Origin of the sequence: Mesorhizobium sp. B4-1-4 (assembly GCF_006439395.2) — a bacterium.
In the GTDB taxonomy this organism is placed as follows: domain Bacteria; phylum Pseudomonadota; class Alphaproteobacteria; order Rhizobiales; family Rhizobiaceae; genus Mesorhizobium.
Genome location: NZ_CP083950.1, coordinates 3512605 through 3735880, shown reverse-complemented (window position 1 = coordinate 3735880; position 223276 = coordinate 3512605). Strand labels below are relative to the sequence as shown.

The window sequence follows — 223276 nt, the reverse complement described above, 5'->3', positions numbered from 1 at the left end:
ATGCTGCCCCTTAGGAAAAGCTTAACGCTTCCGGTCGAGCTGTCACGGCAATATTTCGCGGCTGAAATACTTTGCGCTCCCGTCAAACCGGCCGGGTACTCAGGCTACCGAAAGCACGATTTCTTCCGCCGTCGCATGGATCGATATCGTCATGCCGGCCTCACGAGCCAGAAGCAGCGTGTAATAGGGCTGCACCGAATGCGCATCGATCGGCTCTTCCGGCTTGTGCCCGGAATGCAATTCGAGGAATTTGGGCGGCACGCGCAGCATCGGCCCGCTTGCCGAAAGGGAAAAGCGCGGCTCGGTTTCGAGATTCTCGAGGGTCACGACCAGCTTGCCGCCGCGCGGAATGGCGGCATTGGCAACCAGAATCAGGTTGAGCAGAAGCTTGACCTTGTTCTTGGGCAGCAGCGCGCGGGTCCCTTTCCAGGTCAGCTCCGGCTTTTCATTCTTGAGGAAAGCAATGGCAACCGCTTCGGCGTCGCCGGTGTCGATCAGCATTCCAGCAGAACCGGCCGCGCCGAAGGCGATGCGGGCGAACTGCAGGCGGGCCGAGGCATTCCTGGCGCTCTGGCGGATGAGCCGCATGGCGTCTTCGTCGGCGCCGCCTTCGTCGAGCAGTTCAAGCCCGTTGTTGATCGCGCCGACCGGCGAGATGATGTCGTGGCAGACGCGGCTGCACAGAAGCGCCGCCAGGTCAGGGGCGGAAAGGGTGAACAGATCGGCCATCGGTGAAAATCCCTGCAAAATTCCACAATTCGTGGCCGAGCGATCGATTGTCGCGCCTGCCCACACGAATCACGCTCCAACCCGAGGCTTTCTGAATACACAGCACTCGTATGTACAGCAACAAATCCAAAATTGTCGTCGGGCCAAATGGCGTGTTCGCGCCGGCTGCCAGCGCCGGGCGCGCCTCAAAGTCAGCCTTCGAACCGCCATCTTCCTGTGGGAGTTAATGGTTGAAAAAGAATTACGGCATAGTTTGCTCCTAACAGTCATCCTTAACGGCCGCCTAAAGAGCCGGACCGGGTGCGAGGCGTCGGCGAAAGTGCTCCATGACGGAGATTGGAAGCATGTTTTCCCGATTCTATGACCGGAGTTTCCTCCGCGTCCTTACAATGGCGGTCACGCTCATGGGCGTTCTCGTCTTCTCGACTTCAGCCCTGCGAGCCCAGGAATACACCGCTCAGGAGATTATCGATTCCGGCCACAAGTTCTTCGGCGCGACATCGGGCGGGCTCGCCACGGTCATCGAGAAAATCTTCGCTTCTTACGGGCTGCCCAATGGCTATCTGCTTGGTGAGGAAGGGTCGGGCGCTCTGATCGGCGGCCTGACCTATGGCGAAGGCACGCTCTACACCAAGAATGCCGGCGATCACAAAGTGTTCTGGCAGGGCCCGTCGTTGGGCTGGGATTTCGGCGGCGAGGGGTCCCGGGTGATGATGCTGGTCTACAATCTCGACGATGTCGGCAACCTCTACAACCGCTATGGCGGTGTGGCCGGTTCGGCCTATGTGGTGGCGGGTATCGGCTTCAACGTGCTGAAAAACAACAATGTGCTTCTGGTGCCGATCCGCACCGGTGTCGGCGCCAGGCTCGGCGTCAATCTCGGCTACCTGAAGCTGACCGAGCGGGCGACCTGGAACCCCTTCTGATCCCAACTCGTCGTGATCGCAAAGCCGGCTTTTCGATGGGATTTGTAGGCCCGTGCCCAATGCGCTGTGGCAAGACCTTGCCGCAGCGCCGGATTTCCGCCATGCCAGTATGATGCGGTCCAGTTCAGGCGGTTGCCGCCAATAGCGGGTGATCCTTTGGTTCAGTCAGTCCTGTTCTTCGCCCTCGGCTTTCTCTGTGCCGGCTTTCTGGCGCTGATCGTGGCTCCGGCCGTCTGGCGGCGCGCCGTCACGCTGACCCGCAGGCGCATCGAAGCCTCGATCCCGTTGACGAAATCCGAGATCCAGGCCGACAAGGACCGGATCCGCGCCGAGTATGCCATGACCACGCGCCGCCTCGAAATGAACGTCAAGGCGCTACGCGAGAAGGCGGCCGAACAACTCGTCGAGATCAATCGCGGCCGCGAGGCGTTGAAGGGGCTGGCGGTCGAGCGCACGAACAAGAATCAGGCGCTCGCCGAACTCGGCGCCAAGAACGAGGCGCTGCGCCAGCGCGAGGAGGAATTGCATCAGCTTTCGGAGCGGCTCAAGGAGACCGAACGCAAGCTGGAGAAGCGGGCGCTCGAGTTCGAAAAGCTGGAGCTCATGTATGATGACGCCAGCTTCTCCTCCAGCAGCCGCCAGATCGAACTCGTGGCGCGCGAATCCGAGTTGCAGAAGCTCGCCAGCGACATTGCGCTGCTGCGCGGCCAGCGCAAGGAAGCAGACCGGCGCCATCAGGAGATCGCGGCTGAAAGCAAGGCTGTGCGCGATGCCCTGAAGGCCGAGAAGAAGAGGGCGGCGGAACTCGACAAGAAGGTTGAACGGCTGCTCGCGACACTCGCCGATCGCGAAGACAAGCTCGATCGCCGCGAAAAGGAATTGGCCCGGCTGCGTGAAAAAACGAAGACCGAGGACGGCGCGCCGGCCTTGCGGCTGGTCGGCAAGCCGGATGAAGCGGACCGGCATGACGAGGCCAGCAGGCGCGACGACGTGGACCGGGCGATCGCCAAGCTCGACAGTGATCGCGAACGGCTGGAGGCCAGGCTGACGGCGCTGGCGCGTGAGAACAAGCGGCTGAAGGCGGATCTCGCTGCCACGGCATCGTCAGGGTCGACGAATGGCAGCGCCGCGCTGCGCGAGCAGATGAACGAGCTGGCGGCCGAAGTCGTCCACCTGACGGCGAAGCTCGAAGGACCTGACTCGCCGATCGCCAAGGCGCTGGCAGCGCCGACGGACAGCCGGTCCGATAGCGGCGACCGCAGCCTCGCCGACCGTGTGCGGGCCTTGCAGAAAGCGGCCGCGAACTGAGGCGGTAGTGCGGCTATCGGCGTTGTGGCCTGCCTAACGACGCGAGAAATGATGCAGCGCAATAGCTGAGGCCGCCGCGACATTCAGGCTGTCGAAGCCTTCCGACATGGTGATCCGCACGGTCCGCAGGCGCTCAAGCAGGCTTTCGGGCAGGCCTTCGCCCTCGGTGCCGAGATAAAGCGCCAGGCGTGCGGCTGGCCTTGCATCGCGTATATCGGTCTTTCCGCGGGGCGAGAGCGCGAATTGTTCAAAGCCCCGTTCGGCGAGCGTCGCCGTGAACCCCGCCGTGTCGGTGAAGGAGGCGAATGGGATCTTGAGCGCGGCGCCGACCGAAACGCGGATCGCCTTGCGATAAAGCGGATCGCAGCATGTCGCATCCATCAATACCGCATCGGCGCCGAAAGCGGCGGCGTTGCGGAAGATCGAGCCCATATTGTCGTGATTGGCAATGCCGACGAGCACCACGACCAGGGCTTGAGCCGGCAAGGCGTCCAGCAATATCCCGGCCGGCTGCGGCGTTCCCTTGCGGCCGATGGCCAGGATGCCGCGATGCATGTGAAAGCCGGCGATCACGTCCATGACCGCGCCGGCGACGACGTAGACCGGCAGGTCCGAAGGCGCCTTGTGCAATATGTCCTTCAGGCCGCCGAACCGGTTTTCCAGAACCAGCACGGATTCCGCCCCGAAGCGACCGGACGACAAAAGCAGGTCGAGCACCACCTTGCCTTCGGCGACGAAACGGCCTTGCCGGCCCGCGAGATCGCGTTCGCGGATATCGAGATAGGCTGTGACGCGTGGATCCCGTGGATCGTCGATGCGGATTGGGTCCAAAGATGTCCTCTGCTCAAAGATCGAGAGCGCGGTTGGTGCGTCGGGAAAGACGCACCAACCGCGCTCCGGAAATCGTCAGCGAGGTAAAAGGCCGCGGCAGCGTCCGGTCAAGTGCCGGCGCGGCGCAATCTCTGCGCCATCTGGGACAAGTCCTCCTTGCCGCTGCCGAAAATACCGTCCAGCATGACAAGCAGTTCGCGCACCGCATCGGATTTGCAGGAATAGTAGATCATCTGACGGTCGCGGCGGGTGTCCACGAGGTCGAGAGCCCGCAACTTGGCCAGATGCTGCGAGAGCGCGGATTGGCTGAGCATCACCTTTTCGGCGATAGCGCCGACCGACATCTCACCGTCGATCAGATAGCTCATGATCAACAGCCGTTTTTCGTTGCCCATCAGCATAAGAAATTCGGCCGCCGATTCGGCGTTGGCGATTAGCTTTGTCGAGACCATGAATGCCCCATGCTGTTTGCTCATCGAGGCACCATGGGGGCAATGGTGCCTGAATCCATAAATTCACTCGCGAAAGGCCGCCGACGAGTCAGCGCCATAGCTAAAGCCTAGAACATTTCTTTCAAATCTCAAGCGTTGCTTTCGATCAAATGCAATTTAAATCTCGCTCTGTGGCCGTGCTGCCGCCCTGCCGCTCCTGGCCATATCGACCAGAACGGGCCGCAATTCCCGTGCCGCCGCCAAAGGTTGCGGGAAGAATACCCGGCAAACATTGTCCCCGGACACCAGATCCATGCCATCGGCGTCCAAACCGGCGATGGTCCAGCCGTCACCGGTTGCCCCGGCAAAATGATGTGCATAAACGGCGACCGCGTCGAGATGATCGGCATTCATGTGCTCGACGGCGGGTTGTTCACTCGCCGCAAGCTCTTCGACGATCGATCCGCCGGTGACAAGATCGGGCCGATCGAGCAGATAGGCCTTGCCGAAGCCGCCGTTGAGGCTGGCGCGTTGCGGCTCAAGGCGAAAGATAGAGAAGTCGCCAAGTCCGGCATAGAGCCTCGCCTTGGGATTGCGGTTGAGATAGCGGCGCTCGGCTCGAGCGTGCGCGTCCGACCCACGCTCGAGCCGTGACGCCTGGCAGATCAGCGCCAGGCGCGGATGTGCCAGCGGGTCGCCCTTGCCAGGCTCGCCGAGCAGCAGGGAACAGCGCGGATCGGCAAGCAAAGCAGGCGTATGCGCCGACAGCATCGACACCAGGATCAGCGGCGCGCCGTCAATGTCGGTGGCCACGCCGACCCGGCTCGCCAGCGGCGATCCGGTTTGCGGCTCCAGCACGGCCAATGCGCCGAAGCGGGCAGTGCGCAGAAGTGTCTTCGCCAACCGGATCGCCTCGGCGTCGGTCTCGCGGATCACGTCCTTCTTTTTGTCGTCCACGTCCTCCCCCTGCTACCACTTATCAGATTACTTCGGCGCCATGCGGATGGCGCCATCGAGGCGGATGGTCTCGCCGTTGAGCATCTGGTTCTCGATGATGTGCAGGGCAAGGGCGGCATATTCGGATGGTTCGCCGAGGCGGGGCGGGAAGGGTACGGCGGCACCGAGCGAATCCTGCACGTCCTGCGGCATGCCAGCCATCATCGGTGTCTTGAAGATGCCTGGTGCGATGGTACAGACCCGAATGCCCGAACGGGCAAGGTCGCGTGCGACTGGCAGCGTCATGCCGACCACGCCGCCCTTGGAGGCGGAATAGGCCGCCTGGCCGATCTGGCCATCATAGGCGGCGACCGAGGCGGTGTTGACGATGACGCCGCGCTCGCCGCCTTGCAGCGGCTCGAGCCTGGCGGCGCGGTCGGCGACAAGGCGGATCATGTTGAAGGTGCCGATCAGATTGACCTCGATCACCTTGCGGTACTGGTCGAGCGGATGAGGCCCATCCTTGCCGATCGTCTTCACACCAATGGCGATGCCGGCGCAGTTGACCAGGATGCGCGGCTCGCCAAGCTTGCCGGTCACCTCGGCGAGGGCGGCGGCGCCACTGTCGGCGCTGCTGACGTCGCATTGGACGGCAATACCGCCGATCTCGGCCGCCACTTTTGCGGCGCGGTCGATGCCGACATCGAAAATGGCGACGCGGGCACCCTTCGCGGCAAGCGCACGCGCCGTGGCTTCACCAAGGCCGGAGCCGCCGCCGGTCACGATCGCGATCTGGCCGTTCGGGTTCATGGCGTTATCCTTTCCTGGAGCGGTTCATCGTTTCACGGAAGCGCCGAACGCTCGATTTGTTGCCGCAATTCCGGTCGAAAAACCGTTTCACATTTTTCCTGGAATTGCTCCAAGAGAACAGGGATGGATCAGGCGCGGATCAACGGGCAAGGTCAAGCCATCGCCGACATATGCTCGGCGACCCTGGCCTGACTGGCATGACAGACCTCGCCCGTAAGCCTGGCAACCGCGCCCGGCGTGATCTCGTGTGACAGCAGGCGGTCGAGATCGACAGGACGGGGCATCGAAATCTGGCCGCGCGGAATGCGCTTGAAGCCGAGCGGCCCGTAATAGGGCTCGTCGCCGACCAGCATGACGGCCGGGGCGCCGGCTTTGGCGGCGGCTTCCAGCGCGATCGCCACGAGGCGGCGGCCAATGCCGAGATTCTTGAAGGCAGGCCGCACCGCGAGCGGTCCGAGCATCAGGGCGCGGCCGGCACCGGCCGCGATGCGGGTCATGCGCACCGAAGCGACGACAAGATCGCCATCGACGGCGACAAAGGACAGCGCGCGCTCGTGGCCGCCGGCCTCGCGGATCTTGTAGGCGGCCAGCACGAAGCGGCCGGGCCCGAAGGCCTCGTCATTGATGGCTTCGATTTCAGGGTCGTGCGCCGGAGTTTCCGGCAGGTATTTAACGTCGGCAAGGCTCATGGTCTTTGCGGTCCGGTCAGGAGGAAAAGTTGCTGCAAACGGCAGCATTCGCCAGTCAGCGCTTCATCAAGCGCGGGCGCCCTTTCGTCGTCGGTCGAACCGGATCAAAGCAAAGTCGAACATGCGGAGTGTCCGCTAGCATCAATTTCCGGCCGCCGCAATCGACCCTTTGCGTGGCCCTTGACGATCTGTTCAGCCTGGATGATTTCCACCTGGGCCTGTGACGCTCTACATGAGGCGAAAGGCGAAAGGACACCCCATGGGATTGCTGGTCGAAGGCAAATGGCAGGACCGCTGGTACGACACCAAGAGCAGCGGCGGCAAGTTCGTGCGGATGCAATCGCAATGGCGCGACTGGATCACCCGCGACGGTAAGCCCGCCGGAGGCCGCAGCCGCGGTTTCAAGGCGGAGCCCGGGCGCTATCACCTCTATGTTTCGCTCGCTTGCCCTTGGGCGCACCGGACGCTGATCTTCCGCGCACTGAAGAGACTCGACAGCATAATATCGATGTCGGTCGTGCATCATTTCATGGGCGCCAATGGCTGGACATTTTTGGCCGAGGACGGCGCGACCGGCGACACGCTCTACGGCCTCGATTTCCTGCACCAGATCTACACCAAGGCCGATCCCATCTATTCGGGGCGGGTGACGGTGCCGGTGCTGTGGGACAAAAAGGATGAGACCATCGTCTCCAACGAATCCTCCGAAATCATCCGGATGCTGAATTCAGTCTTCGATGAGTGGGGCGATGCCAGCCTTGATTTCTATCCGCATGCGCTTCGCGGCGAGATCGGCGCGATCAACGCGCTGGTCTATCCCGCCGTCAACAACGGTGTCTACCGCGCCGGCTTCGCCACCACGCAAGACGCCTATGAGGAAGCGTTCGGCGAGCTGTTCGCGGCGCTCGACACGCTGGAGGATCGGCTATCGACGCAACGCTATCTCGTCGGCGGCCGCATCACCGAGGCCGACTGGCGGCTGTTCACCACGCTGGTGCGTTTCGACCCGGTCTATGTCGGCCATTTCAAGTGCAATTTGCGCCGCATCGCCGACTATCCAAACCTGTCGAACTATCTGCGCGACCTCTATCAGGTGCCCGGTGTCGCCGACACGGTGAACCTACATCACATCAAGGCGCATTATTATGGTAGCCACGAAACGATAAACCCGACGCGGATCGTGCCGCTGGGGCCGGAACTGGACTATGGTGCGCCGCATGACCGGGCGCGGTTTAACGAAGCGTCCTGATTTACCAGTAGACCGATACGACTTCACCTCCAAAAACCTCGGCGATCCGCCGCAAAGTCGCCGGCGTCGTGTCTTGCGGCAGGCGGTCGAGTGGGAAAAAGCCAGCCTCGGCGATCTCGTGATCCGGCAGCTTCGGCGTCGTTTGGCTGAACTGCTCGATCAGATAGAAGCCGACATGGTCGCGGCGGCTGGCGCGGCGGTTGAAATGCATCGATTTGAAAACCGGCGGCGTGGTCAGCGCGATGTTGCCTTCCTCGGCCAGTTCGCGGGCCAGTGCCTCGGCCATCGTCTCGCCGACCTCGACGCCGCCGCCGGGAAGCTGCCAGCCGGGCACATAGGTGTGGCGTATGAGAAAGACGGAGTTGGAGGCCGTGTCGAAAACGAGACCGCGCACACCGAGCGTCATCGGCCGCCGCAGCACGAAATAGAGATGGAACAGCCTTGCCCTGAACCCCGCCCAACCTGTCTGGCGGAAGGCGTCTTCCGGGTCCGCCATCAGGTGCGAAACCGCGGGTGGAAAGACAAGCTTTTGTGGAAAGGGGGGCGCCGGTCGCCTATGAAGGGTGCATGTTCAGGCTCGCGCATATTTCCGATGTCCATCTGGGGCCACTCCCCGATGTATCCTATCGCGATCTCGCCTCCAAGCGCGTGTTGGGCTACGTCAACTGGCAACGCAATCGCCGCCGCCATATGCATGATGCCGTCATCGACAGCATCGTCGCCGACATCAAGGCGCAAAATCCGGACCATCTCGCCGTCACCGGCGACCTCGTCAATCTGGCGCTCGATGGCGAGATTGAGATGGCCAAGCATTGGCTGGAGACGCTGGGACCGCCGCACGACGTTTCGGTGGTTCCAGGAAACCACGATGCCTACGTGCCCGGCGCCTTCGACAAGATCTGCCGGTCGTGGGCCGCCTGGATGAGCGGCGACGGCGTCAACACACCGGTCGATCGCAATGCATTCCCCTATCTGCGCGTGCGGGACAATGTCGCGCTGATCGGGGTCTCGACGGCACGCGCCACGGCCCCCTTCATGGCCAACGGCTTCTTCATGGAACGGCAGGCGGAGCGGCTCGGCAAGATCCTTCGCGACACCGGCGGGCAAGGCTTGTTTCGCGCCATCATGATCCACCATCCGCCGGTGCGCGGCGCCGTCTCCCAGCACAAGCGGCTGTTCGGCATCGCGCGCTTCCACAAGATCATCCGCCGGCAGGGCGCCGAACTCGTCCTGCACGGCCATTCGCATCTGCCGTCGCTGTTCCAGATCGGGGCCCGCAGTGCCAAGGTTCCGGTGGTCGGTGTCGCCGCGGCCGGCCAGGCGCCGGGCGGCAAGCATCCGGCAGCGCAATACAATCTGTTCGATATCGATGGCGAAAAAGGCGATTGGCGCATCCGCCTGACGCGGCGCGGGCTGACCGGACCCGCAATACCGCCCGCCGACTTGCAGACGCTGGAGATTGGCGTCGAGGCCGCGGCGGCTACCGCCGCAGGCTGAGCCCCATCGCCACGAGGCGGTCCCAGAACAGGGCGATCGACACAGCCAGGCCGACCAGGGCGCCGGCGGCGATCAGGCCAACGCCAGACAGGAAGGCCGACCAGCCCTTGCCGTGTTGCGGCGATCGCAGCGGCGGCTCGGCTTCCGCCACCTCGGCCCGCCTGATGCCGGCCACGGCCGGTTCGACCCCGCCTTCCATCATCCTCTGGCGCTCGACGATGCGCTCGGCGACGTAGCGTGTAACGGAATCGGCAACCGGCTTCATCTCGGTCGATTCAGCCAGCACCACGCGGCCGATCCGGGTGTCCTTGAGGAAGCGGTAGGTTCGGCGGTCGCGCCCCATGGCGACATGGCTGACGGCGTCGATCCACAGGCGCGGCTGCAGTCCGGAGGAAACGACGAAGTCGAAATTGTCCATGTCGGCCGGAACATCGGCGAAGACGGGCGCGAGTTCGGCGGCCAGCAGATCGAGGCGCATGCGATGCGCCTCGCGCATGTCGACGACGACATCGTCGCGATCGGCGAAGGCATTCTTCACATCACGGATGGCATCGGAGAGTTTCCCTGACGGATCGATCTTTTCGCCTGCGTCCTTCATCGGCGTCTGCCTCGCGGGTTTGGTTAAGAGCGAGTTAACACAGACGCCGGCAAAATGCACTGGCGAGATCACAGGATCGGGGGCGCCCGGCGGATGCCGGATGCGAAAAAGTCAGCCGGTCGCGGCGATGAGTTTCGGGCGCGGCGGCCTGGCGCGGCGGCTCGTATTGCGCCGAATGATGCTTGCAACCAGATCAGGCGCTTCCTCGATCAGCATATGGCCGGCCTCCAGCACGTGATGCACATGAAAGTGCGCCGGCAGGTCATCCGACTGGGCAATGGGCAGCACCGCGTCGTCACTTCCCCACGCCACCATGACCGGCATGGTCAGCCTGTCCAACTGGTCGCGCGGGATGACACCCTGCCGGTCGTCCCTGGTCATGGCGGCAGCGATCTCGACGAGTTTCCGCAACTGGCCGGGTCGCCCGCGCATGTCGCGGAGGACGTCGATGGTGTGATCGAATGGCCGGGTCAGTGGACCCGACATGGCGGCGAGGCACGCCCGGATCTCGGACAGGTCCTTTGCGGCGGCAAAGCGGCGCAACAGCGGGCCGTTGATCTCGGGGCCGAAGCCGCCGGGCGCCAGAAGTGTCAGCGAGGCGACTCTTTCAGGCTCTGCCAGCGCCATCAGCGCCGCCACCGCGCCGCCCATCGAGTGGCCGACCAGATGAACGCGCTTCAGTGCCCGTGCGGACAGATCGGCGAGAATGGCCCTTGCCGCCACTCTGGCCGGGCCGGCACCCGGGAAATCGAGCGAGAGCCCGTGGCCCGGCAAATCATAGGCAAGCGTGCGCGCGGGAGGCGCAAGCAACGAGATCACGTCGCGCCAGACATCGTGACAGCCGCCGAAACCATGCAGCAGGACGATGGCCTTCGAGCCAACACCCTGTTCGGCGGCATGAAGCGATGCGACCATGAAATCTGAAAGCTTTATTGCGGGACTGCGCGTTGGGAATGCAGCTGGATTGCTCCTTGTCCAGCGCGATGGCCAGTAAAATTTTCGCGATTGGCGGGAGCTGCCGACAGTAAGCCGGCTTTTTTGCTAGAGCCTGTTGCGCCTGGGCAAGTATATGCGGCGCGGCTTAAGTTCTTGTCCCCGCATGTCGCTATCCCACCCGTCGGCCCCTCGACGCGACATGCTAACTCGCGTTGCCGAGCCCGGCCGCGCGCAAGGCGCCAACCAGCCGTTCGATCAGATCGGCCGGGTATTTTCGGTCGATGAAGGTCGCGCGTGGATTGGCGGCGAATTTCGGGAATTTGACGGTCAGCTCATCGAGCAGCTTGTGCGCCAGTTTGTCCTGACCGGTGATGCTGGCGCCGATCAGCCGGGCGGCGAGATAATGTGATTTCGTTGCGGTTGTTCTCAGCGAGGAACTGGCGATCGCGGCCTTGTTCGTGTCGCCAAGCATGAGTTCGCCGGCGAAAAGTCCGAAATCCCACCATGTCGGATGACCGCTTGAGGCATCGACCGCATGGGCCAGGATCGGCGTGCCCTCGGCGTATCGCCCGGCGAAAACCAGCCCGTAGCCATAAGCGGCGGCCATGGCGAGATCGTAGGGGTTGAGGTCATAGGCCTTGCGCGTCCAGCGCAGCGCTTCGTCGGCATTGCCAAGACGCGAATTGATGTAGCCGTAGGAGCGATGCGCATAGGGGCTGGTCGGTCCCATCTGCACGGCGCGATGAGCGAATGTCATCGCCTTCTCGACAGTCGCATCCGGCGGATAGGCGTAGTGGTCGTTCACTGCTTCCAGGTGCAGCGAGGCCAGCTCCGAATAGACCAGCGGTGATTTGGCGCCATTATCGGCAAGGGTTTCGAGGCAGCGATAGGCAGCCTCGTGGGTCTTGGCGTTCTGGTCGAGGTAATATTTGTCGTTGAGCAGCAGGCATTGCGTCAGCGCGGTCTGAATGCCGCTCTGCTCGATATAGCTGTAGATCGTGCCAGACGCGGGCAGCGCCGAACTCAGGATGCCGGCGATACGGTCCTCGATGACGGATGGCGCGCTGTCGGTGGCCGCCAGGTTGCGCGACATAAGCACCCGTCCGGTCGCCACGCTCTGTAGTTCGATGGTGATATCGCCCGCGTCCGGTCCAGGCAGGATGTCGAAGATGAAGCTCGTCGCGCTGGCGACCGGATCAGTCTCGTCGACGGTGTCGCGACCGATGAAGTCGATCGTGTCGAAGCCGCTCAGGCCGGCGCGCAGCGAAGTGGCGACACGGCTGGCGTCAGGGCCATCGGCCTTGACGGCGATGTAGACGAGCGGCAAGGCCTCACGCGTGGAGGACGGCGCGATGCTGCTGGTCAGGCCGGTGGCCTCGAACGTAGCGGGGATCTCGCCGCCTGCCAGCAGGGCGCCGCTGCCCTGACGCAGGATCAGAACACCGAGCATGGCGATGACCAGGGCGATCGCCATCCAGAAGAACCTGAGGTGGCGCGCCACCGAGGGCGCCGGTGCCAGCAATGCAGCGGCCGCAATGGCGTCGTCGGCAGCGCCGGAGTGCTCGGCCGGTGCCGTTGCCGCGTCTGACCGCCCGGCGGGTTTCGCCGTTTCCGGCAGACGGATCGCGTTGAGCTCATAAGCGGGGACGTAGCCGCCGCGCGGGATGGCGATGCGGACGGGCTCGGCGATGCCTTCATTGGCGAAATACTGCTGCAGCAACTCGCGCAGCCTGCCAGCCTGCACCCGCACGACGGCGTCGGTCGACGGATCGAAATCGCCGTCCTTGCCGAAGACATCCATGGCAATGGAAAAGCCCTTGAGCCTGTCGGCCTCGCCGGCCTGTTCGCGTTCGACAAGATAACGGAGCAGTTTGCGCGCACGCTCGGACCTTCCGAACGTTTCGCTGGCAAGCAGTCGCTCTAGTGTCTCGCGCACTGCGGGGGCGGCAGGCGTGGCATGCTGCAAGTGTCGATCCTTTCGAAGTCGGCACAGGTTAAGGCACGATCATATAGTGCCCGCATCGCCGCACAAGTATGCACCCATTATGCGATCGCGTACCTAACCGGATAATTTTCCGGTGGTTAATGGCCGGGGCCGCCGCTGGCTCCAAAACAACAACCAAAGGGGCAGCCAAAGCCTTGTTCGGGCTTGGAAAACAGCGGCGCGAGAGGCCGGTTCGGCCTCTCGCTCCGATCATCGGCGGACGCTATCCTGCCTTGCGGCTCACGATACGGTTGGCGGCCGACATCACCGCTTCCAGCGAGGCTGCGACGATGTTGGTGTTGATGCCTGCGCCGAACAATTTGCCCCCGGGATATTCCATCTCGACATAGGAGATGGCCGAGGCATTGGAGCCGCGCTGCATCGAGTGTTCGGAATAGTCGAGCACCGACATTTCGACGCCGACATGGCGCGACAGCGCGTCGACGAAGCCATCGATCGGGCCGGTGCCGGTGCCGGTGATGGTCACCTCCTTGCCGTTGTCGAGGATGACCGCCTCGATCACCCGCCGGCCCTTCACCTCGGTGTCGGGATAGGTGTGGTGGTCGAGGAATTTCAGGCGCGCGCCCGGCTGGTCGACATAGGTCTCGAGGAAGCGCTCATAAATGCGCTTGGCCGGAACCTCCTTGCCCTCGGCATCGGTGATCGCCTGGACCGCCTGGCTGAACTCGATCTGCAGGTTGCGCGGCAGGTTGAGGCCGTAATCGGCCTGCAGCACATAGGCGATGCCGCCCTTGCCGGACTGCGAGTTGATGCGAATGATGGCCTCGTAGCTGCGGCCGACATCGGCCGGGTCGATCGGCAGGTAAGGCACTTCCCACAGGCTGGTGTTGGCCTTCTTTAGGGCCTTCATGCCCTTGTTGATGGCGTCCTGGTGCGAGCCGGAAAACGCCGTGTAGACGAGTTCGCCGACGTAGGGATGGCGCTCGGGGATCTTCAGCTGGTTCGAATATTCATAGACGTCCTTCATCCGGTTGATGTCGGAACAGTCGATGCCCGGATCGACGCCTTGCGTGTACATGTTGAGCGCCAGCGTGACGATGTCGACATTGCCGGTGCGCTCGCCATTGCCGAACAGCGTGCCTTCGACGCGGTCGGCGCCGGCCATCAGGCCGAGTTCGGTGGTGGCGATGCCGGTGCCGCGATCATTGTGCGGATGCAGCGAGATGATCAGGTTTTCGCGGTTGTCGAGATTGCGGCACATCCATTCGATGCGGTCGGCATAGACATTGGGCGTCGACATCTCGACCGTCGACGGCAGGTTGACGATCAGCTTGTTGTCTGGTGTCGGCCTGACGATCTCGGTGACAGCGTTGCAGATCTCCAGCGCGACTTCGAGTTCGGTGCCGGTGAAGCTCTCCGGCGAATATTCGAAGCGATAGCCGCCGCCGGCCTTGGCCGCCATGTCGGTGATCATCTTGGCCGCATCGGTGGCGATGCGCTTGATGCCGCCGACGTCCTTCCCGAAGACTACGCGGCGCTGCAATTCGCTGGTCGAATTGTAGAAATGCACGATCGGGTTGGTCGCGCCCTTGAGCGCTTCGAAAGTACGGGTGATCAGCTCGGGCCGGCATTGCACCAGCACCTGCAGCGACACGTCGGCGGGGACGTTGCCTTCCTCGATGCACCAGCGCGCGAAGTCGAAATCGGTCTGCGAGGCCGAGGGGAAGCCGATCTCGATCTCCTTGAAACCCATGTCGAGCAGCAGCGCGAACATGCGCGCCTTGCGCTCATGACCCATCGGGTCGATCAGCGCCTGGTTGCCGTCGCGCAGGTCGACCGAACACCAGATAGGCGCCTTGTCGATGACCTTCGAAGGCCAAGTCCGGTCGGTGAGGCCGACAGTCGGATAGGGTTGGTATTTGCGGGCCGCGTCCGACATGCCCCGGGCTGATTCGGTCATGCCCCGGGCTGACTCGTTGCCGGCTACCGCGGCATCGGAGCGGATCTCTTCTCGTGCGTTCATCGTCTTGTTCTCCCGGCGGCCCTCGGATCCGCCTTGGGCGGATTGATGGCGAGTGGCGCCTTTACCAGATTTTCGTTCGCTTGATGTGACTGCCAATTTTAAGACTGGCTAAGGAGCATGCGCTTGCGCGGCGGTTCGACCGCCGGGCGCTCCTTCAGCGAACCCGGCGATCGCCGATAAGGCCGAGAAGAAGCAGCGTCGAGGCCAGCGCGCGCATGGTCTCGCCGGCAAAGCCGGTCTGACGGGAAGCGGTGGTGGCGCGCGTGTTCATGGCGGTTCTCATACAGGAGCGATCTGTGGGAGGCAAGCGGGCCGGCATCCGTCGCATATTATCCCTAATGCGGATGCTCTTCCCCGCGCGCCGCAAATGCGCCAGACTTGAGCGCCGGCGGGGCTGCGATGCTCTGCCGTCGAGAGGGGGGTGTCCATGATTTTCGTGTTCTTCTCGCCGCATTTTCCCGCCAACGGCGCCGATTTCTGCGACCGGCTGAAGAAGGCCGGCGCCACGGTGCTCGGCATCGGCGACGCGCCCTACGAGGCGCTGGACAGCAAGCTCAAAGCGGCGCTTTCGGAATATTATCGCCTCCCCGACATGGAGGACTACGATCCGGTGTTCCGGGCGATGGGGCATTTCATCCACAAATGGGGCCGCATCGACCGGTTCGAATCGCTCAACGAGCATTGGCTGGAGCTGGAAGCCAACATCCGCACCGACTTCAACATCTATGGCACCAAGCTCGATTTCGTGAAGAATTTGAAGCGCAAGAGCCGCATGCGCGCCTTCTTCCGCAAGAGCGGCGTCGAGACCATAGCGCAGCGCAAATGCTCCGATCGTGCCGGCGCCATGACCTTCATCCGCCGCGTCGGCTACCCCGTTGTGGTGAAGCCCGATTCGGGTTCCGGCGCCTCGAACACTTTCAAGATCTCCAATGCCAGGGAGCTCGACCAGTTCTTCCGGGACAAGCCCGAGGACGTCACCTTCGTCATGGAGCAGTTCATCGAGGGGCTGGTGGTGACCTATGACGGGCTGGTCAACCGCGACGGCGAAGTGGTGCTGGCGGCCAGCCACCGCTACGACCAGAGCGTCATGGAGGTGGTCAACAAGGACCGGCACATGAGCTACACCTGCTTTCCCCACATCAGGCCCGTGGTCGAGGAAGCCGGCCGCAAGATCCTGAAGGCGTTCGATGTGCGCGAGCGCTTTTTCCATATAGAGCTGTTCGAGACCCGGGATGATCGGATCATCGCGCTGGAGGTCAACATGCGGCCGCCCGGCGCCTGGATGACGGACGCGATCAACTATACGTTCGATATCGATGTCTATGCGGCATGGGCCGACATGGTGGTCAAGGACGCCGCTGGCGGGCCCTATGAGGGCAAGTATTTCACCGCCTATGCCAGCCGCAAGCGGCATCTCCACTATTTGCACAGCCATGAGGACGTGTTAGCCGCCCACAAGGACAAGATCGTCCATCATCAACCGATAGAAGAGGTTTTCAGCCGCGCCATGGGAAATTACGCCTACCAGATGCGCTCGAAGGATCAGGTGGCGCTGCGCGAGGCGGTTGCCTTCATCCACGCGGAAAAGGCTTGAAGCCAATGGACATCTCCTATCACAAGGCTTTCGCCCGCAATCTCGGCCGCGACATGGAATACAAGCGCTACGGCCATGCCGGCCGGCCGGTGGTGGTGTTTCCGACCTCGCAGGGGCGGTTCTACCAATTCGAGGATTCCGGCGGGGTGGGCGCGCTGGCCGAGTTCATCGACACCGGTCGCATCCAGCTGTTTACAGTCGACGGCATCGATTCGGAATCCTTCTTCGACAGGCATGCCGATAAGGCGCATCGCATCGGCCGCCATGAGGCCTATTTCCGCTATGTGCGCGAGGAGGCACTGCCGGAGTTCCTCGCCACGGCGGCGCAGGCCAATGGTGGGCGCAAGCTGAAGCCACTGTTTTCAGGCTGTTCGATGGGCGGCTATCATTCCTCGAACTTCGTCTTCCGCTTTCCGGAACTGGCCAGCGGCGTCATCGCGCTGTCGGGCGTCTATTCGGCCCGCGATTTCTTCGGCAAGGCGCTGGAGGGCGACATCTTCTACAACTCGCCGCTCGACTACCTGCCCGGGATCGTCGACCCGAAGCTGCTGGCCCGGCTGAAGGCGCTCAGGCTGATCTTCTGCTGCGGGCAGGGCGCCTGGGAAGAGCGCATGCTGGTGGAGACGCGCCAGCTCGAACAGATCCTGCGCCACAAATCCATTCCCGCCTGGGTCGACTATTGGGGCGGCGACGTCAGTCATGACTGGCCGTGGTGGCACAAGCAGCTGGTCTATTTCTTCGGCCGCTGGCTGGATGAGGATCTGATGCACAGGCTGGATTGAACTCCAGGCCGGCTCGAAGGTACCTATTCCCGGATGCTTCTGGCCACCAGCCGCGCGACGCTCGGGCCGACGAGCAGCACGATCAGGAAGCGCGCCGACTGCAGCGCCATGACGAAGGAGATGTCGACATGCTGTGCCGCGGCGGCGATGATGGCCACGCTGTCCATGCCGCCGGGGCTGGTCGCCAGATAGGCTGTGAGCGGATCGATCCCGAGCAGATGGCTGATGATGAAGGCGAGCCCGCCGCAAAAGGCGATCAGCGCCACGATCGAGGCGATGATCTGTGGCAGCGCGCGTGTCGCATGGCGCAGGATCGGCCTGGTGAAGTTCAGCCCGATCGACCAGCCGACCATGGCGTAGCTGATTGCCAGCAGCCAGGGCGGCAACTGCATCCCGACGCCGAGGCCGAGATGGATGACGGCCCCGAAGATGAAGGTGCCGAGGAAAAACGGCGAGGGCAGCCGGCACAGCTTTCCCGCCAGTCCGCCGACCAGCGCGATGCCGATGGTGGCGGCGAAAGCCTGCCCATCGATCGGCGGAAACCAGGTGACGGGCGGGATTTCGATGCCCGACGTGTCGACCCACATCCTGGCGACGATAGCCGCCGTCATCGACACGAAGATGACGCGCAGATACTGCATGAAGGCGACGAGCCGCTGGTCGGCACCGAAGGCCCCGGCCATCAGCACCATGGCGGTGGCGGCACCCGGCGAGGAGCCCCAGACGGCGGTGGTTCCGGGCAGAATGCGCCAGCGGCTGATCAGCCAGCCAAGCAGGCTGGAGGCCGCGACCGTGGCGATCACCACGCCGAGAAACAGCGGCCACTCGGCGTAGAAGACGGGAAAGATGTCGGCCGAGATCGAGGCGGCCACGAGGCAGCCGACAACTGCCTGGGCGGAGCCGAACAAAAGGCGCGGCACGCGCACCGTGGCACCATTGGTGCCGGCGACGATGGCCGCCAGCATTGGCCCGATCAGCAGCGCCGCCGGCAAGGCGGCGAGTTCGAGCGCGCCGGCGAGCAGGGTCGATATGACGAGGAGGAGCAGCCATTGCCAAGGCTTGCGCCAACGCGCCATGTGCTCGATGACGGGCGGATCCGGGATGTGCTGCTCGGGCGAGGAATCCATCTTCTGGTCTTAGATCCGGTTGCGAGAAATGCGAACCCCGGTCCAGCTGAAAGAATATGTTTCCGCGCTTCAGCCTTGCTGCCTAGGGGCTCCGGGTCAGAGCTTTCGAATAGGGCCTGGGTAGCGGGCTACGATATTGTCCGTCGTCAACAAGGTAATGCCTTCTATATTAGCCTGAGCTACAAGGATTCGATCGAAGGGGTCTCTGTGGATCGGCGGAAGTCCATCGACGGCAACGGCGTGCTCGCTGTTGACGGGCAACTCATGATAGCCGTTGTCGAAAAGGCCTCGCCTCAGTAAGCGCGGGTCCACAGTGAAGTCGTCTCGCCCAAGCCCTCGTTTGATCGCCACTTCCCACAGGCTGGCAGCGCTGAACAGCAATTCGTTCGACGGGTCTTCAATCTCGGCGAGGGCAGCAAGGGGCAGTCGGTCTGGTTCGCTGGCCGCCCACAACAGCAAATGGGTGTCGAGCAGCAGCTTCACGTCTTGATGCCGAATAGTTGCTCGATCTGCTCGCTGCCCATGCGGTCGAAGTTGTCGGGGACAGAAAACCGGCCGGCCATGAAGCCGACCCGCCGTATCTGCGCCGAAGCCGGCTGATCGATGGGCACGACTTTGACCAACGGCTTGCCAGCCTTGGCGATAATAAACGGCTCACCTTTGGCGGCCTGGTCAACGAGACGCGACAGATTGGTCTTTGCATTGTGGATGTTCACGGTCTGCATCACAGTTTGCTCCCAACAGACTTAGTCCACAGAACTTAGTCTTTTGTGTGGGTACTGCAAGTAGGTTCCCGACAGGATCAGCCCGTCTTACCGTCGGCCAACCCGAAGCCGCCAACAGGGTGGGTCTCCACCTGGAATTCGAAGCCGGCGATGAAGGGCCGGGCCTTGGCGATGGCCGCCTGGACTTCCGGAAGTTGCAGCGAGGCCTTGTGGCTCGTCTGATCCGTCCACACTTCGGTGACCCAGATCGCATCGGCATCGGCCGGGTCGGTGGCGATGATATAACTCAGGCAACCGGGCAGGGCGCCGGTGCTGGCACGCAGGACTTCCATGACCGCGTCGCGCTGGCCGCGCGACGCCCGCATCTTGCCGATCAGTCCGTACATTCTGTTGCCTCCCTTTGAAGTCTCCGACAAAAGTATGCGGGTCGCCAGTATGCAGATAGCCGGTCACGGCATCAACTGGCCGCCATTCACCTCGATCACCTGGCCGGTGATGTAGCCGCTCAGGAGATCGGACGAGAGGAACAGATAGGCGCCGACGCAGTCCTCCGCGGTGCCGGCGCGTCCTTGCGGAATGGTGGCCACCATGCCCTTCATCTGCTCGTCGGTCGAATAGCGCTCGTGGAAGGGTGTGAGGATCGTGCCCGGCGCCACCGCGTTGACCCGGATGCCGAAGCCGATCAGTTCCTTGGCCATGCCGCGCGTCACATTGGAGACGAAGGCCTTGGCCGAGCCGTAGAGGCCGACCCCGCCGCCCGCTCCATTGCGCGCCGCGATCGACGAAGTGTTGACGATGAAGCCGCCCTGCTTCTTCAGCCACGGCATCGCCTTGCGCGAGGCGGTCAGCACCGAACGCGCGTTGAGGTCCATCACCGCGTCGTAATGCGCCTCGGTCTGCTCGGCGTAGGGCACGCGGCCGAGCATGCCACCGGCATTGTTGACCAGCCCGTCAAGGCGCCCGAAGTGCCGCGCGCTGTCCTCGACGACGCGCTCGACGTCGGCGGCAACGGAGAAATCGCCCTGGACGAGGAAGGCATCGCCGCCATTCCCGGTGATCGTCTTGGCTAGCCTTTCGGCCGCCTCGCGGCTTGAATTGTAATGCAGCGCTACCCGGCATTTCTGTGCCGCGTAAGCCAGCACCAACGCCGCGCCTATGCCGGTCGAGGCACCGGTGACCAGCACCGTCTTGCCGGCGAGATCGGGGATGGTGAGCGCGGTCGTGGCGGGCAATGCCGGTCCTCCGGAGGTTCAACGGGACCAGTCGTTCCCGGCCCATGGTCAAGACTGTGCACTATGGCCTGAGATAGGCATAGCCCTGGCTTTGCAATTCCGCGAGCTTGACGACGCCACCCTTGTCGGCGGCATGGAAGCCTTCGAGGAGGTCGGTCAGAGAAATATCCATCCCATGCATGGTGTTGGCGCAGGCCTGCGGCTCCAGCCCCTGCTGCACGAGACCGGCGAAGCGGCCGGAGACCGCGGCCGATATGCCTTTCGACTTGAAGGCGGCAAGAGCTGGGCCATGCACGACCAGCACGATGTCGACCTTGCCGCCCGTGCCCTCATAGTGGTTCTTGATGTTGCCGAGCACGAAATTGACCTTGTCGAGGTCGCTCAGGTGATAGGCGACCTTGAGCCTTGTGGGCTCGGTCGCCGCCGCCCGCACCACGCGCAGGCCAAGGAACGTTCCGGTTCCGGCAAGAACCGCGCGGAACATGTCGCGCCGGCGCATGGCATCCTCCTCCGCTTGGCGGCCCACCGCAAAATCCGTGGCTCCCGCGGCGATACTAGCATAAAATGACGCAGCGTCTTGTCGAGGCGAGGGGGATCACATGGCGTTCAAGGGGCTGGATTGGAGGGCCGTCTTCACCGCCGGATTGAGCGCAGCGCTGCTTGGCGCGCTTTTCGGTCCGGCTTGCGCCGATGATGCCCTCAAGCTCACCGAACTCAGCCCGAACGGGGCGGATGCCTGCTTCGGCCATGTCTATGACGCGGCACACCTGAAGGCGCACCCGAAGCAGAAGGTGGCGCGGATCTTCTTCTACTACGGGCACGATCCGGTCAGCCGTACGAACGAGGAACCGGCGCACTCCGACACCTCCTACAATGGCTTCGTCACCACCACCGTGCGCGGCGCCGAGGCGCCTCAATGGGCGGGTGGTTGGTGCAACCACCAGTCCGAGGACGGCAAATCAGGCGCCATCCATTGCGGCATGGACTGCGACCGCACGCTGGCGTCGCTGAAGGTCGACGACAAAGGCCGGCTGATCCTCTCGGACCTGCAACCCGACATCTATCTCGACGCCGATTCGGAGGAGGAACTCGGCACGGCGGAATATACCAGGCAGGCGCTCGGCTCGGAGGACGACAATTTCCGCCTCGACCCGATGCCGGCCGCGACCTGCAAGGCCGAGTTCGCGCGCATAGATCCGATCGATCCGGCGCTCGGGTCGCCGTTGCGCGAGCGGCTGAAGCCCGATCAGGCCTTCTGCTACGGGCACGACTACGATGCGGCGCACCTAGCCTCGCATCCCAACCAGCTGACGCAATCGATCCGGGTGTTTCGCGGGCCGGTGGAACTGGCATCCTTCGCTTCGGGCGGGGACGCGGCCAACTGGCCGGATGGCGCCGACATCGCGGTTTCTGTCACGACAAGGGAGAAGTCGGGCAAGGTCACACAGACCTATTCCTGCCAGGGCGAGGCCAACCAGTGGCGTTGTGCCGCGAGCTCGAAGATGAGTAATTTCTCCTGCGACATCGCGCAAAAGGAAATCTTCCTCAAGCGCGGCGCCAACGGCACGATGATGCTGGCCAATCCCAATAGCAGCCTGGCGGTCGTCGATCTTTGCTCGAAGGCCGCCGACGGCAAGACGAAATCGGACGACAAGGTCTACCGGCTGGAGGCAATGCCGCAATCGGCCTGCGCGCCGTGATTTGGCGCTTCGTCATCCTATGGCGAAGCAAGGAGCGAAGCGACGCGGCGCAGACCATAGGATCCATGCCGTGACTCGGCGGCGGCGCCACAGTGCAAAATTTGCTCAGCTGCACTCCACGGCTAAGGTCGCGGCATGGATCCTTGGGTCTGCGCGACGGAGCTGCGCTCCTGCTTCGCCCAAGGATGACGAAGTCGGGAGGGCTCGGCTAATTTCCGAGGTCGTGACGGGAAATCACTTCAGGCGAAAGGCACGGCCGTCGTGCCTTTGGGCAGCTTCGCCTCGTCATCGGGCTCGACATGGATGGTCACCCGCACGGAGGGGATCTCGGCCTTCAGCGCATCCTCGATGCGGTCGCAGATGACATGGCTGGCGCCGACCGACATGTCGGCGTCGACAACCAGATGGAATTCGATGAAGGTGGCACGGCCGGCGATGCGGGTCTTGAGATCATGCACCTCCAGCGCGCCCTTGCAATTGGACGAGATGATGTCGCGGATGCGCATGTTTTCCGTTGTGTCGACGGCGCGGTCCATCAGGCCGTTCATCGACGAGCCGATGACATGCCAGCCCTGCCACAGGATGTTGAGCGCGACGATGACGGCCAGCGCCGGATCGAGGATCCGCCAACCGGTCAGGATCGCCCCGACCAGGCCGCCGAAGACGCCGATCGAGGTCACCACGTCGGTCATGATGTGATTGCCGTCGGCGACCAGCGCTGGCGACTTCTCGGTCCTGCCGGCACGGATCAGCGTCCAGGCCCAGAAGGCATTGATGACAGTGGCGACGCCGTTGACGGCAAGACCTTCCCAGGGCTGTTCGAGCGGCGCAGGTGCCTGCCAGGAGCGCCAGACTTCGTTGAGGATCAGAAGCGCGGCCAGCACGATCAGCACGCCTTCCAGCACGGCCGAGAAATATTCGGCCTTGTGATGGCCGAACGGATGGTCCTGGTCGGCCGGCTTGTAGCTGACCTGGATCGCCCAGAAGGCGGCGACCGAAGCAATGACGTTGACGATGGATTCCAGCGCGTCGGAATAGAGCGCGACGGAGCCGGTGATGTACCAGGCGGCTGCTTTCAGCGCGAGCACGACAAAGGCGACCACGATCGACCAGAAGGCAAGGTTTGCGACCTTGCGCTTCGCGGCCTCCCTGGCAGCGATCGCCACCGAGTTCTCGGCTTCGGCCATCGAGGTCAGGCTGCCTTTTCCTTGGCTTTGCGCGGCAGGTGGGCGACGATGTTCTCGATGATGCGCATGCCGGCATTGTGGCCGAGCGTCATGATCGATTCCGGGTGGAACTGCACCGCGGCGATCGGCTCCTTGCGGTGCTCGAAGGCCATGATGACGCCATCCTCCGTTTCGGCCGTGACCATGAAGTCATCGGGCAGGCGCACCGGATCGGCGAAGATCGAGTGATAGCGGCCGACGGTGACTTCCTTGGGCAGGCCGGAGAAGATGATGCCCGGCTTGGAGACGCGGATGCGCGACGGCTTGCCGTGCATGGGAATATGCAACTGCCGCAGTTCGCCGCCATAGGCTTCGGCCAACGCCTGCAGGCCAAGGCAGACGCCGAAGATCGGCAGGTCGCGGGCTCTGGCCTTCTTGATGGTCGCGGCGCAATCGAAGTCCTTCGGCGTGCCGGGACCGGGCGACAGCACCACAAGGTCGGGCTTCAGCCGCTCGAACACTTCCTCTGGCACCGGCGAGCGGACGGTCGAGACGTTGGCGCCGGTCTGGCGGAAGTAGTTGGCCAGCGTGTGGACGAAGCTATCCTCGTGGTCGACGAGCAGGATGTTGACGCCGTCGCCGACGCGCGCGGTGGTGCGCTCGGTGCTGGTCGAATTGCCCGATTTGGCGTCGCGGATGGCGGAGAGCATGGCGGATGCCTTCAGTTCGGTTTCGGCTTCTTCTTCCTCGGGAATGCTGTCGAAAAGCAGCGTGGCGCCGGCACGCACCTCGGCGATGCCGTCCTTGATGCGGATGGTGCGCAGCGTGAGCCCCGTGTTCATGTCGCCGTTGAAGTTGACCATGCCGATCGCACCGCCATACCAGGCGCGCGGGCTCTTCTCGTTCTGCTCAATGAAGCGCATGGCCCACAATTTCGGCGCGCCGGTGACAGTGACCGCCCAGGCGTGCGAGAGAAACGCGTCAAAGGCGTCCATGCCTTCGCGCAGGCGCCCTTCGATATGATCCACGGTATGGATCAGGCGCGAATACATCTCGATCTGGCGCCGGCCGATGACGCGCACCGAGCCTGGGTCGCAGACGCGCGACTTGTCGTTGCGGTCGACATCCGAGCACATTGTCAGCTCGGATTCGTCCTTCTTGGAATTGAGCAGCTTGATGATCTGCTCGGAGTCCGAGATGGCGTCGTCGCCGCGCTTGATGGTGCCGGAGATCGGGCAGGTCTCGACGCGGCGGCCGTTGACGCGCACGAACATCTCCGGCGAGGCGCCGATCAGATATTCGCCTTCGCCCAGATTGATGAAGAAGGAATAGGGCGAGGGGTTGATCGACTTCAGCTTGCGCGAAATCTCGGACGGCTGCGTCTCACAGCGCTCGTAGAACATCTGGCCGGGCACCACCTCGAACAGGTCGCCGCGCTTGAAGCTCTCCATCGCGCGGCGGACCAGATTGGCGTATTCGCCCGGCTCATGATCGCCACGCGGCGGGATGCGGTCGGCGGTCTTGAACGGCTCGGCCACCGTATCGCGCGGCAGGCCTTCGGTCGAAAAGCCTTCGCCCGAATAATCGTAGCGGTCGGTCCAGGCCTTGGCCGAATAATGGTCGACGACCAGGATCTCGTCAGGCAGGAACAGCACCAGGTCGCGCTGGCTTTCCTTGCGGACGAGGGTGTGGTCGACCGGGTCGAACTGGAAGGCGAGGTCGTAGCCGAAGGCACCGTAGAGGCCGAGATTGGCGTCCTCGGCGGTCTTGAACAAGGCCGTGATGGCGCGCAGCACGGTGAAGACGGAGGGAACGCGGCTGCGCTCTTCCTCGGTGAAGACGCGGCCGGGCTTGGCAACGTCGAGGCGGACCAGCTTTTTCGAAGTCTCGGCAATCGTGACCTCGGAGAGAGCGCCGAGCGTCTTGCCGATGACCGGCAGCAGTGCCTCGCCACGGCTGTTCAGCGCCTCGATGCGCATGGCGCGGCCGCGGGCGGAGATCACCAAAGGCGGATCGATGATGGCGGTGTCCCAGCGCGTGTAACGGCCGGGATATTCGTAATTGGAGGAGAACACCGCGCCGCGGCGCGCATTCAGCCCGTCGACATAGGCGTCGATCGCACCTTCATAAGGTCGGTCGTGGCGTTCGCGGGTAATTGTGACGCCACCCGCGGTTACGAAGCGTTCAGCGCCGTTTTCCAGAACCTGCATCGTCATTGCCGTCTCCATCAGCTACTTGGGGCAACGGACCCGGGAATGGCTTTAAAAAACAAATGGCCGCCCGGACATTCCGTTGCGGCCACCCTCTCTTTTCACGCGCACGCGTTCGAACAGGCCGCTGTCAGCAGGCCCACCACCAAATGGTCTTAGTCGAACGCATGTTCATGGGGATTCCCATAGCGGCGATTGAGTGGCCACGCAACTGGATTCGGTGCGAAGGCGCCCGGCCTTAATCCTCCAGAGTGCCCGACCTTGCGTCGGCGCTCTTTCTGTCGCCAACAAGTTTCAGCAGGTCCTCGCCGGCGCGGATGATGCGGCGCGAGCGGCGGGTCAGGATGATGCCGTCCTGCGGCGCGAAGACTTCCGTGCGGCCATCGGCTTCGCCCGGGGCATGGATGATGGTGGCGAGACGTGCTCCCCTGGTCACGCGGTCGCCGGGCTTGACGTCGTAGAGGACGGCACCGGAGCGGGGCGCCGGCATCATGTCGATGTTTTCAAGCGGAGCGACGGCACCTTTGAAGGAAGCTGGAGCGGGCAGGGCCTTGTCGGCGACCACGCCGCGCGCGACGAGCAGGCGGTAGAGCCCTTCGGCGTCGGCTGCGGCGAGCGCGCCGTCGACATCGAGGATGCCGCGATATTCGACCGTGGTGGCGACGCGGCGGTCGAATTTCGCCACGCCGGCGGGCGCGTTCTGGTAAGGCATGATGGAGGCGCCCTCGAAGGTGCCGTCAGTGTCCTCGCTCCACAGCACCACCGCGTCGATGCCCATGGCGGCGGCGCAATCGGCCATGGCCGGCCATAGGCTGGTGTGGATGTAGAGATAGGCAAGACCCTCGTCGTCGCAATGCAGGTCGAGCACGATGTCGTGGCCGAGCGATAGCTGCACCAGGCGTGACTTCAGCCGCTGGTCGGCGCCGCCAAGGATGGTGTTGGGCAAGAGGGCGGCATCCGGTGCCGGGAGCAGCGGAAAGCCGCGGTTGAAGTTGGTGCGGGTGCCCAGGTGAAAGCGGCCCTGGTGCTCGCCGAAATGATATTGCGCGCGGCCGATCGGGTTGGCCCAGGGGACGATGGTGATGTTGCCCCTGATGCGGCCTTCGGCCTCGGCCTTGTTCAGCGCCGGCATCAAGGCGTCGATGGCGACGACGCCCGGCAGTTCGCCGGCATGGAGGGCTGCCTGCAGATAGGCGGAAGGTGCGGCCCTGTCGGATCCGGCGAAGCGGAACACCGGGAATTCGTAGGAAACGCCCTCGCTGTCGCCGGCGATGCGTTCGATCGATCTCTGCATGACGTCCTCCATCAGAGTGAGAAGACATGCCCATTGAAGGTGCCGATGTCGATTGGTCCAGCCCCCCGCGCTATGGGCGCAAGTGGTTACTCGGCGGCAGGCTGAAGGGCGGCGACCGGCGCGCGCCGGTCCAGTGCCTGCGAAAGCACCGCCACGGTGACCGCCAGCAGAGCGAGCACCGCGCCGACCAGCGGCAGATTGGCATAGGACACGCCGGCGGAAAGAGCCACGCCGCCGATCCAGGCGCCGCCGGCATTGCCGACATTGAAGGCGCCCTGGTTCAGCGTGGCGGCAAGGTTCGGTCCTTCGGAAGCGGCCTCGACGACGCGGATCTGCAGCGGCGGCACGACGACGAAGATGAGCAGGCCCCACAGGAAGACGATGCCGATGGCAACAGAGGCGATCGCGCCGAACTGCATGAAGCAGACGAAGAGCAGCGCCATCAAAAGCAGCGTGCCGATCACTGTCGGCATCAGCTTCCAGTCGGCCAGCCTGCCGCCGATAATGTTGCCGATGGTCATGCCTGCTCCGAACAGCAGCAGTACCCAGGTGACCGCCGAGGTCGACAGGCCCGACACGTCGGTGAGGTAGGGTTTGATGTAGGTGAAGACGGCAAAAAGGCTGGCTGAGGTCAACGCCGCGATCAGCATCGCCAGCCACACCTGCAGCTTGCCGAGCACACGGACTTCGGCACGCAGGCCGCCGCCGCTCGGCTCAGTGACGTCTGACGCCACCAGCAAGGCGATGGCAGCGACCGAGATCAGGCCGATGCCGACCACGGCCAGGAAGGTGGCGCGCCAGCCGAAGGCTTCGCCCAACGCGGTGCCGGCTGGAACGCCGAGGATGTTGGCCAGTGTCAGTCCCGCGAACATCAGCGCAATGGCGCTGGCTCGCTTGTTGCGCGGCACCAGGCTTGCGGCGACGACAGAGCCGATGCCGAAGAAGGCACCATGGCCGAAGGCGGTGAAGACGCGTGCCGCCATCAACAGCCAGTAATTGGGCGCTATGGCGCAGAACAGATTGCCGACGACGAACAATGCGGCCAGCCCGACCAGCACCGGCTTGCGCGGCAGGTGCGCGGTGGCCATCGCCACGATGGGCGCACCGAAGACGACGCCCAGCGCATAGCCGGTGACCAGCAGGCCGGCGGCGGGGATCGTCACGCCGAGGTCGGCGGCGACCTCCGGCAGCAGGCCCATGATGACGAATTCGGTGGTGCCGATGCAGAAGGACGCAATGGCAAGCGCAAGGATCGGCAACGGCATGGGGCGTCCAGTCTGAATCGGTTCAATTTTCAGACTGCGCGAGGATCGCTGGGGGACGCAACAGACATTGCCGCAATGCAGCAATGCAGAAAGCCGACAGCTCGCCGCATTTTCGGCCGGAGTCGTACCGTCAGGCTATTCCTCAGCACGTTGCAAAAAATCAACGGAACTCTTGGTTGCTCCCTCTCCAGATGAAAAGCATATCTACAAAAAATGAATAGCTAATCAGACATAAAGAAACCATAATAAATCCACACGTCATATTAACGTAGGTTTTCATGGAAATGTATATTAACGCCGCAAACGAACATATAAAAGAAAATGAAATTAAAAACATCATTTTGTTTGGCATTTTTAAAGGCATGTATTGTCTAGAATTGTAGTGTTTCGAACTAACATACGCAAGGTAATACCCAACTAGCGCATACACGACTATGATTCTGCGAAATAAATTTTTATTATCGATCGTTCCTCCTAGCAATACTAAAAAAATTAACGATATCAAGCCGAATATCGCTATAAAAACCCCGTAAGTTCGTTCTGCATTTAAATTGGATTTCCTTAAAATGAAGAACATACATAAAGCCCTTTATAGAAAATCTACCGTGTAAATCACATTAACAACATCGGGGGTGCCAATTTGATATATGGAGCCCCTTACGAAGAGCATGGGTCGTGACCGTTGCGACTCTTCAGCTTACCGCACTTGGTCCAATGATGCTCAACTAGATAGAATTGATGCCTGTAGAGGATTGTCAGACCAGCGGTTTCAGCTCCTGCGCTATCGTCGGCAGCAGTTCCGAGACATTGGGATGGATGTGCACGGCGCGCGCCAAGGTGTCGACGGGCGCCTTGGCGTACATCAGGTCGAGCACGCAATGCACCGCTTCGTCGCCGCCGGGGCCAAGCACCGAACAGCCGAGAATCTGCCTGGTGTCGGCATCGACCAGGATCTTCATGAACCCTTGCGTCTCGCCCTTTTCGACGGCGCGGCCGACGCGGGTCATCGGCCGCTGGCCGACCAGCGCGCGGCGTCCGGATTTCTTCACGGCTGCTTCGGTCATGCCGCAGCGGCCGAGCGGCGGGTCGATGTAGAGCGCATAGGCCTCGATGCGGTCGCTGACCTTACGTGGGTCGTTGTCCAATAGGTTGGCGGCGACGATCTCATAGTCGTTGTAGGAGGTGTGGGTGAAGGCGCCCTTGCCGTTGCAGTCGCCCATCGCCCAGATGCCGGGCACGCTGGTGCGCAACTGGTCGTCGACGGTGACGAAGCCACGCTTGTCGACCGCGACGCCGGCTCTGTCGAGGCCGAGATCGTCGGTGTTGGGCACGCGTCCGATCGCCAGCAGCACATGCGAGCCGACAGCAGCTGGCTTGCCTGCCGAGAAGGTCACGGCGATATCCTTGCCTTGCTTGGCAAAGGCGATTTCGTCGGCGCCGAGATGAACCTCGATCTCCTCGTTTTCGAGGATCGACAGGATGGCGGCCGAGACGTCCTCGTCCTCGCGGCCGGTCAACCGGGAGGCCTTTTCGATCACCGTCACTTCGGAGCCAAAGCGGCGGAACATCTGCGCGAATTCGAGCGAGATGTAGCTGCCGCCGACGACGATGAGATGGCGCGGGAGCACATCGAGGTCCATCATCGACGAATTGGTCAGATAGTCGATGTCATGGACACCGGGCAGGTCGGGCACCGCGGCGCGGCCGCCGGTGTTGAGGAAGATCTTTTCGGCGGTCAGAAGGTCGTCGCCGACGCGCACCGTGTTGGCGGATTCGAAACGCGCATGGCCACGATAGAGCGTACAGCCCTTCATGCCGGCGATCCACGTCTCCAGATTGGTGCGGGCGTCGATCGTCACCTTGTCCTTGCGCGCCTTGATCCTGCTGTAGTCGACCCCGACGGGGCCGGAGAGCGTCACGCCGTAATCGGCGGCGCGCCGCGCCAGACGCGCGGCATAGGCGCTGGCGACCATGGTCTTGGTCGGCATGCAGCCGGTGTTCACGCAGGTGCCGCCGATCAGCTTGCGCTCGATCAGCGCCACGCTCATGCCCGCCGCGTTCAGCCGGCCGGCTAGCGAAGGGCCTGCCTGTCCTGCGCCGATGACAATGGCGTCGAAGGTTTTCGCCGTCATGCCACCGCCGCCACGATCAGAAGGCCGCCGATGATCGCCACCGCATCCTCGATGAAGGCGGCGGGCGGATCCTTGCCGAAGGCGGCGGCCAGCCGGCCCCGCGCTTCGGCACCGCCCACCGTCCCGATGACGGCGCCAATGATGCCGGCGATCAGGCAGACAAGGGTGGCGCCGCCGGTCGCGCCGATCACCGCGCCGCTGAAGGCGCCAAGCAAAATACGGGCGCCGAACTGCTGCGGCACCTTGCGGCTCGGCGTCGACGGCAGCTGGTCGGTGATGAGCTCGACAATGGCCAGGATGGTGAAGATACCCACGGCGGCCCAATGACTCATGAAGCTGGCCCAGGTGCCGGCGACCGGCAGCCAGCCGAGATACGCGCCCCAAGCAACAGTGGCCGGCGCGGTCATGGCGCGAAGACCGGCAATGACGCCGATCAGAAGTGCAAGTATGTACAGCATGATTCCCCCTCAAATGCCGGACGGGCTGCAGGCAAAGACACGCCACCATAGCCGGGTATTTGACCAGCTGCGATATAGACCTTGGTGTTTTCCCGCCGGAACCAACTGTGCTTTGGCTGCAATTCGAAGAGGAGATATCGCCATGTCTGAAAGTGAGCGCGGCGAGATGGCCGATGGCGAATGGTACACCTTCCTGGATAGCGAACTGGAGAGTCTGCGCGGCATCGTGCGCGACGCATTGTTCGAGCACAAGACGCTGCCGCCGCGACAGCGCGGCAACTCGGCGCCGATGCCTGGATCGGTGGCAGCGCCGTCATCCTCGGCGGCGTCAGCATCGGCGAAGGCGCCATCGTCGGGGCGGGCGCTGTGGTGACGCGCGACGTGCCGGCCAATGCGACCGTCGTTGGCAATCCGGCGCGACCGGTCAAGCGTGGCTGAGTCTCTTCAACCGATCAGGCATGCGCTATCTGTCCGTCAGCCCGCCTTGAGAATTCCCGCCGGTATTGCGCCGGCGACGTCCTGAGCCTTGCGGCAAAGTGCTGGCGCAGCGATGTGGCGCTGCCGAAGCCGGCCTCGAAGGCCACCATGTCCATCGATTTTTCCGTGGCTTCCAGCAACCGCTGCGCCAGTTCGATGCGCTGACCGGTCAGCCAGTCGCCGAAGCTGGTGCCGATCGATTTCTGGAAGCGGCGGGTGAAGGTACGCCGGGTCAGGCCGGCGGCCTCGGCGACGCTGTCGAGACTGTGCGCCTCGCCAAGCGTGGCGCGCACCGCGTCGAGGGCCCCGGTGAAGCGGTCGGCGTTCGCACTTTTCGCGACGGGGCGTTCGATGAACTGCGCCTGCCCGCCCTGCCGGTGCGGCGACAGCACGACGTGCCGGGCGAGCCGCAGCGCCGCCTCGGCGCCGTAACGGGCGCGCACGATATGCAGACAGCAGTCCAGGCCGGCGGCGACGCCGGCGGAGGTGACGATGTCGCCTTCATCGACATAGAGCACATCCGCATCGACTGAAATGTCGGGGTGCAGGTCCCGCAGCTGGTCCGTATAGGCCCAGTGCGTGGTTGCTTTCCGTCCCGAAAGAAGGCCGGCGGCGGCGATGGCAAAGGTGCCGAGACAGAGGCCGACAATCAGCGCCCCGCGCCGGTGCGCGCGGCCGAGCGCTTCGTGGAGCGGCCTGGCCAGCGGGGCTTCCAGATCCTTCCAGCTTGGAATGATGATGATATCGGCATCGTCGAGCGCGGACAGCCCGTGCCGGACAACAATGCTCAGCCCGGCATCGGTCTGGATCAACCCGTCCTCGACCCCGCAGACGCGGAAGTCGAAGCGCGGCAGGCCGAGCCTGGTGCGGTCGGCGCCGAACACCAGGCAGGGCACGGAGAGATGGAACGGGCTGATACCATCGAAGGCAAGCACGGCAATGATCGGGGCGGTCATGGGCATTTCCGACAGTTGAATGCGGATTGTCCCAATTCTTTCGGATGATGTCAATTGGGTCACTTTTGGCAGCTCGGCGACCTGCCTATTTTCGGTCATCGCATTCAAGCCGGAAAGGAAAACACCATGTCTGACCCTGCCACCGCAACGCCGCGCCGCGCGCTCGTCGTCATCGACGTCCAGAACGACTATGATGGTGGCAATCTCGCCATCCAGCATCCGCCATTCCCTGACAGCGTCGTCAATGTGGCGCGTGCGATGGACGCGGCGGCAGCGGCCGGTATCAAGGTGGTCGTCGTCAAGCAGATGGCGCCCGAGACGTCACCGGTCTTCGCCAAGGGCAGCCATGGCGGCGAACTGCATCCCGAAATCGCACGGCGCGGCCGTGACCATTATGTCGAGAAGATGCTGCCATCGGCCTTCACCGGCACCGACCTTGAGGAATGGCTAAGGGCCAATGTCATCGATACGATCACGGTCGTCGGCTACATGACGCACAATTGCGACCTGTCGACCATCATCCATGCCGTGCATATGGGCTTTGCGGTCGAGTTCCTGTCCGATGCGGCCGGTTCGGTGCCCTACGCCAACGGCGCCGGCTATGCCTCGGCCGAGGAGATCCACCGCGTGATCACGATCATCCTGCAGTCGCGCTTCGCGGCGGTGCTGAAGACCGCCGAATGGATCGAATGCCTGAAGACGGGCGCTTTGCCGGAGCGTGATACGATCTATGCATCGAACCAGCGGGCGCTGGCGCGCAACGCCGCGTAGACGGGTCGTCCCGAATGAAAAAGGGCGCCACCCGGCGCCCTTTTGTCCGTCGATACCACGAGGCTTAGAACAGGCCTTCGATCTGGCCGGCCTCGTTGAGGAAGATCTTTTCCGAGGACGGCGCCTTGGGCAGGCCCGGCATGGTCATGACCTCGCCGCAGATGATGACGACGAAGCCGGCACCCGCCGAAAGCCTGACCTCGCGCACCGGCACGGTGTGGCCGGTCGGCGCGCCGCGCAGGTTCGGGTCGGTCGAGAATGAATACTGGGTCTTGGCCATGCAGACCGGGAGGTTGCCGTAGCCAGCCTGTTCCCAGGCATGCAACTGGTCGCGCACCGACTTGTCGGCGATCGCTTCCGAGCCGCGATAGATGCGCTGGACGATGGTGTTGATCTTCTCGAACAGCGGCATGGCGTCGGGATAGAGCGGCGCGAACTGCGAGGCGCCGGATTCGGCCAGCGCCACCACCTTGTTGGCGAGGTCCTCGATGCCGGCCGAGCCGTTGGCCCAGTGCTTGCACAGGATCGCCTCTTCGCCCATCGAGGCGACATAGTCCTTCATCGCCTGAATTTCGGCGTCGGTGTCGGAATAGAAGTGGTTGATGGCAACCACCGCCGGCACGCCGAACTGCCTGATATTCTCGATGTGGCGACCAAGGTTGGCGCAGCCCTTCTTCACCGCCTCGATGTTTTCCTTGCCAAGGTCTTCCTTCTTGACGCCACCATTCATCTTCATGGCGCGCACGGTGGCGACGATGACGGCAGCTGCCGGCTTGAGGCCCGCCTTGCGGCACTTGATGTCGAAGAATTTTTCAGCACCAAGGTCGGCGCCGAAGCCGGCTTCGGTGACGACATAGTCGGCGAGCTTCAGCGCCGTCGTGGTGGCGACGACCGAGTTGCAGCCATGCGCGATGTTGGCGAACGGGCCGCCATGGACGAAGGCGGGGTTATTTTCCAGCGTCTGCACCAGGTTGGGCTGCATGGCGTCCTTGAGCAGGACGGCCATGGCGCCGTCGGCCTTGAGGTCGCGGGCATAGACCGGCGACTTGTCGCGGCGGTAGGCGACGATGATGTCGCCGAGGCGCTTTTCCAGATCCTTCAGGTCGGTGGCAAGGCACAGGATGGCCATGACTTCCGAGGCGACGGTGATGTCGAAACCGGCTTCGCGCGGGAAACCGTTGGCGACGCCGCCGAGCGAGCAGATGATCTCGCGCAGCGCCCGGTCGTTCATGTCCATGACGCGGCGCCACACGACGCGGCGCGTGTCGATGCCGAGCTCGTTGCCCCAGTAGATGTGGTTGTCGATCAGCGCCGACAGAAGATTGTGCGCGGTGGTGATGGCGTGGAAGTCGCCGGTGAAGTGGAGGTTCATGTCCTCCATCGGCACGACTTGCGCGTAGCCGCCGCCGGCGGCACCGCCCTTGACGCCGAAATTCGGGCCGAGCGAGGCCTCGCGGATGCAGATGATGGCCTTCTTGCCGATGCGGTTCAGGCCGTCACCAAGGCCGACGGTGGTGGTCGTCTTGCCTTCGCCGGCCGGGGTCGGGTTGATGGCGGTGACCAGGATCAGCTTGCCGTCCTTGTTGCCCTTCACCGACTTGATGAATTCGGCTGATATCTTGGCCTTGTCGTGGCCGTAGGGCAGCAGATGTTCGGTCGGGATGCCGATCTTCTGGCCTATCTCCTGGATCTGCTTTTTCTTAGCGCCACGCGCGATCTCGATGTCGGACTTCACTTCGGCCATGACGGCTTTCCTCTGGATTGGACGGTGGAGGGGACGGGGTTGATGTCGCTCGCAAGAAGGCTGGAACCGGACGCGCGGGCATCTAACCCTGTCGCAGCCGTGGCGTCAACTTTCATGCAACTATGTTTCCTATGAAGAAAATTCATCCGCGGCCGGCCGACCTCTCCTCGGTTCTTTCTGGCTCCGCTTGCCGCGCCGTATAGAAGCCAGAGCAGGGGCGTCTCCGCCGTCTCAAAACAGCCGCACAATGCACGGAATGCGACAGAAGCGACGGCGCAAATTCGCCATCACCGGAGGTTGTAGCCGAACAGCGTTACTGCGTCAGCACGTTGCTGATTTCAACCATGTTGGAACGCACCCGAAGCACGTAGAAGCCCATGGTCGTCAGATGTGTCGGCAGCAGCCAGCCATCCTCCCGGCCGTTGGCGATGATGAAAGGCTGGATGCGCAGCGCCGAGACGAACTGCGCGTCCATCGTGTCCCACAGGCTCTGCAGGTGCTTTTCCTTGATGACGCCCTCGAAATCGGCCTGGGCGCCCTTCATCAGGCCATAATAGGCATAGAGCTGGCCATAGGCGAACCAGTAGCGGTCGTCGGCACGGAAGTCGAACCAGCCATTGTTGTGGTTTTCGGCGCGCTCCTTGAGGATGGCCGAGGTCGAGCCGATGTCGCTGGCGATGCGATCGATATATTGCTTCAGATTATCCGCGCGGGCATCGAAAGTCGCCTGGCAGGTGGCGAGGCGGGCGTTGAAAGAGCGCAGATTGCCCATCGCGCGCCGATACATGCTAGGCGTGGTAGCGGTCATGCCGTTGCGGCTGATATACCAGATGGACTCGTCATACTGCAGCTGGCCGCGGGCATCCTGGAGATTGGTGTCGATCTGCGAGGTGGTACGCACACGGCCGAGGTTGTCGGCAAGCTCGGTGGCTGTGCGCCGCACCGCCTGATTGATGCCGCGCTGGAACGAAGCCTTGTTGTCCATCCATGGCGTGTCGTCCCAGTCGATGCCGAACAGGCCGAGTTTGTAGAGGACCATCGACGAGACCCAGGCGTTCTGATTGACGTTGAAGTCGATCAGGTCGGCGGCAATCTGAGCGATGCCGGAGTTGCCGCAGGTCTTTGCCGTGTCGGTGCCGGCGCCGGCGGCAACCTGTTCGCCGGCGGAAACATTGCGTTTCTCGAAGCTGTAGGTGTCGGGATAGTTCGGGTTGAAATTGCGCCACCATTGGGTGGCGTAGAAGAAGTTGGCGTAGAGGCCGACAAGCACCAGCAGCGCGAGGGCGACCAAGGCCTTGAGGATCCAGCCGCGCTGCGTGTACCAGCGCCCGGCCCACATGAACGGCCACAGGATGACTCCGATGACGAGGCCGATGCCGCGGCCGATCCATTGGAAAATCCGGGTGAAAAAGTTCACGATCGGATCGAGCATGGCTGTGTCACCCCTCAGTCAGTCAGGCCGTAGAGGCGCGTGCGAAACGCCACTTTGTCCTTCAAATATGTGGTTTTCAGAACGTCGACAACATGCGATCGCCAGGCGTCGCTGAAGCCGTCATAGTCCTTGTAGAACCGGTCCTTGTTGAAGATGTAGCGCGAGACGAAGTCCGCCGGCACGAAATCCGAAATCAGCCTGTTGGTCAGCCAGGCGTCGGGATAGTCAGGCTTGGCGCGGATCACCAGGAAACGCTGCCGCGGCAGGACGTCCTCGATCTTGAGATGGCCGAGCTGGGCGATCTCGCGCTTGGCGGCGTTGAGGAAGGGGAAATTGCCGTCCCTGGTGATCAGGTCGGCATGGCTCTGGATCCAGGTCTGCAGCCAGATCTTGTCGACATCGGTAAGGTTGCGGTTCGGCTCGGCGTCATGGATCAGCGTGCGCACCACCATCTCGGCGCGGTGTTCGAGATAGCCGGACGCCTCGATCCAGGAAGCGCGGGGCAGCTCGATGCGGCCGGTGGCGGCCAGGAACTTGAACACCTTGTCGGCATCGTTGATCGAGAGATAGCTCACCTGCCATGGCCGCGAGCGGCGAAAGCCGGGGGCGGCCGGGTCGCTGATCACGGTCGTCATGTCGGGATCGACGAAGACATAGAGTCCGCCGAAATGGCTGGTCCAGTAGGCGCTATGGCGGAAGATCACCTGGTCGGGCACCAGCGCGTTCTCGCGGATGTCGCCGCAGACCTTGGCCAGGTCCACCATGCGGGTCAGCATCGCATTGTCGCGCCAGGCGTCGGGTTCCTGTTTCAGCCGGTCGACGAGCTTGCCGAGTTCGGCGGCCTTGCCCAGCACATTCTCGGCCGACAGCACCTTGAACTCGACCTGGTTGATCGACAGTAGATCCTCGATTTCGTTGACCTTGGGAACGGAGTCCTCGATCTCGCCGTAGATGACGTCCTTGATGGTCAGCGCGTCGATGGCGCGCTGGTTCCTGGTCATGAACTCGAACATCAGCTGCGAGGTGTTGGAGAAGGCGGTGTGCACCACCGGCAGGTCGATCTGCGAGGGCGTCAGGATGATGAAGCGGCGATTGACCTCGTTGGGGTCGAGATAGTCATAGTCGCCGCACTCCTCGGCCACTTCCGGCGAGAAGCCGGTGCGGTCGATCTGGAAGCTCTCCAGCTTGGTGGGCTCGAGGCCGAAGGCGGCAAGCGCCTTGTTGTAGCGCTGGATGAGATGCGGCTCGTCGACTGTAAGCAGCCGGCCGTAGATCAGCTCATTGTCGCGGAGGAGGTCAGGTTTTTTGCTGATCATGTTGAAGGGTCCGAGGGGCTTTGCCTGATAAGGCGAAGCGCCAACGCTGACGCCTCCCTCTCCCCGTCCTTCACGGGGAGAGGGTAAGGGTGAGGGGCAGCGCAGACGGTCAAAGACATGTCTCCCCATAGCCCTCGGCGGCAATAAATCGAAGGTCGTGCGTGTCGATATTGCGCTCCAAGCGCTGCTCAATAGCAGCCAATAGCGTTTCGAGCACGGCTCCGATCTTTCAAAACATCGATGTTCCAAAAACGTAGGATAGACCAGCCATTTGAGACGATGAAGCGATCCCTCGCCTGATCGTATTTGTTGCCCGCATGCTGGCTTCCATCGACCTCCACAATCAGCTGGCATTCTCTACATGCGAAGTCAGCAAAGAAGGTTCCTATCGGAAACTGCCGCACGAATTTATGGCCGTTTAGTCTGCGGTCGCGCAATTCCGTCCAAAGTGCGCCTTCGGCATCGTTGTCCGACTGGCGCAGACGTCTTGCCCGTTTTGTTGTCGCGATTTTCGGTCCACGCATGCGCCGCCCCTCACCCTTACCCTCTCCCCGTGAAGGACGGGGAGAGGGGGCGTCAACGTCGGCCTCTCGTCCTTCGACGTTGTGATTGCAGCCTGTCCATCGATGGTTCACGGGAGAAGGAAGCTCACGCATTCCAAAGCCCCTTCTTCTTCATCTCCTCCATCTCGCGGGCCGCGCGTTCGCGCAGGCGGGTGTCGCGCAGCAGTTTTTCCACCGCGGCATCGTCGGACTTGTCGGAATAGCGGAACTCGCTGTCCGCGTAGCGGTTGATCTCCTGCATCACCATGTCCATCGAAAACGGCCCGCGCAGGTCCTCGATCATCGCCTTCTTGTCGTCGTAGCTCTTGTGCATGAAGGCTTCGGGCTTCTCGAACCAGTCGTCGGGAAGTTCGATGTCCATGGCGCGCATCTTGATGGCGTCGGTGATGTTCTTGATGGCGCGGCCGGTGAAGCGTGGCTCGGCATCCTTGATCAGGCGCAGATAGGTGCCGATATCGGCCATGGTCCTGGGCGCGCCGTTCTCCTTCATGTAGCGTTCATAGACCCGCATCAGCCCGTCCTCCCGCGGCTTCTCGTGCTGCTCATAGGCTTCCGCGACGGCGCGCTGGATTTCCTGTGCTGCGTAGAGTTTGTGGTCGCCCAGCGGAATCTTGTGGTTCTTGCCGGCGAGAAGGACAAAAATGTCGATGTAGTCGTCGCGCGTCTGCGGTCCGTCGACCAGCCAGCGGGCGCCGGCGCGCTGGCGCAGCGCGTCGTCGACATTTTCGGGATAGTTGGAAAACATGCCGAACGAGCAGTTGCCACGCACGACCGTGGACGCTCCTCCGAAGGCGTCCATCAGGACGCCGGTGATTTCCTGCTGGCCGGCCGAGGCGCGGTCGTCGGAGCGGCGCGCCGCCACCTGGTCGATGTCGTCGATAGTGCCGAAGCCGATGACGCGCGGATTGAGCACATTGTTGATGAACTGGCGGCAGTTCTGGCCCGACTTGCCTTGATAGGACGAGATCTGGTCGACACCGAAATTCTCATAGGCGAAGGGGTAGCCTGCGACCTGGCAGTAGCCGTTGACAAGGCCGGCGATCATCTGGATCAGCGTCGTCTTGCCGGTGCCGGGCGCACCGTCACCGATGAAGGTGAAGAGGAAGCCGCCGAGTTCGACGAAGGGGTTCAGTTCGCGCTCGAAGTCATAGGCCATCAGCATCTTGGCGAGCTTGACCGACTGGTATTTGGCGATGTGGTTGCCGACGACCTCTTCGGGCTTCTTGAAGGTCATCACCAGCGGCTTGGAGCGCTTGCCGGGCGCAACATCGAAACCGTCGAGGGTGAAATCGTCGACGTCGATGCGGATATGGGCGCTCTCGAACGGGCCGATGCCGTCGAAGCGGCCCTTGCGCGCCAGCAGCCCGTCCATGGCGACGCGGGCGAAGGCACGGGCGCGAGTCATCAGGTCGGCATCGTCGGATGAGCCTGCTATCGCCTTGTCCAGGCCGGCGATGATCGACTTCACCGCATCCTGGGGTGTGTCGAAGAGAAAATCCGGCTCGGGGATGTCATTCGGCGCCTCGCCGTTGCTGTCGATCAGCTGGAACAGGTAGGAGGCGAGGCTGAAGGCCGAAATGTAGGCCGAGGCCGACAGCAGCTTCTTGAAGATGGCGGCATCGTTGCCTTCGAGGGGCGCGCGGGCATTTTTCGCCTGCAGGCTTTCGAGATCCGAGCCCTCGGCAAAAACATCCGATACCGCCAGCGCGATCGCCGTGCCGCGCCGGGCGCGAAACAACAGCGTGTGTTGCGGGATGGTGAACAACTGGTCGTCGGGATGGACGGCGCCGACGGTCTTCGACAGCTCGACCTCACGCGTGCGGCGCACCGAGCCGACCGACACCGTCGAGACGAAGCGGCGGTTGGTGCCGGCCAATGCCGTGCCGGATTCGCGCGACGGGTCCTCCAGCGCGACGATGCGGGTGATGAAGCTTTGCGCGATGGCGCGATGCTTCTCGATCGCCGCTTCCGGGATGGTGGTCAGGCCGGTGTCCATGAAGGATGCTCCCTGGTGTGGCGGTCAGACGTCCGAGATCACCTGCCCGTTGGACAGGATGTGAACCTTGTAGCCGGCAAAAATCTTCTGCGCCTCGCCGGCGGCGTAGAGTGCCTGGTAGGCTTCGTGCGGAATCAGCGCATGGTTCTCATAGCTCGACACGCCCTGGCGCGCGGCTTCCAAATCGTCGGTGTTGATGAAGAATTCCTCGGACGACGGCTCGCTCGACCAAAGGCCCCTGCGGCCGGGCTTTTCGCTCTTCGAATAGACTTCCTGGATGGTCCAGGTCAGCAGCCAGGCATTGTCGGGCTTGCGAACCTTGGCCAGCACTTCGGCGACGACGGAATTGTTCTCGGTGATGCCGGCCGAATAAAAGGGACCGAGCACCACGCGGCGCAGCTGCTTGGGATGCAGCTCGGGGAAATCCTTGTCGAGGTTGACCGCGATGGTGGCCGGCGACAGCGTGTAGGCGGAGTTCTTCTCGGTGAAATCGTCGAAACGGTGGGCAAGCTCGGGATTGAGCAGGCCGTCGACGGGGAGCGGAATGTCGACCTTGTCGTTGAGCTTGCCGTTCCTGTCGACGAGCTGGCGGATCATGTTCTCGGAGGAGTCCTCCACCGTCGCCATGTAGACCAGCGGCAGGTTGGCGCTGCCGTCGAAGGTCGCCCAATGGACGAGATAATAGGGCCGCGCTGTCTTCGGGTTGACCGAAACATTTGCGGTTTGCGCCAGCATGAACGGGCCGAAGGTTTGCTCGCTCTTGACGTCCTCGAGGTAGAGCCGCTCAGCCATCGACCGCTGCAGCGCCTCGGGGAATTCCTTGTGGCGCAGGATGAAGTCCGCCATCTCCTCGCGCAGTTCGCTGGCCAGTGGGATGTTGGCGAGCCGCGCGTCGGCGTGGCGGCGGTCGTTTTCCAGTTCGAGCAGGTTCTGGAACACCGGGAAGCCGCTTTCGGCGCGCGAAATGCGAAACGTGTCCATGAAGCCCAGCCGGTTGCGCCAGCAGGAGAAGGACTTGTCGAGCCGGGCGATATATTCGGCGACGACCCTGGCGACGATGCCGTGCCGGTAGAGCGGCGAACGGTCGTCGCGCATGAACACTTCAAGGCCGCTGAGCGCTGCCGTGATCGCCGAGAAATACCGCGCCGCCGCGTCGTTTTCGGAGGTCATGCTATCGGCCCTGGATTGTCGCACCGGTGCGCGCGGCAATTATGACTGCACGTAATTGGCCGAATTGTGCTTCTTCAGCACCTCGTCGAAGCGGCGGGCAAAGGCGTCGTCCGCGAGCTTCTTGCGGCGCTGGATGTCGGCGGTGGCGACCATGTTCTTCTCGTGCATCTCAAGCAGATCGCCGATGTGCTTCTGCGAGGCGGCGCCAATGCCGGCCATGGTTTCCTCGGCCGTGTTGTCGACCTGGCTGCCCAGCGTGTTGATCTTGTGGGCAACGTCCTGCTGGGCTGCGGTCTTCAGCGAATCCTCCAGCGCCTTGTAGAGCACGATGCGCTGCTCGGTATCGATGGTCAGCTTGTTGATCAGCGTCGACTGCGCGGCGATCTGGTTGTTGAGCGAATCGACGAAGGTCTGGAACATCGAGGTGTAGCGCTCCAGCGTCTGGCTCTCAGCCAGCAGTTCCTGCTCCTTGGCCTGCTTCTCATTGTATTCGGTGGCCAGTTTCGACCGCTCGCCTTCGAGCTGGGTGCGATCCTTCTGGCTGGTCGAGGCTGCGATCTTGTTCTCGATGTCGAGCAGCATCGGGTTGAGCTCCTCGATGCGTTTCTGCACGGCTTCGAGGTTCGTCATGGTGGTCTTGCGGCGCTCGATCACTTGCGACAGGCTGGCCTCGGAGGTCTTGTAGCGTTGGTCGAGAATCTCTTTCTGCGCCTTGAGGATGCCGACGATGGTGTCGGACTTGGCCAGCAATTCCTGCAGATTGCCGGCCAGCGACATGTTGCGGACGCGGTCGGTGCGCATGCGCTGCTTGCGCTGCGCCGAAAAGACGCCGACGAAGTTCTCCCAGCCGGTATAGTTCTTCATGCTCTCGAATTCGGCGCCGAAGACATTGGTCGCGTCCTCGAGCCCGATGATCAGGTCGGCGATGTTGCCTTCCATCACCTTCTGCTGTTTCAGCACGTCCTCGATGCGGGCGTTCTCGATGTCGAAATTGGCGTCGCCGATCTTCTTGTCCGATGTGGCGAGCGTGTCGAGCATGGTGCCGGACTGCTCGATCCTGGCCCGCATGTCCTGGACGACCTGCTTGGTCTTGGCAATTTCGGCGTCGAAATCCTGCAATGTCGCCATAAGGGCCTCCCACTTCGGCATCAGGTCGCTGGTCGCGAACAGCGGCGAATATAAGTGGGGCATCCGGGGATTGAAAGGCGCGACGACAAGGGCGGAGCGAAAACAAAATATCCGGCCGCGCCCTTGAAAACCAATGGAGCCGTGGTCATAGCGTGATCAACTGGCCAGCCAGTCGTAGTTCAGCTGATTTTGAACTTTCATGCCGGCAAAGCAATCAGTCTCCGCCGAGGCGGATGCCCTCCGAATTCGACAAATAACTGACCAGTTGCAGCCGGCTCAGGGTTTTGGGTCGGCCTTCAGATAGGCAATGACGTTGGCGATGTCGTCATCGCTGCTGAGGCCACCAAAAGCCATCCTGTTGCCGGGCACCTTCAGCCTGGGCGCCTTGAGGTATTCGGCAAGATTCGCCTCATCCCAGACAAGACCGGCGGCGCCAGCGCTTTTCATGGCCTCCGAATAGTGGCCGAGGAAGCTTTCGGCGGTTCCGGCCGTGCGGCCGACGACACCCATCAGATGCGGGCCGACCTTGTCGCGGTCGGTAGCCGCTTCATGGCAGGCAACGCACCGGTTGAAGACGTGCTTGCCCAGCACCGGGTCACTGCCAGCATGAGCGGCAAGCGAGGTGACAAGCAGAAGGGTGCTGGCTGACAAAACGGCTCGAAGCATGGCTGACCCGGGGAGCTCTGGCTGACGGCCTTGTAGGACGGAGGCCTTAACAAACGCTGCATCGGCAGATCGGGGGCGATGCGTGGTCCGCGCGCCAGGTCAGGCCCTGGTGAAGCCGATAAAATCGTCGGGCGCGGCGCGGCCCATTTCCTCTTCCCAGTGGCGGCGGCAGAGCGAGACATAGACGTCCTTGCCGATCGCCACCTGTTCGCCCTGGCGGGCAACCTTGCCGTCCGGGCCGAGGCGCACGACCATCGTCGCCTTGCGGCCGCAGCGGCAGATGGTGCGGACCTCGCGCAGCTCGTCGGCGATCGCCAGCAAGGCGCGCGAGCCGGGAAACAGCTTGCCCTGGAAATCGGTGCGCAGGCCGTAGCACATGACTGGGATGTCGAGCCGGTCGGCGATGCGGGCGAGCTGCCAGACCTGCTCCTCCTCGAGAAACTGCGCCTCGTCGACGAAGACGCAATGGACGGCGCTGCGCCCGTGATGTTCGGCGACGCGGGCGAACAGATCGTCGCCGTCACGGAACATCTCGGCCTCGGTCTCCAACCCGATGCGCGACGAGATCAGGCCACTGTCGCCCTTGCTATAGTGGCCGGCGACGAACAGCATGGTCGTCATGCCGCGCTCGCGATAATTGTACGATGCCTGCAAGAGCATGGTCGTCTTGCCGGCATTCATCGTCGCGTAGTGGAAATAGAGCTTGGCCATGCCGCTCTTTTAAGCCGACTTGCCGCGGTGCGGGGAGGGCCTGCCGCCGCATTCCCCTGAAAAAGCCGTCACGGGCCGGCGCCGACAAGGTCAGGCCGGGTCGGCATAGCGTCGGCCGTGTCGCTGATTGGCCAGCCCGCGCCGTTGATCGTGATTGCCTTGATGCTTGAAACCGCACGAGAATGGTGTTTGGCTGACGAAACAAGGCGGGCAGAAAAACCGTAACTTCGCCTCGCCAAAGAATCGCAATGGGAGAAAGTACATGTCGCGTATGAATTCTTTCGTCGCCGGCCTCGGCCTGGCGGCTTTCCTGTCCACGAGTGCCGCCTTTGCCGGCGATCCGGCGAGTTGCAAGACTGTTCGTCTCTCCGATGTCGGCTGGACCGACATCCAGGCCACCACCGGCCTCGCCTCGGTGCTGCTTACCGCGCTCGGCTATGAGCCGAAGGTCATCCAGCTGTCGGTGCCGGTGACGATGGCGTCGCTCAAGAACAAGGACCTCGACGTCTTCCTCGGCAACTGGATGCCGTCGATGACCAACGACATCAAGGATTACACCGCCGACGGTTCGGTCGAGACCATCAGCACGAACCTGACCGGCGCCGGTTATGGCATCGTCGTGCCGACCTATGTCGCGGATGCCGGCGTCAAGTCGCTGACCGACCTCGGCAAGTTCAAGGACAAGTTCGACGGCAAGATCTACGGCATCGAAGCCGGCAATGACGGCAACCGCATCATCCTCGACATGATCAAGAACCCGAAGGACAACCTCGCCGGGTTCGAGCTGGTCGAGTCCTCGGAGGCCGGCATGCTGACGCAGGCCGAGCAGTCGATGAAGAACAATGAGTGGATCGCCTTCCTCGGCTGGACGCCGCATCCGGTGATGGGCGCCATGAAGATCACCTATCTCGACGGCATGGGCGACAGCGGCTTCGGTGCGGCCACCGTCTATACCAATGTGCGCAAGGGCTACACAACCGAGTGCCCGAATGCCGGCAAGTTCATCGCCAACCTGAAGTTCAACCTCGACATGGAAGGCCAGATGATGGACGCCATCCTGAAGGGCGGCGACGCCCAGACGGTCGCGACCGACTGGCTGAAGAAAAATCCGGACGCGGTCAAGCCATGGATTGCCGGCGTCACCACCTTCGACGGCGGCGATGCGGCGGCGGCGGTCAAGACCGCGCTTGGAGGTTGAGCCGGCTTTGATTTCGGCATGACCGAAAGAAAAGGGCAGCCATCTGGAAAAGGCTGCCCTTTTTCATATGCTGTGACAAGATGACGTCGCGACAGTACGGAGCCAAAGACAGAGCTCCGGCGGAAGAGGGGTGAGATGGATCCGATTTCCAAATTCATGGTCGATCACAAGATCCCGATCGGCGCCTGGGGAAAGTCGTTTTTCGGTTTCCTCACCGACAATTTCGACACCGTCTTCAGAGCTTTCTCCAACGGGCTCAATTTCATCCTCGACGGGCTGGTCAACCTTTTGCTGATGGTCCCGCCGGTGCTGCTGGCGCTCGTCATCGCCGTCATTGCCTGGCTGCTGCAGCGTTCGCGGCCGCTCGCCATTGCCGTCTTCCTCGGCCTGATCTTCATCATCAACCAGAACCTCTGGAAGCAGACGGTGCAGACGCTGGTGCTGGTCGTCGCCGCCGCCGCGATGGCGATGGCGATCGGCGTGCCGCTCGGCATCTGGGCGGCGCACAAGCCGAAGGTCTATCGCGTCATGCTGCCGGTGCTCGACCTGATGCAGACGCTGCCGACCTTCGTCTACCTGATCCCGGTGCTCACCCTGTTCGGTCTCGGCAACGCGCCCGGCCTCATCGTCACCATCATCTTCGTCATCCCGACCGCTGTCCGGCTTACTCATCTCGGCGTCGTTTCCGTGCCAAAGTCGATCATCGAGGCAGGCGAGGCGTTCGGCGCCACCAAGCGCCAGCTCCTGTGGAAGGTGGAATTGCCCTCGGCCCTGCCCACCATCATGGCGGGGCTGACCCAGTCGATCATGCTGTCGCTGTCGATGGTGGTGTTCGCCGCCCTGATCGGCGCCGGCGGCCTCGGCACCGAGATCAACCGCGCGCTCGGCTCACGCCGCATCGATCTCGGGCTTGAAGCAGGCTTGGCCATCGTCGTGCTCGCCATCGTGCTCGACCGGATGACCCGCATTGGCGTTGGAGGCAAGAAATGACCGTCGCCGTTGATTTCAGGAACGTCGACATCGTCTTCGGCGCCGATCAGGCGGGCTCGCTGGCGATGATCGACAAGGGCGCGACGCGCGCCGAGATACTCGAGAAGACCGGCAATGTGCTGGGCTGCGCCGGCGCCAGCCTGACCGTGCACGAGGGCGAGATTTCCGTGCTCATGGGTCTGTCCGGTTCGGGCAAGTCGACATTGCTGCGGGCCGTCAACCGCCTGAATGTCGTCTCGCGTGGACAGGTCCTGGTCAAGGACGGCGACCGCACGGTCGATGTCGTCACCTGCGACGAGGCGACCTTGCGGCGGCTGCGGCAGAAGCAGGTGGCGATGGTGTTTCAGCAGTTCGGGCTGCTGCCCTGGCGCACGGTGGAGGAAAATGTCGGCCTCGGTCTCGAACTCGCCGGCGTGCCGGACGCCGAACGCAAGGAACGCGTGCACAAGCAGCTCAAGCTGGTCAATCTCGACCAGTGGTCGAAGAAATACGCCCATGAGCTGTCGGGCGGCATGCAGCAGCGCGTGGGGCTGGCGCGCGCCTTCGCCACCGAGGCGCCGATCCTGTTGATGGACGAGCCGTTCTCGGCGCTCGACCCGCTGATCCGCACCAAGCTGCAGGACGAATTGCTGCAGCTGCAGGCGGAATTGAAGAAAACCATCATCTTCGTCAGCCACGACCTCGAGGAGGCGCTGAAGATCGGCAGCCATATCACCATCATGGAGGGCGGCCGCATCGTCCAGACCGGCGCGCCGGAGGACATCGTGCTCAGGCCCGCCAACGACTATGTCCGCGATTTCATCGCCAATGTGAACCCGCTATCGGTGCTGACCGCCTGGAACGTGATGCGCGACCGCCGCGACCTCGAACACGGCACGGACGGCTGGGTGTGGCTCGACCGGCGCAAGACGACGCGCTTCAAGATCGACGAGCATGGGCTGGTGGCGGCGGCCGAACGCGACGGCAAGCCGGCGGTGTGGGTGTCCTGCGCCGATGTCGAGAGACAGCCGGAGGAGAGCGCCCAGGTGTTCTGGGCCAATCCCGGCACGTCGCTGAAGACAGTGATGCTGGCCATGCACCGTTCGCAGACGGCACCGGTGGCGCTGTTCGACGACCAGTCGCGTTTTGTCGGCGCGATCGGCATCCGCGACGTGCTGAGCGCGGTGCTGCGGCGATAGAGCAATTTCAGGAAAAGTGTGAAACGGCTTTCCGTCTGGAATTGGTCGCCGGAAGATAGCTTAATTCAGGTCGCCAGCGGCAGGCGCAACTCCGTCAGCAGTCCACCATCCGGATGATTGGACAGGCGGATCTCGCCGCCGGCGGCGCGCGCGATGTTGCGCGCGATGGTGAGGCCGAGACCAAGACCGCCGGTCTGGCGGTTGCGGGACTGTTCCAGCCGGACGAAGGAGCCGAACACGGCATCGATCTGGGCCTGCGGTATGCCAGGCCCTTCGTCGCGAATGGCGAGGGTGATCGTGCCGTCCGAGCGATGGAGGCTCAGATGTGCCTTCTTGCCGTAGGTGACGGCGTTCTGCACCAGATTGGTGACGCAGCGCCTGAGCGCCACCGGCCGCGCCATGCAAATCAGACCGCGCGAGCGGGTATCGTCATTGTCGAAGGAGACATCCGGATAGGCGTCGGCGATCGATTCCACCAGCGACCAGAAGTCGATGCGTTCGTTCTTCTCCTCGGTCACCTCGAAGGTGGCGAAGTCGATCACGGAACTGGCGATGCTCTCGACATCGGCGAGATCATGCGCCAGCGCCTCGCGAACCGCCGATTTGCGCAACAGTTCCAGGCGCAGCCGCATGCGCGTCATCGGCGTGCGCAGGTCATGCGCGAGTGCGGCGGCAAGATGTTCGCGATCCTCGACATATTCGCGCAGCCTGGCCTGCATGGCGTTGATTGTCCTAGCGGCTGCTTGGACCTCCCGGCTGCCCGACTCGGCGATCGGCGGGCTCTTCAGGTCCTTGCCGATCCGGTTCACGGCGGTTTCCATCATCCGGTAGGGCGCCGTCAGCCGGCGCAGCGACCAGATCGACATGATCACCACCAGGCCGGCGATCAGCGAGTAGAGCGGCAGGCTGTCGACGCTCAGGATCGGGCCGACGGGCGTGATCGGCTCGGTGAAGTTCAGCCACTGGCCGTCCGCGAAGCGCAGCGAGGCAGTCAGCTTGTCGCTCTGGGCAAAGTCGGCGGCCAGGACCAGCAGGTCGCGTTCCACCTGACCGATATCGGGGCCCGACACCATGCCGCCGGCGTCGTCTGCCTCGCGCGTCGCCGGGTCGCGCCGCACGCGCGCGTCGGTGACGCCGAACTTCGACAGCCGGCCGACGAGGATGTCTTCCAGTTCGGCCAGTTCGTCGTCGCCGGCGATCGAGGAGGTGACGGCGGGGGTGTCCGACACGGTGAGCGCATAGGTCGAGTTGAACAGGCCCGCGGCGGTCGCCTTGCGCTCCTCGGGCGTGGCGCCGCTCATCAGCTGCACCAGCGAATAGGCGCGGTCGTTGAGGCGGTAGAGATCGACCACGTCGTTGGCGGCGGCGCGGTCGTGCGCCACGATATAGAGCGTCGCCACCTGGCTGATCAAAAGGCCGGCAATGACGATCAGCAGCACCCAGACAGGCAAGGTCTGCGGCAGGAAACGTCTCATTCGGAGGTCGTCTCGGGCAGGAACTGGTAGCCGCCGCTGCGCACGGTGAGGATCAGTTTGGGCGTCTTGGGATCATCTTCCATCTTGCGCCGCAACCGGCTGACCAGGATGTCGACGCTGCGGTCGAAGGAATAGTCGCTATCGCCGCCGGAGAGCTCGATGAGCTGGTCGCGGGTCAGCACGCGCTGCGCGCTCCTGACGAAAGTCTGCAGCAGGTTGAACTCGGCCATGGTCAGCTCGACCCTGACATCGTCGGGCGCGGTCAGCCGGCGCCGCGAACAGTCCATCGTCCAGCCGGCGAAGCGGTAGATCTGCTTGGGGGTGGCGCGCTTCGGCTCGGCGGCGCCATTGCGCCGCAGCACGGCGCGGATGCGCGCCAGCAGCTCGCGCGGGTCGAAGGGTTTGGGCACATAGTCGTCGGCGCCCATCTCCAGCCCGACAACCCGGTCGGTCGTCTCGGTGACGGCGGTCAGCATGATGATGGGTGTCGAATACTGGGCGCGCAGTTCGCGGCACAATTCCAGCCCGCTCTTGCCGGGCAACATGACGTCGAGCACGATGAGATCCACCTGCGCACGGCGCAGGATGGCTTCCATTTCGGTGCCATCGGCGGCAACCGAAGTGTGCAAGCCCCGCTTCTGGAAGAACTCCTGCAGCAGGTCGCGGATGCCCTTGTCGTCGTCGACGATCAGTATGTGTGCGTCGGATTTCACAGGTGCCCCGTCTCGGTTGCCGGCAAAGCGATTCTTGGTGGCTGAGCCACACGATAGAATTCGGGCCATATGTTGGCCAGTGCCTTGCATTTTAAGGTGGAAGGAATTCCGCTTTCCCGCATAGAGAGCATTTGGCGGCTTTCCGCCGGCGAGCCAGAAACAATCCAGAAACAAAATTCTACAATCCGGAAAAACTCCTGAAAAGGTAGGGCGGCATAACGGTGCCGTGGCGGTCAGGTCATTGGCTGCGACGATAGTCTCCGGGTTCGCGGATAAACCGATGCCAAGGTTGTCGATCAGTCTGTTGGGTGCGTTGCTGGGTCTTGGCCTGGTCACCACCGCTGTTGGACAATCCGATGCAAAGGCGCCGCTCACCCGGACTGAACGGTGCGCCAATCTCAGCCACCAATTTGATGAAGCACTCGAAACCCATGCCACGGCAACGCAGGTCACCGCGGCAAAGGCACTTCAGAGAAAGGGCAACCGGTACTGCGCCGCCAAGAAACAGGCGCAGGGCATCCGGATGCTCGCCAACGCTTTGAAGCTGCTTGGAGTGACACCGAACGACCCAGTTCAGTGACGCTCAAACTCGACCCGCAAGAAAAAGGAACGTAGCCATGAAAAAGTCCCTCCTGTCCGCCCTCGGTCTCGCCGTTGCTCTCGCCTTCTCGATGCCGGCTCTCGGCAACGCCGCCGCCACCACGACCACGACCACTGCTCCGGCTGCCACCACGACCACCACTGCGCCTGCCGCCACCGCTCCGGCCGCGAAGGCTGCTCCGATGAAGAAGGCCGCGAAGGCCTGCAAGGTGACCAAGAAGCATAAGTGCCCGGTCAAGAAATCCGCCAAGAAGGCTGCTCCGAAGAAGGCTGCTCCGAAGAAGGCCTAATCAGGTCCCAGGACACCTCTCCATCAAGGCCGCCCTAGCCGCAAACCGGCTGGGGCGGCCTTCTGCCATGCGCTTGATCGGAAACTGAGCACCGGTGGCTTCCGGTCACGCGCTTCGACCTGCCTTAACCCGTTTGCAACGCCGGCCCTGTAGGACTGCCCGCATGAAGAAGCGGCTTTCGTCCATTTTGCGTTCGATAGTGTTCGGCGGCCTGGTTGCCACCGGCATTGCCAGGGTGCTGATCCTGCTCACCGCCAGCCCGGTGCCGGATCCGGCGAGCGGGCGCACAGAGCCTTCGCTGTTTGCGCCAGCCATTTCCAGCAAGTGGGACTACATCACGCCGGCACAGACCTGGCTGCTGATCCTGCTCACCAGCGTGACGCTGATCTGCGTCGTCGCGTGGCCGATCGCGGCATGGATGGAACACCGGGCGGATGCCGACGCAAATCGCCGCATCTTCGGCCGTCAGGGCCGTTGAACCGCGACCGACAATTTCCCACATGAACGTGAATGACCGGGCCGGCCCGCCGACGGTCTGCATGCCAATCCAAAATGGACGATCGCTGCCGCGCGTGGCAAAATGCGAGGCGAAGCCCGATCGGGAAACTGCCGGTTCCGATGCCAGAAATCACCACAAAACCGCGAACCAAGGTCAAGCCGCAGACCGAGCGGCCGAAGCTCTACAAGGTCATCCTGATCAATGACGATTTCACCCCGCGCGAATTCGTGGTGACGGTGCTGAAGGGCGAGTTCAAGCTCAGCGAAGACCAGGCGCACCGGATCATGATCACCGCGCACCGGCGCGGCGTCTGCGTCGTCGCGGTCTTTACCAAGGATGTCGCCGAAACCAAGGCGACGCGGGCCACCGACGCCGGCAAGGCCAAGGGCTACCCGCTGCTGTTCACGACGGAGCCGGAGGAGTAGAGCCGCCGGTTCGCCGTGGGTGAATTCATGTGAGGGCGAGCGAACGCTGTTGCCGGAGGCAACGGGGCCCCGACAGACGCCCCATGCCGTGAAGGGCCGGGAGCCATGGCGCAATGGCGGCCCTTCGCAGGCTCAGGGCGTTCGAAGCTCGAAAAGCCAAGCAATTGGCTTTTCGTCCGCCATGCGGACCGCTTCTCACCCCCTCATCCGCCTGCCGGCACCTTCTCCCCGTATAGAGACGGGGAGAAGGGAAGCTCATCTTCCCTCGCGATACCACATCGAGCCCATCGCCAGAAGCAACAGGCCGAGACCGAGGAAGCCACCGAACAGCGGCACGCGCGAGACGGCCTTCAGGACGCTGTCGTCGGTGGTGCGCAGGCCGATCCAGTCGCTGCCGGAGGCTGCGCCGGCCGAGCGCACCGGCACGATGGAAGGCAGGCTCACCTCGCTGCCAGTGGCGGCGGACGGGGTCAGCCGGCGCACGCTGCCGCCGGTGGCTTCCGCAGGCGCCTTCAGCCGGTCCTCGGTGGAGACGACATCGGCGAATTCCGGCGCGTTGACCGGTCCGACATGGGCCAGCGCGGTGAGATCGCCATTGGCGACCTGGAAGAGGCCGATCTCACTGGTCTGGACGCTGCCGAGGAAGACGCCGGGCTCGGACTTCTCGAGCTTGACCGTCAAAGTCTTGCCGGAGGGGGTGATGATCTGTGCCGGGCCGGGTTGGTCGGCCATCGTCTGGCGGCGGATCTCCAGCACCATGCCGCGTCCCTCGGCGGTCAACCGCTCTTCCTCGAGCTCAGGCTCCTTCATCAGCCAGTGGGCGATGCGCCGGTAGAGCTGGACATGCGGACCGCCGCCCTCGAAGCCGCGCGCCCACAGCCAGCCCTGATCGGACAGGAGCATGCCGACACGGCCTTCGCCCTTGCGGTCGAGCAGGAGCAGCGGCCGGTTGTCGGCCCCCTTCATCACCACTTCGCCTTGCGGGTTCTGCACCCCGATGGTGCGGAACCAGCGGCTCCAGTGCGGCGGTTCTGTGGCCGAACCGTCGAGGCCGCGCGTCACCGGGTGACGTTGGCCGAGATCGGTCAGGCGTGGATAGAAGGCCTTTTCGACCACCTCGCCGGTCGGCATGGCGGGCAGGGCCGACATCAGCGGTGTACGCGCGATCGAACTTTCTCCGGCATATTCGGGGCCGGCGGCGATCAGCAGCGCGCCGCCCTTTTCGACATATTCCGAGATGTAGTCGTAATAGAGGATCGGCAGCACGTCGCGGTGCTGGTAGCGGTCGAAGATGATGAGGTCGAAATCCTTGATCTTCTCGACGAACAGCTCGCGGGTCGGGAAGGCGATCAGCGACAATTCGTTGATCGGCGTGCCATCCTGCTTCTCGGGGGGCCTCAGAATGGTGAAATGGACGAGATCGACCGAGGCGTCGGATTTCAACAGGTTGCGCCAGGTGCGCTCGCCGGCATGCGGCTCGCCGGAGACGAGCAGCACGCGCAAATTCTCGCGGATGCCGTCGACCAGCGCGATGGCGCGGTTGTTGGTATCGGTCAATTCGCCCGGTTCGCGGTCGATGGCGAGTTCGATGATGTTGCGGCCGGCGCCCGGAATGGTCACCTGCAGCGGCATCGCCTGGCCAACGGTGGCGTGCTCGACCGCAACCTGTTCGCCATTGACCGAGACACGCACATCGACAGGGCCGCTCTCGTTCTCCGTCGAGATGACGCGGTAGGTCATGTCGAGCGGCTTGCCGACGAGGCCGAAGCGCGGCGCGTTCTCGAAGCGGATGCGGCGGTCTTTCTCGTGCTCGTTGCCGGTGATCAGCGCATGCAGCGGAGCGTTGAAGTCGGGCGCGCCCGGAGGCGCGTCGTGCACCTCGCCATCGGTGATCATGATGGCGCCGCCGACACGCGAGGGCGGCACGTCGCGGAAGGCGCCTTCCAGCGCGCTGAACAGCCGGGTTTCGGTGCGCTCCTCGGCGGCGTCGGACTTGCCGGCCTCGACGACGCGGACGTCGAACTGCTTGAAGCGGCCAAGACGCTGTTGCAGCCCGGCGAGCGCCTCGTCGGTCTGCTTGGTGCGGTCGCCAATATCCTGGCTCTGGCTGCGGTCGACGATCAGGGCAACCACGCTCTTCAGCGGATCACGCTCCTCATTGAGGAACACCGGATTGAAGAGGGCGGCGGCGAGCGCCAGCAGGGCGACGAAGCGCAGGATCGCGCCGCGCTGGCGAAACCACAGGCCGACAAGCGCAAGCAGCGCCAGCGGCACAAGCACCAGGGCCCAAAGCGGCCAGGAGATCAGCGGTTCGAAGGAGATCGACCAGTTCATGCCTTATCCTCCCTTTGTGGGGAGGGGCCGATCCGCGTGGGGAGCGTAACAAAGAACCTCATCCTACTGCCCCAGCCGTTCGAGCAGTATCGGCACATGCACCTGGTCGGATTTGTAGTTTCCGGTCAGCATGTACATCATGATGTTGACCCCGGCGCGCAGCGCATACATGCGCTGCATCGGGTCGGCCGGCACGGTCGGCAGCAGAGGGTCGCCATTCTCGTCGACCGCCCAGGCGCCGGCGAAATCATTGGCGGTGATCATGATCGGCGAAACGCCGTCGCCAGTCCGCACCGGCCGGTTGTCGGCGTTGCTGGCGTCGAGCGATGCCTCGACCCAGAGCGGGCTGCCGGCGAAACGGCCGGGAAATTCGGGCAGGATGAAGAAGGATTTTGTCAGCACATGGTCCGACGGCACCGGCTCCAGCGGCGGCACGTTGAGGTTGCCGAGGATGTCGCGTAGCCGTTCCGTCGCAGGGCTGGTGGAATTGGCGCCGATGCCGTTGGCGAACTGGTCGCGCGTGTCGAACAGCACCGTGCCGCCCTGCTGCATATAGGCGTCGATGCGAGCGATCGCGGCCTGGCTCGGCATGGGCGCCGCCGGATTGATCGGCCAGTAAATCAGGGGATAAAAGGACAGTTCGTCCCTCGATATGTCGACGCCGGCTGGCGCGCCCGGTTCCAGGGCGGTCTTCTCGATCAGGAAACGGGTCAGGCCCTCGAGCCCGGCGCGGCTGATCGAATCGTCGCCCGGCACGCCGGTCAGCACATAGGCGATGCGGGTCTTCGAGATCGCCGCGATCGCGGCCTCGTCGCCCGGCTTGGCGTCATCGGCGCGGGCCAGATCGGCATGGCCAAACAGCGCGCCAAGCGCAATCAGGATCGCGGCGGTGGTTGCCACCGCGCCGGCACGGCGCGGCCGGCGCGAAAACAGGCCGCCCATCCACAACACCGCCAGCGTGTCGAGCAGCATCAGCACCAGGGCTGCCGCGACCAGCCCACCCTTCAGGTTGCGCGATTCATCGAAGGCATACTGGATCGTGGTAACCGGCACGGTGATTTGCGGGCGCGCCAGCGGCGCGAAGGTGCTCGCGGCATCAAGCAGGTTGTGAGCGAAGACACCGGTCTCCGAGCCATAGAGGCCGGGCGGATTCTCGATAGTCACCGGCAGCGCGCCGGCGCCTGGCACCAGTGGACGTGCATCCGGTGTCGGCGGCACCAGCGAGCCGTCGGCCGCGATCATGCGATAGGGCGCCAGCGACGTGGCGGCGGCTTCGGCATTCGCGATCGCCGCGCCCTGGTTGCGTGACAGCTGCACGATGCGGCGCAGCATCTCGACGAAGCTGCCCGATATCGGCAGGTTCGACCAGGTCGCCTCGGGCGTGACGTGGAACAGCACCAGCGTGCCCTTGCCCTTCTTCAAGCCGGTGACCAGCGGCGTGCCATCGGCAAGGGCGGCCCAGGTGCGCTCGACGATGTCGGGTGTCGGCTCGGCCAGTACCTGCCTGCTCACCGTGACCTCGGTGGGCGGCGCCAGGTCGGCGAAGGGGCCGGCCTTCGGAAATTCGGTCACCGGCTGTGGCGAGGTCCATGACAATGCGCCGCCGAGCGAGCGCTCGCCTGTGCGCAGGCGGACCGGCAGAAGGTCGTCGTCATTGCCGGCGGCCGCCAGCCGCGAGCCGGCGAAACGCACCAGCGTGCCGCCATTGTCGACCCAGTCGACCAGCCTTTGGCGCACCTGCGCCGGAATGGTGCCGATATCGGCCATGATGATCATCGCCGGCTTCTGGTCGAGGATCTGCGGGATGGCGTCGGCTAGGTCGGCGCTGGAGGGTTCGACCAGATCGGCGAAGGGCTGCAGCGCGCGCCTGATGTAGTAGAGAGGCGACAGGAGCGGCTGCGCCTGGTCGGCTTCGGCCTGCGACAGCAGCCCGACGCGGCGGCGCTTGGAGCTTTCATCCAGCACGCGCACCGCACCGGCGTGGTGCTCGCCGTCGAGCGCGATCGAGGCGAAGTCGTTGCGCAACTCGAACGGCACCGTCATGGTGCCCGTGGCCGTGGCTTCGCCGGGCGCGAAGGTCAGCGTCGCATCGGCGATGCGACGCCCCTTGTCGTCGAAAGCACCCGCGGTGACCTGCGCGGGAGCAGGATCGCCCGGCGCGCGGATGGCGGTCAGGGCAAAGCCATCAACCTGGTTGTCGGCCGCGATCAGGCCGGTCAGGGAAAGCCGGTCCGCGGTTGCCCACACGATGCGGGAGGCATTTTTCGACAAGAGCGTGTTGAAGGCGGCCTCGTCGCCCTTGGCGGCCAGGCCGTCGGCCAGCACGGCGACGCTGGCGCCGGGCAAGGTCTCCAGCGCGCCGGCGACGCGGGCATAGACAGCGGGCCGGTCGGTCGGGATCGGCCGCGGCTTGGCGGCACGCAGCCGGTTCAGCGCGGCGGCGGCATCGAAGGGGCCGATCTCGGCATTGGGCTTTTCGGCGGTAAAGGCAAGGATGACCGGCACGCCGTTGGAGCCGGCATCGGCGATCAGCCGTTCGGCGGTGGCGACACGTTTATTCCAGTCGGCGGCACTGGCCCAGTCATTGTCGACGACCAGCGCAAGTGCCGCACCCTCGGCCGGCAATTTCTCGCGCGGATTGAAGACCGGTTCGGCCAATGCCGCGACGATGAGCGCCGCCATTAGCAGCCTGAGCAGCGTCAGCCACCAGGGGCTCTGCTGCGGCGTCTCCTCGCGCTTCAGCACGCGCGCCAGGATCTTCAGCGGCGGAAAGATCTCGGTCTGCGGCTTGGGCGGCGTCAGCCTGAGCAGCCACCAGATCACCGGCAGCGCCAGCAGGCCCCACAGCACCATGGGAGCGCCAAAGGAGAGCGGCAGCCAGCTCATGCCACGGCCTTTCCAGGCTGACCGGAGGTCGGCCCGGCAAGAGCAGAGGTCAGCCCGGCACGACCAGAGGTCGGCCGGGCATAAGAGCCATCGGCGGTCATTGCCATGTGCAGGCGCACCAGGGCGTCGGAAGCCAGCCGGTCTGTGTGGTTGACGGTGAAGCTCCAGCCGAGCCGCTTGCACCAGCCGGCCAGTTCCTGGCGGCGGGCGGTATAGAGCAGGCGGTATTCATCGCCCAGCATCTCGGCACGTCCTGCGGTCAGCTTGTCGCCGGTCTCCGGATCGGTGAACTCCGTGCGGCCGGCATAGGGGAAGGTTTCCTCGGCCGGATCGGCGACCTCGATAAGATGGGCGCGCACGCCGTGGCGGGCGAGGACGTCGAGCCAGGCCATGGTTTCCTCGACGGGATCGAGGAAATCGCTGACGATGACGATGTCGCAGAAGCGCCTGATATCGGACAGGTCAGGCTTTGCCGGCAAGTCGCCGGCATGCATCAACTGGGCGGCGATACGCTCGGCGCCGTTGCGCGCGGTGAACGGATCGGTCAGGCCAGGCCAGGCGATGCGTTCGCCGCTGCGCGACAACAGTTCGGCCATGGCCAGGGCCAGTACCAGCGCGCGCGATTGCTTGGAGACGCCGGCGCCCGTCGACTTGTAGAGCATAGAGGGCGAGGGATCGGCCCACAGCCAGACCGTATGGGCGGCTTCCCATTCGCGGTCGCGCACATAGGTATGGTCGTCGCGGGCCGAGCGGCGCCAGTCGATGCGCGAGGCGTCACCCTCCACATAGGGCCGGAACTGCCAGAAATTCTCGCCGATGCCGCGTTTGCGACGGCCATGCCAGCCGGCGATCATGGTGTTGACGATGCGGCGCGCCTCGACCAGCAGGTCCGGCACAAGCGAAGCCCGCAACCGGCCGCGGGCGAGCGCGTCGCGCGTCGCTGCCGGAGCCTGGACCTCGCCGATTCGCGCCATCAAATCCCTTTCACGAGCTTCGCCACCACGTCGCGAACGGTGGTGCCTTCGGCGCGGGCGGCGAAAGTGAGCGCCATGCGATGCTGTAGCACCGGCTCGGCAAGCGCGCGCACGTCGTCGACCGAAGGTGCCAGGCGCCCATCGTAAAGGGCGCGGGCACGCGTGCACAGCATCAGCGCCTGGCTGGCGCGCGGACCGGGACCCCAGGCGACGTGCTTGTCGGTTTCGGCATTGCCTTGGCCCGGACGCGCCGAGCGCACCAGGGTGAGGATCGCCTCGACGACGCTTTCGGGCACCGGCATGCGCCGGATCAGCGTCTGGATCTCCTTCAGCCGGGCGGGCTGCAATACATTGGTCGCCTTGGCGTCCTCGACGCCGGTGGTCTCCAGCAGGATGCGGCGCTCGGCTTCGATCTCGGGATAGAGAATGTCGACCTGCATCAGGAAGCGGTCGAGCTGGGCTTCGGGCAGCGGATAGGTGCCTTCCTGCTCCAGCGGATTCTGCGTCGCCAGCACGTGGAAGGGCGAGGGCAGATCATGGCGGGCGCCAGCAATGGTGACGTGATACTCCTGCATCGCCTGCAGCAGCGCCGACTGGGTGCGCGGCGAGGCGCGGTTGATCTCATCGGCCATCAGAAGCTGGGCAAAGATCGGCCCGGAGATGAAACGGAAGGATCGCTTGCCGGTCTCGTCCTGCTCCATGACCTCGGAGCCGAGGATGTCGGACGGCATCAGGTCGGGCGTGAACTGGATGCGGCGCGAATCGAGGCCGAGCACGACGCCCAGCGTCTCGACCAGCTTGGTCTTGGCAAGGCCCGGCACGCCGACCAGAAGCGCATGGCCGCCGGCAAGCAACGCCACCAGCGTACGCTCGACGACGTTCTCCTGACCGAAGATCACCCGGCCGACCCCGTCGCGGATCCTGGAAATGTCGGCGAGCGCCTTCTCGGCCTCGGCGACCATGTCCTTTTCGCTGATCGGGCTTTCCTTGACCATCACGCTCATGCCGCATCGATCCCTTTGGTTTGGAAATACCGGCTCGCACCATACCATAGGTGCCGCGATTCGGCCTCGCGTAGCGCCTATGTTCGAATTTAAATCACAGACTTAGGCTGACAAGCGGAACAACAGTGACTATTTCGTGACCATGACGGAACACTCGCCACATCGCGAACAAAGCCTTACCGATGCCACCGAGGCGCGGGGCCTCGAGGCGCTGATCGCGCGTGCGGCCCGTGCCGGCAAGGGCGCGGCGCCGGTCGAGCACTGGAATCCCGACTTTTGCGGTGATCTCGATATGGAGATCAAGGCTGACGGCACCTGGTTCTACCTGGGAACGCCGATCGGCCGCATGCCGCTGGTCCAGCTTTTTTCCTCAGTGCTGCGCAAGGATGCCGACGGCAGGACCTATCTGGTAACGCCGGTGGAAAAGGTCGGCATCCGCGTCGCCGATGCGCCCTTCATCGCCGTCGAGATGGATGTTTCGGGCCGCGGCGGCGAACAGATCATCACCTTCCGCACCAATGTCGGCGACGTGGTCGAGGCCGGACCGGAGCGGCCGCTGCGTTTCGTCGACGAGGACGAGACCGGAGGCCTGAAGCCCTATGTGCTGGTGCGCGGCAGGCTGGAGGCGCTGGTGGCGCGGCCTGTCATGTACGAGCTGGTCGGCCATGGCGAGGAGGTCGAGATCGACGGCAGGACGATGTTCGCCGTGCGCTCCAAGGGAGCGGTGTTCGCGATCATGCCGGCCGACCAATTGAAACAGCTGAGCGCGTGATGGACCATATGGCGCCGGCGCCGTTTTCATCGGCGGATTTTCGCACGCGCTTTGCCGCGCAGCCGCAAGCGCATGCCGACGACGACTATGGCGATCACCGCTTCAATCCCGGCCATCCGCGCCTCAAACAGGACAAGGCGCTGCGCAATGCCGCGGTCCTGATCCCGGTGGTCGATCATGACGGCGAGGCGACGGTTCTGTTGACCAAACGGGCCGAGAAGCTGCGCAGCCATTCAGGGCAGGTGGCCTTTCCCGGCGGCACCATCGACCCGACCGACGCCAGCCCGGAAGCAACGGCGCTGCGCGAGACCTTCGAGGAGATCGGCCTCGGCGGCGATCGCATCGAGATCCTCGGCCGCATGCCCGATTATGTCGCCGGCAGCGGCTACCGCATCGCGCCGGTGCTGGGCATCGTGCGACCCGGCTTCGAGCTGACCTTGAACGCCGACGAGGTCGATGCCGCTTTCGAAGTGCCGCTGCGCTTCCTGATGGACCCGGTGAACCACAAACGCGACAGCCGCATGTGGAACGATCTCGAATGGTTCTTCTACGACATGCCCTATGGCGACAGGCGCATCTGGGGCGTCACCGCCGGCATCATCCGCACGCTCTATGAAAGGCTCTATGCGTGAGTGTATCGATCGCGGGCAGGGCCGACTGGCTCGGCGACAAGCATCTGCAGCGCCTGCTTGGCGCGCTCACCGAGGGCGGTGAGGAGGCGCGTGTCGCCGGCGGCGCCGTGCGCAATGCGCTGATGGGCAAGGCGGTCGCCGATATCGACATCGCCACCACCTGCCTGCCGCAGGAAACGGTCCGCCGCGCCGAGGCGGAAGGCTTCAAGACGGTGCCGACCGGCATCGAGCATGGCACGATCACGGTGGTCGCCGGCGGCAAGCCCTATGAAATCACCACTTTGCGCGCCGATGTCGAAACCGATGGCCGTCACGCCAGGGTGTCGTTCGGCCGCGATTGGAAGCTCGATGCCGAGCGGCGCGATTTCACCATCAACGCGCTCTACGCCGAGGCTGACGGGACGGTTGTCGACCTTGTCGGCGGCGTCGCCGACATCGAGGCGCGCCGGCTGCGCTTCATCGGCGACCCGGAGGCGCGCATCCGCGAGGATTATCTGCGCATCCTGCGCTTCTTCCGCTTCTTCGCCTGGTATGGCGAAGGCCGGCCGGACGCCGAGGGGCTGAAGGCCTGCGCCCGGCTGAAGGACGGGTTGGCGCAACTTTCGGCCGAACGCATCTGGTCCGAACTGAAGAAGCTGTTGTCGGCGCCTGATCCCTCGCGGGCGCTGCTCTGGATGCGCCAGGCGAGCGTCTTGACCGCCGCACTGCCGGAAAGCGAGAAATGGGGCATCGATGCGATCCACGGGCTGACCAAGGCCGAGAAGGATCTGGGCTGGGCGACAGATCCGATGCTGCGGCTGGAGGCGATCGTGCCGCCGGACGCCGCGCGCATGAAAACGCTCGCCGAGCGCCTCAGGTTGTCGACCGGCGGAGCAGACCGGTTGCGCCACTGGGCGGTGGCCACCGCAGTCGCGTCGAGGACGACCGAGGGCGAACTGGCGAAAAGGCTGTACCGTGGCGACCGGCAGGGGTTTGTCGATCGCCTGCGGCTGGCGCTTGCATCGGTGCGGATGCGCGCCGCCGAGGACAATGACGCGCTGCTCGAAGCCGGCGGTTTTTCGCGCCTGCTTGCCTTCGCGCTCAAATGGGAAAAACCAGTGTTTCCGCTGAAGGGCGCCGATCTGACCGCGCTCGGCGCAACGCCGGGGCCAAAGCTCGGTGAAATCCTCAAGAACCTTGAGGCGGAATGGATCGAGGCGGGGTTTGCGCTTGATCGCGGCGCGTTGCTTGAGCGCGCCGCAAAGGCACTTGAAACCTGAACGCGTCGCGTCGAAACGGATCACGCGCCGCGCTTTGGATCAGGTCTTTGTCTCGATGCCTGTCGTTCTCCCAAGGCCACTTTGGGAGATATGCATTGCCCATCTACCTGATTGCCACGGGAGCCAGGGCGCGTGACAGGCTCGCTTCGCCTTTACCATAGACGGAGGCCCTGTAGTTGACCAGGGTGTCGGTTCGAGCCGTATTGAGCAGATCGTTGGTGATCTGGGACGGCGTGGCCTTGGTGAACTTGCTGCCTATGATCGCCGCATATCCTGAAATGATTGGCGCGGCGAAGGAGGTGCCATAAAGGCCTGTCTTGCTTCCATCGACACCAACGACAAGGAAGTGGCTTTGCACCAGCGGATTGGAGCCGGCGTAGTCCGAGTACCAGGCAAGCTGCGCCTTGTTGGTTGTCGTGCCATTCGTCGACAGCGCGCCGACGAAGATTGCTGTTTGCTTGCCGATCAGGGCGAGATTGAGATAGTCCTGCTGGCCGTTCGTGACACCCCCGACCGCGACGGAGTCGTTGCCGGCCGCCTTCGAGATGATGGCCGATCCACTGCTGGCATAGGAGATGATCGAAGCCTCTTCCGGTGCCCACCCGATCTGGTTCACGCTGTAGCCTGCGGTCGTGTACATCCCGTAGCTGAGGTTGAGCACGTTACGGCCGGGCGCTAGCGAGACCGCCGAACCTGTGGAGAAGTCTTTAGATCTGATGCTCGCCCAGGGCGCGATCATGCCGGCTTCCTCGCGGGTCCATTCACCGTGCCGCTGGTTTTGAACCCCGACGCCGAAGTTACCGGAGAAGCGCGACGAACTGCTGAAGTCGTCGACGATGGTCATGGTGACGCCCTGCCCCTTGTAGCCTGCCGCCCATGCGGCACCGACGTCGGGGCTCATCCATCCTGGTGTGGCAGCTTGCGTACGCGCGGTCGGGATTGTTGCGCTCACGCATATGGATAGGCCGCCATGGCACAGCGCGGCCATTTCGTCCGCATCGGGAGCCTCCTGTGCCGACGCGATCGGCGCCGACAGCATGGCGAAAGCGAGGGCGATACCGAATTTCAAGTGATTACCTGACATGTTCCAACTCCGGTCAAACAAGAAACTGGGACGGGCGATCGCGAACTTCGGCGAGATGGTTTTCTCGATCCAAGGCATCGGCGATCAGAAACTAACACGGTAGTTCAGCCAGAGATGCTGGCTCTCCGGTTTAGCGTTAACCAGATATTTCAGCGTTTCCTCAGGTGCCATCTGGCTGGCAGCGAGGCGGCAATTGACGCTGTAGGTACCGAAGTCGCCATAATCGGCTTCGCAGGCCTTTTCGGTGAGCTTGCCGCCGAAGGTCGTGGTGAGCGACAGGGAAAGCGTACTGTTCGGATTCGGATGCATCTGGGTGAGGAAGCCAAGCTTCAGGCTGGGCTGGATCCGATACTTCTCGCCCTCTTCTCCGGTTCCAAAGCCCCAAAGGATGCCGGTATCCTCGGTGACCTGGGTCAGCAGGTCCACGTGCATGTCGACCCAGCTTGCGCGGTACCATTGGTTGAACGATACCCGGTTTCCGTTCTGCAGTTCGTAACCGCCGTTGCCCAGGCCCTTCGCGCGATCGCTGAGTGGCGAGCCCTGATGGATGTCGACCAACGATGTCGTCATTTCCTGGGCAATAGCCGGGGACCCCTCAAGGAGCGCGCACAGGAGGAGCGCCGCCGAGCGGAAACTCTCTCGATTGCCGGACTTTTCGCGCATGCGCGAAACACCTCGCCTACCGATTCCGGACCAGTGCCTGATGGCGACGGGCTCCTCTTGCAGCCCGCTGTAGCCGGATTATCGGTGCGACAATGGCACGGATCGGTTACCGCCGGGTTTACTTTAGTTAAGGCGAATATAATTTTTTGGCCCTGCGAGATCTGGCGGCATGACGTTCGCGATCGCGTCAAACGCCCATCGCGGACGCCGCGGCCCAACGCTGTTCTATCTGCTTTACAGCCAATCTTGAGCGCCGACGCTTATCTCTTGCCACAAACCCAAGCGCCAAGACCTACGCCGCGTCGCGAGCCTTCTGGATACGCGAACGGATCGCCTCGATCATCGTCTCGCGGATGATGGTCTCACCATGTATCTCGCGCATATGTTCGACGGCACGGCGCATCACTTCGGCTTCCTCGTTGGCACGGGTGTGCCATTCACAGCCGGGAACGAGCGACCCGCAGTGAAATTCCTTCATCGGATTTCTCCCTTTCCTCCGTGAAACCTGGTCAGGCTCCGGTACGCTTTTTGGCTCGTGGCCCGTCCGAGTTGCACCTCCGGATCATCGAGCGGGTGAGCATAACACAGATGGGGCGATGTTGGTTGCCGTCAATGGGCAAAAGGCGGAGCAGCGCTGCTCCGCCCCGTTACGCTTACCCCTCGTAGCCTACCGCAGGCGGCAGGCCGGACATCGTCTCGCCGCGCCCTTGCGGACAGGCGTCACTTCACGATCTTGACCGCCTCGGCAACCTTGTTCTTGCCGCTCATGTCCCATGAAACTCTGACCTTTTCGCCGGCCTTCAGGCCAGGATCCTTTGAAGGCCTTGGAGAGCGTAAAAGAAGATCCGTCGTCGAGCACAAGGCTCATGGCCGCCGCGTCGAATGTCTTGACCGTTCCAGTGGTGTGCTTGACGGCGGCGAACGCCACCGAACCGGAAGCAAGAAGGCAGCCGCGGCAGTCGAAACAATGATCTTGCGCCTTGCGAAATACTCCTGGGAAAGGGCGGGCATCCTTTTGGCGCCCGCATCGTCCTGGGCCGTCCGGATGCGTCGAGTCGCGATTCGCTTTGTCCTGATGCAATTCCGAACGGAAAACCGCTTTGCAGTTTTCCTGGAACGCTTAGGCAAACCGCCGGCGCTTCCCACCCGCCCCGACAAATAGCCCAATCTTTTCCGATGGCTATTAGACGAAAAAGAAAGTCCGACGCCCCATTCGCCCCCCATTCGGGGAAATGGGACAGCAATGCGGCTCACACCGGGCTCACCATCTTGTTACGGCCAGCGGACCTCCGGCGGCAGGCTGGACAGGATCGATGCGACATTGCCGCCGGTCTTCAGGCCAAAAATGGTGCCGCGATCGTAAAGCAGGTTGAATTCGACATAGCGGCCGCGGCGAATGAGTTGTTCGTCGCGGTCGCCGTCGGTCCAGTTCTCGTTGAAATTGGCGCGCACGAGGTGGCCGTAGACGACCAGGAAGGAGCGTCCGACATCCTGGACGAAGTTGAAGTCGGCATTCCAGCCGCCCTTGTCCTCGGCTGAATGCAGCCAGTCGAAGAAGATGCCGCCAGTGCCGCGCGGCTCATTGCGGTGCGGCAGGAAGAAGTACTCGTCGCACCAGGTCTTGAACTTCGGGTAGTCGGCAATGCCGGCGTTCTTCTCGCAAGCGAACTCCATGGCGCGGTGAAAGGCTGCCGTGTCGGGATCGTCCTGGGTGCGGCGGCGGTCGAGCACCGGCGTCAGGTCGGCGCCGCCGCCGAACCATTGGCTTGAGGTGACCACCATGCGCGTGTTCATGTGCACGGCCGGCACGTTGGGATTCCAGGGGTGCGCGATCAGTGAGATGCCGGAGGCCCAGAAGCGCGGGTCTTCCTCGGCGCCGGGCATCTGCTTCCTGAATTCGGGCGAGAACTCGCCATGGACCGTCGAAGTATGGACGCCCACCTTCTCGAAGACGCGGCCGTGCATCATCGCCATGGTGCCGCCGCCGCCCCTGCCGGCGTCGCGTTCCCAAGGCGTCTTTTCAAAGCGGCCTGGCGACCATGAGGCCAGAGGGCCTTGCAGATCCTGCTCGATCTGCTCGAGGGCGGCGCAGATGCGTTCGCGCAGCGCCTCGAACCACAGGCGTGCCTTCATCTTCTTCTCTTCGATGTCGGCCGGCAGGCCAGCCGGTATTTCGGGTCGTTCCAAGTGCCGTCTCCGGTTGCGGGCGGTGAGTCCACAAAAGACTCGTCTTTTCCGGGCGCGATCCCTAATCTGTTAGGGAACACGGTCAAGTGTCATTGCGGCACCACGCGTCCTTTGGACGCGCAAGGAACGCTGCAAGACTTGGTTTGGCGCATGATCCTTTCCGAAACGCGGGTCCGGTTTCGGGGCCATGTGCTGCGGTGCAAGGAGTTTTTTCATGCGCACCCCGGCAAGACCGCCGCTGGATGGCCTGAAGAAAAGGCTCGACCAGAGCCGGGCCGAACGCGCGCGCATGCCGCGTGACGGTTTCCTGCGCGAGACCTTCGTCCTGCCGCGCTCCGATGCCCGCCTGAAGGCCAAGGAATGGTTCGAGCGCTTCCCCAAACAGGCCTACTGGACCGAGATCGAAAGCTGGTTCGAGCGCCCGGGGGATCTGATCGAGTTCACCATCAGGCGGCTGCCGGCAGCGGATTAACGCTCGACCAACAGGCGCCTCGCGCCCGTTCCTTCGCTAGCCAGCCGATCCCCCTTGTTCCTGAGCGGGCATTTGTCGATCGACATGCAGCCGCAGCCGATGCAGTCGGTCAGCCCGTCGCGCAGCTTCTTTAGCTGGCTGATTTTCAGGTCGAGGCTATCGCGCCAAGCCGTTGAAAGCAGATTCCAATCTTCACGTGTCGGCGTGCGGCCTTCAGGTAAAGATTCAAGTGCGGCACTGATTTCAGCAAGCGAAATGCCGACCTCCTGCGCCACCTTGATGATCGCCACCCGACGCAGCACGTCGCGGGCGTAGCGCCGCTGGTTGCCTGACGTGCGGTGGCTGCGGATCAGTCCGCGCGCTTCGTAGAAATGCAGCGCCGAAACCGCGACACCGCTGCGCCTGGCCACCTGGCCGACTGTCAATTCCGTTACAGGTGCCATGTCCCACTTTCCGCTTGACCTCAAGTTAAGTTGAGCTTGTAGCGAAGAGATGTCGATTGGGCAAATAAGGAGAAGGCGATGTGCGCCTGGGTAAGAATGACCGGAGAAACCGCTGTCGCCGGCGACGGCAAGGGCGGTGCCGTCGATGGACCGCGGATCCTATCCGAGCTGCCGGACGGCTTCGCCAGCCACCATGGCGACGGAAAGCGCGACGTTGATGCTGCGCGCGGTGCCTTGCATGGGGATGGTCAGCCGTGCGTCCGCCGCCTGGTGGACTTGATCCGGCACGCCCGCGGATTCGCGGCCGAACAGCAATATGTCGCCGTCGGCGAAGCCGAAGCTGGTATAGGCGGTGGTCGCCTTGGTCGACAGAAGTACCAGCCTGCGCGCGCCGGCCTTACGCCATTCCTCGAAGGCCTGCCAGTCGACATGCCGGGTCAGGGCAGCCATTTCGAGGTAGTCCATGCCGGCGCGCTTGAGCGCCTTGTCGGAGAGCGGAAAGCCGGCCGGTTCGATGATGTCGACGCCAAGGCAAAGGCAAGCGGCGAAGCGCAGGATTGTGCCGGTATTGCCGGCAATGTCAGGCTGGTAGAGCGCGATGCGGAGACGACAGTTCATTTCCGCATCCTTCTAATAAGTGGCAGATCGGCCACAGCGGGCTGGCGGTTTTGGAAATTCCTGGACCTGCGGGTGGCCATTTTCTGCGAAGTCGGGTATGTCAGCACCATTGTCAACCCGAACCGATGGAGGGGTATTTCATGATGACCATGCACATCCAGCGCCCCTCCCGTGGGCTTACCTGCCTGCTGGCGGTTTCGGTACGACAATTCTCCTGACTCTCTAAGACTTGATCGCACCGATTCCCGCCGAAACGTTTTTTCGGCTCCTGAAGGAATCCTGCGATGTTTTTCAAAAAGTCAAAAGGGCTGAACGCCCCACCTGAAGACGTCCGGACCGACTCGTTCAGTCGTGTCCAGACTGATGCAATCCGCGCCTCCGGCCGAATGCCGGCGGACGATGTTGCTTCGCCTTTTCATCTCTATTTTCACACGGAGGACGGACCGATGTTCGATCCCTACAGAATACCGGGCTCGAGGAGCCTGCATATCCACCGGCTGCCGACCTGGGCGCTGCTGATCGGCGATACCTATGCGTCGGCGGTTCATGCCGAAGTCCGCCGCCGCCCGCATCGCGGCATGCTGCCGGATGTCGATTTCTCGCGCGCGGTTCCCGATCCGAGCCGCCCGTCGCTGGTGCGCCGCATCATCCGGCTGATCCGGCCCGGCGCGAAGATCCGGATTGTCGGCACCACGCCGGCGGCATCATCGAACGATGCTGTCGGCGAAAAGCCCGCGAGTCCCTATATTGCGCGAAGCAGGGCCGACGGTCCGGATGATTCCGGACCGTCGGCCCCTCGCGCCATGCGGTCCGGGGACTTCGTACGTCGTCAGGCCGCCTAAGCGGAAAACAGATTCACAGGCATGACCTATGTTGTTGTTTAGCTGGTTTGAAAGAAGGCTCGATCCGTTCCCCGCGGCGGAACCGGTCGAGCCGCCCAAGACGCTGGTCGCCTTCTGCCTGCATTATACGCGCGGCGCATGGCCTTATATCCTGACCGATGCGGTGCTGGTGACGGCGATCGCCATCGCCGAAGTGTGGATGTTCGGCTTCCTCGGCCGCATCGTCGACTGGCTGTCGGGGCAGAACCGCGAAACCTTCCTGCAGACGGAGGCCTGGAAGCTCGCCGGCATGGCCTTCATCGTGCTGTTCGCGCTGCCTGGCACGGTGTGGCTGCATTCGCTGCTCAACCAGCAGACGCTGATGGGCAACTATCCCATGCGCATCCGCTGGCAGGTGCATCGCTACCTGCTCAAACAATCGATGAGCTTCTACCAGGACGAATTCGCCGGCCGCATCGCCACCAAGCTGATGCAGACGGCACTCGCCGTGCGCGAATGCGTCATCAAGGTGATCGACGTTCTGAACTACGTCATCGTCTATTTCCTCGGCATGCTGTTCATCGTCGGTTCCGCCGACTGGCGGCTGGCCGCCCCGCTGGCTGTCTGGCTGGTCGGCTATATCCTGTTGCTGCGCTATTTCATCCCTCGGCTGGGCAAGGTCGGCGAGGAACAGGCCAATGCGCGCTCGACCATGACCGGCCGTGTCGTCGACAGCTACACCAACATCCAGACGGTCAAGCTGTTCAGCCATTCGCGCCGTGAGGCCGCCTTCGCCAGGGAAGGCATGATGGGCTTCCTCGACACGGTCTATCGGTCGATGCGGCTGGTGACGGTGCTTTTCGGCTCGCTTTACATCCTCAACGCGCTTCTCCTGTTCTCGGTTACCGCCATCTCGCTGTGGCTGTGGCTTGGCCAGGCGGTAACGATCGGCGCGGTCGCCGTGGTCATCGGCCTGGTGCTCAGAATGTGGGGCATGTCGCAGTGGATCATGTGGGAAATGTCGGGCCTGTTCGAGAACATCGGCACGGTGCAGGACGGCATCGCCTCGATCTCGCTGCCGCGCCTGGTGGAGGACAGGCCGGATGCGAAGGAGATCACGGTTTCCAAAGGCAAGATCCGTTTCGAGGACATCCGCTTCCACTATGGCAAGCAGAAAGGCGTGATCGAAAACCTGTCGCTGGCCGTGAAGCCGGGCGAGAAGGTCGGCATTGTCGGCCGCTCGGGCGCCGGCAAGTCGACGCTGGTCAACCTTCTGCTGCGTTTTTACGACCTCGAAGCCGGCCGCATCCTGATCGATGGCCAGGAGATCGCCGGGGTGAAGCAGGATTCGCTGCGTGCCCAGATCGGCATGGTCACGCAGGACACCTCGCTGCTGCATCGCTCGGTGCGCGACAACATTCTCTATGGCCGGCCCGACGCCACCGACGAGATGCTTGTGGAGGCATCACGGCGGGCCGAGGCGCTGGACTTCATCGGCGCGCTCTCGGACCACAATGGCCGCAAGGGCTTCGACGCCCATGTTGGCGACCGTGGCGTCAAATTGTCGGGCGGCCAGCGGCAACGCATCGCCATCGCTCGCGTTATGTTGAAAGACGCCCCGATACTTATCCTTGACGAGGCGACGTCGGCACTGGATTCCGAAGCCGAGGCAGCCATCCAGGAGAATCTCTACAAGCTCATGCAAGGCAAGACCGTCATCGCCATCGCGCACCGGTTGTCGACCATCGCCGCCATGGACAGGCTCGTTGTGATGGACCAGGGCCGTGTCATCGAGGAAGGTTCGCACGAGGAACTCGTCGCCAGGGGTGGGCTCTACGCGCAGCTCTGGCAGCGCCAGTCGGGCGGGTTCCTGCTCGAGGACATCCCGACCGACGCCGCCAACGATAGTGTTGCCAACGATATTGGCGCAAAGGGGCAAGCCGCAGAATGATGGCCGCCGCATGATGACAGCCATCTATCGGTGGTTCGAGAACTGGGTCTATCCATTCAGGGAGCCGGCGAATCTTCGGCCACCGTCCAGCGTCGGCGGTTTTCTCTGGCATTATGTCGGCCAGGCGAAGTTCGCCTTCTTCGCCATGCTGGTCATTGGTGGCATCGCGCCGCTGGTCGAGGCCGGCCTGTTCTACTTCGTCGGGAAGCTGGTCGATATTCTCGACCAGCTTCCCGGCGAGCGCAGCTGGCACGCTTTGTGGACCGCCGCCGGCCCTGAGCTGGTGTTCATGGTCGCGGTGGTGCTGGTCATCCGCACCGTGGTCGTCGGCCTGTCGGCGCTGGTCGACGAGCAGACGATCACGCCCGGCTTCTACAATCTGGTGCGCTGGCAGGCGCACCGGCACGTCTCGCGCCAGTCCTACGCCTTCTTCCAGAATGATTTCGCCGGCCGCATCGCCACCAAGGTCTGGCAGGCGGGACAGGCGACGGGCGACCTGATGGAAAGCTTCATCGAGGTTGTCTGGTTCATGGTCGTCTACACGGTGACCACGCTGGCGCTGGTCGCCGGCCTCGATCTCAGGCTGGCGGCGCTGGTGGTGGTCTGGATCACGGCGTTCGGCTTTCTGGCCAGGCTCTATTTGCCGGCGATCCGCAAGCATGCCGAGGCGACCGCCGAGGCAGGATCGATGATCAACGGCCGCATCGTCGATTCCTATTCGAACGTGCAGACGCTGAAACTGTTCGCGGCCGACGGCGATGACCACTACATCAGGAACGGCTTCGACATCTATCTCGACGCGCTGCGTCCCTTCACCCGCCGGCTTACCGGGGTGCGCATGGCGCTGACGACGCTGTCGGGCATCATGATCACGGCGATCGGCTGCTTTGCCGTCTATCTGTGGGTCGAAGGCTCGATCACCGTCGGCGCCGTCGCTTTCACGCTGTCGCTGGTGCTGCGGCTCAACATGCTTCTCGGCCGCCTGATGATGCAGATGAACAGCATCCTGCGCAATCTGGGCGTGCTGGAGAACTCCAAGGCGCTGATCTCGCAGCCGCTGGGGCTGGTCGATGCGCCCAATGCCAAGGAACTGATCGTGACCGGCGGGCGCATCGATGTGAAGGGCGTCGAGTTCCACTATGGCAAGGGGTTTGGCGTGCTGGGCGGCATCGACCTTGTCGTGCGTCCGGGCGAGAAGGTCGGGCTGGTCGGGCCATCGGGTGCGGGCAAGACGACGCTCGCCAATCTGATCCTGCGTCTCTATGACCTCGAGGACGGCTCCATCACAATCGATGGCCAGGAAATCTCCACGGTGACCCAGAATTCGCTGCGCGCCAATATCGGCGTCGTCAGCCAGGACACCGCGCTGTTCCATCGTTCGCTGCGCGACAACATCAAGCTGGGCATGCCCGAGGCGACCGACGCCGAGGTGATCGCGGCGGCAAAAAAGGCCGAGGCGCATGACTTCATCCTGGGCCTGCGCGACAACAGGGACCGTGCCGGCTACGAGGCCTTCGTCGGCGAGCGCGGCGTGAAGCTGTCGGGCGGCCAGCGCCAGCGCGTGGCGATCGCCCGCCTCTTTCTCAAGGATGCACCGATCCTGATCCTCGACGAGGCGACCTCGGCGCTCGATTCCGACATCGAGGCGGCGATCCAGGAGAATCTCACCCGGCTGATGGAAAACAAGACGGTCATCGCCATCGCCCACCGGCTGTCGACGATCGCCGCACTCGACCGCCTCGTGGTGCTCGATGGCGGCCGCATCATCGAGCAAGGCACGCATGAAGAGCTAGTGGCGCTGGACGGGCTCTACGCGCGGCTATGGAAGCGCCAGTCGGGCGGCTTCCTCTATCATGAGGAAAGCGTGCTGGAAGAGACGCGGCCGGCGGAGTAGGCGCATGGGTGGACAGGCGAAGATCGACTATGGGGTCAGGCGACTGCGGCCAACAACGCCGGCCTTCGACAGGCTGAAGGAAGAGAGCCGGCTGGAAGGCTATTGGATGCTGGTGCGCCTGGCGGATGGCTGGGCAAGCGGCCGCGACAAGTTCCTCAAACGGGGCGAGGCGCTGTTTGGAGCATGGCATGGCGCGGAGCTCGCAGGTGTCTGCGGGCTGAACATCGATCCTTATTTCGAGGGCAGGGACCACGGCCGGGTCCGGCATCTGTTCGTCAGTGCAGGTCACCGCCGCGCCGGCCTTGGCCGCATGCTGGTCGAGACCGTCATCGACCGGGCTCGCCAGTATTTCACCCTGTTGAACACCCGGGCGCCGCGCGAAGCCTTCGCTTTCTATGAGCGGCTTGGCTTTCAACGCGTGGAGAGCGAAGAATTCGTCAGCCACCGCATGGTGTTCGGAAAGGGAAGCTGAAATGTCCTTACGTCCGCCATCTCGTCTTGCCGGCGCGTCGGCCGCCGAAGCGGCCTTCGACGCGCTCGGCCATGAAATCCTGGCCGAGAAGGCGGCGGCACTCGGGCGTGCCGGGCAGCGGGTTGAAGAAACGCTGGGTAGGTTGCGCGACAATGCCGACGAGCAGTTGCGCCCCCGATTGCTCAAGGAGGCCACGGTGGCCGTTCACGCCTATTTCATCCAGCGCGAACTGTGCGGCCTTCGAAGGCATGACGCCGTGATCCGCGAATACAATATTCCGAAAGCCGTGCTGGTCAGGCTCGGCGCCATGTAGGGTCGGCGCTGGCCGCGCTGATTTCCCTGTGGAAACGCGCCAGGCGGGTGGCGAGCCCTTCGGGATTTTCATCGGCGACGAAATGTCCGCTGTTGGGGATGATGTCGCCCTCTACTTCCGAAAGCCCGGCCGCGAGCAGGCCATCGACATAGTCGCTGATATCGCCGGGCTCCGCCGATCCCCTGAGATACAGCACCGGAATTGCGATCGGCTGCGCGGGCCGTGCGGCATTGGCTTTGGCGTCTTCCGGGAAGGCGCGATACCAGTCGAATCCGGCCTGGAGGCTTTCGGGCCGGGAATAGGCTTTTGCATAGATTTCCCGGGCATCATCCGGGATCGAGGCCCGGTCCTTCGAAAGCGCATTGAAGAAGAGGTCGAAATAGGCGCTCTGATGGCCGCTCACCAGCGTTTCCGGCAAGGCCGGGACGGCATGGAATGCAAAATGCCAGATCCGCGGATTGCCAATGACCTTCTCCCACGGCGCAATGCCTGGAATGACGACGTCCATGATCGCCGCGCCGCAGAGGATCTCGGGATGGTCGCGCAGCAAGGCAAACACGATCTGGCCGCCGACATCATGGCCGGCGGCCACGAGTTGCCGCAGGCCGCAAGCCTCGGCCACGCCTCTCATCAGCCTTGCCAGGGTCCTCTTGTCGCCAGCCCCGGGCAAACCCTGCGAGCCGCCGATGCAGGGCAGGTCGGGCGCGACGACCCGGTATTCGGTTGCCAGCCGGCCGATCACCCGTTCGAACGCGTAGGAGCTTTGTGGCCATCCGTGCAGCAGGAGGAAAGCCGGCGCTCCGGCCGGGCCCGCTTCGCGCAAGGCAATGCTCAGCCCTTCGATTTCGATATCCGAGGTTTGCATGTCCTGGCCATGTCGACCGCCCATCCAGTGAATCTAGGCGGCAACCGGAAACCGACAAGCAAGGGCATCATCACTCCAGCCACTCGGTGATGAAAGTGCCGTTCTCGTTGATGTCGGTCGTTTCCAGCGGCCCCGGACCGAGATTGGTGAATTTGTGCGGCGTGTGCGGCGGAACGATCAGGATCTGGCTGGCCGAGGCCTCGATCTCCTGATCGCCGACGGTGAACAGGCCGGTGCCCTGGCGGATGATGAAGATCTCGGAATAGGGATGGACGTGCAGGCGCGGGCCGCCGCCGACATCGGGCAGGTAGTTGAAGATCAGGCAGGCATTGGAGCCACAGGCGCCGCATTGCAGTTCGCCCTTCCAGCGGTCGGAACGAACAGCCCATTCCTCGCGGTCTATGACGTGCGCCATGCCTCCTGTGTCGAGGTGCACAAGGACACTGGATTTGCGGTTGTTTCCCGGCTGTTTAGCCGCCTTTTGCGGCCATTCGCCGTCTTGCCGCGCAACAGGGGATTTTGTCCCCGCGACAATCTGCCCATGTGCCTTGACCCGTCTGGACAAAAACGGGCTTCACGCATAAACCGAAGTCCAAATGCCGGAGGAATTCGCTAGCCTGTTCGCCATGCGCTGTCGGGTTGGCGTGATTGAGCGGGGACAAGGCTCGGCCACCGGCGCGGAAGAGGCGAAAGGATCAGGCACCCGTGAGCGCAACCGACATCCACGATCCCAATCGTCGAGATTTTCTTTACGTCGCCAGCGGCATGGCCGCCGTGGTTGGCGCCGGTGCCGTCGCCTGGCCGTTCATCGACCAGATGCGCCCCGATGCCTCGACGCTGGCGCTCGCCTCGGTCGAAGTCGATGTCTCCTCGCTGACGCCAGGCAGTTCGCTGATCGTCAAGTGGCGCGGCAAGCCGGTCGTGGTGCGCAACCGCACCGAAAAGGAAATGAAGGACGGCGAAGCCGTCAGCCTTTCCGATCTCAAGGACCCGATCGCCCGCAACGCCAACCTCCCGTCCGACGCGCCGGCGACCGATGCCAACCGCACCACACCCGGCAAGGAAGCCTGGATGGTGATGGTTCAGGTCTGCACGCATCTGGGCTGCATCCCGCTCGGCCAGGAAGGCGATTTCGGCGGCTGGTTCTGCCCGTGCCACGGTTCCCAATACGATACCGCCGGCCGCATCCGCAAAGGTCCGGCGCCCGAGAACATGGCGATTCCGGTATTCAAGTTCGTTTCCGATACCAAGATCCTTATCGGTTGAGGCAGGGGATATTTCGATGAGCGAGGGACACTCGACCTATACGCCAAAAACCGGTCTCGGACGCTGGTTCGATGCCCGCATGCCGCTGCCGCGGCTGGTCTATGACAGCTTCGTCGCCTACCCGGTGCCGCGCAACCTCAACTACATGTGGACGTTCGGCGGCATCCTGTCGATCATGCTGGTCTCGCAGATCATCACCGGCATCGTGCTGGCGATGCATTATACGTCAGACAGCACTCTCGCCTTCGATTCGGTCGAGAAGATCATGCGCGACGTCAACTCCGGCTGGCTCTTGCGCTACATGCATGCCAACGGCGCCTCGTTCTTCTTCATCGCCGTCTATGTCCACATCTTCCGCGGCCTGTTCTACGGCTCGTACAAGGCGCCGCGCGAGCTGCTCTGGATCCTCGGCTGCATCATCTACCTCTTGATGATGGCGACCGGCTTCATGGGCTATGTGCTGCCGTGGGGGCAGATGAGCTTCTGGGGCGCCACCGTCATCACCGGCTTCTTCAGCGCCATTCCACTGGTCGGCGACTGGATCCAGCAGCTGCTGCTCGGCGGCTTCGCCGTCGACAATCCGACGCTGAACCGCTTTTTCGCGCTGCACTACCTGCTGCCGTTCATGATCGCCGGGGTCGTCGTGCTGCACGTCTGGGCGCTGCATGTCGTGGGCCAATCGAACCCGACCGGCATCGAGGTCCAGTCGAAGACCGACACTGTCGCCTTCACTCCGTACGCGACCATCAAGGACGCGTTCGGCATGATCGTGTTCCTGTTCTTCTTCGCCTATTTCGTCTTCTACCTGCCGAACTATCTCGGCCATGCCGACAACTACATCGTCGCAAACCCGCTGAAGACGCCGGCTCACATCGTGCCGGAATGGTACTTCCTGCCGTTCTACGCGATCCTGCGCGCCATCACCTTCAACATCGGGCCGATCAACTCCAAGCTCGGCGGCGTGCTGTGCATGTTCGGCGCCATCGCCATGCTGTTCCTGGTGCCCTGGCTCGACACCTCCAAGGTGCGTTCGGCGGTGTACCGGCCCTGGTACAAGCTGTTCTTCTGGCTGTTCGTGGCCGATGCCATCCTGCTTGGCTGGCTGGGCTCGCAGCCGGCGGAAGGCAGCTATGTGTTCATGGCGCAGATGGCGACGCTGTTCTACTTCGCCTTCTTCCTGATCGTCATGCCGGTGCTCGGCCTGATCGAGACGCCGCGCAGGGTGCCGAACTCGATCACCGAGGCGGTGCTGGAGAAGAACAAGGGTGGCAGCGGGCATCCAGCGGGCGCCACGGCCGCACCACAGACCAAGGGCTGAGCGGTAGAGAATCTAAGGGGATTTGGCATGAAAAAGATTCTCACCTCGCTTGCGCTGATCGGCCTTGTGGCCGCCAGTACGGCGGCATTCGCGGCCGAAGAGGCGCACAACGCCGCGGCTCCGACGCATTTCCCGATCAACGAGCCGAAGGAAATGAGCTGGAGCTTCACCGGCCCGTTCGGCACCTATGACAAGGCGCAGCTGCAGCGCGGCCTGAAGGTCTACAAGGAAGTCTGCTCGGCCTGCCATTCGATGAATTTGGTGGCGTTCCGCACGCTTTCGGACCTTGGCTACAACGACGCGCAGATCAAGACGCTGGCGGCCGGATACACCATCCATGACGGCCCCAACGATGCCGGCGACATGTTCGACCGTCCCGGCAAACCATCAGACCATTTCCCGGCGCCGTTCGCCAATGAGGAGGCCGCTGCTGCCTCCAATGGCGGCGCTGCTCCGCCCGACATGTCGCTGCTGGCCAAGGCGCGCGGCGTCGAGCGCGGTTTCCCGCAGTTCGTCTTCGACATCTTCACCCAGTATGACGCCGGCGGTCCCGACTACATCCATTCGCTTCTGACCGGCTACGACCAGACGCCGCCGGCCGGAATGGTCATCCCTGAGGGTACGCACTACAACCCGTACTTCATGTCGGGCGTGTCGCTGAAGATGCCCAAGCCGCTCTCCGACGGCCAGGTGACCTATGATGACGGCTCGCCGCAGACCATCGACCAATATGCCCGCGACGTCTCCGCCTTCCTGTCCTGGGCGGCCGAGCCGCACATGGAAGACCGCAAGAAGATGGGCTTCCGTGTGCTGGTGTTCCTGCTTCTGTTCGGCGCCCTGGTCTACATGACCAAGCGCAAGGTGTGGGAAGGCGTGGCGCACTGAGCGACGCGAAATTTGGGTTATGAAAGGGCGCCGCGCGGCGCCCTTTCTGCTTCCGGCGACTTGGCTGGCGATGGTTTCGGCGGCGGCGGAATGGGCCTATAGTTCCTGATGGCAGAGCGGACCGGGAAGGGCCGAGCATGCAGGACAGCCAACGCAGCCGTGACGAGAATGCGATCCGGGTCGTCATTGCCCGCCAGTTCGCCAGCCTGAGCTGGGGGCCCGATGTCGCGCCTGGCTGGGACGATTTTGCCGGTGATTTCCTCCCAGGCGCCAGCCTTTACCCTGCCGCGCGACCGGCAAGGCCGATCAGTGTCGATGATTTCGTCACCCGCATGCGCGCACTGTCGGAGACGTCGCTGCGGACGTTCGATGAGGTTGTGCTTGGCGTCACCGTTCAGGTCTTCGGCAATATCGCGATCGCGGCCGCCGCCGCCGAGATGACCGAGAACGGAGCCGAGACCAGCCGCTCCGTGGAAATGCTGCTGCTGGTGAAGAGCGAAGGGCAGTGGAAGATCGCCGCGCAGGCATGGGACAGAGCGAGCGAGGCCAATCCTTTGCCGGATGCGCTTGTCTCGGCCGCGACATCGCGCTAGCCGTTGCCGGTGGCGCCGGGTTACGATCGGCCCTGCGCCGTTTCTCACCTGTCAGCTGCATCATCCGGAGCCTCCTCATGAAACCTTCGCTCGAAGACACGCTGCTGGCGTCGATCCGCACCATTCCGGACTATCCCAGGCCCGGCATCCTGTTTCGCGACATCACCACGCTGCTCGGCAATGCGCGCGCCTTTCGCCGCGCCATCGACGAGCTGGTGCATCCCTATGCCGGCCAGAAGATCGACAAGATCGCCGGCATCGAGGCGCGCGGCTTCATCCTTGGCGGCGCTGTCGCCCATCAGCTCTCGGCCGGCTTCGTGCCGATCCGCAAGAAGGGCAAGCTGCCCTTCGACACGGTGCGCGTGGCCTACAGCCTGGAATACGGGCTGGACGAGATGGAGATGCATAGGGATGGCGTTTCACCTGGCGAGAAGGTGATTCTGGTCGACGACCTGATCGCCACCGGCGGCACGGCGGAAGCAGCGGTCAAGCTCTTGCGCCAGATCGGGGCCGACATCCTGGCCGCCTGCTTCGTCATAGACCTGCCGGATCTGGGAGGGCGTGCCAAGCTCGAGGCACTCGGCGTGCCGGTGCGGACGCTGATCGGGTTCGAGGGACATTGAGCGGGCGAGGGCGGCACCCTGCTTGCCGGGTCCCCGCTGCTTCGCAGCGTCCCGGCGTTCGCCGGCCTTTCATCGTGCCGCTGGCACGATGAATTCGCTTACGCGAACCGGCTACTCACCCACCTTCACGAGCACGGCGCTTTCGAATTCCAGCACCTTGTCGCCGGTCGAATCGAAGGCATCCGAACGCAGCGCCAGCAACTGCCAACCGGGGCGTGAAGTGATCGGGCGGTGGGAAACAGCGGTGCGGGTGAAAGTCACCGTCTCGCCGGCATAGACCGGCTTCAGCCATTTGAGGTTCTTGAAACCAGGCGAGGGACCGAATTCCGGCACCGGGCCTGGACCATCCCAGCCCTCGGCGTCCATACGCTTTTCCAGATTGTATTTCATCCAGGTGGCAGCAGTGTGCCAGCCGGAGGCGCAGAGGCCGCCAAGCACGCTGTCCTTTGCCGCCTCCTCGTCGACATGGAAGACCTGCGGGTCGTATTTGCGGGCGAACGCCTTGATCTCCTCAGGCTCGAATCTGTGCGAACCGAGGGTGACGGTGGTGCCGATGCGGAAGAATTCGTCGAGGGTCACGCGACGGCCTCGCGGGTGAGGAACATGCCGGTGTTCTCGAGCTCGAAGACGCTTTCGCCACGCTGGTTGAAGAGCTCGGCGCGCATGGTGACCAGCCCGAGCTGCGGCCTCGACCTGGAGAGGCGCTTGGCCATGATGGTGCTGTGGCCGGTCAGCGTGTCGCCGGCCAACACCGGCTTCTTCCATTTGACATAGTCGATGCCCGGCGAACCTTGTGAAGTGGAGTCCAGCAGGAATGCGTCGCACCACATGCGCATGAACATGGCGCAGGTGTGCCAGCCGGACGCCGCCAGCCCGCCAAGGATGGACGCCTTGCCGGCCTGCTCGTCGAGATGCATCGGCTGGGCGTCGAACTCCGTGGCGAATTCGATGATCTCTTCAGCGCTGACCAGCTTGGTGCCAAGGTCGAGCGACGTGCCCTCGACGAAATCGTCATAGGTCCAGGTCTTTCCGGGAGCAGAGATCTTTTCGGAAGCAGAGATCTTTGCGGTCATCAGGCAAAATCCGGTTGAAGGACGAGCGATTGCGACGGATCGGGGTTCCCGAATGCAAGCCGAAGGCGGTCAGGTCAAGTATTTTCTAATGCGCCAGACCCGGCAGAGCCTGCCGGGACGGTTCCAAAGTTGGCAGGTCGACCGGCTGCTTCGCATCTTTGGCGAGGCGGTGAGAGTGGAAACTCCACGAGCACGCCTCTTTCCCTGCAGGGGAATGGTACGGCAAAATCATCACGGACTGGATTCCGCGACCTGCTTGGCTGCCGAGGACGCTCAGAGCCAGCCGCGGCGGCGGAAGTACCAGAAGGGCAGGATCGCCGACAGGATCATCAGGCCGATGGCGAAGGGATAGCCCAGCTGCCACTTCAGCTCGGGAATGACGTCGAAATTCATGCCGTAGATCGAGGCGACCAGCGTCGGCGGCAGGAAGATGACGGCGGCGACCGAGAAGATCTTGATGATGGCGTTCTGCTCGATCGAGATCATGCCGAGCGTGGCGTCGAGCAGGAAGGAGATCTTCTGCGACAGGAAGGTGGCGTGGTCGGCGAGCGACAGCACGTCGCGCGACATCGTCTTGATGCGGGCGCGGACATCCTTGCTCATCTTGGTCTGTGTGGCGACATGGGCGAGGAAGCCGGCCAGCCGCTGCAGCGAGATCAGGCTGTCGCGCACGGAAGAGGCGATGTCCTCCTTGCGGCCGATGGCCTTCAGCAGTTCCTGGAAGTCGCGGTTGCGCTTCGACACCTTGGTCGAGCGTGCCTCGAAGATGTCGCGCGAGATGGCCTCGACATCGCGGCCGGCGCGCTCGAGTATATCGGCCAGGCGGTCGACGATCGCTTCCAGCAGGCCGATCAGGATGGTATCGCCGCTGGTGCAGCCCATCGCCACCTTCTCGGCGCGCAGCGGAAAGGTCTTGAACGCCTTCGGCTCGTGATAGCGAACCGTGATCAGCCGATTGCCGGAGAGCGCGAAGGTGACCGGCGACATCAGGGGATCGTCGACCTCGGTCTGGGCGGGCAGGGTGGCGGTCATGAAATAGGCGCCGTCCTCGATGTAGAGGCGGCTGGAGATCTCGATCTCCTCCATCTCCTCGCGGGTCGGGATGGCGATGCCGAGCCAGCTCTCGATGGTGGTTTCTTCTTCCTTGGTCGGGTTGATCAGATCGGCCCAGACGACCCTATCGCCATCTGCCAGCAGGTCGTCGACGATGCGCAGGCGATCATTGTCCACGACAAAAGCCTTGATCATCGCCAGATCTCCCCTGCTAGGATTAAAGGGCGTTTGGATTGATACTTCGTGTCGGATTGCACGGTTCTTCGCCGCATGCGCCGAGTGTGCGTCCGCCGCTTAGACCCCTGACATGACAAAATCAAGACGAGCCCGGACTGGAGCCGGGCCGGCATCGCCCGCTCAGAAAAACGCGTCCAGCAGCCGGTACCAGGAAAGCTTCGCCGGTTCGGCTTCCGGCGGTCGGTATCGTTCAAACCGCCGCTGAACGGCGGTCCGCAGCCGAAGATCGAACGTCACGCGCCACCGGCGGCGCGCCTTCCGTCAGATCAGGTGTTGAACTTGAACAGCATGACGTCGCCGTCCTGGACGACGTATTCCTTACCTTCGTCGCGTGCCTTGCCGGCTTCCTTGGCGGCCACTTCGCCGCCCAGCGTGACATAGTCATTGTAGGCGATGGTCTGGGCGCGGATGAAGCCGCGTTCGAAATCGGTGTGGATGACGCCGGCGGCTTGCGGTGCCTTGTCGCCCTTGTGGATGGTCCAGGCGCGGGTTTCCTTCGGACCGGCGGTGAAATAGGTGATCAGCTGCAGCAGCTCATAGCCGGCGCGGATGACCTTGTTCAGGCCCGGCTCGTCGAGACCGAGCGAGGACAGGAATTCCATCTCTTCCTCATCGCTGAGCTGGGCGACCTCGGCCTCGATCGCCGCCGAGATGACGACGGTGCGGGCGCCTTGCGCGGTCGCCATTTTCTCGACGGCCCTTGTGTGCTCGTTGCCGGTGGCGGCGTCGGCCTCGGCGACGTTGCAGACATAGAGCACAGGGTGCGAGGTCAGCAGGTTCAGCCCCTGCAGGATGCGCAGGTCCTCGGCCGAAATGCCCTTGAGCAGGATGCGGGTCGGCTTGCCGGCCTGCAGCAGCTCGAGCGCGGCCTCCATCATCGGCAGCACTGACGTCGCTTCCTTGTCCTTGGTCGAGGCGCGCTTGCGGATCTGCACGATGCGGCGCTCCAGGCTGTCGAGGTCGGCGAGCATCAGCTCGGTCTCGACCGTCTCGGCATCGGCGACGGGGTCGATGCGGCCCTCGACATGGGTGATGTCGTCATCCTCGAAGCAGCGCAGCACGTGCACGATGGCGTCGACCTCGCGGATGTTGGCGAGGAACTGGTTGCCCAGCCCTTCGCCCTTGGAGGCGCCGCGCACCAGGCCGGCAATGTCGACGAAGGAGATGCGGGTCGGGATGATCTCCTTCGACTTGGCGATCTCGGCGATCTTTTGCAGGCGCGGATCGGGCACCGCCACTTCGCCGGTGTTCGGTTCGATGGTGCAGAACGGATAGTTGGCGGCCTGCGCCGCAGCCGTCCTGGTCAACGCATTGAAAAGCGTCGACTTGCCGACGTTGGGCAAGCCAACAATGCCGCATTTGAAACCCATTTTTCGTCCAGTCCTATCGGGAAATCGAAATTTGATCAGGGCTATGGGGGTAGGGGTGAGGAACGTCAAGCCCTTCGAAGATCGGGCCCTTCGAACATCGGGGGCGATGTAGTCGGTGCAGAGGTCGGCATCGCCCATACCGACGCCGGCCGCCCTGGTTCCTAGTCTTTTCCGAACAGTTTCTTCAGCATGGCGGCCATCGGGCCCGTTTCAGGCAGCTTGGCAGGCGCCTGCTGCTGCCGCGCCTGGCGGATGTGGCTCTGCTGTTTTGGCCCCTGCTGCTTCTGCGCCGGCTTGTCCGGCTCGGCCGCGGCCTTGCCCTGAACGGCGAGCGCTGCCTTGTTCATGAAACCGGATTCGTCGCCCTTGACGATCATGGCGGCGTTGTCGGCGATCGCGTCCAGCAGCGGTTCCAGCCATTCGCGGTCAGCCTTGGCGAAATCGCCGAGTACATGGTGCTGGACCATTTCCTTGATGCCGGGATGACCGACGCCGATGCGCACGCGGCGATAGGTGTTGCCGACATGGCCGTCGATCGAGCGGATGCCATTGTGGCCGCCGGCGCCGCCGCCGGTCTTGATGCGCAGCTTGCCCTCGGCAAGGTCGATCTCGTCGTAGAAGACGGTGAGCGCGGACGGTTCGAGCTTGTAGAAGCGCAGCGCCTCGCCGACCGACTGGCCGGACAGGTTCATGAAAGTCTGCGGCTTGATCAGGATGATCTTTTGGCCGCCGAGCGTGCCCTCGGTGATCAGGCCCTGGAATTTCTTCGACCAGGGCGAAAAGGAATGGCGGCGGGCGATAGCGTCCGCCGCCATGAAGCCGACATTGTGCCGGTTGCTGGCGTACTTCGCGCCCGGATTGCCGAGTCCTGCAAACAGCAGCATCGTCAGCTCCGGGCGGGAAGGACTTACTTCTCTTCGGCGGCGGGAGCCGCTTCGGGAGCGGCCGCTTCAGGCGTCTCTTCCGTCTCCGGCTTCATCGCCGCGGAACCGGCGATGGTCGCGATGGTGAAGTCGCGATCGGAGATGACCGGCTTGACGCCGGCCGGCAGCTTGACCGCCGAGATGTGGATCGAATCGCCGATATCGGCGCCGGTGAGATCGACGGTGATGAATTCCGGGATCGCATTGGCCGGGCAGTGGAACTCGACCTCGTGACGCACGATGTTGAGCACGCCGCCGCGCTTGATGCCGGGCGACTTGTCTTCATTGACGAAGTGCACGGGCACGTCGACATTGACTTCGGTGTCCTTGCCGATGCGCAGGAAATCCACGTGCATCGGGAAGTCCTTGACCGGGTCGAGCTGGAAGTCCTTCGGCAGGACCTGGATCTTCTTGCCGTCGACATCGATCGTGGCGACCGTGGTCAGAAACCCGCCGCCATGGATCTTGTAGTAGATGTCCTTGTAGGTGAGAGCGATCGCCAGGGGAGGCTGCTTGTCACCGTAGATTACTGCAGGCACTTTACCGTTGCGGCGAACTGCACGGGCGGACCCCTTACCGACCTGTTCGCGCGCTTCGGCCTTGAGCTCGTAAGCATCGTGGCTCATGGCTTTTCCTTTCGCGTGTTATGGAGCGTTCGCGGAGAGCAGTGTGCCCAAGCCGTAAACGTCGAAAGCCGCCGGACCTCGATGCCCGAATGCCGGAAACCGCGGTGAGCGGATCTTTGTTCGGGATCACAAGGGGAAGGCAGCCTTCCGCCGCGTTGCCTCCAAGGGTGTCTACGCGGGTGGCGGCTCTATAGCGGAAGGCGGCGGGGGGTGCAAGCCATGGCCGGAGAGGCTGGCTACTGGTCGCCGGTCAAGGCATCGCGCAACGCCTGGACTTGCCGGTTGAGGGCGTTGAGCTCGGCGAGCGTCATGCCTGAGCGCTCGATCAGGGTTTCGTTCAGGCAGTTGCACCGGACAAGCAGGGCGCGCCCGGCGGCGGTCAGGTCGACCTGAACCTGACGCTCGTCGGTCCGGCTACGCTGGCGGGTCACCAGTCCAGCCTGCTCCATCCGCTTCACCAGCGGCGTGATGGTGCTCGATTCCAGGGCGAGCCGGTCCGCAATCGTGCCGACCGACATGCCGTCGGCTTCACCCAGGGCGTTGAGCACCAGATATTGCGGATAGGTGATGCCCATCTCGTTCAGCATGGGTTTATATGTGCGGTTGATGGCCATGCTCGTGGCATAAAGCGTGAAGCAGAGCTGATTGTCCAACGGGAGAGGCACGACGCATTCCTTGTTTTGCAACTTACGGGTTAAGTACCACGAAAATGATATCGCGATACATATTTTTGTGGACAGAGAGTGTGAACCGCGTTAGCAATCTGTTATCGCTATAATGATTGTCGCGATAGCAAACGAAGGGAGATTGAGATGACAATGCAGACCAAGTCCGGCTCGGGCAGCGGCACGATCACCACCAAGGATGGCACGGAGATCTATTACAAGGACTGGGGAACGGGTCAGCCCATCGTTTTCCACCATGGCTGGCCATTGAGCAGCGACGACTGGGACGCCCAGATGCTGTTCTTCCTGTCGAAGGGCTACCGCGTCATCGCCCATGACCGGCGCGGCCATGGTCGCTCGACCCAGACGGATATCGGCAACGAGATGGACACCTATGCGGCCGATGTTGCTGAACTTGTCGCGCATCTCGACCTCAAGGACGCCATCCATGTCGGCCACTCGACCGGCGGCGGCGAGGTGGCGCGCTACGTCGCGAAGTACGGCTCGGGCGGCCGTGTCGCCAAGGCGGTGCTGATCGGCGCGGTGCCGCCGATCATGGTCAAGACGCCGGCCAATCCCGGCGGCCTGCCGATCGAGGTGTTCGACGGTTTCCGCTCCGCCCAGGCAGCCAACCGCGCCCAGTTCTTCCGCGACGTCCCGGCCGGCCCGTTCTATGGCTTCAACCGTCCGGGCGCCGAGGTTTCGCAAGGGGTCATCGACAATTGGTGGCGCCAGGGCATGATGGGCGGCACCAAGGCGCATTATGATTGCATCAAGGCCTTCTCGGAGACCGACTTCACCGAAGACCTCAAGAAGATCGACGTGCCGGTGCTGGTCATGCATGGCGACGACGACCAGATCGTTCCCATCGCCGACTCGGCGCTGCTGACCATCAAGCTGCTCAAGAAGGGCGAGCTCAAGGTCTACAAGGGTTACCCGCACGGCATGGCCACGACCCATGTCGACGTCATCAACACCGACCTGTTGGCCTTCTTCAAGTCGTAAGGTCTTCCGGACCAAACAGAAAGAGCACCCGCCAACCGTAGGGTGCTCTTTCGCGGATAGAACGCGAATGGTCTAACTCATTGCTTTCACGCAATTCCGGACGGAACCCGCTACGCACTTTTCCTGAAATTGCTCTAAGCGGCGGCTTCCATGGTCCGGGCTTCCCTCATGTTGGGCAGGAACACCGTCAGCAGCCCCAGGAACGGCAGGTACGAGCAGATCTGGAAGACGAAATCGATGCCCTTCATGTCGGCGACGACGCCGAGCACGGCGGCCGCGATGCCGCCCACGCCGAAGGCGAAGCCGAAGAAGATGCCGGCGATCATGCCGACGCGGCCCGGCACCAGCTCCTGCGCGAAGACGACGATGTTGGAGAAGGCCGACGACAGGATCAGCCCGATCAGCACCGTCAGCACCATCGTCCATTCCATGTTGGCGTAGGGCAGCGCCAGCGTGAAGGGCAGCACGCCGACGATCGAGAACCAGATCATCGCCTTCTGCCCGTAGCGGTCGCCGAACGGGCCGCCGAGCAGGATGCCCAGCGCCGAGGCGCCGAGGAACAGGAACAGCATCACTTGGCTCATCTGCACCGACACGCCGAACTTATGGATGGAATAAAAGGTGTAGTAGCTGGCGAGGCTGGCGATATAGGCGTTCTTGGTCAGCACCAGCAGCGTCAGCACCGCCAATGCCCACATGACCTTGCGGCGCGGGAATGGCGAGACGAAGTTTTGCGCCTTGCGTGTCCCTTGCGCGGCGCGCAGACGGCTGTACCAGCCGCCAACCTGCCACAGGATGGCGATGCCGATCAGCGAGCCGACGGTAAACCAGGCGATGCTGGTCTGGCCGAAAGGCACGACGATGAAGGCGGCCAGCAATGGCCCCATGGACTGGCCGAAATTGCCGCCGACCTGGAACAGCGACTGGGCCAGGCCAAACCGGCCGCCGGACGCGAAGCGGGCGATGCGTGAGGATTCGGGATGGAAGATCGCCGAGCCGATGCCGATCAGCGAGGCGCCGATCAGGAGCAGGTAATAGTGCCCGGCATAGGCCAGCACGACCAGTCCGATCAGCGACGCGGCCATGCCGTAGGGCAGGGAGTAAGGCATCGGCCGCTTGTCGGTGATTGCGCCGATGATCGGCTGCAGCAGCGATGCCGTCACCTGGAAGGTGAAGGTCAACAGGCCGATCTGCCAGAAGTCGAGGCCGTAATTGTCTTTCAGAAGCGGATAGATGGCCGATAGCAGCGACTGCATGATGTCGTTGATGCAATGGCAGAGGCTCACCGCCAGAATGACGGTGAACGCCGTCGCCTGGGCTGAAACGTGACTGGCGCTCGCCGGTGTCGCGACGCTGCTCGCTGTCGTATCGGTCAAGATAGGCTCCGTAGTCTTTTTGGCGGCAGAGCCGCAGGACTGAGGCTGCGGGGCTTTCCCGCCCCGCAGCGGTAACATAGCGGGACGCTCCCGCAGGCAGCCTTATAAGCTGGTTGCCGGGCTACTTCTTTCGTGGTTTGGTCCAATAGTTTCGCAAGTGGGCCAGCTGAGCATGATGATACCGCGCGGTAAGGAGCTTTTCGGCGCCGGTCGTACCGATCTCGAGCGATTGCACGGGTTGCGTTGGCAGTGGCTGGAGCAGGCGGTTGGACCGGCGGTGGTCTTGCCGACCGAATATCCGGATGGCTACCATGTGCCGCATCATCACCACAGCCGCAGTCAGTTGCTGCATGCGCTGGTGGGCGTCGTGCTGGTGACGACGCGGCACGGGCGCTGGATGGTGCCGCCCGACCATGCAATGTGGATTCCGGCCGGCATCGAACATTCCGTCGAGATGCTGGGCGATGTCTCGATGCGCTCGGTCTATGTCATGCCGCAGGCGATTCCCGGCCTGCCGGAAGGCATGCGCGTGGTCGGCATCACCGACCTGATGCACAGCCTGATCGTGGAATCCGAGAAGCTGCCGCAAGGTGACGAATTGGAAGGGCGCGGCGGCCTGATCATGAACCTTCTGCTGCACGAGATTCCGCAGCTGCCGGAACGGCCGCTGGGCCTGCCGTTCCCGTCCGATCCCAAACTGGCGGCGCTCTGCCGGCGCTTTGTCGCGGCACCCTCGCCGCACGCGACGATCGACGAATGGGCCGATGCCGTCGGCATGAGCCGGCGCTCCTTCACGCGCGCCTTCCAGCGCCAGACCGGATTGTCGCTGTCGACATGGCGCCAGCAGGCCTGCCTGTTCGCGGCGCTGCCGCGGCTGGCCGATGGCGAGCCGATCACCAGGGTGGCGCTCGATCTCGGCTATGACAGCGTGCCGGCCTTCATCACCATGTTCAAGCGCATGCTCGGCTCCTCGCCGCGTGGCTACATGCGCGGTGCCCGTGACAGCGGAGAAAGCCCGCGGCGGATGGTACCCGGTGCCGGAACCAGATTGCCGCCGCCGGGAGGTTAATCGAACAGGCTCGACACCGATTCCTCGGTCGCCGTGCGCGAGATGGCTTCGCCGATCAGGTCGGCGATCGAGATGACGCGGATGTTGGGGGCATCGAGCACGGCCTGGGTCGGCTGGATGGAATCGGTGATCACCAATTCCTGCAACTTCGAGCCGCTGATGCGGGCGACCGCGCCGCCCGAGAGCACGCCGTGGGTGATATAGGCGGTGACGCTGGTGGCGCCGTTGGCCAGCAGCGCATCGGCGGCATTGCACAGCGTGCCGCCGGAATCGACGATGTCGTCGATCAGCAGGCAGTCCTTGCCGGCGACCGCGCCGATGATGTTCATGACTTCCGATTCGCCCGGGCGCTCACGGCGTTTGTCGACGATGGCGAGTTGCGCGTCGAAGCGCTTGGCCAGCGCACGCGCGCGCACCACGCCGCCAATATCGGGCGATACCACCACGACATTGCCGAGTTGCTTGTATTTCGCCTTCACGTCGCGGGCCATCACCGGTACCGAGAACAGATTGTCGGTCGGGATGTCGAAGAAGCCCTGGATCTGGCCGGCATGAAGGTCCAGCGTCAAAACCCGGTTGACGCCGGCGCGGGTGATCATGTTGGCCACCAGCTTGGCCGAGATCGGCGTGCGGCCGGAGGCGCGGCGATCCTGCCTTGCATAGCCGAAATAGGGGATGACCGCCGTGATGCGCCGGGCCGACGAGCGCATGAAGGCGTCGATCATGATGAGCAGTTCCATCAGGTGATCGTTGGTCGGGAACGAGGTCGACTGCAGGATGAAGACATCCTCGCCGCGCACGTTTTCCTGGATTTCGACGAAGATTTCCTGGTCGGCGAAGCGCCTGACACTGGCCTTGCCCAGCGGGATGTTGAGATAGCGGGCGACCGCTTCGGCCAGCACCCTGTTGGAATTGCCCGCGAAGAGTTTCATGCACCGTTCCTGGTGGAGGGTGGAGAGGCCTGACGGACTCTCCTGTACCTTTTAACCGGGCTTTTAGCGGCCCGCGCTGGTATTGCAAGCGCCGAGATCGGGAATCCGCCGGCTAAGCTCAAGAAAGCTGTTGGGCATCGCCGGCTGACAACATCTCAACTCGCCTTGCCGCCAAGAAACGCCGCGAACTGGTCGATGGTCTGGTCGGCGATCGCCTGCATGGTGGCGGGCGAGACCGCCTTCCAGCTGTCGGCACTCCCGCTGTTGCCGGAATTGACCGCAGGCACCTTCATCTGGCCGTTGATACGGTGCAGGCGGTTGCCGGAGGGGTCGTAGACGTCCCAGACATAGATGATGGTGGTGTCCTTGCCCTCCGAAATCGCCGAGAAGTAGCCCTTGAGCACATGGGTCGCGGTCTGATCCTGGCTGCCTGCAAGCGTGATGCCACGCTGCTTGGCGCGCGCCTGCAGTTCCGCCGTCAGCGGGGTGGCGGCTTCCACCGAAGCGCCAACGATCGGCGCGATCTGCAGCCGGGTTTTGGCAAGGATGGCGGCGGCCTGTGCGGGCGTGACCGGAGTGGTGGCGGCAGGCGCACCCGCCGTGGTGGCAGGCGCGGCTGATGACGCCGGGACCGAAACACCAGCCACCGCTCCGCCTTGCGCTGCCGGCGCCGAGGTGGCCGGTGGGGTGATTGCGGAAGGTTCGAGAACGTCCTTTGCGTTGGTGCAGGCCGCCAGAGCCAATGCCACAAGCAATGACACGGTCGTCAGACGCGATCGTCTCATTTGCCTTCTAACTCCTTGGCGAAGAACGCCTCCCATTGTGGTTTCACTGCACGATCAAGTCGAGATCATGGCGGGAGAGCGGCTTCGGCTGGGATTCGGTTGTCAGGTAGGTGCGGCCAAGCGTCATCGCCGTCTCGGTGTCGGAATCCATGATGATCATGTGAGCGAACAGGGTCATGTTCGGCGCGATCGGCTCGGGATTGCCCTGGATGAACATCGGCATGTCCATCCAGGACGGTGTGAAGCGCGCGCCGACCGAATAGCCGCAGGCGTTCAGCCGATGCTTGGTCAGGCCATGCGCCTCCATGGTGCGGGCATGGGCGTCGAAGACGTCGCCGAATGTGTTTCCGGGCGTCATCGCCTTTTCGACGGCGAGAAGCGCGGCGCGCGCCGCGTCGAACAGTTCCTGATGGCGCTTGGAGACCTTTCCGGTCAGCACCGTGCGCATCATCGGCGCATGATAATGATGGAAGACGCCGGCCCATTCGAGCGTCAGCTGATCGTTCTTGGTGAGCTTGCGGCGGCCGGCCTTGTAGCGGCACAGCAGCGCGTCGACACCGGAGCCGATGATGAATTCGTTGGCCGGATAGTCGCCACCGCCAGCAAAGACGGCGCCCTGCATGGCGGCCAGAATCAGGGCTTCGTCGCCGCCTTGCTTGATCAGCGGCAGGGCCGCGTCCAGCGCGTCGTCGGAGAGGTTGGCGGCCTTCTCGGCCTTGGCGATCTCGGCCGGACTCTTGAACAGGCGCAGCCGTCCGACGATGCCGGATGCGTCGGCGATCTGGCCGAAGGTCTGCAACTGCTCGTCCAGCCGGCGGCCATTGTAGGCGGTCAGCCCGTGGGTGTCGTATTCGACGCCGATACGGGCGCCAAGCAGGTCGAGTTCGTTGAGCAGGTTGCGCAGGTCGACCGCCGGGTTGGCGCCATTGCGGTCGGTCCACAGCACGATGTTATCGATGATCGAGGTCTGGCGCGCCTGGCGCAGATCGGCCGAGCGGGTGAGCAACACCATCGAGCCGTCGGCCTTCACCACCAGGCACTGGAAGAAGCAGAAGCCGAACGTGTCATAGCCGGTCAGCCAGTACATGCTCTCCTGCGCGAACAGCAGGATGGCGTCGAGCTTCTTTTCGGCCATCTCGATCATCAGCCGGTCCCGCCGCGCGTCGAATTCGGATCGTTCAAAATGCAGCGCCATTATTCCCTCTCCAAAACAATCGCCGAAACCTGCCGGCCATAATCAGGCTCCTTGCGGTGCCTGGTGCGCCGGTAGGAGTAAAAAAGATCTTCCTCGGCATAAGTGCAGCGGCCGAGGCCCTCGGCGGTAACGCCGGCCCTGGTCAGCCGGTCGACCGTGTAGCGGTTGAGGTCGAACATGGCGTGGCCGGCATTGGCGGAGGGCGTGAAATAGGCGGCGTTTTCAGCATCCGCCTCGACGAAGCGGGCAACGAATTCAGGACCGACCTCGTAATTGTCCGGGCCGATCGAAGGACCGAGCACGGCAATGATGTTCTCACGCCGGGCGCCAAGGCTTTCCATGGCAAGAACGGTGTTTTCGAGCACGCCGGTGAAGGCGCCCTTCCAGCCGGCATGCGCCGCGCCGATGATGCGCGCTTGCGCATCGGCAAAGAGCACCGGGCCGCAGTCGGCGGTCGAGGCGCCGATGGCAATGCCGGGCCGGTCAGTGACGATGGCGTCGGCCTTGGGCCGCTCGCCGGCAAAGGGCTCTCGGGCGATTACGACGTCGGGCGAATGGATCTGCCAGGCGGTCAGCAGATGGTTCGCCGGCACGCCCATCCAGGCGGCGACACGGCGGCGGTTCTCGGCGACCAGCGCCTGGTCGTCATCCGAGCCGGTGCCGATGTTGAGGCCCTGGTAGATGCCGGCCGAGACGCCGCCGACGCGGGTGAAATAGCCGTGGCGGATGCCTTGTGCCTGCGCCTCGTCCAGCAGCGGCGACCGAACAGGATCCGGTTTGGTCTGATTCAGCATGCGGGCGTTGTTGTCCGTATGAGCGGTTTCGTCAAGAAAAAGCGGCCGGCGGTCCGGCCGTTCTTTTACCGGACGGGAGATTGGGAGAGGCAGCGGTGAAAAGTCAATCCGTCGTGGCAAAAGGCCGGACGGCGGCGCCGCGCGGCAGGACGGCAAGCACCTTGAACAGCTCGCCCATGGCCTGCGGCCCGACCAGGCGTTCGACATCGCCGGTGATCTTGTCGCGCGCCGCCTGGCTGGCATCGGCGCCAAGCCTGCCGGCACGCTCGAGGATGCCCATGCCAAGCAGGAAATCGCCCTGCGTCGACAGGTGGGCGCCGAGACCGTGCGCGCGCACGGTCGCGGCAAGGGCGGCGAAATCGACATGCGAGGTGAGATCGGCTTCACCCGGATTGGCCAGCACATCTTCGTGATTGTGCCGGCGCAAGGCCTGCAGCGTGTCGCCGACACCCGGCTGCAGATGGCCATAGTCGAGGAACAGCCCGGCGCCATTGTCTCGGGCCATGCGCTCGGCGATGGCTGTCATCAGAGCCGTGCGGGCCGGTGCCACTTCGGCGACCGCGCCTTGCGGTGCATTTGCGGCATCGGGAGGCAGCAAAGTCGGATCGACCGAGCCGGCGCCGGCGAAGAAGCAAAGATTGTTCTCATCATCGAGGCCGATCATCCGCTCGCGCCAGCCGGCGCCGGCGCGCACGAACTGGCGGATGGGGACGGCGTCGAACAGTTCGTTGCCAACGATCAGCAGCGGCTGATGAGGGAGGGTCTCGATCGTCTCGTGCCACCGAACCGCGAACGGTGTCGGGGCAAGCGTCTGCTTCTGCACCTCGGCCAGGCGCGGGCTGGTCTCGATCATGGCGAAGTCAGCACCATTGGCCAGCGCCGGGTCGAGCCGCGACAGGGTGCGCAGCATGTCCTTTATCAGTGTGCCACGGCCTGGGCCGATCTCGGCGATGGTCACCGGCATCGGGCGGCCGATCGCCAGCCACGCCTGGTAGAGCCAGACGGCGACCAGTTCGCCGAACATCTGGCTGATCTCCGGCGCGGTGACGAAATCGCCGGCGGTACCGAAGGGCTCGCGCGTCGTGTAGTAGCCGTCCGAAGGGTCGAACAGGCACATCGCCATGTATTCGTTGACGGGAAGGGGACCAAGTGCCTCGATCAGGTTGACGATCCGGGTCTTCAGCCGCGTCATGTCGCCTGCGGCTGCGATTGCGTCACCGGCTTGGCGGTGGCCATCGCCCAGATGCCGGCCAGCACCATCGGTGTCGACAGGATCATGCCCATGGTCAGCCAGTTGGTGCCGAGGAGATAGCCGAGCTGCTGGTCCGGCTCGCGGAAGAACTCGACGAAGATGCGCGACAGGCCGTAGCCGCAGATGAAGGCGCCGCCGACGAAGCGCGGCGTCTTCAGCTTGAGGCGCGAATGGGTGAGGATGCGCAGCACGACAAACAGCACCAGGCCCTCGAGCAGCGCTTCGTAGAGTTGGCTCGGATGGCGAGGGTCGAGACCGGCCGGACATTGCCCTAGCGCCTGCTGGAGGCGATCGTTGCAGAAGACCACCCCCCAGGGCATGTCGGTCGGCCTACCCCAAAGTTCGGCATTGATGAAATTGCAGACGCGCACCAGTCCAAGCCCAACCGGCACGCCGGCGGCCACGACATCGAACAGCGACCAGGTGCGGATGCCGCGCTTGATGGAAAACAGCGTCATGGCGAGGATGACGCCGAGCAGGCCGCCATGGAACGACATGCCGCCTTGCCAGACGGCGAAAATGTCGAGCGGATGCGCGATGTAGCGCGGCAGGTCGTAGAACAGCACATAGCCAGTGCGGCCGCCCAGCACCACGCCGATGGCCGCCCAGACGATGAAATCGTCGAGGTCCTCGGGCTTCATCGGCAGGATGCCGTCGGGCCAGAGCCTTGGATTGGACGCAAGCCGCTTGGCATACCACCAGGCAAACAGGATGCCGACGATGTAGCCGACGCCGTACCAGTGCACCGCCAGCGGCCCGATCTGGACGAGGATCGGGTTGATGTTGGGAAAGGGCAGCGAGGCCAGCGGCAGCAGGAAATAGTCGTTCAACGGGAGCTCTCGGTTGCGAAACGCGTTTGCGCGCGGACCATGCGGCAGGGTTTGGGCAGGGTCAAGGCAAGGTGGTTGCCGTCAATTGTCGGGGCGGGTCATCCTTTCGGGCCATCGCCGTGCAGGCGGTAAGTTCAACCCTGAGACTTGGCAGCCACCACCTGCCGCAACGCGTCGTTGATCCTGTCCTGCCAGCCGGGGCCATCCTCCTGGAAATAGTCCAGCACGGCTCGGTCGATCCTGATCGAAACGAGCTCGCGGACATTCGGGGCGGTCGAGGGTTCCCGGGGCGGTGCCGCCGGCTTCTTGACCGGCTTGAAGGCCGCTTCGGCGGCTGCCATCGGATTTGTTGGTCGGCGTGGAGGCGTTGCCATTGATTGACCCTGATTGGAGTGTGCTGACGCAACATGAGACGACAACACAATAGGCGATTTGGCGTCCTCGAGTACAGGTTGGAGCTGTTTGACAACTGCCTATAGGCACGGCAGCGCCATGCGCCATAGCAACGCAGATGCCGCACCAAGCTTCAACGTTCTTGCATTCTCCGCGCGGCGCCACTACGTCATTTCGAGCAAGCGAGGATTTGCCATGTCGACCGGACCGAACCGCATTCTCGACGAATTCGCCAAGCTCATGACCGATGCAGCCGGTGCCGCCCAGGGCGTGCGGCGCGAGGTGGAAACCGCCTTCAAGGGGCAGGCGGAGCGTATCCTCAATTCGATGGACGTGGTGCAGCGCGAGGAATTCGAGGCCGCGCGCGAGATGGCAGCCAAGGCCCGCGACGAGAATGCCCGTCTTGCCGCCCGCATCGAAGCGCTCGAAGCCAGGCTCGCCGAACTGGCCGGTGATACCGCGCCAGCGGCGGCGGCGAAGCCGCGTGCAAAAAAATAATCATTAAACTTTTCCACATAGCCCAATTCTGAAAAGCGCTTTGCCGTGAATCGCTTAACGGCATTGCATGAATCTTTGTGACAGCGCCTTTCCACATGCGAATGACGCAGTGCGAAAAATTGGGCTGTTCACGCGACTCCCGATCAATAGACTGAATTTGTTGCATGATTCGGAGCAGGGTCATGCGGCCGGGCGGTGGGGTCCGGTCTGGGGGTCTTTGCGTCGAGAAGTCCTGGCCGTCCGAGTTCTAGATCAGATTGTTCGTTGTGTGTGCCCTCCCGCGGAGCGTGTGGCGGCGCTCCTTAGAACGACAGGAAGCATTCCATGGAACTTCTCGAACTCGAATTCTCCCGCGAAATCCATCCGGTGGATGTTATCGAGCAGGTGGCCCACAACAATGACTGGTCCTTCGAACGGGCCGGCGATGACGAAATCTCGATCTCGGTCGCTGGCAGCTGGACCGACTATCACGTCTCCTTCTCCTGGATGGAGGATTTCGAGGCACTGCATCTGGCCTGCGCCTTCGACATCAAGGTGCCGGAGACCCGCGCGCTGGAAGTGATGCGGCTGTTGTCGCTGATCAACGAGCAGATGCTGTTCGGTCATTTCGACCTCTGGGAGCAGGAAGGCGCGATCATGTTCCGCCAGTCGTTGCTGCTGGCGGGCGGAGTCGAGCCGTCGAGCCAGCAGGTCGAGGTGCTTTTGTCCTCGGCGCTGGAAGCCTGCGAATGCTATTTCCAGGCGTTTCAGTTCGTCGTCTGGTCGGGAACCTCGGCCAAGGATGCGCTGGCCGGTGTGCTGTTCGAGACCTACGGCAACGCCTGAGCATCGGTAAGACAGTGTCATGAGTACGAGCAGCGAGCGCAAGCCCGAGATCAGTTTTGCCGATTTCGATCGTGTCGACATCCGCGCCGGCACGATCGTCGAGGCCGAACCGTTTCCCGAGGCGCGCAAGCCGGCATTCAAGCTGAAGATCGATTTCGGGCCCGACATCGGCATCAAGAAATCGTCGGCGCAGATCACCAAATACTATACGCCGGAAACGCTGGTCGGGCGGCAGGTGTTCGCTGTGGTCAATTTCCCGCCGCGCCAGATCGGGCCGTTCATGTCGGAAGTGCTGACGCTGGGCTTTCCTGACGAGGAGAGTGCTGTCGTGCTCGGCGCCATCGAGCGCAAGGTGCCGGACGGCGGGCGTTTGTTTTAGTTTTCGTCATCTCATCCACGGTTCGGGCGTCGGCTTCGCCCGTGGATGACGAAGCATGGTGTCACGCCGCCAGTTTGCGCGGCGTCCCCAGCGCTTCCCCGACCGTGTCGAGGAACATTTCCGCGCAGGCTTTCCAGCTGTAGCGCATGGCGCGTTCGCGGGCCTGGGCGCGGTCGACCTTGAGGGCGGCGAGCGATGCTTCGCGCAAATCGTTGGAAACCGCGCCGCCAATGCCGTCGCCAACGATGTCGATCGGCCCGGTGACCGGATAGGCGGCGACGGGCGTGCCGCTGGCCAGCGCCTCGATGATGACGTTGCCGAATGTGTCGGTGCGGCTGGGGAAGACGAAGACGTCGGCCGAGGCATAGATCTCGGCCAGTTCGTCGTTAGGGCGATGGCCGAGGAAATGCGCCTGGGGATAGCGCGCCTTGAGCTTTGCAAGCTCCGGACCTTCGCCGACGACCACCTTGCTGCCGGGCAGGTCGAGGTCGAGGAAGGCCGAGAGGTTCTTTTCGATGGCGACCCGGCCGACGCAGAGGAAGACCGGGCCGGGGAAGCCGAGGTCCTTCCGTTTGTCCGGCCGGAAATGGTCGGTGTCGACGCCGCGCGTCCACGGCCTCAGCTTGTTGAAACCGCGCGCCGAAAGGTCGTCGGCGAGCGACTGGGTTGCGACCAGCGTGCCTTGGCCGGAATTGTGGAAGTCGCGCAGCCAGCGATAGGCCCAGCTTTCCGGTACCGGCAAGCGGGCGCTCAGATATTCGGGAAAGCGCGTGTGATAGCTGGTGGTGAATGGCCGGCCGGCATTGCGGCAATAGCGCCGCGCCATGATGCCGAGCGGCCCTTCGGTGACGATGTGGATGTGGTCGGTCTTGTAGCCATCGATCAGCCGTGCCACGTGGCCGGGCGTGGTCAGCGCCAGCCTTATATCGGGATAGGTCGGCAAGGGCAGCGTGCGAAAGATGTTTGGCGTCAGGAAATCCACCCCGACGTCAAAGGATTTCAGGGTTTCGGTGAGCCGCTCCAGCGTGTGGACGACGCCATTGACCTGTGGGCGCCAGGCGTCGGTGACCATCAATATGCGCATGGCGGCCCTTTGCTGGAAAGGTCGACGGTTGCCTTGAAGCGATGCCGGAACGGCGACCAGCCGGCTACAACCGCTTCGCTCCAGCGCACCCGGGCGGGCACGGGGTCGAAATGGGCCGGCAAGGACGAATCGAGTGTGATCGCACGTTTCATGCGCGCTCTTCACCACGATTTCATGACGGGCGGATGAAGCCAGATGCTTGAAGTGCATAGAGCAGCCCACCGTTCGCGGAAACGGCGAACTCCTTTAACTCTTTGTCTTGACGCAAGTCCGGACGGAAAACCGTTTTACACTTTTCCTGGAATTGCGCTTAGGCCGGAACCTTGATCACCGCGCGCAGGCCGCCAAGCGGGCTGACGTCGAGGGTGATGTCGCCGCCATGGCTGCGGGCGATGTCACGGGCGATCGACAGGCCGAGACCGGTGCCGCTGGCATCGAGGTTGCGGGCCTCGTCGAGCCGCACGAAGGGCTTGAACACATCCTCGCGCCTGTCGGCCGGAATGCCCGGGCCGTCATCGTCGATGGTGACCACAAGCGAGCCACGGCCATGATTGGCGCTGACCTCCACCGTCTTGGCATAGCGGAAGGCGTTGCCGATGACATTGGACAATAGCCGGGCGAAGGCGTTGGGCCGCACATGCACGGTCGGGTCGCCGGAAAGCGTCGTCGACAGCTTGCATTTGCGCAGGCTCGCTTCTTCGCTGAGCTTCTGGAAGTAGGCGTCGAGATCAAAGCGCCCGGGATCCTCCGAGGCCTCGCCGCGGGCGAAGGAGAGATAGCCTTCGAGCATCGACTGCATGTCGTCGATGTCCTGGTTCAGCGCCGCCTTGGTCTCGGCCTTGCCGCCGGCCAGCGCCAGCTGCAGCTTGAAGCGGGTGAGGATGGTCCTGAGATCGTGGCTGACGCCGGTGAGCATCGCGGTGCGCTGCTCGATCTGGCGCTCGATGCGCTCGCGCATCTGGATGAAGGCAAAGCCGGCGCGGCGCACCTCCTCGGCGCCGCGCGGGCGAAAATCGCGCGGCATCGGCCGGCCCTTGCCGAAGCTTTCGGCGGCCTCGGCGAGCGTCAGGATCGGCCGGATCTGGTTGCGCAGGAAGGGGATGGCGATCATCAAGAGCACCAGCGAGGTACCGACCATCCAGATCAGGAAGATGTGGGTGTTGGAGGCATAGGCCTGACTGCGGCGCACGAAGACGCGCAGCACTCTGTTCTCGAGCTGGACGCGCACCTCGACGATGTTGGAATTGCCGACCGTGTCGATCCAGAACGGCCGGTTGATCTGGCGGGTGATCTCGGCGGAAAGAACGTCATCGAGGATCGAGAAGAACGGTTTGGGTCCCGGCGGTGGCAACGGATCGGGCGGCAGGAGGTCGACCTTCAGCTGCATGCGGTCCTGCGCGATGCGGATGATGTTGGCGTAGTCGGCGTCGTGCGGATAGGTCTCGATCAGGTCGATGATGGCGGCGATGTCGCGTACGGTGGCCTGCGACAGGCGCTGCGTCACGGTTGCCCAATGGCGCTCCATGAAGACGAAGGCGACCACCGATTGCAAAAGGATCATCGGCGCGATGACGATGATCAGCGAGCGCGCATAGAGGCGCTTGGGCATATAGAGCGAGACGAGGCGCCAGAACCGGTTCCAGATGCGCGGCACCGCCTTGAGCGTTCGCGTGGCACGTGCGCTCAAGCCGTCATTTCCCGGCTGTTCCAGTTCCGTGGTCGCCATTGGCCCGTTTCATCCGTCGGCGGCCATTGTGGCCGCGGCCGGTATTCTATTCCACGCTGAGCCGATACCCAATACCGCGCACGGTCTGCAGCCAGACCGGATTGGAGGGATCACGCTCGATCTTGCGGCGCAGCCGGTTGATCTGAACGTCGATGGTGCGCTCGCCGACCTCCGAATCGTCGCCGACGAGTTCGTGGCGCGGGATGGTTTCGCCGGCGCGCGCGGCAAAGATCGCCAGGATCTCCTGCTCACGGTCGGTCAGCTTCAGCGCCTCGCCGCCGCGCTTCAGTTCGCGCCTGGCGATCTGGAAGGTGTAGGGGCCGAAGACCAGCTGTTCGACCTTTGGCGTCGCCGTCGGGCCGCCGCGGCGCAGGATGTTGTTGATGCGCAGGATCAGCTCGCGCGGATCGAAGGGTTTTGGCAGATAATCGTCGGCGCCGGCCTCGAGCCCCGAGATGCGGCTGTCGGTTTCCGACAACGCCGTCAGCATCAGGATCGGCACGTTCTTTTCGGCACGCAGCGCCTTGGTCAGATCGACGCCGCTTTCGCCCGGCATCATGACATCGAGCACGAGCAGGTCGAAGTCGAGGCCGGCGAGCTTGCGGCGGGCCTCACCGGCATTGCCGGCGACGGTGACGCGGAAACCGTTTTCGGTCAGATATTGCTTGAGAAGATTGCGGATGCGGGTGTCGTCGTCGACCACGAGCAAATGCGGCGCGTCGTCATCCGGTGCGGTCGCCTGGTCGACCCTCTCAGTGCTCTCCATGGCTTTTTCCTGACATTTTTGCGGACCCAACGTCGATCTGAGCTCTCAGTTCCGGATTGACCATCGCTTCGAGGAAGCGTTCCACCAAGGCCCGTTCGGTGGCGCCGGAATCTTCCAATGCAGCACGGATGCGGCGCGACTGTGGCCGCGCCAGCGCCAGCGCCAGCGCACGGCCCTTGGCCGTCGGATAGAGCTCACGCTGGCGGCGGTCCCGCGGACCTTGCAACTGCACGACATGGTCGGTGTCGATCAGTTGCTTGAGCACGCGCGCCAGGCTCTGTTTGGTGATCTTCAGCACGTCAAGCAGTTCGGCGACCGTCAGGCCTGGCCGCCGGTTGACGAAATGCAGCACACGGTGATGAGCGCGGCCGAAGCCATAATCGGCCAGGATCTGATCGGGATCGGAAGTGAAGTCGCGATAAGCGAAGAAGAACAGCTCGATGATGGCGAAGTCGATGCCGTCCTCGACTGACATTGCGGTCCTGATCGGTTTTCCAGCTGCGTGGCTTCGGTCCGTCATCATTTCTCCATGGGAACAGGAGATTATGTCAGTACTATTGACGTAATTTCCCTGCAATGATAATTTTTGACAAGCTTTTGGGCGGATTGCGAACAAAAAGGCAAGACGGGCGGGTTTTTCCGGAATTTCCTGAGTTTGCCAGAGCGCGATTATCCGCTTACGCTTCGAGACACCGGCTGGCGTCTCCAATCTCACGGCGCGGCCAAAAAGAACACGCAACGACACTGAAGATATGCGGGCCGGCGCCCGCGGGAGGTTACCATGGCATCCGTTCCCTTCGATCAACTGGACGGCTTCATCTGGATGAACGGCGAGTTCGTTCCATGGGGCGACGCCAAGATTCATGTGCTGACCCATGGCCTGCATTACGCCAGCGCGGTGTTTGAGGGCGAACGCGCCTATGGCGGCGTGATCTTCAAGCTCAACGAGCACACCGAGCGTCTGCATGAATCGGCGCGCCTGCTCGGCTTCAAGATCCCCTATTCGGTGGCCGAGCTCAATGATGCTTCGACCAAACTGTTGAAGAAGCAGGGTTTCCAGGATGCCTATGTCAGGCCGATCGCCTGGCGCGGCAGCGAGCAGATGGGTGTTTCGGCGCAGAACAACCGCATCAATGTGGCCATCGCCATCTGGCAGTGGCCGAGCTATTTCGATCCGGCGCAGAAGCTGAAGGGCATTCGGCTCGACGTGGCGGAATGGCGCCGGCCCGACCCGCGCACGGCGCCGTCCAAGTCGAAGGCCGCCGGCCTCTACATGATCTGCACCATGTCCAAGCACGCCGCCGAGGCCAAAGGATATGCAGACGCCATGATGCTCGACTGGCGCGGCCAGGTCGCCGAAGCGACCGGCGCCAACATCTTCTTCGTCAAGGACGGCAAAATCCACACCCCGAAGCCCGACTGCTTCCTCGACGGCATCACCCGCCGCACGGTCATTGGCCTGGCCAGGGATCGCGGCCTGGAGGTCATCGAACGCGTCATCATGCCGGAGGAACTCGAAGGCTTCGAGCAATGCTTCCTGACCGGAACCGCGGCGGAGGTCACGCCGGTCTCGGAGATCGGCCCCTACCGATTCGAGGTCGGCGAGATCGCCAAGAACCTTATGAACGACTATTCTGTGGCCGTTCAGCCCATGCATGCGATCGCCGCAGAATAACGAAAGTCACAGCTTTTCGCGCAAGTAGGGGCGGTTTTCGAACCGCCCCTTTTATTTCAGCGTTTGTGCATTTGACTTTCATTCAATTCGGCGTCTCATGATGGCGTCGGCCCGGAAGGCTGGCAGCTATGGAGGGACTGGCAATATGGACATGAACACGCTTCTTCCGATCATTATTCAGATCATTACAGGCATCATCGGTGGTCAGGCGGTCGGCGCGGCGATCAAGACGGCGGCGATGGGACAGCTTCCCAAAATCCTGGCGGGAGCCGTTGGCGGCGTCGGCGGCGCGGCGATCCTTGGCAGCCTGCTCGGCGGCGGCACGATCACTCCGGACGCAGCCGCGGCGGCGACGAGCAGTCTCGGCAGCGCACTGAACCTGAACAATATCGTCGGCGGCGCCGGCGGCGGCGCGATCCTGACCGCCATCGTCGGCGCGGTCATGGGTGCCATGAAGAAGTAGGCGATTTCTGTCTAAGGTTTCAAATGGGCGGCTCCGGCCGCCCATTCTGTTTTAAGGCGACTGACTGTTCGTCTTTCGAGGGGTGGACGCCTTTCACCGGCGCCTCTACATGACCGCTTTGACATCGAAAGGACGATCATGGGTCAGCTCAACGCCGGCATCGTACCGGTCACACCGTTCCAGCAGAACTGCACCATCCTGTTCGACATGGACGACAAGCACGGCGTCATCGTCGATCCGGGCGGCGACATCGATAAGGTGTTGGGCGTGTTGAAGGACAATGCGATCACGGCCGGAGCCATCTGGATCACGCATGGTCACATCGATCATGCCGGCGGTGCGATGGAGCTCAAGGCGGCGCTGGGCATCGAGATCATCGGCCCGCACGAGGCCGACAAACCCCTGCTCGACAATCTGGAAAACCAGGGCAGGCGCTACGGTATCGCCGGTTCGCGCAATTGCGTGCCAGACCGGTTCCTGACCGAGGGGGAGACGGTGTCGTTCGGCTCGCATCTCTTCGAGGTGCTGCATTGCCCCGGCCATGCGCCGGGCCATGTCGTCTATTACAACCGGGCGGCCAAATTCGCCCATGTCGGTGACGTGCTGTTTCGCGGCTCGGTCGGCCGCACCGACCTGCCGGGTGGCGACCATGCGGCGCTGATCGCTTCGATAAAGGACAAGCTTCTGCCGCTCGGCGACGATATCGGTTTCATCTGCGGCCATGGGCCGGGCGGCCGCTTCGGCGAGGAGCGGCGGACCAATCCGTTTTTGGTCTAGAGCGTCAGGCGAATAGGGTGAATCGTTGGGATTCCCTTTTCGACTGAAGTCTGATTCCTATGGATGCGGAGGTGCACCATGGGCAAAGCGGTTTCGCAGGATTTGAGGCTTCGACTTGTTCGCGGCATTGCCGAGGGCAAGTCGCGGCGGGCAGTTGCGGCGCAGTTTGAGGTGGCGCCTTCGACGGCGGTACGCGTTCAGGCACGCTATGCGGCGACTGGTTCCGTCGAACCGGCCCGTCAGGGGCGTCCTGCCGGGTCTGGCAAACTCGGCCCGTATCGTCAGGCCATTGTCGACAAAGTGATGGCCAGGCCGGACATCACGATGCCTGAGCTTGGCGCGTGGCTTGAAGACGAGCACGGCGTCAGGGCGGACCCGTCGAACCTGTCGAAGTTGCTGTGCCGGGAGGGGTTTACGTATAAAAAAAGCCCTGCTGGCGTCGGAGCAAGAACGGCCCGACGTGAGAGCGGCGCGGCGTGAGTGGCGCGACCATCATCAGCCTCTGATGCGCGCCGTGCCGGCGCGGATCGTCTTCATCGACGAAACGAGCGTGAAGACCAACATGACCCCATTGCGCGGGCGCAGCCTGCGCGGCAAGAGGCTCCTCGCCGATGCGCCCTTCGGCAAATGGCATACCCAGACCTTCATCGCCGGCCTGCGTTGCCATGAACTGGTGGCCCCCTGGATCATCGAGGGAGCCATCGACGGTGCGGCGTTCGATGCCTATGTCGAAACCCAGCTCGCACCGGCTCTCGGGCGCGGCGACATCGTTATTCTGGACAATCTCAATGTCCACAAAAGTCCGCGCGCCGCAGAGGCACTCAAACAGCGCGGCGCCAGGTTCCTCTTCCTGCCCAAATATTCGCCGGACCTCAACCCGATCGAGATGGCCTTCGCAAAGCTCAAAACCCTGTTGCGAAAGGCCAAAGCGCGCACCTACGACGATCTTGTCCGCGCCGTCGGAAACATCTGCGCCATGTTCGATCCAACCGAATGCTGGAACTATCTCAAACAGGCAGGCTACGTTGCATGTTAATCGCCCGACGCTCTAATTCGGTAGAGATTCAGACGATCCCGAACAACTTGACCAGACCGTTTCCGAAAGCTGGCGCCGCCCCTCATTGTCCTGCCGGACGTTCGTCATCCGAAAAACCAAGCAATTGGCTTTTCGTCCGCTGTGCGGACCACTTCTCAACTCCCCGTATACGGACGGGGAGAAAGACAGCCTGTACAGAGGATTTCGACAATCTCCAGCGTCGCAGTACCAGCGCCAGCATTGCGGCCAGTTCTCTTCTCCCCGTCCCTGTACGGGAGAAGGTGCCGGCAGGCGGATGAGGGGCGGCGCTGACTTTTGCAGCCGCAGATTGCCCTCAAAATCCTAGAGCCCAAACAAAAAGCGCCGACCTCGCGGTCAGCGCTTTCTGTTTTGGGGCAGGGAAGCCTCAGTTGGCCGTGCAGAAATGCTGTTCGCCGTCATTGCCGGTGAAGGTGCCGGTGCGGGAATTGAAGGTGCGGTAACGGTCCGAGCAATACTCGTACCAGTCGCGCGTCCACGGTTCGGCATAACGGTCGGCGTACACCACCCGAGGCTCCGCGTAGTAGCGGCGGACAGGGGCCGGGCGCACGCTCACGTCACGATCGTAATAGTAACCGTCATCGTAATAGTCTGGCGGCGGCGGTTGCTGGTTGGCCAATGCACCGCCGATCAGCGCGCCGGCGGCGAGGCCGAGGACGCCGGCTGCGACGGCGTCGCCATGGCCGTGACCGTGATGATGCCAACGATGCCAGTCATCGGCGTTGGCCGCGGGCAGGGCCACAAGCATCGTGGCGGCCACGGCGGCAGACAGCACGGCTGTCTTGAAAATTCGGTTCATGTCGATCTCCTTCGTGCCAGCCCGTATGATTTTTCGGGAATGCGGTCCGGCTTTACGAAAGATTAATATGAGACCGTGGCTGAACGGGGGCTGAACGGATTTTATGTGCCGCGCTGCCACAAGCATCAAAAAACGCACGCTCTGGGGAGCGGACCTGGCCTGCCGGAGCGTTCGGCCTGAAGCCGGCTCAGCCGATCGACAGGTTGACGGCCTTCGGACCCTTGCCGCGTTTATCCGGCTCGGTGTCGAATGTCACTTTCTGCCCATCTTCGAGACCGGGAAGACCCGACGCCTGCACGGCCGAAATATGGACGAAGACATCCTTCGCGCCATCGTCCGGCGTGATGAAGCCGAAGCCTTTGGCATGGTTGAAGAATTTGACGGTGCCGGTCTGCGGCATGGGAAGCTCCTTTGATCCCATAAACTCCAGTCTCGGGCCGGCAAATGCCCGAGAGGAAATTTGTCCTTTATTTTAGCGTCATCGGCAAGAGAAAGTTTTGCGGAGACTTAAAGCGCGTTACGCTTTAAGTCCTTGTTATGACGCATGTCGTTGACCCAAAACCGGAACCGTTTTGGGCGACATGCTTTTATGCTGTCCTGCGGACATGAAAAAGGCGCGACAAAAAACGCCGCGCCTTCAAAAATCTGTCTGCGTGCCCAGAGGCTGGGCAAGCTCCGCCCCCTCATTCGCCCGCCATCAAGAGCGGGCGGCGTCCCGATGGTTCAGGCCGCGCGGAGATTGACCGCCTTCGGGCCCTTGCCCATGCGGTCCGGCTCGACGTCGAAGGTAACCTTCTGGCCGTCAACGAGCGTGCGCAGGCCCGATGCCTCGATCGCGGAAATGTGGACGAACACGTCCTTGGCGCCGCCATCGGGCGTGATGAAACCGAAGCCTTTGGTCGCGTTGAAGAATTTAACGGTGCCGGTCTGGGCCATTGGGGAAACTCCTTCACCCGTTCAGTCTTTGGTGGTCCTGCCCGCCACCTGGCGTCGAGGGCAGTTCCCGGTGGTTGCTTCGGCAGTCATGCATTGGCGCATTGTCAAAACCCCCCGCCGAAAAACGGGGCCGTCAGAGATTCACAGTATCGGGGAAAGGTCGTCCAAAACGTTCCGCTCTCCGGGTCGCAAATGCCCGAACACGGAATTTATCGCATGGAAACGTGAAGGTTGCAAGATAGCGCCGCGGGCCGCCATTATGAGCGCATCCCGACGCAAGAATCGACCGATTTGAGCGTCGACGGGCCGCAGATAGGCCTCGTCGCCGGGCGGGTCATCGGCCCACAGCCGCAGTCACGCATGGGCCAGGGAGATCTTCTACCCCGCCCGCCACGTCCCGAACCGCAATTCTGCACCAAGCAGTACGAGCCGGTCTGCGCCCGGCGCGGCGGCGACCGCCAGACCTTCGCCAATGCCTGCCTTGCCGACCGCGCCGGCTATCGCATCGTGCGCGACGGCCCCTGCCGCGAAGGCGGTGGTGGTGGCGAAGAGCAGACCTTCTGTACTCGTGAATACGCGCCCGTCTGGGCCCGTCGGCGTGGCGAGACGCGCACCTTCCCCAACGCCTGCGAAGCCCGCGCCGCGGACTACCGCATCGTTGGCGGCGGGCCGTGCTGAGAGGCTGTTGCCCTCTTCCTTCCAGCAGGGAAGAAGGCAGGCGCCGCTTGCGAGCGAGCCCATTTGCCGGCAACGCAATGGCCGAGGCAGACAAGCAAAGCCTTGAACCTTTGGCGCCAATGGCCTAGATCGCGGCAGGCGGACAAACACGGCAGGTTTCCCATTAACAGAGATCAGAGAAGAGCGGCGGGTGCGGGAGTCAGGTCTGGCGCGACCAAGTCTGGCGCGGGAGGCCAGCCGCCGCTGGGCCTCGACCAGTATGTGCAGCAGGCGCTGCAACTGCACCAGGCCGGGCGCCGGCAAGAGGCTGAGTCAATCTACCGGCAGGTGCTGGCGCGTCAGCCCAAACACGCGGCGGCCGCGCATTTCCTGGGATTGCTGCTGCATCAGACCGGGCGTAGCGAAGAGGGGCTGGAACTCCTCGAACAGGCTGTGAGCCTGCAGCCGACGAATCCCGATTTCCTCAACAATTTCGGCACGGTGATGCGCGACCTTGGCCGCGTCGCGGCGGCGATCGATTTCTTCCGAGGCGCGGTGGACCTGCGGCCGGAACAGCTGGCGGCGCGCGACAACCTCGGTTCGTCGCTGAAGCAGCTCGGCCAGTTCGAGGAGGCCGAAGAGGTCTATCGCGGCACGGTCGCGCGCAATCCATTTCATGTGCGCGCCCGCATCGGGCTTGCCGAAACCCTGGAGGAAGCCGGGCGGCTGGACGAGGCGCTGTCTGCTTTCCGCGAAGCGCTCGCGATACGCCCGAAGGATGCCGACCTGTTGCACGGGCTCGGCGTCGGGCTGATGGAAAAGGGCAAGCTCGACGAGGCGGCGGATCTGTTCCGGCAAGCAGTGGAGGTCCAGCCCGCCATGGCGCGTGCCTGGCTAATGCTGACGCAGGTCAAGCGGCAGAAGGAGCGCGACGCCGAATTGGCCGGCATGGAGGCCCAGCATGCCAAGGCGCCGCAGGACAGCCTGGCCCGCATGCAGCTGTCCTTCGGACTCGGCAAGGCCAACGACGATCTGAAGGACTATAGCAGGGCCTTCGACTATTTCGCCGAAGGCAATGCCATCCGCCGCAAGGGCATCGACTACGATCCCTTGAAGACACGCGCCGAGTTCGAGGCGATGAAGACGGTATTCGATGCCGGCTTCTTCGAAAGGCACAGGCCGAGCGCGATCGCCGATGACGCGCCGATCTTCGTCGTCGGCATGCCGCGCTCGGGCACGACGCTGGTCGAACAGATCATCGCCAGCCATCCGCAGGTCTATGGCGCGGGTGAGCTCAGCATCCTGAAGAAGGCGGTGGGCAAGCAGTTTCCGTCGAACATGCCCGGTGGTTTCCCCTGGGGCGTCTCCGACGCGGACGACGCGGATTTCGCCGAGGCGGGGCAGGCCTATCTCGACATGCTGCACACCCGCTACCCGCATATGCGCCACGTCACCGACAAGATGCCGGGCAACTTCCTGCTCGTCGGCTTCATCCACATGATGATGCCGAAGGCCAGGATCATCCACTGCGCCCGCGATGCGGCGGCAACCTGCCTTTCGATCTACAAGGTGCATTTCCGCGGCGACAGCCATCGCTATGGCTATGATCTTGGCGAACTCGCCGACTTCCACAATCTCTACACCGACATCATGGCGCATTGGCACAAGGTGCTGCCCGGCGTCGTGCATGATGTGCGCTACGAGGATTTCGTCGCCGATCAGGAAGGCCAGAGCCGGGCGCTCATCGACTATCTCGGGCTGCCCTGGGACGATGCCGTGCTGTCGTTCCACGAGACCGACCGGCCGGTGCGCACGGCTTCCGCCGCGCAAGTGCGCCAGCCGATGTATCAAGGCTCTGTCGACCTGTGGAAGCGCTATGGCGACAGGCTGAAACCGTTGCTCGACAAGCTGGATTAGCGCCCTCCTTATGGATTAGCCGAAGCCCACCCAGCTTCGTCATCCACGGGCGGAGCAGCCGCGAAGCGGCGTCGCGAAGACCCGAGGATCCATGCCGCGACGTCGATCGAAGGATGCAACGGCGCAGAATTCTGCACCATTTTCAACGCTTTAACGTCACGGCATGGATCTTATGGTCTGCGCCGCGTCGCTGCGCTCCTTGCTCCGCCATAGGATGACGAAGCGATAGCGTTCCGTCGCTCCTCAAAGCTCCAGGAACGGCTGGAAGCCGCCGAAGATCATGCGCTTGCCGTCGAACGGCATTGACGACCAGTCCATCTTCAGGCGTTCATCGGCCATCACCTTGGCCATGACCGCGTCGCGGCTCTGCCTCGACTCGTAGATCACCCAAGAGAAGATGACGACCTCGTCGTCCTTGGCCTGCACGGCGCGCGGGAACGAGGTCAGCTCGCCGTAAGGCACGTCGTCGCCGACGCATTCGACATAGGCGAGCGCGCCGTGCTCCTTCCAGATGGCGCCGCCATTTTCAGCCATTTTCTTATACGCATCGAGCCTTGCCTTGGGCACGGCCAGCACGAAACCATCGACATAGGACATTGTGGGTTCCTTTGTTGAAGTGGAGCGCCGGGTCGGCAGGGATGCAGCCCGGCGCAGGTGAACGCATCACGCCCTCGGGAAAGGGCGCTGGCTCGCCAGTTTACTTGACCGGCGCGTTCATCGCCCAGGCAACGCCGAAGGGATCCTTCACCTGGCCCCATCGGTCGCCCCAGAACATGACCTGCAGCGGCGTCACGACCTCACAGCCGGCGTCGACGGCACGCTTCCACCAGGCATCGATATCGTCGCTGCCGAGATGGAGTTGCAGCGTGTAGCCTTGCGCCGCCTGATGTGGATGGCCGTGTTCGGGATAGGCGTCGCCCAGCATCAGCGTCGAGCCGTTGATGTGGAGATGGATGTGCATGGTGCGGCCCTTCTCGTCCGCCGGATAGGCAAAGACCTGCTCCGCGCCAAAGGCCTTCTTGTAGAATTCCGCGGCCTTGAAGGCGCCGTCCACCTGGAGATAGGGGGTCAATCCGCCGAGCACTTCCGCCCTGGGCTGAACTGGGGTCTGGTCAGTCATGTCTTGCTCCTCTTTACGTTCGGTTTGGGCCTCGCCAGTCATAGGACGCATGAGGTGACGGCTATCCTACACGGCCGTCAAATTTTTCTCGCGGACCGAGCCTGGAGAGGCGGGCCGCCGGCGGGCTTTATGCATGGTAGACTGGCCGTGGTCATATGACCTTGGCAGAGAAGGTGGCCGCGCGACGGCTGTTCTTGGCGTCGAAGAGTTCCGGAAAGCCGACGTCCTTGCGCAATTCAGCCGGCAGCGAAAGCAGGATGCGCTCGCTGCGGTGGCGGGCGCGCGCCGCCGCATAACGGGTCGCAATGCGTCCGATGGATGAAAGAACCGACATGATGCATTCTCCCTGGGTTGGCGCCGGCATCATCGTGTCGGCGTCCCAAGGACGTGGCATCGGGCGGCGGTCCGACAGATCGGGCAGAATTTTCTGTACGGGTGTGCGCCGGCCCGTTGTTTTCGACGGGCCGGCTACGTTTCTCAGGCCGCGGCCTGTGCCACCTGGCGGAAGAAATCCTCGGGGTCGTCAACCTCGGTCAGCTTCCGTTTCTCGATCAGCCAGAAGCGATTGCCGATGGCGCGGATGAAGGAGCGGTCATGCGAGGCGAGCACGCAGCTTGCCTCGTGCGCCAGCAGTTCGGCTTCCAGCGCTTCCTGGCCGTCTATGTCGAGATGATTGGTTGGCTCGTCGAGCAGATAGAAATTGGGATCGGCGAGCCTGAGCGCCAGCATCATCAGCCGCGCCTTCTGGCCGCCGGACAGCACGCCGATCTTGCGCTCCTGCACGTCGATGCTGACGCCGGCGCCGGCGAGCAGCGAGCGGGCGCGCTGCTCGCCGACATCATGGCGGCGCGAGACCATCGCCACTGGCGTGTCGTCGCCGCTGATGCCCGACAGGGCCTGATCGCTGTAGCCGAGCACCGTTGACGGCGTCACCTTCACGTTCTCGGCGGTTTCCGGCTCGAGGATGGGGTTGCGGATCAGGGTGACGAAACGCGACTTGCCGACGCCGTTGCGGCCGAGCAGCACGATGCGGTCGCCCTGGCAGATGTGGCGCCTGCCGGTCCTGAACAGCAGTGTGCCGTCGGGCGTTTCGACGGCCGCGTCGTCGAGCGTGATCAGCACCTTGGCATGCGTGCCGCGATTGGCCAGCCTTATGGTACCGGCCGAGCGCTCGCGATGCGCCGCGACAGCCGCGTCCTCCAGCTTTTCCGCGCGGTCCTTGAGCTGCCTGGTCTTGACCGTCAGCAGGTCGCTGCCGGAATTCATGCCGATGTTGTTGAGCTTGGCCGCCTGCTTGCGCCCGCGCATGTCCTCGGGCACGTCGAGCGAGTCGAGAACGACGTCGACACGCCACATCTCGCTGTCGGCTTGCTCGGCCGGCAAGGCATCGGCCACCACCTGCTGGAAGGTGCGGCCAAGCAGGGCAGGGGGAACCGACTGTTCGACATGGCCGATGCGGAGGCCGCGCGTGCGGGTCATGTCGCCTGATGTCGGTTCCATCTCGCCGGTCAGGCATTTCAGCAGGGTGGACTTGCCGCGGCCGTTCGCGGCGACGATGCCAAGCCTGTCGCCGCTGCCGATGGTGAGGTCGAGATTGGAGAAGAGCGGCGCGCTCATGGTGACGCCGAGGGATTTGAGGCTGATCAGGGCCATTGTGATTTCTCTGGTCTGTCCGGAGGCAAACTCCGGTTCGATGCACTTTGACGGTGCGTGTGCCGGCCGTCAGGCTCAGGCATTGCGCACCACGGGCAGACCAAAAAATCGAAGCGGGAAAAACCCGGACCGTCCCTGGTCAGCCCTGCAAGCAAGCTCGCAGGGCGGAAATCGGGCCACGCTGACGATGGTGACGATAGAACGTGAACACGTGAGCCCTCCTTTCAAGACGTTCGAGTGTCGGGACTGGCTACACCAAAGGCGGGGCAGATGGCAAGGCCGCCTGCGGCACTACCTTGGCGCTGCGCGGGAATGGGTCCAGCACCAGCACGCAGCCGCCGATGATCGCCACCGCGCCGAAAGCCTGGATGATGGTCAGCGTCTCGCCGAGCATGACAGTGCCAACCAGCACCGCGATCGTGGTTACGGCGAATTCGACGCTGATCGCCCTGGTCGCGCCGATGCTGGCCACCAGCCGGAAATAGACGACGTAGGTCATCGCGCTCATCACGCAGGCGAGGATAGCGAGGTAGAGGAAGTCGACCGCGCGCGGCAGGGCCGGTGCCGGCACGGCGAGGAGCAGCGGCAGCGTCATCAGGCCGCCGAACAGGAAGGCGGCACTGGTGACTTCCCACGAGCCTGCAGAGCGCAGATGGCGATTGGCGTAATTGCTGCCGAAGGCTGCCGAGAACGAACTGAACAGGGACGCGGCACAGCCAAAAGCGAAGGGCGCCGTGATCGGGACGGCGGGAAAGCCGACCAGAACGATGATACCGGCGGTCCCGAGCAACAGTCCCGCCAGCCCGCGAACGGTTATGCGCTCAAGCCCCCACAATTGGCTGATGATCATCGAGAACAGCGGGATGGCAGCAACAAGGATGGCCGCCATCGCCGTGCCGATGCGCGGCGTGGCATAAGACAGGCCGATCAGCTGTGCCGCCACCGTCGTTGCGCCGACCATCGCGAAGGGCCTCCAGCCGGCGCTGAAATCGAGCTTGCGCCTCGTCGCGGCGGCAAACAGAAAGAGCGTGATGCCCGCGACCAGCGACCGCAAGGTGACCGCGCCGACCCAGCCAAAAGCATGCACCACCTTGAGCAGCACCAGGAACGACAGCCCCCAAGTGACGGCCAGAAACAAGTAGGCGGCGATGTCTCTGGGTTTCATGGTTGGTGGGGAAGGTTGTTGCGGCTTGCTGCGGCTTATCGTTTCCGCCGGAAGGTGGCAAGCGCGAGCTCATGGGCCAGCCGACGGCACGACGAGCCGGACTGCCGGGGTTTTGCGCTGCCCCTCATCGCCCTGCCGGGCGTTCGTCGTTCGAAAAGCCAAGCAATTGGCGTTTCGTCCGCTGCGCGGACCACTTCTCAACTCCCCGTATAGTGACGGGGAGAAGGACGCTGCTGCCAACTTATATTTCGCCAATCGCCAGCGTTGCAAGACGGGCGCGAGGTCGCGGCCAGCTGACTTCTCCCCGTTTACGGCATATGCGCTAAGATAGCTTTGGCATGGCTTGAAACTTACGTTTTCGTGGTGGCTCGCGCCAACGATATCGCAAGGCATGGAGATTCTGGCGCAGGATTGCCAAGGGCGGTTGTGTAAAAATCGCTGCGATCAGGGAGGCGACGATCTGGCGGGTGGCGCGCCACAGTAGCGGGCGCCCGTCGCTCAAGGGGGAGAGACACCAAACTCCTGCGAGAGGGGTTCGGTCACAAGCGCGATGAGGAAGTGGGCAAGAATCCAGGGCTTTGCGATCCTTGGGTCTTTGGCGGGGGGCGCGCGCAGCCCGATCAAGCTCTTCAGGCGCTTGAAGGCGAGCTCGATACGCCAGCGCATACGATAGAGCTTGAGACCGTGCCGGCGGGGAACTCCTCCTGGCCAAGCGAGGTCACAAGGATCACGAAGCCAGCAGCAATCAGCGTCTCCGGTCGAACCTGATTGCCCTTGGCCTTGGCTTCCTTGTTGATTTTGCGCCGCGCTTCTTGCGCCGCGGCTTCGGATTTGCGCAAGGCGATCAGGCGCATCTTCACAGGCTCACCCTTTTTGAGGCCCAGCCGGACAGGCATTTCGAAGACCTCCTCGCGGCAGCTCTCCAGGTGGCCGATGAGATCGAACGCCTCGCCGTTGGCGTCGAGCCATCGCACATTCCAACGTCGCCGCCTTGCGCCATGACCTTTGCGATCCGGTCGGCCTGCAGATAGGCGCGGTCGCCGATGCGGATCTCGCCCGCTATCACCGGCACGCGGTCGATCAGCTCGGCCTCGCTCTGGTCGGTGATCTCGATGAAATCGAACTGCTCGCGCTCAAGCTCGAAGGCGCAGTGCATACGCCAAAGGCCATTGTTCTTCTTCTCATGCACACCGGCCTTGGCAACCGCCGTCGCATCGAGGATGCGGATCAGCCGGCCTTTGGCCAAACCTGCCTCCTCGCGCTTCAAAAGATGCCCGATCAAATGCTGCAGCCACGGCCCTGCATTGCGCAACCGGCCGAGCAACGCCACGTCCGAGATGTCGGCGATCCCGCTCGCCGCCGCCCAGGCCACGATGCCCCGCATGCCCACCTTGCCAAGGCAGTAAGCCAGTGTCAGGCGCAACAGATCGCTCGCCGACCTGATGCCGCGCGGTCGCAGGAACGCCTTCGTCTCGCGCGCACTTCCTGCGATCAACTCTTCGCCGCCGAGAAGCTCAATCGTCTCGGCCCAGCCGTCATCAACAAGCGATTCGTGTGTCATCCCCAGCGTAGAATCACAACCGATTCCGCGCCGCAATACCCTATCTTAGCGCTTATGCCGTTTACGGGGAGAAGGTGCCGGCAGGCGGATGAGGGGCAGCGCGACACTCGTTTCAGAAGCCACGCGCCTGAACGCTCTCACCTATCGTCTCGGCCGACCTGTCTTGCCTGGCCGGCGTTTTTCGCGGCGGGCGTCGCCTGGATCCTCATAAGAGCCGATGCCGGCGCGCTGACGGACAATCGGTTTGGCGGAATCGTCGCGCTCATTCGCGCCCCCCTCTGTCCTGCCGGCCCCCACAACGGGGGGGATCGGCTGTGGCTTGGCCGGTACTTTTCCCTCTACCGGTTTTTCCGTGCGCCGCACCGTCATTTCATCCAGGGAATTCTTCTTGAACAATGGTTTTGTCGGTTCGCCGGGAATGCCGAAGTCGGAGCCGTGTGCTTCCTGCGCCGACTGTTTCTTAAACAGCGAGCGTGACACTGCGCCCGCCGGCGTCGGCATGTCGGTGCCGGGCCCCATGTCGTCGATCGACGGCTTGGCGAATAGCGGCTTCTTCACCGGCACCGCACCGTCGGCGCCCATCTCGTCGAGCGCGGGCTTGCGGAAGAGGTTGGGCCGGGCAGCCTTGGCCGCCTCTTCAGCTGCACGGGCTTCATCAAGCTTGCGGAAACGCTCCTGTTCCTCAGCCGTACGATGTTTGGCCACGCCCTTGTTGTGCTTGCCCTTTTCGCGGCCCGAGGCGGGACTTTGGCCTTCCACCTCGCGCGCCAGCGGATCGTCGGAGATTGACAGTTCCATCTCGCGCAGCCGCTTGATCTCGTCGCGGATGCGGGCCGCCTTCTCGAAGTCGAGATTGGCGGCGGCGTCGCGCATCTGCTTGTCCAGCGCGTCGAGATGGGCCTTGAAATTGTTGCCCATCATGGCGCCGGCACTGTCGGTGAACTGCGAGATGTCGGCGCGGACGTGATCTTTCTCGTAGACCGAATCGAGAATGTCGGAGATACGCGACTTCACCGATTCCGGGGTGATGCCGTTGGCGGCGTTCCACTCCATCTGCTTTTCGCGGCGGCGGTTGGTCTCCGCCATCGCCCGTTCCATCGAGCCGGTGACCTGGTCCGCGTAGAGGATGACCTTGCCGTCGACGTTGCGGGCGGCGCGGCCGATGGTCTGGATGAGCGATGTCTCCGAGCGCAAAAAACCTTCCTTGTCGGCGTCGAGGATGGCGACGAAGCCGCATTCGGGAATGTCGAGGCCCTCACGCAGGAGGTTGATGCCGACCAGCACGTCGAAAGCGCCGAGGCGCAAATCGCGCAGGATCTCGATGCGCTCCAGCGTGTCGATGTCGGAGTGCATGTAGCGCACGCGCACACCTTGCTCGTGCAGATATTCGGTCAGGTCCTCGGCCATGCGCTTGGTCAGCACCGTCACCAGCGTGCGGTAGCCGGCCTTAGTGGTCTCACGGATCTCGCCGACCACATCGTCGACCTGGCTCTTGGCCGGGCGCACCTCGACCGGCGGATCGATCAGCCCGGTCGGACGGATGACCTGCTCGGCGAAGACGCCGCCGGCCTGCTCCATTTCCCAGGCGCCGGGCGTCGCCGACACGGCGACGGAGAGCGGACGCATGGCGTCCCATTCCTCGAAACGCAGCGGCCGGTTGTCCATGCAGGACGGCAGGCGGAAGCCGTATTCGGCCAGCGTCGCCTTGCGGCGGAAGTCGCCGCGATACATGCCGCCGATCTGCGGCACGGTGACATGGCTCTCGTCGATGAAGACCAGCGCATCGTCCGGAATGTATTCGAACAATGTCGGCGGCGGATCGCCAGGCTGGCGGCCGGTGAGATAGCGCGAATAGTTCTCGATGCCGGCGCAGGAGCCGGTCGCTTCCAGCATTTCGAGGTCGAAGCGCGTGCGCTGCTCCAGCCGCTGCGCCTCCAGCAGGCGGCCGGCGCGTTCGAGTTCGACCAGCCGTAGCTTGAGCTCTTCCTTGATCGACTTGATCGCCTGGTTCAGCGTCGGGCGCGGCGTCACATAGTGCGAGTTGGCGTAGATCTTGACGCTTTTCAGCTCGCCGGTCTTCTGGCCGGTCAGCGGATCGAACTCGGTGATTGCCTCGATCTCGTCGCCGAACATCGAGATGCGCCAGGCGCGGTCCTCAAGGTGGGCGGGGAAGATCTCGATCGTGTCGCCGCGCACGCGGAACGAGCCGCGCACGAAATTGATGTCTTGCCGCTTGTACTGCTGGGCGACGAGATCGGCGAGCAGCGCGCGCTGGTCGAGCCGGTCGCCGATCTGCATCTGGAAGGTCATCGCCGTATAGGTCTCGACCGAACCGATACCGTAGATGCAGGACACCGAGGCGACGATGATGACGTCGTCGCGTTCGAGCAGCGAACGCGTCGCCGAATGGCGCATGCGGTCGATCTGTTCGTTGATCGAGGATTCCTTCTCGATAAATGTGTCGGTGCGCGGGACGTAGGCTTCCGGCTGGTAGTAGTCGTAGTAGGAGACGAAATACTCCACCGCATTGTCGGGGAAGAACTTCTTGAACTCGGAATAGAGCTGTGCGGCAAGCGTCTTGTTTGGCGCCAGGATCAAAGCCGGGCGCTGCGTCTCCTCGATCACCTTTGCCATGGTGAAGGTCTTGCCGGAGCCGGTGACGCCGAGCAGCACCTGGGTGCGGTCGTTGTTGTCGACGCCTTCCACCAGGTCCTTGATGGCGGTCGGCTGGTCGCCGGCCGGCTCGAAGTCGGACACCATCTTGATGGCGATGCCACCTTCGGATTTTTCCGGGCGGGCAGGGCGATGCGGCGTCCACAGCACGCCGTCCTTGTGCAGCGGATTACCAGATTCGATCAGCGCCGACAGCGCGGCCACCGTGGCGGTGACGCCACTGGAGGTCATCGTCTCCGCCTCTTCCAGCGAGATGTCGAGGCCGGCTACCGGATTGAGGCCGACTGCCGCGCGTTCACGGGCGGTGGCCGCACCGCCCATCGAGGTACCGCGCGCGGTGCGGCCCGGCGCGGCGGAGCGCTCGGGAATCTTTTTCGACTTGACGCTATCCCTCCCCCTCGAGGGGAGGGGGGCGGCGGAGCCGCCGGGTGGGGTCGGTTCGACCGGATTCGGCGCCTCTTTATGTCGAGCGCTTCCTCCGGCGACCCCCTCTGTCGCCTTCGGCGACATCTCCCCCTCAAGGGGGGAGATCAGGTGGCGCCCTTCGCGCTCGGCTTCCTGCTCGATCTGCTCGGCCCAATCGGAGATCGAACCGGTCAGCGGGGTGCCCGACAGTTCGGGTTGCGGCATCTCGGCGAAGCCGCCCTTGTGCAACGGCTCCGAGGCGTCGAGGAAATCGGTCAGCGGGCTGCGCCGCTTCGGCGCGGCGCGGTCGTCATTCGCCGTCGGCGGCGTTCTTTTGTCGGGGGATTTGGCCATGTCCCGAATATGGGATTTCCTGGCGAAAATGGAAAGAGCGGGATGGAGCGAGGCGCAACGCCTGCTCCGGCTGCTGACAGCAGGCTGTCAGGAGGAGGCAACTGCCCGGCGGCGCCTTTCAGTCTTCAGGCGCCGCGTGCGTTATCCGACGCCACCTGGGTCGGCGATCCGCTTAAGCGTGGCACTACGACGAGTCGTGTGACCTTGCCCTTCTTGAAGGCGGCGAGGAAGCGCGCATAGTCCCTGAAGACGACGCAGCCATTGGACTCGGCGCGGCCGCCGCGCAGCATGTAGGTGTGGGCGAGCAGGCCGTTGCGGTTGTATTTGTTGCCGCCGCCCACCGGTGTCAGGCGAATGGCCTCGACGCCATGGAAGCGGGACTCACGCAGCGACAGATTATAGGTGTTGGGCGGCGTCGGACCACGATCCTTCACGTGGACATAGCGCGGCTGGTCGACCATGGCGCCCAGGCCCGAATGCGCCTCGAGCCGCTGGCCATCCGGCATGTAGACGGTCTTGGCCGAGATGTCGTAGACGGCTACGCCGTGGCCGGCTCCGCTTCCGGCGCTCGGCCCGCTGAACAGGTTCCTGAACGCCTGGCCGAGGCCGCCCGAAGGCGTGTCGGGCTTGGCATAGGCCAATGCGTCGCCGCCATCACCAGACCGCCCTTGCCGGGCCGGCTGTCTGGCCTGCTGGACCGGTTTGGCCTGCGGGAGCGGCTTCTGCTCTACGGTCCTGGACTGTGGAGCCGGCTTCTGCTCCACGATCCTGGGCTGTGGAGCCGGCTTGTCCTGCTCCACGGCCTTGGGCTGCGGCGCGTCGTATTGCGGGCGACGGGTAGGCAGCGGCACGTCGTCGGTGAGCGCGTCCGGCAGCGAGGCAGCATCGCCGGGCTGTTCCTGCTGGGTCTCGACAGGCGCAACCGCGACGTCCGCAGAGGATTCGGTCATTGGCAGCGGCGAGGCGAATGCCTCGTCCTCGACTGGCATCGACTGGACGAGGGCAAGCGCCAGCTGCGCGTTATCGGGCGTCTCCGACTGGGCAAAACCCATCGGCGCCGGCGCGGTCTGGACGACAACGGAACCCGTGTCGACACGGGCGAAGCGCTCCGCCGCCGGGGGCGGCATGTCATCCGACAGGCTGGCCACGACCTGGACGGATGGCACCAGCGATGCCTCGGTGATTTGCGGCGTGGCGCTGGAAATCACGGGACGGGCGTTGGGGGCGGCAGCCGGCCTCCCGGCGCCGGCGAAGGCCGCAGCGAGCCTGGACGGCGACAGCGACGCTTCCATGCGTTCGAAACGCTCCTGCGACTTCGACTTGACGGTCGGCGGGGCGACAGCAGGTACCGGCTTTGCCCGCGCCACAAGGCGCGTGGATTTCTCCGCCCGGGGGCTCACCGCGGCGAGCCTGAAGCAGCCAGCACCGCATTGCACGGCATGGTCATGCAGGGCATGGGCACCGCCATGGGCGTTGGCCAGCACGAAAGGCGCCGAAGAACTGAGGAAATGTTGTTTCAGCGGATCGGCGAGCGCGAGCGAGCCCGGCATGGACAGCGTCGGCGGCAGGCCGCTTGACGTCGACGACAGGGAAGCGCCGACGGAGCTGAGGCCAACCATCGTGCCGACCAGCCATAGGCTTACGGCAGCACCGACGCCGGGCACCGCCACCCAGCGGACGATCCGTTCAGGGTTGAAGGATGAGGCACGTGGCGCGTCGCAGGCGGTCTCGCCGTCCCAACGCTTGTCCCCGACGATTTTCTTACTCAAGAACGCCATGCAACCAATCTTGCTCCAATCGGCTCCCACGTCCGCGGCTGTGATAGCCGCGACGACCATTCCGTGAGTGATCCCAGGTGGTCCCCGACGCGTTTGCCGCGCCTGTCGTTAGTTGCCGATTGCTTTAAAATATGGACAAAGTTGGTTAACCAATCCCTCTCAAAACCAACCGAGAGACGTGGACTTTGTGCCGAAAAAGGCTTGTCCACGACCATGCACGCGGTATTGCAGCCCTTCCAAGGGTGTTTTGCTGCCTGTTTTTGCCGGCCAAGTCAAGCAAAACAGCCTCTGCTAATGTTTGTAGTAAGGCGGTTCGGCGGTGCCTGCGGCAATCGGGCACGCCTTTCCCTGTCCGCCTGGTCGCTGAAAACGCCTGCGGCACCCCGCTAAACCGTCGCCATACTGCCACGATTTCGGGCCGGCAGGCTCAAGGCTTCTGCCTTCCTTGTGCTGCGTGCCCGCAGGTGCGGCGGGGCAATGGCGCCAACTGCGCAGGAAGCCAAGCCTCAGTTGAACCAGAGCGCGAAAGTCAAGAACCCGCCGCCGCCGAACTCGCGCTGGATCTGGTCGAAATCCTCGCTGGTCAGAATCTTGCCGCTTTCGAGGTAGGGCGCGATGCCGGGGCCGGTGATCGACAGAACGAGGTCGAAAGGCTTGGGCTCGTCGAAGAAGCGCTTCATGTTGATGCCCTTGCCGGTGATGCGGAAATGCGGCAGCAGCACACGCCCTTCCAGCAGATCCTCGGCCATGGTCAAGGTGGCGAGCCAGGCCTGCACCTGTTCCTCGCCGACTTCGAGACCGGTGAGCGGGTTCTCACCCTTCTGCTGCGGGCCGGGCAGCCATTCGCGGTCGTTGTCTGTTTCGGCGCGGATCGCCTTCCAATCTTCGCGCGACAGCCGGATCATTTCGAGCAGTTCCCGACGCGCCGCCTTGCGGCGCTCCGGCGCGACCACCGGCCAGTTGATGAGATGCACCATCGAGATGAAATCGGCGATGCGCCATTCCGAGGAGAAGATGTTGCTGCCCACGTCGCTCGGCGGCGGCACGAGAATGTCCTGCAACGGCAGTTTGGCGCGTGGGAACAGCATGTGGAAGGAGCCGTCGAACATGCTCCTGAAATCATGCGCCAGCCAGAAATCGGCCTGCGCCATCAGGAACTCGGCATAGCCCTGCAGCCAATAGCCGTCGGCGCGGTCGAAGCGGAAAGTCAGCGCGGGCGTGGCGTCGCTCTGCGAGATGCTGCCGCGCGACAGCGCGGCCATGATGGCCGCCATGCTTTCGTCGGGCGCGATCGCGCCGTCCTCATTGAGGTCGATGCCGACATGGGTGAGGTCGATGACCATGCCGATATCGGCATCGGCCGGCACCGAACCAAGCGTGGTGGCGGATTTTTCCAGCCGGTCGCGGAAGGCGACCAGGATGGCGCGGAACTGCTCATAGGTGAGCGGCTCGGGGTTGGGATTTTCTGGTACCGGCAATTGCATCAGCGGCAGCATGAAGGATCGCGGGCTCTCGAAGCCATGGCGGTGCAGGCCGCTGGCCAGCAACTCCAGCGCGGTGAAGAACTCGCCGGCGCCCGCGGCATAGGCCGATGCGGGATCCTTCGGCGCGGCCGCCTCCAGCGTCGACAGCGCGCTGTCGCGCGCGGCCACGGTCTTCGCCTGGAAAAGCGCGGTTGCCGCTTCGGGCATGGCGGCGTTGGCGGAAGACAGGGGCACAAGGACAATGAAGGCGGATGCCAGCAGGCTTGCTATTCGTGTCATCGTTCCCTCCCGTGCATGTGTTCCCGGCTACCATACACATACTCCACCATACACATATTCACGGCGTCGCGCCTGCCGGTCCTGTCACGCGGTCGACATCGTGGGATGATTGTCGACGGACGCGCTTCAACCGGCCGGGCGGACGGTCTACAGAAGGCAAACGATTGGGCATTGCGTGTCGAACTATCCGCTCTCCTACAAACTGTCTTGGCTGCCACGATTCCTGAAACCGTCGCTCGGCGGCGACGCCAGCGGGTTTGCGCCGATGGCGGGGACGTTGATGGAGCCGCCGCCGGAGCGGACGGTGCGGCTTGCCTTCATCGGCGACATTTCGGCGGTGGCCAACGGCAGCACGCCCGACTGCGATCCGGCGATCAAGGCGCTGCTTGGCGCTGCCGATCTGGTGATCGGCAATTGCGAGAGCCCAGTCGTGGACAGGCCGAGTGCCGTGCTGGGGACAAAGCTCGGCACGCATCATGCGATGAGCGAACGGTTTCTGGCCGAGGCGCTGGCGGCGGTCGGCATCGCGCGCGAAAAACTCGTGCTGTCGCTAGCCAACAATCATGTCCTCGACCAGGGCGTCGCCGGTTTCGAGGAGACGGTGGCGGCGCTGAAGCGTCTCGGCACCCGCACCATCGGCCTGGCCGCCGACGGCCCGGTGCAAGCTGTCGAAGCCGGACCGTTGAGTGTCGGCTTCGCCGCCTTCACGCTGTGGCGCAATGCCGATGAAGATCTGTTTGCCGGGCGGGTGTCGATGGACAGCGACCCGACAGGCTGGCAGCGCGATGGCCTCGACCTCCTTTGCGCGGTACCGCATTGGGACTGGGAGTTCCGCCACTTTCCGCGCGCTGCGACGCGGGCACTGGCCAGACGCCTGGCCGGGCAGGGCGTCGGCCTGATCGCCGGCCATCACGCCCATGTGATTCAGCCGGTGGAGCGGATCGGCGGGACGGTCGTCGCCTACGGGCTCGGTGATTTCCTCGGCACCGCTTTTGCCCGCCAGCCCTGGCCGGGTCGCATTGGCGGGATTTTCGCCGTCGACGTCAGCGCCGATGAAGGGACGCGTGGTGCCATTGCGTCCTACCGGCTGCATCCCTTTGTTCGGCTGCGGCACGGAGATCATGAACGGCTGGTGCCGGTCGGGGCTTTGGCAGGTGCGATGAGGGGAAAGGTCGAGGGGCGGTTGAGGGCGGTCTTTCCATAGTCTTGCAACTGAAGGCCGGCCTATTTGCCTATCGCCCAGGTGGGTCGGCGCCAGCGTTTGCCCGAAAGGCGCGGCCTCGCGGCGCACGACAGGTGCGAGGCACCCTTGAATCTCTTCGCCACGCGTCGAGACTGCATCCTCCGCAGCCTTGACATGATGCGGTTACCCAGTTCGGCACAATGATGCGCGTCAAGACAAAAGCTGGGCGGCTCAGCAGTCGAAGCCGTATTTGCCGCGCATATAGTCCGCTTCTTCCTTCGACATTTTCTTGAACATCACGCAGACGGTGAAGCTGCCGACCTGGCGGCCGTCCCTGGTGTAGCCCCAGTCGGAAATATCGTCCCGCGTGAACTCGATATTCTGGCCGAGCACCACATTGTGCACTTGCTCCGGCTGGTTCGCCAATATGCCGACAAATCCGCTTTCCGTGCGGCGGAAAGGGATGACCCAGAAGTGCTCGGTGACGTTGCCGTCGCGCACCTGGACCTTCAATTTGAACCTGTCCGTGCCGGAGGGAGGCGCTTCTGCCAAGGCCAGGAATCCATCGAGCCTGGCGAGCGCCCGCGCGGTGGCGGCCGTCATTTCCGGATCGCCCGGAGCAAAGATGACCGTTTTGTCGTCGCCCGGGTCCGCGCCTTGTGCGCCGGCCAATCCCGGAGCAAACGCCAGCAGCAGGGATATCATGGTCCGGACTGCACGTTTCATGGAGGGCCCCTCACCATAGTAACCGCCACCATCCCGCATCCATTTCGGGTTTGCAACCGGCACGCGAGCCTCATCCGCTCAAGGGACATTCGAGCTGATCCCATGAAACAAAATTTGACCCTGTGGGACGCCGCCAGACTGTTTCGTGATCCTGCACCAGACGGATTGCGGCGGCTGCGTGATGCCCGCAACCCGCCAGCCACAATCGGCTAACCGACTCTTTTCGTGGAAAGAAGTGGGCTCATTGGGAAGGGCGAAACATCAGGAAACCACGTCGGCTGGAAGCAATGTGTCAGAATTAAGCCTATGATTTCCTTTGCTAAAATTCACTCAATGTGATTTGCAGGAAGCAGGTCTTCCATTCCAGTCTCGGCTCGTTCGGTGCCGTCGTTCCCAAGGCGACGGCCATCAAGGCAACCGGACGAAACCGAAACAGCACGGAGTGCTATCGATGAAGAAGACCCTCGCAACCACCGCCGCTCTGCTCGCCTTCCTCGGCACGGCCTATGCCGCGACCGTTCAGGGCACCATCCAGGCCGTCGATCCGACGACCAAATCGATCACCCTCGACGACGGCAAGATCTACCAGCTGTCGCCAAAAGCGGCGCTCGGGAAACTGAAGGTCGGCGCCAAGGTAGCGGTGACGGTGGACGACAAGACCGGCATGGTGACGTCGATCAAGAAGGCTTCCTAGACATGAACGTCACGCGTCGGCGGACCTGCTGACCTGACCTTTCAGACCCTGCTCCAATGCTGGCCGATTCCCTAGCGGATCGGCCATTTTCATATTGTTGGTCGCTCACCGCTGGCCGACCAGGGTGGTGGAACGCCGTTCCGGCAGCGCCGCCATGATTTTTGCCAAAGAGCCGCGCTATCCCTTGGCCGACGGGGGATATTCATGGCCGAGGAAAAGAAAGGGTTTCGCCTGTCGCGGCGCTTGCTGCTCGGTGCCGCGGTGGTCGGCGGCGCGGTGCTTGGGGCGACACCACCATGGCGCGGCTGGCGCGCGGGCCTTCGGGGCTGAAGAACGCCGGGCGCGTCGTGACGATCAAGCATGGCGGGCGCTTCTTCCTGCCCTACCAGCTGCATTATACGGCCAGGGAATTGCTGGCATCCTATCCCGAGCTGTCGGCCTTCCTGGCGGCAAAACGGCAATATGACCCGACGGAACTGTTTTCCTCGACCGTCTACCGTGCCATCAAGGCGCTGGGCAGGGCGGCGTCGTAGGCAGGAGAACAACCATGCGGATGGTATCAGCGGCAGCCCTCTCTCTCATCGCACTGTGCGCTGGACCGGCCGGAGCCGAGGACCTCAAGGCCTTCAGGTTGACCATCGATGGCGTGACGGTCGACATTGATCCCGGCGACACCGCCGATGTGACGCTGCCCGGCGGCAAAAAGAGCAAGGTGACGCTCGAGCGCAACGACTTCGCCACCTTTTCGGGCGGCAGTTTCTCCTTCGTCCATCCGAGCGACATTTCGGTGACCAAGACCGATCTCGGCGAAAACATCACGCAATATCTGATGGCCTCGGCGCTGGGCACGATCGTCGTGGTGCAGGAATACGGCAAGATGAATCCGGTGTCGCTCAACCAGCTCATGCTGCAGGAAATGACCAAGGAATCAGTGCAGGCGGGTGCCGAACTGACGCAGCAGCCGACGACGCGCAAGCTTGGCGACGGCAAGGAATTGACTGGCATCCGCGCCGAGGTGAAGACGCGCACCGATACCGCCTATTTCGAGATCGTCGGCTTCGGCCTTGCCGATCAGGGCCTGCTGTTCATCACACGGGTCGCCGGCGAGGACGCAGCCACCGAAAAGCCGCTGATCGACAAGTTCTGGGAGAGCCTGAAGGTCAAACTGTAGGGACTTAAAGTCCCGTTGGTACAAGGCCGGCCAGCCAGTTCACCGAACGCTTTGCCGCGTCGGCGGTCGCGGAAGCGGCGCGGCCAAGATCGGTCTTGACCACGGCGTAGCCATTCTTGGTGCGATAGAGCGTGCCGGTTCCACCATCGACCACCTGTTCATAGGCGACGGGCCGCGCGGCGGCCGCATCCATGGCCGTCGTCGGCGAGCCGACCGAGACGCTCGGACGGTGGCTCAGTTCCGGCGGCAGCGGCCGTTCCGGCGCAAGGGTCCGGTCGGCGGGCTTCAGTTCCGGGCGGGATGCCGTAGCGGCCAGTTGCGAGGAGGACGCCGAGCCCTTGGTGCGGCAGATGCCGGACACCAGGGGATAGTTGAAATTATGCTGCCGCAGGATCTGGCTCTTCATCGCGGCTTCGCACTCGGCGATGGTCGACCATTTGGCCGGCGTCTCGCCGATATATTCACACAGCTTCGCGTCGCAGTCGCAGCCCACAATGGTCATGGCGACAAGGGCGGTCTTGATCACGGTCTTGTCCCTTCGAGATGCCCCCGGCAGCCCAGTCAGGTGCATGCCGCGTTCCAGGCGACACGCGATCCTCCATCGCGCGCGATCAAGGCGGGATTTTGGCCTCGATTGTGGAATGTAGGTGGCGGCACGTGTCTATCCGGATCAGTCGACGCATGGCGGGGCCTACCGATCGAGCGGCACCCGCAACGTCGCCGGGAAAGAAGTTGGAGGGGCGCAAGACAGTCGGCGCCGGGATTTCTCCCAGCGCCTCCCTGTCAGATCAGGACGCGGTCGCGGCAGCAACTTCCGTACAGTCGTCGCGCCATGCCGGCCTTGATTTTGACGGTCTTGCCAGAGGCCACCCAAGGGCGGCATCCGTCCAGACCACGCTGGGCTTGGCCCTTGCGGGCTTGCCCTGCGTGCCATCGAAGGTTTTTGCCGTCCTTCATGGCAGCATCGGTCCGCCGTCGGCGTTGGCACGCTTTCCGCGGCCCCGTAGCTCGGCTTCCGTCCCTCCCACAGGCAAGCCTGTTCTCGATCCGGGCCGTACGGGCCTCAGGAAATCCGCCTTTCACTTTCGCCTTTCGGCTCGATGATCGGTAGCCGCCTGAGATGGGTTGAACTTACGCCGGGTAAGGGTTCCGGGAAATGGTCCCGGGCCTGTGGATAGTGGGATTATCGGGGAGCGTTTGCCACTGGGCCCGGAATTTCGGCCCTGACTGCTTTAGACAGCCCGCCCCTGCTTTTCCACGCTCCGATGGAAAGTCCCTCTTGCTCCGCCGATGGACGCGGGCTTCAATGCCGGCAAAGGATCGAGCACATAGGCTCGGTGCCGGGGAGAGCGAGCATTTGAAAGTCGGGGTGGTGCTCAATCCGATTGCGGGTGGCGGCCGGCTGAAACGGCATTGGCCTGATGTCGCCGCCGCGCTGAGAAAACACTTCGGCGATTTCGAGTTGCGCGAGACGCAGGCCGAGGGCGATGCCGAACGGCTGGCGATCGATCTCGCGGTGAATGGCTTCGATCTGGTGATCGCGGCCGGGGGCGACGGCACCGCCAGCGAAGTGGCCGACGGGCTGCTGCAGGCCGGCGAGGAAGGCGGGCGGAAGACCGAGCTCGGCTTGCTGCCCTGCGGCACCGGCATCGATTTCGCGCGCGGGCTCGGCCTGCCGAGGGCGGTGGATGCGACCCTGAAGCGGATCGCCGAGGCGAAGGCGAGGGCCGTCGATGCCGGCCGCATCTGCTACATCGACGACCATGGCGCGCTGGCCAGCCGTCACTTCATCAACATCGCCAGCCTCGGCCTGTCAGGCGCCACCGACCGCGCCGTCAACGCCGACAAGCGCAAGGGCAGGATGTCGGCCAGGACGCTGTTCCTGTGGCGCACCGTGGTCGAGTTCATCCGTTATCGCTTCCAGCATGTCCGGATCACCGTCGACGACGGCGCTCCGGTTGAGGCACGCATGGCGCTGGTGGCGGTGGCCAATGGAAAGTTCTTCGGCGGCGGCATGATGATCGCGCCCGATGCCGAACTGACCGACGGGCAGTTCGACATCGTCATCCTGCGCGCGGCGGGCAAGCTGAAATTGATCTGGGACATCCGCCTGCTCTATGGCGGCCGGCATCGCAACCACCCGGCGATCACCATATTGCGCGGCAGGAAAGTGGTTGTCGAACCGCTTGGCGATGGGGCAGAGAACGGTGCGCTGGTCGACATAGACGGCGAGTCGCCCGGCCGCATTCCGGCGACCTTCGAGATCCTGCCCGGCGCCCTGACGCTCAGATATTGAATCAAGGCGTTGCCCGGCAATGCAGCGTCGCACGATGTCGTCATCCCAGGGCGAAGCAGGAGCGAAGCTCCGTCGCGGAGACCCTGGGATCCATGCCGCGACCTTGGCCGAAGAGTGCGGTGGAGCAGAATTTCGGGCCGTCGCAACGCTTTGAACTCACGGCATGGATCCTATGGTCTGCGCCGCGTCGCTTCGCTCCTTGCTTCGCCATAGGATGACGAAGGGAAGGGTGTTTCCCGCCAATCGCCGAGACATGCAGTCTGATCGAAACTCTCCCGATAAACCAGTCGGGACGTTCTAGCTCTGATTCAAGTTGTTGCGGCCGTGATTCCAGATGCTTGCTCAACGCCTTGATTTCATTCGCTGGTTTGCCGGGATCATATCTCCAGCTTGGCCGGGAAACCGGTCGCGCGCAGGTCCGTACCAACAGTGTCCTCGAGCAGCTTGACGATCTGGGTCGACCAGGCTCCGCCGCCATAGGCTTCCTTGCCTTGCTCGAAAATCGCGTTGACGCGCGAGGCCAGCTCGAGCGGCACGCCGAAGTCCCTGCCCATGCCGAGCGCGAAGCCAAGGTCCTTCAACGCCAGGTCCATGGTGAAGCCGATATCGTAGGAACCGTTGAGAACGAGCTGGCTTTCGGTCTCATGGACGAAGCTGTTGCCGGAGGAGGCGACGATGGCATGATAGGACTGGGCGAGGTCGAGTCCGCCTTGCTTGGCCAGCATCAATGCCTCGCCGGCGGCGACGAGATGGATGAAGGCCAGCATGTTGGTGATCACCTTGATCACCGCCGCCGAGCCGACCGGGCCCATCAGGAAGGACCGCGCGCACATTGCCTCGATGGCCCGGCGGTGGCGCTCGTAGAGCGCCGTATCGCCGCCGACCAGCGCGGTGATCTTGCCCGCCGCCGCCAGATGCACGCCGCCGGTGACCGGGCATTCCAACGTCTCGACGCCTTTGGCGGTGGCGAGGGCGGCGAGGCGCACGATCTCGTCACGGCCATTGGTCGACATCTCGATCCAGGTGCCGCCCTTGGGCAGACCTTCCAGCAATCCGCCGGGGCCGACCAGCACCGCTTCACTGACCTTGGGCGAGGGCAGGCAGGTGATGGCATTGCCGGCGCGGGCGGCGGCCTCGGCAGGGCTGCTGGCGGCGGTGGCGCCGAGCGCGACAAGGCGCTTGATCGCGGCAGGGTCGCGGTCGAAGACGGTGACCGCGAAGCCGTTGCGGACCAGGCTGGCGGCAAGATTGCCGCCGAGATGGCCAAGGCCGATGAAGGCGTAGCTTTCGCTCACGGCATCAGCGGTGTCTGCATCATCTGCAGATGCAGGTCCTTGCCGGTGTAGGGATGCGCATCGCAGACATCCTCGTTGAGCTCGACGCCGAGGCCTGGCTCCTTCGACGGAATGACATTGCCATCCTGCCACTCGATCTTCTTCTTCAGCAGCGTGGCGTGGAAACCGTCCCACTGCTTCAGGGATTCGAGGATGAGGAAGTTGGGCAGCGTCACTGCAAGCTGGATGTTGGCCGCACCGACCAGCGGTCCGCAATAGCAGTGCGGCGCGACCTGGATGTGGTAGGCCTCGGCCATCGCCGCGATCTTCTTGGTTTCGAGGATGCCGCCGGAGCGGCCAAGGTCCGGTTGCAGGATGGTCGCGGCGCGGTTCTCGATGACGCGGGCGAATTCAGACTTGGTCGTCAGCCGCTCGCCGGTGGCGATCGGGATGGAAGTGCCGCGCGCGACCTGCGCCATCACTTCGGGCATGTCGGGCGGCACCGGCTCCTCGAACCACAGCGGATCGTAGGGCTCGATGGCGCGGGCGAGCCGTAGTGCGCCGGATGCCGTGAACTGGCCATGCGTGCCGAACAATATGTCGGCGCGGGTGCCGACCGCCTCGCGAATCGCCCTGATCATGCGGGTGGAGACATCGATGTCGAGCAGGCGCGGCTGGTGGCCGTCGAAGGCGGTATAGGGGCCGGCCGGGTCGAGCTTGACGGCGTTAAAACCCTGCTCGACATATTCGAGCGCGCAGGCCGCCGCCAGATCGGGATCGTTGTAGACATTCCTGCCGTCCGGCGCATCCTCGGAATGAACGCTGCCGGTGTGCGGGTAGAGATAGGTGTAGGAGCGCAGCGTCTCGTGCACCTGGCCGCCGAGCAGCTTGTAGACGGGCTTGTTCGCCTCCTTGCCGATAATGTCCCAGCAGGCCATTTCGAGCGCGGAAAAACAGCCCATTCCGGACACGTCGGGGCGCTGGGTGAAGCCCGAGGAATAGGCGCGGCGGAAGAAGTTCTCGACGTCGTGCGGATCGCGGCCGACGAGATAACGCTCGGCCATGTCCTCGACCATCCTGGCCGTGACATGGGCGGAGAAGGTGGCGTTGTAGGCCTCGCCGTAACCGACCACGCCGCCATCGGTGGTCAGCTTGACGAAGATGAAATACTTGCCGCCGATGCCGGGCGGCGGGTTGCCGACAACCCAGGTCTTGACGTCGGTGATCTTCATTTGTGGTCCTCCAGAACCAGTTCGGCGCCCTTCCATCCGGTCATGACGGAGGCGGCGTTGGTGTTGCCGGTGATGTTGTCCGGGAAAATCGAGGCGTCGATGATGCGCAGGCCTTCGAGCCCGTGCACCTTGAGGCGCGGATCGACGACGGCGCGCGAGGGATCGGGGCCCATGCGGCAGGTCGAAACCGGGTGATAGACGGTGCCGGAGCGCTTCCGGAAATCCGTGATCAGGTCGGCGTCGGACTGGATCGAAGGGCCGGGCAGGACCTCTTCGGCGATGATCTCGGCCATGGCCGGCATCGAGGCGATCTTGCGCACGAATTTCACCGCCGCCAGCATTTCGTCGACGTCCGCATTGGTCGAATAGGCGTTGGCGACGATTTTTGGGTAATCCAGCGGGTTGCTGGAGCGGATCATGATCTCGCCACGGCTCGACGGGCGGCAGTTGGACAGGCCGATGGAGAAGCCCGGCCAGGGATCTGGCGTCAGGATCGGACGCTCGCCGCTCTTTGGAATTATGGTCGAGAAGGCCTGGAAATAGAGCTGCATGTTGGGGCGCGAGAAGGCAGGGTCGGTGCGGAAGAAGCCGCCGCCATGGTTCATCGACAGCGACAGCGGGCCGGAACGGGTGAGGATGTACTGCATGCCGACGAGCAGCTTGCCCCACCAGGGCCGCAGGATCTGGTTCAGCGTCGGCACCTTGCCCTTGAAGGTGTAGTTGATGCCGACATGGTCCTGCAGATTGGCGCCGACATTCTCGTTGGCATGAACGACCGGGATGCCCAACTGCTTGAGCAGCGCCGAGGGTCCGATGCCGGAGAGCTGCAAAAGCTGCGGCGAGTTGATCGAGCCGGTGGAAAGAATCACCTCGCGGCCGGCGCGGGCCGTTTTCGTCTGGCCGTTCTGAAGATATTCGATGCCGACAGCGCGCTTGCCTTCGAACAGGATGCGGCTTGCCAGCGCGTTGGTCTCGACGCGGACATTGCCGCGCTTCATCGCCGGGCGCAGGAAGGCGCGGGCCGCCGACATGCGGCGGCCGTTCCTGGTCGAGATCTGGTAGATGCCGACGCCTTCCTGGGCCGCGCCGTTGAAGTCAGGATTGAGCGGCAGGCCGGCCTGCTGGCCGGCGGCGAGATAGCGCTTCGTCAGCGGGTGGACGGCCTTCGTGGTGTCGGTGATGTGCAGCGGGCCGCCGGTGCCGCGCCATTTGTCGGCGCCGGCCTCATTGTCCTCGAGCGCCTTGAAGGCCGGCAGCAAATCGTCGTAACCCCAGCCGGGATTGCCGGCGTCGCGCCAGTCGTCGAAATCCTCGCGTGCGCCCCGGATCCACACCATGGCGTTGATCGAGCTCGAGCCGCCGAGCAGCTTGCCGCGCGGCCAGTGGTCGACATTGCCGCCAAGGCCGGGGTCGGGCTCGGGCTTGTAGTTCCAGTTGACCTTGGGGTCGAAGAAGGTCTTGCCGTAGCCCAGCGGCATCTGCACGTAGAAGCGCCGGTCACTGCCTCCGGCTTCGAGCACCAGCACCGAGAAGCGGCCCGAAGCCGACAGTTTGTCGGCGAGCACCGAGCCGGCCGAGCCGGAGCCGACGATAATGAAATCATAAGTCTGCATGATGGAAATAAGCGGCTCCGAAAATCTGGGACGCAGCCTAGACGCGGCGGGCTTGCCGCGTCGCCGTGCCTTCCGGCATCGGTTGTGAAAAAAGCGACCGCGATGCCGGGCCGGGTTGCGGGGAATACCGACAATGGCGCTTGATATGGATGGCGTCGACAGCCTATGCCGGGGAATTAATTTTGGCGCATGATTTTTCCGAAAAGTCTGCAACTTTTCGGAACCATGCCTGGCCACTCTGCGGAAGGCAGGAAATCATATGCGGACCCTGTCGGATGCTTTCATTCCCGAGCTGCCGGGCCACTACAAGGGCAAGGTCCGCGAGAATTACGACCTGGCCGATGGGCGGCGCATCATCATCGCCACCGACCGCCTCAGCGCCTTCGACATCATCCTGACCTCGATCCCGTTCAAGGGCCAGATACTGACCCAGACAGCCCGCTACTGGTTCGAGGAAACAGCCGATATCTGCCCGAACCATGTGCTCGAATATCCCGATCCCAATGTCGTTGTCGGCACGCGGCTCGACATCCTGCCGGTCGAGATCGTCGTGCGTGGCTACCTGGCCGGGACCACCAACACCTCGATCCTGACCCGCTACAAGCGCGGCGAGCGGGACATGTATGGACTGCGCCTGCCGGACGGGTCGCGCGACAATGAGAAGCTGGCCGAGCCGGTCATCACGCCGACGAGCAAGGCGGCGGATGGCGGCCATGACGAGCCGTTGTCCAGGGCCGAGATCATCGAACAGGGCCTGCTCACGAAGGGGCAGTGGGATGTCGTTTCGAGCTACGCGTTGAGGCTGTTCGCTCGCGGCCAGGCACGCGCCGCCGAGCGCGGCCTGATCCTCGCCGACACGAAATACGAATTCGGCACCGACAGGAACGGCAAAATCATCCTGGCCGACGAAATCCACACGCCCGACAGCAGTCGCTACTGGATCGCGGCGAGTTACGAACAGGCGCTGGCAAGCGGCACGCGGCCGGAGAGCTTCGACAAGGATTTCATCCGCTCGTGGGTGGCGGCGCGCTGCGATCCCTACAAGGATCCGATCCCGATGATTCCCGACGAGATCGTCGAACAGGCCTCCAGGGTCTATGTACAGGCCTATGAGGCGATCACGGGCAAGGCATTCGTTCCCGACGTGTCAGGAAATTCCGTGCTCGATCGCATCCGCTCGAACCTCGCGCGCTACTTCTAACGGACAGGCCTGCCTTGCCGCCGATGCAGCGCGTATCGACCGCGCCATCCCAGGCGCGTTGACGCGTCCACGCCGTGACGCTACGGGATCAAGGCAATCGATCTCGAGGGATGTCTCGCATGGTGCAATACGCGGATGGACGGCCGATCGGAGACCTGACGCTGCGCACGCTCGCCATGCCCTCGGACGCCAATGCGGCCGGCGACATCTTCGGCGGCTGGGTGATGGCGCAGATGGACCTTGCCTGCGGCATCCGCGCCGCCGAGCGGGCCAGGGGGCGCGTGGTGACGGCGGCGGTCAAGGAGATGTCCTTCGCCAAGCCGATGAAGATCGGCGACACGCTGTGCATCTACACCCATGTCGAACGCGTCGGCCGCACCTCGATGACGCTCAAGGTCGAGGCCTGGGCGCAGCGCTATCTCTCCGACCTGATGGAAAAGGTGACGCACGCCGATTTCGTCATGGTGGCGCTGGACGGCGAGGGCAAGCCGAAGGCGGTGCCCGCCGAGAGTTGACGACAGCCCGTTCTCTCCAGACAGGCCAAATTGTAACATCGCCCGTGCGGGCGCCGCGCTTCGCGACATCCGACGATTGCCCTTCACGCCCGATTCTGCCGCGTTGGAGGAGAGACAATGCGTCAACACATACTGAACGGCTGGCTCGTGGCAGCCCTTGTCGCTCTGGTCTGCCTGCTCGGCGTAACCGCCTATGCCGAAGTCAAAGACGACCTTCCACGCACCGCCTGCTCGCAGGGCGACAAGGGCGTCAGGGTGCCAGCCGCGGCATGCGCGATCTGCAGGCCGGCGCCTTGCGGGAACATGGCGCCACGAGCCTGAATGGTTGCCTCAGGGCTCACGACTATCGTCGTCAAAGTAGCGGGTGTGCTGGTCGGCGATAAGGCAAAGTTTGGCGGCCTCGTTTAGAGGTCACGGGTTCGCCTGCCGTCAGGCAATGTCGCTCATCGCGAGATACCGGATTCCTTGCCGCGCAAGGGTTTCAGCCATGCACGCCGTCGAATTTTTCGCGTGCCGCCTTGACGCGCTGGGTATTCCTGCGTGCCCATTCGCCAAGCGCGCTGACCGGAATCAGGAGTTCATGGCCGAGTTCGGTCAGCTCGTAATCGACGCGCGGCGGGATGGTCGGGAACACGGTGCGGGTGACGAAACCGTCGCGTTCCAGGCCGCGTAAGGTGGTGGTCAGCATCTTCTGCGAGATGCCGCCGACAGCGGCGCGCAACTCATTGAAACGCAGCGGCCCATCGCCAAGCTTGCCGACCACGAGCACGGTCCATTTGTCGCCGACACGCTGCAGGATTTCCGAAATGGCGCGGCAGTCTTCGGTGCGGTGCGGGTGCCTCAGTAACAAAAAGGTGCCTCCTTGCGTCTGGAGTTGACAGTATCTCATATAGCGCCGGTATCTAAACGATACCAGCTTTTACCGGAATGGAGAGCCTCCCATGTCAAAACCCAAGATCGCCATTATCGTTGGTTCGACGCGCGCCGCGCGCTTCGCCGATGTGCCCACCCAATGGATCGCCAAGATCGCCAAGTCGCATGCCGACATCGACGTGGAAGTCGTCGACCTGCGTGACTTCCCGCTGCCTTTCTTCGACGAAGTTGCCTCCTCCGCCTGGGTGCCTTCGACGAACGAGGTGGCGCAGCGCTGGCAGAAGAAGGTCGCCGAGTATGACGGCTTCATCTTCACCGCCGCCGAATACAATCATGGCCCGACGGCGGTGCTGAAGAACGCCGTCGACTACGCCGCCAACGAATGGAACAAGAAGCCGGCCGGCTTCGTCGGCTATGGCAGCGTCGGTGGCGCCCGCGCCGTCGAGCAGCTCCGCCTCCATGCCGTCGAACTGCAGATGGCGCCGGTCAAGTCCGCCGTCCATATCGCCTGGGGCGACTTCCTCGCCGTGCGCCAGGGCGAGAAGAAGCTTGAGGATCTCGAGCACCTGAACCAGGCCGCCGCCGCGCTGGTCAACGATGTCGCCTGGTGGGCCAAGGCGCTGAAGAAGGCGCGCGACGCCGAAGTGGTCGACGATGAAATCAAGGCGGCCTGATCGCTCTTTGAGATTATCCTCCCAAGGGATATGGGGCGGCGCTTGCGCCGCCCTCAGACTGCTGACAAACCCCTGGCATTTGCCGGGGGTTTTTGATTCACTGGGTCATGTTGAAGCGACCCGCCCCTGAACAGACCGCGCTCGAGATGGTGACGTTGGATCAGCTGGTTCCGGCTGACCACCTGTTGCGCAAGATCGATCGCGCGATCGACTTTTTCTTCATCCACGATCTGACAGCGCCGCTCTACTGCGCCGACAATGGCCGACCGCCGCTCGATCCGACCTTGATGTTCAAGGCGCTGTTCATCGGCTACCTGTTCGGCGTGCGCTCGGAGCGGCAGCTGGTGCGCGAGATCGAGGTCAATGTCGCCTACCGCTGGTTTTTGCGGCTGAAGCTGACGGACAAGGTGTTCGACGCCTCGACGCTGTCGCAGAACCGGCGCCGGCGCTACCAGGACGAGACGATCGCGCAGGCGATCTTCGACCGCATCGTCGAGCAGGCGATCCGGGCGGGGCTGGTGGACGGGACGGTGCTCTACACCGACAGCACGCATCTGAAGGCCAACGCCAACAAGGGCAAATACGACCTTGCCCTGGTCGCCAAGTCGCGGGCCGACTACTGGAGCGAACTCGACCGCGCCATCGAGGTGGAGCGGGCGCTGCATGGCCAAAAGCCGCTGAAGCAGAAGCAGAAGCAGCGCAAGCCGCCCGAGAAGCAGACCAAGGTCAGCCGTGCCGATCCGGAGGCCGGCTACATGGTGCGCGAGGGCAAGCCGAAGGGCTTCTTCTATCTCGATCACCGCACGGTGGATGGCCGTTGCGGCATCATCACCGACACGTTCGCCACGCCGGCCAACGTGCATGACTCGATCGTCTATCTCGGCCGGCTCGACCGCCAGGTGGAGCGCTTCGGCTTCAATGTGGCGGCTGCGGGGCTGGATGCCGGCTACGCCACGCCGGGCATCGCCAAGGGGCTGGAGGACAGGACGATCAGGGGCGTCACCGGCTATCGCAACCCGACCCCGCCCAAGCCCGGCATGATGAGGAAGAGCGCCTTCGTCTATGAGCCGGATGCGGACGGCTATCGTTGCCCGCAGGGCCAGTTGCTTGCCTATGCCACAACCGACCGCAGCGGCTACCGGCATTACAGGAGCGATCCGGCGATCTGCCGCGACTGTCCGCTGTTGGCCTCCTGCACCTCAAACGCCAAGGCCGAACGCACCATCACGCGCCATGTCTGGCAGGACGCCCGCGAGCGGGTCGACGCCAATCGCTCGACCGCATGGGGCAAGGCCATCTACCGGCGCCGCAAGGAGACGGTCGAGCGGTCTTTCGCCGACGCCAAGCAGCTCTTCGGCCACCGCTATGCCCGCTTCCGAGGGCGAACCCGCGTCGCCTGCCAGTGCCTGATCGCCGCCGCCGCCCCAGAACATGAAAAAGATCGCAATCAGCCTCTGGCCAAGCCCAAAACCAGCACCCGCCTGAGGCCAGATGCGCAGCGCCAGCCTCCTGACATCTTCTCCTGACACCAATTTACAAAGCTCAATCAACGCGCAAAACAAAACCCCGCCGAAAATCGACGGGGTTCGTCAGCAGTCTGGGGGCGGCGCTTGCGCCGCCCTTTTTCGTTGGAGGGGCCCCATGAGTGCTGCTCGAGCAAACGTCGCGCTGCCCCTCATCCGGCTGCCGCCATCTTCTCGCCGTATAGTGACGGGGAGAAGGGGCTGACCGCGATCTCGGCTTAATATTCTGCAACGTTTCTGTTTGACGAAACCATCGATGACAGCGGCCTTCTCCCCGTCACTATACGGGGAGAAGTGCCCGGCAGCGCGATGAGGGGCGGCGCCGAGCCGGCCAGGGCAAGAGCCTGGTAATAGGCCGATATCGCGATCCAGTCGGTGTCGGCGGCGGTCACCGCGCGGGGATGGCGGGCGGCGATCATCGCCTGCAGCAGATAGGGACCGGGTGTCGGTGTCAGGGTCATCGCGCGGTTCAGGCCGTCGAGATCGCGGCGGATCAGCGACCAGTTCCATCGGCTGCGGTCTGGTCGAGCAGCAGGATCGGCCCGCTTTGCCGGTGCGGGCCGTGAAGCGCGAGGCGCGCGCCGGCATCGTTGGACCGCCATATGGTCGGAGCTGCCATCTGGCCTAGCCATCTCGCCCTGATATGTCAGCTTGCATCCGTCACCTGAGTAAGCCCGCGTGAAGTCATCCAGCCTGTCCGGCGCCGTTTCCCCGATGATCCCGGTGCTCGTATGCGCGCTTGGCATTTTCCTCCTGTCCGGCATGGATGCCGCGATGAAGGTGCTGGTCATCGCTGTCGGCGTTTACAACACGGTCCTGTGGCGCAGCATGCTGGCGACCGTGGTCGCGGGCACGGGCTGGTTGGCGGGGCCGCGCTTGCTTCCTGCTCCCTCGGTGCTGAGGCTGCATGCGCTGCGGGCCGCTGTTGTCGGCATCGTCCTTTTGTCCTTCTTCTGGGGGCTTGCCAGGCTGCCGCTGGCAGAGGCGATCGGGCTTAGTTTCGTGGCGCCCCTGTTTGCGCTTCTCCTGGCCGCGCTTTTGCTGGGCGAGCGGATACAGCGGCAGGCGATCTGGGCCTCATTGGCCGGGATGGCGGGCGTCGCAATCATCGTGGCCGGACAGTTCGGACAGAGAAGCTATGCCGGCGATGCCCTGCTTGGGACGGCCGCGGTGCTCGTGTCGACCGTGTTCTACGCCTACAATCTGATCCTTGCGCGGCAACAGGCGCTGGTGGCCAAGCCAATCGAGATCATGCTGTTCCAGAACCTTTGCGTTGCGGTGATCCTTGGTTTTGCCGCGCCCTGGCTCGCCATCGCCTTGCCGGGCAATCTCTGGCTTCCGCTTGCCGGAGTGACGGCACTGTCACTCGCCGGCCAATTCCTGATGAGCTGGGCCTATGCCCGCGCCGAAGCGCAATATCTGATCCCGACGGAATACTCGGCCTTCATCTGGGCGATCATGCTCGGCTTCCTCTTCTTCGACGAGGCGGTGACCTGGACCACGCTGGGCGGAGCAGGCCTCATCGTGGCCAGCTGCCTGATCGCCACGCGCTCAAACCCCAGACTTGCAGAACCAATCGAAGCCACGGTTTGAGGGAGCAAGTTGCCTCGAGTCAGACGGCTAGCGGAACTTGGGAAAGCCGCAGGGTCCCCGGTCTGATCCTCGCGGCTATCTCGATCAGCTTGACCTCTGTTATCAGCGTACCACCTCGCGGTGGCCGCTCGGCAGGCGGGTGGCGATCAGCTTGTCGATGCGGCGGCCGTCGAGATCGACCACTTCGAAGCGCCAGCCTTGAGCGTCGACGCATTCGCCGGTCGTTGGCAAATGATGCATGTGTGACAGCACGTAGCCGGCGACGGTCTCATAGTCGCGGTTTTCCGGCAGGTCGATGCCGAGGACCTCGGCCATCTCGTCGGCCTGCATGTAGCCGGCGAGCAGCCATGAGCCGTCGTCGCGCTGGACGGCGTTTTCTTCCTCGCCGGCTTCGAGATCCGAGCGGAAAACGCCGGTGATGGCCTCGAGGATGTCCGCAGGGGTGACGATGCCTTCGAAGTGCCCGTATTCGTCATGCACCAGCGCCATCGGCACGTCGGATTCCTTCAGCTTTTGCAGCACGTCCAGTGCATCGGCCTGGTCGTGGACGATGGGTGCCGCGCGCACATGTTTGCGCGGATCGAGCGCGCGGCCGCCAAGCAGCGCCGCCAGCACGTCGCGGGTCTGGACGACGCCGATCATGGCGTCGACGTTGCCGTCGCCGGCCGGCAGACGCGAATGCTGCGTCTCCATCAAAAGCTTGCGGATCGTGGCATCGTCGGACTGCAGATTGATCCAGTCGACGTCGGTGCGCGGCGACATCACGGCGCGCACGGCGCGGTCACCAAGCCGCATGACGCCGGCGATCATGCGCCGCTCGTCGGATTCGATGGTGCCGTGATGCTCGGCCTCGGCGACCAGCATCTTGATCTCCTCGTCGGTGACCTTCTCCTCGCTTTCCCCGCGCTGGCCGAGCAGCCACAGGACAGCCCGGCCGGAAACGTCGAGCAGGAACACCAATGGCGCCGAAACGGTGGCAAGGATGGTCATCGCGGGCGCCGCGCGGACGGCAACCCGCTCGGGATCGCGCAAGGCGATCTGCTTGGGCACGAGCTCGCCAACAATCAGTGAGAAATAGGTGATGATGGCGACCACGATGCCGACGCCGAGCGGGTCGGCTATGCTTTCGCGGATGCCGGTCGAGGCCAGGAACACCGCCAGTCGATCCCCCAGCGTGGCGCCGGAGAAGGCGCCGGAGAGGATACCGACCAGGGTGATGCCGATCTGCACCGAGGACAGAAATTTGCCGGGATCGGAGCCGAGCGCCAGGGCACGGCCGGCGCCGTTGATATTGCGGTCGATCATTGCCTTGAGCCGGGCTGGCCGTGACGAGACAATGGCGAGCTCGGACATTGCCAGAAGGCCGTTCACGCAAATGAGGACGACCACGATAGCGATTTCAACGTATAGCATGAGGGCTCAATAGCATTGCGTCGGGCCGCTCGAAAATAGTCCGCCGTCATTTTTAGAATATGACGCGTGTCTTTCACGCGTTGTCTCACGGCGGCGCCGAAAAGTGTTCGACAAGGGCATAGACGACAACCCGCACCTTTGGCGTGAGCGCGCGTTACCGGCCAGACGGCGCGCACGACAATGTGTGGGGCTGTCGATTCGGCAAGATCGCGATCGCCACGACGTGACGCGAGTCACCGCGGCTGCTTCAACACGCCGATGATTGCCTTGCCGTCGGTGGGGTAGGGATCACGACCGCCATTGCGGCCGACGCGCTTTGGACTCTTGCTTTCATGCATGTCGTTTTCCCAAGACCGAGGTCATTTTTGGGCGACATGCATCAGCGGCAGGCGCGGTAGCCGTTCTTGCGGTTCTTGATGTCGAAATGGAAATGGTTGCGGTGGTCGTAATTGTAGCCGGGGCCGAGCACGGTGGTGAAATACTGGCAGCCGTCGGCACGCACATTGTTGAGGAAGCCGCGCGTGCGGAAGGCGAACAGGCCGGGCTTGCGCACGTCGATGTCATCGCCATTGTTGAGCTCGATGCTCATGACGTCGAGCGCATTGCCTTTGCCGTGCTCGGACAGCACGCCTTCGCCGGCGATGTTGCGGCAGGAATAGCTCGATCCCTGGTGGATGGTCTTGACGCCGGAGAAGTAGCGCCAGCGGGCGGAGGGAACCAGTTCATTCTTCGTCCAGGCGGCGAAGGTGGCGGCCATATCGCAGGTCAGCGTCGCGGCGGGCTTCATCTCGACGCTGCCGATGGCCGAGACCTTGACCGGATAGTCGATGCCGCACTGGCCTTCATGGATCGGCGCCAGATCGGTGTAGGCAACATCGAGGCGCTTCAGCTGCTGGCGGCAGTCTGTCTCGCTGGCCGGCATCTGTTCGGTCGGTGACATCGGGGTGTCCATGCGCGGATAAGCGGCCTGCGTCATGTAGGGATTGGACGGGACAAGCCTCTGCATCCCCCGAATATTGCGGCACGGCCGCGGTCTGCGAGCCGACGTCCACGGCCGGTTCGAGCGACAGCACGTTGCCGGTGTTGCAGGCCGAAACCGTGGCCAGCGCAAGGCCGGTGGCCAGCAGCGCCGCAGGTCTGGGTTGGCGCGCTATGGAGAGAAACACGGCGCGAAATTTGCCGGCCATTGGCGGAATCCTGTCCCCGAACCTGATCCTGACCAGGTCCTACCTTTGCCTGATCATGATCTTTTCCGAAAACCGGTTTCCGCTTTTCGGGATCATGGCCCGGATATTCGGTATTTTAACGATCAAGGGTAAAGGAAAACTCAGCGGCCGCGTTCATGCCTGCGGCTGAATTGCGGCACCTGCGGCTGACAGCCAATGCTCATTGGCAAAACGTGCCGCCATGGCGGCGCGGTTCGAGGTCGAAATGGAAATGCAAGGCGTGGTCAGCGTCGGCGCCGGGTCCAAGCACGGTCTTGAACGGACCGCAGGCGGCCTTGCGGATTGCGTCGAGGAACTTGCCCTCCTTCTCCGGCGGGGTCAGGCCGACCTCGATTGTCCTGCCGTCCGATAGGGTGAAGCTCGCGATGTCGAGCGCGTTGCCGAAAGCGTGCTCCGACAGTTTCCCAGCGCCGTGTCGCGGCCGGCAGACGAAGGCCGATGCCTGGCCGATCGATTTCAGGTCGGCGCCGAATTCGGCTTTCGCCGCCGGCTGGACGACGTCAGCGGCAAAACGCGCCGTTGCCTCGGCCATCGGACAATTGAGTTCGGTGCCGGGGGCAATCGCGATCGACTTGCCGAGTGACTTCAGCACCAGGGGATAGGGAATCGAACAGCCGATTTCGGGATTGCTTTCCGCCTTGTGCTCCTCGAATTCGACCCCGAGCGCCTTCAGCCGTTCCCGGCAGGCAACTTCCTCCGCGGGCATCTTGTCCGCCGGCAGGTCGGCCGAGCGCGGGTCGGGAAGCATCTTCTGGTCGCCGCTATCGGCCGGCTTCTGAGGTGGTTGCGGGGCGACGTCAGGCGGCTGGGCCTCGGGCTCCTGGTCATCGGGCTTTGGTGTCGGTATTGGCGCCACGGCCGGTGGCTCCGGCTCGCTTTCCATGTTGGCTTGCGGTTCGGGGAGCGCCTGTTTCTTGTAACGGGATTTTTCTTCATTGAACTGATTGGAAGCCCCGCCGCTCTTTGGGGCCTCGGTGTTCTGTTCTTCCGTTTTCGGGCTTTTTTCCGTGTTTGGCGAGCCTGCGGGACGTTGCTCCGGCAGGGGAACATCGGCGGGCGATGGCAGCGGAGGCTGCGTCGTCTGCTGGGCGGGGCTGCGCGTGATCTGTTGCTCGCCCCTCGGTTTCGGCTGCTTGCGCCGCGATTTCCCCCGCGGCTTCAGGGGCTGGTCGACCCGCGGCGTCAGCGGCTGCTCCACTCGCGGTGAAAGCGGCTTGTAATGCCTGTGACGATGTTTGGCGTCGGCCGGCGCCGCCAGCAGAACTGTCGCCGCCATGACCATTGCGATCCGGTACCTTCGGGAAGAGCGCAGCGTTGCCATCGCTCCGAAACGGCACCGGCATGCCGAAGTTGCGTGCGCGGCCGCTTCGGGCGATCACAATCGGTTACTTCAGCGTTACGCGCCGATCGCTTCCAGCCCCTCTTCCAGCCAGTCGGCAAGCAGCGGCATGCCGAGCAGGTATTTTGCCGTGCGCCTGTTGGGGCGCTCGCGCGCCGCGGTCACGGCATCCGACCATTCCGAGGGGTCGTAGTCGCCACGCCCGACCCAGGCGAGCGCGATCAGTTCGGCGGCTTCATCGACATTGAGGTCGTTGATCAGTTCGCGCAGTTCCTCTTCGGTCAGGTTTTCCGAACTCTCCTCGGAAAGGCCGTCATGATGGTGATTGTCGTGCGTGTCGCCATCGAACTCGATCTCGTGTTCGGCACCGTCGGCATAATCCTCGTTGACGGCCGCACTCAGCGCCTTGGCCTTGAGGATGAACAGGCGCACGGTGTCGGGGCCGATCGAAAGTTCCCAGTTCTTCTCAAGCCGTTGCTGCACGGGCCGTCTCCGTGGGCTCAGTCTTCATTCGATCCGCGATGATACCGAATTTGCGCCATCCGTCACCTCATGTTCTCCAGGCCTGCTTTTCCGGGATGAAACGCGAACCACTTGGCGTTAGTGTTCTATTCTCACCCCTCCAGGAGGCTTCGATGCATAAAAGAGTGCTGATCCAGACGGCGAGCGCGCTAATCGCTCTGCAGTTTCTTGCCGTTCCGGCGTTCGCCGCGGGCGGCGACAGTTCGGGCGGCGGCCAGACTGTCACCCAGTGCAAGAAGGGCGAGGTCTGGGACAAGAAGAAGAAAAAGTGCGTCGCGCCCCAGGAAGGCATGTTGGACGACGACAGCATCTATGAAGCCGGTCACGACCTGGCGATGGCCGGGCGCTATGACGAGGCGATCTCGGTGCTCACCCTTGCCGCCAACAAGCAGGATCCGCGCATCCTCAACTATCTCGGCTATTCGCACCGTCATTCCGGCCGTGTCGCCGTAGGCCTCGGCTATTACGAGGAAGCCCTGCGCATCGACCCCAACTATACGCTGGTGCGGGAATATCTCGGCGAAGCGCATCTCCAGATTGGCGATCTGGCCGGCGCCCAGCAGCAGCTGGTGGAGATCGAGAAGCGTACCGGCAAGGGGTCGCGCGAATACGGCATGCTGGCCGAGCAGATCAACCATTTCATGCGGAGCTGACCTGGCTTCCAAGGCTCTCGAAGCGGCCGCGAGCGATCGCGGCCGTTTTTTGTCGCCGCCTTGCCTCGCCGTCACCCGGCTCGCGAAAGCGGTGACGATTTTTGCAAAACCACTTTTTTGGGCGTGAAAAACTCGCGAAGATTGCTATATTGGGGGAAATTGCGGTGAAACGGTTCCGTTAGCCCGAGGCTGCCGGACCGTTTTCTTTTTGTACCCAACGACGAGGCTTCCCCCGAAACGCGGGGGCGGCGGCAGAAAGGTCAGGCATCATGAACAAGGTCCCGATGACAGGCGAGGGGTTCGCGTCATTGAAGGAAGAACTGCGTTGGCGCCAGCAGGAAGAGCGGCCGCGCATCATCGAGGCGATCTCTGAAGCGCGCTCGCATGGCGACCTGTCCGAAAATGCCGAATATCACGCCGCCAAGGAGGCGCAGAGCCTCAACGAGGGCCGCGTCAACGAACTCGAGGACCTGATCGCGCGCGCCGAAGTCATCGACGTCACCAAGCTCAGCGGCGACAAGGTCAAGTTCGGCGCCACCGTCGTGCTGGTCGATGAGGACACCGAGGAAAAGAAGACCTACCAGATCGTCGGCGACCAGGAAGCCGACGTGAAGTCCGGCCGCATCTCGATCTCCTCGCCGATCGCGCGGGCGCTGATCGGCAAGGAAGTCGGCGACGCCATCGAGGTCAATGCGCCAGGTGGTGCGCGCGGCTATGAGATCGTCCAGGTGCAGTTCATTTAACGAATTTGACGGCGCGGTTTCGTCCTGTCCGCGCTTCAAGCCAGGTCGGCGCTGCCCCTCATCGCCCTGCCGGGCACTTCTCCCCGTATAGTGACGGGGAGAAGAGAGCTGGCCGCAACCTTGGCGGCCTTCTTACAACGCTGGCGATTAGCGAAACGATCAATGACGGCGTTCCTTCTCCCCGTCACTATACGGGGAGAAGGTGCCGGCAGGCGGATGAGGGGCTGCGCCGACCTTTCCGATTGATTCGATCGAAAAATCAATCTTCGCCGATATTTGCCTGGCTAAGCTCCATCAATCTCTCCGCCTCCGCTATCACTTCCGCTGGCGCAACACGACCGCCGGGGGCGGCCAGCAGCGTTGACGCGTAGGGTCCGCGCGGCCCCGTCAGCCCCGGCTCCGTCGCCAGGAACACCGCGACTGTCGGCAGTCCGAAGCCGCTGGCTAGATGGGTCAGCCCGGTGTCCGCACCGATGACCAGCGTCGAGCGGCCGAGGACGCCGGCGATGTCGGCGAGCGGTGATCTTGGCATGACCATCGTGGGTGGCACGGCCTTGGCGATCGCCTCGGCCACCATCTTCTCGCGCTCATTCGACCAGGTGGTGACCGGCGTGATGCCTCGTTCGACCAGCAGCCGGGCGGTTCCGATCCAGTCTTCGACCGGCCATTTCTTGTCCTCTCGGCTGGTGCCGTGCAGCAGGAAGGCGGTCTTGCCTCTGATGGTGGTGGCGATGGTGCCAGCCGGGGGCACAATGCCGGAATTGAGCGTCGCAAGATCGGGTTGGTAGCCAAGCGCCAGTCCGAACAACCGCCTTGTCCGCTCGATGGCGTGCAGGTCACGCGGCACATTATAGGTGACGTCATAGAACAGCGTGGCCGAAGGCTCTCGCGCGCTCGACCGGTCGAAGCCGGCAATCGGCGTGCTGGCCTGCCGGGCCACAAGCGCCGATTTCAGCAGGCCCTGTGCATCGATGACCAAGTCATAGCGGCATGCGCGTAAGGTGCGGCGCAGGGCGGCCGCTTCGCGCCAGGTGCCGCCATTGAACAACGCCTTGCGCCAGCGCCGGATGGCGACCGTATGGATCCTGCCGATCGCCGGATGCAGCGCCACGATGCCGGCGAACGCCTCTTCGACGCACCAGTCGAAGGATATGTCCGGCCTGACGAGGCTGGCATCCTCGACAGCCGGGAACGTGTGGATGACATCGCCCATCGACGACGTCTTGACGATGAGGACCTTCATGCCGTGGCCGGAAGTTCCAGCAGCCGGTCGGCCGCCGCCGCGACCCGCCCGACTTCCAACGTCTTCAGGCAATTGAGGTGACCGAGCGGGCAGACCTTGCGGTGGCAGGGCGAGCAGGACAGGCCTAGCCAGACCAGTTCGCGGCGCTCCGCCAGCGGCGGCGTGTTTTCAGGTGAGGTCGAACCATAGACGGCAACGATCGGCGTGCCGACAGCCGCGGCGACATGCATCAGTCCGCTGTCGTTAGAGACAGCCAGCCTAGCGGCGGCGATCAGATCGATGGCGTCCTCCAGCCGCGTCTGGCCGGCGAGGTCGACGACGCCAGGCGCGAGGGCCGCGATCTCCGCCGTCACGTCGCGGTCGTTCTTCGATCCGAACAGCGCGACTTTCAAGCCCTTGCCCATGAACTCGCGGGCAAGGCCGGCATAGCTTTCGCTCGGCCAGCGCTTGGCCGGGCCGAACTCGGCGCCGGGCATGAGGGCCACGAATTTTTGCGGCGTCAGCCCGAAACGCTCGAGCAGGACAGCCTGGTTTTGCGCATCCACGGTCAGCTGGGGCGCGCGGAAAGTGCCGCCCTGGGCGAGGCCGAAATAGGCCTGCGCGGTGCGCCGTTTCACGGCATCGGGCAGCGGCACGATGTCGGTCAGCAGCCCATAGCGCATTTCACGCAAATGGCCGAAACGGCGTGGAATGCGGGCAAAGAACGGGATCAGCGCCGATTTCCAGCTGCCCGGCAGGATATAAGCCATGTCGTAGCGGCCGCGCAGCAGGCGGCCGAAACGGCGGCGATGGGTGAATTCGAGCGCGCCGGGCTTCTGCGGAAAGTCGATCTGCTGGCGTATTTCAGGCATGCGCTTGACCAGCGGGGCGGCCCAGGCGGGCGCCAGCACATCGATCACGGCGTTGGGATGGAGCTCCTTCAGCGCCGAGAACAGGCACTGCGCCATCACCATATCGCCCACCCAGCGTGGGCCGATCACGAGGATCGTTGGGCTTTCAGCCATTCGACATAGTCTCTGACGCCAGTTTCGACGCTCCGGAATTGACCGTTATAACCGGCCGCGCGCAGACGGGACATATCAGCTTGCGTAAAGCTCTGGTAGCTGCCCTTGAGGTGGTCGGGGAATTCGATGAACTCGATCTCGCCCTTGCCCAGCGTGTCGATCACGGTTTCGGCGATGGCGCGAAACGGCTGGGCGCGGCCGGTGCCGCAGTTGAAGATGCCGCTAGTCCCCCGTTTCCACAGCCACAGATTGACGTCGGCGACGTCGCCGACATGGATGAAGTCGCGGCTCTGCTCGCCCGGTCCGAAGCCATCATAGGCGCCGAACAGTTTCGGGTTCTCGCCCCGCTCGACCTGGTTGAACAGATGGAAGGCGACCGAGGCCATGGCGCCCTTGTGCGCCTCGCGCGGGCCATAGACGTTGAAGTAGCGCAGGCCCGCGACCTGCGAATGGTCAATGTCGAAGGCGGTGCGCCTGACATAGTCGTCGAACAGTTTCTTCGAATAGGCATAGACGTTGAGTGGCCGCTCCAGCGCCGGCTCCTCGCGAAATTCGGAACCGCCGCCATAGACGGACGCGGAAGAGGCGTAGAGGAAGGGCACGCGCAGCGTCTGGCAGGCATGCAGCAGCCGCTTCGAATAGGCGTAGTTGACCTCCATCATGAACTTGCCGTTCCATTCGGTGGTGGTCGAGCAGGCGCCCTGGTGGAAGACGGCCTCGATGCGGCCGAGCGATCCGGCCTCGATGCGGGGCAGGAAATCGTCCTTGTCGAGGTAGTCGGCGATTTTGAGATCGGCGAGGTTGGCGATCTTGTGGCCGTCGGTGAGGTCGTCGACGACGACGATGTCGTCATGGCCTTCGGCGTTGAGCGCGGCGACGATGTTCGAGCCGATCATGCCGGCGCCGCCCGTGACGATGATCATGAAGGCCTCTGGTTGCTTGCGATTCCGGTCCTTATAAGGGAGCCCAGCCGGGCTGTCGACAAAGCAGGCGGTCGCTCGGGCTCGCCCGTTCGGGCTTGTCTGTTTTGTCCATTTTGTCTATTATGGGCAAAACGGAGTGTCCAATGAAACACTATCCATCGACTGATCTGAAACAGAATCTCGGCGACGTGCTCGCGGCCGCCAGCCAGCAGCCGGTCTCCATCACTCGCCACAACAAGCCGAGATACGTCCTGATGAGCATCGAGACCTACGAAGCGCGCTTCGGCACCGATAGCCGTCGCGCCTACGCGGCGGAGGATGCACCGCTGGAACATGTCGAGATGCTGGAGGAGTACGCCGCGGAACTGAACGGTGACTAAACCGGTCGCCGCAGACGTCTGGCGATATCCATATCTGTGGCATCGCCAACATGGAGACCGCCAGACCGAAGGCCGCAAGATGAGGCCTGTCGCCTTTGTCGCCGTTCTTCCCGGAAAAGCCGGAGGCACGAACCTTTTCATCCTTGCCATCACCTCCACGCAGCCGGGCCGTGATCGCATCGCCGTTGGCGTTCCGGAAATTGAATGCCGCCGCGCCGGCCTTGACCCTATCCCCCTTTGGGTCATAGTCGACGAGTACAACCATGATATTCTGGAATCGTCGGCCTATTTCGAACCGGGTGCGCGTATCGGCGCATTCAGTCCGTCGTTCCACAAAAAAAGTCATATCGGCTTTCATTGCGGCTGTTCGCGCAGGCCAATCCAAAGCCACCCCACGGGCTGACTGAAAGGTCTGCAATCGGACAGGGCAGGATCATAAGGGACAACAGAATGCCGTCGACCGAACTGCTCATCGCGTTTTTCGCCACCACGGCGATCTTCGCCTACATTCCCGGTCCGGCCATGCTCTACGCAGCCGCGCAGACCATGGCGCGCGGACGCTGGTCGGGACTGACGGCGGCGCTCGGCATTCATCTGGGCGGCTATGTGCACGTCTTTGCCGCTGCTGCCGGCCTGTCGGTGCTGTTCCACGCCGTTCCGCCGCTTTACATGGCGGTCAAGCTGGTCGGTGCGCTTTACCTGATCTGGCTCGGTGTCTCGCTGTTTCGCAAGCGCGGGGAGGGTGACGCGGCGTTGCCCGTCATCGAGCGCAAGTCGGCTCGCCGCGCCTTCTTCGAGAGCATCACCGTCGAGGTGCTCAATCCCAAGACCGCGATCTTCTTCATGGCGTTCCTGCCGCAGTTCATAGATGCCTCGGCGGCGTTTCCGGTCTGGCTGCAGTTCGTCGTGCTCGGCACCATCGTCAACCTGATGTTCTCCTCGGCCGACATCGTCTGCGTCTTCCTGGCTGGTCTCGTGATCGGCCGGTTGCGGCGTTCGAGCCGGGCGCAGCGGCTGATGCAGCGGGCCGGCGGCGCGGTGCTGGTCGGGCTCGGCGTCCACGTTGCCCTGCAGAAGAGCTGACGCGGCGCCGCCGTTGCACCGGCTCGAATTGCGGTATATCGGCAGGCACGAACGATCGGTCCCGCCAACCGATCCCATATAGTCCAGAGACGGTTTTCCCAGCGCGCTGCCAGTGACATGATCAAGCACAATCCGCCTTCTCCCGAACCACTGCACCGCGCCATTGCGCGCTTTGGCGACGTCGCCGTGCTGGTGGTCGGCGACATCATCCTCGACCGCTTCGTCAATGGCGTCATCGAGCGGATTTCGCCGGAGGCGCCGATCCCGGTGCTGCACGGGCGCGGCGAGACCTCCGCCATGGGCGGCGCCGGCAACGTCGTGGCCAATATCGTGTCGCTTGGCGCGCGTGCCGTTCCGGTCTCGGTGATCGGCACCGACACAGCCGGCGACACCCTGGTGCGGATGCTTGGCGAACTCGGCGCCGACACGACAGGTCTGGCGCAGCAACGCGGCCGCATGACCTCGTCGAAGAGCCGCTTCAGCGCGCTCAACCAGCAGGTGCTGCGCTTCGACGAGGAAGAGATCAAGCCGCTGGACGAGGCGGAGCGGGCGGAGCTGATCCGGCATTTCCGCGCGGCACTTGCGAAGGCCGACATCGTCATCCTGTCCGACTACGGCAAGGGCATCCTGCTTGACGGCGTCGCCGCCGAACTGATCGCCATCTGCCACGAGGCCGGCAAGCCGGTGCTGGTCGACCCCAAGGGCCGCGACTATGCGCGCTATGCCGGGGCGACCGCGATCACGCCGAACCGCAAGGAGCTTAGCGAGGCCGTCGGCCATGCGGTGTTCGCCGATGACGAGATTGTCGCCGCCGCCCGCCAGCTGATCTCGGCGCATGGCTTCGACTTCGTGGTGGCGACCCGCAGCGAAAAGGGAATGAGCGTGGTCGGGCCCGATGAAGCGCGCCACATCGCCACCCAGGCGCGGGAGGTGTTCGACGTTTCGGGGGCGGGCGACACGGTGATCGCGACCTTCGCGCTGGCGCTTGCCGCCGGTGCCGATCCTGTCGCCGCGGCCTCGATTGCCAATGCCGCCGGCGGCGTCGTGGTGGGCAAGCGCGGCACCGCGCGGCTGACAGTCGAGGAACTCACCGGCGCGCTGTTCCGCTCGCATGGACCGACGGCCCACAAGGATGCCATCCTCGATGCCACATCGGCCGCGCGCATGGTGGCGGTCTGGAAAGAGGAGGGTCTGAGCGTCGGCTTCACCAATGGCTGTTTCGACATCCTGCATGCCGGCCATGTCAGCCTGCTGCACGCGGCGCGAAGCCAATGCGATCGGCTGGTGCTCGGCCTCAACAGCGACGCCTCGGTGCGGCGGCTGAAAGGACCGGGCCGCCCGGTCAACGACCAGCATGACCGCGCTTGCGTGCTCGCGGCCCTTGCCTCGGTCGACGCCGTCGTGGTGTTCGACGAGGACACGCCGCTGGCGCTGATCGAGGCGCTCCTTCCCGACATTCTGGTCAAGGGCGCGGACTACACGATCGACACCGTGGTCGGCGCCGATGTGGTGCGGAAGGCCGGCGGGCGCGTCGTGCTGGTCGATCTCGTCGCCGGCAAGAGCACCACCAACACTATCGGCAAGATGCGCGCCGGCGGCTCGGCAAATTGAGGGTTTCATGTCGGACTTGAACGATTATCTGGTCCGCTCGGCGGCCGCCATTACGGCCATGGTCGAGCGTGACCTGACGAGTGAGATGGAGCGCGCGGTGAGCGCCGTGGTGACGGCGCTTTCATCGGGCAAGGCATTTCTGATCGCCGGCAATGGCGGCTCGGCCAGCGATGCCATCCACATCGCCGGCGAACTGGTCGGCCGCTTCCTCAAGGAGCGCAAGGCCTACAATGTCATCGCGCTGCCGGCCAATGCGGCGGTGCTGACCGCCTGGGGCAATGATTACGGTTTCGACACGGTGTTTTCGCGCCAGGTCGAGGCGCATGGCTCGGCCGGCGGCGTGCTGCTGGCAATCTCGACCAGCGGCAATTCGCCGAGCATCCTGGCCGCCGCCGAACAGGCGCGGATGATGGACATGACGGTCGTCGGCCTGACCGGCGACACGGGCGGCAAGCTCAAGCCGCTGTGCGACATCCTGCTCAACGTACCCTCGACCTCAACGCCGATCATCCAGCAGGGGCATTTGTGCCTCTACCATCATCTTTGCGAGGTGGTCGAAGCGCGCCTCAGCAATGGCTGACGGCGGTTCAGTCTATCCGCTCGCGGAGCCAGGCCTGTGGGTCGAGCGGATTGGAGGCAGAGCCTTTTCGGCCGGTCGACCGGCGCTTTTTCTCGACCGCGACGGCACCATCAATGTCGATACCAGCTATCCAAGCGATCCGGCACAAATAGTCCTGCGGCCCGAGATGCTGCCAGTGATCCGAACGGCCAATCTTAGTAACCTTCCCGCCATCATCGTGTCCAACCAGTCCGGTATCGCTCGGGGCTATTTCGGCTGGCCGGAATTCGCTGCGGTCAATGCGCGGCTGCTGGCACTGCTCGAGGCGCACGATTGCCGGGTCGACCTTGTGCTGGCCTGTGCCTACCACTCGAGCGGTACGGGTGAACTGGCAATAGGCGATCATCCTATGCGCAAGCCTAGTCCAGGCATGCTGCTGCGCGCTCGCGATCTGTTGGACCTGGACACAAGCCGATCCATCATCGTTGGCGACAAAGCCGACGATATGGAAGCCGGACGGCGGGCCGGGCTGCACGAGGGTTGGCTGGTTGGCGGCAGGGTCAATCGAAAGACCGGTGACGGCAGTTTTGTCGCCCGGAAGCTGATGACTGGCAATGATCATCGGAGGCTTTGCGATGCAGTTGCTGAGCTTGGGAGGGCCTAAGGTTCATCCGACGAGCGCCACAAGGCCCTGTCCTTAACGCAGCGGATGGTCAAAGCCATGCGCACCGTGCCGCTTTACACAGGATCGTGGCGTTCCGAGGCTTCGTAGAGCTTGGCCTCGGTGGCGAAGGAATAGATCATCACCGACATCGAGTAGACGAAACCGTGCCGGCCGCACAGGAAGTAGCGCTTGGCCAGGTAGAATTTGAGGAAGTTGCCAAGCGGTGACAGCACCAGCCGCACCAGGCCGGGCTTCTTGCCCTTCTCGACCAGCGTGACGGCCTTCAGGCTGGAATAGGCGTTGGCCCGGGCAAGATCGTCCTCGACCGATATTTCGCGGCGATGCAGCAGGAAACCGTCCTCGATCGTGCCGGTTTCGCCCGGCACTCCGAAGGATTCATGCACCCGCGCGATGAGATCCATGATGGCGCCTTCGCGGCGGAAAAGCCGCATCAGCCTGTTGTGCAGCACCCATCGGTGCGCATAGCCGTAGCCCTTCAGCCAGTCTCGGCGGCGGATGTACCAGCCGCGGATCTTGCCGTTGGTCGATTGCGTGATGGCCACGATCGACTGCCGCAGCCGGTCGTCGACGCGCTCGTCAGGATCGATGGAAAGACACCAGGGCTGATTGGCATGATCGAGCGCGAATTGCCGCTGACGGGGAAAACCCGGCCAGTCATTGTGCAGCAGCGTTATCGGGTAGCCCTTGGCGATATAGCTTTGCACGCATTCGACGGTGCCGTCCGTCGAACCGGAATCGACGATGATGATCTCGGCGCAGAAATCGATGCTTTCCAGGCACGGGCCGATCATATCGGCCTCGTCCATGCAGATGATAAGCGCCGAGACCGGGCTTGCAAATCGAGTCATGGTCCCCTTCCATGGCGGATCGTCTCGGAACAACGCTGCTTGCGCTATCTGTTCTTACGCAGTCCCGGGCGGAAAACCGTGACACATTTTTCCAGGAATTGCTTGAGAAACCAACCACGCAGCGAAGGTCGGCGGAGCGATCCAGCCTTGTACATGAGCGTCTGTCGAACACCAACGCGGCGCCGGTGTGGCGAAGGCCAGGAATTCGCGGGGGGCAGGCGCGCAGGCGGTCGCCTGGCCTCACGATCGCTCGAACGAGACCAGCCCTTCATCCTTGACCCGTCGGATGGTGAGCGCGGTGCGCACCGTGTCGACATTCGGTGTCGAGGTCAGTTCCTCGATGACAAAGGTCTGGAAGGCGCCGAGGTCGCTTGCCACGCAGTGCAGCAGGAAATCGGATTCGCCCGACACCATCCAGGCATCGCGCACGATCGGCCAGCCGCGCGTGCGCTCGGCAAAGGTACGAAGCTCGGCATCGGCCTGATGGTGCAGCCCGACTAGGCAGAAGGCAACGACGTCGAGGCCGAGCGCCGGGGCATTGAGCAGCGCGCGATAGCCGCGGATGATGCCGGTTTCCTCCAGCCGCTTGACCCGGCGCAGGCAGGGCGGCGCCGAAATGCCGACCCGGTTCGAGAGCTCGACATTGGTCATGCGCCCGTCCGCCTGCAACTCGCGCAGGATCTTCCAGTCGATGGCGTCGAGGTCGGCTTTTAGGGGCATGGCTGTCTCAGCTCGGCGCAAGAATCTTTCGCGATTTTGTAATTAAACGACTTTTGTGTTGGCGCCAGCCCTCATCAACGCGATTTTTGATCGGTAACGAAAGTGGCCATCGCGCGAATAACCCCACGGGCCGAAGCTTTCCGGGGACGACGGCCCGTTCGTCTTGCTGGCATGGTTGGCAACCCTTACATTAGGCGCGACATTCCATGCTATTTCCCAAGGCACACTCCCTGTCTGCCCCGCAGAGGCTTCAAATGACCACCAAGCACGCGCCCGTTCTCATCATCGGTTCCGGCCCGGCCGGCTATACGGCGGCGGTCTATGCCGCACGTGCAATGCTGAAGCCGATGCTGGTCGCCGGCCTGCAGCAGGGTGGCCAGCTGATGATCACCACCGATGTCGAGAACTATCCCGGCTTCGCCGACCCGATCCAGGGGCCGTGGCTGATGGAGCAGATGCTCAAGCAAGCCGAACATGTCGGCACCGACATCATCAACGACATCATCACGGAGGTCGATCTCAACGTGCGGCCGTTCCGCGCCAAGGGCGATTCCGGCACGACCTACACCGCTGACGCGCTGATTATCGCCACCGGCGCGCAAGCCAAGTGGCTGGGCATTCCGACCGAACAGGACTTCATGGGTTTCGGCGTCTCGGCCTGCGCCACCTGCGACGGCTTCTTCTATCGCGGCAAGGATGTCGCCGTGGTCGGCGGCGGCAATTCAGCGGTGGAAGAGGCGCTCTATCTGTCGAACCTCGCCAAGAGCGTGACGGTCATCCACAGGCGCTCGGACTTCCGCGCCGAGCGCATCCTGCGCGAGCGGCTGCTGCAGAAGGACAATGTCCGCGTCATCTGGGACACGATCGTCGACGAGATCACCGGGCGCCCCGGCAAGGCGCCGTTGCCGCCTTCCGTCGAAGGGCTCAAGCTCAAGCACGCGGTGACCGGTGCCGAAACGCACCTCAGGGTCGATGGCGTGTTCGTGGCGATCGGCCATGCGCCGGCGGTCGAGCTGTTCGTCGGCAAGCTGAAGCAGAAGCCGAACGGCTATCTGTGGACGGCGCCGAATTCGACCCGCACCGACGTGCCCGGCGTGTTCGCGGCGGGCGACGTGACCGACGATGTCTACCGCCAGGCGGTGACGGCGGCGGGCCTCGGCTGCATGGCCGCGCTGGAGGCGGAGAAGTATCTGGCGGGCATCGAGGTGCATCGCGAGGCGGCGGAATAGGCGGTTTGTAAAATTGTTAAAAAATCAGCTTAGAAACGCCGTGTAAAAGCCTGATTTTTCATTCAGACGCCAAACAGAACGAGGGGTATCATGGCGTTGGACTGGGACAAGCTACGCGTGTTTCACGCCGCGGCGGAAGCGGGGTCGTTTACGCACGCGGCCGAGACATTGCATCTTTCACAATCGGCGATCTCGCGGCAGGTCAGCGCGCTCGAGCATGATGTCGGCGTGCCGCTGTTCAACCGCCATGCCCGCGGCCTGGTGCTGACCGAGCAGGGCGAAATGCTGTTCCGCACGGCGCATGACGTGCTGATGAAGCTCGAGACCATCAAGTCGCGTCTGACCGAGACCAAGGACCGGCCTTCCGGCGTGCTCAGAGTGACGACGACGGTGGGTCTGGGTGCCGGCTGGCTGACCGAACGCGTGCAGGAATTCATCGAGCTCTATCCCGAGATCAGCCTGCAGCTGATCCTCGCCAACGAGGAACTCGACCTCACCATGCGCCAGGCCGACTGCGCCATCCGGCTGCGCCAGCCGCAGCAGCCGGACCTGATCCAGCGCCGCCTGTTCACCGTACATTTCCACCTCTACGCGGCCCCATCCTATGTCGCCAAGTATGGCAAGCCGGCTTCGATCGCGGAGCTGAAGAGCCATCGCATTGTCACCTTCGGCGTGCCGGTGCCCTCGCATCTGTCGGAGCTGAACTGGCTGGAGACGATCGGCGATTTCGAAGGCGGCCAGCGTGTGCCGACGCTGCAGATCAACGACATCCTGTCGATCAAGCGCGCCGTGCAGGGCGGCGCCGGCATCGCCATGCTGCCCGACTATGTGATCTCCAAGGACTCAGGCCTGGTGCAGCTCTTGCCGGAAACCGAAGTGCCGTCCTTCGACACCTATTTCGCGTATCCCGACGCGATGAAGAACCAGGCGAAGCTGCATGTCTTTCGCGACTTCATCATCGCCAAGGCGCGCAGCTGGTCCTATTAGCCCACGGGGGCAGCGCCGGCGGCGGTGGTCTATCCGCCCCGCCAGGGCGTCAGCCCTTCCAGCGCGAAACGGGCGAAGGCATGCAGCAGCACGCCGGTTGCCGCAACGATGAGAACGCCGCCGGCAGGGACAAAGCCAGGCATGGCTGACAATGGCAGGCCCCCAGCGATCGCAGAGCCAGGCAATAGTCCGGCGACCACGCCGGGTGCCGCGACCAGGAAGATGCCGCTGCCGGCGATCGCCGAAAAGGGGCGCATTGGATGTCCTTGCCTGGCTGCCTCAGAATTAAACGACCACTGCCTCTTTCCAGGTCATCAGGTGTTTTTCGTCATTTGCGAGCAAAGTCGTCCGGAATTGACGTTCTCAAGACGGCAATTACCCGGTTGCGTGCTCCATTTTTGACGAATCTGCTGGTCCTATTGGCACCATGAACGGGTTAGACCACAGCCTGTGTCTTTTTGCATGCGTGTGTTGCAAAATAGATGCTTGTTTCTTGGGCATGATGAGCACATATATAGATCATCTCTTGGGCGCGTTCTCCTCCCATTAGCGCCCTTGAGTGTTCCCCTCTGGAGGTTAGCCTTAACAGGCACTTCCAATCAAACTCAGCCGGATCTTCGTTGATCCGGCTTTTTTGTTGCCCGGATGCCACCATGGTGACGGAAAAGTTCGCCGGAATTGCCACGTAACAGTGTCATGTAACCTCTGGTAACATGACAAGGCCACCCTCGACCTGCTAAGTAGATGATAGGACGCGGTGTGGTTCGGACGAGAGATGGGGGCATCACTCGGACGGCCGGGCTCAGGCGGCTACCGCGTCCGAACCTTTTCCGCCGAAGATCGGCAACTGCACATGCGGCGGACCTGCCGTTTCTCCTCCCAAGAAAACGGTCCGCAAACAAAACGGCGTCCGGCCCCCCCGGGCGTCGTTTTTGGTTTTGTCCCCGAACAAAACGGATGCTGCGCCAAAGCGCTCGCATCAGAGCGACGCGCTTGAGGTCCTGTTTCATGCACGTCGCCCAAACCGCTGCGCAATTTGGGCGACGTGCATTGGATGAGAATCAGGCAGCCTTGCCGTTGGTGTTCATCGCTTCGTCGGCGAGGCGGCCGGTGAGTTCGGCCATGTGGTCGAAGGCGGCGCGATAGCTGGCCACGCCCGAGGTTGCCGAACGCAACTCGATGATCAGATCGCCGATCTCGGCCTGCGGCATGGTCGCCTCGACGACGTCCCAGCCTGGCCAGTCGGGCCGCGCGTCATAGCCGAGGATCTGGCCACGCCGCTGCGGGATCAGCGCGATGATCTTGGAAGTGGCGTCCGACGGCGTGACGATCTCCACTTTCATCACCGGCTCCAGAAGCACCGGCGAGCAGGCAGCCATGCCTTCCTTCATCGCCAGCCTCGCTGCCATCTGGAAGGCCATGTCGGAAGAATCAACCGCGTGGTAGGAGCCATCCGACAGGTTGACGGCGATGTCGACGACGGGGAAGCCGAGCGGGCCGGATTTCAGATAGTCGCGTATGCCCGTCTCCACCGACTGGATATAGGTCTTCGGCACGACGCCACCGGTGATGGTGTCAGTGAACTGGAAGCCGGAACCACGCGGCAGCGGCTTGATCTCGATCACCACATCGCCGAACTGGCCATGGCCGCCGGACTGCTTCTTGTGGCGGCCGCGCTGTTGCGCCGATTTGCGGATCGTCTCGCGATAGGGCACGGCCGGCGCATGGCCTTCGACCGGAATCTGGTTCTTGCCCTCCAGCCGCTCGCGCACGACGCGCAGGTGCATCTCGCCATGGCCGGACAGCACCGTTTCGGCCGAGTCCTGGTTGTGACGCAGGCTGAGCGAGGGGTCCTCCTCGGCCAGCCGCTGGATGGCGGCCGACATCTTGACCTCGTCCTTGCGCTCCTTGGGGCGCAGCGCAAAGGCAAAGACCGGCTGTGGCGGCTCGACATCGAACAGCTGTTTGGTGCCGCCCTTGGCCGAGGTCAGCGTCTGGCCGGTCTTGACGTCGTCCAGCTTCCCGAGCGCCACTGTATCGCCAGCCTTGGCGGCGGTGAGCTTGACCTGGTCCTTGCCCAGCATCTTGTAGATGCCGGAGACCTTGGCGGTGCCGCCGCCCGGCAGCCAGAGCTCCAGGCCGTCGGCGACCTGGCCGGACAGGATGCGCGACACCGACAGCTTGCCGCCATGCGGTGTGTGGATGGTCTTCATCACCTGGGCCACGGTGGCGTTGCCATCCGGGGCACCGAGCCGCTTGCGGGTCGCCTCGATGTCGGGCGCGTCGTGGCGGATCGCCTTCAGGAGGCGCAGCACGCCATTGCCTTTCTCGGCGGTGCCGATCAGCACCGGCGTCACCACGCCGTCGCGCAGATCGGCGGTCAGATCGTCGAAAACCGCGTCCTTCGGCGGCTCGATCTCCTCGAGCAGCTGTTCCATCAGCTGGTCGTCATGATCGGCCAGCGTCTCCAGCATGGAGAAGCGTGCCTCCAGCTCGCGCGCCTTGTCGTCGCCCGGTATCTGAGCCACCTCGCTTTCGGCATATTCGCGGTAGATGTAGGCGCGCTCCAGCGCCAGATCGATCGAGCCGATGACGACGCCGTCCTTGCGCAACGGAATCTGGCGCAGCAGGAGCGGCACCGAGCTTGCCGGCTGCAGCATCTTCAGCGTGTCGCGCACGCCTGCTACCGCCTTGTCGACCTTGTTGAGGAACAGGATGCGCGGCACGCCGAGATCGTCGAGCTTGCGCATGATGAGCTGCAAGGCGGGGATCTTCTTCTCGTCGGCTTCGGCCACGACCACTGCTACGTCGCAGGCGGCCAGCACCGGCTCGGCCTCGAAGGAGAATTCGATCGAGCCGGGACAATCGACGAAGGTGAACTGCTCGCCCATGAATTCGGTGGTGGCGATTGTCGCCTCGACGCTCATGGCGTGGGCGCGTGCCTCTGGCGAATGGTCTGAAACGGTGCTGCCCGAGGAAACCGGGTTCTGGCGGGGGATGGCGCCCGTGCGGGCCAATATGGCTTCTAGAAGTGTCGTCTTACCGCTTGCGAAGGGACCGACTATGGCAATGCATTTCGGTCCCGTGCGTCGTCCTCCGGCGCGATTACCCATGACTGACCTCCACTCAGGCGTTTCCCGTAGGACCGACTGGCATTCATGGTTCAGGCTTGGTCAATCGGTCCCGAGCGGCGGCCGGCCTGTTCGACCGTCGCGGGCGGGGTTCTTTTCAAGCGCCACCTGCCCAAAAGCATCGTCCCACTTGTTTGCCGGCAGGGCAAGGAAAATAGAAATCCGGGCAGCGTCAGGCGCTCAGCGCCAGGGGGTCGACATTGACGGTGCGAACGGGAGCAAGCTTGTCGCGCGGCGTCGGCCGTCCGAAATAATAGCCCTGGAAGCGGTTGCAGCCCGCCGCCTTGGCCAGCGCGAATTCTTCCGCGGTCTCAACGCCTTCCGCCACGATGGTGACGTCCTGGATGCGCGCGATCTGCCCAAGCGCGGAGACGAAGATCTGCGCCACCTGGTCATGGGCGAGGCTGCGTATGTAGGAGCGATCGATCTTGATGATGTCGATGGGCAAGGCCTTCAAATAGTTGAAGCCGCAATGGCCAGTGCCGAAATCGTCGAGCGCGATGTGGAAGCCGAGGCCGCGCAAGGCTTCCAGGCGCCGCAGGATCTCGGGCGTGGCCGCGGTCGCCACCGTCTCGGTGATCTCGATGATGAATTGCGCCGCCGGGCGGCCGGTCTCCTTCAGCACGCGGTCGCACATGGTGACGATTTCGTCGCGCTTGAGCTGCTCGCCGGAGACGTTGATCGAGATGCGGCGCCCGGGGAAATAGCCGACATCGGCGCAAGCCCGCTTGAACACCCATTCGCCGAGCATGTCGATCAAGGTCGAGCGTTCGGCGATCGGAATGAACTCGGCCGGCGAGATCAGGCCGCGAACCGGGTGCCGCCAGCGGATCAGCCCCTCCAAGGCATGGGTGGAACCGTCCGGGTTGACGATGGGCTGGTAGTGCAGTTCGAGTTCACCGAGATAGATCGCCGCGCGCAATTCCCGTTCGACCAGACGGCGGTAACGCTTGTCGGACAGCATCTCCTCGTCGAACACGGTGACGCGGCCTCGGCCGGCCGCCTTGCTTTCATAGAGTGCCAGGTCGGCAACCAGCATCAGTTCCGTCGTGTTCGAGGCATGGGCGGGCGCCAGCGCCACGCCGAGCGAAATGGAGAGCGGAATGATCTTGCCTTCATGCGATTTGCCCGCCCGCATGGCATCCAGCAATTGCCTGACATTCTTGTTGATGGCGTTGAGGTCTGCGTGCGGGATGATGACGCCGAATTCGTCGCCGCCGAGGCGCCCGACCATGCTGCCGGCAAAGATGCGTTCGGCGGTCTTGACCAGATGCATGAGGGTGAGGTCGCCGAACTGATGTCCGAACGTGTCGTTGAGCTGCTTGAAATGGTCGAGGTCGATCAGCAGCAGGGTTGCCTCGCGCCGCTCGCGCATGGTGCCAAGGCTGTCGCGTAGCGCTTCGAGAAAATAGCGCCTTGTCATCGCCCCGGTCATCGCGTCCCTGGTCAGGAAGTGATGCTTTTCCGCCTCCGCCGCCTCCGCCGACCGCAAGCGATGGACGACGCTGCTGCGCATATATATCAACGCCAGCAAAGCGAGGCTCGTGGCCAGGATCGAGACGGCGAAGGCGCAGCCCGGCGGCAGGTCCCGCGAGATATTGAAAGCGCCAAGCACTGCCGCGCCGATGCTGAGCACAAGCAGCGCCTGGATGCCGCGGTAGATCCGGCCGCTATGGTTCTTGATCGTTGCCAGTATGCTCATCCGCCAGCCCCCGCGATGCAGGCTCACGGCTAGTGCGCAGCCGTTAAGAAGACATTGAATTCGCCGTCATTTCGCCTCTCGGCCCCATGCGGGGGAAATTCATGGTTAAGGAGAGAAAACCGGAATCTTCCTCACCTGGGCGAAACCGCCGGTTGCGCGCCGGCCGATATCGGCCGAGAATGTGTTTCGCCTCGATCAGCAGCGGCATTTGCCGTCGGTCGCTTCACCACCAGTTTCAGGACCAGACGATGAAGATCATTGCTTGCGGCAGCGTGCCGACCATTATCGCGCCGGAAAAGTATTTCACCGGCCGGGTTCTGCAGACGCCGATGGTCGAGACGGAGGCGCCGGCGCGGCTCAGGGCCACGCTGGTCGCCTTCGAGCCGGGCGCACGCACCCACTGGCACACGCATCCGTTCGGCCAGACGCTCCATGTCACCTCGGGCGCCGGGCTTGCCCAGGCATGGGGCGGCCCGGTCCAGGAGATCAGGGCTGGCGATACCATCTCGTTCGCCCCGGGCGAGAAGCACTGGCATGGTGCAGGGCCGAAAACCGCGATGACGCATATCGCCATGCAGGAGGCACTCGACGGCGTCCATGTCGACTGGCTGGAAGCGGTTTCCGGCGAGCAGTATGGCAGCTGAGTCCTGACCGCGGACGGCGGCCGCGTCCTCAGGTCTATCTGATCAGGTCAGCGATGCCGTAAAGCGCTGGATGCGTGTGCAGGCTTCCTCCAGCAGCGCCTCCGATGTGGCGTAGGAGATGCGGAAGTTGGGGCCAAGGCCGAAGGCCGAGCCGAACACCACAGCGACGCCTTCGGCCTCGAGCAGTTCCGAACAGAAGGCCTCGTCGGTGCCGATCACCTTGCCGGCTTTCGTCTTCTTGCCGATCAGTTGGGCACAGGACGGATAGACATAGAAGGCACCTTCCGGCGACGGGCAGGTGATGCCGCGCGCCTGATTGAGCATCGATACAACCAGATCGCGCCTGCCTTGGAAGATCGCCTTGTTCTTGGCGATAAAGTCCTGCGGGCCGTTCAACGCTTCCACCGATGCCCACTGGGCGATGGTGCAGGCACCCGAAGTCTGCTGGCCCTGGATCATGTCCATCTCCTTGATCAGCTGGACCGGACCGGCGGCATAGCCGATGCGCCAGCCGGTCATGGCATAGGCCTTGGACACGCCGTTCATGGTCAGCGTGCGCTCATAGAGGGTCGGCTCGACCTCGGCGATGGTCTTGAAGACGAAATCGCCATAGGTCAGGTGCTCGTACATGTCGTCGGTCAGCGTCCAGACATGCGGATGCTTCAGCAGCACGTCGGCCAGCGCCCGCAGTTCGGCCTCGGTATAGGCGGCACCCGACGGGTTGGACGGCGAGTTCATCAGCAGCCATTTGGTCTTCGGCGTGATCGCCTTCTCAAGTATTTCAGCGGTCAGCTTGAAACCATTGTCGATGGAGGTGTCGGCAAACACCGAAGTGCCGCCGCAGATCGCCACCATTTCGGGGTAGCTGACCCAATAGGGGCGGGGGATGATGACCTCGTCGCCAGGGTTCAGCGTCGCCATGAAGGCGTTGAACAGGATCTGCTTGCCGCCGGTGCCGACGATGGTCTGCTCGGGCCTGTAGTCGAGATTGTTCTCGCGCTTGAACTTCCTGGCGATCGCCTCGCGCAGCGGCACGATGCCCGAAACCGGCGGGTACTTGGTCTCGCCACGGCGGATCGCTTCGATCGCCGCATTCTTGATGTTGTCGGGCGTGTCGAAATCCGGCTCGCCGGCGCCGAGGCCAATAATGTCACGGCCGGCATTTTTCAGCTCGCGGGCTTTCTGCGTCACCGCGATGGTGGCGGAAGGCTTCACGCGGGAAAGGGTGTCGGCAAGAAAGGCCATGACCTTTTGTCTCTCCAAAGGATCGGCGCGGCCAGGAGCGGCCGCGGCGCTTCTCATGTCGCATGCTGCCGCCAAGTGCAAGCATTGTCGGCTGGGCCAGCTATGGCGATGCGGTCAATGAGGCGTGATCAACGGAGAGTTCATTAACACAAGGTAGAGGCTTGCATGGCAGGATCGCAATCCAATTCCGCCAGTCGCGGAGCGAGGAACCCTTGTCGCGCAGCATCGGACTTGCCCATATCATCCGTCATGATGACGGCACCTCGTCAGGTGTCTGGGGCATCTACACGCTGCAAAGCGCCTTCCAGCCGATCTTCGCCTTCAAGGAGGGCAAGCTGCTGGTCGTCGCCTTCGAAGGGTTGATCCGGCCGTTTCGCGATGGCGAACCGCAATCGCCGATGACCTTCTTTTCGACCTGTCCGGCCGCCGACCGGCTGCATGTCGAGGCGCTGACCAGGACGCTGCATCTGCTCAATGCCGGCGCCTGCCTGCCGCAGGAGGCTTCGATCTTCATCAATTTCGATCCGTCCGTGTTCACCGAGCGGGCGGTCGCCGACAATGCCTTGCGCGAAATGCGGCTGGTGCTGCACGAGGCCGGCATCGATCCGGGCCGGGTCGTGTGCGAGGTGACGGAGCAGCGATCGGCATCGCAGGAGACTTTGTACGAGTTCGTCGCGGCATTGCGTGGCAACGGCTTTCGCATTGCCGTCGACGACTATGGCGCCGACGATTCCGACATCAACCGCGTCAAGGAGTTGAGACCCGACATCGTCAAGTTCGACGCTCGCTGGATCACGCAACTGATGGAGTCAGGCGCCGGCTTCGCGCTTTTGACCGCCATGGTGAAAAGCTTCGAGGAGCAAGCCATCCGCACCGTGTTCGAGGGCCTCGAAGAGGGATGGCAACTGGATCTCGCCGAGAAATCTGGAGCTTCGATGGTCCAGGGCTATGTGCTGGCGCGCCCCGAACTGGCGCCGACCAGCTTCCACGCCTTCGGCAAAGCCGGGGAGGAAACCGTCTCCGCCACCGCCGGGGCGGAGCCTGCGACGGCGACGCCGCGAACAGCACGACCGACGAAGGCCTTCGGGCGCAGGACGTCACCATGAGCCTGGAGCGGCGGCGCAATGTCGACGATGCGATCTTCGTCGACGAGGTCGGCATCGAATATGGTGTCCATGGCGATTTCCGCCTGCGCAGCGCCTACCAGCCGATCTTCGCCCCGCGCGGCCGCATCTTGCAGGCCGTGGCGGTCGAGGGCCTGGTCGAGCCGCGCCGTGCCGGCCAGCCAGCGTCCGCTCAGATGTTCTTCGAGAGCGTTGCATCGCCGGACCGGCTGTTTGTCGAGACCATGTGCCGGGCGCTGCATTTGCGGAATTTTCACAACATCGGCGTCGACGGGCTCGATCTGTTCTTCAACTACAATCCGGTGGTCAACGACCATCCGGAGCGGGCGCTGGCGGAGATCCGGCTGATGAGCAGGCATCTCGACGAGCTCGACCTCGCCCCTGGCATGCTGGTCTGCGAAATCACCGAGCAGGCGGCGGATGACGCGCTTCTGGCCCGGCTGGTGCGCGAAATGCGGCGCGACGGCATCCGTATCGCCATCGACGATTTCGGCACCGGCCATTCGACCGAGGAGCGGGTGAGTCTGCTCAGGCCCGATATCGTGAAGATCGATGGCGGCTGGTTTGCGGAATTCTGCCGCCACACTGCTGCCGAGCGGTTCTTCCGCCCGCTGGTGTCCAGCCTGCACGACCGTGGCGCCAAGGTTCTGGTCGAGGGCATTGAGCAACCCGTCCATCTGCGCGTCGCGCTCGAAGGCGGCGTCGACCTGGTGCAGGGTTTTCTTCTGGGCCGGCCGGCCCTGGCCGGTACCATCTTCGACGAAAAGCCGCTCGCCATCGATGCATTGCTGGGCAGGGACAACAATGTCGTACCGCTCTTTGGCTAGGACCTTGCATCAGCGGTGCTGATGATCACGCCAAAACAAATCATTGGTTGAGGACGCCGGGGCTGCGATAATCGCGTCCGCACAAGGCAGCGCTTCGGGGACCGGCAATGATACTTTATAGCATGATCGACAGCGGCAATTGCTACAAGCCGCGCCTGCTGATGGCCAAGCTTGGCCTTCCCTTCACGACGATCGAAGTGAGTTCGCACACGGGGGAGACGCGAAAAGCCGATTTCGTCGCCAAGAATCCGAACGCCATGGTGCCGCTGCTCGAACTCGACGACGGGCGGCGGCTGGCCGAGTCCAACGCCATCCTGCTTTATCTCGCCGAAGGCACGCGCTTCCTGCCGGCGGACAGATACGAGCGCGGGCTTGCCTATCAGTGGCTGTTCTTCGAGCAATACAGTCACGAGCCCTATATCGCCGTGCGCAAGGCATTGCTGACCTATCCCGAGAGGGCCAAGGACGCTACGCCGGAACGGCTGTCAGTGACACTGGAGCGCGGCAACAAGGCGCTCGGCGTGATGAATAAATATCTGGAGAACAATGCCTTCTTCGCTGGCGGCGCCCTCAGCGTCGCCGACATTGCCCTCTATGCTTATACGCACACGGCGGAGCAGGGCGGTTTCCAGCTCGACGCCTATCCGGCTGTCGCGGCGTGGCTTAGCCGCGTGGAGGCGGATCCAGGGCATGTACCGATTGACTGGGTGGGGTAGGATTTGGCGATTGGTGCTCTTCTCCCCGTCCCTATACGGGGAGAAGATGGCGGCAGCCAGATGAGGGGCGGCGCCTGCCTTTGATAGTTTCGCGCTTGATTCAAAATGGGATAATCCTGGGGCATCTCGCTGCCCCTCATCGCCCTGCCGGGCGTTCGTCGTTCGAAAAGCCAAGCAGTTGGCTTTTCGTCCGCTGCGCGGACCACTTCTCAACTCCCCGTATAGAGACGGGGAGAAGGACGCTGTATTGATGCCGTCGCCTGAACCCCAGACAAACAAAAAGGCGGGACAAAGCCCGCCTTCCCATGCTTGGTAGCCTGATCGGGAGCGTCCGGTCCGGGCTGGCAGCTATCTGCTGTTCCAGCTTGTCGGGTCTTTTCGCTCCGGCCCGCTTCTCGCGCGGCCGTCAGTACATCCGTGACTTGCCGCGCGCCCCGAGCTCTCGCCCGGCGCGCGCCATTCGCAAAATCAGGCTGCCTTGCTCAGAGACCCAGCGGACGACTTGCCAGTGCGGCGGTCCTGCTCGATCTCGAAGTTGATCTTCTGGCCTTCGACCAGGGTCGACAGTCCAGCGCGCTCGACAGCCGAGATGTGGACGAAAACGTCCGCGCCGCCGCTGTCAGGCTGGATGAAGCCGAAGCCCTTGGTGGCGTTGAACCACTTGACCGTTCCAGTTGCCATAAAAATAGTCCTTCACATTTGCTTTAGTTTGACCGAACCGAGGTCCAGCCGGTGTGCATCGAGATTTTGGAGATAGACGTCAGCAAACGCGAAGATCGCGAGGCCCGGATCGATCGGCCGAAATATCAATGGGGCTGATATAGGATGCTTTCGCACCAAAAACAAGACTGTGTGAGAAAGCCGTGATCGGAACGCCGCCCAAAGGCCGGCCTAATCCGGTGAAACCGTTGCGGCAGGTGGCGCGCCGTCCTTGGCTTCGGATCAGGAAGAACCATGAAAACCATGTTGCTTGCCGCTTGCCTCACGCTCGTGGCCGCCGAGGCGCAGGCAATCTCGCGCTACGACCCGACGCATATGAGCTGCGGCAAGGTCCAAGCGACGATCGCGCGACAAGGCGCGGTCATCCTGCGCTACCAGTCGACGCGTGTCCCAGGGCTACCGCTCTACGACCGCTATGTGCAGAGCCAGCAGTTCTGCACCATCGGCGAGGTGAGGACGCGCGCCTATGTGCAGAGCGCCGACACGAAATCCTGCCCGGTCTACAACTGCAAGCGGCCGGACAACGACCGGCATTTCCGCCGACGCTTCTTCCATAACAACTAGGCCACGACGGTTCAGAACCCGAAGGACACCTGCGCGGGCGGCGGTGGGCCGACGCGCACGCCTTCCATGGCCAGCATCTTTTCCTTGGTGACGGAGCCGCCGGGCGCCGAGAAGCCGCCGATCTTGCCGCCGGCGGCGAAGATGCGATGGCACGGGATGACAAGGGGCACCGGATTGGCGCCAAGGGCCGCACCGGTCTCGCGCGGCAGACCGGCGTGGCCGGCACGCTTGGCCAGTTCGCCATAGGTGGTGGTCTCGCCATAGCTGAGTTTGCGCGCCGCGTCATAAATGGCGAGGCGGAAGTCGTCGACACCGTCGAGATCGACCGGAACATCGGTGAAATCGACATCCTCGCCCGCGGCATAAGCCTTGATCGAGGCGATCAGGTCGACCACCCATGGCGGCTGGGCCGTGGAGGCGGAAACGCCGGCATGGCGCATCAGCCGCCGCTCCACTGCTTCGCGGCTGCGTTCGGGCAGGCAGAGCCGGATCAGGCCCTTTTTGCTCCAGGCGATGCCCATGAAACCGATCACTGTTTCTAACACTGCGTGGCCGGCTGTGATCGAAGCTGTCGTTTCCATAATGCACTCCTTTCCGCAAAGCGGCGAAATCCGGGATTCCTGCCGGTACATATCAGGAACAATATGGCATCACCCCTCACGTCTCGCCACCCGAAAACCACCGGATGGCCCTGATTGCTACCCAGGAATCGCTGGTGTAAGGGAAATCTTAACAACCCGACAAACCGGACCCGAGCGCGGCTTGCCAGCAAAACAGATCCTTATCGCGATCGGCGTGATCGTGGCGGCGGCCGGCATGAGCGGCTGCACCTCGACCTCGCAGATGAAAGCCGCGCCGTCCCTGACCGAAACCGCGACCGTGGCAGGCAGCGATGCAGGCTTCACCATACCGCTGCCGGAGACGGTTTCGGTACTGCCGCAACCGTCGGGTGTCGCGCCCGTTCAAACGGCCGAATTGACACCCGGCGCGGCGGCCGCGCCAGCTCTCGATCCAGCCAGCCAACCCGCGGCCGCAACCGCGGCCTTTGCCGGAGCGACGCCGGCGGCGCCGGCTTTACCCGCCGTGATGACGGCCAATGCCTGGCAGGCGCCGCCGCCGGCCAAAGCGGGTCAGCCACTCAAGGCGGCTCAGGCATACACGACCGCCGGGCTTATCGTGCCGGCGACCGCCAGCGCCGGCCAGAAAATGCCCGGCGTGCAGCAGGTGGCCTATATGCTGCCGCAGAATCCGGCTGCCCTGGTGCAGTTCCCGTCGGCGCCGGTTGCTCCGGAGCAAGAGGAGCATGCCACCGGCATGCGCGGCGACGTCGACCGGCTGATCATCAAATATGCCGCCCTCTACGAGGTGCCGGTCGATCTGGTGCGGCACGTGGTCAATCGCGAAAGCACCTACAACCCCAAAGCCTATAACAACGGCCATTGGGGGCTTATGCAGATCAAGCACGCGACGGCGCGCGGCATGGGTTACGACGGGCCGGCCAAGGGCCTGTTCGACGCCGAGACCAACCTGAAATATGCGGTCAAATATCTGCGCGGCGCCTGGCTGGTGGCCGGCGGCAATTCCAAGAAGGCCGATTGGCTCTACCAGACCGGCTACTATTTCGACGCCAAGCGCAAGGGTCTGCTCGAGGCGACGGGCCTTGGCGCCGACCGCAAGCGGCAGCCCGACGCCTGAGCGCGATGCCTGAACCGCGCCCGCCGGCTCCGAACGATATCCGGCTGCGCAAGATCCTCGACGAGACGCTGGTTACACCGCACTGGCCGGATGGCTTCGTCATGCGCTGTCTGAGGCACGGCGACGCGCCGGCCCTGCATGCGCTGCTGGGCGACGTGTTCGAGAACCGCGCCGACGAGCCATTCGACGACTGGTGGCCGCGCATATCAGGCGACCTCGAATTCGATCCGGATCTCTGTTTTCTCGTCATCGACGCCAAGGGCCGGCTGACGGCGGCAGCACTATGCTGGACGAGCGCTTTCATCAAGAATCTGGCCGTTCATCCCGAGGCGCGCGGCAAAGGCATTGGCGAAGCGCTGATGTGGCAGGCCTTCGCCGCCTTTCGCGACCGCGGCGCTACCCACGTCGATCTCAAGACAAACACGGTCGAAAACGCCGCCGCCGTGCGGCTCTATGAGCGGGTCGGCATGTTCGAGGTCGACTGGGAAGGCTGAAGCGCATCGCGTTGAAATGGCGACGCGCTTCAGGGGTTCTTTGTCAAAGCCTGGGAACCCGAAAGCACGGCTTCGCATTCAGGGGCAGGGGATAGCTGACGAGCTGCCGACGCGTGGGAGGTGTCCGGCTCCAAAGGGAGACCCAACCCGCCGTGAAGCCTGTCCTCGCATTACTGGCGCTTGCGGTTGGCAGCATCCTGGCAGTCGCTCAAGCCCACGCGATCGAGCTGTCGATCGTGTCGGGAGACACCGGCAACGGCATCAAGGTGCTTCGCGAGATCCTCGACCGTTACGAGAAAGAGAGCGGTAACAAGGTTTCCATCGTCGTCCTGCCGCCGTCGACGACGGACCAGTTCGGCCTGTACAGGCTGTGGCTTGCCGCCGGCAACAGCGATATCGACGTCTACCAGACCGACGTCATCTGGGCGCCGCAACTCGCCAGCCAGCTCGTCGATCTCACCGAAGCGACCAAGGATGTGGTCGGCGCCCATTTCCCGTCGATCATCCAGTCGCAGACCGTCAACGGCAGGCTGGTCGCGCTGCCGATCTTCACCGATGCGCCGGCGCTCTACTACCGCAAGGACCTGCTCGACAAATATGGCGCCAAGGTCCCTGCCACCTGGAAGGAACTGGCCGACACCGCCAGGCTGGTCATGGACAAGGAACGGGCGGCCGGCAACAAGGATATCTGGGGTTTCGTCTTCCAGGGCAACGCCTATGAGGGACTGACCTGCGACGCGCTCGAATGGGTGATGTCCAGCGGCGGCGGCCGGATCGTCGAGCCGGACAGCACCATATCGGTCAACAACCCTAAAGCGGCAGCCGCGCTCGACATGGTCAGGGGGTGGATCGGGACCATCTCGCCGCCCGGCGTACTTGCCTACCAGGAAGAGGAATCGCGCGGCGTCTGGCAGACCGGCAATGCCGTCTTCATGCGCAACTGGCCCTATGCCTATGCGCTCGGCAACAGCGACAACTCGCCGATCAAGGGCAAGTTCGACGTGGCGCCTTTGCCGGCAGGCACTGGCGAGGGCGCCCGGCCGGTCGCGACGCTGGGCGGCTGGAATCTCGCGGTCTCCAAATATTCGAAGCATCCGGACACGGCGATCGGACTGGTCAAGTTCATCGCTTCGCCCCAGATGCAGAAATACCGGACTCTGAAGACGTCCAACCTGCCGACCATCCAGGCGCTCTATGACGATGCCGACATTGCCAGGCAGCAGCCGATCGTACCGCGCTGGAAGCAGATTTTTCTCAACGCCGTGCCGCGTCCTTCCGCGACTGTCAAGATCAAGTACAACGAGGCATCGAGCCAGTTCTGGACGGCCGTGCACAACACGCTTTCCGGCGAAGGCAGCGGCGCCGACAATCTGGCCGACCTCGAAGCGAGGCTGACCAAGCTGAAAGGCAAAGGCTGGTGAGCGTCGCGCCTGTCAGGCATTCGCGGCTGATGGCGCAGCGCGTGCGCTCGGCATGGCTGTTCCTGGCGCCGATGCTGCTGGTGCTGGCCGCCGTTGCCGGCTGGCCGCTCATCCGCACCGTCTATTTCAGCTTCACCGACGCCTCGCTGGCCGACCTCGACGCCCGCCAGTTCGTCGGCTTCGACAATTATCTCTCGGTGCTGCGCCTGCCGAGCGGCCGGGTGATCTATGACGGACTGCTCGTCGATCCGGTCTGGTGGAGCGCGGTCTGGAACACCGTGCGCTTCGCGGCGATTTCTGTGACTTGCGAGACGGTCCTCGGCACGATCGTGGCTTTGGTGCTCAACGCCAGCTTTCCTGGCCGTGGCATCGTCAGGGCGGCGATCCTCATCCCCTGGGCGATCCCGACGATCGTCTCGGCCAAGATGTGGCAGTGGATGCTCAACGACCAGTTCGGCATCATCAATGTCGTGCTGGTCGATCTCGGCCTGATCAGCCACAAGATCGCCTGGACCGCCAGCCCCGACACCGCGATGGCGGCCGTGCTCATCGTCGACATCTGGAAGACGACGCCGTTCATGGCGCTGCTCATCCTTGCCGCGCTGCAGATGCTGCCGGGCGAGATCATCGAAGTCGCCAGGCTCGACGGGGCAAACCCGTGGCAGATTTTCTGGCGGGTGACCTTGCCGCTGATCCGACCGGCGGTGATGGTGGCGGTGATTTTTCGCGGGCTCGACGCGCTGCGCATCTTCGACCTGATCTACGTGCTGACGCCCAACAATGTGAACACCAAGTCGATGTCGGTGTTTACGCGGGAGAACCTGTTCGAGTTCGACAAGTTCGCCTACGGCTCCGCCGCCTCGACCCTGTTCTTCCTGATCCTCGCCCTGCTCACGATCGCCTATATCCGGATCGGCCGCATCAGCCTGGATGGAGACCGCTGAGATGTGGATCGTGCGGCGCGCGGCCTTCTACCTGCTGGTCTTGGTGATCGTCTTCATTGCGGTGTTTCCGTTCTACTACGCCATCGTCACCAGCCTGAAATCCGGAACCGAGCTCTTTGAGCCCGGCCTTTGGCCGAAGATCTTCAGCCTCGGCAATTACCGCAACGTGCTGACCGAAGGCGCCTTCGCGCGCAATCTTGTGAACTCGCTGGTCGTCTCCGGGGCGGTCGTTGCGCTGTCGCTGCTGCTCGGCGTCACCGCCGCCTACGCGCTGGCGCGCATCCGCTTCCGTGGCCGCTCGGCCCTGCTGCTTGCGATCCTGTCGGTCTCGATGTTCCCGCAGGTGGCAGTGCTTGCCGGCCTGTTCGAGATTGTCCGCATGTTCGGCCTCTACAACTCGCTGTTCGCACTGATCTTCTCCTACATGATCTTCACTTTGCCGTTCACCGTCTGGGTGCTCACCACTTTCGTGCGCGACCTGCCGGTCGAGGTCGAGGAGGCGGCGATCCTCGATGGCGCGACACCATGGATCATCGTCACGCGCATCTTCCTGCCGCTGATGGGACCGGCGCTGGCGACCACCGGGCTGCTCGCCTTCATCGGCGCCTGGAACGAGTTCCTCTTTGCGCTGACCTTCACCTCCAACAATGCGCAGCGCACCGTGCCGGTGGCGATCGCGCTGCTGTCGGGCAATTCGCAGTTCGAAATCCCGTGGGGCAACATCATGGCCGCGTCGGTGATCGTCACCGTGCCGCTGGTGGTGCTGGTGCTGATCTTCCAGCGCAAGATCGTCTCCGGCCTCATCGCCGGCGGGGTCAAGGGGTGAGGAGCGGTCGAAAAAATGTAGGAATCGGTCGGTGCACCCCGTCCTTGGGACGTAGAGCACCCTTGCCGGCACGCCGGCGCGACGAAGGAGCCGATCATGATCACCTTCCCCAACGAATCCGCCAAATACCGCACCGCCCGCGAAAAGCTCTTGAGGAAGGAGATCGAGCTGCGCCGCGCCATGGAAGCCGTGGCCGAGGCGCGGCGCGCGCTGCCGCCGGGCGGCCTGGTGCCACGCGACTATGTGTTCGACGGGCTGGACATCGCCGGCAAGCTCACGCGGGTGAAACTGTCGGAGCTGTTCGCGCCGGGCAAGGATACGCTGATCCTCTACCAGATGATGTTTCCGCGCCATCCGCAGGAGACACGCGACGTGGCGGTGAGCGGCGAGACGGCGAAATTGCCGAGGCAGGACCAGCCGTGCCCCTCCTGCACGGCGCTGCTCGACCAGTTCGACGGCGCCATCGAGCATCTCGAGGCGGCCGGCTTCAACTTTGCCGTGGTGGCCAAAACCCCGCTGGAAAACCTGACGGCACTTGGCCGCGACCGCGGCTGGAAGAACATGCGGCTCGTTTCTTCGGCCGGCAACAGTTTCAAGCGCGACTACAATGCCGAGGATGCGAATGGGGCGCAGATCCCGCTGCTGTCGGTGTTCCATCGCGACGGTGACGGCATCCGCCATTCCTGGTCGTCGGAGCTCGGCTTCGCGCCTGTCGAACCCGGCCAGGACCCGCGCGCCATCGGCACCTGCGAGATCCTGTGGAACCTGATGGATTTCACCCCGGAAGGCCGGCCGGATTGGCACGAGCAACTGCAATATGGCGAGGCGTGCTGCCACTGAGGGGAGAGAGGACGCGCAACCTCGGCGCGTCTGCGGCGTTGGACAGTCAGAAGGATCATTCCGAGCGGAGATTTCAGATGAAAACGCTTCTGACTGTGGCAGCCGCGGCCCTGCTTGCCAGCGCGCCGGCCGTGCTTGCCCAAACGAACGGCACCAAATCGAACACGGTCGCGCCTGTGATGGCCGACAGCAAGGTCGACACCCAAACCTTCGTCACGACGGTGCCCAGCGCCAATGAGTTCGAAATCCAGTCGAGCAAGCTCGCCGAGCAAAAATCGTCGTCGAAGGACGTCAAGGCATTCGCCAGCCGGATGATCAAGGATCACACCAAGGCCGGCAAGGACTTCAAGGCGGCGCTGAACAAGGGCCAGACCACCGCTTCGGTCAAGCCCGCGGGGGTTGCCTTGCAGCCGAAGGAGCAGCAGATGCTCGACGAACTGAAGGGCGCCAGCGGCAAGGCGTTCGACCAGAAATATATCCAGATGCAGACCGATGCACACAGGGATGCGGTCGCGATGTTCAGCACCTATGCGCAATCGGGCGACGACCCGGCGATGAAGGAATTCGCCAAGAAGACGCTGCCGGTGCTGAAGATGCACGAGAAGCACGTGAAGGAACTGGGCGCGGCGCATCAGGGGTGAGGGCGTCGGGATTGATCACCCGCCTGTCGCTGCCACGGCGCGCTACCTGGAGGTCGGCTCGCGCTCTCCGGACGATGTCATCACCTGCTCCGACATCGACATGATGAGCCCCAGCTCCGACGGCCGCTTCCTGCACAAGGACGGCACGCCCTATCCAGGGCAGGGGTGAGGTGCGGACTATGCGTCGGTGCTGGCGTTCGCCGGGCGGCGCGATAAGCTCGCTTACACCATAGTGCTATCGCTTTACGAATACCCCCACCCGGACCTGCGGTCCGACCTCCCCACAAGGGGGAGGTAAGTCGTGACGGTCCGTCTCGGCTAAACCGTCAAGCGTGTCGCCCAACGATGCCCTGGCTCCCCACCTCCCCCTTGTGGGGAGGTCGGACCGCAGGTCCGGGTGGGGGTATTCGTAGAGCGCCAGCCTCACTAGGAGATCACCATGAAGAATGCCGGACAAAGTGCGGGCACTCGACGGCAGCGAAGGCCAACGGATTCGTGCTCATCGCCGCGACGCCGCCGGTCGACATGGCGAGCGGCGAGACGGGTGTGGCGCCATCGAGGTTCAGACCGAGGCGTCGCTGAAGCGCCGAGGCATTGCCTGGAAGCGGCTCGCTGGAAACGTGGTGATGGTGCACGCCGTCAATTCCGGCTTTTCCAACGCCATCAACGGGGTCAATGCGGGTACTGTAGCGTGAACCCGCCGGCGCGAACTTTTGTGCCGGTGACGTCTTGGCCGATGAAGTTTGATATTGAGATTGAGTGTGTGGCTGTGTGGTGGATGCGGGTCCGCTTCAACGGGCTAGGTGTCGATGTGTTGGCTAACTCATCGGTGCCGCCCGGCTGCTAAATTAGCAATTCGTACGGTTTCAAGCTAACGTTGCTCTTGTGAGGAATTACTAGCACGTATTCACCATCGGTCGGCTCGCCGATGTGCACGTGCCAGTACTGGCTTTTTTCAGTCTTTGAAACGTGAAGATCATATCTAATCCTATTTATTATTGATCTCGGAATCGAAAATGCCACGTTCAAATCCATGCAGCCAAGAACGAAATATCCTTCAGCGCCCTCTTTCAGGAAATCATCCCATTTTGGATGATATGCATACCAGTAAGGTGTTCGAGAGTCGTATCTTTTGGATATTGTGCACGCGATTCTCTTTTGCCCGTCGGTACTTTGATACATCGCCTGGCTCGTTTTAGCCAAATTTTCTTGAAGTTGAGAGGACATAGCAGCCACGATTGCTTTCCTCTTCTGAAGAAGCAGCTTAGGATCAACGCGACTCCATGGACTGAAATTATTGGGGAACTTGGCGCCCTCAATGATGGACCCTCTGAAATCGGCATTTCCGATAACAGCGTTGGTGAAATCGCATCCTGTGAAATCGAAGCCTCTCAATTTGCAATTTGAAAAATCCATACCTTCAAAATTTGCAAACCGAAAATCGGATGCTGGATCAAGTCCCGATGTCCTCACCAGCTCCACAAAATTCTCGGTGTCGGCTGATTGAATTCTAGCTAAAGCCTCGTCTAGTTCCACCATTATAGGTCAATCTCACAAAGCGTTTGTTTTCGCTCGCACACTGACGCTCTCAACAATAACCGTATCATCCCGAACTTGTTTCCCGGGAAGAACGAGCCGTCCGCCTGCCTGAATAGAAGGGCGTCATATGGGATTTCGAATGATACGCTAACCTTTGGCTTAGGCCCGTGAGGTTCGGCACGACAAAAGCGGTCGTGTTTGATAAGTGTACCAAGCAATGGTTTCTGTGTCTGTTCAGAGGTGAGGCTCCATATCGGGCTCGTCGCATTCCCGTGAGCCAGAACAGGTCTATGTACTGTTGAAAATCGCGAGGTCCTTGCGCGTGTGTGCTTGGTGGCGCGCGAACGCGATAATTTTGCGCTTCCTTCAGGGGTGGACGCTGAAATTGACGCTGCCCATCCGCTGTCTATTCCTTTGTTAGTTTCGACAGTTTCTGAATTCTCTTGGGCGATCTCCATTTCCCCCAAATTGATGGCGTCAAATGCCCAATCCTCTTCTGGAAGCGAACAGTCGTCCGTCTGAAAATGTAGAACTACACGGCTTATGGCATAACGAATCGTGTGGAAATGCCAGTCTAGCTTGGCTTCCCCTCCGCGAACCGTGAGACTCAAGGTTTTTCCAACCTTGTTCGTAGGTGAAAGAGCAAGCGTCGCACTGGGTAGGGTTTTCCAGCTTTCCACGAAAGAATCCTGACTCCGTCACTACGGAGTGAAGTTATCAAGCGTTAATCTAATCCGCAAATAACTCCGAAATACCTGTTTGGCCTTGGGCCTCATGCCTGGTCCTCGCCCAAGCAAAGCTAGCGCTGCCCCTCATCTGCCTGCCGGCACCTTCTCCCCGTTGAACGGGGAGAAGAAAGCTCTCCTCAAGCAAAATACTCCTGCAGCGGCCGCACTTCCAAGCTCCCCGCCTTCAGCGCCGCAATGGCCTCCGCCACGGCCGCGGCGCCCGACAGCGTCGTGTAATACGGCACCTTCTGCATCAGCGTGGCGCGGCGCAGCGACTTCGAGTCCGACACCGCCTTCTGGCCATCGGTCGTGTTGAACACGATCTGGACTTGGCGGTTGCGGATGGCGTCTTCGATGTGGGGGCGGCCTTCGAGCACCTTGTTGATCTTTTCGGCGACGACGCCGTTTTCGGCGAGGAAGCGCTGGGTGCCTGATGTCGCCAGCACCTTGAAGCCGAGGCCGGCGAGGCGCTTGACGGCCGGCAGGATGCCTTTCTTGTCCTCGTCGCGGACCGAGACGAACAGTGTGCCGGCGCGGGGGAGGTCGACGCCGGCGCCGAGCTGGCTCTTGGCGAAAGCCAGCGCAAAGTCGCGGTCGAGGCCCATGACCTCGCCGGTCGAGCGCATTTCCGGTCCGAGCAAGATGTCGACGCCGGGGAAGCGGGCGAAGGGGAAGACGGCTTCCTTGACCGAGATGTGGCCGGGATTGCGCGGGTCGGGCATGGCGCCGTAATGGGCGAAGGCGTCTTCCAGCGTCTCGCCGGCCATGATGCGCGCCGCGATCTTGGCAATCGGCCGCCCGATGGTCTTGGCGACGAAGGGCACGGTGCGCGACGCCCTCGGGTTGACCTCCAGCACATAGACCGTGCCGTCCTTGATGGCATACTGCACGTTCATCAACCCGCCGACATTGAGCGCGCGGGCAAGGGCGGCCGTCTGGCGCTCCAGCTCGTCGACGAGGTCCGAAGGCAGCGAGTGAACGGGTAGCGAGCAGGCCGAGTCGCCCGAATGGATGCCGGCCTCTTCGATATGTTCCAGAATGCCGGAGACGAAAGTCGCCTTGCCATCGCAGAGGCAGTCGACATCGACCTCGATGGCGCCTGAGAGATAGGTGTCGAACAGCAGCGGGTTCTTGCCCAGCAGCGTGTTGATCTGGCCGGTCTTGTCGTTGGGGTATTTCTGCTTGATGTCCTCCGGCACCAGGCCGGGCACGGTGTCGAGCAGGTAGGTCTGCAGCATGCTCTCGTCATGGATGATCTGCATGGCGCGGCCGCCGAGCACATAGGAGGGGCGCACCACCAGCGGGAAGCCGAGCTCGCCGGCGACGAGGCGGGCCTGTTCGACCGAATAGGCGATGCCGTTCTTCGGCTGGCTGAGGTTGAGCTTGTGCAGCAGCTTCTGGAAGCGGTCGCGGTCCTCGGCCAGATCGATCATATCGGGCGAGGTGCCGAGGATCGGGATGCCGGCCTTCTCAAGCGCGTCGGCCAGCTTCAACGGCGTCTGGCCGCCGAACTGGACGATGACGCCGACCAGTTCGCCCGAGGCCTGCTCGGCGCGCAGGATCTCCAGCACGTCTTCCGCCGTCAGCGGATCGAAATAGAGCCGGTCCGAGGTGTCGTAGTCGGTCGACACGGTTTCGGGGTTGCAGTTGATCATGATCGCTTCATAGCCGGCATCGCGCAACGCAAAGGCGGCATGGCAGCAGCAATAGTCGAACTCGATGCCCTGGCCGATGCGGTTCGGGCCGCCGCCGAGGATGACCACCTTCTTGCGCGACGAGACCTGCGCCTCGTTGGCGAGGCTGCCGGCGAACGGCACTTCATAGGTCGAGTACATATAGGCGGTGGGCGAGGCGAACTCGGCCGCGCAGGTGTCGATGCGCTTATAAACCGGATGAACGTCGAGCCTTTGCCGAGTCTTCTGAATCACTTCGGCGTCGGTCTTCGTCAGCGACGCGAGGCGGGCATCGGAGAAGCCCATCGCCTTCAGTATGCGCAGATTGACGGCGTCCTGCGGCAGGCCATGCTCGCGGATGCGGGCTTCCATGGCGACGATGCCTGATATCTGCTCGAGGAACCACGGGTCGATCTTGCACATTGCGTGCACGTCTTCCAGCGAGGTGCCCATGCGGATCGCCTGCGCCACCATGCGCAGCCGGTCGGGCGTCGGCGTGCCTAGTGCGGCGCGAATGGCGTTGCGGTCGTCGGCATGGCTGGCGACCGCGGTTCCATGGCCGAGGCCGGGGATCTCGATCTCGTCGAGGCCGGTGAGGCCGGTTTCGAGACCGCGCAAAGCCTTCTGCAAGGACTCCTGGAAGGTGCGGCCGATGGCCATGACTTCGCCGACCGACTTCATGGCGGTGGTCAGCACCGGCTCGGCGCCGGGGAATTTCTCGAAGGCGAAACGCGGTATCTTGGTGACGACGTAATCGATCGACGGCTCGAAGGAGGCGGGCGTGGCGCCGCCGGTGATGTCGTTCTCCAGTTCGTCCAGCGTGTAGCCGACGGCAAGCTTGGCGGCGATCTTGGCGATGGGGAAACCGGTCGCCTTGGAGGCAAGTGCCGAGGAGCGCGAAACGCGCGGGTTCATTTCGATGACGACGAGGCGGCCATCGGCCGGGTTGACGGCGAACTGCACGTTGGAGCCACCGGTCTCGACGCCGATCTCGCGCAGCACCGCGATCGAGGCGTTGCGCATCATCTGGTATTCCTTGTCGGTCAAGGTCAGCGCCGGCGCGACCGTGATGGAATCGCCGGTGTGCACGCCCATCGGGTCGATGTTCTCGATCGAGCAGACGATGATGCAATTGTCCGCCCGGTCGCGGACGACCTCCATCTCATACTCCTTCCAGCCGAGCACGCTCTCCTCGATCAGCACTTCGGTGGTCGGCGAGGCGTCGAGGCCGGACTGGACGATGTCGTAGAATTCGGCGCGGTTATAGGCGATGCCGCCGCCGGTGCCGCCCATGGTGAAGGAGGGGCGGATGATGGCGGGCAGGCCGACATGGTCGAGCGCCTGCGCGGCCACCGCCATGGCATGGCCGATATAACGCTGCTTGCGGTCGCCCTCGCCGAGGTTCCAGCTTGTTTCAAGCGCGTCGAGCGCGGCGTCGAGGTTCTCCGGCTTCTCGGCCTTCAGTGCGGCGCGCTCGGCCTCATGCGTCTTGCGGTCGGCGTTCTTGACGTCGGTGGCGTTGGCCAGCATCGACTTCGGCGTTTCCAGCCCGATCTTGCTCATCGCTTCGCGGAACAGCGCGCGGTCCTCGGCCTTGTCAATGGCCGTGGCGTCGGCGCCGATCATCTCGACCTGGTAACGCTCCAGCACGCCCATGCGGCGCAGCGACAGTGCGGTGTTGAGCGCGGTCTGGCCACCCATGGTCGGCAGCAGCGCGTCGGGCCGCTCCTTGGCGATGATCTTGGCGACGACCTCGGGCGTGATCGGCTCGATATAGGTGGCGTCGGCCAGTTCCGGGTCGGTCATGATGGTGGCCGGGTTGGAATTGACCAGGATGACGCGAAAGCCCTCTTCCTTCAGCGCCTTGCAGGCCTGTGTGCCGGAATAGTCGAACTCGCAGGCCTGGCCGATGACGATGGGGCCGGCCCCGATGATCAGGATCGACTTGATGTCGGTGCGTCTTGGCATGTTCGAAATTCCGTTCGGCGAGCGGCTTGCACGAAAAACCGGGACGGGAAGACCCGGCCGGTTGTGCTTGCGATTCTGGTATCAGGCTAGGAGGGCCTTATAGGGAAGAGTTTTGCGGGATGTAACCCCGAAAATGCAGGGAGCAGGGGTTAGGCAGTGGGCAATAGGCAGTAGGCAGTAGCGACTTGCCAACGGGTGGAGTTCGGCGCGCGCAGCCACGAACCGGCTATTGGCCTACTGCCTAATCCCTACTGCCTTATTCCCTCCAAAACCTATTTCCCGAACGCCACCGCGTCGGTGATCTCGAACCGTTCCGACACCCCGATGCGGATCATGCTGAGGCTGCCTTCGCGGGTGTAGCGGAAATCGCCTTTGGCGTCCGAGCCGGCCGGCCGGCCACCGTCGAACGAGATGACACGGGTGCCGCCGTCGGGCCAGGTCACCGTCACTTCGGCCTTGTCCGTACCTTTATGCAGGACCGTTACCGCGCAGGGGGTCATCGGTTGGCCGACATTGCGGGCGCAGGGAATCTCGATGGAGCCGCCACTGGCGAGAGCGTCGGACTGATGCGGCAGTTCCGCGACGGTCAGCGGGTCGTGGGCAGGTGCGGCCACCTCACCGGTCGACGGGGTTTCGGCAGCGGCCAATGCCAGCCCGTAGGCATCCTGCATGGCGGTGTCGGCGGCCGATTTCATCGGTGTTTCAGGAGCGGCCGGATGAGCCGCGCGCCCCAACCTTGCAGCCAGGTCGGCTGGAGGCGCCAGCGGCGGCTGGGCGGGATCGGCGGACACCACCCTGTCCCCGTCCGTGTTCGCATCGGCAGCCGCGTCCGCGTCCTCGGCGCCGGCATCCGCCTGTTGGTCCGCGTCAGGTACGGTCGCCGGGTTGACGGGAACGAGATAGCGCGCGGGGGCCCAGCCAGTTGCCCGGGGATTGTCCGACACGATCTTGCACCATTGATGCCCGTCAATGTCGTCACAGCCGAGGTTCCTGACGCTGGCGCCAGCGGCCAGACGGGTTTCGGTCTTGCCGATCGGCGATGGCTTGGTGCGGACATTGAGCAGGTCGTCTGGCGCCAGCCCGGTGACGATGGAGACGAACGGGGCCTCTTCGGCATGGGCCGGGACAACAGCCTGCCACGCCGCCATCAGCAGCGGAGCGGCGGCAATCAGCGCATGCAAACTTTTTCGGAGCGTAACTGTGCGCCTGTTCATTTGGCCGTGCGCCGATAGTCAAATCACCATGCCACGGCGATTCCGCCGCATGCCCGGCCGGTTTTATAAGGGACGATGTGCCGCCATGTAAGTCCGAAAATTCAAGCGAACCATGCCGCGGGGCGGACGGGGGAACCACTGCTGCTGCTTTCGAAACCGCAGCCGATCCCCTCGCCAGGTCAATCCTCGACGAGGGGCAAGGCCCGGCTGCTGGCGCCGGCATGTCGGTGATTGTGAGTGTCGATACGGATGTGGTGCCGAGCAGACTATAGCCAAGCCGGCCAGGGTGGCTACTGGCTCGATCTCCATTTGGCCAATTCTATTTGATAGGCACTTCGCGGATGTCTCCTACGCTGCCACGCTCTAAGAAATATGACCAGCACAAGGTATCCAAATATTATAAGAAGGCCCAGAAGGAAACCAACGACGCTCACGTAAGCGGCTACAAGAAGCACCGACGCAATCGCGGTTACAGTATAATATAGGACCGATGCCCAGACATATTTTTCCATCTGAGAACTGCTCATCGATCCCCCATCTCGACAGTGAGATGCATAAATCATCAATGTTGAATGGAAACTGCAGCCAGTCCGGTAATCGTTTCTAAGCAGGGATTTCGAGGTCATGACCGCCGACAGCCGGCAGGGCAGGATCATGCACCGCCGCGGCGATGACGCTGTCGAGCAGGCCGGGGAAGCGGGCATCGAGATCGGCGCGGCGCAGCGTGATCATGCGGTTGGTGCCGACCACTTCGGCGCGGGTGACGCCGGCCTCGCGCAGCTTGGCCAGGTGATAGCTCAGATTGGTCTTGGAGCCGAGGTCGAGGAAACGGCTGCAGTTCAGCGGCACGCCTTCCTTGCTGGCAAGATAGCGCACGATCGCCAGCCGTGTCGGGTCGCCGAGCACGCCGAGCACGATCGGCAGGCTGATCTGGTCAATATTGGGATGGGGCAGGGTCATGCTCGAAAACTAAGCACAGTCCGGGCCGATTTCAACGCGTCTGTCCTGCCGCGGGCATGCACACTGTTTCTCCATTCGATGACCGTGCTGACACAGGGCTGTCAGGATGGTTCTGCTATTTTTACCAGTCTTCATTGACATCATGCTCCCTTATGTCCAATTGTTCAATAACTTTTGAACTTAGGACATCTCGCATGGACAAGCGGCTTTTCTGGCTTGCGCTCGGATCGTTCACGATCTCGACCGAAGGCTTCATCATCTCCAGCCTCCTGCCTGACATCGCCAGGGATGCCGGCATTTCCATACCGCTCGCCGGATCTCTGATCACCGCCTTCGCGCTCGCCTATGCGATCGGCACGCCTATCCTGGCGACGCTGACCGGCGAATGGGACCGGCGCCGCGTCATCCTGTGGACGTTGGTGTTCTTCGTTGTCGGCAACGTCGTCGCCGCCATGAGTTCCTCCTTCGAGGTGCTTCTGATCGCGCGCATCATCATGGCGTTGTCGTCGGGCCTGTTCGCGGCGACCGCGCAAGGCACGGCGGTGGCGCTGGTCGATGACCATCACCGGGCGCGCGCCATCGCTGTCGTCGTCGGCGGCACCACGGTCGCCGTTGCCGTCGGTGCGCCGCTCGGCGCTCTAGTCGCTGCGATCGCCGGCTGGCGCGGCACCTTCTATGCCATTGCCGGGCTTGGCGCGCTCGCCGGCGCGATCCTGTGGTACAGGCTGCCGCGCGGGATCGTCGGCACCAGGCTGCCCCTGAAGCGCCGGCTTGCCGCCGCAACGCGTCCCGGCGTGATGCCGATCCTGTTGACGACGCTGCTGGCGCTGACCGGTGCCTTCACCGTCTTTGCCTATGTCGCGCCGCTCGCCATCGAGGGCGCCGGGCTTGGCCAGATCGCGCTGCCCGGCATGCTGCTCGCCTTCGGCGTCGGCGCCGTCATCGGCAACATCGCCGGCGGCCAGGCCGCCGACCGTTTCGGCGCGACGCGCACCGTCGGCTGGTCGCTGACGCTGAGCGCCGCCATGCTGGTGATGCTGTCGGTCGTTCCCTCCTTCCTGCCGCAGCACATTGCCGGGCCGGCGCTGATGGCGATGATGGTGCCGTGGGGCATTGTCGGCTGGGCGTTCCCGCCGGCGCAGGCCAGCCGCATCATCAAGCTGGCGCCCGATGCAGCGCCTATCGTTTTGTCCCTCAACGGCTCGGCGCTTTATCTGGGTGTGGCACTGGGCGCGGTGGTCGGCGGCGAGGTGCTGCGCTACGGCGCGCCGGCCGATCTCGGCCTCGTCGCCGCGGCTTTTCCGATCGTCGGACTCGGCATCGTGCTGGCCGGGCGCATGCTGGCGAGGCCAGTGGCGATGCCGGCGGAATAGGCGGTCCTCGAAACGCTGGCCGCATGGAAAACCATTTCACGCTTTTCTTGGAATTGGTCTAGCTGGCCGATGGCAGGTCAAAATCCAGCTCGGCGATCTCGCCGAGCGCCGCCCGCAGGCTTGCAGCCTGATCCTTTCCCACCACGTCCTCGAAGCGTTGCTGGGCGACCTGCCACAGCTTCATTGCCTCATCGAGCTTGGCCCGCCCTTGCGGGGTCAACCGCACCCCCTTGATGCGGCGGTCGTCCGGGTCGGCGAAGGTCTCGACATAGCCGTCACGGATGAGCGGCTTCAGCGTGTGGCCGAGCGCCGACAGATCCATGACCAGGGCGGCGGCAATGGCGCCCATCGGCGGCTCGTTGCCGATGTGGATCTGGTAGAGCAGGCCTTGTTGCGTGGCCTTGAGGCCAGATGGCGCCTGCACATCGTCATAGAACTGGCCGAGCTTGCGCGTCGCGCGCCGCAGCATGGCATAATTGCAGGCCGTCAAGCCGGGCAGGGTATCTTTCGACATGGTGGTTTCCTCAGGCGAGGGCGACCGTCTGGCCGCCCCGCAAATAATCTCCGACGCGATCATTGAAAAGATAGTGGCATATGCCCACTTCATCAATAGTGGTATATGCCACTAAATCAATCGGGCGGCCTGCCGGCGAGTCGTGGGCGATTTTCCACGGCCCGGCGGCCAGGTCAAAGCGAACAGTTTGAACAGAAGGAACAGGACCATGAGCGGACAGGCAAACAAGGGCACAGCGGTCGTCACCGGCGCTTCATCGGGCATCGGTGCGGTCTATGCGGACCGGCTGGCTGGGCAGGGCTATGACCTCGTGCTGGTGGCGCGGCGCGCCGACCGGCTGGAGGAATTGGCCGAGAAGCTGCGTTACGCCTATGACCGCAAGGTCAGCGTGATCAGCGCCGATCTGTCCAACGACGATGATGTGCGCCGCGTCGAGCAGGCGATTTCCGCCGACGACGGCGTGACGCTGCTGGTCAACAATGCCGGCCTCGGCGGCCAGCAGGTGGTGGCAACGGCCGACGCCGACGCGGCCGAGCGCATGATCAAGGTTAATGTCGTGGCGCTCACCCGGCTGACCCGTGCCGTGCTGCCGGGGCTTTTGGCGCGCAATCGCGGCGCCATCGTCAACATCGCCTCGGTGCTTGCCTTCGACAGCTCGTTCGGCGGCATTTACAGCGGCACCAAGGCCTATGTCGTCAACTTCACCGAAGCCCTGCATCGCGAGGTCGCGGGCACCGGCGTCAAGGTCCAGGTGGTGCTGCCGGGCGCGACCCGAACCGATTTCTGGGAACTTGCCGGCAGCGATATCGACCAGTTGCCGAAGGAGATCGTCATGAATGCCGACGATCTGGTCGATGCCGCCCTTGTCGGCCTGGCCAGGGGCGAAGCCGTCACCGCGCCGGCGCTTGCCGACGCGGCCAAGCTGGATACGTTCCTTGGCGCCAGGCAAGCCTTCTACGGCAGCCTGCACGCCGACAAGCGGGCCCCCCGCTACGCGGCCTAAAGAGGTTCGCGACGCGAACCAGCGCCCCACCCGGCTGCTTCGCATCGGCTTGCCCGGGCGAGCCAAGAGTCTTGGCCGACCTTCGGACCCCACAAGGGGGAGCGCGTGTTTTCTACCTCCCCCTTGTGGGGAGGTCGGACCGAAGGTCCGGGTGGGGGCACTGGCGCTCGTGGGGTTCCTCTCCCCGCTTTGCGAAAGAGAGGGACTAGGTCTGTGCTAGACTAAACAGTCCGCCACATCGGAATGATTGACGCCGCCAGCACCAGCGCCAGCACGATGTTGAGCACGCGCCATTGCCACACGGTCTTGAGCAGCCGTGCCAGCACCATGCCGGCCGCGCACCAGACGGACAGCGAGATGGCGGCGGTGAGGCCGAAGGTCGAGCCGAGGAGCAGGGCGAGCTTTCCCGGCCCGTCGGCGAGCGCGGCGAAAGAGGCCGCCGCGCCCAGTCCCATCGCCCAGCCCTTGGGGTTCATCCACTGGATGCCGGCGCCGCCAAGAAAGCTGTTGGGTCTGGCCATCGCGACGTCGAGATTGGGCGGTCCCGCACGGCCGATCTTAACCGCCAGCCAGACGAGATAGAGCGAGCCGGCGATCTTCATCGCCAGTTGCAAGGAAGGCACCGCAAGCAACAGGCCCGCGAGCCCGGCGGCCGCCGCCCCTGTCACGGTCGCGAGGCCGGCGGCACTGCCGATCATCAGCGGCACCGAACGGCGAAAGCCGAACTGCGCGCCCGACGCCGTTGACAAGGTTGTGGCGATGCCGGGCGTGGCGGTGGCCACGAAGGCGAACAGGATGAGTGACAGGATGGGCTGGAGCATGCGGCTTCCTTTGTCGGTGGCCGTCATGGTATGCGCGACTATCAATCAGTAAATGCAATGTTTGTCATGGTTGGCATTAGGAACTATAATGCAGACATGATCCGTAATCTCGACACTGCGCTCATCCGCACCTTCGTCACCGTCGCCGACAAGGCCAGTATGACGGCGGCGGCCAATGCGCTGCATCTGACCCAGGGCGCCGTCAGCCAGCAGGTCAAGCGGCTGGAGGAGACGCTCGGATGCGGCCTGTTCGAGCGCGACCGGCGCGGCCTGCGCCTGACGCGGTCCGGTGAGCGGCTGTTCGACAAGGCAAAGCGACTGCTCAGCCTCAACGATGAAATCTGGGCCGAGATGGCGGGGAGTGCCATCGCCGGCCGGGTGCGGCTCGGCGTCCCCTACGATCTGGTCGGCACTTTGCTGGCGCCGGTGCTGAAGGCCTATGCCGAGACCTATCCGCAGGTCGAGATCTCGCTGGTCTGCGCCTCCTCGCCGGACTTGGCGTCAGCGCTGGCTGCGGGAACCATCGACCTCGCAGTGATCGAGGAGCGCGTCGGTCCGAGCGCCGGCGAATGCCTTGTCATCGACCGGCTGGTCTGGGTCGGCGCGAAGGGCGGCGTTGCCCGTGCCAAGCGTCCGCTGCCGGTTTCGATCGTCGCCGATACCTGCGCCTTTCGCCCGGTCGTGCTGGCGGCGCTCAACGAGCACGGGCTGGAATGGCGCACCGTGTTCGAGAACGGCAACATCGACGCGACGACGGCAACCGTGCGATCGGACCTCGCCGTCACCACCTGGCTGGCTTCCACCGTGCCGGCCGATCTCGACATATTGCCGTTCGAATCCGGCCTGCCGCCACTGCCGAATTTTGCCATCAACCTGCATCTGCCGAGGCATGGCGTTGCGCCGGCAGCGCAGGAGTTCGCGCGGCATATACGTGATGGACTGGCGCGGCGGGCGCAGGCGGCTTGAGGGGGCGAACTTCGCTGTTCCAGCTTGGTGCCACCTCCGACAATCTACTTCCAGTTCCTGCGCCGCTCGAGCTCGGCGTCGGACGGCTCCTGCTGCACGAATGACCCGGTCTTGATCTCACCGCCGCGCTCATAAGTCGCCATGATAACGCCGGTGGTCGACGCCTGCGACTTGATGAGCGTGAAGGCGGCGGGCAGCGCGTCGTCGCCGAACAGCCGCTTGCCCTTGCCCAGCAACAGCGGAAAGATCATCAGCCGGATTTCGTCGATCAGCCCGTTGGCGAGCAGCGTCTGGATGAGATTGCCCGATCCCTGGATCAGCAGGTCGGGCCCGTCTTCCTGCTTGAGTTCCTTAAGCCTTGCAATGACATCGGACCCAAGCCACTGGGTGTTCTGCCAGGTCAGCGAATCCGGACGGTGCGTGGCCACGTATTTGGTCGCCGGGTTGAAGGCATCGCCGATTGGATCTTTCTGATACGGCCAGTACGCCGCGAAGATGTCGTAGGTCCTGCGGCCGAGCAGCAACGCAAACGGCTTGGAGAACAGTTCATTCATTGCCGCGCCCGCCACCTCGTCAAAGTAATGGAAGGTCCAGCCGCCGAAGTTGAAGCCGCCGATCGGATCCTCTTCCGGACCGCCCGGCGCCTGCATGACGCCGTCGAGGCTGACGAAGGTGGCGGCGATGATCTTTCTCATTGTGCTCTCCTTTGCTCCATCCACGCCGTCGCGGCTGGACTGTGGTCCAAGGACGGCCGGCGCGTGAGCATCCCGACACGGCTTGCCAGATTTTGCGCAAGCCCGGCCATCAATCGGTCAGCTGCCGGGTCTGGCGCCGGGCTTTTTCGACGAGAACCAGACATCGCCGAAAATAGCGGTGGCGCTGCGGTCCGGCGCCTTGTCATGCGTCAGCCAGATCGAGCGGCTGCGCGCGGCCTGGTCGCGCGTCGGGATCTTGGCGGCGGGGTCCACGCTCGACGCGCCGACGCAAGGGATGAACCAGGAGCGCATGAACGGTTCGCACGCGAAGCCTTTTTCGGTGCGGGTCACCATCACGGCGAACGGGACGGTCTCGGCCGGGCGCCAGGGAAAGATCATGCGGCCGCCCGCGCGCAGTGCCTTCAGCCAGCCGGCCGGAGGTGCGGCGACGCCGGCATTGACGTAGATGATATTGGATGGGGGCAGGGAGGACGTGACGGCGTCGCCATGGACGACGGCGACGTTGTCATAGGCTTCGAGATTCTTTCGCGCGCGGTCGGCCAGGTCTCTGTCGAGTTCGAAGGCCGTGACAGTGCCTCCGGGCGCAACCAGTCTGGCCAGCAGCGCTGTGTAATAGCCGGTGCCGGCGCCGATATGCGTGGCGGCCTCGCCGGGTCTCGGCGCCAGTTTCCCGATCCACATGGCGTGCAGGAACGGCTCGCCATTGTTGATGCCCTTGTCGGCGTCGAGCGCTACCAGCACGTTCTGGTAGAGGTGGACTGGATCGGCGCTCGGCGTGGTTATCTTGCCCTTGCCGGCGATGATCGTCCACGGCCCCGGACCGAGGAAGGCTTCGCGCGGAACACTGGCGAACACGTCTTCCAGCCGCGGGTCCGATGAGGCGGCGTTGGCGGCCATCAGCCGTGCATAGAACTTTCTGGCGTCTTCGACATTGGACATGACGCCCGGGAAGATAGCGCGATTTTGCGCTCTTGGGACCGGGTGGACTTCAGCCCATCCCGAATATCGTGTCGTAGAGCAGCTTGAAATTGAGCACCAGGATGATGGCCGCGACCACCCAGGCCAACGCGGCGACCGCGCGCGGAATGGCAAGACTGCCCATCTTCCTCCGGTCGGAGACGAACTGCACCAGCGGGATGACCGCGAAAGGCAACTGCATCGACAGGATCACCTGGCTGAACACCAGCAACTGGCCCGTGCCCTTCTCGCCGTAGAGCGCGGTGACGGCCACGACCGGGACGATGGCGATGCCGCGCGTCAAAAGCCGGCGCGCCCAGTTGGGGATGCGCAGGCGCAGGAAACCTTCCATGACGATCTGCCCGGCAAGTGTCGCCGTCACCGTGGAATTCAGGCCCGAGGCAAGCAGCGCGACGGCAAACAGGATCGAGGCGATGCCGAGGCCCAGCAAGGGCGACAAGAGCTCGAAGGCCTGACCGATCTCGGCGACATCCTGGTGGCCGGTGCCGTGGAACGCTACCGCCGACACGATCAGGATGGCGGCGTTGACGAACAGCGCCAGCATCAGGGCGATGGTCGAATCCGCCGTTGCCCATTTGACGGCATCGCGTTTGCCGGCGTCGGTGCGTTCATAGGCGCGGGTCTGCACGATCGAGGAGTGCAAATAGAGATTGTGCGGCATGACGGTGGCGCCGATGATGCCGATGGCGATGTAGAGCATCGCCGGGTTGGTGACGATTTCCGAGGACGGCACGAACATCGAAAGCAGGATCGTGCCGGCCGGCGGGGCGGCAACGAAAATCTGAATGGCAAAGCAGCTGAAGATGATGATCAAAAGCGCGACGACGAAGGCTTCGAGGTAGCGAAAGCCCTTGTTCATCAACAGCAGCACCAGGAAGGCGTCAAGCGCGGTGAGCACGGCGCCGCCGATCAGCGGAATGCCGAACAAGAGCTGCAGCGCGATCGCCGTGCCGATCACCTCGGCCAGATCACAGGCGATGATGGCGAGTTCGCAGGCGATCCACAGCACGAAATTGACCGGGCGCGGATAATAGGCACGGCAGGCCTGGGCGAGGTCGCGGCCGGTGGCGATGCCAAGCCGGGCTGCCAGCGCCTGCAGCAGGATCGCCATCAGGTTGGACAGCATGATGATGAACAGGAGCGTGTAGCCGAACTGGGCGCCGCCGGCGAGGTCGGTCGCCCAATTGCCGGGATCCATGTAGCCGACCGAGACCATGTAGCCGGGACCCATGAAAGCGAACAGGCGGCGGAACCAGGCACCGGAACTCGGCACCGCGATGGAGGAATTGACCTCGCGCAGGCTGGGCTGGTCGTCCTCTTCGGGCCCGGCTACCCGCCATGCGGATCGGGAGGCTGTGGCTTCGGCTTCAGACATGAAAGAGGGCTTTCCGCGAGACTTGTCGATCTCCCTTAAGCTATGTCACGGCTCAACATTATGCAATATGCTATATTTCATTGTCGGTGCTTTTTGTCCGGCATTTTGCCGGAGGTGGCGAACAGGCAATCGGACTCGATATCCGGGTCGAGCAATTGCCCTAGATTCCGATGGAAAAGCCTCTATCGCTGCAATAACGCTCGAGCGTATCGACCGAAGCCTGGGGATCGGCTAGCGCCACATAGGTGTCGGGCCGCAGGAGATAGAGCGCATCACGGGCCAGGCCTGCTGCTTCATAAGCAGGCCGCCAGTCGAAGACGTTCAGCGGAACCCGATGGCGTTCGCACCAGGACCTCACATCGCCATTGGCGACGCCGTAGATATGGACCTGCCATTGCGGGGCGGCGAGCGACGTAAAATTGTCCAATCCCCCGACCGGCGCCCATGGCAGCCGGTCGCCGCCGCGGACCTCGCCCGCAGAGCCCTCGCTGACGGGGCTGTCGCGGTAGTTGAGGGTGATTTGCGAAACGGTCCGGAAGATGAATTCGCGAACCCGGTCGATGCCGAGGACCCTGGGTACGACAATCGGCGCGATCCGCGTGCGTACGAGGTCGGCGATGTGCCCGTCGGCAGTGACGAAGGTGAAGATGCGGTCGGTGGTGGCAACGAGGCGTCTGGCGAATGCAATGCGCTCGATCTCATAGCTGTCGAGCAGGGCATCGGGCGCCCGTGCCGCGAGCACGCAAGACAGTTTCCAGGCAAGGTTGATCGCGTCCCCGATCCCGGTGTTCATTCCTTGTCCGCCGACCGGACTGTGGATATGCGCCGCGTCACCCAGCAGGAATGCGCGGCCCTTGCGGAACTGCCCGGCGACGCGGTGGTGAACATGGTAGGTCGAGAACCAGTTGACCTTTTCGATCTTGATCTTCAGGTTTTCGATCGCCTTGCTGCTGACGTCGTCGAATGTCAGCGTGTCGGCATGATCCGCGCGCTCGTCGCGGACCGTGCCGATCAGCCGAGCGCGGCGCGTGTCCGCCAGAGGAAAGATCGCCAGGAAGTCGGCCTCGTCGAGATCGACATGCAATTCGCCATTGATCGCTTCACCGGATGCCTCGACATCGGCGACGTAAAAAAGTTCACGATAGGTGCCGCCGGAAAAACCGGCCGATATCGTCTCGCGCACCAGGGAATGGGCGCCGTCACAACCCGCCAGATAGCTGAATTCGGCGGTCTCCTCGCCATGCTCGCCACGCAGGCGGGCGACAATATGGTCGCCGTGGTCGGTGAAATCATGCAATTCGGTCCGCCGCTCGACGGTGACGCCCAATTGTCCGAGCCGTTCGACCAGAAGGCGTTCGTGCTCGTCCTGCGGAAAGATCTGCAAAAAGGAATAGGGCGACAGATCCTCGCCGATCGCGGCGAACGGCACGCGCGCCTTCGCTTTACCGCGCACCCACAAATTGGCGGCGCGCACCTTGTGGCCGCGCGCGGTCACGGCATCGGCCAGATCGAGTTGACGGTAGAGTTCGAGCGTGTGCGCGGCAACGGCCAAGGCGCGCGACGTCGTGCCGGGCTCGGCGGTCCTGTCGATGATGCGGACGCCGACACCCAGCCTGGTGAGCCAAAGCGCCAGCACCAGGCCGGTTGGGCCGGCGCCTACGATCAGAACGTCACTGCGGGTCATGGCTTTCTCCCTGGCGGCGATTGCAGTCGGGCGGTTTCAGATCAGCAACACCCAAATATGGCCCCAGGAGTCACGGACAATGGCACTGGATCGGTTTCTACCTTCTCATCGAGGGCATAGGCTGGCGGAGGAACGTCGTCCCGACGCGCAACGACCTGCTTGCCGATCGGCGAACATACCTCCAAATAAACGGCCTGAAGAATCAAAGCCCGTGCTATAAAAACAGAGACGGCAAAACTCCCAGGAGGAGCGCGCATTGGCGCTGAAGAACAAACCGGTCCCGCGTGAGCCATTGCCTGACGCCGACGTCCATTCGGAAGGGTTCCGGCAGACGCGCGAAGCGCGCCGCAGCGCACTTGTCGAGGACTATGTCGAGCTGATCGCCGACCTGATCGAGGACGGGAACGAGGCGCGCCAAGTCGATATTGCGGCTAGGCTCGGCGTCGCCCAGCCGACAGTGGCCAAGATGCTGACCAGGTTGTGCGCCGACGGGTTGGTGTCGAGAAAACCCTATCGCGGTGTTTTCCTGACCGAGGCCGGCCGCAAGGTGGCCGAGGAGAGCCGCATCCGTCACCAGACGGTGGAAGCCTTCCTGCGCTAGCTCGGCGTCAGCGCCGAGACGGCGCGCATCGATGCCGAGGGCATCGAGCATCATGTCAGCGCCGGAGGCTCCGGATGGCTTTGTTGGTGGGTTTTGGCGGTCGACAGCCGCTGTCGAGCGATCCTCGACGTGATTACTTCCAAATCCCCGGTTGGAAAGGGTTCCATCTTGTCGGCCAGCGGTCAGTCAATTTCGCGCTTTAATTCCAGGCGAAGAACGGCTTTCGGCGATCCAGTCCGCAAGGCTGCGCGCAAAGCTTCGCGGCACGATCATGTCGCAGCCGGTCTCGCTCGTGCGCAGGACGAGCACCGGTACGTGATGGAGGGCCGTTTGCAATGCGCGGCCTGGCGCTGAGCCTGCCGAGCGCCAGTCGGCTGCGATGCAGTTGGAGAGGATTTCCAGGAGGCCCGCGCCGCTCAAGCTGAAGCGCACGCGTCCCTCGCCGAGGGAGAGCGAACAGCCCAGCTCGGGATCGATCGCGGGTTGCGGCGGTTTTGCATCCGCCTCCGTGATCAGCCACAGACGGCGGGGAGAGACCCGGACGATGAGCGTGTCGGCACAACGGGCAGTCTCGCCGACGGAGACGGGCAGGGCGGTGCCCAGCAATTGCGAAACACTCAACTCAAACCGGGCCAGCATCCCGTCCCAGCCCTCGATCTGAACGATCGGGCAATCTGACGTCGACAGATTGAAATCTTTCAATGCCAGAGCCTCAACCATGCAGCCGCTCTCCTTTCGGATCCAGAAAGACGGGCGAGACGATGCGGGCGCGAACGGTTTCAGCCTTCATCGGATAGGTGGCGAGGACTTCGCTTCCCTCGACCGCGACATCGCCTGCCAGCAGGGCAAGGCCGACATAACGGCCGTGCTCCGGGCTGAACGTGACCGAGGTTATCCGGCCGCGTCCATGCCCTGCAACGGTATCGTCGGGCATGAACAATATCGCGCCGCCACGCAGGCGCTTGCCTTCCTCAGTGCATTCCAGTCCGACAAGTCGCTGGCGGTTGGGCGCCTGAAAGGCCGGACGCCGCCGCAAGACATCACCAACGAATCCGGTGCGCTTTCCGATCATGCGGCCAAGGCCGAGATCGTCGAGCGCGGTACGGCCATCGATCTCGGGTCCGGCGACATGGCCCTTTTCGACCCGCAGCGCCCCGAGCGCTTCGACCCCGTAGGGTCTCAGGCCGAAGGGCGTGGCGGCCTCAAGCAAATGGTGCCAGACCTTCCCGCCGGCAGTTGCGCCGACATAGATCTCGTAGGCGCGCTCGCCGGAATAGCTGAGCCGCATGATGCGCAATGCCCGGCCGTCAAACTCCGCTTCGGCAAGGCCCATATGCGGCAGCGCATCGTTCGAGACGTCGATCTCCGGAAAGGCGGCGGCAAGGATATCGCGGCTCCTCGGTCCGGCGACCGACATCGCTGCCCATTCGTCGCTGACGGAGGTGACGGCGACGCGCAGGTCCGGCCACGCGGTGTCGAGCAGGAATTCCAGCCGCGACAGGACATCGGCCGCCTTGGCGGTCGAGGTGGTCATGAAGAAGCGCGTTTCCGAGAGCCGCGTGGTCGTGCCGTCGTCGAAGACGATGCCGTCATCGCGCAGCATGACGCCGTAGCGGGCGCGGCCTACCGGCAGCTTGGCGAAGCCGTTGACGTAGACGCGGTCGAGGAAAATGGCCGCGTCGGGCCCTTGCACGTCGATCTTGCCGAGGGTGGAAATGTCCATCAGGCCCGCGGCCCCGCGCACCATGCGCATCTCTGCGACATAGGCCTCGTTCACGTCGCGACCGGCGGCGCGATAGAAGTAAGGACGCATCCACAGCCCGACCTCGAGCATCTCGGCGCCGTTCGCCACATGCCAATCATGCATCGGCGTGCGGCGAAACGGCTTGAAATGGTGGCCGACGGCGCGGCCGGCGAGCGCGCCGATAGCGATCGGCGCGTAGGGCGGACGAAAGGTCGTTGTTCCGGTTTGCGGGATCGTCGCCTGGCGCAACGCCGCCATGGCCGACAGCGCGGCGAAATTGCTGGTCTTGCCCTGGTCGGTCCCCATACCGAGCGTGGTGTAGCGCTTCAGGTGCTCGACCGATTCATAACCCTCGCGATACGCCAGTTCGATGTCCTTGCTGGTCACATCCATCTGGAAATCGACAAAGGCCTTTCCGCGGCCGACGAAGGGGATTGCACGGAACGCGTTGGCCGCGGCTTCGCCGAGATCGAGCCTCGCAGGGGCCGGTGCGGCTCGAGATTTTCCGCAGAAGGCCGCAGCTTCGATGCCGGCACGGTGGCCGCGGTCGGTGGCATCGGCGGTCGAGAAGCAGCCCATCGTTGCACCGGCGCCAAAGTGGCCTGCCGGAAAGGCGCCGGGGATGAAGCCGTCCATGTCGTCGCGATAGATAGGCTTGACCCCGAGATGCGAGGTGAGATGCACGGTCGGTGACCAGCCGCCGGACACGCAGACGAGGTCGCACGCAATCTCCGAATTGCCGCGCGGCCCGGCAAGCTTCGCGGCCTTGACCTCATGGCCGCCACGCAGGTCGGCGATTTGGGTCCCGGCCCGGATCGCTATGTTCAGGCGCCTGGCTTCCTCCGCCAGATCGGCAGGTGAGGCGCTGCGCTGATCCGCGATGGTCACTTGCGCACCGGCGGCGGCGAGGTCGATGGCGGTGAGATAGGCGCCGTCATTCGCGGCAGCGACCAGGATATTCTTGGCCGGCAGGACGGCGAAGCGATTGAGGTAGATCCGGGCGGCCGATGCCAGCATGACACCCGGCCGGTCATTGTTGGAGAAGACCAGCGGCCGCTCGATGGCACCGGTGGCAAAGACGACTGCGCGGGCGCGAAGCATGGTGAAGACCTGCCGCGGAGCGCCTTGCGCGGTCGGATCATCGTTTCGTTCGATCAGCGCCAGGGTGTTGCCGTCATAGGCGCCGAACACCATTGTCTTGCGCAGCACCGTGACGTTGGACAGGCCTGCCAGTTCGGTCTCGACCGCCTTCAGCCACGCTGCCGCCTCGCCATCGGAACGCTCCGAAAGAAGCTGGCCGCCGAGCAGGAAATCCTGCTCGATCAGCGCAACGCTTGCGCCCGCGTATGCCGCGGCGCGAGCCGCCGAGAGGCCGGCAGGGCCGCCGCCGACAATGGCAATATCGGCAAATGCGTGACGCACCTCGTAGCGATCGTGATCGGGCTCCGTGCCGGCTCGGCCCAGGCCTGCCGCCCGGCGGATGAAATGCTCATAAAACATCCAGGCGCGCCGCGTCGGTCCCATGAAGGTCTTGTAGTAGAAGCCGGCCGAAAGGAACGGCGCAAACAGCCCGTTGATGCTCTGCAGGTCGAAGCCGAGCGAGGGCCAGCGGTTCTGGCTTTCGGCGGTCATGCCTTCCGCCAGCTCGAGCGTGGTGGCCGGCAGGTTCGGTTCGCGCCGTCCCCCACTCCCGAGGGTGACCAGAGCGTTCGGTTCTTCGGGGCCGGCCGAGAAGATGCCGCGCGGTCGGTGATATTTGAAGCTACGTCCGGTGAGTGTGATCCCGTTGGCCAGCAAAGCCGAAGCCAGCGTGTCGCCTTGGTAGCCGTTCAGCGTGCGGCCATCGAAGCTGAAGCCAATCGGTTGCGCACGATCGATGCGGCCGCCTGCTGGCAAACGTCTGTCATTCGAGTTCATGCTTCTATGTCCTGGCGAAGCCGACGGAGAGGATGGAATGGTCGCGGGTGTCGCGCTCGACGACGAGCCATTGCCGGCAGCCGGCGACATGTTGCCAGAACTCGCTGTGCGGCCCGGGCGGGTTTTTGCGGACATAGACATAGCGATACCAGGTCTCCGGGTCCGGATCGTCATGACCTGGACGCGTGACCGAAGCGTCCCCGCCATAGCGGAACTCGTCATGGTCGCGCGGGCCACAGCACGGACATTCGATGCGAAGCATTTGTCTTGCCCTTTATTGAAGCCAGGCGGAGGGACCGGCACCGGCCTCGTCGAGTGTGTGGCCGGTGCGGAAACGGTCGAGCCCGTAAGCGGCGATCAGCGGATGCGGTTTGCCGGTCGCCAGCGTGTGTGCAAAACACCAGCCCGAAGCTGGTGTCGCCTTGAAGCCGCCATAGCACCAGCCGCCGTTGAGATAGAGCCCGTCGATCGGCGTCGGGCAGATGATCGGGCTGGCGTCGGGCGTCATGTCCATGACGCCGCCCCAATGGCGCAGCAGCCTGACGCGCGAGATGCAGGGCATCAGCGCGATCGCGGCCTCCGCCACCTCGCGCACGACGCCGAGATTGCCGCGCTGGGCATAGGAATTGTAACCGTCGAGATTGCCGCCGAAGACAAGCCCGCCCTTGTCGGATTGGCTGACATAGAAATGATCGGCGCCATAGGCGACGACATGGTCGACCAGCGGCTTCAGCGGCTCGGTGACGAAAGCCTGGAGCACATGGCTTTCGATCGGCAATTCCAGGCCTGCCTTCCGTCCGAGCACCGACGTATGACCGGCAACGGCGAGGCCGACCATGCCGGCGCCGATCCGGCCCTTGCTCGTCTCGACGCCGATGATCCTGTCGCCATCGCGGACAAAACCGGTTACTTCGCAGTTCTGGATGATGTCGACGCCATGACCATCGGCGGCGCGCGCATAACCCCAGGCGACGGCATCGTGGCGGGCGGTGCCGGCGCGACCCTGCAGAATGGCGCCATATATCGGAAATCGCGCCGTGTCGGAGAAATCGAGATAGGGCACCAGCCGCCGCACTGCATCGCGGTCGAGTATGTCGGCATCGATGCCGTTCAGCCGCATGATGTTGGCGCGATGACTGAAAGTGTCGAGCTGGTCCGCGGAATGGGCGGTGACGATCTGGCCGCGCTGCGAAAACATGACGTTGAAATTCAGCGCCTGCGACAGGCCTTCCCACAGCTTGACCGAGAATTCGTAGAATTGGGTGTTGCCGTCGAGCAGGTAGTTGGAGCGGATGACAGTGGTGTTGCGGCCGACATTGCCGCCGCCGACATAGCCCTTCTCCAGCACGGCGACATTGCGGATGGCGTGGTTCTCGGCGAGATAGAAGGCCGTGGCCAGCCCATGTCCGCCACCACCGACGATGATCACGTCGTAAGCCGGCTTCGGCTCCGCCGCGCGCCAGGCGCGCTGCCAGTTCTTCTGGCCGGAGAGGCCATTGCGGAAAATCGAGAACGCAGAATAGCGCGACATGTTCATGGTCTAGCGAACGATCGAACCGGCCGGGGTGCGCGTCAGCACTTCAGCGCCTGCGTCGGTCAGCAGCACCGTGTTTGACATGAAATGGTCGCCGCGGCCGGTGCCCATCAGCCAGGACAGGATGTGAAAGCTCATGCCAGTCTCGATTTCGAGATCGGAATCGTGCCTGAGGCCGGTCACCGAATTGCCGCCGGTCCAGGATGGCGGCTGGCCAATGCCGACCAGATACCCGCAATGATGGCGACGATAGTGCGAGAGACCGGCTTCGTCGGCGACGTCTTGCCAGGCGGCATAGACGTCGCGCGCTCTGACGCCAGGTCTGAGCGCCTTGACGACGGCATCGAATGCCTTGGCCGTCACCTCGGCCATCGCCGCGTCTTGATCCTTGGTGCTGCCAATACGGATCAGCCGGCCAAGCGGCGCATGATAGCGCGAGACGCAGCCGGAGAGTTCGACGAAGACAGGCTCGCCGGTGCGGTAGATGCCGTCGCCCCAGGTCGTGTGTTCTTCCCCGAGCCTGGCGGCCGGACGAATGAACGGGCCGAAGCCCGGCGCGTGGCCCCCGGCGCGGATCATCGCCGCCACGCATTGGGCGGCGACCTCCTGCTCGGCGGCGCCGGCGGAGATTGCCGCGATGGCCGCACCTGCAGCAGCGTCCGTAACCTTGGCGGCGCGGCGCATCAGCACCTGTTCCTCGGCACTCTTCACCAGCCGCATCCTGTCGACGAGCCCGGAAACGTCGCTCCACCTGGCGTCGGCCCGCGCCTCGAGCCTCAAGGCGAGGCCATGGCTCAGACCCGCCGTCCAGTTTTCGAGGCCGATCTGTTTGCCTGCCAGGCCAAGCTCAAAAATGAGGCGCGCGGCCAGATCGGCAGCGGTTTCGCTGTCGGAATGACCGCGGAAATCCGCCGCCTTCACCTGGTTCTCTATCGTCACTTTTTCCATTGACCGGGTGACCAGAACCGGTCGACCGTCGAGTGGGACAATCAAGAGGTGTGGCGCGAAATAGCCCCAATGGTCGAGGCCGGTGAGATAGAAGATATTCTCAGGCGAAGCGAAGATAGCGGCATCAAGCCCGCGTTCTGCCAGCGCCGTGGACACCTTCGACAGGCGGCCGGCGATTTCGGCTTCGGAAAAGGGATTGCGGTCCATTGGGTATCCTTGAAGTTACCGGCTCTTGGGCTGGTGGTCAGTCAATGACGATGAGATCGCGGGTCACGTCGCACAGCCGTTCGCCGCCGCCTTCGGTAACGACGAAGGATTCGGAAATGGCGACGCCGAAATCGTCGAGCCATACGCCGGCCATGAAGTGGAAGCACATACCGGGCTGCAGTTCGGTCTTGTCGCCAGGCCTCAGGCTTGCGGTGCGTTCGCCCCAATCCGGCGGATAGGCGAGGCCGACAGGATAGCCGACGCGGCTTTCCTTCTTCAGCCCGTTTCTGCGCAGCACCGCCTGCCAGGCGGCCTCGACCTCTTCGGCAGTGTTGCCGGGCCGTGCCAGATCGAGGCCCGCATCGACCCCTTCGACGATCGCCTTTGCCATATCGGAGAGGGCGGTCGGCGGCTTGCCGAAATGCACCGTCCGGGTTAGCGCCGCGTGATAGCGCCGTCGCACACCGGCGATCTCGATGATGGCCAGCCCGCTGTCCGGAAGAGGCGCGTCCGACCAGGTCAGATGCGGTGTGCTCGTGCCTTCGCCTGCCGGCATCAGCGGGCAGATTGCTGCGTAGTCGCCGCCGACGCCTGGCAGGCCCATGATCTGGGCATGATAGATTTCCGCGATCACTTGGTTCTGCGGCACGCCCGGTCGCATCTTTTCGACCGCGCGGTTCATGGCATTGTCGCAGATCGCGCCGGCTTCACGGATCAGCACCAGTTCGGCCTCCGATTTTACCAGCCGCGCCCAGTTGACGAGGTCGTGATTGTTGCCGAAACGCGCCGCGGGCAGGCCGCCGACAAGATGGGCATGACAGCGCGCCGTGTAGTAGTGCGCGTCCATCTCGACGCCGATGCGCGCCTGTTCCCATCCGCGTGCCCGGATCAGGCTGGCGAGTTCGTCATACGGATGCTCGATAGGCTGCTGTACCAGCCGCTCGGAGAACGCGACGATGTTTTCTTCGGGCAGGCCGGTGGTCAAGCGGGCGCTCCTGGCGTCCTGCGCCCTGCCGAACCAGATCGGCAGATTTTCCTCCAGGTGGACGAGCACGCATTGCGGCACGTAGAAGGACCATCCGTCGTAGCCAGTAAGCCAGCACATGTTTGCGGGATCCTGGCAGACGATGAGATCGAAGCCGGCCTTCTCCATGCGCCGCTTCACGCCCGTCAGGCGCTGCGCGTATTCCGTCTTCGTGAAATTGGCTGACCTGCTCAAAACTTGTCCCCGTGACCATCGTGATCGATTGCAAGTCCGCCGCTACATTTCGAGGCAGATACCTCTAATTGTGCACAACTAGCAATCAATCCAGCCACACATTCGGGCTGACATCGGTGATTTTCCAGATTCGTACAGGGTGTCTTGCGATATGTCCAGATGAGTTGTATACGTCTTACATGTTCGATGTGACGATGGAGAAACGTCCTTCGAGCCAGTAAGCTCATCCAAAAAAGAAAAGGGGAATGCATGCTCATGTCACAGATATCTCGCCGCACGGCCATGAAGACGGCTGCCTGCCTTGCGCTCGTCGCGACTATGTTCACGGCGCTTCCGGCTCAGGCCGAAACGACCCTCGAACGCGCCAAGAAGGACGGCTACATCCGCGTCGGTTTCGCCAATGAGGCGCCGTTCGGGTTCGCAACGCCTGACGGCAAATTGACCGGCGAAGCGCCCGAGGTCGCCAAGGCTGTGCTCGCCAAGATGGGCATTTCGCAGGTGGACGGCGTGCTGACCGAATTCGGGTCGCTCATACCTGGCCTGAAGGCTGGGAGATTTGACATCATCGCTGCCGGCATGTTCATCAATCCAAAGCGTTGCGCGGAGATCAATTTCTCCGAACCGTCCTATGGTATCGGTCAGGCCATGCTGGTGGCGAAGGGCAACCCGAAGGGCATAAAGGATTATTCGAGCGTCAAGGACAATCCCGATCTCAAGCTTGCGGTGATGGCGGGCGCGGTCGAGGGTGGATACGCCAAGGATGCAGGTGTCGCGCCAGGGCAGATCGTCGCTTTGCCTGACCAGTCCAGTCTCGTTGCCGCCGTCCAGGCAGGGCGCGCCGACGCCGCCGCGCTTACCGCATTGTCGATCGCCGATATGGCCAAGAAGGCCGATGGCGTCGAATCGACCAAGCCCTTCGGCGAAGTTGCCGGCAAGTCGGTGAAGGGGCACGGCGGCTTCGGCTTCCGCAAGGAGGACACCGATCTCCAGGAAGCGTTCAATGCCGAACTGAAGAAATTCATCGGCTCACCGGAGCACATTGCGCTGGTCGAACCACTCGGCTTCGGTAAGGATTATCTGCCGAACAAGACCACCGCGCAGCTCTGCAAGGGCGAATAAGTTCCCAACTGCTGGGCGGCGTGAAAGCGCCGCCCCTTTTTTTGCTCGGAGAAGCAGATGGGAATCCGCACGCTCGTTGCCATGCTGGTTGTCTCGCTAGCCGTGATCGCCGTGCTTGCAACGCAGGCAACATACAGGCTGTTCCTGCCGGGGCTGCTGCAGGGCGCCGTCCTGACAATGGAGATCGCCATCCTGGGCAGCCTGCTGGCGGTCATCATGGGCGTGCTCGCCGCCTTGGCACGTATGTATGGCCCGGCGCCGCTTAGATGGCTGGCGACGGTCTATGTCGAGATCTTTCGCGGCACCTCGGCGCTGGTGCAATTGTTCTGGCTATTTTTTGTGCTGCCGCAATTCGGCGTCACGCTAGACGCATTTCTCGTTGCCGTGCTGGCGCTCGGCCTGAATGTCGGGGCCTACGGATCCGAATGCGTGCGGGGGGCCATCCAGTCAGTCGCGCGCGGCCAGTGGGAAGCGGGAACTGCGCTCAACATGAGCCGCGCGCAGATGCTGCGCCGGATCATCCTGCCGCAGGCCTTCATCGCCATGATCCCGCCTTGGGGCAATCTGTTCATCGAGTTGCTGAAGTCGACCGCGCTGGTCTCGCTGATCACCCTGTCGGACCTTGCCTTTAAGGCGCAGCAGATGAACCAGAACACGTTCAAGACCATTCCAATCTTCACGCTGGTGCTGCTGATGTATCTCGCCATGTCGCTCACCGTTTCCATCGGCATGCGGCTGCTCGAAAAGCGGGCCTCGCTCGGCTTGGCGCGAGGGAAGGCAGCATGATCTGGGATTGGAGTTTTGCCCTAGAGATCCTGCCGGTGCTGGCGCGCGCCGCGGTCATCTCGATAGAGGCGACGCTGCTCGGTTTCGCCATCGCGGCCTCGCTCGGCCTGGTCCTGGCGGTGATCCGCATCGCCGTGCCGTGGACCGGTTGGACGATCTCGGTGCTGGTCGAGCTGATCCGCTCGACGCCATTGCTCATCCAGATATTCTTCCTCTATTTCGTCTTTCCGAAATTCGGCCTTGTGCTCGACGCGTTCACGGCTGGTGTCATGGCGATTGGCATTCACTATGCCGCCTACTGCTCGGAGGTCTATCGCGCCGGCTTCGACAACATCCATCGTGGTCAATGGGAAGCCTCGATCGCGCTGAATCTCTCGTCCTGGACGACCTTTCGCGACATCGTTATCCCGCAGGCCATTCCGCCGATCGTGCCGGCGCTCGGCAACTATCTCGTCGCGCTGTTCAAGGAAACGCCGCTGCTTTCGGCTATCGCCGTGCTGGAACTCATGCAGACAGCCAAGATCATCGGCTCCGAGACTTTCCGCTACACCGAGCCGATTACCCTGGTCGGCCTGTTCTTCCTTGCGATGAGCCTGGTTTCTGCCGCGCTTATTCGTGCCCTCGAACGCCTGCTCAACCGGAGGAACACGCGATGACGGAACAACCGATGGTCCGCTTCGACAATGTTTCCAAACGCTACGGCGCGTTGACCGTTCTCGACGGCTTGAACCTCGAAATCGCGCGCGGCGAGAAGGTCTCCGTCATTGGCCCGTCCGGTTCGGGCAAGACCACCGTGCTGCGCATGCTGATGACGCTGGAGACGATCAATGATGGTGTCATCTGGGTCGAAGGCGAGCCGCTGACGCACATGCAGCAGGGCGGAACGCTTATGCCTGCCAACCTTGCTCACATCCGTCGCATCCGGGCAAAGATCGGTATGGTCTTCCAGTCCTTCAATCTGTTCCCCCACATGACGGCGATGGCAAATTGCATCGAGGCGCCGATAACCGTGCTTGGCATGAAAAGGACGGATGCCGAGGCGCGGGCGGCCGAGCTTCTCGACATGGTTGGGCTGTCGCAGAAGAAGGATCATTACCCTTCCCAGCTTTCCGGTGGCCAGCAACAGCGCGTCGCCATCGCCAGGGCGTTGGCGATGCGACCCAAGATAATGCTGTTCGACGAGGTGACCTCGGCGCTTGATCCGGAACTTGTCGGCGAAGTGCTGCAAGTGATAAGGCAAATCGGCCGCGAGCATGATTTGACGATGCTCATGGTCACGCACCAGATGGGCTTCGCCAAGGAATTTTCCGATCGCGTCTGCTTCTTCTACCAAGGCAAGATATGCGAGCAGGGACCGCCAGGCGAGCTGTTCGGTGCCCCTAAGAACGAGCGGACGCGGCAATTCCTGCATGCTGTCCTGGAGGCTGGATGACACTGGAGACGGATGCCTCGGTCACCACGGCGATCCTGGAGGCGCCGCGGCCGCTTTCGGCGCGGGAACGGTTCGAGCGTATCTACCGGATCCTGCGAGACCGCATCTGCCTGCTCGACTACCCGCCGGGAAGCCGGCTCTCCGAGGAAGAACTCGCCCAGGAATTCCAGATCAGCCGCACGCCGGTCCGTCGCGTGCTGGCACGTCTTGAGTCCGAAGGTCTGGTTCAATCCGTGCACGGCGTCGGCACCATAGTCACCGATGTCGACATCGAGGAACTGCAGCAGGTCTATCACTTGCGCCTCGAATTGGCGCTTCTGGTCGGCAAGCTTTCGCCGATCCCGCGGACGGCGGCCGACCTGGATCGAATCCGGACGCTCATCGCGCGCTGTGATTCCGACATGCTCAATCCGGATCAGCGGGCTTTCCTGCAGCTGAACATGGACTTCTTTTCTGAACTGACCGCCATGACCGGGAACCAGCCATTGCGCGAGATCAGCGAGAGACTTTATTTCCAGGTGGCGCGTGTCGTCCTGAAGATGATGCCTCAACTAGGACTTGTGGAAGAGTTCACGGCGTTTCGACGTGAGATGGAGGAAGTCCTGGCCGCAGCGGAGATCGGCGACTGGGAGTCGATCGGGCACATCAGGCGCGCGCATATCTCAATGAGCTTTCGACGCATGATGCGGCATGGGGATCATGCCAAGGACACGAACAGCGATCGCTTGGTACGGCAAGAAGAATAGTTTCTTTGCCCGAAGTTGGAAACGCTATTGGCGGATATCGTTGAAGGCGGCCAGCACCAGGCCGGTTGGGCCGGCGGCTACGATCAGAACGTCACTGCGGGTCATGGCTTTCTCCCTGGCGGCGATTGCAGTCGGGCGGTTTCAGCTCAGCAACACCCAAATATGGCCCCAGGAGTCACGGACAATGGCACTGGATCGGTTTCTACCTTCTCATCGAGGGCATAGGCTGGCGGAGGAACGTCGTCCCGACGCGCAACGACCTGCTTGCCGATCGGGCGAACATACCTCCAAATAAACGGCCTGAAGAATCAAAGCCCGTGCTATAAAAACAGAGACGGCAAAACTCCCAGGAGGAGCGCGCATTGGCGCTGAAGAACAAACCGGTCCCGCGTGAGCCATTGCCTGACGCCGACGTCCATTCGGAAGGGTTCCGGCAGACGCGCGAAGCGCGCCGCAGCGCACTTGTCGAGGACTATGTCGAGCTGATCGCCGACCTGATCGAGGACGGGAACGAGGCGCGCCAAGTCGATATTGCGGCTAGGCTCGGCGTCGCCCAGCCGACAGTGGCCAAGATGCTGACCAGGTTGTGCGCCGACGGGCTGGTGTCGAGAAAACCCTATCGCGGTGTGTTCCTGACCGAGGCCGGCCGCAAGGTGGCCGAGGAGAGCCGCATCCGTCACCAGACGGTGGAAGCCTTCCTGCGCTCGCTCGGCGTCAGCGCCGAGACGGCGCGCATCGATGCCGAGGGCATCGAGCACCATGTCAGCGCCGAGACGCTGGAGGCGTTTCGCAAGGCGATGACGGTGGGCTGAGCCTGGTGGGGCGACTTCCCCGGACGGACCAGCGGGCGGAACCGCCTGACCACACCGCACGTTGCTTCCGAGATCGCGCGATTGTCGCGCCAGGGAGAAGACGATGGGCGTCGAACAAGCACCGACCGCGAAGGGCAAGCAGGCGGCGAAGGGATTGAAGCAGGCTGCGGCCAGAGATGAGCGCAAGACGGAAGCCGAGACAGGCCACCCCTTGAAGAAGGGAGCGGAGCGGTTCGAGGAACGTTCGAAAAGCTCCGACGGCAAGAGCGCCGGCGCCAAGCAAAAAGACTGAGCACTCTGCTGTTACGGCTATACCGGCCGCGCGGGTGGAGACCAAGTGGCTTATGAAGGCTGGGTAGCGCCATCTGGACAGCGAGTCCTAGGAGTCGCATCCTCTTCTTGGGAGAAGGGGAAGGCTTGCAATGACCAGCGAAGTCAGGGCTATTCCAGTTTACACTGCCAAGGATTATCCTCGTATCCGCCAGCTTGCCGGCGCTGATGACATGCCGGCGACTTGGGAAGAGTGGCATACGGGTTTTGAAGCTTCCAAGGCGGAGAGACTCCACCGACGCGACTTCACCCATGCCAAAGTCCTCGTCAGGCCCGGCAAATTCAAAGCCTGGCTAGACGAAAACTCATTTTCGGCCACGGAGCATACGAGACAGCTCTACGTTCAGGAGCGCCTGGACTCAAAACGGGCAAGGGAGGAAGGGCGCCGCGAGTTGGAGCAAATGCTAATCGTCTCACAACGGCAACTGCTATCCTATTATCGGCCGCCATCGCCACGCGTGGTGCACCACGAGCCCTTCCCCAAAGGCCCGATCGGCTTGATCTATGCGGCCATAGGCGGCTTGTGCCTCGGGTGGCTGGCTCATCGTTGGCTTGGTTGAACATAGTCCCGGATGCGATCTCGTGAAGCGCCGGCTAGTTTGCAGATTTCAAACTGATGCACTACCGAAAAATGCTGTGACTTGGCGCAACCATTGGGATAATTGTTTGTTGGGTTGGGCCGGCCATACCGGAACAACGCGAAGTTCGCAGTGCGAGGAGTTGCCATGCTCTGGAGAGGTCGTCGTCAGAGTGACAATGTCGAGGACGACCGCGGCGACAGCGGCTCCGGCGGCGGGCTTGACGGCGGCGGCCCCGGCCAGTTCCGGATCCCCATCGGCGGCGGCGCGGGCGGTGGCGGCATGTCGCTCTCGGGCCTCATCATCTTCGCGGTTGTCGCGCTCATTGCCTGGGGTGTTTTCGGCATCAATCCCCTGCAACTCCTGAACGGGGACGGCGGCGCGCTGCTGCCGGGCGGCGGTGGCCAGATATCGGACAACAGCGGCGGCAACGGCGCCGCGCCCGCCAATGACGAGATGAAGCAGTTCGTGGCGACCGTCTTGGCCGAGACCGAAGACACCTGGACCGGCATTTTCAAGTCGCAAGGCCTGACCTATGAGGATCCCAAGCTGGTGCTGTTTTCCAGCCAAATCCGCTCGGCCTGCGGCTTCGCTTCCTCGGCGGCTGGTCCGTTCTACTGCCCCGGCGACCACAAGGTCTATCTCGACATGACCTTCTTCCAGCAGCTCGACCAGCAGTTCGGCGCCTCCGGTGAATTCGCCCGCGCCTATGTGATCGCGCATGAGGTCGGCCACCATGTGCAGAACCTCACCGGCATCATGTCCAAGTTCAACCAGATGCGGCAGGGCATGAGCGAAGCCGATGCCAACCAGCTGTCGGTGCGTATCGAGCTGCAGGCCGACTGCTTCGCCGGCGTGTGGGCCCACTACACCGCGCAGAAGGGCATTCTGGAACCGGGCGATTTCGAAAGCGCGCTGAATGCCGCCAAGCAGATCGGCGACGACACGCTGCAGAAGAAGATGCAGGGTTATGTCGTGCCGGAAAGCTTCAATCATGGCACCTCCCAGCAGCGGCAGACCTGGCTGGCGCGCGGTTACAAAAACGGCAAACTGTCGGACTGCAACACGATGAGCGGCCCGCTCTGAGCACTGATTCCACGGCGATACAATGACGGAAATGACGCCGTCAGGGAGTGTCAGGATCAAAGCTTCCTGCCTGTTCCCTCATTGTTCCTTTCGGCGGGCTCGCCTATAAGGTGCGTCCGCCCCGCCCAGGGCGATCAGAGGAGCTTGACCCGTCATGATCGACCCCAAAACCGCCAAGCGGGGCCTTGCGCTCGTTTTCACCACGCTGCTGCTCGACATTATCGGCTTCGGTATCATCATGCCGGTGCTGCCGGCCTATCTGCAGGAACTGTCCGGCGTCAGCATCAGCGGCGCGGCGATCGAGGGCGGCTGGCTGTTCTTCGTCTATGCCGCCATGCAGTTCTTCTTCGCGCCCATCATGGGCGGTCTGAGCGACCGGTTCGGCCGCAGGCCGATCCTGCTCGCCTCGGTGCTGACCTTCTCCATCGACAATCTGATCTGCGCGGTCGCCTGGTCCTTTCCGATGCTGTTCATCGGCCGCGTGCTGGCCGGCATTTCAGGTGCCAGCTATTCGACGACGTCGGCCTTCATCGCCGACATCTCCAACGATGAGAACCGGGCCAAGAATTTCGGCCTGCTCGGCATCGCCTTCGGCGTCGGCTTCGTCATCGGACCAGTGCTGGGCGGGCTGCTCGGCACGTTCGGGCCGCGCGTGCCGTTCTATTTCGCCGCCGGGCTCGCCTTCGTCAATTTCCTAATCGCGATGTTCTTCCTGCCGGAAACGCTCGATGAAAGGCACCGCCGCCGCTTCGAATGGAAGCGCGCCAACCCGGTCGGCACGCTGCTGCAGATGCGCCAGTATCAGGGCATCGGCTGGATCGGGCTCGTCTTCTTCCTGATGACGCTCGGCCACATGATGTATCCGGCCGTCTGGTCGTTCGTCTCAAACTATCGTTATGGCTGGAGTGAGCAACAGATCGGCTTCTCGCTTGGCGCTTTCGGCCTGTGCGGTGCCATCATCATGGGTACCGTCCTTCCGCGCGTGATCCCCAGACTTGGCGAGTGGAAGACAGCAGTGATCGGCCTGACCTTCACGGCGGCCAGCGCCTTCGGCTATGCCTTCGCCACGCAGGGCTGGATGATCTATGCGGTGATCGTAGCCGGTTGCCTGGAGGCCTTGGCCGATCCGCCGCTCAGGAGCCTCGCCGCCGCCAAGGTGCCACCTTCGGCGCAAGGCGAACTGCAGGGCGCGATGACCTCGATCTTCTCGATCACCTCAATCATCACGCCGCTGCTTTACACGGCCATCTTCTCCTGGTTCACCGGGCCCAGCGCACCCGTGGCTTTCGGTGGCGCGCCCTATCTGGTCGGAGCGTGCTTCCTGGTGCTGGCGCTCATCGTCTTCGTCACCAAGGTGGCGAGGCCGGCAGCGGCCAGGATCGTTACGACCGACGTCGCCGAAGACGGGGCGCAGGTATGAGCCATGACAGCCGCATCGCGCTGACCAGGACGGAGTGTCGCCGTCGCGGCTGGTCTTTGGTGTCTGGCGCCTGCTCGATGGCGGCCCCCGCCCGGATGCCGATCAGGTTGCTCGGCTGATCGGCACCGCATCGATGCCGGCGATCTCGCCACCATCGCCATCGCTTGGCTGCTGTTCTCCGGCCCGGCTGGTGCCGGTGCCCGGTCAATGAAGCCGGAAGGGTTGGCCGCCATGGTCAAGGCGCTGGCGATCAGCCTCGACCGCCAGCAATGGTTTGCCATACTGGAGGCGAGTGAAGGGCGGCCGGTGGCGTGAGGTCGGGAATCAGGATTCAAGCCATTCGCCAGGGACATCCAACGCCTTTGCCAGCATCGCGGTGGTTTGCGCAGACGGTTTGCGGCGATTGGATTCGATATCCGACAGGAAGCCCTGACTGACACCGATGGCATTCGCCAACTCGGCTTGTGTCAGCTTGCGCCAATTGCGGAGCGCCTTGAGGCGGCCGGAGCCTCGCAAAATATCCATGGTCACATCAGCGGGCAGGGCTTTTTCCGTTTTGAGATCAGCTTTCCGTTCGTCGTAGATGGCGACATCCGCTGCGTCTTCGAGGGCTTCTTCGGCGGCATGCAGCAAGGCCTCGTAGTCAGCCTTTGGGATAACGACCAGTTCTTCGCCGGTTGAAGTCTTTATGATTTGCGGCGCGTTCATGGCTTTCTGTCCTATAGCCGGCTGTAAGTCGTCGTTTCACGCTTGCCGATGTAGACGCAAGGATCGTGATGCGATCTTCATCGAATATGACGCGGTAGCGGCCAATCCGCAGCCTGTAACCGCCCCTGCCGGAAAGACGCTTTACATCTCCACGGCCGCTGACTGCGTAGGCGATCAAACCTTCGGAGACCTGCTCGCGGACGTCAGCGGGCAGGTTGTCGAGATCGCGAGCCGCCGATACCGAAAGGATAATCGTCTTCACAACAGCGGTATCGCAGATTTATCGCTTTGTGTTAAGCGATATTATCGCTTGTTGCCGATCCAGGAAAGATCAGGCCCGCTCGGCCAGCAACTCCTCGCCGCGCTTTTCGCGGATCAGGTTGACGAAACGGCGGAACAGATAGTGGGAATCCTGCGGGCCGGGCGAGGCTTCGGGATGATGCTGGACCGAGAACACCGGGCGGCCGGTGAGCGCGATGCCGCAGTTCGAGCCGTCGAACAGCGAGACATGGGTTTCCTCGACGCCTGATGGCAGCGAGTCCGCGTCGACGGCGAAGCCGTGGTTCATCGAGACGATCTCGACCTTGCCGGTGGTGTGGTCCTTGACCGGATGATTGGCGCCGTGATGGCCCTGGTGCATCTTGGCGGTCTTGCCGCCCAGCGCCAGTGCCAGCATCTGATGGCCGAGACAGATGCCGAACACCGGAATGTCGGTCTTGAGCAAGTCCTGGATGACCGGCACGGCATAGTCGCCGGTGGCTTCCGGGTCGCCGGGACCGTTGGAGAGAAAGATGCCATCCGGCTGCATGGCCAGGATTTCTTCCGAACCAGTCTTGGCCGGAACCACCGTGACCTTGGCGCCGAGGCCCGCGAGCAGGCGCAATATGTTGCGCTTGACGCCATAGTCGATGGCAACGACATGCATGGTCGGCGCGTCCTGCTCGCCAAAGCCTTCGTTCCACACCCAGGGCGTCTCGCGCCAGACAGAGGACTGGCCCGAGGTGACTTCCTTCGCGAGGTCGAGCCCGATCAGGCCCGACCATGCGGCGGCGCGCCGCTTCAGATCATCGAGGTCGAAGACACCATCCGGCGCATGCGCGATGACGGCGTTGGGCATGCCATTTTCGCGGATCAGCGCGGTGAGCGCCCTCGTGTCGATGCCCGACAGCGCGACGATGCCGCGCTTCTTCAGCCACTGGTCGAGATGGCCGGCGGCGCGGTAGTTGGACGGGTTGGTGACATCGGCCTTGAACACGGCGCCGACGGCGCCGGCGCGCGCGGCCGGATTGAGGTCCTCGATGTCCTCGCCATTGGTGCCGATATTGCCGATATGCGGGAAGGTGAAGGTGACGATCTGGCCGGCATAGGAGGGATCGGTGAGGATCTCCTCATAGCCGGTGAGCGCCGTGTTGAAGCAGACTTCGGCGACGGCGGAGCCGGTGGCGCCGAGACCGCGGCCCTCGATGACGGTGCCGTCGGCCAGCACCAGAAGGGCGGTCGGCTTTTCGGTGGCCCAGGCGGGCGTCATCTCGGCCATGTCGGCACTCCTATCAGGCTGCGCGCTTCCACAGGCCCAGCCGGCCATCCGCGCAGCAAATGGCGCGGAGCGGCGAATTCGCGGCCTCCACGCACCCAAGCTTCAGTTCATGCAAGGCCCAGTACATAGGGGAAGGGGGCAGGCCGGTCAATGACGATGCGGATTGCGGCTCCGAATTATTTCATTGAGTAATATCATAGGCTTGCCCCGCCACATCAGGATTTGCGTTGGCCTGCCCTCGGCGCTATTGTCCGCGCCGACCGAAGGAGAAGGCACGATGCGCGCGAAAATCGCCGAATCCCTGAAGAGCGCGATGAAGGCGCAGGACAAGCACCGGCTGCCGACATTGCGGCTGATCCAGGCCGCCATCCACGATCGCGACATCGCCAATCGCGGCGCCGGCAAGGAGCCGGCCAGCGACGAGGAGATCCTGCAGATCCTGGCCAAGATGGTGAAGCAGCGCGAGGAATCGGCCAAGGCTTTCGAGGACGGCAAGCGCCCGGAACTGGCCGCGCAGGAGCGCGGCGAAATGGAGATCATCCGTGATTTCCTGCCGACGCAGCTCGACGATGCGGCGATCACGGCCGCGGCGCGCGAAGCGATCGCCGCGACCGGCGCTGCCAGCCAGAAGGACATGGGCAAGGTGATCGCCGCGCTGAAGCAGAAATATGCCGGCCAGATGGATTTCGGCAAGGCGAGCGGCATCGTCAAGGGCCTGTTGCAGTAGGCCTTTCCGGCCACGACGGCGCCGATCGAACGGCTTCACGGCTCCTTGCAGATCGGCAGCGGCTGCGCGGGCGGTGCGGGATGATCCTTCTTGTACTGGGCGATGATCGGCTCGAGGGTTTTGCGCGGCCAGAATTTCGGCGCGCCGATTTCCTTCAGGCAGGACGCGTTCCAATAAGGCCCGTCGCTGGATAGCGAATGGCCCTTTGCCGCCGCCTGCGCAACGGCGGCGATGTCGCGCGATTCCGGATAGATGTAGAGCGTCGTCGGGTTGTCCTTCACCATCGAGATGATCTGCCGCGCGTCCGCCGGCGACCAGCTGGTGCAGCCATTGCTGCGGCCGCCGGCATATTCCACCAGCTTGCCGAAGGGCACCAGACCATCATGGTCGGCATAGGAGCTGTTGGGGGTTTTGCGCATGCACATGGTGCGCAGCACCTGCGCCGCGTGGCCGCCGATCACGCGTTGCCTGGCGTTGGCGGCTTCGCCCTCGCCATCGAACTGTATGAAGGTGCGCAGGAAGGCGGCATCCTGTTTGGCGCCGGCGCGATAAAAACCCTTGAAGGATGTCTTCGCCTCGCGGGTCATATAGGCGCCGCCGGCGGTCAACTCCGAATCCATGGCGTTGCCGAAGTTCTTGGAGCACCGCCTGCCGTTTGAAAAATCGACCGTGCCTTTCAGATTGCGGCCGCCGCCATGCCCCGACGCGATGGCATGAAACGACTGACTGGCTTCGCAGATGACATAGTACCGGCGCCCGAGCACGCCATTGCCGAGATCGCCGGGACGGGTGGCGTCCATGGCGAAATAACAGGGATTCGTGACGGCGCCCTGGGCCACCTTCTTCAGATAGAGCGCGCGCGCGCGTTCCAGGACCACCTGCGAAATCTGGCCGTCGCTGTCGCCGACATGAGCCTGCAGCCAGGCCGGGAGGGCCGAGGGCGCGGCAAAGGACCGGACCGACGCCATCAAGGCGACGATGATGAGCAGGCCGAAGGCCCCAGCAACACCCAATGGGACAGATCTCAACCGCACCAGACCCATTCTCCTGCCGAACCGTTTTTACTTCGCACGGTGAATCACCGCGGCGATCATAAAATGCCGCGTGACAATCGGCGAGACACATCTTGTTTAGTGTTCCGGGAAACCTGCACGAAGAACAAGGTCGGCGCGCAAAAATGTCCATAGGCCGGGATGCTGGCTCAAGGCTTGCGGCGCGCGTCTTCGCATCGGCTGGCATTCGCGATCTTCGATCCGCCGATTTTCGACCCGCTGGGATTGCGCTATGATCTGAGTCTGGCGTGGCCCACGCCTCCTCCCTCCGCCGGGAAAGCATCAGTTCATGCAGGGCTATCCGAGCACCGGACCGACTGTTCGAGCACAAGGCATAAGGAGGGGTTGCGAAACTGCTCGCATCAGGAGGTTTTGCGATGAGGCTATCCCAGCCCGTCTATCATCTGAAGCGCCAGGCGAGGCTGTTGTCCCGAGCGGCAAAAATTCCGCTGCATCAGGCGCTTGACCATATTGCAGCACAAGAAGGTTTTGCCAGCTGGAGCCTGCTCGCGGCCAATGGCTCTGAAGCCACACCGGCCGGCAGGCTGTTCTCGCGGTTGGCGCCGGGCGACCTTGTTCTGGTCGGTGCGCGGCCGGGCCACGGCAAGACCCTGATGAGCCTCGAACTCGCGGTCGAAGCGATGAAGCATGGCCATCGCGGTGTGTTCTTCACGCTGGAATATACGCAGCACGACGTGCTGGAGCGGTTTCGCGCCATCGGGGTCGATCCGGCCCGGTTCGACAAACTGTTCGAGTTCGACAATTCCGATGCCATCAGCGCCGACTATATCGTCAGGACGTTGGGATCGGCGCCGCGCGGCACGCTGGCGGTCATCGACTATCTGCAACTGCTCGACCAGAAGCGGGAAAACCCGGCCCTGATGGATCAGGTCCGTGCGCTGAAGGCTTTCGCACGCGACAGGGGCGTTATACTGGTCTTCATCTCGCAGATCGACCGGTCCTACGATCCCTCGACAAAACCGTTTCCTGATATCAGTGACGTCAGATTGCCGAACCCGCTGGAGCTGTCGCTGTTCAGCAAGGTGTGTTTCCTGAACAAGGGCGAGATCCGCTTCCAGGCGGCTTGAGCGTTCAACCGGGCAAAGCTATGCCTGGATCATGATCGAGATCGTCAAACCCGCGCTCAAGCATCTGCCGTCCTACAAGCGGCGCTCGAGCGCGGCTGGTCGCCGGACAATGTGCGGCTGGAGGTTGCGACACGCGAGCAGCTTGCGGCGATAGACGAGGATCCCGTGGCCTTCCTGGCCAGCCTCGACGATCCCGAGGCCAAGGGCCCATCCATCACCTTGCCCGACGGCAGACAAGTGCCGCGCCTGCCGAGTTTCAGACGCTGGATCTGGGACGGCGAGGCATCGGGCGCGATCGGTTTTCGCTGGCAGAAGGGAACGGCGGAACTGCCGCCCCATGTGCTTGGCCATATCGGCTATGCGGTGGTGCCGTGGAAGCGGCGGCGCGGCTATGCCACCGAGGCCCTGCGGCTGATGCTGGACGAGGCGAGGGAGATCGGCCTTCCCTATGTCGAGATCACCGCCAAGCCGGGCAATCCGGCTTCACACAAGGTGATCCTGGCCAATGGCGGCAAGCTCGTCGAGCGCTTCTTCGAGGATGCCGCCTATGGCGGGGTGGAGAGCCTGCGGTTCCGAATCGATCTGTAGAGCGGCTACCGCTTTTCGGCCTGATCGCGCAGCCAGTCGGCCAGCGACGCGCGTTGCTTGCCGGCCCTGCCGGTGAAGGCGTCGGCGGACAGCATGGAGTTCAGCACCGCCTCGTGCGTGGCGTCCGCCGCCGCCTGGAAAAGCATGTCGATGCGCGCCTCGTTGAGCGCGAGCAGCGGCACCAGATCGCGGGTCTCATCGTGGTCGACCAGATTGCCGGTGCTGAAGGCGATGGCGATGTCGCCGCTGCCATGGCCCCAGAACGAGCCGAGCCTGGCGATGCCGGCTCCGGCGCGGCGCGCCACCCTCTCGAGCTGGCGGTGTTCCAGTGGCACATCCGTCGCCAGCACGACGATGATCGAGCCGCGTTCGGCCTCGACCGGCCGCCTCGGGTCGGGCCGGCGCCCATCGGGCAGAACGAGGTCTCCGGCCCTGCCGAAATTCGACAGGACGAGGACGCCCAGGTGATGGTCTCCGCCAAGCGATATCGTTCTCGACGCCGAGCCGATACCACCCTTAAAGCCGAAGCAGCTCATTCCCGTTCCGGCGCCGACATTGCCCTGTTCGACCGGTCCCTCCTGCGCGTCCGCCAACGCGGCAAGCGCGTGCTCCTCGGTCACCGCCAGCGCCTGGATGTCGTTCAGCGGGCCGTCATTGCACTCGCCGACCACCGGATTGACGGTTCCGGTGGTGCGGCCGATATCCGGATTCTGGCGGACGGCGTCGCGAATCAGCGTCGTGGCGCAGGTTCCGACCGAGAGCGTGTTGGTCAGGAGAATCGGCGTTTCCAAGGTGCCGAGTTCCTGGACCTGCGCCAGGCCGACGGTCTTGCCGAAGCCGTTGATGACATGGCTCGCCGCGGCCACCTTCTTGCGGAACAAATTCCCGCCATGCGGCAGGATGGCCGTCACGCCGGTGTTGATGTCGCCGTTACGCAGCGTGCAGTGGCCGACGCGTATGCCGGGCACGTCGGTGATCGCATTGTGCGTGCCCGTCGGCAATCTGCCGCAGGTCAGGCCGAAATCGCTGGCTCTTCCCATCTCTGCTCCGGTTTCACAAACGGTCCGTGCGGGCCCTGTCGTGGTCATCGGGCACGGCGCGGACGACACGCGGCCAGGGTCGTCGGTTCTGATCTACTCGGCCGCCGCCGGCAGTGGTGGCCTGACGTCGGCGCGGCGTTCCCAAATGTGCGAGGCAACAGCGACGGTGACGGCGATCAGCATGGCAAAAGCGCCGAGCAATGGCAGGCTGCGATAGCCGTAGCCGCCATTGAGCATGGCGGCACCCAGCGATGCGGCCAATGCGATGCCGATATTGAAGCCGGATGGAATGAGCGAGGCGGCGAGACCGGATGCGTCGGCCGTCCAGGCCAGGATGCGGGTCTGGATCGGCGTGCCGATGGCGAAGTTGAGTCCGCCCCAGACGACGATCGCCACGATCATCGGCAAGGGGTAGGGGCTGACGGCGTAGATCACCGCCAGCGTCACCGCCTGCAGGAAGAGCATGGCGATCAGCGAGGGCATCAGCTTCCAGTCGGAAAGCTTGCCGCCAAGGAAGACGCCCAGCGTGGCGCCGACACCGTTGAGCAGCAGCACCCAGGGCACCAGGTTCTCGTCGAGGCCGGTGACCTCCAGCAGGGTCGGCGTGATGTAGGTGAACAGGCCGAACTGGCCGATCATCAGCATCAGCATCAGGATCAGCGAGGTCCAGACCTGTTGGCGCGCCAGCACGCGGGCCTCGCTGGCGAGATCGGCGGGCTTGGCCTGATATCCGGCGGCGCGCGGCAAAAGGGCGGCCATGGCAAGGGTCGCCGCCACGCCCAGCGCCCCCATCACCCAGAAGGTCGCGCGCCAGCCCCAGATATTGCCGATCGCCGTGCCGGCCGGCACGCCGATGACGTTGGAAACGGTGAGGCCCGAGAGGATGACGGCAACGGCCATGCCGCGCTGGTCCTTGCGCACCAGGCCGACCGCGACCACCATGGCGACGCCGAAATAGGCGCCATGCGCGACAGCGACGGCAATACGCAGGAGCAGCATCGAGGTGAAGTCGGGCGCCAGCGCGCAGGCCGCCTGGCCTATGGTGAAGGCAATGGCGAGGCCGAGCAGCAGGGTCTTGCGCGACAGCGACTTGGTGGCGAGCGCCAGCAACGGCCCGCCAATGGCGATGCCGCAGGCATAGCCGGAAACGAGATAGCCGGCGGAGGGGACCGAAACGCCGAGGCCCTGCGCCACCTGCGGCAGCACGCCGGCGATGACGAACTCGGTGGTGCCGAAGGCGAAGGCGGCGATGAACAGGGCAATCAGCGGAAGCGACATGGCCGGAAATGGGATCCTCGAATGCAGGCCTCAAACCACGGATGGGCGTTGCCGGCAATCCAGAATTTTTTGTCGCCGGTTTAGCTTTTCTTGACCGGTTCCGTTGTGTCGGCCAGTGGCGTGGCAACCGGGCGGGGCGGTGCCGGCCGGCAGCGGACGGGCCGCTATGTCGCGTTCCTGCGCCCGTAGGGAATCTTCAGCCACGCTCGCTCGTGAAAATAATAGAGCAGCGATTTGGTGAAGACCTCTGTTACGCCTATGGCGGCCGCGAGCTTGACGCTTCCGGTCACCACCAACGAGATGATTATCGTGTCGACGGTGCCGGTCACGCGCCAGGAAAGCGCCTTGGCGAAACTGCGCGAATGGGTATCCATCGATTTCCTCCCGGTGGCATCAGATGCTTAGCCGACGGATGGCAGGATGAGCAAAGACTAATTTTGCCGTTGAAGCCGGGATGACGCAACCTTGTTCCAAGTTGATGCCTTTGCGGCAAAAAGCTTGCGCCTCAGCTCGCCTTCAACCTCGACCCGGTGAGCAGGCCGCGCTCTTCGAGGACGGGATAGGCCATCGATGCCAGCAGCGAGTTGATCTGCTTGAGATCGCGGATGGTGTCGAGGTGGATCGAGCTGGTTTCGACGCTTTTTGCGGTGCCTTCGCGCAGCCGCAGGAAATGGCTGGCGCTGGTTTCCTTCTCGCGGTCGCGCAGCTGGTCCTTCTCCAGCACCAGCTGACGGGCCGTTTCGGGGTCGCGCGAGACCAGCACGTTGAAGGCGAGCCGCGCATTGGCCAGCACCGAGCTGTGGAAGGCGCACAATTCGCTCCAGCCTTCGTCGGTGAATTCCAGCCTGCGATCGAACTTCTTCTTCACATGCACCAGCATGTTGCGAACGATGATGTCACCGACCTGCTCGAGCTTGACGCAGGCGCCAATCAGCTCCTGGCAGCGCAGCGACTCGTCCTCGGTCAGCGGCATCTTGGTGACCTTGGCGAGGTAGAGTTTTATGGCCGCGTGCTTGCGGTCGACGCGGTCGTCGAGGGCGGCAAGCGCCTTGATCTTGTCGGTGTCGGCGTCCTCATAGAGCTCGATGATGCGTTTCAGCATGATCTCGACCGTCTCGCATACCCGCACCACCTCGCGGGTGGCGTTGGCCAGCGCCTGGCTCGGCACGTCGAGCGCGCTCTCGTTGAGCGCCGAGAGTTCGGTGACGTCGAGCGAGGCCGCCGGCGCCGGCTTGGCGCCGAGCGCCACGATCTTCTCGGAAGCGCGGTAGACCAAGCTGGCCAGCGGCAGGCCGGCGAGCAGGATGATGACGTTGAACAGGATATGGGCGTTGACGATCTGGTCGGCCGCCATGGTGCCGAGAAAGCCGACATGCGGCCTGAAGATCATGAACAGCACCAGCATGACCAGCGACCCAAGCCCGCGCATCAGGAGATTGCCGATCGGCACGACGCGTACGGCGGGGCTGGCCGAGCGGGTCAGCATCGGCGCGATGATCGAGGAACCGAGATTGACGCCGAGGATGAGGACGATGCCGAGCTCGGGCGTGATCAGGCCGCGGCCAGCCAGCGTCGCCATCAACAGGACTGCCGCGATGCTCGACTGGAACAGCCAGGTGATCAGCGCCGCCAGCAGATAGGCGGTGATGGAATCGCTGGAGAAGTAGTTGATGATGACCGGCATGAGCTGGCTGTTGCGCAACGGCTCCGAGGCCTGGCCGATCATTTCCAGCGACAGGATCAAAAGGCCGATGCCGACCAGGATGCGGCCGGTCTGGCGCCAGTCGCGCCGCTCGGTGGCCATGAACATCACCGTGCCGGTGATCAGGCAGAGCGGCACCAGCAGTGTCAGATCGAACGTCAGCAGCTTGACCACCAGCGCCGAGCCGATCTCGGCGCCGCGCACCGCCAATTGGCCTGCGGCGCCGGAGACGATGCCCGAGCCGGCGAAGGAGCCGACCAGCAGAGTGACCGCGGTGGAACTCTGCAGCGCGATCGCCAGGCCCGTTCCGGCCAGCACGGCCATGATCGGGTTGCGCATGGTGGCGCGCAAGCGATGGCGCAGCATGTCGCCATAAGCACGCTCGACGCCGGTCTTCACCATGCGGGTGGCAAACAGCATCAGTGCGACGGCGCCGGCCAGATGCAGCAGGACGACGGAGCCGGTCACTGCCGCGCCTGTATGCGAACAGGGCGCGCGGTGCGGGAGACGCGGCGATCGGGGGAATAAGCGGGAGTACGAATCATGGTCATGGCAGCCGTGAACAATAGCCGGAATACTTTAGCCGGATAATAAAATTTTGTCGATTTCAAGGGGCTGTCGCGGCGCGACAGGCCGTGTCGGGAAATGGACGGGGTGCGCAAAGGTTGCATGCCGGTCCACGGCATCAGCCGGGTTTGCCGGGCTTCTGGCTGTTGCCTTTGCGGTAATGTTCAACTCGCCGGCGTAAATGGAGGAATTCATTACGCAATTGTAATGGAGGCGTTCAGTTTCAGTTCATCCGCTGGCGGCTACTCCTCGGGCATCGACAACCAAGGAGACTTCTGATGAAACGCATTATCCTTTCCAGCCTCGCCTTCTCGATGCTGGCCGCCACGTCGCTCACCGGCCAGGCGGCGCCGATGAACGCACCGGTCGCGCCGCAGTCGACCTACACAAAGGCCGATTGGCAGAAGCCCGGCAGGCATGTCGAGAAGCGTGTCGTGAAGAAGAAGGTCGTCGTGAAGCGCAACCATTGGCGCAATGGCCAGAAATATTCCAGTTGGAAGCGCCACCAGCCGATCCGCGACTATGGCCGCTATGGCCTGCGTCGTCCCGGCCGCGGCCAGGAATGGATCCGCGTCGGCAATGACTACGTGCTCGTCGGCATTCTCTCCGGCGTGATCTTCGGCGCCATCGCCGCTCAGTAGGCTCCAGCTCCACGGCAGCTTGCCGGATGTGACAAGAAGGCGGTTCGCAATGGCCGCCTTCTTTTTGGCGTTCATGCCCTTTGCGACCCGTCTCCATGGGCCGAACTGCTTGCACAAAATATCACAATATGCGATATTTTTGAGGTGAAGCGGGTCATTCTTCTCCCTCTGGCCGCCAAGGCGCTGCGGAAGCATCGGGCGGATGCCGAGAGGATCCTGTCGAAGATCGAAACCTATGCCCACGACGCGAGCACGCTTGCAAACAGTGTCAAGGCTCTGCAGGAATCGACCGCTCTGCGTTTGAGGGTCGGTGACTATCGGGTCATTTTCGAGGAGACAGACCAGGAGATCATCGTCACCAAGATTGGGCCACGCGGATCTGTTTATGATTGAAGGGATGCGAGGATGAACAACATTGCCTATGTCACGACGCCCGGTGGCGAGGAATTAGCCATCCTGCCGCGCAGCGAGCTTGAGGCGTTGCGGGACTCATTGGACCACGCACAGGCGTTGGGTGGCTTTCGCGCAGGCCAGATACCAGGTTTGACCACGGATGAAGCGCGGGCTCTGGTGGCGGCGACTTCTCCGCTTGCCTTCTGGCGCAAATATCGCAAGCAGACCCAGGCGGTTCTCGCGACTTCCGTCGGTGTCACTCAGAACTATCTTTCGGAAATCGAGAACGGAAAACGTGGCGGCGATGTCGCGCTTTGGCTGCGGCTGGCCCGAGCGCTTGAACTGCCGGTGGAAAGTTTGGTCGACGAAGGCGATTGATCGGCAATCGCCGCAATTGCCCATCTCTTAGCCTGTTAAAAGACCTGGCCTGTGGAAACCGGGTATGGCCCCTATTGGGGGTCGTCGGATTTCGCCGGCATGATTATATGGTGGGGAAACGAGTTTCCTGATGCGCTTTCCGCCCGCCTTCCTCGACGAGATACGCGACCGCGTGCCGATTTCACAGGTTATCGGCCAGCGCGTCGCGTGGGATCGCAAGAAGACCAATGCGTCGCGTGGCGATTATTGGGCTTGCTGTCCCTTCCACGGCGAGAAGAGCCCGTCCTTCCACTGCGAGGACAAGAAGGGGCGTTATCACTGTTTCGGCTGCTCGGCCTCGGGCGACCATTTCAAATTCCTGACCGAACTCGAAGGGTTGAGCTTTCCCGAGGCGGTCGAGACGATCGCCGACATGGCGGGCGTGCCAATGCCGGTCCGCGACGCGCAGGAGGAGCGGCGCGAGAAGGAACGCGCCAGCCTGACCGATGTCATGGAAATGGCGACCGCCTTCTTCCAGGAGCGCCTGCAGGGACCAGAAGGCGCAAAGGCGCGCGCGTATCTGCGCGACCGCGGGTTGACGCCGGCGACCCAGCATTCGTTTCGGCTCGGCTTCGCGCCGGACAGCCGCAATGCGCTGAAGGAGCATCTGGCGGCAAAGGGCGTGCCGAAGGCCGATATCGAGGCCTGCGGGCTGGTGCGGCACGGCGACGACATCCCGGTGTCCTACGACTGGTTCCGCGACCGCATCATGTTTCCGATCCCGGATTCGCGCGGCAAGATCATTGCCTTTGGCGGCCGTGCGCTGGCGCCCGACGCGCCGGCCAAATACATGAACTCGCCCGACACCGAGCTCTTCCACAAGGGCAATGTGCTCTACAATTTCGCCCGCGCCCGCAAGGCGCTGGCCAAGGGCGGCGCGGTTATCGCGGTCGAAGGCTATATGGACGTGATCGCGCTGGCGCAGGCCGGTTTCGAGAATGTGGTCGCGCCGCTCGGCACCGCGCTCACCGAGAACCAGCTTGAACTGTTGTGGCGCATGGCCAACGAACCGGTTCTGTGTTTCGACGGCGACAAGGCCGGGCTGAAAGCGGCGTGGCGGGCCGCCGATCTCGCACTGCCATCGGTACAGGCGGGGCGCTCGGCGCGCTTTGCGCTGCTGCCGGAAGGCAAGGACCCCGACGACCTGGTCAAGGCCGAGGGACCGGACGCATTTCGCGCCGTGCTTGCCGACGCACGGCCGCTGGTCGACCTCCTATGGATGCGCGAGACGGCGGGCGGCGTCTTCGACACGCCGGAGCGGCGAGCGGAACTTGAAAAGACGCTGCGCGAGCTGACCAGTCGCATCCGAGATGAGAGCCTGCGGTACCACTATCAACAGGAGATGCGCGAGCGGGTGCTGAGCTTCTTCGGCTCCCAGCGCGTTTCCCGCCAGGGCCGCGACAACGGCCGGCCAGGAGCGCGCGGCCAGGGCAAGGCGGCCGCGCCCGGCGGACAGTTCGCCAAGGGCGGCGGCCGCATCGCCATCACCGAAAGTCTCGGCCAGTCGGCGCTGGTCAAGCGCGGCGAGGGGATGTCGGTGCGCGAGGCGACGATCATCGTGGCGCTGGTCAACCATCCGGCGCTGATCGACGAGAATTTCGCGCATGTCGAGTTTCTCGATCTCGCCAATTCCGACCTGAACCGGCTGCACGCGGCCATCCTCGACGCGATGGCGCATGACATGGCCAATGACCGCCACGCCGTGGTGGCGACGATCGAGCGCGCCGGCTGCGCCGAGATATGGGAACGCGCCGTAGGCCTGATCCGGCGAGCGCGGCAATGGCCGGCGCTGGAGACGGCGGCGCTCGAGGATGCCCGCGACGCTCTGAACCAGGCACTGCACTTGCAGCGTAGCGCGCGCACCTTACATAAGGAGCTGAAACAGGCGGAAGCGGCTCTCGAAGCGGATCCTTCGGACGAAAACTTCCGCCATCTGATCGAAATTCAGGCGCAATTTCAGGATGTACAAGCGACGGAAGCGCTGATCGAAGGGTTCGGCGTATCGTCGGGCAGGGCCGGGCGAGCCTAAGTGCAAGCGGGTACAGAATGAGGGTGTGGCCGGGCTTCCCCAGGAAGCCGGGCGCGCTAAGTCGGGTAATTGATTCGCTTTTTTCATGCGAATCATGCCAGAGGCGCTTGACCTTCCGGCAGAATGGCGGAATCAGGACGATTCGAAACGTCAATCCGCACCCGTGTCGACGGGAAGTGCAGCGATAAGAGGTCCTGGTCACTGGACAGGCAGACAGCCTGCCACAGATATCAGGGTTAATCTGGACTTAATGCATGTCGCCCAAAAGTGGAAACCGGTTTTGGGGCGACGACATGCACCAAACAAAGAGTGGATGCAGTTCGTGGCCCGGGTGAAGCGCGTTTAGAAAAACGAGCATATCCAATTTGACTGGTCCGACAGCTTACGTGGCCCGATGCCCGGCCGCTAGGAGAAGATAAAGACTATGGCGACAAAGGAAAAGGAAGAGGTCGAGACCGAACGCGAGGGCGCCACCGATGGGCCTCTGCTCGACCTTTCCGATGATGCTGTCAAGAAGATGATCAAGGCCGCCAAGAAGCGCGGCTATGTTACGATGGACGAGCTGAATTCGGTGCTGCCTTCCGAGGAAGTGACCTCCGAGCAGATCGAGGACACGATGGCGATGCTGTCCGACATGGGCATCAATGTCGTCGAGGATGACGAGCAGGGCGAGGAGGCCGAGGCCGGCGACACCGCGGCGGATGCCGAGGAAGACGCCAACGAACTGGCCGAGCAGACCGGCACCGCGGTAGCCGCCACCACCACCAAGAAAGAACCGACCGACCGTACCGACGATCCGGTTCGTATGTACCTGCGCGAGATGGGCTCGGTCGAGCTTCTGTCGCGCGAGGGCGAAATCGCGATCGCCAAGCGCATCGAGGCCGGCCGCGAGACGATGATCGCGGGCCTGTGCGAGAGCCCGCTGACCTTCCAGGCGATCATCATCTGGCGCGACGAGCTCAACGAATCCAAGATCCTGCTGCGCGAGATCATCGATCTTGAAGCCACCTATGCCGGCCCCGAGGCCAAGCAGGCGCCGGTGGTCGAGCGCGTCGAGGAAGCGCCCAAGGCTGATGAGAAGCCGCGCCGCGGGCGCGACGATGAAGACGACATCACCAATGTCGGTGTCGACACGCGCGGCATCGGGGACGACGACGAGGAAGACGAGGACGAGGCCAGCCTGTCGCTGGCGGCGATGGAAGCTGAATTGCGTCCGCAGGTGATGGAGACGCTCGACGTCATTGCCGACACCTACAAGAAGCTGCGCAAGCTGCAGGACCAGCAGGTCGAGAACCGTCTGGCCGCCGCCGGCACGCTGTCGCCCAGCCAGGACCGCCGGCTGAAGGAACTGAAGGACCAGCTGATCAAAGCGGTGAAGTCGCTGTCGCTCAACACGGCGCGCATCGAGGCGCTAGTCGAGCAGCTCTACGACATCAACAAGCGCCTGGTGCAGAACGAGGGCAAGCTGCTGCGCCTCGCCGAAAGCTACGGCGTGCGCCGCGAGGAGTTCCTGAAGGAATATCAGGGCTCGGAGCTCGATCCCAACTGGACGCGCTCGATCGGCAATCTGACCTCGCGCGGCTGGAAGGAATTCACCAAGAACGAGAAGGATGCGATCAAGGACCTGCGCGCCGAGATCCAGCATCTGGCCACCGAAACGGCGATCTCGATCCTGGAATTCCGCAAGATCGTGAACCAGGTGCAGAAGGGCGAACGCGAAGCCGCGATCGCCAAGAAGGAAATGGTCGAGGCCAATCTGCGCCTCGTCATCTCCATCGCCAAAAAGTACACCAATCGCGGCCTGCAGTTCCTCGATCTGATCCAGGAAGGCAATATCGGCCTGATGAAGGCGGTCGACAAATTCGAATACCGCCGCGGCTACAAGTTCTCGACCTACGCGACATGGTGGATCCGGCAGGCGATCACCCGTTCGATCGCCGACCAGGCGCGCACCATCCGCATTCCGGTGCACATGATCGAGACGATCAACAAGATCGTGCGCACCTCGCGCCAGATGCTGCACGAGATCGGCCGCGAGCCGACGCCGGAGGAATTGGCCGAAAAGCTCGCCATGCCGCTGGAAAAAGTGCGCAAGGTACTGAAGATCGCCAAGGAGCCGATCTCGCTCGAAACCCCTGTGGGCGACGAGGAGGATTCGCATCTGGGCGATTTCATCGAGGACAAGATGGCGATCCTGCCGATCGACGCGGCGATCCAGGCCAATCTGCGCGAGACCACCACGCGCGTTCTGGCGTCGCTGACGCCACGCGAGGAGCGCGTGCTGCGCATGCGCTTCGGCATCGGCATGAACACCGACCATACGCTGGAAGAAGTCGGCCAGCAGTTCTCGGTCACCCGCGAGCGTATCCGCCAGATCGAAGCCAAGGCGCTGCGCAAACTCAAGCATCCGAGCCGGAGCCGCAAGCTCAGAAGCTTCCTCGACAGCTGAGGCGGGTTCTATCTGTCACGAGAATCAAGGGCGCCAACTGGTGCCCTTTTTCGTTTCAGGCGGGTTGGCTTCTACAGGGGCACGTTCAGCCGCGTCCCCTTGACGACGATGCCGCCCCGGTCGCCGATCTCGATTGAGCCATAACGCTGCCTGAAGCAATCGGGCAGCGGGCGGTCGCCGGGCATTGACAGCCACAGGCGCAGCATATGGCGCCGCTTGTCCGGATCCGGCCAATCCCGAAAACCCATGCGGTCGTGAAGCAGCGAATGATTGTACACGAACTGCATGTCGCCGGGCCGTAACCGCATCGACAGGTTCAGCTTCGGGTCATTGGCAAGGCTGTCGAAGAGATCCAATGCTTCGACATGCGCAGCACTCAGCCGCATGGCATCCGGGAAGCGCTGCGCGCTGTCGATATACTGGCGCTGATAGATTCCGGTCAGCAGCCCCGCATGCCAGTTGAGGACCGGGATTTCGAAGTAGGGCTTTTGCCCTTCCGGTATCTCGCCGCGCCGGTCGGTGGCAATCGGATCAAACAGCAGCCGGACCAGATCAGGTCGCCTTTTGCGCATCTCGTTGTAGATCGTCACCGTGCTTACCAGCAGGGACTCGCCGCCTTGCATGGCATCTTCCAGGCAGAGCAGGCCGACGACATCGGCGGAGTCGGTGTGGAACGTCTGGCGCTCCGAGGTCTGGTAGATGCGTGTCGTGGCGTTCTTCGCGTCGGCGCCTATGTCGCGGACATGACCGAGTATATGGCCCTGGGCGTTCTGGGACCGAGCGCTTCCCAGATGGGCGCCAACTCCGCAGAAGATCGTTGCCGCCATTTGCGCGGAGTATCCTTCGACCGGGAGACCGCGAAGCACCTCGAACCCTATGCCGGCGATCAGTTTTTCGCGAAGGGCGGCAAGATGGCCAGCAAGCCGGGGCAAGGGGAAATCAGCCTTGGTCAGACCGCCGATATCGTGCGAACCGGCAAGAAAGCCGGTTGCGGCGGCTTCCAGCTCCGCGACGTCCTTCGGGTCCAGTTCGACCAGCCATCGTTCAGGATGCTTCGCCATGTCCTCGCCGGTCCACGCGGCGGGAATTTCGATCCGTTCCGGCGGCAGGTCTGTTGTTTTGCGCATGAAGCTCTCCTGCGGCTGGACTGGGCCTCGGATGTTGGCCGGTGTTTGCCGTGTCCGACGGCCACGGCGGAGACTGCCGCAATCAGGCGGGTTTTTAAACCGGCTTTGCTTGATCGCCGCCGACTGATTTGTGGCCGTCGCCATGCCAGCGCCTTTGTGTCGGTTGGCACGAGGACTCGGCAATACGGTGCCGGCGCGGTAGTGCTTGCGGGACGCTGGCAGCGGGAGGATAATCTGGTGACGGATGCATTTTCTGGGCGTCAACCCCGGAAGCCCGCCCCGGTCGAGGCCGTCCTTTTTTAGCGGTCTCAATGCCGTGCTCCGTGGCCCGGAGAGAGGTGTGCCATGACGACTTACATCGTGCTGATGAACTGGACCGAGCAGGGCGCGAAAAATGTGCGCGACTCGCCCAAGCGGCTGGACGCCGCCAAGAAGCAGCTCGGCGAGATGGGTGGATCGTTCAAGTCGTTCTACCTGACCATGGGCGAATTCGACATGGTGTCGGTGGTCGAAGCGCCTGATGATGCGGTGCTCGCCCGTTTCGCGCTGATGCTGGGCTCGGGCGGCAGCGTCAAGACGCGCACGCTCAAGGCGTTCCCGGAATTTGCTTACCGCGAGATCATCTCCTCGCTCGGATGAATCCATCGGCAGGTTCTCGAAGTCGATGGTCATTGGCGACGCCTTGCCGCAGACAAGGCGCTTCGCCGTGACAGGGTGCGGCCGAGGGGGGATCGCGATGAAGATATCGGCTGCCGGCCTGGCCGCATTGTCCTTAGTGCCGATCGACGTCGGCGCTGCCGTGCAAAAGCCGGTCGGCATGGCCAATCCGGCATCCGTCCATTGCGGCGGAGTCGGCGGGCGCCTGGCGATGAGGAAGGATAGGGCCGGCAATGAATATGGATTTTGCCGCCTGCCCAACGGACGCCTGTGTGGGGAGCGGGCGCTGTTTCGCGACAACAAACGCGTCGGGCCGAAGACGGCGATGCGCGGCAAGTGAGCCCTGACAGGATCACGCCTTTGCTGACTGTCTGGTACAACACACATTGTCCGGTCTGCGATGCGGGCATCGGCAGGCAGAAGCGGCGGCTGATCGAAGCGGTCAAGGCCGGACGGATCGAGTTTCGCGACATCAACCTCGAGCCGGCGGCGCTTGCCGGACATGGCGCCTCGCTGGAGGACATCCGCCGGCGGCTGCATGCCACCGATGCGCAAGGCCGGTTGCTGGTCGGCGCCGACGTTGCGATTGCAGTGTGGGCGATGACACCTGGCGAGGGCTGGCTGGCGGGATTGTTTGGCAATCCGATCGCCTTGCCGCTGACCCGTCTTGCCTATGATCGCTTCGCCGACCTGCTCTATGCCTGGAACCGGCGCAAGGGGCGGTGGTAGCGCCCTGCTGTGAAATCGGGTGAAATCAATGATGGCGGTGCGGACGCATCTGGTTCGGGATGACGCGTTCAAACAGTCCGCCCGCCTCTATCCATGCCCGGGTCGATTTTTCGGCGTCGTCGATCAGCGCGCCAGTGCGGGTGAAATCGTAGGGCGAGCCCACCAGCGGGCAGAGCGAGGGGACAATCGCGTAGTCGATCTCGGCCGGCATGGTGTCGAGTTCGCGCACCAATTGCCGGGCGATCAACAGTGTCAAGGCATGCAGGCCGTTGGCAACCGCGCCTTGCGGCGGCGCGCGCAGATTGCAGGCGAAGCCGGTTGGCAGCACGATCAGCCGGCGCGCGCCGAGGCTGATCGCAACACCGACTGGTGTATTCGAGGTCACCGCGCCGTCGATCAAGAACCGCTCGCCGACCCGCACCGGCGCGAACGCAACCGG

The 223276-nt window shown here is 63.3% G+C and carries 228 protein-coding genes and 6 pseudogenes (1 of these 234 cut by a window edge); 105 read left to right on the top strand and 129 right to left on the bottom strand.

The window, feature by feature from the left end; genetic code table 11:
• Positions 1 to 99: 99 nt before the first annotated feature.
• On the bottom strand, positions 100 to 729 hold the full coding sequence (gene chpT / locus FJW03_RS17880; protein ID WP_140607089.1) for a histidine phosphotransferase ChpT: 630 nt from the start codon (positions 727 to 729) through the stop codon (positions 100 to 102).
• A 389-nt stretch (positions 730 to 1118) separates the two neighbouring features.
• On the opposite strand from chpT, the gene FJW03_RS17875 reads away from it, so the two are divergent.
• Positions 1119 to 1655: a DUF1134 domain-containing protein gene (locus FJW03_RS17875; RefSeq protein ID WP_226890392.1), complete on the top strand. Its 537-nt coding sequence runs from the start codon at positions 1119 to 1121 to the stop codon at positions 1653 to 1655.
• 156 nt (positions 1656 to 1811) lie between these two features.
• Positions 1812 to 2963, top strand: coding sequence for a hypothetical protein (locus FJW03_RS17870; RefSeq protein ID WP_140759764.1), 1152 nt, complete (start codon positions 1812 to 1814; stop codon positions 2961 to 2963).
• A gap of 33 nt (positions 2964 to 2996) precedes the next feature.
• Here FJW03_RS17870 and FJW03_RS17865 read toward each other — a convergent pair whose 3' ends face one another.
• From FJW03_RS17865 to FJW03_RS17845, 5 genes are all read right to left on the bottom strand, one after another.
• Positions 2997 to 3794, bottom strand: coding sequence for a TrmH family RNA methyltransferase (locus FJW03_RS17865; RefSeq protein ID WP_140759767.1), 798 nt, complete (start codon positions 3792 to 3794; stop codon positions 2997 to 2999).
• Positions 3795 to 3901: 107 nt separating this feature from the next.
• A complete protein-coding gene (locus FJW03_RS17860) occupies positions 3902 to 4246 on the bottom strand; it encodes an ArsR/SmtB family transcription factor (protein WP_140610792.1) in 345 nt (114 codons plus the stop codon).
• A 156-nt stretch (positions 4247 to 4402) separates the two neighbouring features.
• Positions 4403 to 5182 carry a HugZ family protein gene (locus tag FJW03_RS17855; RefSeq protein ID WP_140759770.1) on the bottom strand — a complete coding sequence of 260 codons (780 nt, stop codon included), beginning with the start codon at positions 5180 to 5182 and terminating at the stop codon, positions 4403 to 4405.
• Positions 5183 to 5209: 27 nt separating this feature from the next.
• Positions 5210 to 5971 carry a 3-hydroxyacyl-CoA dehydrogenase gene (locus FJW03_RS17850; RefSeq protein ID WP_140610787.1) on the bottom strand — a complete coding sequence of 254 codons (762 nt, stop codon included), beginning with the start codon at positions 5969 to 5971 and terminating at the stop codon, positions 5210 to 5212.
• A 152-nt stretch (positions 5972 to 6123) separates the two neighbouring features.
• Positions 6124 to 6660, bottom strand: a complete 537-nt coding sequence (locus FJW03_RS17845) for a GNAT family N-acetyltransferase (protein ID WP_140746341.1) — start codon at positions 6658 to 6660, stop codon at positions 6124 to 6126.
• A 29-nt stretch (positions 6661 to 6689) separates the two neighbouring features.
• On the opposite strand from FJW03_RS17845, the gene FJW03_RS17840 reads away from it, so the two are divergent.
• A complete protein-coding gene (locus tag FJW03_RS17840) occupies positions 6690 to 6884 on the top strand; it encodes a hypothetical protein (protein WP_226890391.1) in 195 nt (64 codons plus the stop codon).
• Positions 6885 to 6919: 35 nt separating this feature from the next.
• Positions 6920 to 7909: a glutathione S-transferase family protein gene (locus FJW03_RS17835; protein ID WP_140759773.1), complete on the top strand. Its 990-nt coding sequence runs from the start codon at positions 6920 to 6922 to the stop codon at positions 7907 to 7909.
• Between the two features lies 1 nt (position 7910).
• Here FJW03_RS17835 and FJW03_RS17830 read toward each other — a convergent pair whose 3' ends face one another.
• A complete protein-coding gene (locus tag FJW03_RS17830) occupies positions 7911 to 8405 on the bottom strand; it encodes an NUDIX domain-containing protein (protein ID WP_140759775.1) in 495 nt (164 codons plus the stop codon).
• A 71-nt stretch (positions 8406 to 8476) separates the two neighbouring features.
• Here FJW03_RS17830 and FJW03_RS17825 point away from each other — a divergent pair, with 71 nt between their 5' ends.
• Positions 8477 to 9406 (top strand): metallophosphoesterase family protein, encoded by a 930-nt coding sequence (locus FJW03_RS17825; protein ID WP_140759778.1) that lies wholly within the window; start codon positions 8477 to 8479, stop codon positions 9404 to 9406.
• On the opposite strand, the gene FJW03_RS17820 is transcribed toward FJW03_RS17825, so the two are convergent.
• The 4 genes from FJW03_RS17820 to leuA form a co-directional block, all read right to left on the bottom strand.
• A complete protein-coding gene (locus FJW03_RS17820; RefSeq protein WP_140610782.1) occupies positions 9390 to 10004 on the bottom strand; it encodes a hypothetical protein in 615 nt (204 codons plus the stop codon). The genes FJW03_RS17825 and FJW03_RS17820 overlap by 17 nt on opposite strands.
• A gap of 111 nt (positions 10005 to 10115) precedes the next feature.
• Entirely contained in the window at positions 10116 to 10919 is an 804-nt protein-coding gene (locus FJW03_RS17815; protein ID WP_140759781.1) for an alpha/beta fold hydrolase, read from the bottom strand.
• Between the two features lie 223 nt (positions 10920 to 11142).
• Positions 11143 to 12906: a tetratricopeptide repeat protein gene (locus FJW03_RS17810; protein ID WP_140759783.1), complete on the bottom strand. Its 1764-nt coding sequence runs from the start codon at positions 12904 to 12906 to the stop codon at positions 11143 to 11145.
• A gap of 241 nt (positions 12907 to 13147) precedes the next feature.
• A complete protein-coding gene (gene leuA / locus FJW03_RS17805) occupies positions 13148 to 14824 on the bottom strand; it encodes a 2-isopropylmalate synthase (protein WP_181173108.1) in 1677 nt (558 codons plus the stop codon).
• 511 nt (positions 14825 to 15335) lie between these two features.
• Here leuA and FJW03_RS17800 point away from each other — a divergent pair.
• On the top strand, positions 15336 to 16502 hold the full coding sequence (locus FJW03_RS17800; RefSeq protein WP_140759947.1) for an ATP-grasp domain-containing protein: 1167 nt from the start codon (positions 15336 to 15338) through the stop codon (positions 16500 to 16502).
• 5 nt (positions 16503 to 16507) lie between these two features.
• Entirely contained in the window at positions 16508 to 17284 is a 777-nt protein-coding gene (locus tag FJW03_RS17795; RefSeq protein ID WP_140610791.1) for an esterase family protein, read from the top strand.
• Between the two features lie 23 nt (positions 17285 to 17307).
• On the opposite strand, the gene FJW03_RS17790 is transcribed toward FJW03_RS17795, so the two are convergent.
• The 6 genes from FJW03_RS17790 to FJW03_RS17765 all read right to left on the bottom strand — a co-directional run bounded on the left by FJW03_RS17790 (position 17308) and on the right by FJW03_RS17765 (position 20867).
• Positions 17308 to 18411: an AbrB family transcriptional regulator gene (locus FJW03_RS17790; protein WP_140759791.1), complete on the bottom strand. Its 1104-nt coding sequence runs from the start codon at positions 18409 to 18411 to the stop codon at positions 17308 to 17310.
• A 96-nt stretch (positions 18412 to 18507) separates the two neighbouring features.
• On the bottom strand, positions 18508 to 18894 hold the full coding sequence (locus FJW03_RS17785) for a type II toxin-antitoxin system VapC family toxin (RefSeq protein WP_140759794.1): 387 nt from the start codon (positions 18892 to 18894) through the stop codon (positions 18508 to 18510).
• Positions 18891 to 19136 (bottom strand): type II toxin-antitoxin system Phd/YefM family antitoxin, encoded by a 246-nt coding sequence (locus tag FJW03_RS17780; protein ID WP_140759796.1) that lies wholly within the window; start codon positions 19134 to 19136, stop codon positions 18891 to 18893. Before FJW03_RS17780 ends, FJW03_RS17785 begins: the two co-directional genes overlap by 4 nt.
• 77 nt (positions 19137 to 19213) lie before the next feature.
• Complete coding sequence (locus FJW03_RS17775) at positions 19214 to 19522, bottom strand: putative quinol monooxygenase (RefSeq protein WP_140759799.1); 309 nt, start codon at positions 19520 to 19522, stop codon at positions 19214 to 19216.
• A gap of 63 nt (positions 19523 to 19585) precedes the next feature.
• A complete protein-coding gene (locus tag FJW03_RS17770) occupies positions 19586 to 20368 on the bottom strand; it encodes an SDR family NAD(P)-dependent oxidoreductase (protein ID WP_140759801.1) in 783 nt (260 codons plus the stop codon).
• 61 nt (positions 20369 to 20429) lie between these two features.
• Positions 20430 to 20867, bottom strand: a complete 438-nt coding sequence (locus FJW03_RS17765; RefSeq protein WP_140690097.1) for a DsrE family protein — start codon at positions 20865 to 20867, stop codon at positions 20430 to 20432.
• Between the two features lie 100 nt (positions 20868 to 20967).
• Between FJW03_RS17765 and FJW03_RS17760 the strand changes: the two genes are divergently transcribed.
• The gene (locus FJW03_RS17760) at positions 20968 to 22068 is read left to right on the top strand and encodes a hypothetical protein (protein ID WP_140759804.1); all 1101 of its coding nucleotides are present in this window, start codon (positions 20968 to 20970) and stop codon (positions 22066 to 22068) included.
• Positions 22069 to 22307: 239 nt separating this feature from the next.
• Here the strand turns inward: FJW03_RS17760 and FJW03_RS17755 are convergent, their stop codons facing one another.
• From FJW03_RS17755 to FJW03_RS17730, 6 genes are all read right to left on the bottom strand, one after another.
• Positions 22308 to 23255, bottom strand: coding sequence for a cation diffusion facilitator family transporter (locus FJW03_RS17755; protein ID WP_140690088.1), 948 nt, complete (start codon positions 23253 to 23255; stop codon positions 22308 to 22310).
• 5 nt (positions 23256 to 23260) lie between these two features.
• Entirely contained in the window at positions 23261 to 25450 is a 2190-nt protein-coding gene (locus FJW03_RS17750; RefSeq protein ID WP_140759806.1) for an anthranilate synthase, read from the bottom strand.
• Between the two features lie 232 nt (positions 25451 to 25682).
• Positions 25683 to 26738 carry a succinylglutamate desuccinylase/aspartoacylase family protein gene (locus FJW03_RS17745; protein WP_140759808.1) on the bottom strand — a complete coding sequence of 352 codons (1056 nt, stop codon included), beginning with the start codon at positions 26736 to 26738 and terminating at the stop codon, positions 25683 to 25685.
• Positions 26739 to 26824: 86 nt separating this feature from the next.
• Positions 26825 to 28003, bottom strand: a complete 1179-nt coding sequence (locus FJW03_RS17740) for an MFS transporter (RefSeq protein WP_140759810.1) — start codon at positions 28001 to 28003, stop codon at positions 26825 to 26827.
• Positions 28004 to 28758: 755 nt separating this feature from the next.
• Positions 28759 to 30135: an FAD-containing oxidoreductase gene (locus FJW03_RS17735; protein ID WP_140759813.1), complete on the bottom strand. Its 1377-nt coding sequence runs from the start codon at positions 30133 to 30135 to the stop codon at positions 28759 to 28761.
• Entirely contained in the window at positions 30132 to 30593 is a 462-nt protein-coding gene (locus FJW03_RS17730) for a DUF4126 domain-containing protein (protein WP_140759815.1), read from the bottom strand. Before FJW03_RS17730 ends, FJW03_RS17735 begins: the two co-directional genes overlap by 4 nt.
• A 282-nt stretch (positions 30594 to 30875) precedes the next feature.
• Between FJW03_RS17730 and FJW03_RS30400 the strand changes: the two are divergent.
• Positions 30876 to 31031, top strand: a pseudogene (locus FJW03_RS30400) (DapH/DapD/GlmU-related protein); the annotation flags it as partial.
• A gap of 14 nt (positions 31032 to 31045) precedes the next feature.
• Here the strand turns inward: FJW03_RS30400 and FJW03_RS17720 are convergent.
• On the bottom strand, positions 31046 to 32026 hold the full coding sequence (locus tag FJW03_RS17720) for a GlxA family transcriptional regulator (RefSeq protein ID WP_140759817.1): 981 nt from the start codon (positions 32024 to 32026) through the stop codon (positions 31046 to 31048).
• Between the two features lie 126 nt (positions 32027 to 32152).
• Here FJW03_RS17720 and FJW03_RS17715 point away from each other — a divergent pair, with 126 nt between their 5' ends.
• On the top strand, positions 32153 to 32797 hold the full coding sequence (locus FJW03_RS17715) for a cysteine hydrolase family protein (protein ID WP_140759819.1): 645 nt from the start codon (positions 32153 to 32155) through the stop codon (positions 32795 to 32797).
• Between the two features lie 64 nt (positions 32798 to 32861).
• Here the strand turns inward: FJW03_RS17715 and FJW03_RS17710 are convergent, their stop codons facing one another.
• The 9 genes and pseudogenes from FJW03_RS17710 to FJW03_RS17670 form a co-directional block, all read right to left on the bottom strand.
• Complete coding sequence (locus FJW03_RS17710; protein ID WP_140692086.1) at positions 32862 to 34541, bottom strand: formate--tetrahydrofolate ligase; 1680 nt, start codon at positions 34539 to 34541, stop codon at positions 32862 to 32864.
• Between the two features lie 313 nt (positions 34542 to 34854).
• On the bottom strand, positions 34855 to 35973 hold the full coding sequence (locus tag FJW03_RS17705) for a DUF2333 family protein (protein WP_140610761.1): 1119 nt from the start codon (positions 35971 to 35973) through the stop codon (positions 34855 to 34857).
• Positions 35974 to 35987: 14 nt separating this feature from the next.
• Positions 35988 to 37289, bottom strand: coding sequence for a DUF6638 family protein (locus tag FJW03_RS17700; RefSeq protein WP_140759821.1), 1302 nt, complete (start codon positions 37287 to 37289; stop codon positions 35988 to 35990).
• A gap of 109 nt (positions 37290 to 37398) precedes the next feature.
• Positions 37399 to 37813 (bottom strand): annotated as a pseudogene (locus FJW03_RS17695) (endonuclease domain-containing protein).
• A gap of 124 nt (positions 37814 to 37937) precedes the next feature.
• Positions 37938 to 39848, bottom strand: a complete 1911-nt coding sequence (locus FJW03_RS17690) for an AAA family ATPase (protein WP_140759823.1) — start codon at positions 39846 to 39848, stop codon at positions 37938 to 37940.
• Between the two features lie 24 nt (positions 39849 to 39872).
• Complete coding sequence (locus tag FJW03_RS17685; protein ID WP_140759825.1) at positions 39873 to 41018, bottom strand: hypothetical protein; 1146 nt, start codon at positions 41016 to 41018, stop codon at positions 39873 to 39875.
• 39 nt (positions 41019 to 41057) lie between these two features.
• Positions 41058 to 42146, bottom strand: a complete 1089-nt coding sequence (locus FJW03_RS17680; protein ID WP_140692092.1) for a hypothetical protein — start codon at positions 42144 to 42146, stop codon at positions 41058 to 41060.
• Positions 42147 to 42422: 276 nt separating this feature from the next.
• The gene (locus FJW03_RS17675) at positions 42423 to 42812 is read right to left on the bottom strand and encodes a c-type cytochrome (RefSeq protein WP_140759828.1); all 390 of its coding nucleotides are present in this window, start codon (positions 42810 to 42812) and stop codon (positions 42423 to 42425) included.
• Positions 42813 to 42911: 99 nt separating this feature from the next.
• Positions 42912 to 43523 (bottom strand): thymidine kinase, encoded by a 612-nt coding sequence (locus tag FJW03_RS17670; protein ID WP_140692097.1) that lies wholly within the window; start codon positions 43521 to 43523, stop codon positions 42912 to 42914.
• A gap of 262 nt (positions 43524 to 43785) precedes the next feature.
• Between FJW03_RS17670 and FJW03_RS17665 the strand changes: the two genes are divergently transcribed.
• The 3 genes from FJW03_RS17665 (at position 43786) to choV (ending at position 46889) form a co-directional block, all read left to right on the top strand.
• Positions 43786 to 44721, top strand: coding sequence for a choline ABC transporter substrate-binding protein (locus tag FJW03_RS17665; protein WP_140610754.1), 936 nt, complete (start codon positions 43786 to 43788; stop codon positions 44719 to 44721).
• 135 nt (positions 44722 to 44856) lie between these two features.
• Positions 44857 to 45711, top strand: a complete 855-nt coding sequence (gene choW / locus FJW03_RS17660) for a choline ABC transporter permease subunit (protein WP_140610753.1) — start codon at positions 44857 to 44859, stop codon at positions 45709 to 45711.
• On the top strand, positions 45708 to 46889 hold the full coding sequence (gene choV, locus FJW03_RS17655) for a choline ABC transporter ATP-binding protein (RefSeq protein ID WP_140759830.1): 1182 nt from the start codon (positions 45708 to 45710) through the stop codon (positions 46887 to 46889). The genes choW and choV overlap by 4 nt, the downstream gene beginning before the upstream one ends.
• Positions 46890 to 46954: 65 nt before the next feature.
• Here the strand turns inward: choV and FJW03_RS17650 are convergent, their stop codons facing one another.
• Together FJW03_RS17650 and FJW03_RS17645 are read right to left on the bottom strand one after the other, a co-directional pair.
• Entirely contained in the window at positions 46955 to 48364 is a 1410-nt protein-coding gene (locus tag FJW03_RS17650) for an ATP-binding protein (protein WP_140759833.1), read from the bottom strand.
• Positions 48361 to 49077 (bottom strand): response regulator, encoded by a 717-nt coding sequence (locus FJW03_RS17645; RefSeq protein WP_140745521.1) that lies wholly within the window; start codon positions 49075 to 49077, stop codon positions 48361 to 48363. The genes FJW03_RS17650 and FJW03_RS17645 overlap by 4 nt, the downstream gene beginning before the upstream one ends.
• A gap of 280 nt (positions 49078 to 49357) precedes the next feature.
• On the opposite strand from FJW03_RS17645, the gene FJW03_RS17640 reads away from it, so the two are divergent.
• The 4 genes from FJW03_RS17640 (at position 49358) to clpS (ending at position 50891) form a co-directional block, all read left to right on the top strand.
• Positions 49358 to 49657 (top strand): hypothetical protein, encoded by a 300-nt coding sequence (locus FJW03_RS17640; RefSeq protein WP_140610749.1) that lies wholly within the window; start codon positions 49358 to 49360, stop codon positions 49655 to 49657.
• Between the two features lie 37 nt (positions 49658 to 49694).
• Complete coding sequence (locus tag FJW03_RS17635) at positions 49695 to 49967, top strand: hypothetical protein (protein ID WP_140610748.1); 273 nt, start codon at positions 49695 to 49697, stop codon at positions 49965 to 49967.
• A gap of 163 nt (positions 49968 to 50130) precedes the next feature.
• Positions 50131 to 50445, top strand: coding sequence for a hypothetical protein (locus tag FJW03_RS17630; protein ID WP_140610747.1), 315 nt, complete (start codon positions 50131 to 50133; stop codon positions 50443 to 50445).
• Between the two features lie 140 nt (positions 50446 to 50585).
• Entirely contained in the window at positions 50586 to 50891 is a 306-nt protein-coding gene (gene clpS, locus FJW03_RS17625; protein WP_010911143.1) for an ATP-dependent Clp protease adapter ClpS, read from the top strand.
• Positions 50892 to 51146: 255 nt separating this feature from the next.
• Here the strand turns inward: clpS and FJW03_RS17620 are convergent, their stop codons facing one another.
• The 4 genes from FJW03_RS17620 to FJW03_RS17605 form a co-directional block, all read right to left on the bottom strand.
• On the bottom strand, positions 51147 to 53225 hold the full coding sequence (locus tag FJW03_RS17620) for a hypothetical protein (protein WP_140759835.1): 2079 nt from the start codon (positions 53223 to 53225) through the stop codon (positions 51147 to 51149).
• Between the two features lie 63 nt (positions 53226 to 53288).
• A complete protein-coding gene (locus FJW03_RS17615) occupies positions 53289 to 56111 on the bottom strand; it encodes a DUF4159 domain-containing protein (RefSeq protein ID WP_140759838.1) in 2823 nt (940 codons plus the stop codon).
• Complete coding sequence (locus FJW03_RS17610) at positions 56108 to 57085, bottom strand: DUF58 domain-containing protein (protein WP_140759841.1); 978 nt, start codon at positions 57083 to 57085, stop codon at positions 56108 to 56110. The genes FJW03_RS17615 and FJW03_RS17610 overlap by 4 nt, the downstream gene beginning before the upstream one ends.
• The gene (locus tag FJW03_RS17605; RefSeq protein ID WP_140759844.1) at positions 57085 to 58089 is read right to left on the bottom strand and encodes an AAA family ATPase; all 1005 of its coding nucleotides are present in this window, start codon (positions 58087 to 58089) and stop codon (positions 57085 to 57087) included. Before FJW03_RS17605 ends, FJW03_RS17610 begins: the two co-directional genes overlap by 1 nt.
• Before the next feature lie 142 nt (positions 58090 to 58231).
• Here FJW03_RS17605 and FJW03_RS17600 point away from each other — a divergent pair, with 142 nt between their 5' ends.
• Genes FJW03_RS17600 through FJW03_RS17590 form a run of 3 tightly spaced genes read left to right on the top strand, consistent with a single transcriptional unit; the run spans position 58232 to position 60752 of the window.
• A complete protein-coding gene (locus FJW03_RS17600; RefSeq protein ID WP_140759949.1) occupies positions 58232 to 58861 on the top strand; it encodes a DUF1285 domain-containing protein in 630 nt (209 codons plus the stop codon).
• Positions 58861 to 59493: a CoA pyrophosphatase gene (locus FJW03_RS17595; protein ID WP_140759847.1), complete on the top strand. Its 633-nt coding sequence runs from the start codon at positions 58861 to 58863 to the stop codon at positions 59491 to 59493. Before FJW03_RS17600 ends, FJW03_RS17595 begins: the two co-directional genes overlap by 1 nt.
• Positions 59490 to 60752: a CCA tRNA nucleotidyltransferase gene (locus FJW03_RS17590; protein WP_140759850.1), complete on the top strand. Its 1263-nt coding sequence runs from the start codon at positions 59490 to 59492 to the stop codon at positions 60750 to 60752. The genes FJW03_RS17595 and FJW03_RS17590 overlap by 4 nt, the downstream gene beginning before the upstream one ends.
• 103 nt (positions 60753 to 60855) lie before the next feature.
• Here FJW03_RS17590 and FJW03_RS17585 read toward each other — a convergent pair whose 3' ends face one another.
• From FJW03_RS17585 to FJW03_RS17575, 3 genes are all read right to left on the bottom strand, one after another.
• A complete protein-coding gene (locus FJW03_RS17585; RefSeq protein WP_226890390.1) occupies positions 60856 to 61914 on the bottom strand; it encodes a S8 family serine peptidase in 1059 nt (352 codons plus the stop codon).
• 6 nt (positions 61915 to 61920) lie between these two features.
• A complete protein-coding gene (locus FJW03_RS17580) occupies positions 61921 to 62499 on the bottom strand; it encodes a hypothetical protein (RefSeq protein WP_140610741.1) in 579 nt (192 codons plus the stop codon).
• A gap of 292 nt (positions 62500 to 62791) precedes the next feature.
• Complete coding sequence (locus tag FJW03_RS17575) at positions 62792 to 62977, bottom strand: DUF1059 domain-containing protein (protein WP_140759853.1); 186 nt, start codon at positions 62975 to 62977, stop codon at positions 62792 to 62794.
• A 255-nt stretch (positions 62978 to 63232) separates the two neighbouring features.
• On the opposite strand from FJW03_RS17575, the gene FJW03_RS17570 reads away from it, so the two are divergent.
• Entirely contained in the window at positions 63233 to 63661 is a 429-nt protein-coding gene (locus FJW03_RS17570) for a hypothetical protein (RefSeq protein WP_181173101.1), read from the top strand.
• 110 nt (positions 63662 to 63771) lie between these two features.
• On the opposite strand, the gene hemF is transcribed toward FJW03_RS17570, so the two are convergent.
• Positions 63772 to 64686 carry an oxygen-dependent coproporphyrinogen oxidase gene (gene hemF, locus FJW03_RS17565; RefSeq protein ID WP_140759856.1) on the bottom strand — a complete coding sequence of 305 codons (915 nt, stop codon included), beginning with the start codon at positions 64684 to 64686 and terminating at the stop codon, positions 63772 to 63774.
• Positions 64687 to 64900: 214 nt separating this feature from the next.
• Between hemF and FJW03_RS17560 the strand changes: the two genes are divergently transcribed.
• Positions 64901 to 65158 (top strand): hypothetical protein, encoded by a 258-nt coding sequence (locus FJW03_RS17560; RefSeq protein WP_023770299.1) that lies wholly within the window; start codon positions 64901 to 64903, stop codon positions 65156 to 65158.
• Here the strand turns inward: FJW03_RS17560 and soxR are convergent.
• Complete coding sequence (gene soxR / locus FJW03_RS17555; protein ID WP_140759859.1) at positions 65155 to 65601, bottom strand: redox-sensitive transcriptional activator SoxR; 447 nt, start codon at positions 65599 to 65601, stop codon at positions 65155 to 65157. The two genes, FJW03_RS17560 and soxR, sit on opposite strands and share 4 nt — an antisense overlap.
• Before the next feature lie 159 nt (positions 65602 to 65760).
• The gene (locus tag FJW03_RS17550) at positions 65761 to 66219 is read right to left on the bottom strand and encodes a tRNA (cytidine(34)-2'-O)-methyltransferase (protein ID WP_140759862.1); all 459 of its coding nucleotides are present in this window, start codon (positions 66217 to 66219) and stop codon (positions 65761 to 65763) included.
• Positions 66220 to 66665: 446 nt separating this feature from the next.
• On the opposite strand from FJW03_RS17550, the gene FJW03_RS17545 reads away from it, so the two are divergent.
• From FJW03_RS17545 to FJW03_RS17525, 5 genes are read left to right on the top strand one after another with little or no spacing between them, the layout of a single operon-like run.
• Positions 66666 to 67061 (top strand): hypothetical protein, encoded by a 396-nt coding sequence (locus FJW03_RS17545; RefSeq protein ID WP_140759865.1) that lies wholly within the window; start codon positions 66666 to 66668, stop codon positions 67059 to 67061.
• A 28-nt stretch (positions 67062 to 67089) separates the two neighbouring features.
• Positions 67090 to 68991, top strand: coding sequence for an ABC transporter ATP-binding protein (locus FJW03_RS17540; protein ID WP_140759868.1), 1902 nt, complete (start codon positions 67090 to 67092; stop codon positions 68989 to 68991).
• Between the two features lie 10 nt (positions 68992 to 69001).
• On the top strand, positions 69002 to 70885 hold the full coding sequence (locus FJW03_RS17535; RefSeq protein ID WP_140759870.1) for an ABC transporter ATP-binding protein: 1884 nt from the start codon (positions 69002 to 69004) through the stop codon (positions 70883 to 70885).
• Positions 70886 to 70889: 4 nt separating this feature from the next.
• Positions 70890 to 71357 (top strand): GNAT family N-acetyltransferase, encoded by a 468-nt coding sequence (locus FJW03_RS17530; protein ID WP_140759873.1) that lies wholly within the window; start codon positions 70890 to 70892, stop codon positions 71355 to 71357.
• A 1-nt stretch (position 71358) separates the two neighbouring features.
• Positions 71359 to 71670 carry a DUF6665 family protein gene (locus FJW03_RS17525; protein WP_140759875.1) on the top strand — a complete coding sequence of 104 codons (312 nt, stop codon included), beginning with the start codon at positions 71359 to 71361 and terminating at the stop codon, positions 71668 to 71670.
• Here FJW03_RS17525 and FJW03_RS17520 read toward each other — a convergent pair.
• Both FJW03_RS17520 and FJW03_RS17515 read right to left on the bottom strand, forming a co-directional pair.
• Positions 71651 to 72535, bottom strand: a complete 885-nt coding sequence (locus tag FJW03_RS17520; RefSeq protein ID WP_140759878.1) for an alpha/beta fold hydrolase — start codon at positions 72533 to 72535, stop codon at positions 71651 to 71653. The genes FJW03_RS17525 and FJW03_RS17520 overlap by 20 nt on opposite strands.
• Before the next feature lie 70 nt (positions 72536 to 72605).
• Positions 72606 to 72950: a cupin domain-containing protein gene (locus FJW03_RS17515; RefSeq protein WP_140759881.1), complete on the bottom strand. Its 345-nt coding sequence runs from the start codon at positions 72948 to 72950 to the stop codon at positions 72606 to 72608.
• Between the two features lie 290 nt (positions 72951 to 73240).
• Between FJW03_RS17515 and petA the strand changes: the two genes are divergently transcribed.
• From petA to FJW03_RS17490, 5 genes are all read left to right on the top strand, one after another.
• On the top strand, positions 73241 to 73801 hold the full coding sequence (petA, locus tag FJW03_RS17510) for a ubiquinol-cytochrome c reductase iron-sulfur subunit (RefSeq protein ID WP_140759884.1): 561 nt from the start codon (positions 73241 to 73243) through the stop codon (positions 73799 to 73801).
• 16 nt (positions 73802 to 73817) lie between these two features.
• Complete coding sequence (locus FJW03_RS17505; RefSeq protein ID WP_140759886.1) at positions 73818 to 75119, top strand: cytochrome b; 1302 nt, start codon at positions 73818 to 73820, stop codon at positions 75117 to 75119.
• A 27-nt stretch (positions 75120 to 75146) separates the two neighbouring features.
• Complete coding sequence (locus tag FJW03_RS17500; protein ID WP_140759889.1) at positions 75147 to 76004, top strand: cytochrome c1; 858 nt, start codon at positions 75147 to 75149, stop codon at positions 76002 to 76004.
• Positions 76005 to 76141: 137 nt separating this feature from the next.
• Positions 76142 to 76597: a nuclear transport factor 2 family protein gene (locus FJW03_RS17495; RefSeq protein ID WP_140759892.1), complete on the top strand. Its 456-nt coding sequence runs from the start codon at positions 76142 to 76144 to the stop codon at positions 76595 to 76597.
• Positions 76598 to 76674: 77 nt separating this feature from the next.
• Entirely contained in the window at positions 76675 to 77220 is a 546-nt protein-coding gene (locus tag FJW03_RS17490; RefSeq protein WP_140759893.1) for an adenine phosphoribosyltransferase, read from the top strand.
• 111 nt (positions 77221 to 77331) lie between these two features.
• Here the strand turns inward: FJW03_RS17490 and FJW03_RS17485 are convergent, their stop codons facing one another.
• The 7 genes from FJW03_RS17485 to FJW03_RS17455 form a co-directional block, all read right to left on the bottom strand.
• Positions 77332 to 77799 (bottom strand): MaoC family dehydratase, encoded by a 468-nt coding sequence (locus tag FJW03_RS17485; protein ID WP_140759896.1) that lies wholly within the window; start codon positions 77797 to 77799, stop codon positions 77332 to 77334.
• Positions 77796 to 78293, bottom strand: a complete 498-nt coding sequence (locus FJW03_RS17480) for a MaoC family dehydratase (protein ID WP_181173103.1) — start codon at positions 78291 to 78293, stop codon at positions 77796 to 77798. Before FJW03_RS17480 ends, FJW03_RS17485 begins: the two co-directional genes overlap by 4 nt.
• Positions 78294 to 78566: 273 nt before the next feature.
• Complete coding sequence (corA, locus tag FJW03_RS17475; RefSeq protein WP_140745468.1) at positions 78567 to 79541, bottom strand: magnesium/cobalt transporter CorA; 975 nt, start codon at positions 79539 to 79541, stop codon at positions 78567 to 78569.
• Positions 79542 to 79849: 308 nt separating this feature from the next.
• Complete coding sequence (gene ychF / locus FJW03_RS17470; protein ID WP_140745462.1) at positions 79850 to 80953, bottom strand: redox-regulated ATPase YchF; 1104 nt, start codon at positions 80951 to 80953, stop codon at positions 79850 to 79852.
• 161 nt (positions 80954 to 81114) lie between these two features.
• On the bottom strand, positions 81115 to 81837 hold the full coding sequence (pth, locus tag FJW03_RS17465) for an aminoacyl-tRNA hydrolase (RefSeq protein ID WP_140759898.1): 723 nt from the start codon (positions 81835 to 81837) through the stop codon (positions 81115 to 81117).
• 23 nt (positions 81838 to 81860) lie between these two features.
• On the bottom strand, positions 81861 to 82502 hold the full coding sequence (locus FJW03_RS17460) for a 50S ribosomal protein L25/general stress protein Ctc (protein ID WP_140759901.1): 642 nt from the start codon (positions 82500 to 82502) through the stop codon (positions 81861 to 81863).
• A gap of 236 nt (positions 82503 to 82738) precedes the next feature.
• The gene (locus FJW03_RS17455) at positions 82739 to 83167 is read right to left on the bottom strand and encodes a MarR family winged helix-turn-helix transcriptional regulator (RefSeq protein ID WP_140759904.1); all 429 of its coding nucleotides are present in this window, start codon (positions 83165 to 83167) and stop codon (positions 82739 to 82741) included.
• A gap of 147 nt (positions 83168 to 83314) precedes the next feature.
• On the opposite strand from FJW03_RS17455, the gene FJW03_RS17450 reads away from it, so the two are divergent.
• Entirely contained in the window at positions 83315 to 84172 is an 858-nt protein-coding gene (locus FJW03_RS17450) for an alpha/beta fold hydrolase (protein WP_140759907.1), read from the top strand.
• Between the two features lie 134 nt (positions 84173 to 84306).
• On the opposite strand, the gene FJW03_RS17445 is transcribed toward FJW03_RS17450, so the two are convergent.
• Positions 84307 to 85548 carry an MFS transporter gene (locus tag FJW03_RS17445; protein ID WP_181173104.1) on the bottom strand — a complete coding sequence of 414 codons (1242 nt, stop codon included), beginning with the start codon at positions 85546 to 85548 and terminating at the stop codon, positions 84307 to 84309.
• A 175-nt stretch (positions 85549 to 85723) separates the two neighbouring features.
• On the opposite strand from FJW03_RS17445, the gene FJW03_RS17440 reads away from it, so the two are divergent.
• Positions 85724 to 86617 (top strand): AraC family transcriptional regulator, encoded by an 894-nt coding sequence (locus FJW03_RS17440; protein WP_413466509.1) that lies wholly within the window; start codon positions 85724 to 85726, stop codon positions 86615 to 86617.
• Here the strand turns inward: FJW03_RS17440 and FJW03_RS17435 are convergent.
• The 7 genes from FJW03_RS17435 to FJW03_RS17405 all read right to left on the bottom strand — a co-directional run bounded on the left by FJW03_RS17435 (position 86614) and on the right by FJW03_RS17405 (position 92779).
• The gene (locus FJW03_RS17435; RefSeq protein WP_140613170.1) at positions 86614 to 87549 is read right to left on the bottom strand and encodes a ribose-phosphate pyrophosphokinase; all 936 of its coding nucleotides are present in this window, start codon (positions 87547 to 87549) and stop codon (positions 86614 to 86616) included. The genes FJW03_RS17440 and FJW03_RS17435 overlap by 4 nt on opposite strands.
• A 155-nt stretch (positions 87550 to 87704) precedes the next feature.
• The gene (locus FJW03_RS17430) at positions 87705 to 88334 is read right to left on the bottom strand and encodes a hypothetical protein (RefSeq protein WP_140759913.1); all 630 of its coding nucleotides are present in this window, start codon (positions 88332 to 88334) and stop codon (positions 87705 to 87707) included.
• 43 nt (positions 88335 to 88377) lie between these two features.
• Entirely contained in the window at positions 88378 to 89529 is a 1152-nt protein-coding gene (locus tag FJW03_RS17425; RefSeq protein ID WP_140692183.1) for a M24 family metallopeptidase, read from the bottom strand.
• Positions 89529 to 90323 carry a peptidoglycan editing factor PgeF gene (pgeF, locus tag FJW03_RS17420; RefSeq protein WP_140759915.1) on the bottom strand — a complete coding sequence of 265 codons (795 nt, stop codon included), beginning with the start codon at positions 90321 to 90323 and terminating at the stop codon, positions 89529 to 89531. Before pgeF ends, FJW03_RS17425 begins: the two co-directional genes overlap by 1 nt.
• A gap of 103 nt (positions 90324 to 90426) precedes the next feature.
• Entirely contained in the window at positions 90427 to 91515 is a 1089-nt protein-coding gene (locus FJW03_RS17415; protein ID WP_140759917.1) for a class I SAM-dependent methyltransferase, read from the bottom strand.
• Positions 91512 to 92405 (bottom strand): prolipoprotein diacylglyceryl transferase, encoded by an 894-nt coding sequence (lgt, locus tag FJW03_RS17410; protein ID WP_140613165.1) that lies wholly within the window; start codon positions 92403 to 92405, stop codon positions 91512 to 91514. The genes FJW03_RS17415 and lgt overlap by 4 nt, the downstream gene beginning before the upstream one ends.
• 134 nt (positions 92406 to 92539) lie before the next feature.
• Positions 92540 to 92779, bottom strand: coding sequence for a BrnA antitoxin family protein (locus tag FJW03_RS17405; RefSeq protein WP_140613164.1), 240 nt, complete (start codon positions 92777 to 92779; stop codon positions 92540 to 92542).
• A gap of 214 nt (positions 92780 to 92993) precedes the next feature.
• On the opposite strand from FJW03_RS17405, the gene FJW03_RS17400 reads away from it, so the two are divergent.
• From FJW03_RS17400 to FJW03_RS17390, 3 genes are all read left to right on the top strand, one after another.
• Positions 92994 to 93296 (top strand): accessory factor UbiK family protein, encoded by a 303-nt coding sequence (locus tag FJW03_RS17400; RefSeq protein ID WP_140613163.1) that lies wholly within the window; start codon positions 92994 to 92996, stop codon positions 93294 to 93296.
• Positions 93297 to 93620: 324 nt separating this feature from the next.
• Positions 93621 to 94121 (top strand): YbjN domain-containing protein, encoded by a 501-nt coding sequence (locus FJW03_RS17395; protein WP_013893499.1) that lies wholly within the window; start codon positions 93621 to 93623, stop codon positions 94119 to 94121.
• A gap of 19 nt (positions 94122 to 94140) precedes the next feature.
• Positions 94141 to 94500, top strand: a complete 360-nt coding sequence (locus FJW03_RS17390; RefSeq protein WP_140759919.1) for a tRNA-binding protein — start codon at positions 94141 to 94143, stop codon at positions 94498 to 94500.
• 61 nt (positions 94501 to 94561) lie between these two features.
• On the opposite strand, the gene FJW03_RS17385 is transcribed toward FJW03_RS17390, so the two are convergent.
• From FJW03_RS17385 to FJW03_RS17365, 5 genes are all read right to left on the bottom strand, one after another.
• Positions 94562 to 95584: a glycosyltransferase family 4 protein gene (locus FJW03_RS17385; protein WP_140692190.1), complete on the bottom strand. Its 1023-nt coding sequence runs from the start codon at positions 95582 to 95584 to the stop codon at positions 94562 to 94564.
• Complete coding sequence (locus FJW03_RS17380; RefSeq protein WP_181165769.1) at positions 95572 to 95736, bottom strand: hypothetical protein; 165 nt, start codon at positions 95734 to 95736, stop codon at positions 95572 to 95574. Before FJW03_RS17380 ends, FJW03_RS17385 begins: the two co-directional genes overlap by 13 nt.
• 158 nt (positions 95737 to 95894) lie before the next feature.
• On the bottom strand, positions 95895 to 97310 hold the full coding sequence (locus FJW03_RS17375; RefSeq protein WP_140759921.1) for an ATP-binding protein: 1416 nt from the start codon (positions 97308 to 97310) through the stop codon (positions 95895 to 95897).
• A gap of 46 nt (positions 97311 to 97356) precedes the next feature.
• Positions 97357 to 98076, bottom strand: coding sequence for a response regulator (locus FJW03_RS17370; RefSeq protein WP_140745437.1), 720 nt, complete (start codon positions 98074 to 98076; stop codon positions 97357 to 97359).
• Complete coding sequence (locus FJW03_RS17365; protein ID WP_181173109.1) at positions 98063 to 98596, bottom strand: MarR family winged helix-turn-helix transcriptional regulator; 534 nt, start codon at positions 98594 to 98596, stop codon at positions 98063 to 98065. The genes FJW03_RS17370 and FJW03_RS17365 overlap by 14 nt, the downstream gene beginning before the upstream one ends.
• A 261-nt stretch (positions 98597 to 98857) precedes the next feature.
• Between FJW03_RS17365 and FJW03_RS17360 the strand changes: the two genes are divergently transcribed.
• The 4 genes from FJW03_RS17360 to FJW03_RS17345 all read left to right on the top strand — a co-directional run bounded on the left by FJW03_RS17360 (position 98858) and on the right by FJW03_RS17345 (position 102027).
• Positions 98858 to 99751 carry a branched-chain amino acid aminotransferase gene (locus tag FJW03_RS17360; RefSeq protein ID WP_140759923.1) on the top strand — a complete coding sequence of 298 codons (894 nt, stop codon included), beginning with the start codon at positions 98858 to 98860 and terminating at the stop codon, positions 99749 to 99751.
• Between the two features lie 145 nt (positions 99752 to 99896).
• Positions 99897 to 100214: a hypothetical protein gene (locus FJW03_RS17355; protein ID WP_140692196.1), complete on the top strand. Its 318-nt coding sequence runs from the start codon at positions 99897 to 99899 to the stop codon at positions 100212 to 100214.
• Between the two features lie 138 nt (positions 100215 to 100352).
• The gene (locus FJW03_RS17350; RefSeq protein WP_140692198.1) at positions 100353 to 100991 is read left to right on the top strand and encodes an MBL fold metallo-hydrolase; all 639 of its coding nucleotides are present in this window, start codon (positions 100353 to 100355) and stop codon (positions 100989 to 100991) included.
• 78 nt (positions 100992 to 101069) lie between these two features.
• Positions 101070 to 102027, top strand: a protein-coding gene (locus FJW03_RS17345; RefSeq protein WP_226890389.1) for an IS630 family transposase whose coding sequence is annotated in 2 segments (ribosomal slippage) — positions 101070 to 101420 and positions 101422 to 102027 — 957 coding nt in all. Because the reading frame shifts where the segments join, the coding sequence is not laid out codon by codon here.
• A 406-nt stretch (positions 102028 to 102433) separates the two neighbouring features.
• Here FJW03_RS17345 and FJW03_RS17340 read toward each other — a convergent pair.
• The 3 genes from FJW03_RS17340 to FJW03_RS17330 all read right to left on the bottom strand — a co-directional run bounded on the left by FJW03_RS17340 (position 102434) and on the right by FJW03_RS17330 (position 103801).
• Positions 102434 to 102865 (bottom strand): BA14K family protein, encoded by a 432-nt coding sequence (locus FJW03_RS17340; RefSeq protein ID WP_140692201.1) that lies wholly within the window; start codon positions 102863 to 102865, stop codon positions 102434 to 102436.
• Between the two features lie 187 nt (positions 102866 to 103052).
• Positions 103053 to 103265 (bottom strand): cold-shock protein, encoded by a 213-nt coding sequence (locus FJW03_RS17335; protein ID WP_006202521.1) that lies wholly within the window; start codon positions 103263 to 103265, stop codon positions 103053 to 103055.
• Positions 103266 to 103588: 323 nt separating this feature from the next.
• Positions 103589 to 103801: a cold-shock protein gene (locus FJW03_RS17330; RefSeq protein ID WP_006202520.1), complete on the bottom strand. Its 213-nt coding sequence runs from the start codon at positions 103799 to 103801 to the stop codon at positions 103589 to 103591.
• Between the two features lie 336 nt (positions 103802 to 104137).
• On the opposite strand from FJW03_RS17330, the gene FJW03_RS17325 reads away from it, so the two are divergent.
• Both FJW03_RS17325 and FJW03_RS17320 read left to right on the top strand, forming a co-directional pair.
• Positions 104138 to 104479 (top strand): Kazal-type serine protease inhibitor family protein, encoded by a 342-nt coding sequence (locus FJW03_RS17325; RefSeq protein ID WP_226890704.1) that lies wholly within the window; start codon positions 104138 to 104140, stop codon positions 104477 to 104479.
• A 261-nt stretch (positions 104480 to 104740) separates the two neighbouring features.
• Positions 104741 to 106375 carry a tetratricopeptide repeat-containing sulfotransferase family protein gene (locus tag FJW03_RS17320; RefSeq protein ID WP_140767456.1) on the top strand — a complete coding sequence of 545 codons (1635 nt, stop codon included), beginning with the start codon at positions 104741 to 104743 and terminating at the stop codon, positions 106373 to 106375.
• 243 nt (positions 106376 to 106618) lie between these two features.
• On the opposite strand, the gene FJW03_RS17315 is transcribed toward FJW03_RS17320, so the two are convergent.
• From FJW03_RS17315 to FJW03_RS17270, 10 genes are all read right to left on the bottom strand, one after another.
• Positions 106619 to 106972 carry a DUF1428 domain-containing protein gene (locus FJW03_RS17315; protein ID WP_140767457.1) on the bottom strand — a complete coding sequence of 118 codons (354 nt, stop codon included), beginning with the start codon at positions 106970 to 106972 and terminating at the stop codon, positions 106619 to 106621.
• A 100-nt stretch (positions 106973 to 107072) separates the two neighbouring features.
• Positions 107073 to 107495 (bottom strand): VOC family protein, encoded by a 423-nt coding sequence (locus FJW03_RS17310; RefSeq protein ID WP_140767458.1) that lies wholly within the window; start codon positions 107493 to 107495, stop codon positions 107073 to 107075.
• A 151-nt stretch (positions 107496 to 107646) separates the two neighbouring features.
• Positions 107647 to 107829, bottom strand: coding sequence for a hypothetical protein (locus tag FJW03_RS17305; RefSeq protein WP_140767459.1), 183 nt, complete (start codon positions 107827 to 107829; stop codon positions 107647 to 107649).
• 143 nt (positions 107830 to 107972) lie between these two features.
• Positions 107973 to 109148, bottom strand: coding sequence for an ATP-binding cassette domain-containing protein (locus tag FJW03_RS17300; RefSeq protein ID WP_140767460.1), 1176 nt, complete (start codon positions 109146 to 109148; stop codon positions 107973 to 107975).
• A gap of 250 nt (positions 109149 to 109398) precedes the next feature.
• On the bottom strand, positions 109399 to 110313 hold the full coding sequence (locus tag FJW03_RS17295) for a DMT family transporter (protein WP_140767461.1): 915 nt from the start codon (positions 110311 to 110313) through the stop codon (positions 109399 to 109401).
• Between the two features lie 629 nt (positions 110314 to 110942).
• On the bottom strand, positions 110943 to 111167 hold the full coding sequence (locus FJW03_RS17290) for a hypothetical protein (RefSeq protein WP_226890388.1): 225 nt from the start codon (positions 111165 to 111167) through the stop codon (positions 110943 to 110945).
• A 2-nt stretch (positions 111168 to 111169) separates the two neighbouring features.
• The gene (locus FJW03_RS17285; RefSeq protein WP_226890387.1) at positions 111170 to 111874 is read right to left on the bottom strand and encodes a hypothetical protein; all 705 of its coding nucleotides are present in this window, start codon (positions 111872 to 111874) and stop codon (positions 111170 to 111172) included.
• 141 nt (positions 111875 to 112015) lie between these two features.
• Positions 112016 to 115306 carry an excinuclease ABC subunit UvrB gene (gene uvrB, locus FJW03_RS17280; RefSeq protein ID WP_140767189.1) on the bottom strand — a complete coding sequence of 1097 codons (3291 nt, stop codon included), beginning with the start codon at positions 115304 to 115306 and terminating at the stop codon, positions 112016 to 112018.
• A gap of 125 nt (positions 115307 to 115431) precedes the next feature.
• Positions 115432 to 117084 (bottom strand): DUF2778 domain-containing protein, encoded by a 1653-nt coding sequence (locus FJW03_RS17275; RefSeq protein ID WP_140767190.1) that lies wholly within the window; start codon positions 117082 to 117084, stop codon positions 115432 to 115434.
• Between the two features lie 506 nt (positions 117085 to 117590).
• Positions 117591 to 118847, bottom strand: coding sequence for a hypothetical protein (locus FJW03_RS17270; protein WP_140767191.1), 1257 nt, complete (start codon positions 118845 to 118847; stop codon positions 117591 to 117593).
• A 175-nt stretch (positions 118848 to 119022) separates the two neighbouring features.
• Here FJW03_RS17270 and FJW03_RS17265 point away from each other — a divergent pair, with 175 nt between their 5' ends.
• On the top strand, positions 119023 to 120051 hold the full coding sequence (locus FJW03_RS17265) for a CapA family protein (RefSeq protein ID WP_140767192.1): 1029 nt from the start codon (positions 119023 to 119025) through the stop codon (positions 120049 to 120051).
• 210 nt (positions 120052 to 120261) lie between these two features.
• Here the strand turns inward: FJW03_RS17265 and FJW03_RS17260 are convergent, their stop codons facing one another.
• A complete protein-coding gene (locus FJW03_RS17260; RefSeq protein WP_140767193.1) occupies positions 120262 to 120756 on the bottom strand; it encodes a YegJ family protein in 495 nt (164 codons plus the stop codon).
• A gap of 451 nt (positions 120757 to 121207) precedes the next feature.
• On the opposite strand from FJW03_RS17260, the gene FJW03_RS17255 reads away from it, so the two are divergent.
• The 4 genes from FJW03_RS17255 (at position 121208) to FJW03_RS17245 (ending at position 122621) form a co-directional block, all read left to right on the top strand.
• The gene (locus FJW03_RS17255; protein ID WP_140612997.1) at positions 121208 to 121450 is read left to right on the top strand and encodes a DUF1344 domain-containing protein; all 243 of its coding nucleotides are present in this window, start codon (positions 121208 to 121210) and stop codon (positions 121448 to 121450) included.
• A gap of 204 nt (positions 121451 to 121654) precedes the next feature.
• Positions 121655 to 121780: a hypothetical protein gene (locus FJW03_RS30080; protein ID WP_264296475.1), complete on the top strand. Its 126-nt coding sequence runs from the start codon at positions 121655 to 121657 to the stop codon at positions 121778 to 121780.
• The gene (locus FJW03_RS17250) at positions 121747 to 121983 is read left to right on the top strand and encodes a hypothetical protein (RefSeq protein ID WP_226890386.1); all 237 of its coding nucleotides are present in this window, start codon (positions 121747 to 121749) and stop codon (positions 121981 to 121983) included. The genes FJW03_RS30080 and FJW03_RS17250 overlap by 34 nt, the downstream gene beginning before the upstream one ends.
• 14 nt (positions 121984 to 121997) lie before the next feature.
• Positions 121998 to 122621, top strand: a complete 624-nt coding sequence (locus FJW03_RS17245; protein WP_140767194.1) for a hypothetical protein — start codon at positions 121998 to 122000, stop codon at positions 122619 to 122621.
• Positions 122622 to 122625: 4 nt separating this feature from the next.
• Here FJW03_RS17245 and FJW03_RS17240 read toward each other — a convergent pair whose 3' ends face one another.
• The gene (locus FJW03_RS17240) at positions 122626 to 123147 is read right to left on the bottom strand and encodes a hypothetical protein (protein WP_140767195.1); all 522 of its coding nucleotides are present in this window, start codon (positions 123145 to 123147) and stop codon (positions 122626 to 122628) included.
• An 831-nt stretch (positions 123148 to 123978) separates the two neighbouring features.
• Between FJW03_RS17240 and FJW03_RS17235 the strand changes: the two genes are divergently transcribed.
• Positions 123979 to 124917: a diacylglycerol/lipid kinase family protein gene (locus tag FJW03_RS17235; RefSeq protein ID WP_140613000.1), complete on the top strand. Its 939-nt coding sequence runs from the start codon at positions 123979 to 123981 to the stop codon at positions 124915 to 124917.
• Positions 124918 to 125294: 377 nt separating this feature from the next.
• Here FJW03_RS17235 and FJW03_RS17230 read toward each other — a convergent pair whose 3' ends face one another.
• Genes FJW03_RS17230 through FJW03_RS17220 form a run of 3 tightly spaced genes read right to left on the bottom strand, consistent with a single transcriptional unit; the run spans position 125295 to position 129036 of the window.
• Entirely contained in the window at positions 125295 to 126212 is a 918-nt protein-coding gene (locus FJW03_RS17230) for an NAD(P)-dependent oxidoreductase (RefSeq protein ID WP_140767196.1), read from the bottom strand.
• On the bottom strand, positions 126209 to 127423 hold the full coding sequence (locus FJW03_RS17225; protein WP_140767197.1) for a mandelate racemase/muconate lactonizing enzyme family protein: 1215 nt from the start codon (positions 127421 to 127423) through the stop codon (positions 126209 to 126211). The genes FJW03_RS17230 and FJW03_RS17225 overlap by 4 nt, the downstream gene beginning before the upstream one ends.
• Positions 127420 to 129036, bottom strand: a complete 1617-nt coding sequence (locus FJW03_RS17220; RefSeq protein WP_140767198.1) for a GMC family oxidoreductase — start codon at positions 129034 to 129036, stop codon at positions 127420 to 127422. The genes FJW03_RS17225 and FJW03_RS17220 overlap by 4 nt, the downstream gene beginning before the upstream one ends.
• 259 nt (positions 129037 to 129295) lie before the next feature.
• Between FJW03_RS17220 and FJW03_RS17215 the strand changes: the two genes are divergently transcribed.
• From FJW03_RS17215 to FJW03_RS17205, 3 genes are all read left to right on the top strand, one after another.
• Positions 129296 to 130237 (top strand): phosphoribosylaminoimidazolesuccinocarboxamide synthase, encoded by a 942-nt coding sequence (locus FJW03_RS17215; RefSeq protein WP_140767199.1) that lies wholly within the window; start codon positions 129296 to 129298, stop codon positions 130235 to 130237.
• A 119-nt stretch (positions 130238 to 130356) separates the two neighbouring features.
• Positions 130357 to 130752, top strand: coding sequence for an acyl-CoA thioesterase (locus FJW03_RS17210; protein WP_013893544.1), 396 nt, complete (start codon positions 130357 to 130359; stop codon positions 130750 to 130752).
• 117 nt (positions 130753 to 130869) lie between these two features.
• A complete protein-coding gene (locus FJW03_RS17205; RefSeq protein ID WP_140767200.1) occupies positions 130870 to 131073 on the top strand; it encodes a hypothetical protein in 204 nt (67 codons plus the stop codon).
• 160 nt (positions 131074 to 131233) lie between these two features.
• Here FJW03_RS17205 and FJW03_RS17200 read toward each other — a convergent pair whose 3' ends face one another.
• Entirely contained in the window at positions 131234 to 131602 is a 369-nt protein-coding gene (locus FJW03_RS17200; RefSeq protein WP_181168704.1) for a winged helix-turn-helix transcriptional regulator, read from the bottom strand.
• 91 nt (positions 131603 to 131693) lie between these two features.
• On the opposite strand from FJW03_RS17200, the gene FJW03_RS17195 reads away from it, so the two are divergent.
• Together FJW03_RS17195 and FJW03_RS17190 are read left to right on the top strand one after the other, a co-directional pair.
• A complete protein-coding gene (locus tag FJW03_RS17195; RefSeq protein ID WP_140767202.1) occupies positions 131694 to 132299 on the top strand; it encodes an NADPH-dependent FMN reductase in 606 nt (201 codons plus the stop codon).
• Between the two features lie 107 nt (positions 132300 to 132406).
• Positions 132407 to 133784 (top strand): IS1182 family transposase gene (locus FJW03_RS17190; RefSeq protein WP_140767523.1). Its coding sequence is split into 2 segments (ribosomal slippage): positions 132407 to 133723 and positions 133725 to 133784, totalling 1377 coding nucleotides; the frame shifts between segments, so codons are not numbered across the junction.
• Between the two features lie 256 nt (positions 133785 to 134040).
• On the opposite strand, the gene FJW03_RS17185 is transcribed toward FJW03_RS17190, so the two are convergent.
• Positions 134041 to 134283 (bottom strand): hypothetical protein, encoded by a 243-nt coding sequence (locus tag FJW03_RS17185; protein WP_226890385.1) that lies wholly within the window; start codon positions 134281 to 134283, stop codon positions 134041 to 134043.
• A gap of 32 nt (positions 134284 to 134315) precedes the next feature.
• A complete protein-coding gene (locus tag FJW03_RS30075) occupies positions 134316 to 134441 on the bottom strand; it encodes a hypothetical protein (RefSeq protein WP_264296474.1) in 126 nt (41 codons plus the stop codon).
• A 95-nt stretch (positions 134442 to 134536) separates the two neighbouring features.
• On the opposite strand from FJW03_RS30075, the gene FJW03_RS17180 reads away from it, so the two are divergent.
• Positions 134537 to 135415 (top strand): DMT family transporter, encoded by an 879-nt coding sequence (locus tag FJW03_RS17180; RefSeq protein ID WP_140763701.1) that lies wholly within the window; start codon positions 134537 to 134539, stop codon positions 135413 to 135415.
• A 102-nt stretch (positions 135416 to 135517) separates the two neighbouring features.
• Here the strand turns inward: FJW03_RS17180 and FJW03_RS17175 are convergent, their stop codons facing one another.
• Together FJW03_RS17175 and FJW03_RS17170 are read right to left on the bottom strand one after the other, a co-directional pair.
• Positions 135518 to 136828: a hemolysin family protein gene (locus FJW03_RS17175; RefSeq protein ID WP_140763394.1), complete on the bottom strand. Its 1311-nt coding sequence runs from the start codon at positions 136826 to 136828 to the stop codon at positions 135518 to 135520.
• A gap of 379 nt (positions 136829 to 137207) precedes the next feature.
• Positions 137208 to 138015 (bottom strand): annotated as a pseudogene (locus FJW03_RS17170) (extensin family protein).
• Here FJW03_RS17170 and FJW03_RS17165 point away from each other — a divergent pair.
• The gene (locus FJW03_RS17165) at positions 137903 to 138184 is read left to right on the top strand and encodes a hypothetical protein (protein ID WP_181173243.1); all 282 of its coding nucleotides are present in this window, start codon (positions 137903 to 137905) and stop codon (positions 138182 to 138184) included. The pseudogene FJW03_RS17170 and the gene FJW03_RS17165 sit on opposite strands and share 113 nt — an antisense overlap.
• Positions 138185 to 138214: 30 nt before the next feature.
• On the opposite strand, the gene FJW03_RS17160 is transcribed toward FJW03_RS17165, so the two are convergent.
• Positions 138215 to 139252: an extensin family protein gene (locus FJW03_RS17160; protein ID WP_226890702.1), complete on the bottom strand. Its 1038-nt coding sequence runs from the start codon at positions 139250 to 139252 to the stop codon at positions 138215 to 138217.
• A gap of 198 nt (positions 139253 to 139450) precedes the next feature.
• Positions 139451 to 139876, bottom strand: coding sequence for a DUF3775 domain-containing protein (locus FJW03_RS17155; RefSeq protein ID WP_140763399.1), 426 nt, complete (start codon positions 139874 to 139876; stop codon positions 139451 to 139453).
• A 152-nt stretch (positions 139877 to 140028) separates the two neighbouring features.
• Here FJW03_RS17155 and FJW03_RS17150 point away from each other — a divergent pair, with 152 nt between their 5' ends.
• Positions 140029 to 140568: a tetratricopeptide repeat protein gene (locus tag FJW03_RS17150; protein ID WP_140763402.1), complete on the top strand. Its 540-nt coding sequence runs from the start codon at positions 140029 to 140031 to the stop codon at positions 140566 to 140568.
• A gap of 269 nt (positions 140569 to 140837) precedes the next feature.
• Positions 140838 to 141311 carry a transcription elongation factor GreA gene (greA, locus tag FJW03_RS17145; protein ID WP_008877613.1) on the top strand — a complete coding sequence of 158 codons (474 nt, stop codon included), beginning with the start codon at positions 140838 to 140840 and terminating at the stop codon, positions 141309 to 141311.
• A 259-nt stretch (positions 141312 to 141570) separates the two neighbouring features.
• On the opposite strand, the gene waaC is transcribed toward greA, so the two are convergent.
• Genes waaC through rfaD form a run of 3 tightly spaced genes read right to left on the bottom strand, consistent with a single transcriptional unit; the run spans position 141571 to position 144481 of the window.
• Positions 141571 to 142554 carry a lipopolysaccharide heptosyltransferase I gene (gene waaC, locus FJW03_RS17140; protein ID WP_140763405.1) on the bottom strand — a complete coding sequence of 328 codons (984 nt, stop codon included), beginning with the start codon at positions 142552 to 142554 and terminating at the stop codon, positions 141571 to 141573.
• Complete coding sequence (gene waaF / locus FJW03_RS17135; RefSeq protein ID WP_140763408.1) at positions 142551 to 143558, bottom strand: lipopolysaccharide heptosyltransferase II; 1008 nt, start codon at positions 143556 to 143558, stop codon at positions 142551 to 142553. Before waaF ends, waaC begins: the two co-directional genes overlap by 4 nt.
• Complete coding sequence (gene rfaD / locus FJW03_RS17130; protein ID WP_140763411.1) at positions 143531 to 144481, bottom strand: ADP-glyceromanno-heptose 6-epimerase; 951 nt, start codon at positions 144479 to 144481, stop codon at positions 143531 to 143533. Before rfaD ends, waaF begins: the two co-directional genes overlap by 28 nt.
• A gap of 143 nt (positions 144482 to 144624) precedes the next feature.
• Between rfaD and FJW03_RS17125 the strand changes: the two genes are divergently transcribed.
• The 6 genes from FJW03_RS17125 to FJW03_RS17100 all read left to right on the top strand — a co-directional run bounded on the left by FJW03_RS17125 (position 144625) and on the right by FJW03_RS17100 (position 148778).
• Positions 144625 to 144861, top strand: a complete 237-nt coding sequence (locus FJW03_RS17125) for a type II toxin-antitoxin system Phd/YefM family antitoxin (protein ID WP_140763414.1) — start codon at positions 144625 to 144627, stop codon at positions 144859 to 144861.
• Positions 144854 to 145264 carry a hypothetical protein gene (locus FJW03_RS17120; protein WP_226890384.1) on the top strand — a complete coding sequence of 137 codons (411 nt, stop codon included), beginning with the start codon at positions 144854 to 144856 and terminating at the stop codon, positions 145262 to 145264. Before FJW03_RS17125 ends, FJW03_RS17120 begins: the two co-directional genes overlap by 8 nt.
• 47 nt (positions 145265 to 145311) lie before the next feature.
• On the top strand, positions 145312 to 145944 hold the full coding sequence (locus FJW03_RS17115) for a LysE family translocator (RefSeq protein WP_140763417.1): 633 nt from the start codon (positions 145312 to 145314) through the stop codon (positions 145942 to 145944).
• Between the two features lie 117 nt (positions 145945 to 146061).
• Entirely contained in the window at positions 146062 to 147555 is a 1494-nt protein-coding gene (gene rfaE1, locus FJW03_RS17110) for a D-glycero-beta-D-manno-heptose-7-phosphate kinase (protein ID WP_140763420.1), read from the top strand.
• A gap of 7 nt (positions 147556 to 147562) precedes the next feature.
• On the top strand, positions 147563 to 148135 hold the full coding sequence (locus FJW03_RS17105; protein ID WP_140692264.1) for an SIS domain-containing protein: 573 nt from the start codon (positions 147563 to 147565) through the stop codon (positions 148133 to 148135).
• A complete protein-coding gene (locus FJW03_RS17100) occupies positions 148128 to 148778 on the top strand; it encodes an HAD-IIIA family hydrolase (protein WP_140613113.1) in 651 nt (216 codons plus the stop codon). The genes FJW03_RS17105 and FJW03_RS17100 overlap by 8 nt, the downstream gene beginning before the upstream one ends.
• Positions 148779 to 148852: 74 nt before the next feature.
• Here FJW03_RS17100 and FJW03_RS17095 read toward each other — a convergent pair whose 3' ends face one another.
• Positions 148853 to 149647, bottom strand: coding sequence for a glycosyltransferase family 2 protein (locus FJW03_RS17095; protein ID WP_140763423.1), 795 nt, complete (start codon positions 149645 to 149647; stop codon positions 148853 to 148855).
• A gap of 240 nt (positions 149648 to 149887) precedes the next feature.
• Positions 149888 to 150367, bottom strand: coding sequence for an Lrp/AsnC family transcriptional regulator (locus FJW03_RS17090; protein ID WP_140613115.1), 480 nt, complete (start codon positions 150365 to 150367; stop codon positions 149888 to 149890).
• A gap of 254 nt (positions 150368 to 150621) precedes the next feature.
• On the opposite strand from FJW03_RS17090, the gene trxB reads away from it, so the two are divergent.
• Both trxB and FJW03_RS17080 read left to right on the top strand, forming a co-directional pair.
• Positions 150622 to 151596 (top strand): thioredoxin-disulfide reductase, encoded by a 975-nt coding sequence (trxB, locus tag FJW03_RS17085; protein ID WP_140613116.1) that lies wholly within the window; start codon positions 150622 to 150624, stop codon positions 151594 to 151596.
• A 90-nt stretch (positions 151597 to 151686) separates the two neighbouring features.
• The gene (locus FJW03_RS17080) at positions 151687 to 152583 is read left to right on the top strand and encodes a LysR family transcriptional regulator (RefSeq protein WP_140692270.1); all 897 of its coding nucleotides are present in this window, start codon (positions 151687 to 151689) and stop codon (positions 152581 to 152583) included.
• 29 nt (positions 152584 to 152612) lie between these two features.
• Here FJW03_RS17080 and FJW03_RS17075 read toward each other — a convergent pair whose 3' ends face one another.
• From FJW03_RS17075 to FJW03_RS17065, 3 genes are all read right to left on the bottom strand, one after another.
• Positions 152613 to 152840: a hypothetical protein gene (locus FJW03_RS17075; RefSeq protein WP_181165765.1), complete on the bottom strand. Its 228-nt coding sequence runs from the start codon at positions 152838 to 152840 to the stop codon at positions 152613 to 152615.
• Positions 152841 to 153644: 804 nt separating this feature from the next.
• A complete protein-coding gene (locus FJW03_RS17070; RefSeq protein WP_140763426.1) occupies positions 153645 to 155696 on the bottom strand; it encodes an elongation factor G in 2052 nt (683 codons plus the stop codon).
• Between the two features lie 190 nt (positions 155697 to 155886).
• Positions 155887 to 157416, bottom strand: coding sequence for a putative bifunctional diguanylate cyclase/phosphodiesterase (locus FJW03_RS17065; RefSeq protein ID WP_140763429.1), 1530 nt, complete (start codon positions 157414 to 157416; stop codon positions 155887 to 155889).
• A gap of 248 nt (positions 157417 to 157664) precedes the next feature.
• Between FJW03_RS17065 and FJW03_RS17060 the strand changes: the two genes are divergently transcribed.
• The gene (locus tag FJW03_RS17060) at positions 157665 to 158060 is read left to right on the top strand and encodes a cupin domain-containing protein (RefSeq protein WP_140763432.1); all 396 of its coding nucleotides are present in this window, start codon (positions 157665 to 157667) and stop codon (positions 158058 to 158060) included.
• A 42-nt stretch (positions 158061 to 158102) separates the two neighbouring features.
• On the opposite strand, the gene FJW03_RS17055 is transcribed toward FJW03_RS17060, so the two are convergent.
• Positions 158103 to 159305, bottom strand: coding sequence for a pyridoxal phosphate-dependent aminotransferase (locus FJW03_RS17055; RefSeq protein WP_140763435.1), 1203 nt, complete (start codon positions 159303 to 159305; stop codon positions 158103 to 158105).
• A gap of 212 nt (positions 159306 to 159517) precedes the next feature.
• Here FJW03_RS17055 and FJW03_RS17050 point away from each other — a divergent pair, with 212 nt between their 5' ends.
• From FJW03_RS17050 to FJW03_RS17040, 3 genes are all read left to right on the top strand, one after another.
• Positions 159518 to 160411, top strand: coding sequence for an EAL domain-containing protein (locus FJW03_RS17050; protein ID WP_140763438.1), 894 nt, complete (start codon positions 159518 to 159520; stop codon positions 160409 to 160411).
• The gene (locus FJW03_RS17045) at positions 160408 to 161256 is read left to right on the top strand and encodes an EAL domain-containing protein (protein ID WP_140613123.1); all 849 of its coding nucleotides are present in this window, start codon (positions 160408 to 160410) and stop codon (positions 161254 to 161256) included. The genes FJW03_RS17050 and FJW03_RS17045 overlap by 4 nt, the downstream gene beginning before the upstream one ends.
• A gap of 107 nt (positions 161257 to 161363) precedes the next feature.
• Positions 161364 to 161972 carry a glutathione S-transferase family protein gene (locus FJW03_RS17040; protein ID WP_140763441.1) on the top strand — a complete coding sequence of 203 codons (609 nt, stop codon included), beginning with the start codon at positions 161364 to 161366 and terminating at the stop codon, positions 161970 to 161972.
• A 468-nt stretch (positions 161973 to 162440) separates the two neighbouring features.
• Here the strand turns inward: FJW03_RS17040 and FJW03_RS17035 are convergent, their stop codons facing one another.
• Positions 162441 to 162653, bottom strand: a complete 213-nt coding sequence (locus FJW03_RS17035; RefSeq protein WP_015316174.1) for a cold-shock protein — start codon at positions 162651 to 162653, stop codon at positions 162441 to 162443.
• A 273-nt stretch (positions 162654 to 162926) separates the two neighbouring features.
• On the opposite strand from FJW03_RS17035, the gene FJW03_RS17030 reads away from it, so the two are divergent.
• A complete protein-coding gene (locus FJW03_RS17030; RefSeq protein WP_140763444.1) occupies positions 162927 to 163256 on the top strand; it encodes a hypothetical protein in 330 nt (109 codons plus the stop codon).
• An 11-nt stretch (positions 163257 to 163267) separates the two neighbouring features.
• Here the strand turns inward: FJW03_RS17030 and FJW03_RS17025 are convergent, their stop codons facing one another.
• Complete coding sequence (locus FJW03_RS17025; RefSeq protein WP_140763447.1) at positions 163268 to 163837, bottom strand: methylated-DNA--[protein]-cysteine S-methyltransferase; 570 nt, start codon at positions 163835 to 163837, stop codon at positions 163268 to 163270.
• 181 nt (positions 163838 to 164018) lie between these two features.
• Between FJW03_RS17025 and FJW03_RS17020 the strand changes: the two genes are divergently transcribed.
• The 9 genes and pseudogenes from FJW03_RS17020 (at position 164019) to FJW03_RS16980 (ending at position 170812) form a co-directional block, all read left to right on the top strand.
• Positions 164019 to 164951, top strand: a complete 933-nt coding sequence (locus tag FJW03_RS17020; RefSeq protein ID WP_140763450.1) for a lytic transglycosylase domain-containing protein — start codon at positions 164019 to 164021, stop codon at positions 164949 to 164951.
• A 5-nt stretch (positions 164952 to 164956) separates the two neighbouring features.
• On the top strand, positions 164957 to 165445 hold the full coding sequence (locus FJW03_RS17015; RefSeq protein ID WP_140763453.1) for a GNAT family N-acetyltransferase: 489 nt from the start codon (positions 164957 to 164959) through the stop codon (positions 165443 to 165445).
• Between the two features lie 152 nt (positions 165446 to 165597).
• Positions 165598 to 166866 (top strand): ABC transporter substrate-binding protein, encoded by a 1269-nt coding sequence (locus FJW03_RS17010; RefSeq protein ID WP_140763455.1) that lies wholly within the window; start codon positions 165598 to 165600, stop codon positions 166864 to 166866.
• A 29-nt stretch (positions 166867 to 166895) separates the two neighbouring features.
• The gene (locus tag FJW03_RS17005) at positions 166896 to 167810 is read left to right on the top strand and encodes a carbohydrate ABC transporter permease (protein ID WP_140763705.1); all 915 of its coding nucleotides are present in this window, start codon (positions 166896 to 166898) and stop codon (positions 167808 to 167810) included.
• Between the two features lies 1 nt (position 167811).
• Positions 167812 to 168636, top strand: coding sequence for a carbohydrate ABC transporter permease (locus FJW03_RS17000; protein ID WP_140763458.1), 825 nt, complete (start codon positions 167812 to 167814; stop codon positions 168634 to 168636).
• A 96-nt stretch (positions 168637 to 168732) separates the two neighbouring features.
• Positions 168733 to 169476: a DUF899 family protein gene (locus tag FJW03_RS16995; RefSeq protein ID WP_140763461.1), complete on the top strand. Its 744-nt coding sequence runs from the start codon at positions 168733 to 168735 to the stop codon at positions 169474 to 169476.
• A 77-nt stretch (positions 169477 to 169553) separates the two neighbouring features.
• Entirely contained in the window at positions 169554 to 170117 is a 564-nt protein-coding gene (locus tag FJW03_RS16990) for a DUF4142 domain-containing protein (RefSeq protein ID WP_140763464.1), read from the top strand.
• A gap of 34 nt (positions 170118 to 170151) precedes the next feature.
• A pseudogene (locus tag FJW03_RS16985) lies at positions 170152 to 170286 on the top strand (transcriptional regulator); the annotation flags it as partial.
• Positions 170287 to 170563: 277 nt separating this feature from the next.
• On the top strand, positions 170564 to 170812 hold the full coding sequence (locus FJW03_RS16980; RefSeq protein WP_181173236.1) for a hypothetical protein: 249 nt from the start codon (positions 170564 to 170566) through the stop codon (positions 170810 to 170812).
• 148 nt (positions 170813 to 170960) lie between these two features.
• On the opposite strand, the gene FJW03_RS16975 is transcribed toward FJW03_RS16980, so the two are convergent.
• From FJW03_RS16975 to FJW03_RS16960, 4 genes are all read right to left on the bottom strand, one after another.
• Positions 170961 to 171656 (bottom strand): pentapeptide repeat-containing protein, encoded by a 696-nt coding sequence (locus FJW03_RS16975; protein ID WP_140763467.1) that lies wholly within the window; start codon positions 171654 to 171656, stop codon positions 170961 to 170963.
• Between the two features lie 865 nt (positions 171657 to 172521).
• A complete protein-coding gene (carB, locus tag FJW03_RS16970) occupies positions 172522 to 176025 on the bottom strand; it encodes a carbamoyl-phosphate synthase large subunit (RefSeq protein ID WP_140763470.1) in 3504 nt (1167 codons plus the stop codon).
• 272 nt (positions 176026 to 176297) lie between these two features.
• Complete coding sequence (locus FJW03_RS16965; protein ID WP_140763474.1) at positions 176298 to 177239, bottom strand: SH3 domain-containing protein; 942 nt, start codon at positions 177237 to 177239, stop codon at positions 176298 to 176300.
• 603 nt (positions 177240 to 177842) lie between these two features.
• A complete protein-coding gene (locus tag FJW03_RS16960; protein ID WP_140692325.1) occupies positions 177843 to 178199 on the bottom strand; it encodes an ArsR/SmtB family transcription factor in 357 nt (118 codons plus the stop codon).
• Positions 178200 to 178393: 194 nt separating this feature from the next.
• On the opposite strand from FJW03_RS16960, the gene FJW03_RS16955 reads away from it, so the two are divergent.
• Positions 178394 to 179572, top strand: coding sequence for an MFS transporter (locus tag FJW03_RS16955; RefSeq protein ID WP_140763477.1), 1179 nt, complete (start codon positions 178394 to 178396; stop codon positions 179570 to 179572).
• Positions 179573 to 179630: 58 nt separating this feature from the next.
• Here FJW03_RS16955 and FJW03_RS16950 read toward each other — a convergent pair whose 3' ends face one another.
• Complete coding sequence (locus FJW03_RS16950; protein ID WP_140763480.1) at positions 179631 to 180086, bottom strand: MarR family winged helix-turn-helix transcriptional regulator; 456 nt, start codon at positions 180084 to 180086, stop codon at positions 179631 to 179633.
• Positions 180087 to 180294: 208 nt separating this feature from the next.
• Between FJW03_RS16950 and FJW03_RS16945 the strand changes: the two genes are divergently transcribed.
• Positions 180295 to 181089, top strand: a complete 795-nt coding sequence (locus FJW03_RS16945) for an SDR family NAD(P)-dependent oxidoreductase (protein WP_140763483.1) — start codon at positions 180295 to 180297, stop codon at positions 181087 to 181089.
• A gap of 221 nt (positions 181090 to 181310) precedes the next feature.
• On the opposite strand, the gene FJW03_RS16940 is transcribed toward FJW03_RS16945, so the two are convergent.
• The gene (locus FJW03_RS16940; RefSeq protein ID WP_140763486.1) at positions 181311 to 181910 is read right to left on the bottom strand and encodes a LysE family translocator; all 600 of its coding nucleotides are present in this window, start codon (positions 181908 to 181910) and stop codon (positions 181311 to 181313) included.
• Positions 181911 to 182006: 96 nt separating this feature from the next.
• On the opposite strand from FJW03_RS16940, the gene FJW03_RS16935 reads away from it, so the two are divergent.
• On the top strand, positions 182007 to 182876 hold the full coding sequence (locus FJW03_RS16935; RefSeq protein ID WP_140763489.1) for a LysR family transcriptional regulator: 870 nt from the start codon (positions 182007 to 182009) through the stop codon (positions 182874 to 182876).
• A gap of 44 nt (positions 182877 to 182920) precedes the next feature.
• On the opposite strand, the gene FJW03_RS16930 is transcribed toward FJW03_RS16935, so the two are convergent.
• The 4 genes from FJW03_RS16930 to FJW03_RS16915 all read right to left on the bottom strand — a co-directional run bounded on the left by FJW03_RS16930 (position 182921) and on the right by FJW03_RS16915 (position 187629).
• Positions 182921 to 183571, bottom strand: a complete 651-nt coding sequence (locus FJW03_RS16930) for a dihydrofolate reductase family protein (protein ID WP_140763492.1) — start codon at positions 183569 to 183571, stop codon at positions 182921 to 182923.
• 117 nt (positions 183572 to 183688) lie between these two features.
• The gene (locus FJW03_RS16925) at positions 183689 to 184531 is read right to left on the bottom strand and encodes a protein-L-isoaspartate O-methyltransferase family protein (protein ID WP_181173237.1); all 843 of its coding nucleotides are present in this window, start codon (positions 184529 to 184531) and stop codon (positions 183689 to 183691) included.
• A gap of 49 nt (positions 184532 to 184580) precedes the next feature.
• Positions 184581 to 185945, bottom strand: a complete 1365-nt coding sequence (locus FJW03_RS16920; protein ID WP_140763495.1) for an Nramp family divalent metal transporter — start codon at positions 185943 to 185945, stop codon at positions 184581 to 184583.
• Positions 185946 to 186105: 160 nt separating this feature from the next.
• Positions 186106 to 187629, bottom strand: a complete 1524-nt coding sequence (locus tag FJW03_RS16915) for an FAD-dependent monooxygenase (protein ID WP_140763498.1) — start codon at positions 187627 to 187629, stop codon at positions 186106 to 186108.
• 256 nt (positions 187630 to 187885) lie between these two features.
• Between FJW03_RS16915 and mntR (FJW03_RS16910) the strand changes: the two are divergent.
• Positions 187886 to 188293, top strand: a pseudogene (mntR, locus tag FJW03_RS16910) (manganese-binding transcriptional regulator MntR); the annotation flags it as partial.
• A gap of 123 nt (positions 188294 to 188416) precedes the next feature.
• On the opposite strand, the gene FJW03_RS16905 reads toward mntR (FJW03_RS16910), so the two are convergent.
• Genes FJW03_RS16905 through FJW03_RS16880 form a run of 6 tightly spaced genes read right to left on the bottom strand, consistent with a single transcriptional unit; the run spans position 188417 to position 195799 of the window.
• Positions 188417 to 188950 carry a sarcosine oxidase subunit gamma gene (locus FJW03_RS16905; RefSeq protein WP_226890383.1) on the bottom strand — a complete coding sequence of 178 codons (534 nt, stop codon included), beginning with the start codon at positions 188948 to 188950 and terminating at the stop codon, positions 188417 to 188419.
• Positions 188943 to 191891, bottom strand: a complete 2949-nt coding sequence (locus FJW03_RS16900; RefSeq protein WP_140763501.1) for a sarcosine oxidase subunit alpha family protein — start codon at positions 191889 to 191891, stop codon at positions 188943 to 188945. Before FJW03_RS16900 ends, FJW03_RS16905 begins: the two co-directional genes overlap by 8 nt.
• 4 nt (positions 191892 to 191895) lie before the next feature.
• Entirely contained in the window at positions 191896 to 192153 is a 258-nt protein-coding gene (locus tag FJW03_RS16895) for a sarcosine oxidase subunit delta (RefSeq protein WP_140744479.1), read from the bottom strand.
• Between the two features lie 12 nt (positions 192154 to 192165).
• Positions 192166 to 193422, bottom strand: a complete 1257-nt coding sequence (locus tag FJW03_RS16890; protein WP_140611633.1) for a sarcosine oxidase subunit beta family protein — start codon at positions 193420 to 193422, stop codon at positions 192166 to 192168.
• Between the two features lie 9 nt (positions 193423 to 193431).
• Positions 193432 to 194580 carry a M24 family metallopeptidase gene (locus tag FJW03_RS16885; RefSeq protein ID WP_140763504.1) on the bottom strand — a complete coding sequence of 383 codons (1149 nt, stop codon included), beginning with the start codon at positions 194578 to 194580 and terminating at the stop codon, positions 193432 to 193434.
• Positions 194581 to 194617: 37 nt separating this feature from the next.
• Complete coding sequence (locus tag FJW03_RS16880; protein ID WP_140763507.1) at positions 194618 to 195799, bottom strand: M24 family metallopeptidase; 1182 nt, start codon at positions 195797 to 195799, stop codon at positions 194618 to 194620.
• A gap of 255 nt (positions 195800 to 196054) precedes the next feature.
• On the opposite strand from FJW03_RS16880, the gene ehuB reads away from it, so the two are divergent.
• From ehuB to FJW03_RS16830, 10 genes are all read left to right on the top strand, one after another.
• Positions 196055 to 196918: an ectoine/hydroxyectoine ABC transporter substrate-binding protein EhuB gene (ehuB, locus tag FJW03_RS16875; RefSeq protein ID WP_226890382.1), complete on the top strand. Its 864-nt coding sequence runs from the start codon at positions 196055 to 196057 to the stop codon at positions 196916 to 196918.
• Positions 196919 to 196975: 57 nt separating this feature from the next.
• Entirely contained in the window at positions 196976 to 197704 is a 729-nt protein-coding gene (gene ehuC, locus FJW03_RS16870; protein WP_140611641.1) for an ectoine/hydroxyectoine ABC transporter permease subunit EhuC, read from the top strand.
• Positions 197701 to 198360, top strand: a complete 660-nt coding sequence (gene ehuD / locus FJW03_RS16865; RefSeq protein ID WP_140611643.1) for an ectoine/hydroxyectoine ABC transporter permease subunit EhuD — start codon at positions 197701 to 197703, stop codon at positions 198358 to 198360. Before ehuC ends, ehuD begins: the two co-directional genes overlap by 4 nt.
• Positions 198357 to 199136, top strand: a complete 780-nt coding sequence (ehuA, locus tag FJW03_RS16860) for an ectoine/hydroxyectoine ABC transporter ATP-binding protein EhuA (protein ID WP_140763510.1) — start codon at positions 198357 to 198359, stop codon at positions 199134 to 199136. The genes ehuD and ehuA overlap by 4 nt, the downstream gene beginning before the upstream one ends.
• On the top strand, positions 199133 to 199882 hold the full coding sequence (locus FJW03_RS16855) for a GntR family transcriptional regulator (RefSeq protein ID WP_140611647.1): 750 nt from the start codon (positions 199133 to 199135) through the stop codon (positions 199880 to 199882). The genes ehuA and FJW03_RS16855 overlap by 4 nt, the downstream gene beginning before the upstream one ends.
• A gap of 362 nt (positions 199883 to 200244) precedes the next feature.
• Entirely contained in the window at positions 200245 to 200694 is a 450-nt protein-coding gene (gene mntR, locus FJW03_RS16850; protein WP_140692366.1) for a manganese-binding transcriptional regulator MntR, read from the top strand.
• Between the two features lie 103 nt (positions 200695 to 200797).
• Positions 200798 to 200986, top strand: a complete 189-nt coding sequence (locus FJW03_RS16845; RefSeq protein ID WP_140611651.1) for a hypothetical protein — start codon at positions 200798 to 200800, stop codon at positions 200984 to 200986.
• Positions 200987 to 201116: 130 nt separating this feature from the next.
• Positions 201117 to 201584, top strand: a complete 468-nt coding sequence (locus FJW03_RS16840) for a hypothetical protein (protein WP_140611653.1) — start codon at positions 201117 to 201119, stop codon at positions 201582 to 201584.
• Positions 201585 to 201749: 165 nt separating this feature from the next.
• A complete protein-coding gene (locus FJW03_RS16835; RefSeq protein WP_140611655.1) occupies positions 201750 to 202688 on the top strand; it encodes a neutral zinc metallopeptidase in 939 nt (312 codons plus the stop codon).
• Between the two features lie 154 nt (positions 202689 to 202842).
• A complete protein-coding gene (locus FJW03_RS16830) occupies positions 202843 to 204108 on the top strand; it encodes a TCR/Tet family MFS transporter (RefSeq protein ID WP_140763513.1) in 1266 nt (421 codons plus the stop codon).
• A 324-nt stretch (positions 204109 to 204432) separates the two neighbouring features.
• Here the strand turns inward: FJW03_RS16830 and FJW03_RS16825 are convergent, their stop codons facing one another.
• From FJW03_RS16825 to carA, 3 genes are all read right to left on the bottom strand, one after another.
• Entirely contained in the window at positions 204433 to 204816 is a 384-nt protein-coding gene (locus tag FJW03_RS16825; protein WP_140611659.1) for a helix-turn-helix domain-containing protein, read from the bottom strand.
• On the bottom strand, positions 204752 to 205078 hold the full coding sequence (locus FJW03_RS16820; protein WP_319022891.1) for a plasmid stabilization protein: 327 nt from the start codon (positions 205076 to 205078) through the stop codon (positions 204752 to 204754). Before FJW03_RS16820 ends, FJW03_RS16825 begins: the two co-directional genes overlap by 65 nt.
• A 69-nt stretch (positions 205079 to 205147) precedes the next feature.
• Complete coding sequence (gene carA, locus FJW03_RS16815) at positions 205148 to 206353, bottom strand: glutamine-hydrolyzing carbamoyl-phosphate synthase small subunit (protein ID WP_140763516.1); 1206 nt, start codon at positions 206351 to 206353, stop codon at positions 205148 to 205150.
• Positions 206354 to 206630: 277 nt separating this feature from the next.
• Here carA and FJW03_RS16810 point away from each other — a divergent pair, with 277 nt between their 5' ends.
• On the top strand, positions 206631 to 207080 hold the full coding sequence (locus FJW03_RS16810; RefSeq protein WP_140763519.1) for a GatB/YqeY domain-containing protein: 450 nt from the start codon (positions 206631 to 206633) through the stop codon (positions 207078 to 207080).
• A gap of 35 nt (positions 207081 to 207115) precedes the next feature.
• Here the strand turns inward: FJW03_RS16810 and FJW03_RS16805 are convergent, their stop codons facing one another.
• Positions 207116 to 208114: a hypothetical protein gene (locus tag FJW03_RS16805; protein ID WP_140763522.1), complete on the bottom strand. Its 999-nt coding sequence runs from the start codon at positions 208112 to 208114 to the stop codon at positions 207116 to 207118.
• Positions 208115 to 208509: 395 nt separating this feature from the next.
• On the opposite strand from FJW03_RS16805, the gene FJW03_RS16800 reads away from it, so the two are divergent.
• Positions 208510 to 209220 (top strand): DNA helicase, encoded by a 711-nt coding sequence (locus FJW03_RS16800; protein ID WP_140763527.1) that lies wholly within the window; start codon positions 208510 to 208512, stop codon positions 209218 to 209220.
• A gap of 31 nt (positions 209221 to 209251) precedes the next feature.
• Positions 209252 to 209808 (top strand): annotated as a pseudogene (locus FJW03_RS16795) (GNAT family N-acetyltransferase).
• A gap of 5 nt (positions 209809 to 209813) precedes the next feature.
• Here FJW03_RS16795 and FJW03_RS16790 read toward each other — a convergent pair.
• From FJW03_RS16790 to FJW03_RS16775, 4 genes are all read right to left on the bottom strand, one after another.
• Positions 209814 to 210848, bottom strand: a complete 1035-nt coding sequence (locus tag FJW03_RS16790; protein ID WP_140763532.1) for a P1 family peptidase — start codon at positions 210846 to 210848, stop codon at positions 209814 to 209816.
• A 93-nt stretch (positions 210849 to 210941) separates the two neighbouring features.
• On the bottom strand, positions 210942 to 212126 hold the full coding sequence (locus tag FJW03_RS16785; protein ID WP_140763535.1) for an MFS transporter: 1185 nt from the start codon (positions 212124 to 212126) through the stop codon (positions 210942 to 210944).
• Between the two features lie 164 nt (positions 212127 to 212290).
• A complete protein-coding gene (locus FJW03_RS16780; RefSeq protein WP_140611674.1) occupies positions 212291 to 212500 on the bottom strand; it encodes a DUF2061 domain-containing protein in 210 nt (69 codons plus the stop codon).
• Between the two features lie 131 nt (positions 212501 to 212631).
• A complete protein-coding gene (locus tag FJW03_RS16775; protein ID WP_140763538.1) occupies positions 212632 to 214296 on the bottom strand; it encodes a Na/Pi cotransporter family protein in 1665 nt (554 codons plus the stop codon).
• 377 nt (positions 214297 to 214673) lie between these two features.
• Between FJW03_RS16775 and FJW03_RS16770 the strand changes: the two genes are divergently transcribed.
• From FJW03_RS16770 to rpoD, 5 genes are all read left to right on the top strand, one after another.
• Positions 214674 to 215036: an RcnB family protein gene (locus FJW03_RS16770; protein WP_140763541.1), complete on the top strand. Its 363-nt coding sequence runs from the start codon at positions 214674 to 214676 to the stop codon at positions 215034 to 215036.
• 144 nt (positions 215037 to 215180) lie between these two features.
• Positions 215181 to 215429 (top strand): type II toxin-antitoxin system RelE family toxin, encoded by a 249-nt coding sequence (locus tag FJW03_RS16765; protein WP_140763544.1) that lies wholly within the window; start codon positions 215181 to 215183, stop codon positions 215427 to 215429.
• A 12-nt stretch (positions 215430 to 215441) separates the two neighbouring features.
• Positions 215442 to 215807 carry a helix-turn-helix transcriptional regulator gene (locus FJW03_RS16760; RefSeq protein WP_140763547.1) on the top strand — a complete coding sequence of 122 codons (366 nt, stop codon included), beginning with the start codon at positions 215442 to 215444 and terminating at the stop codon, positions 215805 to 215807.
• 130 nt (positions 215808 to 215937) lie between these two features.
• On the top strand, positions 215938 to 217875 hold the full coding sequence (gene dnaG, locus FJW03_RS16755) for a DNA primase (protein ID WP_140763550.1): 1938 nt from the start codon (positions 215938 to 215940) through the stop codon (positions 217873 to 217875).
• Positions 217876 to 218299: 424 nt separating this feature from the next.
• Positions 218300 to 220324 (top strand): RNA polymerase sigma factor RpoD, encoded by a 2025-nt coding sequence (gene rpoD, locus FJW03_RS16750; protein ID WP_140763553.1) that lies wholly within the window; start codon positions 218300 to 218302, stop codon positions 220322 to 220324.
• 71 nt (positions 220325 to 220395) lie between these two features.
• On the opposite strand, the gene FJW03_RS16745 is transcribed toward rpoD, so the two are convergent.
• Complete coding sequence (locus tag FJW03_RS16745; RefSeq protein ID WP_140763556.1) at positions 220396 to 221451, bottom strand: TauD/TfdA family dioxygenase; 1056 nt, start codon at positions 221449 to 221451, stop codon at positions 220396 to 220398.
• A gap of 345 nt (positions 221452 to 221796) precedes the next feature.
• On the opposite strand from FJW03_RS16745, the gene FJW03_RS16740 reads away from it, so the two are divergent.
• The 3 genes from FJW03_RS16740 (at position 221797) to FJW03_RS16730 (ending at position 222837) form a co-directional block, all read left to right on the top strand.
• Positions 221797 to 222090 carry a GYD domain-containing protein gene (locus FJW03_RS16740; RefSeq protein WP_140611690.1) on the top strand — a complete coding sequence of 98 codons (294 nt, stop codon included), beginning with the start codon at positions 221797 to 221799 and terminating at the stop codon, positions 222088 to 222090.
• A gap of 97 nt (positions 222091 to 222187) precedes the next feature.
• A complete protein-coding gene (locus tag FJW03_RS16735) occupies positions 222188 to 222448 on the top strand; it encodes a DUF333 domain-containing protein (protein WP_140692401.1) in 261 nt (86 codons plus the stop codon).
• A 20-nt stretch (positions 222449 to 222468) separates the two neighbouring features.
• Positions 222469 to 222837: a thiol-disulfide oxidoreductase DCC family protein gene (locus tag FJW03_RS16730; protein ID WP_140692404.1), complete on the top strand. Its 369-nt coding sequence runs from the start codon at positions 222469 to 222471 to the stop codon at positions 222835 to 222837.
• Positions 222838 to 222862: 25 nt separating this feature from the next.
• Here the strand turns inward: FJW03_RS16730 and FJW03_RS16725 are convergent, their stop codons facing one another.
• On the bottom strand, positions 222863 to 223276 hold the end of the coding sequence (locus FJW03_RS16725) for a patatin-like phospholipase family protein (protein ID WP_140611694.1). It continues 450 nt past the right edge of the window; the window shows 414 of its 864 coding nt (coding positions 451–864); its start codon lies beyond the right edge, outside the window; it ends in the stop codon at positions 222863 to 222865.

Coding starts and splice junctions, on each gene's coding strand:
- FJW03_RS17515 (WP_140759881.1), bottom strand. CDS start 72,950: ATGGCGCACGTCATAGACCGCGAGGAATGGGCTGTTCGTTCCGACCGC.
- greA (WP_008877613.1), top strand. CDS start 140,838: ATGAACAAGGTCCCGATGACAGGCGAGGGGTTCGCGTCATTGAAGGAA.
- FJW03_RS16840 (WP_140611653.1), top strand. CDS start 201,117: ATGACCAGCGAAGTCAGGGCTATTCCAGTTTACACTGCCAAGGATTAT.
- FJW03_RS17375 (WP_140759921.1), bottom strand. CDS start 97,310: ATGGCGACCACGGAACTGGAACAGCCGGGAAATGACGGCTTGAGCGCA.
- FJW03_RS16920 (WP_140763495.1), bottom strand. CDS start 185,945: ATGTCTGAAGCCGAAGCCACAGCCTCCCGATCCGCATGGCGGGTAGCC.
- FJW03_RS16740 (WP_140611690.1), top strand. CDS start 221,797: ATGACGACTTACATCGTGCTGATGAACTGGACCGAGCAGGGCGCGAAA.
- ehuD (WP_140611643.1), top strand. CDS start 197,701: ATGATCTGGGATTGGAGTTTTGCCCTAGAGATCCTGCCGGTGCTGGCG.
- FJW03_RS17015 (WP_140763453.1), top strand. CDS start 164,957: ATGCCTGAACCGCGCCCGCCGGCTCCGAACGATATCCGGCTGCGCAAG.
- FJW03_RS17430 (WP_140759913.1), bottom strand. CDS start 88,334: ATGAGACGATCGCGTCTGACGACCGTGTCATTGCTTGTGGCATTGGCT.
- FJW03_RS17600 (WP_140759949.1), top strand. CDS start 58,232: ATGACGGAACACTCGCCACATCGCGAACAAAGCCTTACCGATGCCACC.
- pth (WP_140759898.1), bottom strand. CDS start 81,837: ATGCTGCTGTTTGCAGGACTCGGCAATCCGGGCGCGAAGTACGCCAGC.
- FJW03_RS17250 (WP_226890386.1), top strand. CDS start 121,747: ATGGCGCGGCTGGCGCGCGGGCCTTCGGGGCTGAAGAACGCCGGGCGC.
- ehuB (WP_226890382.1), top strand. CDS start 196,055: ATGTCACAGATATCTCGCCGCACGGCCATGAAGACGGCTGCCTGCCTT.
- FJW03_RS16960 (WP_140692325.1), bottom strand. CDS start 178,199: ATGACCCTGCCCCATCCCAATATTGACCAGATCAGCCTGCCGATCGTG.
- FJW03_RS17150 (WP_140763402.1), top strand. CDS start 140,029: ATGCATAAAAGAGTGCTGATCCAGACGGCGAGCGCGCTAATCGCTCTG.
- FJW03_RS16780 (WP_140611674.1), bottom strand. CDS start 212,500: ATGGATACCCATTCGCGCAGTTTCGCCAAGGCGCTTTCCTGGCGCGTG.
- FJW03_RS17860 (WP_140610792.1), bottom strand. CDS start 4,246: ATGGTCTCGACAAAGCTAATCGCCAACGCCGAATCGGCGGCCGAATTT.
- FJW03_RS16785 (WP_140763535.1), bottom strand. CDS start 212,126: ATGTCGCTTCCGCTGATTGCCCTGTTCATCGCCGCCTTCGCCTTCGGC.
- FJW03_RS17180 (WP_140763701.1), top strand. CDS start 134,537: ATGATCCCGGTGCTCGTATGCGCGCTTGGCATTTTCCTCCTGTCCGGC.
- FJW03_RS17550 (WP_140759862.1), bottom strand. CDS start 66,219: ATGAACTGTCGTCTCCGCATCGCGCTCTACCAGCCTGACATTGCCGGC.
- FJW03_RS17790 (WP_140759791.1), bottom strand. CDS start 18,411: ATGGATTCCTCGCCCGAGCAGCACATCCCGGATCCGCCCGTCATCGAG.
- FJW03_RS17765 (WP_140690097.1), bottom strand. CDS start 20,867: ATGCGCCGGCGCGACATGTTCCGCGCGGTTCTTGCCGGAACCGGAACG.
- FJW03_RS17605 (WP_140759844.1), bottom strand. CDS start 58,089: ATGAGCGTGATGGTCAAGGAAAGCCCGATCAGCGAAAAGGACATGGTC.
- FJW03_RS16955 (WP_140763477.1), top strand. CDS start 178,394: ATGGACAAGCGGCTTTTCTGGCTTGCGCTCGGATCGTTCACGATCTCG.
- FJW03_RS16965 (WP_140763474.1), bottom strand. CDS start 177,239: ATGAACAGGCGCACAGTTACGCTCCGAAAAAGTTTGCATGCGCTGATT.
- FJW03_RS16935 (WP_140763489.1), top strand. CDS start 182,007: ATGATCCGTAATCTCGACACTGCGCTCATCCGCACCTTCGTCACCGTC.
- FJW03_RS16975 (WP_140763467.1), bottom strand. CDS start 171,656: ATGGTGGAACTAGACGAGGCTTTAGCTAGAATTCAATCAGCCGACACC.
- FJW03_RS17505 (WP_140759886.1), top strand. CDS start 73,818: ATGAGCGAGGGACACTCGACCTATACGCCAAAAACCGGTCTCGGACGC.
- corA (WP_140745468.1), bottom strand. CDS start 79,541: ATGATCAAGGCTTTTGTCGTGGACAATGATCGCCTGCGCATCGTCGAC.
- ehuA (WP_140763510.1), top strand. CDS start 198,357: ATGACGGAACAACCGATGGTCCGCTTCGACAATGTTTCCAAACGCTAC.
- FJW03_RS17675 (WP_140759828.1), bottom strand. CDS start 42,812: ATGCTTCGAGCCGTTTTGTCAGCCAGCACCCTTCTGCTTGTCACCTCG.
- FJW03_RS17540 (WP_140759868.1), top strand. CDS start 67,090: ATGTTGTTGTTTAGCTGGTTTGAAAGAAGGCTCGATCCGTTCCCCGCG.
- FJW03_RS17630 (WP_140610747.1), top strand. CDS start 50,131: ATGAAGAAGCGGCTTTCGTCCATTTTGCGTTCGATAGTGTTCGGCGGC.
- FJW03_RS17610 (WP_140759841.1), bottom strand. CDS start 57,085: ATGGCGCGAATCGGCGAGGTCCAGGCTCCGGCAGCGACGCGCGACGCG.
- FJW03_RS17700 (WP_140759821.1), bottom strand. CDS start 37,289: ATGATCAGCAAAAAACCTGACCTCCTCCGCGACAATGAGCTGATCTAC.
- FJW03_RS17530 (WP_140759873.1), top strand. CDS start 70,890: ATGGGTGGACAGGCGAAGATCGACTATGGGGTCAGGCGACTGCGGCCA.
- FJW03_RS16980 (WP_181173236.1), top strand. CDS start 170,564: ATGCCGGACAAAGTGCGGGCACTCGACGGCAGCGAAGGCCAACGGATT.
- carB (WP_140763470.1), bottom strand. CDS start 176,025: ATGCCAAGACGCACCGACATCAAGTCGATCCTGATCATCGGGGCCGGC.
- FJW03_RS17090 (WP_140613115.1), bottom strand. CDS start 150,367: ATGCCCCTAAAAGCCGACCTCGACGCCATCGACTGGAAGATCCTGCGC.
- FJW03_RS17355 (WP_140692196.1), top strand. CDS start 99,897: ATGGACATGAACACGCTTCTTCCGATCATTATTCAGATCATTACAGGC.
- FJW03_RS17585 (WP_226890390.1), bottom strand. CDS start 61,914: ATGCCTTGGATCGAGAAAACCATCTCGCCGAAGTTCGCGATCGCCCGT.
- uvrB (WP_140767189.1), bottom strand. CDS start 115,306: ATGGCCAAATCCCCCGACAAAAGAACGCCGCCGACGGCGAATGACGAC.
- FJW03_RS30075 (WP_264296474.1), bottom strand. CDS start 134,441: ATGGCAGCTCCGACCATATGGCGGTCCAACGATGCCGGCGCGCGCCTC.
- FJW03_RS17705 (WP_140610761.1), bottom strand. CDS start 35,973: ATGCTCGATCCGATCGTGAACTTTTTCACCCGGATTTTCCAATGGATC.
- FJW03_RS17125 (WP_140763414.1), top strand. CDS start 144,625: ATGAAACACTATCCATCGACTGATCTGAAACAGAATCTCGGCGACGTG.
- FJW03_RS17330 (WP_006202520.1), bottom strand. CDS start 103,801: ATGGCCCAGACCGGCACCGTTAAATTCTTCAACGCGACCAAAGGCTTC.
- FJW03_RS17380 (WP_181165769.1), bottom strand. CDS start 95,736: ATGAAACGTGCGATCACACTCGATTCGTCCTTGCCGGCCCATTTCGAC.
- chpT (WP_140607089.1), bottom strand. CDS start 729: ATGGCCGATCTGTTCACCCTTTCCGCCCCTGACCTGGCGGCGCTTCTG.
- FJW03_RS17490 (WP_140759893.1), top strand. CDS start 76,675: ATGAAACCTTCGCTCGAAGACACGCTGCTGGCGTCGATCCGCACCATT.
- FJW03_RS17560 (WP_023770299.1), top strand. CDS start 64,901: ATGCGCACCCCGGCAAGACCGCCGCTGGATGGCCTGAAGAAAAGGCTC.
- FJW03_RS17310 (WP_140767458.1), bottom strand. CDS start 107,495: ATGACTGACCAGACCCCAGTTCAGCCCAGGGCGGAAGTGCTCGGCGGA.
- FJW03_RS16770 (WP_140763541.1), top strand. CDS start 214,674: ATGAAACGCATTATCCTTTCCAGCCTCGCCTTCTCGATGCTGGCCGCC.
- FJW03_RS17425 (WP_140692183.1), bottom strand. CDS start 89,529: ATGGCGCTGCATTTTGAACGATCCGAATTCGACGCGCGGCGGGACCGG.
- FJW03_RS17185 (WP_226890385.1), bottom strand. CDS start 134,283: ATGACCCTGACACCGACACCCGGTCCCTATCTGCTGCAGGCGATGATC.
- FJW03_RS16830 (WP_140763513.1), top strand. CDS start 202,843: ATGATCGACCCCAAAACCGCCAAGCGGGGCCTTGCGCTCGTTTTCACC.
- rpoD (WP_140763553.1), top strand. CDS start 218,300: ATGGCGACAAAGGAAAAGGAAGAGGTCGAGACCGAACGCGAGGGCGCC.
- FJW03_RS16940 (WP_140763486.1), bottom strand. CDS start 181,910: ATGCTCCAGCCCATCCTGTCACTCATCCTGTTCGCCTTCGTGGCCACC.
- FJW03_RS17500 (WP_140759889.1), top strand. CDS start 75,147: ATGAAAAAGATTCTCACCTCGCTTGCGCTGATCGGCCTTGTGGCCGCC.
- FJW03_RS17340 (WP_140692201.1), bottom strand. CDS start 102,865: ATGAACCGAATTTTCAAGACAGCCGTGCTGTCTGCCGCCGTGGCCGCC.
- FJW03_RS16905 (WP_226890383.1), bottom strand. CDS start 188,950: ATGGTTGAGGCTCTGGCATTGAAAGATTTCAATCTGTCGACGTCAGAT.
- FJW03_RS16800 (WP_140763527.1), top strand. CDS start 208,510: ATGAGGCTATCCCAGCCCGTCTATCATCTGAAGCGCCAGGCGAGGCTG.
- FJW03_RS30080 (WP_264296475.1), top strand. CDS start 121,655: ATGGCCGAGGAAAAGAAAGGGTTTCGCCTGTCGCGGCGCTTGCTGCTC.
- FJW03_RS17080 (WP_140692270.1), top strand. CDS start 151,687: ATGGCGTTGGACTGGGACAAGCTACGCGTGTTTCACGCCGCGGCGGAA.
- FJW03_RS17755 (WP_140690088.1), bottom strand. CDS start 23,255: ATGGCCGAAGCCGAGAACTCGGTGGCGATCGCTGCCAGGGAGGCCGCG.
- FJW03_RS17835 (WP_140759773.1), top strand. CDS start 6,920: ATGGGATTGCTGGTCGAAGGCAAATGGCAGGACCGCTGGTACGACACC.
- choW (WP_140610753.1), top strand. CDS start 44,857: ATGGATCCGATTTCCAAATTCATGGTCGATCACAAGATCCCGATCGGC.
- FJW03_RS17535 (WP_140759870.1), top strand. CDS start 69,002: ATGATGACAGCCATCTATCGGTGGTTCGAGAACTGGGTCTATCCATTC.
- FJW03_RS16990 (WP_140763464.1), top strand. CDS start 169,554: ATGAAAACGCTTCTGACTGTGGCAGCCGCGGCCCTGCTTGCCAGCGCG.
- FJW03_RS17045 (WP_140613123.1), top strand. CDS start 160,408: ATGAGCCTGGAGCGGCGGCGCAATGTCGACGATGCGATCTTCGTCGAC.
- FJW03_RS17000 (WP_140763458.1), top strand. CDS start 167,812: ATGTGGATCGTGCGGCGCGCGGCCTTCTACCTGCTGGTCTTGGTGATC.
- FJW03_RS17305 (WP_140767459.1), bottom strand. CDS start 107,829: ATGTCGGTTCTTTCATCCATCGGACGCATTGCGACCCGTTATGCGGCG.
- FJW03_RS17115 (WP_140763417.1), top strand. CDS start 145,312: ATGCCGTCGACCGAACTGCTCATCGCGTTTTTCGCCACCACGGCGATC.
- FJW03_RS17395 (WP_013893499.1), top strand. CDS start 93,621: ATGGAACTTCTCGAACTCGAATTCTCCCGCGAAATCCATCCGGTGGAT.
- FJW03_RS17205 (WP_140767200.1), top strand. CDS start 130,870: ATGCGTCAACACATACTGAACGGCTGGCTCGTGGCAGCCCTTGTCGCT.
- FJW03_RS17100 (WP_140613113.1), top strand. CDS start 148,128: ATGGCTGACGGCGGTTCAGTCTATCCGCTCGCGGAGCCAGGCCTGTGG.
- FJW03_RS17670 (WP_140692097.1), bottom strand. CDS start 43,523: ATGGCCAAGCTCTATTTCCACTACGCGACGATGAATGCCGGCAAGACG.
- FJW03_RS17780 (WP_140759796.1), bottom strand. CDS start 19,136: ATGCAGACCGTGAACATCCACAATGCAAAGACCAATCTGTCGCGTCTC.
- FJW03_RS17820 (WP_140610782.1), bottom strand. CDS start 10,004: ATGAAGGACGCAGGCGAAAAGATCGATCCGTCAGGGAAACTCTCCGAT.
- FJW03_RS17390 (WP_140759919.1), top strand. CDS start 94,141: ATGAGTACGAGCAGCGAGCGCAAGCCCGAGATCAGTTTTGCCGATTTC.
- soxR (WP_140759859.1), bottom strand. CDS start 65,601: ATGGCACCTGTAACGGAATTGACAGTCGGCCAGGTGGCCAGGCGCAGC.
- FJW03_RS17815 (WP_140759781.1), bottom strand. CDS start 10,919: ATGGTCGCATCGCTTCATGCCGCCGAACAGGGTGTTGGCTCGAAGGCC.
- FJW03_RS17040 (WP_140763441.1), top strand. CDS start 161,364: ATGATACTTTATAGCATGATCGACAGCGGCAATTGCTACAAGCCGCGC.
- FJW03_RS17735 (WP_140759813.1), bottom strand. CDS start 30,135: ATGACGGCGAAAACCTTCGACGCCATTGTCATCGGCGCAGGACAGGCA.
- ehuC (WP_140611641.1), top strand. CDS start 196,976: ATGGGAATCCGCACGCTCGTTGCCATGCTGGTTGTCTCGCTAGCCGTG.
- FJW03_RS17435 (WP_140613170.1), bottom strand. CDS start 87,549: ATGAAACTCTTCGCGGGCAATTCCAACAGGGTGCTGGCCGAAGCGGTC.
- FJW03_RS17175 (WP_140763394.1), bottom strand. CDS start 136,828: ATGCTATACGTTGAAATCGCTATCGTGGTCGTCCTCATTTGCGTGAAC.
- FJW03_RS17850 (WP_140610787.1), bottom strand. CDS start 5,971: ATGAACCCGAACGGCCAGATCGCGATCGTGACCGGCGGCGGCTCCGGC.
- FJW03_RS17075 (WP_181165765.1), bottom strand. CDS start 152,840: ATGCGCCCCTTTTCGGCGATCGCCGGCAGCGGCATCTTCCTGGTCGCG.
- FJW03_RS17665 (WP_140610754.1), top strand. CDS start 43,786: ATGTCGCGTATGAATTCTTTCGTCGCCGGCCTCGGCCTGGCGGCTTTC.
- FJW03_RS17225 (WP_140767197.1), bottom strand. CDS start 127,423: ATGAAGATCACCGACGTCAAGACCTGGGTTGTCGGCAACCCGCCGCCC.
- FJW03_RS16835 (WP_140611655.1), top strand. CDS start 201,750: ATGCTCTGGAGAGGTCGTCGTCAGAGTGACAATGTCGAGGACGACCGC.
- FJW03_RS17640 (WP_140610749.1), top strand. CDS start 49,358: ATGCCAAGGTTGTCGATCAGTCTGTTGGGTGCGTTGCTGGGTCTTGGC.
- FJW03_RS17260 (WP_140767193.1), bottom strand. CDS start 120,756: ATGAAACGTGCAGTCCGGACCATGATATCCCTGCTGCTGGCGTTTGCT.
- FJW03_RS17220 (WP_140767198.1), bottom strand. CDS start 129,036: ATGCAGACTTATGATTTCATTATCGTCGGCTCCGGCTCGGCCGGCTCG.
- FJW03_RS16760 (WP_140763547.1), top strand. CDS start 215,442: ATGAACAACATTGCCTATGTCACGACGCCCGGTGGCGAGGAATTAGCC.
- FJW03_RS17335 (WP_006202521.1), bottom strand. CDS start 103,265: ATGCCGCAGACCGGCACCGTCAAATTCTTCAACCATGCCAAAGGCTTC.
- FJW03_RS17415 (WP_140759917.1), bottom strand. CDS start 91,515: ATGACGCGGCTGAAGACCCGGATCGTCAACCTGATCGAGGCACTTGGT.
- FJW03_RS16845 (WP_140611651.1), top strand. CDS start 200,798: ATGGGCGTCGAACAAGCACCGACCGCGAAGGGCAAGCAGGCGGCGAAG.
- FJW03_RS17875 (WP_226890392.1), top strand. CDS start 1,119: ATGGCGGTCACGCTCATGGGCGTTCTCGTCTTCTCGACTTCAGCCCTG.
- leuA (WP_181173108.1), bottom strand. CDS start 14,824: ATGTCGGACGCGGCCCGCAAATACCAACCCTATCCGACTGTCGGCCTC.
- choV (WP_140759830.1), top strand. CDS start 45,708: ATGACCGTCGCCGTTGATTTCAGGAACGTCGACATCGTCTTCGGCGCC.
- pgeF (WP_140759915.1), bottom strand. CDS start 90,323: ATGCTGAATCAGACCAAACCGGATCCTGTTCGGTCGCCGCTGCTGGAC.
- FJW03_RS17575 (WP_140759853.1), bottom strand. CDS start 62,977: ATGAAGGAATTTCACTGCGGGTCGCTCGTTCCCGGCTGTGAATGGCAC.
- FJW03_RS17685 (WP_140759825.1), bottom strand. CDS start 41,018: ATGACCTCCGAAAACGACGCGGCGGCGCGGTATTTCTCGGCGATCACG.
- FJW03_RS17760 (WP_140759804.1), top strand. CDS start 20,968: ATGGCGTTCAAGGGGCTGGATTGGAGGGCCGTCTTCACCGCCGGATTG.
- FJW03_RS17740 (WP_140759810.1), bottom strand. CDS start 28,003: ATGCCGTTGCCGATCCTTGCGCTTGCCATTGCGTCCTTCTGCATCGGC.
- FJW03_RS16895 (WP_140744479.1), bottom strand. CDS start 192,153: ATGCTTCGCATCGAATGTCCGTGCTGTGGCCCGCGCGACCATGACGAG.
- FJW03_RS17290 (WP_226890388.1), bottom strand. CDS start 111,167: ATGCGCCTGATCGCCTTGCGCAAATCCGAAGCCGCGGCGCAAGAAGCG.
- FJW03_RS17525 (WP_140759875.1), top strand. CDS start 71,359: ATGTCCTTACGTCCGCCATCTCGTCTTGCCGGCGCGTCGGCCGCCGAA.
- clpS (WP_010911143.1), top strand. CDS start 50,586: ATGCCAGAAATCACCACAAAACCGCGAACCAAGGTCAAGCCGCAGACC.
- FJW03_RS17495 (WP_140759892.1), top strand. CDS start 76,142: ATGCAGGACAGCCAACGCAGCCGTGACGAGAATGCGATCCGGGTCGTC.
- FJW03_RS17480 (WP_181173103.1), bottom strand. CDS start 78,293: ATGACCGCAAAGATCTCTGCTTCCGAAAAGATCTCTGCTCCCGGAAAG.
- FJW03_RS17300 (WP_140767460.1), bottom strand. CDS start 109,148: ATGGCCCTGATCAGCCTCAAATCCCTCGGCGTCACCATGAGCGCGCCG.
- FJW03_RS17730 (WP_140759815.1), bottom strand. CDS start 30,593: ATGCTGTACATACTTGCACTTCTGATCGGCGTCATTGCCGGTCTTCGC.
- FJW03_RS17715 (WP_140759819.1), top strand. CDS start 32,153: ATGTCTGACCCTGCCACCGCAACGCCGCGCCGCGCGCTCGTCGTCATC.
- FJW03_RS17295 (WP_140767461.1), bottom strand. CDS start 110,313: ATGAAACCCAGAGACATCGCCGCCTACTTGTTTCTGGCCGTCACTTGG.
- FJW03_RS17440 (WP_413466509.1), top strand. CDS start 85,724: ATGATACCGCGCGGTAAGGAGCTTTTCGGCGCCGGTCGTACCGATCTC.
- FJW03_RS17370 (WP_140745437.1), bottom strand. CDS start 98,076: ATGGAGAGCACTGAGAGGGTCGACCAGGCGACCGCACCGGATGACGAC.
- waaC (WP_140763405.1), bottom strand. CDS start 142,554: ATGAAGGTCCTCATCGTCAAGACGTCGTCGATGGGCGATGTCATCCAC.
- FJW03_RS17215 (WP_140767199.1), top strand. CDS start 129,296: ATGCGGACCCTGTCGGATGCTTTCATTCCCGAGCTGCCGGGCCACTAC.
- FJW03_RS17595 (WP_140759847.1), top strand. CDS start 58,861: ATGGACCATATGGCGCCGGCGCCGTTTTCATCGGCGGATTTTCGCACG.
- FJW03_RS17245 (WP_140767194.1), top strand. CDS start 121,998: ATGCGGATGGTATCAGCGGCAGCCCTCTCTCTCATCGCACTGTGCGCT.
- FJW03_RS17460 (WP_140759901.1), bottom strand. CDS start 82,502: ATGAGCCACGATGCTTACGAGCTCAAGGCCGAAGCGCGCGAACAGGTC.
- FJW03_RS17065 (WP_140763429.1), bottom strand. CDS start 157,416: ATGAGCATACTGGCAACGATCAAGAACCATAGCGGCCGGATCTACCGC.
- FJW03_RS17830 (WP_140759775.1), bottom strand. CDS start 8,405: ATGGCGGACCCGGAAGACGCCTTCCGCCAGACAGGTTGGGCGGGGTTC.
- FJW03_RS17195 (WP_140767202.1), top strand. CDS start 131,694: ATGTCAAAACCCAAGATCGCCATTATCGTTGGTTCGACGCGCGCCGCG.
- FJW03_RS16925 (WP_181173237.1), bottom strand. CDS start 184,531: ATGTCCAATGTCGAAGACGCCAGAAAGTTCTATGCACGGCTGATGGCC.
- FJW03_RS17105 (WP_140692264.1), top strand. CDS start 147,563: ATGTCGGACTTGAACGATTATCTGGTCCGCTCGGCGGCCGCCATTACG.
- rfaD (WP_140763411.1), bottom strand. CDS start 144,481: ATGATCATCGTCACGGGCGGCGCCGGCATGATCGGCTCGAACATCGTC.
- FJW03_RS17545 (WP_140759865.1), top strand. CDS start 66,666: ATGTTCGATCCCTACAGAATACCGGGCTCGAGGAGCCTGCATATCCAC.
- FJW03_RS17275 (WP_140767190.1), bottom strand. CDS start 117,084: ATGGCGTTCTTGAGTAAGAAAATCGTCGGGGACAAGCGTTGGGACGGC.
- FJW03_RS17615 (WP_140759838.1), bottom strand. CDS start 56,111: ATGAGCTGGCTGCCGCTCTCCTTTGGCGCTCCCATGGTGCTGTGGGGC.
- FJW03_RS17025 (WP_140763447.1), bottom strand. CDS start 163,837: ATGGAAACGACAGCTTCGATCACAGCCGGCCACGCAGTGTTAGAAACA.
- FJW03_RS17720 (WP_140759817.1), bottom strand. CDS start 32,026: ATGACCGCCCCGATCATTGCCGTGCTTGCCTTCGATGGTATCAGCCCG.
- FJW03_RS17255 (WP_140612997.1), top strand. CDS start 121,208: ATGAAGAAGACCCTCGCAACCACCGCCGCTCTGCTCGCCTTCCTCGGC.
- FJW03_RS17405 (WP_140613164.1), bottom strand. CDS start 92,779: ATGGCAACGCCTCCACGCCGACCAACAAATCCGATGGCAGCCGCCGAA.
- FJW03_RS17005 (WP_140763705.1), top strand. CDS start 166,896: ATGGCGCAGCGCGTGCGCTCGGCATGGCTGTTCCTGGCGCCGATGCTG.
- FJW03_RS17800 (WP_140759947.1), top strand. CDS start 15,336: ATGATTTTCGTGTTCTTCTCGCCGCATTTTCCCGCCAACGGCGCCGAT.
- FJW03_RS16790 (WP_140763532.1), bottom strand. CDS start 210,848: ATGGGAAGAGCCAGCGATTTCGGCCTGACCTGCGGCAGATTGCCGACG.
- FJW03_RS17775 (WP_140759799.1), bottom strand. CDS start 19,522: ATGTACGGACTGATCGGCAAGATGCGGGCGTCGCGCGGCCAGCGCGAC.
- trxB (WP_140613116.1), top strand. CDS start 150,622: ATGACCACCAAGCACGCGCCCGTTCTCATCATCGGTTCCGGCCCGGCC.
- FJW03_RS17650 (WP_140759833.1), bottom strand. CDS start 48,364: ATGAGACGTTTCCTGCCGCAGACCTTGCCTGTCTGGGTGCTGCTGATC.
- FJW03_RS16930 (WP_140763492.1), bottom strand. CDS start 183,571: ATGAGAAAGATCATCGCCGCCACCTTCGTCAGCCTCGACGGCGTCATG.
- waaF (WP_140763408.1), bottom strand. CDS start 143,558: ATGGCTGAAAGCCCAACGATCCTCGTGATCGGCCCACGCTGGGTGGGC.
- FJW03_RS17520 (WP_140759878.1), bottom strand. CDS start 72,535: ATGCAAACCTCGGATATCGAAATCGAAGGGCTGAGCATTGCCTTGCGC.
- FJW03_RS17795 (WP_140610791.1), top strand. CDS start 16,508: ATGGACATCTCCTATCACAAGGCTTTCGCCCGCAATCTCGGCCGCGAC.
- dnaG (WP_140763550.1), top strand. CDS start 215,938: ATGCGCTTTCCGCCCGCCTTCCTCGACGAGATACGCGACCGCGTGCCG.
- FJW03_RS17350 (WP_140692198.1), top strand. CDS start 100,353: ATGGGTCAGCTCAACGCCGGCATCGTACCGGTCACACCGTTCCAGCAG.
- FJW03_RS17315 (WP_140767457.1), bottom strand. CDS start 106,972: ATGTCCTATGTCGATGGTTTCGTGCTGGCCGTGCCCAAGGCAAGGCTC.
- FJW03_RS17845 (WP_140746341.1), bottom strand. CDS start 6,660: ATGAGCCTTGCCGACGTTAAATACCTGCCGGAAACTCCGGCGCACGAC.
- FJW03_RS17580 (WP_140610741.1), bottom strand. CDS start 62,499: ATGCGCGAAAAGTCCGGCAATCGAGAGAGTTTCCGCTCGGCGGCGCTC.
- FJW03_RS16855 (WP_140611647.1), top strand. CDS start 199,133: ATGACACTGGAGACGGATGCCTCGGTCACCACGGCGATCCTGGAGGCG.
- FJW03_RS17360 (WP_140759923.1), top strand. CDS start 98,858: ATGGCATCCGTTCCCTTCGATCAACTGGACGGCTTCATCTGGATGAAC.
- FJW03_RS17095 (WP_140763423.1), bottom strand. CDS start 149,647: ATGACTCGATTTGCAAGCCCGGTCTCGGCGCTTATCATCTGCATGGAC.
- rfaE1 (WP_140763420.1), top strand. CDS start 146,062: ATGATCAAGCACAATCCGCCTTCTCCCGAACCACTGCACCGCGCCATT.
- FJW03_RS17060 (WP_140763432.1), top strand. CDS start 157,665: ATGAAGATCATTGCTTGCGGCAGCGTGCCGACCATTATCGCGCCGGAA.
- FJW03_RS16915 (WP_140763498.1), bottom strand. CDS start 187,629: ATGACCCGCAGTGACGTTCTGATCGTAGGCGCCGGCCCAACCGGCCTG.
- FJW03_RS16945 (WP_140763483.1), top strand. CDS start 180,295: ATGAGCGGACAGGCAAACAAGGGCACAGCGGTCGTCACCGGCGCTTCA.
- ychF (WP_140745462.1), bottom strand. CDS start 80,953: ATGGGTTTCAAATGCGGCATTGTTGGCTTGCCCAACGTCGGCAAGTCG.
- FJW03_RS16735 (WP_140692401.1), top strand. CDS start 222,188: ATGAAGATATCGGCTGCCGGCCTGGCCGCATTGTCCTTAGTGCCGATC.
- FJW03_RS17745 (WP_140759808.1), bottom strand. CDS start 26,738: ATGCAGAGATCGATCGAACGCATCGCCGGCGACAGCGAGGGCGTTTCC.
- FJW03_RS17690 (WP_140759823.1), bottom strand. CDS start 39,848: ATGGACACCGGCCTGACCACCATCCCGGAAGCGGCGATCGAGAAGCAT.
- FJW03_RS17450 (WP_140759907.1), top strand. CDS start 83,315: ATGACAATGCAGACCAAGTCCGGCTCGGGCAGCGGCACGATCACCACC.
- FJW03_RS16950 (WP_140763480.1), bottom strand. CDS start 180,086: ATGTCGAAAGATACCCTGCCCGGCTTGACGGCCTGCAATTATGCCATG.
- FJW03_RS17385 (WP_140692190.1), bottom strand. CDS start 95,584: ATGCGCATATTGATGGTCACCGACGCCTGGCGCCCACAGGTCAATGGC.
- FJW03_RS17030 (WP_140763444.1), top strand. CDS start 162,927: ATGAAAACCATGTTGCTTGCCGCTTGCCTCACGCTCGTGGCCGCCGAG.
- FJW03_RS16885 (WP_140763504.1), bottom strand. CDS start 194,580: ATGGACCGCAATCCCTTTTCCGAAGCCGAAATCGCCGGCCGCCTGTCG.
- FJW03_RS17400 (WP_140613163.1), top strand. CDS start 92,994: ATGTCGACCGGACCGAACCGCATTCTCGACGAATTCGCCAAGCTCATG.
- FJW03_RS17285 (WP_226890387.1), bottom strand. CDS start 111,874: ATGACACACGAATCGCTTGTTGATGACGGCTGGGCCGAGACGATTGAG.
- FJW03_RS16745 (WP_140763556.1), bottom strand. CDS start 221,451: ATGCGCAAAACAACAGACCTGCCGCCGGAACGGATCGAAATTCCCGCC.
- FJW03_RS17270 (WP_140767191.1), bottom strand. CDS start 118,847: ATGACACGAATAGCAAGCCTGCTGGCATCCGCCTTCATTGTCCTTGTG.
- FJW03_RS17680 (WP_140692092.1), bottom strand. CDS start 42,146: ATGGCGACATTGCAGGATTTCGACGCCGAAATTGCCAAGACCAAGCAG.
- FJW03_RS16890 (WP_140611633.1), bottom strand. CDS start 193,422: ATGTCGCGCTATTCTGCGTTCTCGATTTTCCGCAATGGCCTCTCCGGC.
- FJW03_RS17055 (WP_140763435.1), bottom strand. CDS start 159,305: ATGGCCTTTCTTGCCGACACCCTTTCCCGCGTGAAGCCTTCCGCCACC.
- FJW03_RS17365 (WP_181173109.1), bottom strand. CDS start 98,596: ATGACGGACCGAAGCCACGCAGCTGGAAAACCGATCAGGACCGCAATG.
- FJW03_RS17620 (WP_140759835.1), bottom strand. CDS start 53,225: ATGAACTGGTCGATCTCCTTCGAACCGCTGATCTCCTGGCCGCTTTGG.
- carA (WP_140763516.1), bottom strand. CDS start 206,353: ATGGCCGAGATGACGCCCGCCTGGGCCACCGAAAAGCCGACCGCCCTT.
- FJW03_RS17035 (WP_015316174.1), bottom strand. CDS start 162,653: ATGGCAACTGGAACGGTCAAGTGGTTCAACGCCACCAAGGGCTTCGGC.
- FJW03_RS17710 (WP_140692086.1), bottom strand. CDS start 34,541: ATGGCCGAAGTGAAGTCCGACATCGAGATCGCGCGTGGCGCTAAGAAA.
- FJW03_RS16995 (WP_140763461.1), top strand. CDS start 168,733: ATGATCACCTTCCCCAACGAATCCGCCAAATACCGCACCGCCCGCGAA.
- FJW03_RS17750 (WP_140759806.1), bottom strand. CDS start 25,450: ATGACGATGCAGGTTCTGGAAAACGGCGCTGAACGCTTCGTAACCGCG.
- FJW03_RS17070 (WP_140763426.1), bottom strand. CDS start 155,696: ATGGGTAATCGCGCCGGAGGACGACGCACGGGACCGAAATGCATTGCC.
- FJW03_RS16810 (WP_140763519.1), top strand. CDS start 206,631: ATGCGCGCGAAAATCGCCGAATCCCTGAAGAGCGCGATGAAGGCGCAG.
- FJW03_RS17635 (WP_140610748.1), top strand. CDS start 49,695: ATGAAAAAGTCCCTCCTGTCCGCCCTCGGTCTCGCCGTTGCTCTCGCC.
- FJW03_RS17825 (WP_140759778.1), top strand. CDS start 8,477: ATGTTCAGGCTCGCGCATATTTCCGATGTCCATCTGGGGCCACTCCCC.
- FJW03_RS16825 (WP_140611659.1), bottom strand. CDS start 204,816: ATGAACGCGCCGCAAATCATAAAGACTTCAACCGGCGAAGAACTGGTC.
- FJW03_RS17210 (WP_013893544.1), top strand. CDS start 130,357: ATGGTGCAATACGCGGATGGACGGCCGATCGGAGACCTGACGCTGCGC.
- FJW03_RS16900 (WP_140763501.1), bottom strand. CDS start 191,891: ATGAACTCGAATGACAGACGTTTGCCAGCAGGCGGCCGCATCGATCGT.